Genomic DNA, 229,008 nt, shown 5'->3' with positions numbered 1-229,008 from the left:
CGGGGCAGCAGGCCGATCTGCGCTCGGGACTCGACCTGGAAGACGCCGATCGAGTCGGCGCGGCACAGCATGTCGTACACCCCGGCCTCCTCCTTCGGCAGGGTCTCCAGCGTCCATTCCTCGCCGGTGGCCTCGCGCACGAGGTCGAAGCAGTGCTGCAGGGCCGCGAGCATGCCGAGGCCGAGCAGGTCGAACTTCACCAGCCCCATGAAGGCGGCGTCGTCCTTGTCCCACTGGATGACCGTCCTGTCCTCCATGCGGGCGTGCTCCACCGGGACCACCTCGCCGACCGGGCGCGCGGTGAGCACCATGCCGCCGGAATGGATCCCCAGGTGACGGGGGGCCTTGAGCAGCTCGGCGGCGTAGTCGAGCACGGTGTCCGGGATGTCGTGGCCCTCGACGGGTTCGAGCCCCGACCCCCACCCGTCGACCTGCCGTGACCACGAGTCCTGCTGGCCCGGCGAGTACCCCAGGGCCCTGGCCATGTCGCGGACCGCGTTCTTCGGCCGGTACTGGATGACGTTCGCCACCTGGGCCGCCCGCTCTCTTCCGTACTCGCGGTACACCCACTGGATGATCTCCTCCCGGCGCCGCGAGTCGAAGTCCACGTCGATGTCGGGCTCCTCCGTGCGCGTGGTGGCGAGGAACCGCTCGAACGGCAGCCGGTAGAGGATCGGGTCGACCGCGGTGATGCCCAGCAGGTAGCACACCGCGCTCGCCGCAGCGGAGCCTCGCCCCTGACAGAGGATCCCGCGGCGACGGGCCTCGGCGACGATGCCGTGCACGATCAGGAAGTAGCCAGGGAAGTCCTTCTCCTCGATCACGTCGAGCTCGCGCTCGATGCGGCGGTGGCCGTCGGCGTCCAGCCGGGGGTACTTCGTCGGCACCGCCGCCCACACCAGGTGTCGCAGCCAGCTCATGGGCGTGTGGCCCGGCGGCACGTCCTGCCGAGGGAGGGCCGGGCGTGCCATGCGCAGCGGGAAGGCGGAGGCGGCGGCGATCTCCAGCCCGTGCGAGATCGCTCCGGGGTAGCGCGCGAAACGTGCCGTCATCTCGGCCCCGCTGCGCAGGTGGGCTCCGCCGTGCGCGGGCAGCCAGCCGTCGAGCTCGTCCATGCTGCGCACCGCCCTGACCGCGGCCACGGCCTCCGCGAGGGGAGCCTGCATCGGCCTGGCGTAGTGCACGTTGTTGGTCGCCACGACCGGCAGGCGCATCCGCCGCGCGAGGTCGGCGAGAGCGTCGTTGCGCCGTGTGTCCAGGGGCTCTCCGTGGTCGAAGAGCTCGACGGCCACGCTGTCGCTGCCGAACAGGTCGACGAGTCGTCGGAGCGGGGTGGCGGCGTCGCCGGCGTCGAGCCCTCGCCGGACCGCGCCCTTGCGGCAGCCGGTCATGATCGTCCAGTGTCCGTCCGCGCGGGCGGCCAGGTCGTCGAGGTCGTACACGGGGCGTCCCTTCTCCCCGCCCCGCAGCTGGGCGGCGGTGATCGCCCCGGACAGCCGGTGGTAGCCCTCCATGCCGCGGGCGAGCACGAGCAGATGCTCGCCGGGCGGGTCGGCGGCGCCCTGCGGGGCGAGCGGCAGGTCGAGCGACAGTTCGGCTCCGAACACGGTCTGCAGCTGCACCTCCATGTGCTCCGCGAGCTCGGCGAAGCGCGCGGCGCCGTAGAACCCGTCGTGGTCCGTGAGGGCGAGGGCGTTCAGGCCCAGGCGTTCGGCTTCGGCCAGAAGGTCTTCGGGGGAGGAGGCGCCGTCGAGGAAGGAGTAGGAGGAGTGCGCGTGCAGCTCGGCGTAGGGCACGGCGTCGTCCGGCCGCTTCGGCAGGGCGGGAGGGAGGCGCTTGCGGCGTCGGCTCACGGGTCCGGGGTCCGCTCGTCGCCCGGGGGTCGCGGACGGCGGGGCCGGATCGCCGCTGAGGGTGCGCTCGAGCTGATCCCAGCTCAGCGGCGGGTTGTGCCATCCCATCAGCGATACCTCCCTTCGGCCCACCAGCGCTCGCCGGCGTGGAAGACGAGCCAGGCGCGGTCGCGGTCGTCGACGATCTGGAGCCGATGCCCCCGCTTGCCGCCCCCCGGAGCCCACCGGCGTTCCTGCACCGGCCACGGCCCCGCCCAGGCCTGCACTCCGGCACCGTCGATGCGGGCGGGGTCGTTCGACAGCGCCCCGCGGTCGTCCACCGTGAGGACGCTCCCATCGACCCCGACGACGCCGACCGGGCGGGGAGGGCGGAAGACCTCGGACGGCAGCGGATCGGGGAGGCTGCCCGGCCAGGGCGACCCGGGGTCCCGCGGGGGCACCACTCGTTCGCCCCACGGGGTGAGCACCTGACGGTCGGCCAGCCAGCGCCCACCCGACACGGCCGCCGTGACCACGCCCTGATGTCCGAGCATGGTCTGCACCCGGGAGACCGCGTGGTGCAGGCGCTCGTCGGTGCCCGATCCGAAGAGGCCGGGCTGATGGTGTGCCGTGTCGTCCACGGCGACGGGGAGGATGCGGACCGCCGCGATGCCGCCGAACGCCCTCGCCTCGTCCACGGGTTCCTTCGCGGTCAGCGCCGCCAGGGACTCCAGCTGCCAGCGCACCCGGTCGACGAGGTCGGAGGCGTCGAAGCACGTCGGGTGCAGCCAGGTGCGGGAGAAGACCTCGCCGCCATCGTCCGTCAGATCGATCCGCACCTCGGTGCAGACGACGGAGGCATCGGCGAGGGCGAGCAGTACGGCGTCGGCCGTCTGCCGCACGGCGAAGGCCACCTGGTCGGCGCCGCCCAGGGGGGTGTCGAACTCGATGCTCCGCGCCAGCTCGGGGTCGGGCGGGCGCGGGGTCAGCGGGCGGGAGTCGGCGCCGGAGGCGAGTGCGTGCATCCGGGCTCCCTGTTCGCCGAAACGGTCGCGCACGTCGAGCGGGTCGAGGGCGGTGAACGCGCCGAGGGTGCGCACCCCGAGTCGCAGGAGGAGCCCGCTGAGCTGCTCGTCGCGGAGCACCTGGACGGGGTACGGTGCCAGGAAATCCCGGGAGGCGCCGGGCGGGACGACCGTGCAGGGGGCCGTTCCCCGTGCGGCGATCTCGGCCGTGAAGGGACCGTCGGCGACCCCGACGCGCACCTCGGGGTAGCCGGCGTCGGCCAGGATCGCGGAGAGCGCCGCCGCCGCCTCCGCCTCGCCCCCGTGGTAGCGCGAGATGCCCCTGGCTCGCAGGATCGCGAGGCCCGGGCGCAGGAGCGTGACCCCGGGGGCGTGTCTCTCGATGAGCTGCAGCACCGGGGCGAAGGCCCGTTCGTCCTTCCCCGGGTCGTGCGGGAGGACCCGGAGCGAGGAGAGGAGTCCCTGGGCGACGCGGCGACGTTGGCCGATGCGGACGCCGTGCGCTCGGGCCGAGGCGGTGCACGCGACGACCGTGTTCGCCTGCACCAGGGCCGTGGGCGGATGCGGCTGCCCGCCACCCAGGGCCGCCCGCAGGGGCCAGTCCGGGAACCACAGCACGAGGACGCGGAGGGGAGCGTTCATCCTGCCTCCGCCCAGAAGAGGAGCTCCGACGGGGCGGAGGTGCCCGACGCCTCCGGTTCGACGGAGAGCGGGGGCAGTGCGGTCAGCTCGGCCACCGCCGTCTCGACGGCACCGTGTCCGCCGGGGAGCCGCACCCGCACACTCGAGGCGCGCGGGCTGTGCCTGGTCCGGGCGGTGACCGTCACCGTGCAATCGGAGAGCAGGCCCCACCCCTCTCCGAGCCCGTGCCAGTCGGGGTCGTGCAGGCGGATGGTGCCCTCGCTCTGCGCCCACCGCCCCGCGCCCGGTTCCTCGGCGACCAGCAGGGTGGAGCCGCGGTCGCGCAGTCGAGCACTCAGCCGTGCGACATCCGCATCCCGGACCCTCGACTCCGGCTGGACGACGATCAGCGGCACCACTTCGGCGAGGGCGGAGGTCACTGCGAGCCAGCGGTCTCCGGGAGACGGGACGAGGATGAGCCTGGTCAGGTCGATGCCGTAGGCGGCGGCGGCCTCCACCCCGAGGGTCGGCATGCCGATCACCGCGCACCAGTGCCCTTTGCCCGAGGCGGCACTGAGCAGCGCCAGCACGAGGGCCGGGGAGGGGGAGACCGTGTAGGAGGTGCCGGTCTGGAGTCCCTCCTCGGGTAGCAGCGCAGCGAAGGCGGGGTCGAGGGGGAGCAGGGTGTGCTCGCTGCGCCGCCGCTGCATCCGGCTGATCTCGCGGCGCAGCCGCAGCACCTCTCCGGCGCGGTTGTCGCTGGTCGGAGAGAGCGCGGTCATCGCATCGAGCCCGATCCCCATGCATCCATCCTCGAAGATATGTACGAATAAAGCAAGTGACGTGAACGACGCTAATTCGTACATCGGACATCCGCGAAACCCTGTCCACAGGGGGTCATCGGCGCGCATGCTGCTCGCCTAGCCTGCCCGGATGGATCTCCGACTCGCCCTCATCGGCCTGGTGCACGGCGCCCTCCTCGGCGTCGGCGGATGGCTGGTCGTGATCGACGCCCGCACGCACCGTCTCCCCAACCGCATCGTGCTGCCCACGCTCGCCGCCCTGCTCCTGCTCGTCACCGTGGATGCCGTCGCGACGGGTCGGCCCGAGCCGATGATCCGTGCCCTGCTCGGCGGCGTCCTGCTCGGTGGCTTCTACCTGGTGCTGCGCGCGATCAGTCGCGCCGGCATGGGCGGGGGAGACGTCAAGCTCGCGGCGGTCATCGGGCTGCTGCTCGCGTGGCACGGCTGGACGGCGCTCGCGCTCGGCGCGGCGTCCGCGTTCGTCCTCGGAGCCCTGTACGCGCTCGTGCTGATGGCGCTGCGGCGCGCCGACCGGGCGACCAGGATCGCGTTCGGACCGTGGATGATCGCGGGAGCCGTCCTCGGCGTCCTGCTCGGCTGAGCGGCCGGGCGCCGCGCGGATGGGGGAGGTCGGGTCTACTCTGGGCACATGGCACTCGCACGACTCCACGGCGGCCCGCTGGACGGGCAGATCATCCCCCTCGGCGATGCGGACGACAAGCTGATCGTCCCCTACAGCGAGACGCAGGTGGTGTACAACCGCCGCGGCGAGCCGCAGAACACGGGCGAGGGCGACGGCCCGACCGAGGTCGACTACTGGTTCGAGGAGTCGCTCGAAGACCTCACGCTCGAGGATGACTGAGCCCTCCCGCACGGTCGAGGTCGAGCGCACGTACGACGTCGACGACGACACCCCGCTCCCGCGGTGGGAGGCGATCCCGGGGGTCGACGCCGTGTCGTCCGGTGAGCACCGTGCCCTGGACGCGCACTATCTCGACACCGACGACGGCGCCCTCGCGCGCTCGGGCGTCGCGCTGCGTCGGCGCACGGGCGGCCCGGACGAGGGCTGGCACGTGAAGGGGCCGCGGCAGGGCGACGGACGCGTGGAGCTGGGGTGGCCGCTCGGCGACACCGGTGAGACGGTTCCCGCCGTGGTCGTCGAGGCGATCTCCGGGTGGACGACGGCGCCGCTGACGCCCCTCGCGCGCATCGAGAACGACCGCATGGCCTATCTGCTCACGGGGCCGCGTGGCGTCGTGGCGGAGTTCGTGGACGATCGCGTCCGTGCGACCGACGTCCGCCGCGGCACGCGCCGCGCGTGGCGTGAGTGGGAGGTGGAGCTCGGTCCCGCCGCTCCCGCCGATGAGGCGGGACGCGCAGCCCTGTTCGCCGCGGTCGAGGGCGTGGTGCGTGCGGCCGGCGCCCGTGAGGCGTCCTCCGAGTCCAAGCTCGCCAGAGCGCTCGGGTTCTAGGCGCGCGACGGTCCCGACGCAACCCCTTTTCCCCGGAGCTCGCCGGATGGTTGAGTGGGCCCATGAGCCGACCGCCTGTGCTTCGATCGCTGCAGACGATCGTCCCCGAGACCGTTCTCGTGCAGGAGCAGGTGCGTGAGGTCTTCGCCGCGCAGCCCGGTCTCGGCCGGCTGGCTCAGCGCATCGTGTCGACGTCCTTCCGCGTGTCGGGCATCGACACGCGGCACACCGTGATCGACGAACTCGCCGAGGGGACGGAGCCGGACGAGCCGCTGTTCTACGACCGACGCTCCGGCCGACTGCTCGCCCCGGGGACGAAAGCGCGCAACGACTACTACACACGCGAGGCCTCGCGCCTCTTCGTCGCTGCCGCCCGTCGGGCGCTCGACGCGGATCCCGACGTGACCGCCGCCGATGTCACGCACGTGATCACGGTGTCGTGCACGGGATTCCACGCACCGGGGCCGGAGTACGAGATCGTGCGGGGGCTCGGCCTGTCTGATGCGGTCCAGCGCTATCACCTGGGCTTCATGGGTTGTTACGCCTCCATGCCGGCGCTGCGGGCCGCTGCTCAGTTCTGCGCGGCCGATGAGAACGCGGTCGTGCTGGTCGTGAGCGTGGAGCTCTGCACTCTGCACCTGCGCTCCTCGGAGGATCCGGACACGATCGTGGCCTCCTCGCTCTTCGCCGACGGCGCTGCAGCGGGCGTCGTCACCGCGCGTGACCTCCCCTCGTCCGTTCCCGCGCTCCGCCTCGACGGCTTCCACACCGCGATCGTCCCGGAGGGCGTGGACGACATGGCCTGGACGATCGGCGACTCGGGGTTCGAGATGATCCTGTCGACCGCGGTGCCGCAGATCATCGGTGCGTCCATCATCGGCGCGCTGGGCCCGCTCTACTCCCGGGAGGACGGCCTCGCGGAGGCGTTCGCCGCCGGACGGGTGGGTGAACAGGTGCGGCACTGGGCGATCCATCCCGGCGGGCGGAGCATCCTCGACAGGGTGCAGGAGCGGATGGCGCTGAGCGACGCACAGCTGCGACCGGCGCGCGAGACGCTGCGCGAGTACGGCAACATGTCGAGTGCGACCGTGCTGTTCGTGCTGAAGCGGATCCTGGAGCGCGAGGGGGCCGAGCCGGGCGACCGCGTGGCGGCGATGGCGTTCGGCCCCGGTCTCACGGCGGAGAGCGCGCTGCTGACCGTGGTCGCCCCGGCGGCTTCATGAGTGTGGATCTCCGGGGCCGCGCGACCCACGTGCGGGAGCTGATGGACGACCCGCAGGCCGATGAGGAGATGCTCGGTCGCACGTACCAGCGGTTCGGTGCCGTGAACGCGGTGGTCTCCCGGCCCGGACGCCTCTACCGTCAGGACATCCGCCCGCGCGCGGCCGCCCGCCGGATCCGCATCCTGGACATCGGTGCGGGCGGCGGAGATCTGTGCCGCCTTCTCGTGCGGCGGCTGCGGCGGGACGGGCTCGAGGCCGACGTCACGGCGCTGGATGCGGATGAGCGCGCGATCCGGTGGGCGTCAGCGCACGACGTGGGGCTGGGCATCCGCTACCGGTGTGCGCTGTCGTCCCAGCTGGTCGAGGAGGGCGATCGGTACGACGTGGTGCTGTCGAATCACGTGCTGCATCACCTGGATGCCGGGGAGTTCGACGCGGTGCTGCGCGACTCGCAGGCCCTCACCGCTCCGGGCGGGCTGGTCTCGCATCACGACATCGCGCGCGGCCGCCTGGCCTACACGGCTTTCGCGGGTGCCACGTGGCCGCTCTCCCGCACACTGCTCGCCGGTTCCTTCATCCGCGTGGACGGTCTGCGCAGTATCCGGCGCTCGTACACCGCGCGGGAGCTCGCCGCACTGGCGCCGTCGGGATGGAGCGTGCGCAGTCGTCTTCCCGCGCGACTGGAGCTGCGGTGGGAGGCGCCGCGTGCCGGAACATGACGTGCTCGTGGTCGGCGGCGGCCCCGTCGGGCTGCTCGTGGCGTGCCTGCTGGCACAGGACGGTCGGCGGGTGCGCGTGCACGAGCAGCGCGCGGAGCCCGGACGGCGGACGCGCGCGATCGGCATCCACCGTCCGGGGCTCGATGCCCTCGACGCGGCAGGGGTGGGCACAGCAGTGCGAGCGGAGGCGCTGCGACTGACGGGCGGCGAGGTGCGCAGCAGGGGGCGGCGCCTCGCGTCACTGGACTTCACCGCGGACCGACCCGTCTACACACTGCCGCAGCCGCGGACGGAGGGGCTGCTGCGGGAGAGGTTGCAGCGTCTGCAGGGGGATGCGCTGGGCCTGGGCTCGACCGTCCGCTCGGTGCGCGATGACGGCACGGTCGTGCGGGTGGGCGTCGACGGCACCGACGGGCGGCGCGAGGAGACGGCGTCGATGGTCGTGGTCGCCGACGGTGTGCGCAGTCGTCTGCGTCGCGCGTTCGGGGTGGGCTGGGCGCGCCGACCGGGGCGGGCGCGCTACGCGATGCTCGACGTGGAGGCGCCGACGACCGACGACCGCGCTGTGCTGTTCTTCGAGCCGGACGGCCTCGTGGAGTCGTTCCCCCTCCCCGGCGGCCGTCGGCGGTGGGTGGTGCGCGAGGGTCAGGGTGGTCCGGCGGCGTCCGCGGCCGAGCTCGCGGCGGTCGTCGCGGCGCGCACCGGGCAGCGGCTGGTCGTGGACGACCGCGCCACGGTGTCGTCCTTCGTCGCCGCGCAGCATGTGGCGGAGCGGGTGCACCGGGGGCGCGTGGTGCTCCTGGGCGATGCGGCGCACGAGGTGAGCCCGATCGGGGGTCAGGGCATGAACCTCGGCTGGACGGCTGCGCTCCGGCTCGCCGCCGTCCTGCGCGACACCGAGCCGGGCGACAGGCCCGACCTCGACGCCTTCGCCCGTCGCACGCGGACGGCCGCCGCGCGGGCCCAGCGGCGCTCGGCGTTCTTCATGGCGATGGGCGCCCCCGCGCCGGTGCCGGTCGTCGCAGGCCGGGAGTCCCTGGTCCGCACGCTCGGCTCACCGGCGCTGCGCGCATGGACGACCGGCCTCCTCACGATGCACGGTCTCTGACGCACGAAGGCCCGGTCCGTGAGAGCGGACCGGGCCTTCGTGTGCGTGCGATCAGAAGTTGATCATGTGGCCGGCGAGGCCGTGGAAGCCCTCCTGCAGGGCCTCCGACAGCGTCGGGTGCGTGTGCACGTTGCGTGCCAGCTCGAGCGCCGTGAGGTCCCACTTCTGGGCGAGCGTGAGCTCGGGCAGCAGCTCCGACACGTCGGGGCCGATCATGTGCGCACCGATGAGCTCGAGGTGCTCGGCGTCGGCGACGAGCTTGACGAAGCCGACCGGCTCGCCGAGGCCGTGCGCCTTGCCGTTGGCCATGAACGGGAACGTCGCGACCTTGATCTCGCGCCCCTCGTCCTTCGCCTGCTGCTCGGTGAGCCCGAACGACGCGACCTGCGGCGAGCAGAACGTCGCGCGCGGCATCATCCGGTAGTCGCCCAGGGTCATCGTCTCCGCGCCGCCGATGGTCTCGGCCGCGACCACGCCCTGCGCCTCGGCCACGTGGGCGAGCTGCAGCTTGGCCGTCACGTCGCCGATGGCGTAGATGCCCTCGACGTTGGTGCGCATGTGGTCGTCGATGTCGATCGCGCCGCGCTCGGTGAGCTTCACGCCCGTGTTCTCGAGCCCGAAGCCCTCGACGTTCGGGGCGAACCCGACCGACATGAGCACCTTGTCGGCCTCGATCGAGCTCTGCTGGCCATCCTTGCCCGTGTACGACACGGTGACGGACGAGCCGTTGTCGACGACCGACTCGACCTTGGTGGAGGTGAGGATGTCGACGCCGTAGTTCTTGTACTGCTTCGTGATCTCCTTCGACACATCGGCGTCCTCGTTGGGGAGCGCACGGTCGAGGAACTCGATGATCGTGACCTTCACGCCGTAGTTCGTCATCACGTAGGCGAACTCCATGCCGATCGCGCCGGCGCCGACGATCACGATGGACTTCGGCAGCTCACGGGAGAGGATCTGCTCCTCGTACGTCACCACGTTGTCGCTCAGCTGCACGCCCGGAAGCAGACGCACCTTGGAGCCCGTCGCGATGATCGCGTTGTCGAACGTGACCTCTTCGGTCGTGCCGTCGGCCTTGGCCACCGAGATGGCCTTCGGGCCGGTGAACGTGCCGCGCCCGTCGTACTCGGTCACCTTGTTCTTCTTCATGAGGAAGTGGATGCCCTTGACGCGCCCGTCGGCCACGACGCGGCTGCGGTCGAACGCCTTGCCGTAGTCGATGGTGAAGTCGCCGGAGATGCCGAAGAAGTCGGCCTTGTGCTTCAGAGTGTGCGCGAGCTCCGCGTTCTTCAGGAGCGCCTTGGAGGGGATGCAGCCGACGTTGAGGCACACACCACCCCAGTACTTCTCCTCGATGATCGCGGTGGACAGGCCGAGCTGTGCGCTGCGAACCGCAGCGACGTATCCGCCAGGACCTGCACCAAGGATGACGACGTCGTAGTGTGGCATGCCTTAAGCCTATCGCTCGGTGGGGGCGTCGGAATCGGACGGAGCGGTGCCGCCGCGACGGCGCATCGTCAGCCACACGGCGACGCCGATCACGATCAGGACGGCGAGGACCACGAGCACCCAGATCCACGCCGATGCGCCCGCGTCGTCGGGTGCCGTCGGGGCGGGGGATGCGGGCGTCGGGGTCTGGTCGGTCGGGGCCGCGGTGGCGGGAGCGGTGGTCGCGGGGGCGGTGGTCGGCGCGTCGGTCGCTGCCTCGTCGCCGGCGGTGACCGTGAAGGAGAACTCGCCGGAGGTGGGATGACCGTCGCTGGACACGACCTTCCACACCACGTGATAGGCGCCGGCGGGGCCGCTGCCGCTGAGCGGCTGCGTGACGATCGCGCCGTCCACGGTCGCCGGCCCTTCGGTGACCGTCGCGCCGGAGGGGTCGGTCACGACCACCTCGGTCGCGCCCTCGCCGTCGATCAGCTTCGCGCTGAAGGTGAGGGTGAGCTCGGAGGGAACCGTCTCGACCGAGGAGTCCGCTGCGGGCGACGACGACACCAGGGCGTCGTGTGCCGAGGCGGAGAGGGGGGAGAAGAGCACGAGGAAGGCGGCGAGGAGGGCCGCGGCGAGGGCGATCGGGGTGGCCGGGTGGCGCAGGGCTTTGGTCTTCACCCCTCCACCCTATGAATCACCGGTATGCGACGGCTGAGTGCGAAAGCGACCTCCCCGGGGGCCTGCGGCATCCGTTAGTCTGGACAGTCAGGAGGGCACAGTGACAGACAGCGACAGCCGACCGGCCGGTGAAGCCGCCATCCATCGCTCCGGCGACCAGAAGCACGATGTGACGCAGACGTTCGGACACGACTCCGACCTGTCGTTCGTGCCGTTCGGCGTGGAGTTGACAGATGTCGAGCAGTCGGCCATCTCGGCGCTGCCCTCCGGCTCGGCTTTGCTGCTGGTCCGTTCGGGCGCCCTGGCCGGGGCACGCTACCTGCTCGACACCGACGTGACCACCGTCGGCCGCCACCCCGAGGCCGACATCTTCTTCGATGACGTGACCGTGTCTCGTCGGCACGCGGAGATCACGCGCAACGGCGCCGCGTTCGAGATCATCGACCAGCGGTCGCTCAACGGCACCTACGTGAACGGGGAGCGCGTCGACCGCAGCACGCTCACCGACGGTGCCGAGCTCCGTGTCGGCAAGTTCCGGCTGAACTTCTTCGCCTCGCCCCTCGATCGTCCGGCGGCGAACGCCTGATGGCGGCGACTTCCGCCCGCGAACGCTCGTCGTCCGCGGGCCTGCTGAGTATCGGTCAGGTGCTCGCTCGCCTCACGCCGGAGTTCCCCGACCTGACCTCCAGCAAGCTGCGGTTCCTCGAGGTGCAGGGCATCGTGCGCCCGTCGCGCACCGAGTCGGGGTACCGCAAGTTCTCCACCGCCGACATCGAGCGGCTGCGCCTCGGGCTCACGCTCCAGCGCGACCACTACCTTCCACTGAGCGTGATCCGCGAGCAGCTCGATCAGGCCGAGGCGACCGGCGATGCCGCTGCCCTCGTGCCGCCGCCGTCGATCTCACCCGCGCCGCGTCGCTACCGCCGCGATGAGCTCCTCGCTGCCGCCGGCGCCGGCCCGCAGCTGCTCAACGACGCCATCAGCACCGGCGTCATCACCGCGCAGGAGACCTATCCGGAGAACACGGTGGCGCTCCTGCGGGGACTCGTGGCGCTCGACCGGCACGGCATCGAGCCGCGTCACCTGCGTTCGCTGCGCCAAGGGGCGGAGCGGGAGGTGTCGCTGATCGAGTCGGCACTGTCGACACTGCTCCGACGCACCGACGCGCCGTCGCGCGCGCGAGCGAGCGAACTGGCTCCGGAGCTCGCGTCACGGATCGACGACGTGCGGGCACTGTTCGTGAAGGACGCGCTGTCGCGCATCCTTTCGTAACGAACTGATTGCGACACACCTTCGGCCCCGCGCGGATGTCGTTGCCGGTGCCGGGGCACTGCTCTACCGTGGAGATAACCGTTCCAGGGAGGATTTCAGATGAATGCGGATGAGCTCGCAGGCGACCCGCGGTTCGTGACCGAACTCCTCTTCACCGACGGTCTCCCGGCCATGGACGACGAGGTCGGCTACCGCGGCGCCGTGGCCGCTCGCGCCGCCGGCATCACGTATCGCCAGCTCGACTACTGGGCCCGCACCGAGCTCGTCGTGCCCACCGTCCGTGGCGCCAGTGGCTCCGGATCGCAGCGTCTGTACGGCTTCCGTGACATCCTCGTCCTCAAGCTCGTCAAGAGCCTGCTCGACACCGGCATCTCCCTGCAGCAGATCCGCACCGCGGTGGAGGAGCTGCGCCGGGCCGGTATCCGCGACCTCGCGGGAACCACCCTCATGAGCGACGGCGCCTCGGTCTACCTCTGCACGTCCAACGACGAGGTCATCGACCTGGTCAGTCGCGGGCAGGGCGTGTTCGGCATCGCCGTCGGCAAGGTGCTCCGCGAGGTGGAGTCGACACTCGTCGCATTCGACCCGACCGCACCGGACCCCGTCGACGAACTGTCGGCCCGCCGGGCGAAGCGCACCGCCTGAGCGGCGCCCCGCACGCCAACGAAGAACGGCCACCCTCGAAGAGGATGGCCGTTTCGTCGTTCGTGCGTGTGTCAGCTCTGCGGACCGCTCTCCGGGACGGGGATCCGTCCGGTGCGGATGATGCGGTCGAGCAGCTGATCGAAGTCGGCCGCAAGCTCCTGTGCGGAGTCGCCCGGCCAGATGTGCAGCGGCTTCGCCGCGCCCTGCGCCTGCTGCAGCGACGTGCGCTCGGGCAGCTGGGGGGAGAGCACGAGGGGACCGAACATGTCGCGCAGCTCCTTGATGCGGAACTGGTGCTCGATGGACTGCGGGCGCACGCGGTTCACCACGATGCCGAGCGGCTGGAGGCGAGGCGACAGGCCGCGACGGATCTCTTCGATGGCGCGCAGCGCGCGGTCGGCCGCCGCCACGGAGAAGAGCCCGGGCTCGGTCACCACCATCACGCGGTCGCTCGCCGCCCATGCGGTGCGGGTCAGCGCGTTCAGCGACGGGGCGCAGTCGATGAGCACGAGGTCGTAGTCGGCCTCCACGGCCGCCAGCGCCTCCTCGAGCTTCCAGACGTCGCGGACGCTCGGGTGCGGTCCGTCGAAGTTGATGGCGGACGGGCTGCCGATCAGCACGTCGATGGTCCCGGGGTGGACCTTGGCCCAGCCGCTGGAGGTGATCGCCTGACGGACGGTCTTCTCCTTAGGGTTGGCCAGGACGTCGGCGACGTTGAGTCGCCCGGCGACCTGGATGTCCATCCCGGTGGAGACGTCGGACTGCGGATCGAGGTCGACGACGAGCGTCCGGACGCCCCGAGCGAAAGCCGCGGAGGCCAGCCCGAGTGTCACGGTCGTCTTGCCGACGCCCCCCTTGAGAGAGCTGACGCTGAGTACGTGCACGGACACCACGTTACCTTCCCCTAGGCTGGGGGAACACTCAGCCCCGCCCATGCGTGTGCGTCGACGCCGCGCATCGAGCTCTCAGAGGTGTGCATGTTCCAGAAGATCCTTGTGGCGAATCGCGGCGAGATCGCGATCCGGGCATTCCGAGCGGCAGTGGAGGTCGGGGCCCGCACCGTCGCGGTCTTCCCCCATGAAGATCGCGGTTCGGTGCACCGGCTGAAGGCCGACGAGGCGTACGAGATCGGTGAACGCGGCCACCCCGTCCGCGCCTACCTGGACGTCGACGAGATCATCCGCGTCGCCCGCGAGTCGGGCGCCGACGCGATCTACCCCGGCTACGGCTTCCTGTCCGAGAACCCGGAGCTGGCGGAGAAGGCTGCCGCGAACGGCATCGTCTTCATCGGGCCGCCCGCGAAGGTCCTGGAGATGGCGGGCAACAAGGTCGAGGCCAAGCGCCACGCGATCGAGGCCGGGGTGCCGGTGCTCCGATCGACCGAGGCCTCCGACGATGTCGACGCCCTGGTGGCGCAAGCGGAGGACATCGGGTTCCCGCTGTTCGCCAAGGCGGTCGCGGGTGGCGGCGGTCGTGGCATGCGGCGCGTCGAGACCCTGGGCGACCTCGCTCCGGCGCTGGCCGAGGCGATGCGTGAGGCCGGCAGCGCCTTCGGCGACCCCCGCATGTTCCTGGAGCAGGCCGTCGTGCGGCCACGCCACATCGAGGTGCAGATCCTGGCGGACAAGACGGGCGAGACCGTGCATCTGTTCGAGCGCGACTGCTCGGTGCAGCGACGCCATCAGAAGGTCGTCGAGATCGCCCCCGCGCCGAACCTCGACGACGACGTCCGGCACGCTCTGCACGGGTACGCCGTGGCCTTCGCACGCTCGATCGGCTATGAGAACGCCGGCACGGTGGAGTTCCTTCTGGAGACCGCGGGGGAGCGGGCCGGGGAGGTCGTGTTCATCGAGATGAACCCGCGCATCCAGGTCGAGCACACCGTGACGGAGGAGGTCACCGACGTCGACCTCGTGCAGAGCCAGCTGCGCATCGCCGCCGGCCAGACCCTGGCCGAGCTCGGTCTGCAACAGGAGAACCTGCACCTGCGCGGTGCGGCGCTCCAGTGCCGCATCACGACGGAGGACCCGACGCAGGGCTTCCGTCCCGACACCGGGAAGATCACCACCTACCGTTCGCCCGGTGGTGCGGGGATCCGGCTCGACGGGGGAACCGTGCACCAGGGCGCGCAGATCAGCCCGCACTTCGACTCGATGCTGGCGAAGCTCACCTGCCGCGGCCGCGACTTCCCCGCGGCGGTGGCCCGTGCCCGTCGCGCGCTCGCGGAGTTCCGCATCCGCGGGGTGTCGACCAACATCCCGTTCCTGCAGGCGCTGCTCGACGACGCCGCGTTCGTTCGTGGCGACGTCAGTACCTCCTTCATCGACGAGCGCCCCGAGCTCCTGCGCGGACGCGTGTCGAAGGACCGTGGCACCAAGATCCTCAACTGGCTCGTCGACGTCACGGTCAACAAGCCGCACGGCGCGCATCCCGGGGTCGTCGACCCGGTGACGAAGCTCCCCGTGATCGACCTCGCCGCGACGCCGCCGTCCGGGTCGAGACAGCGTCTGCTCGACCTCGGCCCCGAGGGGTTCGCCCGCAGCCTCCGTGCACAGACGGCGCTCGCGATCACCGACACCACCTTCCGTGACGCGCACCAGTCGCTGCTGGCCACCCGGGTGCGCACGAAGGACCTCGTCGCCGCGGCGCCCTACCTCGCCCGGCTCACGCCCGAGCTGCTGTCGGTCGAGGCCTGGGGCGGTGCGACCTACGACGTCGCGCTGCGGTTCCTCGGCGAAGACCCGTGGGAGCGCCTCGACAAGCTGCGTGCCGCCCTGCCCAACGTGGCGATCCAGATGCTGTTGCGAGGACGCAACACGGTCGGCTACACCCCGTACCCGACCGCGGTGACACAGGCGTTCGTGGCGGAGGCGGCGGCGAGCGGCGTCGACATCTTCCGCATCTTCGACGCCCTGAACGACGTCGAGCAGATGCGTCCGGCGATCGAGGCGGTGCGCAGCACGGGCACGGCCGTCGCGGAGGTCGCGCTGTGCTACACCGGCGACCTGCTCGACCCGGCGGAGGAGCTCTACACCCTCGACTACTACCTCGGCCTGGCGGATCAGATCGTCGCCGCGGGTGCCCACATCCTCGCGATCAAGGACATGGCGGGCCTGCTGCGACCGGCGGCCGCGGCGAAGCTCGTGACGGCGCTGCGCGATCGTTTCGACCTCCCCGTGCACCTGCACACCCACGACACCCCGGGCGGGCAGCTGGCGACGCTCCTCGCGGCCAGCGCGGCGGGCGTCGATGCGGTCGATGCGGCTTCCGCACCGCTGTCGGGAACCACGAGCCAGCCGTCGCTGTCGTCGCTGGTGGCCGCGCTCGCGCACACCGAGCGCGACAGCGGGCTGTCGCTCGCGGCGGTCTCCGATCTCGAGCCGTACTGGGAGGCCGTGCGGCGGCAGTATGCGCCGTTCGAGTCCGGGCTGCCGGGACCCACGGGGCGGGTCTACCACCACGAGATCCCGGGCGGTCAGCTGTCGAACCTGCGACAGCAGGCGAAGGCTCTGGGACTGGCGGACGACTTCGAGCTCATCGAGGACATGTACGCCGCCGCCGACCGGATCCTCGGACGCGTGCCGAAGGTGACCCCCTCCTCGAAGGTCGTCGGAGATCTCGCTCTGCATCTCGCCGCGGTGAAGGCCGATCCCGCCGACTTCGAAGCGAACCCGGAGAAGTACGACGTGCCGGACTCCGTCGTCGGCTTCATGGCAGGCGAGCTCGGTGACCTGCCGGGCGGGTGGCCCGAGCCGTTCCGTTCCAAGGTGCTCGCCGGGCGATCGGTGCGTGCGGGGCTGACGGCCCTCACCGCCGAGGACGAGGCGGATCTCGCCGGATCGAGCGAGCAGCGCCGTTCACGACTGAACACGCTGCTGTTCCCGGCGCCGACCGCCGAATTCCGTGAGCGCCGCGAGCTGTTCGGCGATCTGTCCGTGCTCGACACGAGCGACTACCTGTACGGGCTCGTTCCCGGGCAGGAGCACCTGATCGAGATCGACCGCGGTGTGCAGCTGTACGTCGGGCTCGAGGCGATCGGCGATGCCGACGACAGAGGCATGCGCACCGTGATGACGACGCTGAACGGTCAGCTCCGTCCGGTGTTCGTCCGCGACCGCTCCGTGGCGGTCGACGCGCACGAGGTGGAGAAGGCCGACACGTCCGTCCCCGGTCAGGTCGCGGCGCCGTTCTCCGGAGTGGTCACGCTCAAGGTCGAGGTCGGTGCGGCCGTCAGGGCCGGGGAACCGGTGGCATCGATCGAGGCGATGAAGATGGAGGCGGCCATCACCGCCCCCGTCGACGGCGTGATCGAGCGGCTTGCCATCGCCGAGACCCAGCAGGTCGACGCGGGTGATCTTTTGGTCGTCATCCGTCCGTCGCACTAATCTTGTGCGGGCGAGGCCGCGCACTGCGTTGCGCACCCGAGGCCCCGCACAGGCTTGGAGTGACACGTGACCACGAAGAAGACAGGCGACCCTGACGAGAATCCGCTGGGGGTGCTGGACGACACCGGGTCGATCGACACGGCGGGCATCGGCATCCTCGGCGGGACCGCCCAGGTGCGGGTGACGCTGCCGATCGAGGAGGACGACGACCTCGTCGATGACGGTGTCGTGGACGGCGAGGTGGTGGGCGACCTCATCATCGACGACGTCGCGGTCGAGGGCGCCCCTGTTCCGATCGCCGCTGCGGCGATCACGATCAGCTCGACGCCCGTGACTCCGCCGGTGGAAGAGGCGACGGCGGCGTCGCCGGTGTCGTCCGATACGCCGCCGCCCGCCCCGGCGCCGGAGAAGCCGATCGTGAAAGCCGCGATCGACGAGGGGGCTCAGCGACCCGCCGGGTCCGAGACCGATGCGGTGCGGGAGGTGATCGTGCTCGACGACTCGTCCGCGGGTGACGAGCCCGGCTCGGACGACGTCTCGTCCCCGCACGCCGAGGAGGAGGCGGCCGCCGCCCGCTTCCTCGCGAAGGCTGGTGCGGATGCGGGGGCTGCTGCCTCCCCGTCCTCCGTCTCGCCAGGTCCATCGCCCCGGAAGGAGCCACGGATGTCCACGTCCGACAGCCGATCCGTCACCCCGTCGCCGGTGCAGCCCGCACCCGCCGCCGAGGTCACCCTCGCCTCGAAGCGCCTCGGGGAGCTCAGCGAGTCCGCGCGTGAGTCCGCCGATCTGCTGACGGCCGACCGTCTGCTCGACCCGCACCACGTCACCAAGCCCGAGCCGGAGGGCGGCTGGAGCCACTTCCTCTATACGGTGTCCGGTCGGCGGATCAACATCGGTGACAGCCGACGGGCCCGCGAACGCAAGGCGCTCACGGCGCGCATCGGCGCGCCGCTGACGGGCGGTGCGCGCTTCATCCCCGTGCTGTCCCGCAAGGGCGGCGTGGGCAAGACCACCATCACCGCGCTTCTCGGCATGGCTCTCGCCGATGCCCGCGAGGACCGCGTGATCGCGGTGGACGCGAACCCGGATCGCGGCACCCTCGCCGACCGGGTCGTCCGTCCGCAGCACGGCAAGTCCGTGCGCGATCTCGTGCGTATCCGTGACGAGGTGCGCGGCTACCACGACATCTCCGCGATCGTGGCTCGTGACGCGACCAGGCTCGACGTGCTCGCGTCCGACGCCGACCCGCACGTGGCCGAGGCCTTCAGCGACACCGACTACCGCGATGTCGCCGCGGTCGCCGCGCACTACTACTCGCTCGTCCTCACCGACACCGGTACCGGCATCGTGCACTCGGTGATGTCGGCCACGCTCGATCTCGCCGATCAGCTCGTGATCGTGTCGGGTCTCAGCGTCGACGAGGCACGCCTCGCGTCCGAGACGCTCACGTGGCTGGAGACCAACGGCTACACCGAGCAGGCGCGCAACGCGATCGTGGTGCTCAACCAGTCCACGCCGGGCAGCCCGCTCGTGCGCCTCAACGAGCTGCAGGCCCACTTCGCCACCCGGGTGCGCAGCGTGGTGCGGGTCCCGTACGACCCGCAGATCGCGGGCGGAGGGAGCATCGTGTTCGCGAACCTGCAGCCGGAGACCCGCACGGCCGCGCGGGAGCTCGCCGCCCTGCTCGTCGAGGGCCTGCGGGCGAAGGCCGCCTGATGGCCGTCCGCGAGATCCGCATCTTCGGCGACCCGGTCCTGCGAACGGTGTGCGCTCCGATCGATGAGATCGACGACGGCGTCCGCGCCCTGGTGGCCGACCTCGTCGACACGGTCGCGCTCCCCGGACGGGCCGGTGTGGCCGCGAACCAGATCGGCGTCGCCGTCCGGGCGTTCAGCTACAACATCGACGGCGACATCGGCTACGTCCTCAATCCTGTGCTGACCGAGGTTCGCGGGGAACCCCAGCCCACGGGGGAGGGGTGCCTGTCCGTGCCGGGCTTGTGGCACGACGCGCAGCGCCATCCGTGGGCCAGGGTCGAGGGCATCGATCTCGACGGGCAGCCTGTGGTGCTCGAGGGCGAAGGGCTGTTGGCCCAGGCGCTCCAGCACGAGACGGACCACCTCGACGGCAAGCTCTTCCTCACCCGGCTCGACCCGGAGACGCGCAAGGTCGCGATGCGGCAGGTGCGCGAGAGCTCCTGGTTCTAGCCGCATGAAGAAGGGCCCCGCCGCGGCGGGGCCCTTCTGCGACTGAGGTGCCGCTCAGCCGCCGATGGCGACGTTGGTGGTGGCGACCGGCTCGTCGTAGATCGCGGAGATCTCGTCGGCGAAGTCGTTCATGATGACGTTGCGCTTGATGGAGAGCTTCGGGGTGAGGTGGCCGGAGGCCTCCGTCCACTCCGAGTCGAGGATCGTGAACTTGCGGATCGACTCGGCCCGCGAGACCCGCTGGTTGGCCGCGTCCACCGCGCGCTGCACCTCGGCGCGCACCGCCGGGTTGGTGGAGGCATCCGCGAGCGACATCTTCTCGTCCAGTCCGTTGTTGGCGAGCCAGGTGGGCAGCATCTCGGGGTCGAGCGTCACGAGCGCCGAGATGAACGGGCGCTGATCGCCCACGACGACCACCTGGCCGACGATCGGGTTCGCGCGGATGGGATCCTCGAGTGCGGCGGGTGCGACGTTCTTGCCGCCGGCGGTGACGATGATCTCCTTCTTCCGGCCGGTGATGGTGAGGAAGCCCTCGGAGTCGAAGCTGCCGATGTCGCCGGTGTGGAACCAGCCGCCCTCGCTGAAGGCTTCGGCGGTGGCCTCCGGGTTGTTCCAGTACTCCTTGAAGACGTTGATGCCGCGGACCTCGATCTCGCCGTCGTCCGCAAGCCGGATGCCGACCCCGGGAAGAGCGGGGCCGACGGTGCCGATCTTGGACTTGTCCGCGAGGTTCACGGTGGCCGGTGCCGTGGTCTCGGTGAGGCCGTAGCCCTCGAGGATGACGACGCCGAGGCTGTGGAAGAAGTGGCCGAGGCGGGCGCCGAGGGGAGCCGAGCCCGACACCGCGTAGACCACGTTGCCGCCCATGGCCTCGCGCAGCTTGCTGTAGACCAGCTTGTTGAAGAGCGCGAACTTGAGCTTCATGCCGAACGGGATCTTCTTGCCCTCTTCGAGGAGGCGCGAGTGCTCGATCGCGACGTCGGCGGCTGCGCGGAAGATCTTGCCCTTGCCGCCCGCTTCGGCCTTCTGCTCCGCCGAGTTGTAGACCTTCTCGAACACGCGCGGGACGGCGAGGAGGAACGTGGGCTTGAACGAGCCGAGTGCCGGCAGCAGCTGGCGCGTGTCCGGCTGATGACCCGTGCGCACGCCGGCGTGGATGTTGAGGATCGAGATGAAGCGTGCGAACACGTGCGCGGTGGTGATGAACAGCAGCGTGGAGGAGCCGGGCGTCTGCACGACCTCGTCGAGCGCCTTCGCGGCGTTGCGGGACAGCTCGACGAAGTTGCTGTGGGTGAGCACACACCCCTTGGGGCGCCCGGTCGAGCCGGAGGTGTAGATGAGGGTGGCGATGTCCGAGGCGACGGCGAGGGTGCGGCGGCGGTCGATCTCCTCGTCGGAGACGGACGCTCCCTGCGCGGTGAGGGTGTCGATCGCGCCGAGGTGCAGCTGCCAGACCTCGCGCAGCAGGGGGAGGTCGCTGCGCACCTCGTCGACGCGTGCGAAGTGCTCGGGAGACTCGACGATGAGCGCGATCGCACCGGAGTCCTCCAGGATCCACTGGATCTGGGAGGGGGAGCTGGTCTCGTAGATGGGGACCATCACCGCGCCCGCGTAGAACAGGGCGAAGTCGACCAGCGTCCACTCGTAGGTCGTCCGGGCGAGGAAGCCGACCTTCTCGCCGGGTTGGATGCCGGCGGCCGCGAAGCCCTTCGCCAGGGCGATGACCGCGGTCTGGAAGTCGGCGGCGGAGATGTCGCGCCACCCGTCGCCCTGGGGGACGGAGAAGAGGGGGCGGTCGGGCGTGGCGCGCACGCGCTCCGCGAGAAGGTCGGCGACGTTCGCGTCGGGATCGGCGGGGACGATCGCGGGGACTTCAAACTGGACCACGGCAGCTCCTTCGGTACCGGTCGGGCACGGGCGTTGGTTCGAGTCTAGGGCATGGCACCCGGTCGCGCTCAGGGTGAAACTGAGTCGCGCACGGCCTGTGCGAGCGGGGCTGGGGCGGACACCGGAGCGGCGCTAGACTTCACCTCGATGTTCTACTGGCTGATGAAGTACGTCGTGATCGGCCCCGTGGTCAAGGCGGTGTTCCGCCCCTGGATCGTGGGCCGGAAGAACGTGCCCGCGAGCGGTGCGGCGATCCTCGCCAGCAATCACCTCTCGTTCGCCGACTCCATCTTCCTTCCCCTCGTGATCGATCGGCCGATGTCGTTCCTCGCCAAGAGCGACTACTTCACCGGTCGCGGCCTCAAGGGCTGGTCGACGAAGTTCTTCATGAAGGCGACAGGACAGCTGCCCATCGACCGCTCGGGCGGCAAGGCCTCGGAGGCTTCGCTCAACACGGGACTGCAGGTGCTCGGCGGCGGCGAGCTGCTCGGCATCTATCCGGAGGGGACGCGCAGCCCCGACGGCAAGCTCTACCGCGGACGCACCGGCATCGCGCGGATGGCGCTCGAGGCGAAGGTCCCCGTGGTCCCCGTGATCATGGTCGACACCGACACCGCGATGCCGATCGGTCGACGCATTCCCCGCATCATGCGGGTCGGGATCGTGATCGGCGAGCCCCTCGACTTCTCTCGCTACGCGGGCATGGAGAACGACCGCTACATCCTGCGCTCCGTCACCGACGAGATCATGGTGGCGCTGCAGCGACTGGGTCAGCAGGAGTACGAAGACGTCTACGCCTCGACCGTGAAGGACCGCCTGCCCACCCGCGTCACATAGCCTCCGCAGCGCATCTCGGCACCGTCGCCGACCAGTAGGCTTGACGCATGCTCCCGCACCACATCGATGCCCTTGATGCCTGGCGCTCGCTTCCCATCAAGCAGCAGCCGCAGTGGCCGGACGCCGACCGCGTCGCCGACGTCTCCCGGCAGATCGCCGCTCTCCCGCCGCTGGTCTTCGCGGGGGAGGTCGACAATCTTCGCGACCGCCTCGCGCGTGCCGCCTCCGGCCAGGCTTTCCTGCTCCAGGGCGGCGACTGCGCCGAGACCTTCGCGGGCGCGACCGCGGAGCAGATCCGCAACCGCATCAAGACGGTGCTGCAGATGGCGGTGGTGCTCACCTACGGGGCGTCGATGCCGATCGTGAAGATGGGGCGCATGGCCGGGCAGTTCGCCAAGCCGCGCTCGAGCGACACCGAGACCCGTGGCGAGGTCACCCTGCCGGCGTACCGTGGCGACATCGTCAACGGCTACGACTTCACGGAGGGCTCGCGCCAGGCCGACCCCGGTCGTCTGCTGCAGGGCTACCACACGGCCGCGTCGACGCTGAACCTGATCCGCGCGTTCACGCAGGGTGGTTTCGCCGATCTGCGCGAGGTGCACTCGTGGAACAAGGGGTTCGCGCAGAACCCGGCCAACCAGCGCTACGAGCGCATGGCCGCCGAGATCGACCGGGCCATCAAGTTCATGGAGGCTGCGGGCGCCGACTTCGACGAGCTGAAGCGCGTCGAGTTCTTCACCGGCCACGAGGGCCTCCTGATGGATTACGAGCGGCCGATGACGCGCATCGACTCGCGCACGGACACCCCGTACAACACGTCCGCCCACTTCCTGTGGATCGGTGAGCGCACGCGCGAGCTCGACGGCGCGCACGTCGACTACTTCTCGAAGATCCGCAACCCGATCGGCGTCAAGCTCGGCCCGACGACGACGCCGGAGACGGCTCTCGCGCTGATCGACAAGCTCGACCCCGAGCGCGAGCCCGGACGACTGACCTTCATCACGCGCATGGGTGCCGGCAAGATCCGCGATGCGCTGCCTCCGCTGCTCGAGGCGGTCCGCGAGTCGGGCGCGCAGCCGCTGTGGGTCACCGACCCCATGCACGGCAACGGCATCACGACGCCCACGGGATACAAGACGCGGCGCTTCGATGACGTGGTCGACGAGGTGCGCGGCTTCTTCGAGGCGCACCGCTCCGTGGGCACGTTCCCGGGCGGCATCCACGTCGAGCTCACGGGCGACGACGTGACCGAGTGCCTCGGCGGCTCGGAGCAGATCGACGAGGCCGCCCTCGCGACGCGCTACGAGAGCCTGTGCGACCCGCGCCTGAACCACATGCAGTCCCTGGAGCTGGCGTTCCTCGTGGCCGAGGAGCTCGAGAAGCGCTGACGCCGCGGACACTGCATGACGAAGGGGCCGGAACATCGTTCCGGCCCCTTCGTCATGCGCCGACTCAGCCGGCGAAGCCCATCGTGAGCGTGATCGTCGCGCCCTTCCGCTGCGGGTCCGTCGGACTGTACGACTCGACGCGCGTGTTCTGATTGGCCAGCAGATCCCACACCGAGTCCGGGAGACCGGTGCCGCTCGTGTACGCCCACTTGAAGCCGGCGTCACGCAGTGCCTTGGTCGCCTCGTCGCGGGACAGCCCTGACACGTCGGGGACGTCGAACAGCGGCGGACCCTGGGAGACGATGAGCTGCACGGTCTCGCCCGGACGCCAGGACCCCTCCTCGCCACGCTCGGCGATACCGATGACGCGGTCCTTCCCGATCGTGTCGCTGGGCTGGTACTGGCTCTCGGCGTTGACCTTGAGGCCCTTGCTGGTGAGGGCGTCGGTCGCCTGGCTCACGGTCATATCGCTCACATCCGGCACGGGGCCGCGCGAGATCTGGATGGTGGCGGTGTCCTTCTCGAAGACCGTGCAGCCCTCGTCGCAGCCGTAGGCGTCGCCACCCGCGCGGGGGGTGATGCGCACGTTGATGACCGAGCCGTCGGCGACGTCGGTGAAGTACTCCTCGTCGTCGGTGATCTCCAGGTTCGCCCCCTCCAGGGCCGTGCGCACCTCGTCGGCAGGCACCCCGGCCACGGCGGCGATGTCGTGCGACGCGGGTCCGGCGGAGACGACGACCGCGACCGTCGCCCCCTTGTCGAGGCGTGAGCCCTCGCCCGGATCGGTCTCGATCACGGTGCCCTTGTCGACATCGACCGAGAACTCGTCGCGCTGCGTCGGCACGAATCCGGCATCGGTGAGCTCGGCGGCGGCCTGGTCGTACGTCTGACCCGCGACGGCGGGTACGGCGATGAGCGAGCCGGGGCCGGAGCCGAACCACCAGCCGACGCCGCCGGCGAGCACGGCCAGCAGCAGCACGAGGGACAGGAGGAAGGCTCCGCGGGCGCGGCGCTTGGATGCACGGCGCCGCAGGATCGTGGCGTTGTCGACCGTGCCGGCGGTGGGCGCGACAGCGTCGGGGATCACCATCGTGCCCGGCATCACCTTGGTCAGGTCGCCCGAGTCGGCGGCGCTCTGGGGGGGAACGGTCGCCCTGGTCACCGCGGGGGAGATGCCGAGCTCGCGCTCGATGTCGCGAAGGCGCTCGAGCATCTGCTGTGCATCGTCCGGCCGCTCGTCCGGCGACTTCTCGGTCGCCCACAGCACGAGCTCGTCCAGCTGCTCGGGAACGGCGGGATTGCGCACGCTGGGGCGCGGCACCGACTCCGTGGCGTGCTGGAACGCGATCTGCATCGGCTGCTCGCCCTTGTAGGGCTGCTCGCCCACGAGCATCTCGTACAGCATGATGCCGAGCGCATAGATGTCGCTGCGTGCGTCGGCCGTTCCGCGGGTGACGAGCTCCGGCGCGAGGTAGGCGATGGTGCCGAGGAGCTGCTGTCCGGTCGCGGTGTTCGCGGTCGTCGCGCGGGCCAGTCCGAAGTCGCCGATCTTGATGCGGCCGTCCTCGGCGAGCAGCACGTTCTCGGGCTTCACGTCGCGGTGCACGATCCCGGCACGGTGCGCCGCGGAGAGCCCGGCGAGCACGGCGTCCATGATCGTGATGGTCTGCGCGACCGTGAGGCGTTTCTGCTCCCGGAGGAGTTCGCGCAGGGTGATGCCGGGCAGGTACTCCATCACCAGGTAGGCGAGCTCGCCGTCCTGGCCCTGGTCGAAGACGTTCACGACGTGCGGATCGGCCAGTCGTGCCGCGGCGCGCGCCTCCTGGATGAAGCGGCTCTGGAACGCGGAGTCGTCGCTGAGGTGCGCGTGCATGACCTTGAGGGCGATGCGGCGTTCGAGGCGGAGGTCCGTGGCGACGTATACCGTGGCCATCCCGCCGCGCGCGATTCGAGCTCGGACTCGGTACCGACCGTCGACGAGCCGCCCGATGAGGGGGTCGGCCTGCTGATTGGTCGTCACGTCAGAATTCTAGGGAGGATTGCCTGAAAGCCCCGGGAGCGCCTCACCCCTGGACCCCGTATTCCCCGGACATCTCAGCCGTACAGCGCGAGCCAGGCGTAGGCCTGAGCCTCCCACTGCCCGTACTTGTCGGGGTAGGCGGAGATCTGCACGGCCTGCGCTGCGGCGGTGAACGACAGGCTCTCCCACCCGGGGATGTCGAGCAGGCCTCGGGTGACCGTGCCGTTCGGATCGCTCGGGCCGCCATAGAACACGCGGGTGCTGCGGTCGGCGTCCATGATCTGCTCCGGCGTGCCCCACCCGGTGCTCGGGCGCTGCTGGAAGATGCCGAGCGAATCCCGATCGCCCCAGTCCAGGTTGCGCAGCCCGGACTCGACCATGCCGGTCGCGAGCGCCGTCGCGATGGCGCGATCGGACACGCCGAGCTCGCGACCGATACGGATGATGAGGGCGGCGGTGCCGGCCTGCTCCGCGGTGAGAGCGGCGCTGAGTTGACCTCCCGGTGCGGGAGCGGCCGCCGGGGCTGTGGCCGGCGCAGGAGCCGCGGCCGCCTGCACGGCGATCTTCTGCCCGGGGTAGATGATCGACGACGGCCCGAGACCGTTCAGTGCGAAGAGAGCCTGCGTCGTGGTGCCGTAGGACTGGGCGATCCCGTACAGCGTGTCACCGGCAGCGACCGTGTGCGTCGTCGCCGCGGGAGCGGGCGCCGGAGCCGGAGCCGGAGCGGGAGCGGGTGCCGCGGCGGGCGCAGCCGCGGGCGCGCCGATGGCGAGGCTCTGCCCCGGGTAGATGATCGAGGCGCGGGTGAGCCTGTTCGCGGACAGGACCGCATCGACGCTCGTGCCGTAGCGCTGCGCGATGGCGTAGACCGTGTCTCCCGCGACGACGGCGTGCACGGTGGTGGCGGCCGGTGCGGGCGCCGGTGCCGGAGCAGGCGCCGGAGCGGCGGCAGGATGGAGCACGAGCGTCTGCCCCGGGTAGATCACGGAGCGCCAGGACAGGCCGTTCCAGGTCAGGACATCGGCCGTGCGCAGCCCGAAGCGAGCGGCGATCGCCGCCACGGTGTCGCCCGGCTGGACGATATAGGTTGCCGGCGCCACCTGGGCGGGCACGCCGCGCGGGGGAGCGGTGCGCTGCCGTTCGAGCGGCGCGACCGAGGCGTCGGTCACGGCGACGGCCGGCGCGGCTGTCAGCGTTGCGGCGAGAGCGCCGGCGATCGCGGCGGGCAGCCCCAGCTGCAGGGTTCGAGCGCGGCGAGCAGCGGTCTGAAGGTTCACGACGGGCCCCCTTTTCGAGCACTTCACGCTGACACGGATGTATAGAGATGTCAACAGAAGTGACACATGTGAACAGTGTGACGCGAGTGCTGAAATGCGTCAGGGACGCCGAGGTGAGATAGTGGGCATCGTGTCTGAGAACGTTGCCGCCTCACCCGAAGCCGCCCCCGTCGAGTGGTTGACGCTGCCCGACCTCGTCGAGGTCCTCGGTGAGCCGCTGGGACGCGTGCGTCGACTGATCGACGACCATCACCTGGTCGGATCGCGTCGTACCGGTGTCTTCGCCGTGCCGTCCGTGTTCATCGTCGACGGGCACCCGCTGAGTTCGCTGCGCGGCACGGTCATCGTGCTGCAGGATGCGGGCTTCAGCGATGACGAGCTCATCGACTGGCTTCTGGCGGAGGAGGAGAGCCTCGGCCGTTCGCCCATCGCGTCGCTGCTCGCCGGCCACAAGAGCGAGGTCCGCCGACTCGCGCGCACCCTGGCCTGAGCGGGCTTCAGGCAGAGCGCACTGTCGCGGCTCGCCCGAGGTCGCGGAGCTCGCCCACGGCGGCGTTGTCGAGCGGAGCTCCGGTCAGCGCCCTGTCCGCCTCGCGGGCGTAGGCGGAGATCATGTCTTCCACCCGTGCGAGCGCGCCGGAGTCCGCGATGGTCGACTGCAGAGCGGCCACCTGCTGCGCACTCAGGGCCGGGTCGCCGAGCAGCTCATCGAGGATGGTGCGTGCGGGCGCGTCGAGCGCCTCGCGGGTCAGCGCGACCAGAACCGTCCGCTTGCCCTCTCGCAGATCGTCGCCGGCCGGCTTGCCCGTCACGCTGCTGTCGCCGAAGACGCCCAGCACGTCGTCTCGGAGTTGGAACGCCATCCCGACCGGGTGACCGAAGCGCCGCAGCGCTGCGAGCTGCTCGTGGTCTGCGCCGGCGAAGGCGGCACCGAGGACGAGCGGCTGCTCGATGCTGTACCTGGCCGACTTGAGCGAGGCGATGCGCAACGCGCGTTCCGCGTGCTCCTCCGCCGGATTGACGCTCCAGGCGGACTCCTCTGCGATGTCCAGGAACTGGCCCGTGGTCACATCGCGTCGCATGCGGGCGTACTCCCCGCGCACGGCGCTCGCGTGCGGATGGCCGTCGAGGGCGGCTTCGAGCAGGTCGTCGCTCCACGCCACCAGGAGGTCGCCGAGCAGAACGGCCCCCGCGCGACCGAAAGCCTCCGCGTCTCCGCTCCAGCGGGCGCCGCGGTGCGACGCCTCGAGGGCGCGATGGGCCGCGGGGCGACCGCGCCTGGTGTCGGAATTGTCGATCAGGTCGTCGTGCACGAGGGCGGCGGATTGGAAGATCTCGAGGGCCGCGCACAGATCCCACAGGCGGTCGTCCTCGGTGGCCGTGCGCTCGTGGAAACGGGCGACGGCACGCCACCCGGCATGACAGAAGCGCGCGCGCAGTCGCTTGCCACCCGCTAGCGTGCTCGCCGCCATGTCGAGGAACGCGCCCGCATCCGGCCCGTAGGCCGATGACTCCTCCCGCATGCGTGCGAGGAAGCCGTCCAGTCGGGCGGCGACGGCGTCGGGGACGGGAGAGGCTGACGGCACGACTCCCAGCATACGTAAAGGAAGGGAGGGGCCTGACGCTGGCCCCGGACGCCCGTCGAGCGTAGACTGGAGTGCACCATACCCGAGGGGGACGAGATGCCACTCTCCGAACAGGAGCAACGTCTGCTCGACGAGATGGAACGCCATCTCCTTCACAATGACGCCGATGTGGTGAGCGCGCCGTCCGGTGACCGCGCACTCAGCTATCGCAACCTCGTCTACGGGGCGCTCCTGCTGCTCGCGGGCGTCGGCGGTCTCGTCGTCGGTGTCATCCTCGGCGATGTCTGGGGTGTGGTGGTCGGGGTCATCGGATTCGCGGCCATGCTTGCCGGCGTCATGCTCGCGGTCACCCCCGTGCGTCGCTCGGCGCCGGCCGAGCCGCGTCAGCGTTCGACCGCGAAGCGACAGGACTCCTCCTCCTTCATGGATCGCATGAACGATCGCTGGGATCGCCGCCAAGACGGACGGTGACCCGCCCCACCTTCTCTGAGAAGCCCGGATGCTCTGCATCCGGGCTTTTTCCGTGTGTGGACTCTTTCCTCCACTGGGCCTCCACGACCCTCCACTGACGCTCCACCCCGCTCCACCGCATAATCACGCGGTTCTCTGGCGCGCCCGGAGCCCTTAGAGCAGAATCTACGGGCATTCGTCATAGGAAAGTGGAGTAAAGTGGAGTAAAGTGGGGCGCACCTCGAGTTGGCCGGACGGAGAGGGGGTGAAGGCCGATGCTGCTGGGCACGCACTCACCGAAGCTGGACGACAAGGGACGGGTCATCCTTCCCGCGAAGTTCCGCGAGGACCTGGGCGGCGGCATCGTCGTCACCCGCGGTCAGGAGCGCTGCCTCTACGTCTTCAGCACGGCCGAGTTCGAGGCGATGCACGAGCGGATCCGTCAGGCGCCGCTCGCGAACAAGCAGGCACGTGACTTCATGCGCCTGTTCCTCTCCGGAGCAAGCGCGGAGATGCCCGACAGCCAGAACCGCATCACCATCCCCGCCCACCTGCGTCAGTACGCCGGTCTTCAGAAGGCGCTCATCGTGACCGGAGTCGGTGCTCACGCCGAGATCTGGGACGCCGAGAGCTGGAACGCCTACCTCGCCGCTGGTGAGGAGTCCTACGCCGAACTGGAGCAGGAGGTGATTCCGGGACTGTTCTGACCACGGCTGTGATGCCCCGCCGCTCCCGCCCCGACACACTTCCCCGGTGCCGGGTCGCGAAGCGGAGGGGGATCAGAGCCGAAGGTCGGACCCGAGAGAGATCATGAGCCTCCGCGACATCCACACCCCCGTCCTGCTCGACCGCTGCGTCGAGCTGCTCGCGCCCGCCCTGCAGGAGGACGGCGCCGTCCTGGTCGACGCGACCCTCGGAATGGGCGGCCACTCCGAGGCGCTGCTGGAGCGGTTCCCCGGCATCCGCCTGATCGGGCTCGACCGCGACACCGACGCGCTGCGGATCGCGGGTGAGCGGCTCGCCCGGTTCCGCGATCGCCTCACCCTGGTGCACGCCGTCTACGACGAGATCGGCCTGCACGCTCAGGGCGCCGCGGGCATCCTGTTCGACCTCGGGGTCTCCTCGCTGCAACTCGACGAGGCCGAGCGCGGTTTCGCGTACGCCAAGGACGCTCCGCTGGACATGCGGATGGACCAGACGAAGGGCGTCACCGCCGCCGACGTCATCGCGACCTACAGCGAGGGCAACCTGCGGCGCATCTTCGAGCGCTACGGCGAGGAGAAGCTCGCGGGCCGCTACGCCCGATTCATCATCGAGGCACGGCAGAGGCAGCCGATCCTGCGGTCGGGCGAACTCGTCGACATCCTCGTCGCTGCCACGCCCGCGGCCGCCCAGCGCGCTGGACACCCCGCCAAGCGGGTGTTCCAGGCGCTGCGCATCGAGGTCAATGCGGAGCTGAACGTGCTCGCCGACGCGATCCCGGCCGCGATGGACGCCCTCGCCGTCGGCGGGCGCATCGTCGTGATGTCGTACCAGTCGCTGGAAGACCGCCTGGTCAAGCAGGCGTTCGCGGCCGCGTCCGCGTCCACGGCCCCGGCGGGGCTGCCGGTCGAGCTCCCGGAGCACGCCCCCCGCTTCCGCATCCTGACCAAGGGCGCGGAGCTCGCCGACGACGAAGAGCGCGCCCGCAACCCGCGGGCGATCCCGGTGCGCCTGCGCGCCGCTGAGAAGGTGCGGGAGAGCGCATGAGCATGAACGCAGTACGCACGGCGGCCCGTCCGCTGCCCTCCGAGGCGCCGCAGCGCGCACCGAAGCGGCGACTGCAGCCGGTCACCACCCCCGCGGTCCGCCGCAAGCCGAAGCTGGCCTATGCGCTCGTGGCCCTGGCCGGCGCCCTCGCCATCGGCGCGGCGCAGGTCGGATTGTCCCTCGCGATCACGCAGGACTCGTTCACCCTCGCGGGCCTGTCGTCCCAGCAGCGGGAGCTGGATCTGCACACGCACGCCCTGCAGGAGGAGCTCACCGGCCTGAGCTCGCCGCAGGTGCTCGCCAGCAGCGCGGCCGCGCTCGGGATGGTCGTCGCCGGTTCCCCCTCGTACCTCCGGCTCAGCGACGGCGCGGTCTTCGGCACGGGGTCGGGAGCCGACTGGACCTCGACCGTCGACCCGAACGGCGCGGCGGCCGTCGGGAACGTGCTGATCACCGAGAACGCACCGCCCGCGGAGCAGACCGCGCAGGGCGAGGACGGCGTCGCGCCGCCCGCGCAGGATCTTCCGCCGGCCATCACCGACGGCCTCCCCAGCCCCACCACCCACTGATCGCAACGACCACGGAGAGATCCCATGACGACACGAGCCACGCGCGGACCGCGGCGACGCACTGTCGTCGCTCTGGCGGTCATCCTCTCGGTCCTGGTGGCGTTCGTCGTCCGCCTCGTCGACATCCAGGTCGTGAGCGCCGATGAGCACGTCTCGCAGTCGCTCGAGCACATCGGGGCGGGTTCCGCCATCCCCGGCCAGCGCGGCTCGATCGTCGACTCCGGGGGCACCGTGCTCGCATCGAGCGTCATGGTCTACGACGCCCAGCTGAGCCCGCAGGTGATCATGCTCGTCGAGGAGAAGAACCCGAAGCTGCCGTGGGCCGAGGCCTCGGACAAGATCGCCGCGATCACCGGTCAGACCGGCGAGGAGGTGCGGGCGCTGGTCTCCAACGCCCTCGCCGAGAACCCGAACAGCCAGTACGCGCCGCTCAAGAAGGGCCTGAACACCGAGCAGTACATCGCTCTGCGCGACCTCGGCATCGGCTCCTACCTGTCGCTCAAGCCGCGGGAGACGCGGGTCTACCCGAACGGTGCGGTCGCCGGGAACATCCTCGGCTTCCTCGACAACACGGGGGAGGCGAAGGCCGGCGTCGAGCAGCTCGAGGAGACGTGCCTCGCGCCGGTCGACGGTGAGGAGACGTACCGCAAGGGCAAGGACGGCGTCGTCATCCCGGGCAGCGAGAAGGTCGTCGACGCCGTGGACGGCGGCACCGTGCAGCTCACGATCAACAGCGACCTGCAGTGGTACCTCCAGCAGATGATCGGCGAGGAGGCGCAGAAGCAGGGCGCCAAGGGCGGCACCGTGACGGTCGTCGAGGTGGCGACGGGCAAGATCCGCGCTGCGGCCGAGTGGCCGGCGATGGACCCCAACGACCTCGACTCCTCCACGCCCGAGACGCGCTACAGCCAGATCTTCCACCGAGACTTCGAGCCGGGATCCACGTTCAAGGCGATCACCGCCGCGGCCGCGATCGAGGGCGCGGGTCTCACGCCCCTGAGCACGGTGACCGCCTCGTCGCGCGAGACGTTCCCGAACGGTGCCGTCATCAACGACGCCTTCTCGCACCCGGCCTACAACTACACGCTCGCGGGCGGCCTGATCGACTCGTCGAACGTCGCACTGTCCAAGTTCGGCACCATGGTGTCGCCCGAAGTGCGCTACGACTACCTGCAGCGGTTCGGCGTCGGCCAGAAGACGCTCGACTTCCCGTCCGAGGTGTCCGGCCTGCTGCACCCCGTCTCCGACTGGGACAGCCAGTCGCTGTACACGACCACGTTCGGCCAGTACTTCACGGTCACCGCGCCGCAGCTCGCCGGCGCATACCAGGCGATCGCGAACGGCGGCGAGAAGATCGACCTGTCGCTGGTCGAGTCCTGCACCGGCGCGGACGGCACGGTCTCCGAGGTGAAGAAGCCCGAGCACGAGCAGATCGTCGCACCGCAGACCGCGGCCGACCTCACCCGCATGCTCGAGAACGTCGCGGTCCAGGGCGGCAACGCCGATCGCATCCAGGTTCCCGGCTACCGCGTGACGAGCAAGACGGGTACCGCACAGGTCTCCGACGGCAACGGCGGATACAAGGCCGGCGTGTACTACACGAGCATGGTGGGCTTCGCTCCGGTCGACGATCCGCAGTACGTCGTCGTGGTCACTCTCGACGAGCCGACTAAGGTTGTATCGTCCGCGGCCACCGCATCCGCCTTCCAGAAGGCGATGACGCAGGTGATGAAGACCTATCGCGTGATGCCGTCCTCTGTCCCGATGGACGCGCTCCTCCCCAAGTTCGGATAGTCGGCGAGAGCCGCGCATGGAGATGACATGATCGCCCTGACGCTCGCTGAGATCACCGCCGCTGTCGGCGGTGATCTGCGTGTGGCCGGAGAGCACACCCCCGAGACCGTCGTCGACGGCCTGGTCGACACCGACTCGCGCACCATGCGGCCGGGATCGATCTTCGTGGCGAAGCCCGGCGCGGAGACCGATGGACACCGTTTCGTCGGTGCGGCGGTCGAGGCCGGTGCCGTGCTCGCGATCGTGGAGCATCCGGTCGACGTGCCCGTCAGCCAGATCGTCGTCTCCGACGCCGTGGTCGCCCTCGGCGAGCTGGCGCGCGCGGTCGTGGGCCGCGTGCGCGCGGGCGGTGGGCTGCGTATCGTCGGCATCACCGGGTCCAACGGCAAGACCACGACCAAGAACTTCCTCGCACGCATCCTCGCCGACGAGGGGGAGACCGTCGCCCCGATCAACTCCTTCAACAACGAGGTCGGTGCCCCCGTCACGATGCTCCGCGTGACCCACGACACCCGGTACCTCGTGAGCGAGTTCGGGGCGGCCGGCCCGGGGAGCATCGCCCGCCTCGCCGGACTCGTCGAACCTGACCTCGTCGTCGTGCTCATGGTCGGGCTCGCGCACGCGGGCGGCTTCGGCGGCATCGAGGCCACGGCCAAGGCGAAGTCCGAGCTCGTGTCGGCGGCGCGGGTTCCGGGCACCGCCGTGCTCAACGCGGACGACCCCCGGGTGTGGGCGATGCGCGAGCTCGCCGAGCACCGCGGCCTTCGCGTCGTCGGCTTCGGTCAGTCCGACGCGGCCGAGGTTCGCGCCCACGACATCGTCGTGTCCGCCTCCGGGACGACCTGCACGATCGAGGTCGCGGGGGAGCGCCGCCCGCTGCGGCTCCGCGTGCTCGGCGCTCATCACGTGACCAACGCGCTGGCCGCCCTCACCGCGGCCGTGCAGCTCGGCGTAGCTCCGGCCGACGCGATCGCCCGCCTGGAGACCGTCGAGATCGCCGAGCGCTGGCGCATGCAGCCGATGGGCAACGATCGCGTGCGCATCATCAACGACGCCTACAACGCGAGCCCCGACTCGATGGCCGCCGCTCTGCGCACGCTCGCGCAGATCACCGGCCCGGACGAGCGCACGGTCGCCGTCCTGGGGGCCATGAGTGAGCTGGGCGACAGCGCGGGCGAGGAGCACGACCGCATCGGCCTGCTCGCGGTGCGTCTCAACATCCGACGCATCGTGGTGGTGGGCCCTGAGGCGCGCCGCCTCTACCTGGCCGCGGTCGGCGAAGGCTCCTGGGACAGCGAGGCCGTGCATCTGCCCGACCAGGATGCGGCGTTCGAGTACCTGCGCACGGAGCTGCGCGACGGCGACCGCGTGCTGGTGAAGTCATCCAACTCCGTGGGCCTGCGGCATCTCGGCGATCGTCTGGGAGAATTGTTCTCGTGAGGTCACTCATCATGGCGGCGGCGATCTCGCTCGCCTTCACCCTGTTCCTGACCCCCGTCTTCCTCCGGCTCTTCCGGAAGTGGGGCTGGGGGCAGGTCATCCGCACCCCCGAGTCCGTGCACAACCCCAGCCACGAGGCCAAGCGCGGAACACCGACCATGGGCGGCGTGATCTTCATCCTCGGCTCCATCGTCGGCTACTTCACGGGCGTCCTGGTGAGCGGGGAGACACCAGCGCTGTCCGCGATCCTGGTGATCTGGCTCATGGTGGGCTTCGGCGCGGTGGGCTTCATCGACGACTACATGAAGGTGCGCAGCCAGCGCAGCCTCGGCCTCTCCGGGTGGCGGAAGGTGATCGGCCAGCTCCTGGTCGTCATCCCGTTCGGCATCGTGGCGTTGAACTTCCCGAACCGCTGGGGTCAGACACCCGCGAGCGCCTCGATCTCGCTGTTCCGCGACATCACGTGGCTCAACCTCTTCGCCTTCGGTGTGGTCCTCGGCTGGATCCTGTACCTGGCGTGGATCGCGATCATCGGCGTGGCCACGTCCAACAGCGTCAACCTCACCGACGGCCTCGACGGGCTCGCGGCCGGTGCCGGCGTGCTCGTCGTCGGCGCCTACAGCGTGATCGCGTTCTGGCAGTTCAAGCAGCCCTGCATCGGCGGCGACCCCGGCGCGCTCGGCGGATGCTACGAGGTGCGCGACCCCTTCAACCTGGCGATCATCTCGGCCTCGTTCGCCGCGAGCCTCATCGGCTTCCTGTGGTGGAACGCCCCGAAGGCGAAGGTGTTCATGGGCGACGTGGGCTCGATGGCGATCGGCGGCGTCGTGACCGCGATGGCGATCCTGACGCGCACCGAGCTGCTGCTCCTCGTGATCGCGGGCGTCTTCGTCCTCTCGTCCGGCTCGGTCATCCTGCAGCGGGCGTACTTCAAGGTCACGCGCGGCAAGCGACTGTTCCTCATGAGCCCGTTCCACCACCACCTCGAGATGCGCGGCTGGTCGGAGGTCACGATCGTCGTGCGCATGTGGATCATCGCCGGCCTGCTCGCGGTCTCGGCGATCGGACTGTTCTACGTGGAGTGGCTGACCCGTGTCGGCTGAGCGTCTGGCCGGACTGACCAGCTGGAACGCGGACTGGTCGGGGCTGCGCGTCGCCGTGCTCGGACTGTCGATGACCGGCTTCTCGGTCGCGGACACCCTGGCGGAACTGGGCGCCGAAGTGCTCGTGCTCAGCGAGTCGGCGGACGAGGAGTACGCGCGCCTACTGCCCGTGATCGGCGCGGCCCTCGAGCTGGGGTCGCTCGCCGAGGTGCCGGAGGCCCTGCGCGCGTTCGAGCCGGAGGTGGTGATCGCGTCGCCGGGCTTCTCGCCGTCGCACCCCGTGATCCGCTGGGCGCAGGACGCCGGCATCGCGCTCTGGGGGGACGTCGAGCTCGCGTGGCGGGTGCGGGACAAGGTGCTCCGCGCCGACGGGACCCCGGCCGACTGGGTGCTCATCACCGGCACCAACGGCAAGACCACGACCACGCAGCTCACCGCGACCCTGCTGGTCGAGGGCGGCCTGCGTGCGGCCCCGTGCGGCAACATCGGGGTGCCCGTGCTCGACGCGGTGCGCGACCCGGCCGGCTTCGACGTGCTCGTGGTGGAGCTGTCGAGTCATCAGCTCTGGTACCTCGGGTTGTCGCAGCCGGAGGGGGAGCTGTTCCCGTACTCCGCCGTGTGTCTGAACCTCGCCGACGATCACCTCGTGTGGCACGGCAGCGCGGAGGCCTACCGCGACGCGAAGGCCCTGGTGTATCGCAACACGCGCGTGGCCTGCGTCTACAACAAGGCCGACGTGGCCACGCGCCGCATGGTCGAGGAGGCCGAGGTCGTCGATGGCGCCCGCGCGATCGGCTTCGACCTGGGCATCCCCGGCCCGAGCGACCTCGGCGTGGTGGAGGGGCTGCTCGTCGACCGGGCATTCCTCGACGACCGCGCCCGCAGCGCCCTCGAGCTCACCACCGTCGCCGAGCTCGAGTCCGCTGGACTCTCGGCGCCGCACATCGTGCAGAACATCCTCGCCGCCAGCGCACTCGCCCGGTCGCTCGGCGTCGAGCCGGAGGCGATCCACTCGGCCCTGCAGGGCTTCCACCTCGACGCTCACCGCATCCAGGTGGTCGCGCGCCACGCCGGCATCACCTGGGTCGACGACTCCAAGGCGACGAACCCGCACGCGGCAGCCTCCTCGCTGCGGGCGTACCCCGGAGCGGTGTGGGTCGTTGGCGGTGATCTGAAGGGTGTGGACATCTCCGAGCTCGTGGCCGATGCCGGGGCGTCCGCCCGCGCGGCGGTCGTGATCGGTGTGGAGCGCGGCGATGTCGTGGCGGCATTCGGGCGACACGCGCCGGCGGTGCCGGTGTTCGAGGTCGACGCTGGCGACACTGGACAGGTCATGAACCGCGTGGTGGAGATCGCCGCGGGGATCGTCGAAGACGGGGGCACCGTGCTGTTGGCCCCGGCCGCGGCGTCCTTCGACCAGTTCTCCGGCTATGCGGAACGTGGCCGCCGCTTCGCCGAGGCGGTACGTGAGTGGATCGAGCGGGGGAGCGCCGATGACGCAGGTGGCTCGCCCTCCGCGCTCTGAGTCGGGCGGCCTCGCGGCCCGGGTGTCTCTGGGGCGCCGGTTCACGCCGGTGTCGACCGAGTTCCTCCTGATCGCGTCGACCGCGCTGCTCCTCACGATCTTCGGCCTGGTGATGGTGCTGTCGGCCACCAGCGCGACCGCCGTCGCGAACGACCAGAACCCGATGGACGGCGTGCTGCGCCAGGGCGTCTTCGCCCTGCTGGGCATCCCGCTGATGTTCCTCATCAGCCGTCTGCCGATCGCCTTCCTGAAGCGCATGGCCTGGCCCGCGCTGTTCGGCGCGGTCGCCCTGCAGCTGCTGGTGTTCACGCCTCTGGGCATCGCGGACGGCGGCAACCGGAACTGGATCCAGATCGCCGGGTTCCAGATGCAGCCGTCCGAGTTCCTCAAGCTCGCGCTGGCCCTGTGGATCGCCGCGGTGCTGCTGCGCAAGCAGACCATGCTGGGCACCTGGCACCACGTGTTCATCCCGGTCGTGCCGGTGGGCGCTCTCGCGATCGGGACCGTGCTGGCGGGCAAAGACCTGGGCACCGCGATGGTGATGGTCCTGATCCTGCTCGGCTGTCTGTTCTTCTCGGGCGTCAAACTCCGGCTCTTCATCATCCCGATGATCCTCGGCGTGGTCGCGGTGCTCGCGTACGCACTGTCCAGCGAGGATCGGATGCGGCGCATCACCGCGACGTGCGACGACATGGCGCTCTACTACACCGACTGCTACCAGTCGATCCATGGCATCTGGGGCATGGCCTCTGGCGGCATCTTCGGGCTCGGCCTGGGCAACTCGCAGGAGAAGTACGGCTGGCTGCCCGCCGCGGGCAACGACTTCATCTTCGCGATCGTCGGCGAGGAGCTCGGCCTGATCGGCTGCATCGTGGTGCTGGCGCTGTTCACGTTCTTCACGGTCGGCGCGTTCCACATCATCCGCAAGACGCCGGACCCCTTCATCCGGGTCGCCGCGGGCGGCATCACGGTGTGGATCGTGGGCCAGGCGGTGCTGAACATCGGTGTGGTGATCGGTGTCTTCCCCGTGATGGGCGTGCCGCTGCCGTTCATGTCGCAGGGCGGGACGGCGCTGTTCGCCGTGCTCGTGGCCTGCGGTGTGCTGCTCGCCTTCGCCCGGACGATCCCCGTCTCGGAGAAGCAGTCAGGTGCGCGGGGTAGGGTCGCTCGGTGACCTCGTATCTTCTCGCCGGCGGTGGCACCGCCGGCCATGTCAACCCGCTGCTCGCGGTCGCCGATGCGTTGCGCGAGCGTGACCCCGAGGCCACGGTCCTGGTGCTCGGGACGGCCGAAGGCCTGGAGTCGCGGCTGGTGCCGGAGCGCGGGTACCAGCTGCTGATCGTCGACAAGGTGCCGTTCCCGCGGCGTCCGAACGCGCAGGCAGCGGCGTTTCCCGGTCGCTTCCGTCGTGCGATCGCTCAGGTGCGTCAGCACATCCGCCGTCACCGCATCGACGTGGTGGTCGGCTTCGGCGGGTACGCCTCGGCTCCCGCGTACGTGGCGGCGCGCCGCGAACGGGTGCCGTTCGTGGTGCACGAGGCGAACGCCAAGCCGGGTCTGGCGAATGTGCTCGGCGCCCGGGCTGCCGCAGGGGTGGGCGTCGCGTTCGAGGGCACACCGCTTCGCCGTGGCGAGGTCGTCGGCATGCCGCTGCGACGTGAGGTGATCGCGCTCGACCGTGCCGCGACGCGTGCCGAGGCGGCGGAGCACTTCGGCCTCGACCCCGCACGACCCGTCCTGCTCGTGTTCGGCGGTTCCCTCGGAGCCCAGCGGCTGAACGACGCGATCGCCGATTCCTGGCGCGACATCCTCGACGCCGGGTGGCAGCTGCTGCACGTGACGGGGGAGCGCAGCGACCTCGAGGATCCCCGCGTGCCTGGCTATACGCTGCGCCGCTACGTGGACCGCATGGACCTCGCGTTCGCCCTGGCCGATCTGATCGTGTCGCGGTCGGGTTCGGCCACCGTGAGCGAGGTCAGTGCTCTGGGCATTCCCGCGCTCTACGTCCCGTACTCGGTGGGCAACGGCGAGCAGCGGCTCAACGCCGGCTCGGCGGTGGCAGCGGGAGCAGCCGAGCTGCTCGACGACGCCACCTTCGACGGCGACGCGGTGCGGCGGCTCGTCGTGCCCCTGCTCGGCGATCCCGAGCGTATCGCGCGCATGGCGGCGGCCGCGGAGAACGTCGGTACCAGGAACGGTACGGAGAACGTGATCCAGCTGATCGACCGTGCCCTCGGTGCGGCGTGACTCCGGCGTCCCGACCGGAACGAAAAGTAGACTGAAGCGGACATGATCAGACCCGACCTCTCCCTCCCCCTTCCCGAGACGATCACCTCCGCGCACTTCATCGGCATCGGCGGCTCCGGCATGAGCGGGCTCGCCAAGATGTTCCTCGACGCCGGCATCCGGGTGTCCGGAAGCGACCGCGCCGACAGTGACAACCTGCGTGCCCTGGCCGCCGCGGGCGCGACCGTGCACGTCGGTCACGACGCCGCGCACCTGGGCGACGCCGACACCGTGGTGCACACCGGTGCCATCTGGCCGGAGAACCCGGAGTTCGTGACGGCGAAGGAGCGCGGTCTCCACGTCATCCACCGCTCGCAGGCGCTGCACTGGCTGATCGGATCGCGACGTCTGGTGTCGGTCGCGGGGGCCCACGGCAAGACCACCTCGACCGGGATGATCGTGACCGCGCTGCGCGAGCTCGGGGCGGAACCGCACTTCGTCAACGGCGGCGTGATCGAGCAGCTCGGAGTGTCCAGCGCCACGGGAAGCGGTGACCTGTTCGTGATCGAGGCCGACGAGTCGGACGGCACGTTCCTGCTGTACGACACCGCGGTGGCGCTCATCACGAACGTCGACCCCGATCACCTGGACCACTACGGGTCGGACGAGGCGTTCCACGACGCGTTCGTGCGGTTCGCCGACGCGGCCTCGGAAGCCGTCGTGATCTCCAGCGACGACCCCGGTGCGCTGCGGGTCGGGGCGGGGCTGTCCCACGCCCACGTGCTCACGTTCGGTGAGGCGGAGGACGCGGATGTGCGCCTGACCGACATCGTCACGGACGGACCGGTCGCGGCGACTCTGGTGTACGCGGGGGAGCAGGTGCGCATGCAGCTCGCCGTCCCCGGGGCCCACAACGCGATCAATGCGACCGGTGCCGTCGCGGTGCTCGTCGCGCTCGGCTTTCCGTTCGCCGACGCGGTGCACGCGATGGAGGGCTTCGCGGGGACCGTGCGTCGGCTCGAACGCCACGGGGAAGAGCGCGGCGTCACGGTGTACGACGACTACTCGCATCACCCGACCGAGGTCAGGGCGGCGCTGGAGGCGATGCGCACTCTCGCCGGCGACGGCCGACTGATCGCGATCCAGCAGCCGCACACGTACTCCCGCACGCAGCACATGTATCAGGAGTTCGCCGATGTGCTCGAGCAGCTGGCCGACCACACCGTGATGCTCGACGTCTACGGCGCCAGGGAGGATCCGGTTCCCGGTGTCACCGGTGAACTCGTGAGCGGTGCGTTCCACGACCCCTCGCGCGTGCACTTCGTGGCGGACTGGCAGCAGGCCGCCGACTACACGGCCTCGGTCGCGCGCGCGGGCGACGTGGTCGTCACGCTCGGCTGCGGCAACGTGTACCAGATCATCCCGCAGGTGCTGGAGTCGCTGCGTCGGACCGACGGGGCGTAGCGCATGCGCCGGCCCGCACCGCTTCCGAGCGCTCCGGATGCCCCGGAGCAGGCGCCCGCCGCGCCGGAACGGACTGCGCGTGCGCGTCGCCGTGATCCGGAGCCGCCGATCCCGCTCGTCGACGAGCCTGCGGGCGAGGCCGTGCAGGATGACGGCGCGGAGCGTCCCACGTCGACGAGGGAGGTGTGGCGGGCGGCTCGCGCTCGTCGCAAGGCGCTGCGCGCGGAGATCCGCCGCTTCACGCAGCGGTCACGTCGGCGCCGGATCGTCTGGCTCAGCAGCCTGGGTGCCCTCGTGCTGCTGGTGGGCGGGAGCGTCGCGGCGGCGTACAGCCCGCTGTTCGCGGTCGAGCGGATCACGGTCGCGGGGGCGACGACGATCGATCCTGCCGTGATCGAGGCGGCGCTGAGCGACCAGGTGGGCACCCCCCTCGCGCTCGTGGACACGAGTGAGGTGAAGGCCGCTCTCCTGGCGTTCCCGCTGATCGAGACGTACTCCCTGGAGGCGCGCCCTCCGCACGACCTGACCGTGCGCATCGTCGAGCGGACGCCCATCGGGGTGATCTCGTCGTCGGCGGGCTACACGCTGGTGGATGCGGCGGGTGTGGCGCTGTCGACGACGGCGGAGCAGCCCGCGGGTCAGCCGCTCGTGGAGACCGAGGGCGGGGTGGATTCGGCCGCGTTCCGCAGCGCCGGCCTGGTGGTGCGTGCACTGCCGGAGGGGATCCGCACGGCGCTGACGGAGGTGAGGGCGTCGACCGCGGACGATGTGACGCTCACCCTCAGCACCGGGCTCACGGTCGTGTGGGGGAGTTCGGAGGAGTCGGGTCTGAAGGCGCTCGCGCTGTCGGCGGCGCTCACCGCGAACCCCGAGGCGTCGTCGATCGACGTGACCTCGCCGGACGTCGCGGTCGTCGGCTGACGGCTTTCGGCGGGAATGGGGCGACACGCCCGTGTCGCTGCGCGCGCGCGGCCGGGCGGCGCTTACCTTCGATCTGAGAGAACGCAATACCGGGAAATACTTTACACCTCTAGTTGAGGTTTAAGGTTCCCATCCAAGGCTCGACTAATCGGAGGCCGGCCATGAGCCAGAACCAGAACTACCTCGCCGTGATCAAGGTCGTCGGCGTCGGCGGTGGCGGCGTCAACGCCGTCAACCGCATGATCGAGCTCGGGCTCCGCGGAGTCGAGTTCATCGCCGTGAACACCGATGCGCAGGCGCTGCTCATGAGCGACGCCGACGTCAAGCTCGACGTCGGCCGCGAGCTCACGCGCGGTCTCGGGGCGGGTGCCGACCCGGAGGTCGGTCGCCGTGCTGCGGAAGACCACGCGGAGGAGATCGAGCAGGCGCTGACCGGTGCCGACATGGTGTTCGTCACCGCCGGTGAGGGCGGTGGCACCGGAACCGGTGGCGCGCCCGTCGTCGCCCGCATCGCCAAGTCGATCGGCGCCCTGACGATCGGTGTCGTCACCAAGCCGTTCTCGTTCGAGGGTCGCCGCCGCCAGAGCCAGGCGGAGGCGGGCGTCGCCAAGCTCAAGGAAGAGGTCGACACCCTCATCGTGGTGCCCAACGACCGCCTCCTGGAGATCAGCGACCGCGGCATCTCGATGATCGAGGCCTTCGCGACCGCCGACCAGGTGCTCCTCGCCGGTGTCCAGGGCATCACGGACCTCATCACCACCCCCGGTCTGATCAACCTCGACTTCGCCGACGTCAAGTCGGTCATGCAGGGTGCGGGATCCGCGCTCATGGGCATCGGGTCGGCGCGCGGCGCCGACCGGGCCATCAAGGCCGCCGAGCTCGCGGTCGAGTCTCCGCTGCTGGAAGCCTCGATCGAGGGTGCGCACGGCGTGCTCCTCTCGATCCAGGGTGGCTCGAACCTGGGCATCTTCGAGATCCATGACGCCGCGGACCTGGTGAAGGAGGCCGCGCACCCGGAGGCGAACATCATCTTCGGTACCGTCATCGACGACACGCTCGGCGACGAGGTGCGCGTCACGGTCATCGCCGCGGGCTTCGACGGCGGGGAGCCGTCGCTGCGCCTGGACCCGATGGTCGTCTCCCGGCCGTCCACCGCATCGCTGCCGGAGGTCGCCCTCTCGGACGAGGCCGAGAAGCCCGCGGAGACGCCCGCCACCGAGTCGGCCCCAGCACCGCAGCGCACGCCGGCCACCAGCATCGAGCCGGCATTCGCCGACGACGACATCGACATCCCCGAATTCCTGAAGTGACGGCTCCGATGGGTGCTCCGGCGCCATCGGAGCTCGCGGCGCGGCTGTCGGCGATCGACGAACGGATCGCCGACGCCGCGCGCGCGGCCGGTCGCGCACCGGAGGAGATCACCCGGATCGTCGTGACGAAGTTCCACCCGGCGGCTCTCGTGCGCGAGCTGCACGCCCTCGGCGTCTCGGCGGTGGGGGAGAACCGCCAGCAGGAGCTGACCGCGAAGGCCACGGAGCTCGCCGACCTCGACCTGCAGTGGCACTTCATCGGCCAGGGGCAGACCAACAAGGCGGGGGCCATCCGGCGCAGCGCCGAGGTGGTGCACTCCGTCGACCGCGACCGCTTCGCCGACGCGTTGCATCGAGCGGCCGACGGCGACGATGTGCTCGACGTGCTCGTGCAGATCAATCTGACCGACGACCCGGGTCGCGGCGGTGTCGCACCCGACGCGGCGACCGCTCTGGCCGAGCACGTGCTGTCGCTGCCGTCGCTGCGGCTGCGCGGCGTCATGGCCGTCGCGCCGCTGGACGAGGAGCCCGCCTCCGCGTTCGCGCGGCTCCGGGGCATCGCCGACGGCATCCGCACGATCGAGCCGACGGCCACGTGGATCTCGGCCGGTATGACCGGCGACTTCGTCGAAGCCATCGCCGCCGGCGCGACACACCTGCGCATCGGTTCCGCAATCACGGGACCGCGCCCCGACCGGGGTTAACCTGTGACAAGACCAGCCCGAGACGTTCGAACCGGAGGACACGATGGGTAACCCGCTGAAGAAGACCATGGTGTATCTCGGCCTCGCCGACGAGGAAGAGGTCTACGAGGAGGAGACGCAGGCACCCGCCCGCGCCCACCGTGAGCGCGAGCGCGAGCGTGAGGAGCCGACCCCGGCCCCCGTCACGCCCCTCCGTCGTCCCGTCGCCGTCCGTCAGCCCGCAGCAGGAGCCGTGAACGAGATCCTCACCGTCCACCCGAAGCAGTACCGCGACGCGCAGCTCATCGCGGAGAACTTCCGCGAGGGCGTCCCGGTCATCATCAACCTCTCCCAGATGAGCGACGCCGACGCGCGGCGCCTCATCGACTTCGCGAGCGGTCTCTCCCTCGGCCTGTACGGCCGCATCGAGCGCGTCACCTCCAAGGTGTTCCTGCTCTCGCCGGAGAACATCGCGGTGTCCGGGCACGGGGGAATCGCGCACGCGGACGCCGAGTCCGCGGGCTTCGACCACTCCTAACCCGTGCAGCTGGTCTCGGTCCTCGCCAGCATCGTCCACCTGGTGCTGCTGCTGTACATCTTCGTGCTCTTCGCGCGGCTCATCCTCGACTACATCCCCCTGTTCAACCGGGAGTGGCGTCCGAAGGGATTCGGCCTCGTCGCCGCGGAGGCCGTCTACACGGTCACCGATCCGCCGATCCGGTTCTTCCGGCGGATCATCCCGCCGCTGCGCATCGGGCAGCTGTCGCTCGATTTCGGGTTCGCGCTCACCCTGCTGGTGGTGCTGATCCTGATGAACATCGTCCGGCTCTTCATCCGCTGACGCCGTGGCGTGTCGCGCCTCAGGGCGCCGCTGAGTTCGCCGAGCCTGGGTGTCGCGGCGTCGCGAGGCCAAGGCTCGGGGGCTATGCTGGCACCCAGGTGCGCGCCCCGGGTTCGCGCCACATCACGAACACGCCATACATCGGTACTGGCAATCGAACTCATCGAAAGAGGAGCCACCCATGGCACTTACCCCGGATGACGTCGTCACCAAGCAGTTCCAGCACGTCCGCTTCAAGGACGGCTTCGACCCGGACGAGGTCGACGACTTCCTCGACGAGATCGTCATCGAGTGGCGCAAGGCCCTCGAGGAGAATGCCGAGCTGAAGGCCAAGCTGGCCGCGTACGAGTCCGGTGCCGCGCCCGCCGCCGCCGAGACCCCCGCCCCGAAGCCGGTGGCCGCGCCCGCCGCCGAGGCCACGCCCGCCGAGCCCGCTCCGACCGGTTCTGCCACGGCGACCGCCGGGATCATCGAGCTCGCCCAGCGTCTGCACGACGAGCACGTCGCCGAGGGTGAGGCCAAGCGCAACGCGCTCATCGCGGAGGCGGAGACCGAGGTCGCTCGCATCCGCACCGAGGCCGAGGCCAAGCAGCGCGAGGAGTCGGCGCGTCTGGAGCGCGAGCGCAACACGCTCGAGGCCCGCATCACCGAGCTCCGCAACTTCGAGCGCGACTACCGTGCTCAGCTGCGCGGCTACATCGAGGGTCAGCTCCGCGACCTCGACGAGAAGTCGGCTTCCACGGACTCCACGCCCGTCTCCGCGATCGGCCTGTAAGGCGTCGCGTTGACAGGACGTCGTCCCCTTCGTCGGTCGGCGGCCGGCGCGCTCGTTGCGATTCTCGCAGCGGTCGTGCTGGCCGCCGATCAGTTTGTGAAGTACCTCACCATCGAGCACCTTCCGCTGCACGAGGTCGTCCCCGTGCTCGGGGAGTTCCTGCAGCTGTATTACATCCGCAACCCCGGAGCGGCGTTCTCGCTCGGGTCCGAGGTCACGTGGATCTTCACGATCGCCCTCGCGGTCGTCGCGGGAGTGATCGTCTGGAAGGCCTTCGGCCTGAGGTCCCGGTTGTGGGCCGTCGTCCTCGGCTGCCTCCTCGGCGGTGTGCTCGGCAACCTCAGCGACCGGCTGTTCCGCGAGCCCGGGTTCCCGGTCGGCCACGTGGTCGACATGATCTCCATGCCGTGGATGATGCCCGCGATCTTCAACGTCGCCGACATCTTCATCGTCACCGGCATGATCTCGGTGGCACTGCTGGTGGTGTTCGGCCTGCGCTTCGACGGCACCCGCGAGCGCGACCACGCGCCGGTGGAGACCGATGAGGACGCGGAGGCCGTCGCGGCCGAGCACGAGGCTGCGGTGAGTGAGAGCGACCGCGTCGTCGACGGACGCGCCTCGGCCGAGGCGGGGCCGTCGTCTCCCGAGGAGCGCTGAGCGTGGAGTCGCGCTCTCTCCCCGTCCCGGACGGGCTCGACGGCACGCGCGTCGACGCGGCCCTCGCGAAGCTGCTCGGCTTCTCGCGGACGTTCGCGGCGGAGGTCGCGGCGAGCGGCGGTGTGCGGCAGGACGGCGCGACGCTCGACAAGTCTGACCGTCTGCACGGCGGGGCCTGGCTCGAGGTGGAGTGGCAGCCCAGGGAGGCGCCGAGGATCGAGCCGATCGCGGTGCCCGAGCTGGGCATCGTGTATGACGACGACGACATCGTGGTGGTCGACAAGCCCACCGGGGTCGCCGCCCATCCCTCGCTGGGCTGGGAAGGGCCCACGGTCGTCGGGGCTCTGGCCGCCGCGGGTTTCCGGATCGCCACGAGCGGGGCTCCGGAACGGCAGGGCGTGGTGCATCGGCTCGATGTGGGCACGAGCGGGCTCATGGTCGTCGCCAAGAGCGAGAGCGCGTACACCGCGCTCAAGCGCGCGTTCAAGGAGCGGACGGTCGAGAAGATCTATCACGCAGTCGTCCAGGGACACCCCGACCCGCTCGTCGGCACGATCGACGCGCCCATCGGGCGCCATCCGAATCACTCGTGGAAGTTCGCGGTCGTGCCGGACGGCAAGCCATCGGTCACGCACTACGAGACGCTCGAGGCGTTTCCCGGAGCCTCGCTGCTGGAGATCCACCTGGAGACCGGGCGCACGCATCAGATCCGCGTGCACATGGCCGCGCATCGTCACCCCTGCGTCGGGGACCCGCTGTACGGCGCCGACCCCACGCTGTCCGCACGGCTCGGGTTGACGCGACAGTGGCTGCACGCCCACCAGCTCGCGTTCGCGCACCCGACCACCGGCGAGTGGGTGCAGTTCGCGTCGCCGTATCCGGCGGACTTCCGGCACGCGCTGGACGTGCTGCGCGGGGAGTAGCGGCTGTCCCGGGGTGCCGCGCACGCGGTGTCGGTGGTGTGCGCCACACTGACCGCATGAGCATCGTGGTGCGCCCCGCGACCGTCTTCGACGACGTCGCGACACTGGTGGGTCCGAAGAAACCGACGTCGAACGTCTGCTTCTGCCTCAGCTATCGGATCGGCAACAAGGAGAACGTGTCCCTGCGCGGGCAGGCTCGTGCGGATCGCGTGCGCGAGCTGTGCCACCAGGACCCGCCGCCGGGCGTCATCGCGTATCTCGAGGATGAGCCCGTGGGGTGGGCGGCTCTGCATCCCCGGCGTGACACCAGCTTCGCGCGCAATCGCCTCATCCCGCACGTCGACGATCTGGACGTCTGGTCGCTGTGGTGTTTCCGCGTGCGCCCGGGATTCCGCAAGCAGGGTGTCTCGCACGCGCTGATCGACGGCGCGGTCGCGTACGCCAGGGAACGCGGGGCTCCAGCGATCGAGGGATATCCGGTCGACAACGCGGGGGAGAAGGTGAACCTCACGATGGCGTACGTGGGGACCCGGTCCCTGTTCGAGGGTGCCGGCTTCACGAAGGCCGCCGACACCGGGTCCGTGCTCGACGGGTTCCCCCGGGTGCTCATGCGCCTCGACCTGCGGTGACGGGCCGTCGTGGAGTGACCGACCGGGTGAGTGAGGACCGGGGAACGCGCGGCGGATCGGTGGTCGACGGGGCGCCGCGACGAGTTTCGAACCGGATCGTGCTTCTGAGGCAATACATAGTGTGAGCACAGACAGCGAGATCATTCAGCGGTCGCTCGGGCAACCCCGGGCGTTCGCCGAACTGTTCGACAGACACGCCGGCGCGGTGGGTGGCTATGCCGCCCGCCGCCTCGGGATGGATGCCGGAGAGGACGTCCTCAGCGAGACGTTCCTCGTCGCCTTCGCGCGGCGGTCGTCGTTCGACACGTCCTGGGACTCTGCACTCCCGTGGTTGTACGGCATCGCGTCGCGGCTGATCAAGAAGCACAGGGCGCGCGAGGCGAAGCACCTGCGCTCGGCGGCGCAGTCGGCGGCGCGTGAGGAGCACATCGCTCACGGCGACCTCGACGGGACGATCGCCCGGCTCGACGCCGAGCTCTCGACCCGTCAGCTCGCGCCGCTGATCGCCGCGCTGTCGGCCAAAGACCGAGAGACTCTTCTGCTCTACGCCTGGGGCGACCTGAGCTACGAGGAGATCGCGCTCGCCCTCGGCGTTCCCGTGGGAACGGTGAGGTCCCGCATGAACCGGGTGCGGACACGGTTGGATCCGGCGCGCGCCCGCGGTCGGAACACGATGGTCACGGAGAAGAAGGGAGAAGTCGATGGACGTTTTCGAGCGCGTGCGTGAGGTCAACCGGGGGGCCGGCCTCAGCGAGGAGCACCTGACGTCGGCCAGGGCGCGGCTTCTCACGGGGATCGACGCGGGGGTGCCGGCCGAGCGGGCACGGAGGGTGCGCCGGCCGCTGTTCCTCGTCGCCGGGGCGGTCGCGGGGGTCGCGGCCGCCACGGCCGGGGTCGTGATGCTGAGCCAGCTGACGGCACCGGAGCCGCGCGTGGAAGCCGTGCCGGTGCAGACGCTCGATCCGCGCCCGCACGGCGACCCGCTGCCGCGTCCGTCGGCGACGTCGGGGACGGGTGCGACCGAGCCGTTCCCCGGTACGACCCCGCAGGCGGGGCAGTATCTGCACGTCACCACGACGGTGGACTCTCTCCTGTATCGGGACGCGCGGGTGACGGTGTTCACCTGGCCCTGGCATCAGGACGGCCTCGCGCCGATCGGCGCGCTCCTGGTTCGGGACCACAGCGAGACGTTCGTCCCCGCTGATCGCTCGGGCGAGTGGAGGGGGAGCAACGGCCCGAACTCCCAGCGGCTGCAGTTCTTCCCCGAGGACCAGTGGCCTGCGGGGGAGCTGGCCTGGGACAACCTGTTCCCGGCGAACGACAGCGTGGGCCGATGGACGTTCACCGGGGGATTCGATACCGAGGTGGGGCCGCCCACCGGCTCGACAGAGTACTTCGCGCAGTTCCCCCGCGATCCGCAGGCGTTGCTGGAGTTCGCGAAGAGCTTCGAGCGCGGGTACGAGATGGTGCCGGAGCAGGCGGACGAGGCAGCGGTCATCACGATCATGGACGCGCTCCGGTCTAATGTGGCCCCGGCCGATCTCCGCGAGGCACTGATCTCGGCCCTCGCCCTCTCCCCGCTCGTCGAGGCCACCCCGTCCGGTGGGACCGTGATCTACCGCGCACGGTTCCAGCACATCGATGCGCGGACCGACACCCTGACGGTCGATACGACGACCGGCTGGATGAGCGAGTACACGCTGCGCTACGACCGCACGGACGGTGCGGACGGCGACATGGTTCCGACCGACGTCCCCGACATCCGATACACCGCGACGGTGTCGATCGTCGACGCGATCCCCTGACAGCCACGGCGACCCGGACACGGGCCCCGGCACCGATCTCGGTGTCGGGGCCCCGCCGTAGACTCGGAGCATGGCATCCGATTCCTTCGTCCACCTGCATGTGCACAGCGAATACTCGATGCTGGACGGCGCGGCGAAGATCAATGCCATGACGCAGGCGGCGGCCGACTACGGCATGCCGGCGATCGCCGTGACCGACCACGGCAACACGTTCGCGGCGTTCGAGTTCTACCGGGCGGCTCAGGCCGCGGGCATCAAGCCGATCGTCGGGCTGGAGGCGTACGTCACCCCCGGCACGCACCGCAGCGACAAGACCCGCGTGCAGTGGGGCTCGCCCGATCAGAAGAGCGACGACGTCTCGGGGTCCGGCGCGTACACCCACATGACGATGTGGAGTCAGAGCACCGAGGGGATGCACAACCTCTTCCGCCTCAGCTCGCTGTCGAGCATGGAGGGCTACTACTTCAAGCCCCGCATGGACCGTGAGCTGCTGCAGACCTACGGCAAGGGCCTCATCGCGACGACCGGGTGCCCCTCGGGCGAGGTGCAGACGCGTCTTCGTCTCGGGCAGTACGACGCGGCGCGGGCGGCGGCGGCGGAGTTCCAGGACATCTTCGGCAAGGAGAACTACTTCGCCGAGATCATGGATCACGGCCTGTCGATCGAGCGCCGGGTGATGACCGACCTGCTGCGGCTGGCCAAAGACCTGGGCATCCCGCTGGTGGCCACGAACGACTCCCACTACACGCACCAGCACGAGGCCGACGCGCACGAGGCGCTGTTGTGCGTGCAGTCGGGGTCAACGCTCGACGACCCGAACCGCTTCAAGTTCGACGGCGACGGGTACTACATCAAGACCGCGGCCGAGATGCGGCAGCTGTTCCGCGATCACCCGGAGGCGTGCGACAACACGCTGCTGATCGCCGAGCGCTGCGAGGTGGAGTTCAACACCTCCGCCAACTACATGCCCCGCTTCCCCGTGCCAGACGGCGAGACCGAAGACAGCTGGCTCATCAAGGAGGTCGAGAAGGGCCTCCACTACCGCTACCCGAGCGGTATCCCCGACCGGGTGCGCAAGCAGGCGGAGTACGAGACCGGCATCATCCTGCAGATGGGGTTCCCTGGCTACTTCCTCGTCGTCGCCGACTTCATCAACTGGGCCAAGGACAACGGCATCCGCGTCGGTCCCGGCCGAGGCTCCGGTGCCGGATCGATGGTGGCGTACGCGATGCGGATCACCGACCTCGACCCCCTGGAGCACGGTCTCATCTTCGAGCGCTTCCTCAACCCGGACCGCGTCTCGATGCCCGACTTCGACGTCGACTTCGACGACCGCCGCCGTGGCGAGGTCATCGAGTACGTGACGGAGAAGTACGGCTCCGAGCGCGTGGCGCAGATCGTGACCTACGGCACGATCAAGTCCAAGCAGGCGCTCAAGGATGCCGGCCGCGTGCTCGGGTTCCCGTTCAGCATGGGGGAGCGTCTGACCAAGGCCATGCCCCCCGCCGTCATGGGCAAGGACATGCCCCTCGACGGCATGTTCGACTCCGCGCACCCGCGCTACAAGGAGGCGAGCGAGTTCCGGGCGCTGATCGAGACCGACCCCGAGGCGAAGACGGTGTTCGATCGCGCGCTCGGGCTCGAGGGCCTCAAGCGCCAGTGGGGCGTGCACGCTGCCGGTGTGATCATGTCGTCGGAGCCGCTGCTCGACATCATCCCCATCATGCGCCGCGAGCAGGACGGGCAGATCGTCACGCAGTTCGACTACCCGTCGTGCGAGACGCTCGGCCTGATCAAGATGGACTTCCTGGGGTTGCGCAACCTCACGATCATCTCGGACGCGCTCGACAACATCCGCATGAACCGAGGCGAGGAGCTCGACCTCGAGCACCTCGGACTCGACGACCCTGCGGTGTACGAGCTCCTCGCGCGCGGCGACACGCTGGGCGTGTTCCAGCTCGACAGCCCTCCGCTGCGGTCGCTCATGCGCCTGATGAAGCCGGACAACTTCGGTGACATCTCGGCCCTCATCGCGCTGTACCGCCCGGGCCCGATGGGCGCGAACTCGCACACGAACTACGCGCTGCGCAAGAACGGCCAGCAGCAGATCACGCCGATCCACCCGGAGCTCGAGGAACCCCTGGCCGAGATCCTGGAGGAGTCCTACGGCCTCATCATCTACCAGGAGCAGGTGATGGCCATCGCGCAGAAGGTCGCCGGGTTCAGCCTCGGTCAGGCCGACATCCTCCGTCGCGCGATGGGCAAGAAGAAGAAGTCCGAGCTGGACAAGCAGTACGAGGGCTTCGCCGGCGGTATGAAGGAGCGCGGCTTCGGCGAGGGCGCGATCAAGGCGCTGTGGGACATCCTCCTGCCCTTCTCCGACTACGCGTTCAACAAAGCGCACTCCGCCGCGTACGGTCTCGTGTCCTACTGGACCGCGTACCTGAAGGCGCACTACCCGGCCGAGTACATGGCGGCGCTGCTGACGAGCGTCGGCGACTCGAAGGACAAGATGGCGCTGTACCTGAACGAGTGCCGCCGCATGGGTATCCGGGTGCTGCCGCCCGACGTCTCGGAGTCGATCAACTTCTTCGCCGCCGTCGGCGACGACATCCGCTTCGGTCTGGGAGCGGTGCGCAACGTGGGCACCAACGTCGTCGACGGGATCGTGCAGGCCAGGAAGGACGAGCGCTTCACGTCGTTCCACCACTTCCTCGACAAGGTCCCGCTGCATGTCGCCAACAAGCGCACCGTGGAGTCGCTCATCAAGGCGGGCGCGTTCGACTCGATGGGCGACACGAGGCGTGCGCTGCTGGAGGTGCACGAGGACGCCGTGGAGGCCGCGGTCGACCGGAAGCGCAACGAGGCTCAGGGCGCGATCGGGTTCGACTTCGACAGCCTGTACGACGGGCTGGAGGAGGTCGCGCCGGCCAAGGTCCCCGCCCGACCCGAGTGGATCAAGAAGGACAAGCTGGCGTTCGAGCGGGAGATGCTCGGGCTGTACGTGTCCGACCATCCGCTCGCGGGCCTCGAGGTGCCTTTGGCGAAGCACGCGTCGATCTCGATCCATGACCTCAACAACTCGGAGGACCTGCAGGACGGCGACCAGGTGACGGTCGCGGGCCTGGTCACGAGCGTGCAGCACCGGGTGGCGAAGGCCAGCGGAAACCCGTACGGCATGATCACGGTCGAGGACTTCAACGGCGAGGTCACCGTGATGTTCATGGGCAAGACGTACACGGAGTTCCAGCACACCCTCCAGCAGGACGCGATCCTGGCCGTGCGGGGGAGGGTGTCGCGCCGCGACGACGGCCTCAACCTGCATGCCCAGTCGGCCTTCGCACCCGATGTGGGCTCGTTCGACGCCGCAGGCCCGCTGTCGCTCGTGCTCGCGGAGCAGCGCGCCACCGAGCGCGTGATGCACGAGCTCGCCGAGGTGCTGCGACGGCACAACGGCGAGACCGAGGTGCTGCTTCGGGTGCACCGCGGCGGGACGGCGAAGGTGTTCGAGGTCCCGATGCCGGTGAAGGTGTCGGCCGACCTCTTCGGCGACCTCAAGTCACTGCTCGGCCCGACCTGTCTGGGGTGAACGGGTAGGATCGGGAGCCGTCGACAGCACCGCCACGGCCAGAGTGCGCCGGTGATGAAAGGACCACTATGAGCACGGAACTTCCCGAGCCGGATGCCGCCGACGCGGTGTTCAGCGACGAGGACGGCGTCCTCTACGACGACGAAGTGACCCCGGAGTACGGCATCCTCGGCTTCACACTGCGTGAGCTGTTGATCGTCGGCGTCTGGCTGGTGTCGTTCCTCGTCTCCTTCTTCCCCCTCAGCGGCGGCGTCTCGCTGTGGGGCATCGGCATCCAGTGGATCCTGCCGATCGGCGTCCCGACGGTGGCCGTGTTCCTGCTGGTGCTGCGCCGGTTCTCTCCCGACGGCATCCGCCGCGTGGGCTCGTTGGGCATCGATCAGTTCGCCTCCGTCGCCTTCGCCGTATCCGCGTGCGTGTGGGCGGGCAACCTCTGGCTGGCGGTGTCCGCCGCGATCGCCACGGGTCAGTGGGGTCTGCCGTGGAACGCGCTCGTGCAGGTCATCACGTCGGTGGCGCTGGTCGTCCTGACCGTTTTCGCACCGCTGATCCCGGGGCTGCGTGAAGACTTCCAGGGTCGGCTGGTGACTCTCGCGCACCGGAACGCGAATCCCGTCCGGCCGGTGATCGCCCGTCCGCGCCCGGAGTCGACGTCCGGGGAGACTCAGGACGAGGCGGCGGTGGGGTCGCCGGAGGAGTCCGACACGGACGCGGTCATCGACACCGGACCCCCCACCAGCCCGGACACCGCAACCGACGCCGTCACCGACGTGGTACCCGATGCGGGCGATGGCGATCGGCGTCACGACGACACCGACGCGTACCCGGCCGACTACTCGGACCGGATCCCGCTCACTGCGCACGCGTCGGGCGGAGGCACGGGGACGATACCCGTGGCCGAGGAGGAGGAGTACACGCCGAGCTACTCCCGGCGTTCCCGGGCCGAGCAGCCCGAGATCGTCTCCGACACCGGGAGCATCGAGTCGCTCCTCGGCACGACCGCTCGAGAGGAGACAGGAGCGGTCGATGTCCCCGACGATGCCACGGCCGTCAATCCGATCGTCGCGGACGAGCAGGACGACGACGTCGAGGCCACGATCCCCCGCCAGTACACGGAGGCGGCGCAACCGTTCTGGATCCTGGCGCCCACCGAGCGCGATGTGCACGACGAGCGCGGCGAGCCGATCTTCCGGGTGGGGCCGACCGCGTGGGCGCTGGTGATCGAGGATCGCGGAGGGGCCTACGTCGTTCGCCATGACGACGGCCGCATCGGATACCTCCACGACATCACCGACATCACGAAGGGCTGACATGCGCACGATCGATCTGCGGGGGCGCGAGCTCTCGCCCGCGGACATGCTCGCGGCCGTCCCCCGCGCCACGCAGGCGCGCGCGGAGGCGCTCGACACCGCGGCACGCCTCGTCGAGGAGGTGCGGGAGCGCGGTGAGGGTGCGCTGCGAGAGCAGGCGGAGCGGTTCGACCGGGTCGTCGGGCACGAGGTTCGCGTGCCTGAGGCGCACATGACGCAGGCCCTCGACTCGCTCGATCCGGCAGTGCGGGCGGCGCTCGACGAGGCGATCCAGCGCGTGCGCCTGGCCTCAGCCGCTCAGGTCCCGGCCTCGCAGGTCACGACCATCGGCGCGGGTGCCACGATCACTCAGCGGTGGCAGCCCGTGCACAGGGTCGGTGTCTACATCCCCGGCGGAAAGGCCGTCTACCCGTCGAGCGTCGTCATGAATGTCGTCCCCGCGCAGGTCGCCGGGGTGCAGCAGATCGCCCTGGCCTCGCCGCCGCAGGCGGATCAGGACGGTCGTGTCCACCCGACGATCCTGGCGGCCGCGGCTCTGCTCGGAGTGACCGAGGTGTACGCCATGGGAGGTGCGGGAGCGATCGGTGCCTTCGCGCACGGTGTCCCCGGTCTCGGCCTCGATCCCGTCGATGTGGTGTCGGGCCCCGGCAACAACTACGTCGCCTCGGCCAAGCGGGCCGTGGCGGGTGTCGTCGGAACGGACTCCGAGGCTGGAGCGACCGAGATCCTCGTGGTCGCGGATTCCACCGCCGATCCGCGTCTCGTCGCCGCCGACCTGGTCAGCCAGGCCGAGCACGACGAGCAGGCGTCGGCCGTGCTCGTCACCGATGCGGAGGGACTCGCGGACCGGGTCGTCGCCGAGGTCGAGCGGCTCACCGCGGCGACGCGCCACAGCGCACGTGTCGCTGCCGCGTTGGCTGGTCCGCAGTCCGCGGTCGTCCTGGTCGACGACCGCGCGATGGCGGTGGCGTTCAGCAACGCGTACGCGCCGGAGCACCTGGAACTGCACCTGTCCGACGCCGAGCAGGCAGCGGCGGCGTTCACCAGCGCCGGCGCGGTGTTCGTGGGCGACCACACCCCGGTGAGCCTCGGCGACTACATGGCGGGGAGCAACCACGTGCTGCCGACCGGCGGCCAGGCGCGCTATGCACCGGGCCTCGGCGCCTATACCTTCCTCCGTCCGCAGCAGGTCGTCTCCTACGATCGCGCCGCCCTGGCCGCGGTTCGCGAGGGGGTCGTCGCCCTGGCGAACAGCGAAGCGCTGCCCGCGCACGGTGAGGCGATCGAGGCGCGGTTCACCGCGTAGGATCGGTCAGATGCACTGCCCCTTCTGCCGTCACCCCGACTCCAGGGTCATCGATTCCCGCACCAGCGACGACGGACTCTCGATCCGCCGTCGCCGACAGTGTCCGGAGTGCGGAGGACGGTTCTCGACGACGGAGACGGCCAGCCTGAACGTGATCAAGCGCTCGGGCGTGATGGAGCCGTTCAGCCGGGAGAAAGTGATCTCCGGCGTGCGAAAGGCCTGTCAGGGGCGTCCGGTGACGGAGGCCGACCTGGCGATCCTCGCGCAGCGCGTTGAAGAGGCGGTGCGTCAGACCGGGGTGTCCCAGCTCGATACCAACGAGATCGGCCTGGCAATCCTGGGTCCGCTGCGTGAGCTCGATGAGGTCGCGTTCCTTCGATTCGCGAGCGTCTATCAGGCGTTCGACTCTCTGGAGGACTTCGAGGCGGCCATCGGCGATCTCCGCGCCGACCACGCGAAGGCGGAGGCGGGCGACCGGTAATCTGGCAGGGATGTATCCCCTCCTCTTCCGCGCCGTCCTGTCGCGCTTCGATCCCGAGTTCGCCCACCACGCCGGCATGGCCGTCATCCGTGCCGTCGGTGTCCCGCCGCTGTCCTGGGCGACCCGCGCGATGACCAGGCCGGATCCGTCACTGCGTGTGGAGGCGCTGGGTCTCACGTTCCCGTCGCCGTTCGGTATCGCCGCGGGCTTCGACAAGAACGCGGTCGGCGTACGAGGTCTCGCCGCGCTCGGCTTCGGACACGTCGAGGTGGGCACGATCACGGCGATCCCGCAGGACGGGAATCCGAAGCCGCGGCTCTTCCGCCTGATCGCCGACCGTGCCGTGATCAACCGGATGGGCTTCAACAACAGGGGAGCGGACGCCGCGGCCCGTCGTCTGGCCCGGCTCCGGCGGGGCGCGCCGGACACGGTCATCGGGGTCAACATCGGCAAGAGCCGCGTGGTCGATGTCGAGGACGCGACCGCCGACTACGTCGCGTCAGCCACCCGGCTCGCGCCTCTCGCCGACTACCTCGCGGTGAACGTCTCCTCTCCGAACACTCCCGGCCTTCGCGGGCTTCAGGCGGTGGAGACGCTGGCGCCACTGCTGCGCGCCGTCCGCGACGCTTCGGGCTCGACCCCGCTGCTGGTCAAGATCGCGCCCGACCTCGCCGACGATGAGATCACCGCGATCGCGCAGCTCGCCGTTTCGGAGGGACTCGCGGGGATCATTGCCCACAACACCACGATCAGCAGGGACGGGCTCGTCACCGATGCCGCGACGGTCGAGGCTGCGGGTGCCGGCGGGCTCTCCGGTGCTCCCCTCAAGCGGCGCTCTCTCGAGGTGTTGAGGGTCGTCCGTTCCGCGGTGCCCGAGGACTTCTGCGTGATCGCGGTCGGCGGAGTGGAGACAGCCGCCGACGTGCAGGAGCGTCTGGACGCTGGAGCGACCCTGGTGCAGGGGTATACGGCGTTCCTCTACCGCGGCCCGTTCTGGGGTCGCGAGATCAACCGCGGGCTGGTCAGTCGGGGTACTGCCCGCGCTTGACCTGCGGCTTCGGCAGGCGCATGAACCGCATCTGCAGTGCGCGCATGCCGGCGTACCATCCGAGGCCCTTCTCGACGCGGTCGGCGCCGAACTTCGCGGCCGCCTTGCGCTTGACCCGAAGGCCGAGCAGGATCATGCCGCCGATCGCGATGACGAGGTACGCCATCATGAACAGGTACGCGTAGAACGAGATCATGAGGTTCGTCGGCAGGAGTGACGCCAGGATCACCAGCACCATGACGCCCATGACGAACTCCGCCGGGTGCCAGCCCGCGTCGACGTAGTCGCGCACCCAGCGCCGCTGCGGGCCCTTGTCGCGCACCGGGAGGTACTTCTCCTCACCGGCGGCCATCCCCGCCTGGGCGCGTGCGCGCCGCTCGTTCAGCTCGGCCCGGGCGGCCGCCTTCGCCTCCTTGGTGTTGGCCACCAGCGGCCGACGTCGCGCGGCCTCCTGCTCGGCGCGGGTCGGCGTGGCGCGCCCCTTGCCGACGGCGGGCGTCTGCGGGGCGTCGTCGTTCGTCGAAGGGGAGACGGGGGTAGTGGCCACGGGTTTCCTCGGTTCGCTGAAGATGGTCACCTTAAGATTACTCGCATGACCTCACCTGCACTTCCCAGCGAGTCCGACGCCGCCGTCCTCGAGGCCGTGGCCACCGGCATCCCGTCCGCGCTGTCCGATCTGGGGCACCTGGTCCGCATCCCCGGCATGGCCTGGCCCGCGTTCGATCAGACGCAGCTGGAGCGCAGTGCGGACGCCGTCGCGACGCTGGCCAGGGACACGGGGGTGTTCGACGAGGTGCGTGTGCTGCGTGCCGCGATCCCGGGCACCGATGAGCACGGGCAGCCCGCGGTGCTCGCGACCCGCGCTGCTCGCAACGGCAAGCCGACGATCCTCCTCTACGCCCACCACGATGTGCAGCCCCCCGGCGACGACGCCCTCTGGGAGACCCCGCCGTTCGAGCCGACGGTGCGCGACGGCCGCCTCTACGGACGCGGGGCCGCCGACGACAAGGCGGGGATCATGGCCCACATCGGTGCGATCCGCGCGGTGTCGTCGGTTCTCGGTGACGACCTCGACCTCGGGATCGCGATGTTCATCGAGGGGGAGGAGGAGTACGGCTCCCGCTCGTTCGCCCAGTTCCTCGCCGACAACAAAGACGCCCTCCGCGCCGACGCCATCGTCGTGGCCGACTCCGGCAACTGGGATTCGGTGACGCCCGGGCTCACCGTGTCGCTCCGGGGGAACGCCCGGTTCACGATGAAGGTCCGCACGCTCGACCACGCGTCCCACTCGGGGATGTTCGGTGGCGCGGTGCCCGACGCGATGATGGCCACCGTCCGGCTGCTCTCGACGCTCTGGAACGCCGACGGATCGGTCGCCGTCGAGGGTATGACGAGCCGCGAGGCGGAGACGCCGGAGTACGCGGAGGCGACCCTGCGCGACGAAGCGGGTCTCCTTCCCGGCACGATGCCGATCGGCGACGGGACGATTCTGAGCCGCATCTGGAACAAGCCGTCGGTGACCGTCATCGGCATCGACGCGACGAGCGTTTCGGCCGCGTCGAACACGCTGCTGCCGGAGGTCACCGTCGTGATCAGCGCGCGGGTGGCACCCGGGCAGACGGGGCAGGAGGCATATGACGCTCTGGAGCGGCATCTGCGTGCCCACGCCCCGTTCGGTGCCGAACTGTCGTTCTCCGACGTCGACCTGGGCAACCCGTTCCTCGTCGACACCAGCGGCTGGGCGGTCTCGCTCACCCGCGACGCGATGCGCGACGGCTACGGCGTGGCGCCGGTCGACCTGGGAGTCGGCGGGTCCATCCCGTTCATCGCCGACCTCGTCCGCGAGTTCCCCGACGCGCAGATCCTCGTGACGGGAGTGGAAGACCCGCATTCCCGCGCGCACAGCCCGAACGAGTCGCTGCACCTGGACACCTTCCGTCATGCGGTCGCGACCGAGGCCCTGCTGCTGGCACGGATGAACGCCGTCGAGCTCTGAGCCCGTCGCGGGAAGCGGCGGTAGAATCGTCACAGAAGCCGTGTATCGCGGCCCGTCCCAAGGAGTGACATGACCGACACCACCCTGTCCGCAGAGACCACCCGCGCACACGGCGTCAGCCTGACGGACGCCGCGGCCACCAAGGTCAAGAACCTTCTGGAGCAGGAGGGCCGTGACGACCTGCGTCTGCGCGTGGCCGTTCAGCCCGGCGGGTGCTCCGGCCTGATCTACCAGCTCTACTTCGACGAGCGCTTCCTCGAGGGCGACGAGACGGTCGACTTCGACGGCGTCGAGGTCATCGTCGACAACATGAGCGTCCCGTACCTCGACGGCGCGTCGATCGACTTCAAGGACACGATCTCCGAGCAGGGCTTCACGATCGACAACCCGAACGCCGCGGGAAGCTGCGCCTGTGGAGACAGCTTCCACTGATCTGCGGATTTCCGGACCACGGCCGTCGTCACCTCGCGTGACGGCGGCCGTTTCGCGTGCGGAACCTGCGTGGATGGCATGAATCGGGTGTGAGGTTGCTCTAGACTTGAACGTGCCCTGTCCGCAATCTGAAAGGTGCATCGTGCCCTCGAAACGCCGCCTTCGTTGGGCCGCACTCCCTGTGGGAGTCGTGGCAGCTGTGGCTCTGGCGGGATGTACTCCCACCGAGCTGAACGGCTTTCTTCCGGGCTTCGTGGAGGGTGGCCCGGCAGCGACCAACCAGACGGAGCGCGTGTCGTCGCTCTGGGTGAACTCCTGGATCGTTCTTCTCGCCGTCGGCGTCATCACCTGGAGCCTCATGGCGTGGGCCGCGATCGCGTACCGCCGGCGCAAGGGGCAGACCGGTCTCCCGGTGCAGATGCGCTACAACATGCCGATCGAGATCTTCTACACGATCGTGCCGCTCATCCTCGTGCTGGGCATGTTCTTCTTCACGGCGCGCGACCAGACCGAGATCGAGACCAAGTGGGACAACCCCGACGTCGAGATCACCGCGATCGCCAAGCAGTGGGCGTGGGACTTCCAGTACAACGGCGACACCGAAGACGACACGGTCTGGACGATGGGCATCCAGGCCCAGCCCGATGCCGAGGGCAACATCGACAAGGCCGAGCTCCCGACGCTGGTGCTCCCCGTCGACAAGAAGGTCACGATCAACCTTCAGTCTCGCGATGTGATCCACTCCTTCTGGATCATCGACTTCCTGTACAAGAAGGACATGTTCATCGGCAAGGACAACTCCTGGTCCTTCATCCCGACGCGCGAGGGCGAGTACGCCGGCAAGTGCGCCGAGCTCTGCGGTGAGTACCACTCGATGATGCTGTTCAACGTGAAGGTCGTCTCCCAGGAGGAGTACGACGCCTACCTCGAGTCGCTCGAGGAGAAGGGCAACACGGGCGACATCACCGACGCGTACGACCGTCTCTCGAACCTCCCCGGCACCTCCGGGAAGACCGACACCGAGGAAGGAGAGGAGTAAGTCATGTCGACCACTGAAGCTCCTCGCACCGACGAGGCACCCCGCTCCCGTCCCACCACTCTGCCCGCACGTCAGGCGGCTCTCATGAGCTCCTCGCGTGTGGAGCAGAAGGGCAACATCGTCGTCAAGTGGATCACCTCCACCGACCACAAGACCATCGGGTACATGTACCTGATCGCGTCTGTGCTGTTCTTCCTCCTCGGCGGCGTGATGGCCCTGGTCATCCGCGCCGAGCTCTTCGCGCCGGGCATGCAGATCATCCCGACGAAGGAGCAGTACAACCAGCTGTTCACGATGCACGGCACGATCATGCTGCTGATGTTCGCGACGCCGCTGTTCGCCGGTTTCGCCAACGCGATCCTGCCGCTGCAGATCGGTGCGCCCGACGTCGCCTTCCCGCGTCTCAACGCCTTCGCGTTCTGGCTGTTCCTCTTCGGGTCGACGATCGCCGTCGCCGGCTTCCTCACCCCGCAGGGTGCCGCCTCCTTCGGCTGGTTCGCCTATCAGCCGCTGGCCAACGCCTCGTTCTCGCCGGGTGCCGGTGGAAACCTCTGGATGCTCGGTCTGGGCATCTCCGGCTTCGGAACGATTCTCGGTGCGGTGAACTTCATCACCACGATCATCACGATGCGTGCCCCGGGTATGACCATGTGGCGCATGCCGATCTTCTCGTGGAACACGCTGATCACCAGCCTGCTCATCCTGATGGCGTTCCCGGTGCTCGCGGCCGCGATCTTCGCCGCCGCCGCCGACCGCGTCCTCGGCGCTCACGTCTACGACCCGGCCAACGGCGGCGTGCTCCTGTGGCAGCACCTGTTCTGGTTCTTCGGCCACCCCGAGGTCTACATCATCGCGCTGCCGTTCTTCGGTATCGTCTCGGAGATCTTCCCGGTCTTCAGCCGGAAGCCGATCTTCGGCTACAAGACGCTGGTGTACGCGACGATCGCGATCGCCGCGCTATCGGTCGCGGTGTGGGCGCACCACATGTACGTCACCGGTTCTGTGCTGCTGCCGTTCTTCGCGCTGATGACGATGCTCATCGCCGTCCCGACCGGCGTGAAGATCTTCAACTGGATCGGCACGCTCTGGCGAGGGTCGGTCACGTTCGAGACGCCGATGGTCTTCGCGCTCGGCTTCCTGGTGTCGTTCGTCTTCGGTGGTCTGACCGGTGTCATCCTCGCGGCCCCGCCGCTGGACTTCCACCTCAGCGACTCGTACTTCGTGGTGGCGCACTTCCACTACGTGGTGTTCGGCACGGTCGTGTTCGCGATGTTCGCGGGCTTCTACTTCTGGTGGCCTAAGTGGACGGGACGCATGCTCAACGAGCGTCTGGGCTACGTGCACTTCTGGATGCTGTTCGTCGGCTTCCACATGACCTTCCTGATCCAGCACTGGCTGGGTGTGGACGGCATGGTGCGTCGCTACGCGGACTACTCGGCGGCCGATGGCTGGACCTGGCAGAACCAGGTCTCCACGATCGGCGCGATCATCCTCGGCGCCTCGATGCTGCCGTTCTTCCTGAACGTCTGGATCACCGCGCGCAAGGCGCCCAAGGTGACGGTGAACGACCCGTGGGGTTACGGCGCCTCGCTCGAGTGGGCGACCTCGTGCCCGCCGCCGCGGCACAACTTCACGTCGATCCCGCGTATCCGCAGCGAGCGTCCCGCGTTCGACCTGAACCACCCGGAGGCGGCCGAGTTCGCGACCACCGCACCCGGCGAGCGAGAGGGCCACTGAGTCATGCGCGATAACGTCATCATCTGGTGGGTCCTGACCGCGTTCTTCGCCCTTGTGGGCGTCGTCTACACGGGCTGGAACATCCTCGCCCACCCCGGCCTGCCGCTCGTGAATCAGATCGAGTGGGTCGGCACCGTGGCGCTGTTCTTCTCCGCCTTCATGGGAGCGATGGTCGCGTTCTACCTCGACCGCACCCACAAGGCGCAGAACGGTGAGCTGCCGGAAGACATCCTGACCTCCGACATCGACGACGGTGACCCCGAGCTCGGAGAGTTCAGCCCGTGGTCGTGGTGGCCGCTCGTGCTCGCCGCTTCGGCCGGTGTGTTCGTTGTCGGGCTCGCGGTGGGGCACTTCCTCCTGCCGATCGGTCTCGCGATCTTCGTGGTCGCGATCGTCGGCTGGGTCTACGAGTACTACCGCGGGAACTTCGCCCGCTGAGCGCTGTACCTGCGAAAGGCCCCCCGGATCGTTCCGGGGGGCCTTTCCCGTGTGTGTGAGTGCGGCGTTCAGGCGCGCGTGCGGATCCGTGGAATCCCGGTGAGGGGATCGACGGGGCGGTGGTGCACGCCATCGGCATCTTCGACCGGGTATCCCTCTCGCACCCAGTACTCGAATCCGCCGATCATCTCGCGGACCCGATACCCGAGGCTGGCGAACTCGGCCGCGCCCCGCGTACCGCCGTTGCAGCCGGGGCTCCAGCAGTACACGACGACCTCGGCGTCGGGGGAGATCTCCTGCGGCGCCCGGGCGGCGATCTCACTGTGGTGCATGTGAACCGCGCCCGTCACGCGCCCCTGGGTCCACGCCTCCGAGGACCGGACATCGATCACGACGAGCTGTTCGCCCGCGGTGCGCGCGGCGTGCACGTCGGCGGGATCCGTTTCATAGGCGAGCTTGGCGGCGAAGTAGTCGGAGCGCGAGATCATGTCTCCACGCTAGTTCCCGCTCTGGCCGCGTGGCGCAGTGAGACGGACGTCGGTCGTGCGGATTCTGCCGTTGGCCCCCGCTGTCAGTGGCCCCCGCCGTCAGTGGCGCCGCGTCATCTGCACGCGTGTCCCGTATGCGTCCAGCCCGAGGGCGTGCTCGATGCTCACGAGGGACTCGAGGAACGGCGTATCGGGAGTGCTCACGGCGAACCCGCACGTGGCGTAGAACGGGGCGTTCCAGGGAACCTCGGCGTAGGTGCGCAGGGTGATGCGCTGATTCCTCCGTCGAACGCTCTCGTCCAGCGCGGCATGCACCAGCTGCCGACCGATACCCCGGCGACCATGATCAGGGTGGACCGACAGTTGCTCAAGGTGCCCGTCTCCGTCGATCTGCAGGACGTGGGCGAAGCCGACGACGGTGAGCGCAGAGCGGGCAGTCTGCGCGGCACGGCGCGAATCGACCGCCTCGGCGACCAGGACGTAGCCGTCATGCGCGGCGCGCTCGGCCGCCGTTGCCGGGGGCGGCCAGTCCTGCGCGCGGAAGCGTTCGACCAGGAGACGATCGGCCGCGAGCTCGATCTCCTCCAGAGCAGCGATGTCCTGCGGCTCCGCCGGCCGGATACGCACGCGTGTCATAGCGACGCCGCCGAGCCGATGACCGCGGGGGTGCTCCGTGTCGTTTCGTCCTGGGCCGCGTGCCCCATGTCCAGCGTGATCGGGAACATGTCGGTCGTGGCCGATGCAGGGGTCGATGGGTTCGGCATGGACCGCGTGCGAGACGCGAACCAGGGGTGCACGTCACGGGTTCCATGTCCAACGATGTGGATGTCGGTACGGGCTTCGGCGATGGGCTCAGCAGCGCCGGCGTGAGTGCCGTCAGGGGGAGCGGCGGGGGCAAGGGGCCCGGCGGCGGCGGGGGGACCGGCGAGGGGTCCAGGAGCGACGACGTGAGTGCCGTCAGGGGGAGCGGCGGGGGCAAGGGGCCCGGCGGCGGCGGGGGGACCGGCGAGGGGTCCAGGAGCGACGACGTGAGTGCTGCCGGTGGGAGCTGCGGCTGTAGAGGCGGCGGTGACGGGTCCTCCGGCGTCGTTGAGATCGTCGAGGAATTGGGATCCAGCAGCGCCGTGGGGACCGGCGAGGGGGCCAGCAGCGGCGTGGGGACCGGCGGCAGAATCAGCGGCGAGATGGAGCGCGCGTCGGGGCGAAAGCGCGCGCGAGCGAGCTGACCGAGCACTGGATGACATGAAGTGATCCTCTCATCGGTGAGACGACGAAGGCCCCGTCCGACGGGACGGGGCCTTCAGCGGGGGAGTGGCGACTACTCGTCGTCCTCCGACTTCTTCTTGCGCGGACGCTTCACGGGCTCGGTCGAGATCACCGTGCTGGGCGTGTTGGGCGTCTCGTCGACGTGCGTCTCATCGACGGTCAGCGGAGCGTCGGGGAAGCCGGCGCGCTCGTGAGCGCCCTGGATCTCCGCGGCCTCGGCCGCCTCGTTGTCCGCCGTGACGTGGTGCTGGTGTGCATCGGCGGCGTCAACCTCGGCCTGCGTGAGCGGAGCCAGACGGTCCTCGAAGAACCAGCGCGACATCGCCGAACGGAGGTTCTCCGTCCACGGGATGCGGCCCTTGGCGTTCGGGCGCACCACGAGGGGCTCGTAGCCGTCGATGTCGATGAGCTTCCAGCGGTCGTACTTGTCGACCGGCTGGTGCACCTCGATGTACTCGCCACCGGGGAGGCGGACGATGCGGCCCGACTCGAAGCCGTGCAGCACGATCTCGCGGTCCTTCTTCTGCAGCGCGATGCAGATGCGCTTGGTGACGAAGTAGCCGATGATCGGGCCGAGGAACAGCAGCACCTGGAGCGTGTGGATCACGCCCTCCATCGTGAGCATGAAGTGCGTCGCGATGAGGTCGGACGATGCCGCCGCCCACAGCACGGCGTAGAAGATGACGCCCGCGACACCGATCGCCGTGCGCGTGGCTGCGTTGCGGGGACGCTGGGCGATGTGGTGCTCGCGCTTGTCGCCCGTGACCCACGCCTCGATGAACGGGTAGATCGCCACGATCACGATGAACAGCCCGAGCACTGCGACCGGAGCCAGGATGCCGAACGACCACGTGTGGTTCAGGAACACGATGTCCCAGTTCGACGGGGCGAGGCGCAGCGCGCCGTCCGCGAACCCGATGTACCAGTCGGGCTGCGTACCCGCCGAGACGGGGGACGGGTCGTACGGGCCGTAGTTCCAGATCGGGTTGATCTGGAAGAACGTCGCGATCAGCACGATGGTGCCGAAGACGATGAACAGGTAGCCGCCCATCTTGGACATGTACACCGGCATCATCGGGTAGCCCACGACGTTGTCGTTCGAGCGGCCGGGGCCGGCGAACTGCGTGTGCTTGTTGATGACCATGAGCATCAGGTGCAGGACGATGAAGGCGATCACCAGCATCGGGAGCAGCAGGATGTGCAGGGTGTAGAGACGGCCGACGATGTCGGTGCCGGGGAACTCGCCGCCGAAGAGGAGGAACGAGGTCCAGGTGCCGATCAGGGGCAGGCCCTTGATCATGCCGTCGATGATGCGCAGGCCGTTGCCCGAGAGCAGGTCGTCGGGGAGCGAGTAGCCGGTGAAGCCCTCGGCCATCGCCAGGATGAACAGCAGGAAGCCGATCACCCAGTTCAGCTCGCGCGGCTTGCGGAACGCGCCGGTGAAGAACACCCGCAGCATGTGCACGCCGATACCCGCGATGAAGACCAGCGCGGCCCAGTGGTGGATCTGGCGGACCAGGAGCCCACCGCGCAGGTCGAACGAGATGTGCAGCGTCGACTCGAGAGCCGAGGACATCGCGATTCCGCGCATGGGAGCGTATGCGCCCGTGTAGTGCGTCTCGACCATCGAGGCCTGGAAGAAGAACGTCAGGAAGGTTCCGGAGAGGAACACGACGACGAAGCTCCACAGGGCGATCTCACCGAGCATGAACGACCAGTGGTCGGGGAAGATCTTGCGACCGAGCTCCTTGACGAAGCCGGAGAGGCTGGTGCGCTCATCGATGTAGTTCGATGCGGCGCCGACGAAGCGGCCGCCGAGAGGCGCCTTGGTGTCCTTCTCGTCCTTGGACAGCGTTGCAGTGCTCAATGGCGCTCCCAGAAGCTCGGGCCGACGGGTTCGGTGAAGTCGCTGCGTGCGATGAGGTAGCCCTCGTCATCCACGGTGATGGGCAGCTGCGGAAGCGGACGGGCGGCCGGTCCGAAGATGACCTTCGCGTGGTCGGTGACGTCGAACTGCGACTGGTGGCACGGGCACAGCAGGTGGTGCGTCTGCTGCTCGTACAGAGCCACCGGGCAGCCGACGTGGGTGCAGACCTTGGAGTAGGCCACGATGCCGTCGTACGACCAGTCCTTGCGGTCTTCGGCCTCGATCAGCTGCTCGGGCCGCAGGCGCATCATCAGCACGATGGCCTTGGCCTTCTCCTCGAGGTAGCCCTCGTCGTGGCCGAGTTCGGCGAGGTCCTCGGGGATGACGTGGAAGGCAGAGCCGAGCGTGACGTCGGCGGCGCGGATCGGCGTACCGTCGGGGTCGCGCACCAGGCGCATCCCCTTGTCCCACATCGTGTGCTTCAGCAGCGCCACCGGGTCGCCCTTGGTCGGGTCGTCCGGCGTGGAATGCGGTGCGAGACCGCGGAACAGCGTGACTCCGGGGATGATCGACGCCACGATCGCCGCGAACAGCGAGTTGCGGATCATGGTGCGGCGGCCGAATCCGGACTCCTCGTTGGCGTCGGCGAACGCCTTGATGGCGGCCTCGCGCGTCGAGTCCTTGCCCCGCGTGGGGTGGCGCAGCTCGACGTGCTCCTTGTCGGACATGAGCGCCTTCGACCAGTGGATCGCGCCGATGCCGAGGGCGAGCAGCGCGAGAGCGATGCCCAGACCGATGAAGAGGTTGTTCTGCCGGATGTCGATGAGCGCGCCGCTCTCGATCGGGAACAGCATGTAGGCGGCGACCGCCCAGATGCTGCCGGCGAGCGACAGGTAGAACAGCGTGTAGACGGTACGGACCGCAGCCTTCTCAGCGCGCGGGTCCTTATCGGTCATCCGCTCGCGGTGCGGCGGCAGCCCGGGGTTCTGCACGGGATCGCTGACTGCGACACCCAGCCCCGGAGAGGGCTGGTAGGCCCTGTCAAGAGCCTGCGAGTCGTCGTCGTGTGCCATGGTGCTCCTCGTACGTTCCTCTTCGATGAATATGCGTCAGTTGGACTTCGCCGTGATCCACACGGTGATGGCGACCAGAGCGCCGATACCGAAGATCCACACGAACAGGCCCTCGGAAACCGGGCCGAGCGACCCCAGCGAGAAGCCACCGATCTGCACCGACTGCTGCTGGAAGAGCAGGGCCGAGATGATGTCGCGCTTGTCCTCGTCGGACAGGTTCATGTCGCCGAAGACCGGCATGTTCTGCGGGCCGGTGACCATGGCGGCATAGATGTGCAGCGCGCTGGTCTCGGTGATCGCGGGGGCGTACTTGCCCTCGGTCAGAGCACCACCGGCGGCCGCGACGTTGTGGCACATCGCGCAGTTGACGCGGAAGAGCTCGGCACCGTGCGCGACGTCTCCCTCGCCGTCCAGGATGCGGTCGGACGGGAACGTCGGACCGGGGGCCTCGGACTGCACGTAGGCCGACATCGCGAGGATCTGCTCCTCGGTGAACTGCGGCTCCTTCTGCGGTGCCTGCGGGCCCTGCATCTGCAGCGGCATGCGGCCGGTCGACACCTGGAACTCCACAGCCAGCTCGCCGACGCCGTAGAGGCTCGGTCCGTTGGGGGTGCCCTGCAGGTCGAGGCCGTGACAGGTGGCGCAGTTCGCCTGGAACAGCTTCTCGCCGTCTTCCACCGTCAACTGCGTCGCCGCGCTAGGGGCGTCGTTGGCCGCGAAGGCGGCGGACGCTCCTGCGTACACGGCGCCCGTGATCATCAGTCCAGCTCCGATGAGCGCGGCCGCCGCCAGTGGGCTGCGACGACCGCTCGAACGGCGCTTCTTCTCTCGTGCCATCTCGGGGATCAGCTCCGCTCTTATTTCAGGAAGTAGATAACGAAGAACAGCACGATCCAGACGACGTCGACGAAGTGCCAGTAGTAAGACACCACGATCGAGGACGTCGCCTCCTTGTGCCGGAAGTTCTTGACGGCGTACGCGCGGCCGATGACGAGGAGGAACGCGACGAGACCGCCGGTGACGTGCAGGGCGTGGAAGCCGGTCGTCAGGTAGAAGGCCGAGGCGTACGAGTCGGCCTGGATGGGCATGCCCTCCGCGACCAGCTGCGCGTACTCCCAGACCTGGCCGGAGACGAAGATCGCGCCGAGGGCGAAGGTGAGGAAGAACCACTCGACCATGCCCCAACCGAACAGACGACGGCGACCGGCGCCGTTCTTCTGGCCCTTCGCGATGCGGTAGGGCTGGAGGTCCTCGGCTGCGAACACGCCCATCTGGCACGTGAACGACGAGAGCACGAGGATCGCCGTGTTGACGGCCGCGAACGGCACGTTCAGAAGCTCGGTACGGTCGGCCCAGAGCTCGGGTGAAGTGCTGCGGAGCGTGAAGTAGATCGCGAAGAGTCCCGCGAAGAACATCACCTCGCTGCCGAGCCACACAATGGTGCCGACAGCTACCGGGTTGGGCCGCTTGATCGTTCTCGCCGCCGGGGCATACGTCGCTGAGGTCGTCACCCCTCCATTATGGCCGATCCGCGGACGTGATTCTTGCACCCACGGCCGTCGAATCCCTCGACGGCGACTTAGGGGACCCTAAGAGATCACTGCGAATCATCGGTGAATCCGCGGGAAACGGCGGTCGCGGTCCCTCTGCGCGGAAGCGCGGATCGATCTGCACGTTTTCTCCGCGCCGATAGGATCGCACACATGGCTGAATCCCTGACCTGGTCCGATGTGCTCACCACCCTTCTGGAGCGTCGGGACCTCAGCGTCTGGGAATCGACGTGGGCGATGCGCCAGATCATGTCGGGCTCGGTCACCGAGGCGCAGCTCGCCGGGTTCCTCGTTGCGCTCAGGGCCAAGGGCGAGACCATCGACGAGATCGTCGGATTCCGTGATGCGATCCTCGAGGCTGCCGTCCCGCTACCGGTGTCGCCGGACGTGCTCGACATCGTCGGGACGGGAGGCGACCGGGTCGGAACGGTCAACGTGTCGACGACCGCGGCCATCATCATCGGCGCCACGGGCGTCCCTGTCGTCAAGCACGGCAATCGCGCTGCCAGCTCGGCATCCGGCTCCTCCGACGTGCTCGGCGCGCTCGGCCTGGAGCTCTCGCTGGACCCCGCTGCCGTGGCCTCGATCCTCGACCGGACCGGGATCACCTTCGCGTGGGCCGGGGCGTTCCATCCCGGTTTCAAGCACGCGGGAGCCGTGCGCGCGCAGCTCGGCGTTCCGACCGTGTTCAACATGCTCGGCCCGCTCTGCAACCCCGCACGAGCCGAAGCGAACGCGGTGGGGGTGGCGCAGATGGAGCGGGTGCCGCTCATCACCGGCGTCTTCCGCACCCGCGGCGCCACCGCCCTCGTATTCCGCGGAGACGACGGGCTGGACGAGCTCACCACGACCGGTCACAGTCGCATCTGGGAGGTGACCAGAGGCGACATCCACGAGCACGACCTGGATCCGCGCGACCTCGGCATCCCGCTCGCCGACCTCGCCGACCTGATCGGCGGCTCGCCCGAGCACAACGCGGACGTGCTGCGACGCACGCTCGCGGGTGAGACCGGGCCCGTGCGTGACATCGTGCTGCTCAACGCCGCGGCCGGGATCGTCGCGTTCGAGCTCTCGCAGGACGCCACGCAGGTGCAGCGGCCGATCCTGGAGCGTCTGCGTGAGGGATACGCTCGCGCGTCCGCGGCGGTCGACGACGGGCGGGCCCTCGCGAAGCTCGACGCGTGGATCGGTGCGAGCCGCGAACTGGCCGCCGTCGAGGAGTGACCATGGAGCCCGTCGACGCCCTCCTCGAGATCGCCTCGCTGCTCGAGCGCGAGCGGGCATCGCGGTATCGGGCGAAGGCGTTCCGGCAGGCAGCCGCCACGTTCGAGGATCTCCCCGAGGACGTGCGGAACGACCCCACCCGGCTTCGCGCCGCACGGGGGATCGGGGAGTCGACGTTCGCGGTGATCCGCCAGGCCCAGGAGGGCCGCATCCCCGAGTACCTCGTAGAGCTGCGCGGCGAGGTCGAACCCGAGCGGGTCTCGGAGCTGCGGGGCCGACTGCGAGGCGACCTGCATGCCCACACCGACTGGTCGGACGGCACCACATCCATCGAGGTGATGGCCGCCGCCGCTCGAGCCCAGGGGCACGAGTATCAGGCGATCACCGATCACTCGCCGCGTCTGCGGGTGGCGCGTGGCCTCTCCGCCGAACGGCTGCGGGAGCAGATGCCGCTCGTGCGGGCGCAGTCCGGCGACGGTTTCACGCTGCTCGCGGGCATCGAGGTGGACATCCTCGAAGACGGGTCTCTCGACCAGGACGACGATCTCCTCCGGGAACTCGACATCGTGGTCGCCTCCGTGCACTCGAAGCTGCGCATGGACGCCAGGCCCATGACCGCGCGCATGATCGCCGCCGTCTCGCATCCACGCGTCAATGTGCTCGGCCACTGCACCGGCCGGCTCGTGCAGGGCGACCGGGGGACGCGCCCGCCGTCGGCCTTTGACGCTGCGGCGGTTTTCGCCGCCTGTGCCGAGAACGGCGTGGCCGTGGAGATCAACTCGCGACCGGAGCGACAGGATCCACCCGACGAGTTGATCGCGATCGCTTTGGAAGCCGGGTGTCTCTTCTCGATCGACTCCGACGCCCACGCGCCGGGACAGCTCTCGCTGCTGGACTACGGTGCCGAACGCGCCGAGCGTGCGGGAGTGCCCGCGTCGCGCATCGTCACCACCTGGGGTCTGTCCCGCCTGCTCGCCTGGGCGGAGTGACGCTCACTCCTCGGTCGCTGCGCGTGCGGCCTCCGTCACCGCGGTGACCGCCCGCGTCATCGAGCCGCCGAGGTTCCACCTCTCCGCCAGTGCCGTCGCCGTCGTGACCTCGCTCTCCGACAGGGCACGGAGGGGGACGTCCGGTGTGGCGATCGGGAGATCCGTCGCCACGGCCACGACGGTCGGTGCGACATCGAGGTAGGCCGTCGCTGCGAGGATCTTGGCGCGCACCCCTGCGCTCATGCCCTCACCCGCCTCCGCCGCCTCCCGGATCCCCACCAGGTCGCCGTGCACCCCCAGCAGCGTGGCCGCCGTCTTCTCGCCCACCCCGGCGACGCCGGGGAGGCCGTCGGACGCATCTCCTCGCATCGTGGCGAAGTCGGCATACTGCGACGGGAGCACCCCGTACTTGGCGACGACGGTGGCGTCGGTGACCACCTCGAGGTTGCTCATGCCGCGCGCCGTATAGATGACCCGGACGTCGGCGGCGTCGTCGACGAGCTGGAAGAGGTCGCGATCGCCCGTCACGATGTCGACCGGCATGGATGCGTGCGTCGCCAGGGTGCCGATCACGTCGTCGGCCTCGTGCTCGGCCACACCGACGATCGGGATCCCGATGGCGGCGAGGGTCTCGCGGATGAGTGGGATCTGCGCCTCCAGGGGATCGGGCACCTCCTCGACGTCCGGCGCACCGGCCACGACCTCCACCACGCGGTGCGTCTTGTAGCTCGGGATCAGGTCGACGCGCCACTGCGGCCGCCAGTCGTCGTCCCAGCAGGCGACCACGTGCGTCGGCTGATACAGGGTGATGAGCTTCGCGACGATGTCGAGCAGTCCGCGCGCGGCGTTGATGGGGGAGCCGTCGGGGGCGGTCACCTTGTCGGGCACGCCGTAGAAGGCGCGGAAGTACAGACTGGCGGTGTCGAGCAGCATGAGGCGTTCGGCGCGGGGCATGGCTTCAGGGTAGAGCGTGCGTGCGCACGGGTCAGCAGCCGGGGGCGGTGGGTTGCTCGGTGCACGTGTGACGGACGAGCGCTGTGGTGGCCTCATAGATGCGGATGGCCTGGCTGGGCCCGGGGATGGTGAGCTCGCCGGGGAGGGGCACCCAGCCGCTGCCGGTGTCCAGCTCGGCGGTGTAGTGGACGGCGGTGGTGGCGGTGTAGGTGCCGCGGGCGCGGTACACGTGGCTGGTGGGGGTGGGAGTGAGCTGGGATTGACGGAGCGCAGCCCACGGGAGTCCCGGCGTCGTGGTGGATGCGGTCGTGCCGTCGCCGTAAACGAAGTCGTAGCGGACCGGGGTGAAACGCACGGTGATGGGCGTGCCCAGGAGAGTGCCGGTGCGGGCCGGAGGGGCGGTGGGGGTGAGGAAGTTCGTGGGGAGTCCGGCGACGCCGATGTTGGACGGCTCGGCGCTGGTGGCGGCCGGGTCCGGCGCGAACTGGGCGACATCGGTGATCGTGAGCGCGGGACCCGGGGCAGCAGGCCGGGGTGCGGGAGGAGTCTGAGGCGCCGTGGCGCGGCATCGTTCGTCGGCTATTCCCGCGCACACGTCGGTCTGACGGTTCTGGTCCGGGCGGGGGTAGCGGCGGGGCGTGCCCGAGTGGCGTGCGTCGGGGGTGGCGTCGACGGGGGATGAGCCGGGACGAGTCTGTGACGCCGACACGGTGACCTCTGACTCGTCAGTTCCTGCAAGAAAGTCAGAAAACCCTGGTGCGGCCGCGTCGCCGGAAGCGAGGAGGAACAGTGCTCCGACAGTCAGCGCCTTCCAGCCGGTCAACACGACACGTCCTCCGTAGGGGTTGCGCGATCAACCGTGTAGCGGCCCTCGCCGGCGGCTACGAACTCGACCGTAAGCGCATAAACACTGGGTCGATCGGGGGAGACTCCAGATGACCCATCCGCATTGGTGATCCGCACCGCCGAGACATCGAGGCATATCGCCGCCTCCACTGTGGTGAACGGCAGACGAGATTCCAGGCCCTGAAACGTCAGCACCTTCGTGCTTCCGCTCAGCACCTGTCGATCGGCGTGCATCGTCGAGAAGTTCTTGCGGTCCGACTTCTCGACCGTGCCACTCGAGAGCTTGAAAAGCGGTTCAAACGTATCCGGGTTGGTCGTATCGACCGCGTTGAGGGCTTCGACATACTCGCTGAGCGTTGCTTCGGCGGCGGCGAAGGCGTCTTCCTTGTTTGCGAACAGCGGGGTGGCGGTGGGGCTCGGGGTCGTGTGCGGGCTCGGTGCGCAGGCGGCGACGCTGAGGAGCGTCGCGACGAGTGCGGCGGTCAGCGTCGCACGGAGCCGGATGGCGGATGACGGGATCACCCGGTCACGGTACGGGGAATGCGGGATCAGGCGTCGCGGTTGTCCACAGGGGAGCGGCGGATTCCCCGCTCGCGGGCGGATCGCTTCTTCTGATAGCCTGAATCGTCACTCGTGGCGTGCATGCGCATGCCCAGGTGCCGAACAATCACAATCCAACCGCTGTGAAGCATGCTGTCGGCCGTGCGCGGCCGCGCTTCCAGCCCGAGTATCCATTCAACAAGGACAACCCACTACATGACTACCGCAACGACCGCCCCGGCCACCAAGCAGGTCGCCATCAACGACATCGGATCTGCTGAGGACTTCCTGGCCGCGGTCGAGAAGACCCTGAAGTTCTTCAACGACGGCGACATCATCGAGGGCACGATCGTCAAGATCGACCGCGATGAGGTCCTCCTCGATGTCGGCTACAAGACCGAGGGCGTCATCCCCTCGCGCGAGCTCTCGATCAAGCACGACGTCGACCCCAACGAGGTCGTCGCCGTCGGCGACCAGGTCGAGGCCCTCGTTCTCCAGAAGGAGGACAAGGAAGGCCGCCTGATCCTCTCCAAGAAGCGCGCCCAGTACGAGCGTGCCTGGGGAGACGTCGAGAAGATCAAGGAGAACGACGGCGTCGTCACCGGTACGGTCATCGAGGTCGTCAAGGGTGGACTCATCGTCGACATCGGCCTCCGTGGCTTCCTCCCGGCGTCGCTCATCGAGCTGCGCCGCGTGCGCGACCTCACGCCGTACCTCGGCCAGGAGATCGAGGCGAAGATCCTCGAGCTCGACAAGAACCGCAACAACGTCGTCCTCAGCCGCCGCGCGCTGCTCGAGCAGACGCAGTCGGAGTCGCGCACCACGTTCCTGAACAACCTGCACAAGGGTCAGGTCCGCAAGGGTGTCGTCTCGTCGATCGTCAACTTCGGTGCGTTCGTCGACCTGGGCGGCGTGGACGGTCTCGTGCACGTCTCCGAGCTGTCCTGGAAGCACATCGAGCACGCCTCCGAGGTCGTCGAGGTGGGCCAGGAGGTCACCGTCGAGATCCTCGAGGTCGACCTCGACCGCGAGCGCGTCTCCCTGTCGCTGAAGGCGACGCAGGAGGACCCGTGGCAGGTCTTCGCCCGCACCCACGCGATCGGTCAGGTCACGCCGGGTAAGGTCACCAAGCTCGTCCCGTTCGGTGCGTTCGTGCGCGTCGCAGACGGCATCGAGGGCCTCGTCCACATCTCCGAGCTCTCCAGCAAGCACGTCGAGCTGGCCGAGCAGGTCGTGTCGGTCGGCGAAGAGGTCTTCGTCAAGGTCATCGACATCGACCTCGAGCGTCGCCGCATCTCGCTGTCGCTGAAGCAGGCCAACGAGTCGGTCGACCCCAACGGCACCGAGTTCGACCCGGCCCTGTACGGCATGCTCGCCGAGTACGACGAGAACGGCGAGTACAAGTACCCGGAGGGCTTCGACGCCGAGACCGGTGCGTGGAAGGAAGGCTTCGACGCCCAGCGCGAGGCATGGGAGCAGGAGTACGCTGCGGCCCAGGCTCGCTGGGAGGCGCACAAGGCTCAGGTCGCCAAGGCGGCCGAGGCCGAGGCTGCGGCCGGCGACGACTTCGGTGGCCAGTCCTTCTCGAGCGAGTCGGCCGGTGCCGGCACGCTCGCCGATGACGAGGCTCTCGCCGCTCTGCGCGAGAAGCTCTCGGGCGGCAACTCCTAAGTAACATTCCGAGAAGGGCCGTCACCCCGCCTCACGGCGGGCGTGGCGGCCCTTTTCGCGTACCGGATTCGGTGGCGATCCGCTGCGTGACGGAACATTACGACCGCATTCGTAACACAGGAGCCGCTCCGCCAGCATGGGCCTATGACCGCCCTGCTGCCCGCGTCGCGCACCGCCGACGTCACGACGACCGCAGCGACGGCGCAGGACGTGCGACTCGACGCCGTCGAACGGTCCTTCCCGATCGCACGAGGCACCCGACGGGTGCTGCGCGGCATCGACCTGGACATCCGCGCGGGGGAGATCGTCGCTGTCGTCGGCCCCTCCGGGTGCGGCAAGTCGACTCTCCTGCGTCTCGTGGGCGGACTCGATGCCCCGAGCCGCGGCAGCATCCGCATCGGGGGCACCGCGGTCGCCGACGTGGACGAGCGCACCGCGGTCGCCTTCCAGGAGCCGCGGCTGCTGCCCTGGCGGACGATCGCACAGAACGTCGAGCTCGGCCTGCCACGAGGCACCGGGCGTCGAGCGGGACGCGCGCGCGTGCAGGAGCTGCTGCACCTGGTGGGACTCGACCATGCCGCCGATCAGCGCCCGCGTGAGGTTTCCGGGGGCATGGCGCAGCGGGCATCCCTCGCGCGAGCCCTCGCCCGCAACCCCTCCGTGCTGCTGCTCGACGAGCCCTTCGGCGCGCTCGACGCCCTCACGCGCCTGCGCATGCACGACCTGCTGCTGAAGATCCACGCAGCCGAGCCCACCACCGTGCTCCTCGTGACGCACGACGTGGAAGAGGCCCTCTACCTCGCCGACCGCGTGCTGCTGCTGCGCACCCTCGGCGACCACGACCACGCCTCCGTCGCCCGCACGATCGAGGTGCCGGGAGCCCGACCCCGCGACCGCGCCGACCGCGGCCTCGCCGACCTGCGCGCCGACCTCCTCGAGGGACTCGGCGTCGACACCCACCACCGCAGCACCGAGGAGACCCGATGAGCACAATCACCCGCCGAATCATCCCCGCGATCGCGATCGCCGGGACGATGATGCTCGTCGCGACCGGCTGCGTCGCGGGAGAGAACGCGACCGCCGACACCGACACCGCACCGGCGGCCGACGCCGAGTGGTCGTCCGACACCCTCACCATCGACTTCGCCACCTACAACCCGCTCAGCCTCGTCGTGCGCGACCAGGGGATCCTGGAGGACATCCTGGGCGACGACGTGACGGTCGAGTGGGTGCAGTCCGCCGGCTCCAACAAGGCGAACGAGCTGCTCCGCTCCGGTTCTGTCGATGTCGGCTCGACCGCGGGATCCGCGGCGCTGCTCGCCCGCGCCAACGGCTCGCCCATCCAGGTGATCGACATCTTCTCGCAGCCGGAGTGGTCGGCGATCGTCGTCGGACCCGACAGCGACATCACCTCGGTCGAAGACCTGAAGGGCGCCTCGGTCGCGGCCACCAAGGGCACCGATCCCTACTTCTTCCTGCTGCAGGCGCTGGACGAGGCGGGCCTCTCCCTGTCCGACGTCGAGGTGCAGAACCTGCAGCACGCCGACGGTCGCGCCGCGCTCGACGGCGGCTCGGTGGACGCGTGGGCCGGGCTCGACCCCATCATGGCGGCCGCCGAGGTCGAGTCGGGCGACACGCTCGTCTACCGCAACGTCGACTTCAACACCTACGGCTTCCTCAACGCCACGGAGGACTTCCTCACCGAGCACCCCGACCTCGCCCAGGCGGTCGTCGACGCCTACGAGCAGGCGCGCGAGTGGGCTCTGCAGAACCCCGAGGAGACGGCGGCGCTGCTCGCGGAGGTCGCGGGCATCGACGTCGAGGTCGCTACCACCGTGATCCAGGAGCGCTCGAACCTCGACGTGAGCGGCATCCCCGGAGACGACCAGCTCGCGGTGCTCGAGAAGATCGCGCCCGTGCTCGCCGAGTCCGGCGACGTGCAGGGAGGCCAGGCGTCGGTCGACAAGGCGCTCTCGTCGATCGTGAACGACACGTTCGCGAAGAAGGCGGTCGGGGACGAGTGACCGATCTCGACCAGCGGGCCATCGTCCCGGCGGACTCGCGGGACGCGCTCGACGTCGCGAAGGGCGAGCACCGGCGTCCGGCCGGCGCGGGGCACGGGTGGAGCCGCCCGGCCGTGCGGGTCGTCGCCGGGCTCGTGCTCCCGCTGCTGATCCTCGGCGCCTGGCAGTACGTGACCGCGACCGGGATCGTGCCCCCCTACCGGCTGCCCGCACCCGCCTCGGTCGTGACGGCCGGTGTCGAACTCGCCCAGCGCGGAGAACTGTGGACGCACATCGCGATCTCCGTGCAGCGCGTGCTGCTCGGCTTCGCGATCGGCTCGGTGATCGGTCTCGCGGTCGCCGGGATCGTCGGTCTCTCGCGCCTCGGCGACGTGCTGCTGAGTCCCACGCTCGCCGCACTGCGGGCCGTGCCCTCTCTCGCCTGGGTGCCGCTGCTCATCCTGTGGATGCAGATCGGCGAGGAGTCGAAGGTCACCCTGATCGCGATCGGTGCCTTCTTCCCCGTGTACACCACCGTCGCCTCGGCCCTGCGACACGTCGACCCCCAGCTGGTCGAGGCCGGCCGCTCCTTCAGCCTTCGCGGATGGTCGCTGTTCCGGGTGGTGCAGCTGCCCGCCGTGATCCCCTCCGTCGTGTCCGGACTGCGGCTCGCCCTGGCTCAGGCGTGGCTGTTCCTCGTCGCCGCGGAGCTCATCGCGTCCTCGATGGGGCTCGGCTTTCTGCTGACCGACTCGCAGAACAGCGGACGCGTGGATCGGATCCTGCTGTCGATCGTGCTGCTGGCCCTGCTCGGCACCCTCACCAACGGGGTGCTCGCGCTGGTCGAGAAGTACCTGCTGCGGCGATGGACGTGACCGCGACCGAGGCCCGGCTGCACGAGACGCGCGTCTACCCGCCGTCACTACTGTTCCCGGACGCCAACGTGACCGCCGAGGCCTACGCCAGGGCGGCCGCCGACCCCACCGCGTTCTGGGAGGAAGCCGCACGGCGGCTGGAGTGGTCTGCACCGTGGCACACCGCGCACGAGTGGGAGCCCCCGATCGACGGGCGCGTTCCCGCCGCGCGGTGGTTCGTCGGCGGACGGCTCAACGTGGCCGTGAACTGCCTCGACCGCCATGTCGCCGCGGGCCGCGGAGACCGGGTCGCGCTGCACTTCGAGGGCGAGCCCGGCGACCGGGAGTCGGTGACGTACGCCGAGCTGCTGCGCCGGGTGTCCCGCGCCGCGAACGCCCTCACGGCGCTCGGCATCGGCGCGGGCGACCGGGTCGTGATCTACCTGCCGGTGCTCGTGGAGACGGTGGTGGTCACCCTGGCGTGTGCGCGCATCGGCGCCGTCCACTCGCTCGTGTTCGGCGGGTTCTCGGCGGAGGCCGTGCGCTTCCGGCTCGAGGACACCGGCGCGAAGCTCCTCGTCACCAGCGACGGGCAGTTCCGGCGCGGCGCCGCGACCGAGGTCAAATCCACCGCGGACCGCGCGGCAGCGGGCCTGGACACCCTGGAGCACGTCCTCGTGCTGCGCCGCACGGGCCAGGACGTGCCGTGGACCGAGGGCAGAGACGTGTGGTGGCACGAGGTGGTCGACACGGCCTCGCCTGTCCACGACGCGGAGGCGTTCGACGCGGAGCATCCGCTCTTCGTGATCTACACCTCCGGCACGACCGGGGAGCCCAAGGGGCTGGTGCACACGTCCGGCGGCTACCTGACGCACGCGAGCTGGGCGCACTGGGCGCATTTCGACGCGAAGTCGGACGACGTGCACTGGTGCACGGCCGACCTGGCCTGGGTCACCGCGCACACGTACGAGATCTACGGGCCGCTGTCGAACGGTCTGACGCAGGTGATCTACGAGGGCACGCCGGACGCCCCGCATCGCGAGCGGCACCTCGAGATCATCGAACGGTACGGCGTCACGGTGTACTACACGGCCCCGACGCTCATCCGCACGTTCATGACCTGGTTCGGCGCGGACCTCCCCGCGGGTCACGACCTGTCCTCGCTGCGTCTGCTGGGCACGGTCGGCGAGGCCATCAACCCGGAGGCCTGGGTGTGGTTCCGCCGCGCCTTCGGCCGCGATGAGCTGCCCGTGATCGACACGTGGTGGCAGTCGGAGACGGGGGCCGCGATGATCGCGCCGCTGCCGGGGGTGACGGCTCTCAAGCCGGGTTCCGCCTCGGTCCCGCTGCCCGGCATCGACGTGGCCGTGGTGGACGAGCACGGCGACGAGGTCGCCGCCGGTCAGTCGGGCACGCTCGTGGTCCGGCGGCCGTGGCCCGGCATGGCGCGGACGGTGTGGGGCAACCCGCAGCGCTATCGCGACGCGTACTGGTCGGCGTACGCCGGCCGGGGCGAGCACGGCGGCTACTACGTCGCGGGTGACGGAGCGACGAGGGATGCGGACGGGTACATCTGGATCCTCGGCCGGCTCGACGACGTCGTGAACGTGTCGGGTCACCGGCTCTCCACGATCGAGATCGAATCAGCCCTCGTGGCCCACGACACCGTCGGCGAGGCGGGCTCGGCCGGAGTGCCGGACGCCGTCACCGGACAGGCCGTCGTGGCGTACGTGACCCCGTCCGGCCGGGCAGAGGTCGAACCGGCCGCGCTGCGCGAGCAGGTCGCACGGGCGATCGGCCCGGTCGCGAAGCCCCGACACATCGTCGTCGTGCCTGATCTGCCGAAGACCCGCTCCGGCAAGATCATGCGCCGACTGCTGGCAGAGTTGTGGGAGGCCGAGCACGACCGTCGAGCCGGTCGAGTGCCCCGCCCCCTCGGGGACACCACCTCGCTGCAGAACCCGTGGGCCGTCGACGACATCGCCGACGTGCTCTCCGCCGCCGAACTGAGGACATCATGACGGAAGAACATCGCTTCGGGTTCCGCACCAGGGCCCTGCACGCCGGCGGCACGCCGGACGCATCGACGGGCGCACGGGCGGTTCCGATCTACCAGACCACGTCGTTCGTGTTCGACGACGCGGCGGACGCCGGAAACCTGTTCGCTCTGCAGAAGTACGGCAACATCTACTCGCGCATAGGCAACCCCACGGTCGCCGCGCTCGAGGAGCGCCTGGCCTCGCTGGAGGGCGGCATCGGGGCCGTCGCGACCGCCTCGGGCATGAGCGCGGAGTTCCTCACCTTCGCGGCCCTCGTCGGGGCCGGGGACCACGTCGTCGCCGCGGCACAGCTCTACGGCGGCACGGTGACGCAGCTCGACGTGACCCTGCGCCGCTTCGGCGTCGAGACCACGTTCGTCGCCTCGACCGACCCTGTCGACTTCGCCGCGGCGATCCGTCCGGAGACGAAGGTCGTGTACGTCGAGATGATCGGCAACCCCTCCGGCGAGATCGCGGATATCGAGGGTCTCGCCGCGGTCGCCCATGCGGCGGGCGTCCCGCTCGTCGTGGACGCGACGCTCGCCACGCCCTACCTGGCGCGTCCGCTCGAGCACGGTGCGGACATCGTGATCCACTCGGTCACCAAGTTCCTCGGCGGCCACGGGACCACCCTCGGCGGTGTCGTGATCGAGAAGGGCACCTTCGACTGGGGCAACGGGAAGTTCCCGCAGATGACGGAGCCCGTCGCGTCGTACGGCGGCATCCGGTGGTGGGACAACTTCGGCGAGTACGGCTTCCTCACCAAGCTCCGCTCCGAGCAGCTGCGCGACATCGGGCCGGCGCTGAGCCCGCAGTCGGCGTTCACCCTGCTGCAGGGCATCGAGACGCTGCCGCAGCGCATCGATGCGCATCTGGCCAACGCCCGAGTCGTCGCGGACTGGCTGGCATCCGACCCGCGGGTCGCCTACGTCACGTGGGCGGGTCTGGAGGATCATCCGCATCACGAGCGTGCGGCGAAGTACCTCCCGCTCGGTCCCGGCTCCGTGTTCGCGTTCGGGGTGGCCGCGGACGACGGGCGTGCCGCGGGGGAGAAGCTGATCGAGAACCTGCAGCTCGCGTCGCACCTGGCGAACATCGGCGACGCCAGGACCCTGGTGATCCACCCGGCCTCGACCACGCACCGCCAGCTCACCGAGGAGCAGCTCGTGGACGCCGGGGTGCGTCCCGATCTGATCCGCATCTCGGTCGGGCTGGAAGACGCGGACGACATCCTCTGGGACCTGGATCAGGCCCTCACCATCGCGACGGGAGTCACCCGATGAGCGCCACGACCTCGACCGGCGACGCCTGCGCTCTTCCGGCGGCGCCCGCGGACGGGCAGAGCTGCGCCCTTCCCGCGGCCGCGCCCGCCCCTGGTCGCACGTGGACGGGGCCCACGCAGCAGGAGCGATTCGCGCTGCTCCGCAGGGCGAGGACCATCGCGATCGTCGGAGCGTCGAACAACCCGGCACGGGCGTCGTTCTTCGTCGCGACCTACCTGCTGTCCAGCACGGCCTACGACGTGTACCTGGTGAACCCGCGGGAGACCGAGATCCTCGGACAGCCCGTCTACGCCTCCCTCGCGGACCTTCCCGTGCGGCCGGACATCGTGGACGTGTTCCGTCGCCACGACGACCTGCCGGGCGTGGCGCAGGAGGCGATCGACGCCGGGGCCTCGACCCTGTGGCTCCAGCTCGGGTCGTGGAACGAGGAGGCCGCCACGATCGCCGAGGCCGCGGGGCTCGCGGTGGTGATGGACCGGTGCATCAAGATCGAGCACGCACGCTTCCACGGCGGACTGCATCTCGCGGGATTCGACACCGGCGTGATCAGCTCGCGACGGCAGTTGCTCGCGCGCTGAGGCCCGTGGTGGGGAACCTAGACTGACGTCATGCCCCTCATCGCCCTCACCGGTGGCATCGCCTCCGGGAAGTCGACCATCGCCCGTCGTCTCGCGGAGCACGGATCGATCATCGTGGATGCGGACGCGATCGTGCGCGACGTGCAGGCGCCCGGGTCGCCGGTGCTGGAGCGGATCGCCGAGGTGTTCGGCCCGGAGGTCATCGCGGAGGACGGCTCCCTGGATCGGCCGGCGCTGGGCGCGCGGGTGTTCGGCGACCCGGAGCAGCTGGCGCAGCTGAACGCGATCGTGCACCCCGCCGTGCGCGACGAGTCGCAGCGCCGCTTCACGGACGCGCTCGCCGCCGATCCGCACGCGGTGGTGGTGTACGACGTGCCGTTGCTGGTGGAGGCGAGGGTCGACGACCCGTGGGACCTGATCGTGGTCGCGCATGCCCCGGCGGAGGAGCGTCTGCGTCGGCTGGTCGAGCTGCGGGGCATGGACGAGGCTGCCGCCCGCGAGCGCGTCGGCGCGCAGGTGTCCGACGAGAAGCGTCTGGCGATCGCCGACGTGGTGATCGAGACCGGCGGCGCTCTCGCCGAGACGGTCGCGCAGGCCGACGCGCTGTGGGAGCGCCTCCGCACCGGCTGACCGACCGGACGTTCAGCATTTCTCCAGGTGCGCAGAACGTCGCCGATATTCTGGAAGGGCGTGGGGACGCACCAGGGGATGGTCTGCTGGGGGAGAGCTTTTTCCGCGCGCTGGGGAGTGGAAGAAGTGACTCAGTCGAGCCATGGCATCTCGCGTCGGACTCTGATCAAGGGAGCGGCCTGGTCGGCCCCCGTCATCGCGGTGGCCGTCGCTGCGCCGCTGGCGGCAGCCAGCGCGACCGTCGTCCCGAACAGCACGGCGAACTACTACTGGGACGCGGAGGCGCAGGGCGCGTTCACCAGCCTGGTCGCGGCGAGCGGTGGCCTGCGCGCCACCTTCAGCACCCAGATCAGCTATCGGGCGAACCCCTGGATGAGTCCGCCCGCCGGTGGCTCGCTTGTCGTGGTCGTCACGTTCTCCTCTCCCGTCACGCTCGATCCCGCGTCGTCGTTCGGGGCCTGGGCGCCGCAGCCCGTCGGCGGCTCCACCGCCACGAGCTTCACCTTCATCAGGACGCCGTCGAGCTTCGGCGACGCGCTGAGCTTCAACGTGATCGGCTCGGCGCCCGGCGAACTGCGCTCGACCGCGACCATGACGCTCCTCAACGGCGGGAGTGCGACCGCGACCACCGAGCCCTCGGCGGAGACGGCGGTCCTGGTCGCCTGACCCGGCCCCGATGTCGGAGGGGCGGCCTACGCTGGAAGCATGCAGCCCACGCGCAGTGTCCGTCCCTTCGAGGTCATCAGCGAGTACGCCCCGGCCGGTGATCAGCCGCAGGCCATCGCCGACCTCGCCTCGCGCATCAACGCGGGCGAGACCGACATCGTCCTCCTCGGCGCCACGGGTACCGGCAAGTCCGCGACGACGGCGTGGCTGATCGAGCAGGTGCAGCGTCCCACGCTGGTGCTCGCGCACAACAAGACACTCGCCGCCCAGCTCGCCAACGAGTTCCGCGAGCTCATGCCGAACAACGCGGTGGAGTACTTCGTCTCGTACTACGACTACTACCAGCCAGAGGCGTATGTGCCGCAGACGGACACCTTCATCGAGAAGGACTCGTCGATCAACGCCGAGGTCGAGCGGCTCCGACACTCCACCACCAACTCGCTGCTGAGCCGGCGCGACGTGGTCGTGGTGTCGACGGTGTCGTGCATCTACGGCCTCGGCGCGCCGGAGGAGTACCTGCGAGCCATGGTGGCGCTGCAGGTGGGGGAGCGGTACGACCGCGACGCGCTCATCCGGCAGTTCATCGCGATGCAGTACAACCGCAACGACGTCGACTTCTCGCGGGGCAACTTCCGGGTGCGCGGCGACACGATCGAGATCATCCCCGTCTACGAGGAGCACGCGATCCGCATCGAGCTGTTCGGCGACGAGATCGAGGCGCTGTACTCGCTGCACCCGCTCACCGGCGAGGTGATCGAGAAGCTCGACGCCGTGCCGATCTTCCCCGCGTCGCACTACGTCGCGGGAACCGACGTGATCCAGCGCTCCATCCGCACGATCGAGCACGAGCTGGAGGAGCGGCTGAAGGAGTTCGAGCGCCAGGGCAAGCTGCTCGAGGCGCAGCGTCTCCGCATGCGCACCACGTTCGACCTGGAGATGCTGCAGCAGCTCGGCTTCTGCTCGGGGATCGAGAACTACTCGCGGCACATGGACGGCCGCATGCCGGGCGAGCCCCCGCACACGCTGCTCGACTTCTTCCCCGACGATTTCCTGCTGGTGATCGACGAGTCGCACGTCACGGTGCCGCAGATCGGCGCGATGTACGAGGGCGATGCCTCCCGCAAGCGCACGCTGGTCGACCACGGCTTCCGGCTGCCCAGCGCGATGGACAACCGCCCGCTGCGGTGGGACGAGTTCAAGAACCGCATCGGGCAGACCGTGTACCTGTCGGCGACGCCGGGCAAGTACGAGATGGGCATCGCCGACGGCGTGGTGGAGCAGATCATCCGCCCGACGGGTCTGGTCGACCCGGAGATCATCGTGAAGCCCTCGAAGGGGCAGATCGACGACCTGCTCGAAGAGATCCGGCTGCGGGTCGAGCGCGATGAGCGCGTACTCGTCACGACGCTGACGAAGAAGATGGCCGAGGAGCTCACCGACTTCCTCGGCGAACACGGCGTGCGGGTCCGCTACCTGCACTCCGACGTCGACACGCTCCGCCGAGTGGAACTGCTCAGTGAGCTGCGCGCCGGCGTGTACGACGTGCTCGTGGGCATCAACCTGCTGCGTGAGGGCCTCGACCTGCCCGAGGTGTCGCTGGTGGCGATCCTCGATGCCGACAAGGAGGGCTTCCTCCGCTCCGGCACCTCGCTCATCCAGACGATCGGCCGCGCGGCGCGAAACGTCTCGGGTGAGGTGCACATGTACGCCGACAACATGACCGACTCCATGGCGAAGGCCATCGAGGAGACCGACCGCCGGCGCGAGAAGCAGATCGCGTACAACAAGGAGAACGGCATCGACCCGCAGCCCCTGCGCAAGCGGATCGCCGACATCACCGAGGTGCTCGCCCGTGAGGGCGCCGACACCGCCGACCTGATGTCGGGCCGTGGCCGGGCCTCGGGCAAGGGCAAGTCGCCGACGCCGAACCTCCGGCGCACGGGCATCGCGGCCGAGGGGGCGCAGCAGCTCGAGGCGACGATCCAGGATCTGACCGATCAGATGCTCGCGGCGGCCGCCGAGCTGAAGTTCGAGCTCGCCGGGCGCCTGCGCGATGAGGTGCAAGACCTCAAGAAGGAGCTCCGCTCGATGGAGCGGGCCGGGCACGCCTGAGTGGAGTGGCGATGGATGACGCAGGGAACGACCTCGCCGATCGGATCCGGGCGCTGTTGAGCGCGGACGACGCGATCGAGGAGCGCCGGATGTTCGGAACCAAGGCGTTCCTGGACGGCGGGCGCATCCTGGTCGGCGCGCGCACGGGCGGTGTGCTCCTCGTCCGCGTGGACGACGAGAACGGGGCGGCGATGCTCACGGAAGCGGGGGTCTCTCGCGCGGTGATGGGCTCGCGCACCATGAGTTCCGGGTGGCTCGACGTCGCGCCGTCGGCGATCGAGGACGATGCCGCGCTGATGCTGTGGCTCGATGTCGCGCGCGAGTCGACGGGCGCCGCGGTCGAGGCGGCTTCCGACGAGGGCTAGGGGCAGTGCACGAGGGTCTTCGGACCCGATCGGTCGATCACGTGCTGTGTCATCGGCGCCCCGCACAGCGGGCAGGCCCGCTCGGCGCGCTCGGCAGCGCTGGGAGGCGGCGTCTTCTCGTACGGTCCGACGGACGCGGGACCGGCGAGACGGACCAGGTTGGTGTTGACCCAGGTGTAGAGGCCCCCGGCCTCGCGGATGCGGGTGCGAAGCGGGGGCCGAGTGGAGTCGTTCGACATGTTCATTAGTGTACTAATGATTCGTGCAGATGTATAGTCGATCCGTGACCGCCTCCGACGACCTGCTCCGCCTCGAGAACCAGTTGTGCTTCGCGATCGTCACGGCCGCTCGCAACATCGTGGCGATCTACCGCCCGATCCTGGAGCCGCTGGGACTGACGCATCCGCAGTACCTGGTCATGCTCGCGCTGTGGGAAAGGGCGCCGCGCACCCTCAACGACCTTGCCGCAGACCTCGCGCTGGAGCCGGCGACGGCCTCGCCCCTCGTCAAGCGCCTGGAGACGGACGGCCTCGTGGCACGACAGCGCAGCGCCGAGGACGAGCGTCGGCTCGAGATCACGCTCACGGAGGCGGGCCTGGCGCTGCGTGCTCGCGCTGTCGACGTGCCCGTGCAGGTCATGCGCGCCGTCGGCATGAGCATCCAGGAGGTCGGTGCGCTCCGCGACGGACTCGGCGCTTTCGCCGGGCGCCGGCTCGACAGCGGCTCCACGGCAGCGCCGTCCGCCTGACCACGCCCGCGCCGCGCCCGACCCTAGGGTGGACTCATGTCGCGCACCGAGGCCCCCACTCGCGGAGTCCTGCGCGCGAGCGGTCGCGGAACACTCCGCCGGATCCTGCTCCTCGGCGGGGTGGTCGGTCTCTTCGCTCTGCTGATGCTCGCCGCGGCGCTTCAGGGGCAGCCGCAGTTCGCGCCGTCGTCGCCGCCCCCGCCGGAACAGCAGCCCGACGCGGTCGTCGTCCCCGAGACGACGAGCTCGCCCCTCCCGGAGCTGGAGCCGCCGGAGGACTCGGTGCTGCAGAACATCCTCGGCGTCGTGTTCGGAGCGCTGCTCGCCGCCGTCGCGGTGCTGGTGCTCGTGGTCGTGGCACGGTGGGCCGTCCGCCGCTTCCGTGATCTGTGGCGCGATCGTCCCCTGCGGCGCACGGACGCGGTCGTCCCGGACGCCGCGTCCGGCGGGCCTGTGGTCGAGGCGGCGCCCGACGATGCGGTCATCCGCCGGGGAGTCGACGCAGCGCTCCGAACGATCGCGGAACGTCCGCGGGCCGCCGACGCCATCGTCTCCGCCTGGGTCGGACTGGAGGAGTCGGCGGCGGATGCCGGGGCCGGCCGCTCGGCGACGGAGACGCCGTCGGAGTTCACGGTGCGTATCGTCGGGCGCCGGGCGGGCATCCGCGACGACGTGATCACGCTGCTCCGTCTCTACGAGCAGGTGCGCTTCGGCGGCCGCGTCGCCGACGAGGCGGATCGCGCTGCCGCGGCCGCGAGCCTGCGCGGCATCAGGGAGGGGTGGCGATGAGGGCGCGGACCGTCGCGATCGCCGCGGGCTGTGTGCTGCTCGCGGTCGCCCTCGTGCTGGGGCTGCGCGCCGCGGGTGTCCCGCTGGCGTTCGCGGTGTCGTGGACGACGGTCGCCGCGGCGGTGTCCCTCGCGCTGCGCGGGGTCCTGGTCGACGATCCCGTCCTCTGGCCGCCCGAGCGTCCGCCGCGCGAGGCCAGGGGCTCCGAGGTCTCCCGGCTGGCATGGGCGATCAACACGCGTTCGGGCGTTGCGGGGACCATCCTCGTGCGCCGCGTGCAGAACGTGCTCCGCCGGCGGCTCGCGCACCGCGGCCTCGACCTCGACGATCCCGCCGACCACGCGGCCATCGACGCGCTGCTCGGCCAGGGCATCCGCGCGGGACTGTCCCGCCGCGAGGTGCGGCGCGACGACATCGAGAGAGCGTTGGACGCGCTCGAACGCATACCCACCGACACGGAGGAGACAGCATGACCACGGATGAGACCACCGAGATCGCGACCACGGGTCGCCGTGTGCTGGAGGGGGTGCGCAGCGTCGTCGTCGGTATGGACGAGACGCTCACACTCGCCCTCGCGGCGATCCTGGCCGGGGGTCACGTGCTGTTCGAGGACGTGCCGGGGCTCGGCAAGACGCTGGCCGCGCGGAGCCTGGCCCAGGCGCTGGGACTCGAGTTCCGACGGCTGCAGTGCACGCCGGATATGCTGCCCGGCGACGTGACGGGCTCGTACGTGTACGCCCCGACCGAGGGGGACTTCGTCTTCCGGCCCGGGCCGATCTTCACGGGTCTGCTCCTCGCCGACGAGGTGAACCGCACCACGCCCAAGACGCAGTCCGCGATGCTCGAGGCGATGGCCGAGCGGCAAGTCACGGTGGAGGGGAACCGTTTCCCACTGCCGCAGCCCTTCCACGTGATCGCGACCTCCAACCCCATCGAGTACGAAGGGACCTACGCCCTGCCGGAGGCGCAGCTCGACCGGTTCATGGTGCGCCTCACCGTGGGCTACCCCGCCCCGGACGACGAGACGCGCATCATCGTCGACAGGGTGCGGCGGCAGACGCCCGACGTCCGCGTGCCCGCCGTGGTCGACACGGAGGGGCTTCTCGCGCTCCAGGCGGCGGTCGAGCGCATCAACGTCGATCAGGACGTGGTGCGCTACGCCGTGGACCTGACGAGGGCGACCCGCGAGGCGGTGAACGTGTCGGTGGGTGCCTCGCCTCGCGGATCCCAGGCGCTCGTGCTGCTCGCCAGGGGCGTCGCGGCACTCGAGGGGCGGTCGTACGTGCGGCCCGACGACGTCAAACGCGTCGCCGTCCCTGTGCTGGCGCATCGGCTGACACTCACTCCGCAGGCCTGGGCGCAGGGGGTGGATCCGGGTGGAGTCGTGGCGGCGGCGGTCGAACGCACCCCGGTGCCGCCGACCGTCGCGGCCGTGCGATGACTGACGAGACCGCGACGACGGCATCCGCGGGGGTGACGTGGCATCGGACGCCCGTGATCGCGCTCGGCCTCGCCGGAGCAGCCGTGCTCGCGGGCCTCGGACTGGTGCTATCGCGCCCCGACGTGATCGCGGTGGGTCTGCCGCTCGCCCTCGCGGCGGTGTGGGCGCTGCTGCGCCGTCCGCGCGACGGGGAGCTGCGGGTCGCCCTGCACGCTGCGCCCGACGCGGGGGAGGACGCCGTGGTGCGCGTCACCGCGGACGTCGACCTCGACGCCGAGCACGTGCAGCTCGCGGTCGAGGGGCGGGGGCGTCGCACCGCGCTCGCGGAGGTGCGGCCGGGCACGGCGGTGCTGTCCGCTCGGATGCGGCTGTCGCACTCGGGGCCGGTCGAGCTGATGGGGCTGATCGCCCGGGGCACCGCGATCGACGGCGCCTGGGTCTCCGACCGCGGACCGCGCACGGCGATCGGGTGGAACGCCGCACCGAAGACGAGGAGGATCGATCGGCTGCCGGTGGCTCCGCGCCTCGCGGGGCTGAACGGCTCGCACGAGGGGCGTCGCGCGGGTCATGGCGGCGACTTCCACGACATCCACCCGTTCGTCCCCGGGGATGAGGTGCGGAGGGTGGATTGGCGCGCGACGGCTCGTGCCGCCCGACGCCCCGGCGACCTGCTGGTGCGGCGGGTGAACGCGCTGAGCGACTCTTCGGTGGTGATCGCGATGGACACGGCGGAGGACCTCGGATCGGTGGTGGCCGCGTGGGGGACCGACGACCCGGACCGCACGGGTGTCACCTCGCTCGACCTCGCGCGCGAGGCGGCTCTGTCCGTGGCGACCGCCGCGGTCGGAGCCGGGGATCGGGTCGCGTTCCACGCGCTCTCGCCGGGCGGACGCAGCGTGCCGATCGGCGGGGGAGCCCGGCACCTCGCGCGGCTGCGCGCCGCCGTCGCCGCCACGGGTCCGAGTGCCGACTCGTCCTACCGGCGCTCGCCTGTCGTACCGACGGGCTCGATCGTGTTCGTGCTCTCGACCTTCGCCGACGGGGTGGCTGCGCGACTCGCGACGCAGTGGCGGGCCGCCGGTCACGCCGTCGTCGCGATCGATGTGCTGCCGCAGCTCGACGGCGCACGGCTCACCAGGGAGCAGCGCATCGCCCTGCGCACGCTGCTGGCCGAGCGCGCCGACATCCTCGCCGAGCTCCGGCGCGCGGGGGTCGAGGTGGTGGCCTGGGCAGACGACGGCGTCGATGTGGCGTTGCGGGTGGCGGTGGTGCGCCAGCAGCGGAGCCGGAGGGTGGCGCGGTGACCGCTCGCACGCGAGGGTTCGACGTGGGCGCCTGGGTGCCCGGGGTGACGCTGCGCGTCCTGACCGTGGCTCTGGTGCTGCTCGGCGTGCTGGTGCTGCACCCCACGCCGTTCTGGCGGGGTGTGGCGGTGGTCGCGGCTCTCGTGGGGGCCGTGCTGCCCCGGTCGCTCGCAACATGGGTGGGGTCGGCCTGCCTGCCGTTCGGGCTGCTGCTGTCCGAGCCGGCGCCGGAACGGACGGCGGTCGCCCTCGTGCTCGTCCATGCGATCCACATTCTCGCCGCGCTCAGCCTCACGGTGCCCGCGGCCGCTCGCCTCACGCTGAGGTCGCTCCGGCCGACGGCGGTGCGGTTCGTCGTGATCCAGCTGGTGGCCCAGTCGATCGCGCTCGGCGTCTGGGCGGTGTCGCCGGGGCAGGTCGAGCGCGGGGCGGCATGGCTCGCGCCCGCGGCGGCGTCACTCCTCCTGGTCGTCGTGGTCGTCGCATGGCTGGTCCTGCGCCGGGGGAACGGCGCCGTCCCGCGGGCCGTTGCGGCCCCGTCGACGGGAGGGGATCGCCTCTAGCGGAGCCGATGTCCGTGGCCCCTCGTAGACTTGTTCGGTGCCCATCGTCCCCGTTGCCTCCCCCGGAAAACTCAGTGTCCGCGGTGCCCGCGTCCACAACCTCCAGAACGTCGACATCGACATCCCGCGCGACTCCCTCGTCGTGTTCACCGGCCTGTCCGGGTCGGGGAAGTCGAGTCTGGCGTTCGACACGATCTTCGCCGAGGGGCAGCGTCGCTACGTCGAATCGCTGAGCGCCTATGCGCGGCAGTTCCTCGGCCAGGTGGATCGGCCGGACGTCGATTTCATCGAGGGCCTGAGCCCCGCGGTGTCGATCGACCAGAAGTCGACCAACCGCAACCCGCGGTCGACCGTGGGCACCATCACCGAGATCTACGACTACATGCGCTTGCTGTGGGCGCGTATCGGCGTGCCGCACTGTCCCGAGTGCGGCGAGAAGATCCAGCGTCAGACGGTGCAGCAGATCGCCGACCAGCTCATGGAGCTGCCCGAGCGCACCCGGTACCAGGTCGTCGCCCCCATCGTGTCGCAGAAGAAGGGCGAGTTCGTCGACCTCTTCCGCGAGCTCGGCGCCAAGGGCTACTCCCGCGCGATCGTCGACGGCGACCTCATCCAGCTGGCCGAGCCGCCCACGCTGAAGAAGAGCTACAAGCACGACATCGCGGTGGTCGTCGACCGCCTGGTGGCGTCGCCCGACATCCTGGGCCGGGTCACCGACTCGGTGGAGACGGCGCTGGGACTCGCGGGTGGCGTCGTGCAGATCAACTACGTCGACGGCGAGGGCGACGACGCCTGGCAGACCTTCTCCGAGAAGCTCGCCTGCCCGAACGGCCACGCCCTCACCCTCACCGAGATCGAGCCGCGCACGTTCTCCTTCAACGCACCGTTCGGCGCCTGCCCCGCGTGCTCCGGGCTGGGCACGCGCATGTCGGTGGACGTCGAGCTGATGCTCGGCGACGAAGACCTCTCGATCCGCGAGGGCGTCATCATCCCCTGGACCACGCAGGGCAAGGGTCTGTTCCAGTACTACGAGCGCCTGCTCGAGGGGCTGGCGCGCGACCTCGACTTCTCGCTCGACACCCCGTGGCGCGAGCTGCACTCCGACGTCAAGGAGGCCGTGCTCCGCGGCGAGAACTACAAGGTCACGGTCAAGTGGAAGAACCGCTACGGCCGGGAGATGCGGTACGCGTCCGGGTTCGAGGGCGTCGTGCCCTACATCGAGCGGCAGTACCTCCAGGCCGAGTCCGACACGCAGCGCAACCGCTGGGGCGAGTACCTCCGTGAGGTGCCGTGCCCCGTGTGCAACGGCGACCGCCTCAAGCCCGAGGTGCTCGCGGTGCAGGTGCACGGCCACTCGATCGCCGAGGTGTCGCACCTGAGCCTCGCCGACGCGCGGGGCTTCATGGAGAAGCTGCACCTCACGGAGCGGGAGGCGAAGATCGCCGCCCAGGTGCTGCGCGAGATCCGCCTGCGCCTCGACTTCCTCCTCCAGGTGGGGCTGTCGTACCTCAACCTCAGCCGTTCGGCGGGGTCGCTGTCCGGCGGCGAGGCGCAGCGCATCCGGCTCGCCACGCAGATCGGCTCCGGCCTGACGGGCGTGCTCTACGTGCTCGACGAGCCGTCGATCGGCCTGCACCAGCGCGACAACCGCCGGCTGATCGAGACCCTGCTCACGCTGCGCGACCTGGGCAACACGCTCATCGTGGTGGAGCACGACGAAGAGACCATCGAGGCGGCGGACTGGGTGGTCGACATCGGTCCCGGCGCCGGAGTGAACGGCGGCACCGTCGTGCACTCGGGGCCGTACAGCGCGCTCCTCGGCGACAGCGATTCGATGACCGGCGACTACCTGTCCGGGCGCCGGGCGATCCCGATGCCGTCGAAGCGTCGCAAGATCGACAAGAAGCGCATGCTGAGCGTGGTCGGCGCGCGGGCGAACAACCTGCGCAACGTCACGGCAGACTTCCCGCTGGGCGTGCTCACGGCCGTCACCGGCGTCAGCGGCTCGGGCAAGTCGTCCCTCGTGAACGACATCCTGTACCAGGTGCTCGCTTCGCGACTGAACGGTGCACGGACCGTTCCGGGCAAGCACACCAGGGTGACCGGCCTCGACAACCTCGACAAGGTCGTGCACGTCGACCAGGCGCCGATCGGCCGCACCCCGCGCTCGAACCCGGCCACGTACACCGGCGTGTTCGACCGCATCCGCACCCTGTTCAGCGAGACGCCGGAGGCGAAGGTGCGGGGCTATCAGCCCGGTCGCTTCAGCTTCAACGTCAAGGGCGGCCGCTGCGAGGCGTGCTCGGGCGACGGCACCATCAAGATCGAGATGAACTTCCTGCCCGACGTCTACGTCGACTGCGAGGTCTGCCACGGCAAGCGGTACAACCGCGACACGCTCGCGGTGCACTACAAGGGCAAGAACATCGCCGAGGTGCTGGAGATGCCGATCGAGGAGGCCGCGGAGTTCTTCGAGCCGATCCAGGCGATCCACCGCTACATGAAGACGCTCGTCGACGTCGGGCTCGGCTACGTGCGGCTGGGGCAGTCGGCCACGACGCTCTCGGGCGGCGAGGCGCAGCGCGTCAAGCTCGCCACGGAGCTCCAGCGTCGCAGCAACGGCCGCAGCATCTACGTGCTCGACGAGCCGACCACGGGTCTGCACTTCGAAGACGTCCGAAAGCTCCTCGAGGTGCTCAACGGCCTCGTCGACAAGGGCAACACCGTGATCGTGATCGAGCACAACCTCGACGTGATCAAGTCGGCGGACTGGGTGATCGACCTCGGACCGGAGGGCGGTTCGGGTGGCGGGCAGATCATCGCGACCGGTACGCCGGAGCAGATCGCCCGCGTCGAGGAGAGCCACACCGGGCAGTTCCTCGCCGAGATCCTGGGTGAGGGGCGCGCCGCGCGGAAGGCCAGCTGATGGCCGACGTGCTCCCGTACAAGCCACGGACGGGGGAGATCCCGACCGACCCCGGCGTGTACCGGTTCCGCGACGCCAACGGACGGGTGCTCTACGTCGGCAAGGCGAAGAACCTGCGCCAGCGGCTGTCGAACTACTTCGCCCCGCTGCGCACGCTGCACGAGCGCACCCGGCGCATGGTCACGACCGCTGCGTCGGTGGAGTGGACGGTCGTTCCCACCGACGTCGACTCGCTGCAGCTCGAGTACATGTGGATCAAGGAGTACGATCCGCCGTTCAACGTGCGCTACCGCGACGACAAGTCGTACCCCTTCATGGCGGTCACCCTCGCCGATGAGGCGCCCCGCGTGATCGTCACCCGGAACAGGAAGATCCCCGGGGCGCGGTACTTCGGTCCGTATCCCAAGGTGTGGGCGGTGCACGAGACCATCGACCTGATGATCAGGGCCTTCCCGATCCGCACCTGCAGCGATGCGAGCTACAAGAGGGCGATGCAGACCGGGCGCCCGTGCTTCCCCGGGCAGATCGGCAAGTGCGGCGGGCCGTGCTCGATGACGGTGTCCATCGAGGAGCACCGGGCGATGGTCGACGACTTCATCGCGTTCATGGCGGGCGGAGACGAGCGCTTCACCCGCGAGCTCACGAAGCGCATGCTCGCCGCGTCCGCCGCGATGGACTACGAAGCCGCCGCGAAGTACCGGGACAAGCTGGCCGCGATCGAGGCCGTGCTCGGCAAGAGCGCCCTGGTGCTGCCGGCCGATGAGGACGCCGACCTGTTCGGCATCGCGGAAGACGAGCTCGCCGCCGCCGTGCAGCACTTCGTGATCCGCGGCGGCCGCGTGCGCGGTGTCCGTGCCCTCACGATCGAGAAGGAGATCGACATCACGGGCGCCGAGCTCGTCGACCAGGTGCTCCAGCAGGCGTACGGCGACGCGCAGGACGTTCCGCGACGGATCCTCGTCCCGACGCTCCCCGACGACGCGACCGAGCTGGAGCAGTGGCTGCGCGAACGCCGTGGCAAGAAGGTCGAGATCGCGGTCGCACATCGGGGTCAGCGTGCCGACCTGATGCGCACCGCGACGCTGAACGCGCAGCAGGCGCTGATCCGGCACAAGACCCGCCGGACGAGCGACTACGTGGCGCGCACCCAGGCGCTGACCGATCTTCAGGAGGCGCTGGGCATGGAGGAGGCGCCGCTGCGCATCGAGTGCTTCGACATCTCGCACCTCGGCGGCACCAACGTGGTCGCCTCGATGGTCGTGTTCGAGGACGGCCTTCCGCGCAAGGACCAGTACCGGTCGTTCAACATCGCCGAGACGACCGACGACACCGACTCGATGTACCAGGTTCTGCGCCGCAGGCTCGCACACCTGGATCGGCCGGAGGAGGAGCAGGAGGTCCTCGACCCGACCACAGACGAGGTCGTGGGGGAGGACCTGGGCGAGGCGACCGCACGGCGCAAGCCGCGGTTCGCGTATCCGCCGCAGCTGCTCCTCGTCGACGGAGGGAAGCCGCAGGTGGAGGCCGCCGCGCGCGCGCTCCACGACGCGGGGCACACGGAGATCGCCGTGTGCGGCATCGCCAAGCGTCTCGAAGAGGTGTGGCTGCCGGGAGACGACTTCCCCGTGATCCTGCCCCGCACCAGCGAGGCCCTCTACCTTCTCCAGCGACTGCGAGACGAAGCCCACCGCTTCGCGATCACGCACCAGCGCAAGAGGCGCAAGAAAGACATCGGCAGCGTGCTCGCCGAGGTTCCGGGGCTCGGCGCCTCTCGCATCAAGGTGCTGCTCAAGCACTTCGGCTCGGTCACGGCCCTCCGCGCCGCCGACCCGTCGCAGATCCAGGAGGTACAGGGGATCGGTCCGGTGCTCGCTCAGACCATCCATTCGCACCTGTCCACTCGCTAGGCTGGGAGACCGAGGGGGAGAAGGAGCAGGGAGCGATGACTGACGGGGAGAAGGGCGAGTTCCTCATCGTCACTGGGATGTCCGGCGCAGGCCGGACGACGGCGGCGAACGCACTGGAGGATCTCGGCTGGTATGTCGTCGACAACCTGCCTCCGCAGATCCTCCGGCCGCTGCTCGACCTGACCGGCATGGGTGGCGATTCGCTGCCCAAGGTCGCCGCCGTGGTCGACGTGCGCGGCCGCAACCTCTTCGACGATTTCCCGGGTGTCGCGCGACTGCTGCGCACGCGCGGCGAGATCCGGGTGCTGTTCCTCGACGCCTCCGACGACGTCCTGGTGCGTCGCTTCGAGTCGGTGCGCCGCCCGCACCCCCTGCAGGGCGATGGCACTCTGCTCGACGGCATCCGCACGGAGCGGACGCGTCTGGCCCCCATCCGCGAGGCCGCCGACCTGGTGATCGACACCTCGGCGCTGAACATCCACCAGCTCGCGACGCAGGTCTCCGACATCTTCTCGGAGGAGGGGGAGGCGCGGCATCGGGTGACGCTGCTCAGCTTCGGCTTCAAGTACGGGCTGCCCACCGACGTCGACCTGGTCGCCGACATGCGTTTCCTCCCGAATCCGTACTGGAACGAGGAGCTGCGCGGCCTCACCGGGCAGGATGAGACGGTTCGTGAGTACGTGCTGTCCCGCGAGGGTGCGACCGACTTCCTCGATTCGTATGCGAAGGCGCTCGTGCCGGTGCTCGAGGGGTATCAGCGGGAGAACAAGAGCCACTCGACGATCGCGATCGGATGCACGGGCGGCAAGCACCGCTCGGTCGCGATGTCCGAGGAGCTGGCCCGCAGGATCGCCGCGATTCCGGGGGTCGCCGTGAACGTGCGGCACCGCGACCTCGGCAGGGAATAGCCCCCCGGGCGAGTAAGCTGGAGGTTTGCGTCGCGATCCGGCGCGTGAACGTGAAGGAGTGTCGTGGCACTAACCACCGACGTCAAGGCTGAGCTCGTCAGCATCCGCAATGCACCCCCGACGGTGCGCGTGGCGGAGGTGACAGCCATCCTCCGATTCGCCGGTGGACTGCACTCCATCGCGGGCCGTGTGGCCGTGGAGGCCGAGGTCGACGCAGAGACCCTCGCCCGCCGCGTCGCCAGGGATCTCGCCGAGATCTACGGCGTGCGCCCGGAGATCGCGCAGGTGCAGTCGAGCACCGCGAACGACGGCGCCCGCTGGGCCGTGCGCGTGATCGCGCAGGGGGAGACCCTCGCCCGCCAGACCGGCCTGCTCGACCCGCGTCGCCGTCCGGTCCGCGGCCTGCCGAACCGTCTCACCACGGGTTCGCGCGCCGAGATCGCCGGTCTGTGGCGTGGGGCCTTCCTGGCCGCCGGATCGCTCAGTGAGCCCGGCCGTTCGGCGATGCTCGAGGTCGCCTGCCCGTCGTCCGAGGCGGCGATGGCGCTCGTGGGCGCCGCACACCGTCTGGGCGTCGCCGCGAAGGCGCGCGAGGTCCGCGGCATGCCCCGCGTCGTGGTGCGCGAGGGCGAGGCGATCCGTACGATCCTCAGCGAGATGGGCGCTCACCGTACCGCGCTGGCGTGGGAGGAGCTGCGTCAGCGTCGCGAGGTGCGCGCGGGCGTGAACCGCCTGGTCAACTTCGACGACGCGAACCTGCGGCGTTCCGCGCAGGCGGCGGTGGCCGCGTGCGCCCGTGTGGAGCGCGCGCTGGAGATCCTCGCCGACGAGGTTCCCGATCACCTGCGGGTCGCCGGCGAGCTGCGCCTCGCGCACCGGGACGCCAGCCTCGACGAGCTCGGCCACCACGCCGACCCGCCCCTCACCAAGGACGCGGTCGCCGGTCGCATCCGTCGTCTTCTCGCCATGGCAGACAAGCGCGCCCAGCAGGAGGGCATCCCCGGCACGGAGGCCGCTGTCCCCGCCGGGCTCGACGTCTGATCCACCCGCCTCTGCTCCGACGGCCCGTCGCCCCTACCCGGGGTGGCGGGCCGTCGTCAACGGGAGGAAGGATCCGGTCCGACCCGGTGTTGTCCTCACTAGGATGAGAGACGTCCGCTCCACGCCGCACATCGGTGGCGCGGAGGATCGGCAAGCGCCGCGGGCGCGGCGCGGATTGGATGAAAGCGATATGGCGACCTACACCCTCCCCGACCTCCCGTACGACTTCGCAGCCCTCGAGCCGCACATCAGCGGCAAGATCATGGAGCTGCATCACGACAAGCACCACGCGACCTACGTCGCCGGCGCGAACACCGCGCTCGAGCAGCTGGCCGAGGCCCGCGAGAGCGGCAACCTGGCGAACGTGAACAAGCTCGAGAAGGACCTCGCGTTCAACCTCGGCGGTCACGTCAACCACTCGATCTTCTGGACCAACCTGTCGCCCAACGGCGGCGGTCAGCCGGAGGGCGAGCTGAAGGCCGCCATCGACGAGTACTTCGGCTCGTTCGAGAAGTTCCAGGCGCACTTCACGGCTGCCGCGACCGGCATCCAGGGGTCCGGCTGGGCCGTCCTCAGCTGGGACTCGATCGGTTCGCGCCTGATCATCCAGCAGCTGTTCGACCAGCAGTCGAACACGGCGCAGGGCACGATCCCGCTGTTCCAGCTCGACATGTGGGAGCACGCGTTCTACCTCGACTACCTGAACGTGAAGGCCGACTACGTCAAGGCCGCATGGAACATCGCGAACTGGGAGAACGTCGCCCAGCGCCTCGAGGTCGCCCGCAAGCAGACGAACGGCCTGCTGGTACTGTCGTAACCGGGTCGCGTCCCGGCGGGCCCACGGCTCGTCGGGGCGCCATCTCAGCCAAAAAACCCGCGCATGGCGCCCGCTTCGACAGCGGTCTCCGGCGCATGAGAAACAGGGAGACCTGAGTGTCTGTCAAGATCGGTATCAACGGCTTCGGCCGCATCGGACGCAACTACTTCCGCGCGGCGCTCGCGCAGGGAGCAGACCTTGAGATCGTCGCGGTCAACGACCTCACCGACAACAAGACCCTGGCGCACCTCCTGAAGTACGACTCGGTCGGCGGCGTCCTCGACGCGCAGATCAGCTACGACGAGGACAGCATCACCGTCGACGGCAAGGAGATCAAGGCGTTCGCTGAGCGCGACCCCGCCAACCTTCCGTGGGGCGAGCTGGGCGTCGACATCGTCATCGAGTCGACCGGTTTCTTCACCAACGCCGACGCGGCACGCAAGCACATCGAGGCCGGCGCGAAGAAGGTCCTCATCTCGGCTCCCGCCACGGGCGACGACCGCACCATCGTGATGGGCGTCAACGAGGAGACGTACAACCCGGAGACGGACCACATCATCTCCAACGCCTCGTGCACCACGAACTGCCTCGCGCCGCTGGCGAAGGTCTTCAACGACGCCTTCGGCATCGACCGCGGCTTCATGATGACCGCGCACGCCTACACGGCCGACCAGAACCTGCAGGACGGCCCGCACAAGGACCTGCGTCGTGCACGCGCCGCCGCGATCAACATCACCCCGGCGTCGACCGGTGCGGCCAAGGCGATCGGTCTCGTGCTCCCCGAGCTGAACGGCAAGCTCAGCGGCTCGTCGTACCGCGTTCCGGTCCCCACGGGCTCGATCGTCGACCTCACGCTGATCACCGACCGCGAGAACCTCACGGTCGAGGAGGTCAACGAGGCCTACAAGAAGGCTGCCGCCGACGGTCGTCTCGCGGGCTACCTGCAGTACAACGAGGACCAGATCGTGTCGAGCGACATCGTGCACAACCCGCACTCGTCGATCTTCGACGCCACGCTCACCAACGTCAGCGGCAACCTGATCAAGGTCTCGAGCTGGTACGACAACGAGTGGGGCTACTCCAACCGTCTGGTCGACCTGACCGAGTACGTGGCCGAGCGCCTCTAAGCTCAGACACATGACTCTGCGCACCCTGGACTCCCTGGGGTCGCTCGAGGGCAAGCGCGTCATCGTCCGTTGTGATCTCAATGTCCCCCTGCGGGACGGGGTCATCACGGACGATGGCCGCGTTCGGGCCTCGTTGCCGACCCTGAACACGCTGATCAACGCGGGTGCCCGCGTGATCGTCTGCTCGCACCTCGGCCGCCCCGACGGTGCCCCCGACCCGCAGTACAGCCTGGAGCCCGTGGCTCAGCGTCTGTCCGAGCTCCTCGGCGCTCCCGTCGCGTTCGCGCGCGACACTGTCGGGGAATCCGCGAAGGACGCGGTCGCCTCCCTGGAGGACGGCGGGGTCGTGGTGATCGAGAACCTCCGGTTCAACCCGGGGGAGACGTCGAAGGACGAGGCGGAGCGCGAGGCGTTCGCCGGTCAGCTCGCCGAGCTGGGAGACGTGCTGGTCTCGGACGGCTTCGGCGTGGTGCACCGCAAGCAGGCGAGCGTGTACGAGCTCGCGAAGCGTCTGCCCTCGGCGGCGGGCCTGCTGATCGCGGCTGAGCTCGACGTGCTCGACCGCCTCACCGAGAACCCGGAGCGGCCGTACGCGGTCGTGCTCGGCGGCTCCAAGGTGAGCGACAAGCTCGGCGTGATCTCGCACCTGCTGCCGCGTGTCGACCGCATCCTGGTCGGCGGCGGCATGCTGTTCACCTTCCTCAAGGCGCAGGGCCACCCGGTGGCGTCGAGCCTTCTCGAGGAGGATCAGCTCGACACGGTGCGCGGCTACATCGCGGAGGCGCAGGAGCGCGGCGTCGAACTGGTGCTCCCGACCGATGTGGTCGTGGCGGCGTCCTTCTCGGCAGACGCGGCGCACGAGGTGGCGGCCGCGGACGCGATCGAGGAGACCGCGTTCGGAGCGTCGGGCATCGGCCTGGACATCGGTCCGGAGACGGCGGCCCGTTTCGCCGAGGTGATCCGCGGATCCAAGACCGTGTTCTGGAACGGGCCGATGGGCGTGTTCGAGTTCCCGGCTTTCGCGGCGGGCACCAAGGCCGTGGCGCAGGCGTTGACCGAGGTCGACGGCCTCAGCGTGGTCGGCGGCGGCGACTCGGCGGCTGCCGTGCGCCAGCTCGGCTTCGCCGACGACCGCTTCGGTCACATCTCGACCGGAGGCGGAGCGAGCCTCGAGTTCCTCGAGGGCAAGAAACTACCTGGGCTGGAGGTCCTCGGATGGGCGTGAGCTCCCGTACCCCGCTGATCGCGGGCAACTGGAAGATGAACCTCGACCACCTGCAGGCGGTCGCGTTCGTGCAGAAGCTGCACTGGACGTTGAAGGATGCGAAGCACGAGGACGGCTCGGTGGAGGTCGCGGTGTTCCCGCCCTTCACCGACATCCGTAGCGTGCAGACGCTGATCGACGCCGACAAGATCCCGTTCGCCTTCGGTGCGCAGGATGTGTCGGCGCACGACTCGGGCGCGTACACCGGCGAGATCTCCGGCGCGTTCCTGTCGAAGCTCGACGCGACCTACGTCATCATCGGTCACTCCGAGCGTCGCGAGTACCACGACGAGACCGACGAGGTCGTCGCCGCCAAGGTGAAGGCCTCGCTGAAGCACGGCCTGGTGCCGGTGATCTGCGTGGGCGAGACCGCGGAGGACCTGGAGAAGTTCGGGGCGAGCGCGGTTCCGGCCGGTCAGCTGGAGGCGGCGCTGCAGGGCGTCTCGCCGTCGGCGGACATCGTCGTCGCGTACGAGCCCGTGTGGGCGATCGGTTCCGGTCAGGCCGCGACCCCGCAGCAGGCGCAGGACGTGTGCGCCGCGCTGCGCGGGGTGATCGCGAAGGTCCTGGGCGACGAGGCGGCGGCGCGTACGCGCATCCTTTACGGCGGATCGGTGAAGGCGGCGAACATCGCCAGCTTCATGCGGGAGCCCGATGTGGACGGCGCCCTGGTCGGCGGGGCGAGCCTCGTCGTCGACGAGTTCGCCGCGATCATCCGTTTCGAGAAGCACGTCGGCGTGTGAGTGCGGCGGGGCTGCGGCCCCGCTGCACCGTATACTTGACCGTTACGGGGGCGCTCCGGCCCCAGCGAAAGGCTCTTTCTCGTGGCAATTCTCGAGTTCGTCCTGCAGGTCGTGCTGGGTATCACCAGCGTGCTGCTGACTCTCCTCATCCTCCTGCACAAGGGTCGCGGTGGCGGCCTGTCCGACATGTTCGGCGGAGGCATGACCACCGCGGTGGGTTCCTCCGGTCTCGCGGAGCGGAACCTCAACCGCTTCACCGTCGTCCTGGCGCTCACGTGGTTCGTCGCCATCGTCGCGCTGGGCCTCATCACGAAGTTCGAGGTGATCTGATGGCTACCGGTGGAAACGCGATCCGCGGTACCCGGGTGGGCTCCGGCCCGATGGGCGAGCAGGACCACGGCTACCACGCCGACCGCATCGCTGTCACGTACTGGGACGGCCTCGGCAATGAGACGGTCCGCTACTTCGCGGCCGGTCTGCCCGAGGAGGAGATCCCCGAGATCATCGACCACCCGCAGTCGGGCCTTCCCGCGGGGCGCGACAAGGAGAACCCTCCCGCCGTCGCCAAGACGGAGCCCTACAAGACGCACCTCGCGTATGTGAAGGAGCGTCGCACCGACGAGGAGGCCGTACAGCTCCTCGAAGACGCGCTGACGCAGCTGCGCGAGCGCCGGGGGCAGTGACCTCCCGCTGAGTCGGACAGACGCCGAGTCGAACTGAGAACCGCCACGGATCATCCGCGGCGGTTCTCTGTTTCCGTCAGCGGCAGCCGGCGGCCGCGTCGATGTAGTTCTGCGGTGGGTAGCCGTAGGCCCAGACGCCGTTCGCGTCGTCGGTGAAGCCCATGCTGATCGCCCAGGCCGTCGCCCACTTCTCGATGCTGTCCTGCGTGGAGGAGTCGTACATGCCCTGGCACTTGACGCTGATGGCATGTCCCACCTCGTGCGCGACGAGCGCCTTGCTCCGATCGGCGGGCCACTGCTGGGCGACCGAGTCCGACAGTTGGATGACGGCGCGACCCGGCTCGTCCCACCACCACGTGGTGTAGCCGCCCATGCTGCCGTTGGCGCCCGCGCCGTTGGCGCCCGCGCCGTTGACGGTCGCGGCCCAGTCGAACTCCAGGAGCACTCCGGGGGCCAGCGACCGGGCGAACGCCTCGATCTCGAGGCGTGCGCCGCGGAGGGGGCCGTCCTTCTCGCTCAACTCCGCCGCCTCGGTGGCGACGACCTGGGCCGCCGCATCCTGCAGCGCGACGTAGGCCGCGACCGCGGTGTCGTCGATGGTCGTCACGGCGGCGACGTCGGCCGCGGCGTCGCGCAGGGCGATCACGGCATCGTTGCGAGCCGACACGTGCGCCGCCTCGAACGCGGTCGCCGCCTGCCCTGCCGTCGCGAGCACGGCCAGTCCGCTCTCGGCCACGGCGTCCCGTCCGCGCGAGGCGTCCGCCGACGCTCGCTCGAGGTTCGCGTCGAGCTCAACGAGCGCCCGCTCGTCGTCCTCCAACTGGGCGGTGGTGCCGAAGAGCTCCCAGAACCAGGCCGGTTTGTCGCGTGCGGGCGGTCGATCGGCCGCCACGGCGTCCTCCACGGCCGCTCCGATCCCCTCGCCGTCCGCGACCGCGGCGGTGAGGGCCGACCAGGATTCCTCCGGCACCGGCAGAGTCGGACTGCCGGTGTCGAGGATCACGTGACCGGCGTCCGTGGACTCCAGCAGAGCGGCGTACCGGTGATCGACCTCCGAACGCTGAGCGTCCACGGCGCGCGCGGCTGTCTCGACGCGCGCCGACGCGTCATCGAAGCCGAGCGCTGCCGACACCTGGGTGATCGCGAGGGCCGCGACCACGGCGACCGCGCCGATCACGCCGGCGACGACGGGGCCCCGTGGCCGGCGTCGGCGGCGGCGGGTGAGCGGGGTGAGCAGGGGAGCGGAGGGCGCGCTCGCGAACCGCGGCGGAAGCCGATGGCCCGCGCCTCCCGGGGGGCCGGCGGGTGCGGCGCTCGGGGCGCCGGGGTCCGTCACGACGTGCCCATTCGCTGATGCCTTCCGGTCGGGCTGCGGAGATCTGCTGTCAGCGTATTGGACCGGCGCTGCGTCCCGCGACCGGCCGGTGACAGGATGAGTCGATGGCACAGGTGAGCGTCCGACGGATGACGACCGACGAGTTCGAGGAACGGATGGGGGCGATCGCCCGCGAGTATGCGGCGGAGCAGGTCGCTGCCGGCCGGTGGGAGCGGGACGGCGCCGTCGATCGCGCGCGGGCGGAGAATGCGCGGATGCTTCCGAAGGGACCAGCGACGTCGCGCATGCTCGTGCTGCGAGGGGTCGACGAGGACGGACGTCCGATCGGTCGCGCCTGGGTGGGGCTCGACCACCCGCGAGGGGCGCCCGGCGTCGCGTTCCTCTATGACATCGAGGTCGTGCGGGATCGCCGCGGAGAGGGCCTGGGCAGGGCGTTGCTCGCCGCGGTGGAGAGCGCGGCGCGCGATGCCGGTGCCGAGGCGCTGGAGCTCAACGTGTTCGGCGGCAACGCGGCGGCGATCCGCATGTACGACGCGGCGGGTTACGCGGTCGTGACGCAGCAGATGCGGAAACGGCTCTGAGCGCTGACGCTCTGCCGTGGGAGAGGGGGTGACGGGAATCGAACCCGCGCAATCAGTTTGGAAGACTGAGACTCTACCATTGAGCTACACCCCCGGAACCGGAGTCCGGACTCCCACGATCATAGCGGACGGTCGGGCATGCTCCGGTCCGTTAGACTCGGTGGGGCTGAATCTGCGTGCGGATTCCCCGGGGCGTAGCTCAGCTTGGTAGAGCGCCCGCTTTGGGAGCGGGAGGTCGCAGGTTCAACTCCTGTCGCCCCGACTCAGATCCTCGACTTTTCAGCCGCGTCCGCGCGGAAACCACAAGGAGAACACACCAGCATGGCGAACAGCACCGTCGAGAAGCTGACCCCGACCCGGGTCAAGCTCAGCATCACGGTCACCCCGGAAGACCTCAAGCCCAGCATCGCTCACGCCTACGAGCACATCGCCCAGGACGTGCAGATCCCCGGCTTCCGCAAGGGCAAGGTCCCCGCGCCGATCATCGACCAGCGCATCGGCCGCGGCGCGGTCATCGAGCACGCCGTCAACGAGGGCCTCGACAAGTTCTTCCGCGAGGCGACGACCGAGCACAAGCTGCGCATCGTCGGCCGCCCGGCCGCCGAGATCACGCAGTGGCCGAACGAGAAGGACTTCTCGGGCGACCTGCTCGTCGACATCGAGGTCGATGTCCGTCCCGAGATCGAGCTCCCCGACTACGCGGGTGTCACGCTGACCGTCGACGCCGTCGAGGCCGACGAGGCCGCGCTCGACGCCGAGCTCGACAACATGCGCGCCCGCTTCGGCACGCTGATCCCCGTGGACCGTCCGGCCGCGAAGGGCGACTTCGTCGAGCTCGACCTGGTCGCGACGATCGACGGCGCCGAGATCGACCGCGCCGAGGGCGTCTCGTACGAGATCGGCTCCGGTGAGCTGCTGGAGGGCATCGACGACGCGGTGGAGTCGCTCACCGCCGGCGAGGACACCACGTTCCGCTCCGCCCTGGTCGGCGGAGACCACGCCGGCAAGGAGGCGGAGGTCTCCGTCACCGTCAAGGCCGTCAAGGAGCGCGAGCTGCCTGAGGCCGACGACGAGTTCGCGCAGATCGCCAGCGAGTTCGACACGATCGCCGAGCTTCGCGCGAGCCTGGCCGAGCGCGTCGCGCAGCAGGGCGTGTTCACGCAGGGTTCCGCCGCCCGCGACAAGCTCGTCGAGACGCTGCTCGAGCAGATCGACATCCCGGTTCCGCCGCAGCTCATCGAGGACGAGGTGCACAACCACCTCGAGGGCGAGGGTCGCCTGGAAGACGACGTGCACCGCGCCGAGGTCACCGAGGCGAGCGAGAAGCAGTTCCGCACGCAGGTGCTGCTCGACACGATCGCCGAGCAGGCCGACGTGCAGGTCTCGCAGGAGGAGCTCTCGCAGTACCTCATCCAGTCCGCCGCGCAGTACGGCATGGCTCCGCAGGAGTTCGTCGAGGCGCTGCAGTCGTCCAACCAGCTGCCCGCCCTCGTCGGTGAGGTCGCCCGCAACAAGGCGCTCGCGATCGCGCTGGGCAAGGTCAAGGTCGTCGACACCAACGGCAAGCCCGTCGATCTGTCCGACTTCGTGGTGACCGACGACGAGGCCGCTCAGGACGAGGCCGCCGAGGAGACGCCCGCGGAGGAGAAGCCCGCCGCCAAGAAGGCTCCCGCCAAGAAGGCTCCGGCCAAGAAGGCTCCGGCCCAGAAGGACGCCGACGCGGAGGAGAAGCCCGCCGCCAAGAAGCCGGCCGCCAAGAAGGCTCCGGCCAAGAAGGCTGCCGACAAGGGCGAGTGATCGCTTGAACGGTGAAGAGGGCGGATGCTGCGGCATCCGCCCTCTTTCTTTCGCATCGACGAGGAGGATGCATGAGCGCGTGGGACGACCGGGTCGAGCAGGTGTGGGCCGAGGCGACCGGTGACGAGGTCGGCGACGAGACGATCGCACGGATCGACGCCCTGGCCGCCGAGCGCGGCCCGGACGACGCGCGGGCGGAGTTCGAGCGGGCGGGCGCCAGGGACTCCGCAGGACGCCCGGCCGAGGCGGTCGAGCTGTATCGCCGGGCGCTGGCTCTCGGGCTCGATGAGGAGCATCGCCCGCAGTGCGTGATCCAGCTGGCGAGCTCGCTGCGCAACCTGGGGGAGTACGACGGGGCGCTGGCGGTGATCCGCGCCGAGGAGGAGGCCTCCGCCGACGGCCCGTACCGCGACGCGGTCGCCGTGGTGCATGCGCTGATCCTCGCGAGTGCCGGACGCCCGCATCAGGGGCTCTCGGTGGCGCTGCTGGCGCTGGTTCCGCACCTGCCGCGCTATCACCGTTCGATGACCGCGTACGCGCAGGAGATGGCCGAGCGCGACACCTGATATGCCGACGGCGAACACGACCTGAGTGCTGCGTTGACGCCGGTAGATTCGAATCACTGAAACACGGAAGCAGGAGCTGACATGGCTGAACCCCTCGTCGCGACAAGCGTCTTCGACAGGTTGCTGAAGGACCGCATCATCTGGCTCGGCTCGGAGGTGCGAGACGAGAACGCCAACGAGATCTGCGCGAAGATCCTCCTTCTCGCCGCCGAAGACTCCGAGAAGGACATCTACCTCTACATCAACTCGCCCGGCGGCTCGATCACCGCAGGCATGGCGATCTACGACACGATGCAGTTCGTGCCGAACGACATCGTCACGGTCGGCATCGGCATGGCCGCCTCGATGGGTCAGCTGCTGCTGACCAGCGGCACCAAGGGCAAGCGCTACATCACGCCCAACGCGCGTGTGCTGCTGCACCAGCCGCACGGCGGCTTCGGCGGCACGGCGAGCGACATCCAGACCCAGGCGCAGCTCATCCTGTCGATGAAGAAGCGTCTCGCGGAGATCACGGCGGGTCAGACCGGCAAGCCGGTCGAGCAGATCAACGCCGACGGAGACCGCGACCGCTGGTTCACGGCGGAGGAGGCCCTCGAGTACGGCTTCGTCGACCACATCCGCGAGCACGCCAGTGATGTCACCGGCGGCGGCGGCACGGGCGCCGAGTGAGGATGCGAGAGGACACCATGTACACACCCACGTTCCAGTCCGCCGGAAACCTGCCGTCCAGCCGCTACGTGCTCCCGCAGTTCGAGGAGCGCACGGCCTACGGCTTCAAGCGCCAGGACCCGTACAACAAGCTGTTCGAGGATCGCGTGATCTTCCTCGGCGTGCAGGTCGACGACGCGTCCGCCGACGACGTGATGGCGCAGCTGCTCGTTCTGGAGAGCCAGGACTCCGAGCGCGACATCACGATGTACATCAACTCGCCCGGTGGCTCGTTCACGGCCATGACCGCGATCTACGACACGATGCAGTACGTCGCGCCGCAGATCCAGACCGTGGTGCTGGGCCAGGCGGCGTCGGCCGCGTCGGTGCTGCTCGCCGCGGGTGCGCCGGGCAAGCGTCTGGCCCTGCCGAACGCCCGCGTGCTCATGCACCAGCCGGCGATGGGCGAGGCCGGTCACGGTCAGGCGTCGGACATCGAGATCCAGGCCGCCGAGATCCTCCGGATGCGCACCTGGCTCGAGGAGACCATGGCGCGTCACACCGGCAAGCCCGTGGAGCAGGTGAACCGCGACATCGATCGCGACAAGATCCTCTCCGCCAACGAGGCGCTGGAGTACGGCATCGTCGACCAGGTGCTCACGTCGCGCAAGCGCGCGTAGGCCCCGCTGTTCGAGAGGGCGTCCGTCGAGAGACGGGCGCCCTTTCGCATGCCCGGCGGATGTGCGTCGGGACGGGGGTCGGGTGCGCATATGAGCAGAAGCGTGCGCGAACGCTGAATCGGGCCTACCCTGGACAGGGAAGGAGGATGCCGTGGAAGAAGACCTGCTCATGGTGCGCGTGGCCGAGCTGTACTACGACGAGGACAAGACGCAGGACGAGATCGGCGGCCTCCTCAAGATCTCCCGCTGGAAGGTCGGACGGCTGCTCACCCAGGCCCGGGAGAGAGGGATCGTGCGCATCGAGATCGTGCACCCCCGTGCACGTCGCCTCGGGCTCGAGAGAGAGCTGGTCGAGCGCTTCGGGCTCAAGGACGCGGTGGTCGTGCCCGCTCCGGAGGGCGACGACGGCACGCTCGAGCGGGTGGCCCAGGCGGCCGCCGACTTCCTGACCGCGATGCGTCCGGTGCCCCGCACGCTCGGCGTGAGCTGGGGCAAGACCCTCCGCGCCGTCGCCGAGGCGCTCCCCGACGGCTGGGCCAACGGCGTCACCGTCGTGCAGCTCAACGGCGGGGTCAGCCTCAACCGCCGCTCCGGAGGCGCGGCAGGACTGGCCGTCACGATCGCGCAGCGCGCGTCCGGCCAGGTCTCGCTGCTGCCGAGTCCCGCGATTTTGGAGCACGTCGAGACCAAGCGGGCCATCGAGGGCGACCGCACCGTCGCGGCCGTGCTCGAGGAGGCCGCGGAGGCGCAGGCGTTCCTGTTCACCGCCGGTCCCTGCGACGCGTCGTCGGCGCACGTCGAGAACGGCTACCTCCGCGCGGACGACGTGGAGGAGCTCGCACGCCGCGGAGCCGTCGGCGACGTGCTCGGCCGCTACGTCGACGCGGAGGGGAACATCGTCGACCCGCAGCTCGACGCCCGCACCGTGGGCGTCTCGCTCGACCGGCTGCGCGGCGCCGACCGCGCGGTCTTCGTGACCGCGGGACCCGCGAAGCACGACATCGCACGAACGGTGGTGACCAGCGGCCTGTGCAGCGTGCTGGTCACCGACGAGACCACAGCACGAGCATTGTTGGAGGAACAGTGACCACCACAGAACTCAGCCGCAGGGCGGCGGTGGACGTCCTCGGCGGAGAGCCGGACGACGCCACGCTGCGCCGCTTCCTGCACGGACTTCCGGGCGTCGACGCGGTCGGGCTGGAGCAGCGGGCGGCCGGTCTCGGCACCCGCTCGATCAAGACGACCTCGAAGGCCTGGGCGCTCGACACCATCATCCGTCTGATCGACCTCACGACGCTCGAAGGCGCCGACACCCCCGGCAAGGTGCGCTCGCTCGTCGCCAAGGCGAAGACCCCCGACGCCGCCGACCCCTCCACGCCGCGCGTGGCCGCGGTGTGCGTCTACGGCGACATGGTCGGCGGCGCGGTCGAGGCGCTGGGCTCCCTGCACGGCGACCCGGACGACGGCCTCATCTCGGTCGCCGCGGTCGCCACGGCGTTCCCCAGCGGCCGGTCGTCGCTCGCGATCAAGCTGGCCGACACCGCCGAGGCGGTCGCGGCGGGCGCCGACGAGATCGACATGGTGATCGACCGCGGTGCCTTCCTCTCCGGCCGGTACGGCCTGGTGCTCGACCAGATCGCCCAGGTCAAGGAGGCCTGCCGCCGCGAGGACGGCTCCTACGCCTCGCTCAAGGTGATCCTCGAGACCGGTGAGCTGAACACCTACGACAACATCAAGCGCGCGTCGTGGCTCGGGATCCTGGCGGGCGGCGACTTCATCAAGACGTCGACCGGCAAGGTGCAGCCCGCGGCCACGCTGCCCACCACGCTGCTCATGCTGGAGACCGTGCGCGACTGGTACCGCGGCACGGGCGAGCGGATCGGCGTGAAGCCGGCCGGTGGCATCCGCTCTTCGAAGGACGCGGTCAAGTACCTCGTCACCGTGGCGGAGACCGTGGGGGAGGAGTGGCTGCAGCCGCACCTGTTCCGCTTCGGCGCCTCCAGCCTCCTCAACGACGTGCTCCTGCAGCGACAGAAGCTCCGCTCCGGCCACTACTCGGGCCCCGACTACGTCACCATCGACTGACGGGAAGACGACCATGTCATTTCTGGAATACGCTCCGGCACCGGAGTCCACCGCGATCCTGAACCTCCGGGACAGCTACGGCCTGTTCATCGACGGCGAGTTCGTCGACGGCTCGGGCACCCCCTTCACGACCATCTCCCCGTCGAGCGAGAAGCGCATCGCCGAGATCGCGTCCGCGAGCGACGAGGACATCGACCGTGCGGTCGCCGCCGCCCGCCGCGCCTACGACAAGACGTGGTCAAGGATGAGCGGCCGCGACCGCGGCAAGTACCTGTTCCGCATCGCGCGCCTGGTGCAGGAGCGCGCGCGCGAGCTCGCGGTCGCCGAGAGCCTCGACAACGGCAAGCCCATCAAGGAGAGCCGCGACGTGGACGTTCCCCTCGTCGCCTCCTGGTTCTTCTACTACGCGGGCTGGGCGGACAAGCTCGACTACGCCGGGCTCGGCGCGAACCCGCGGTCGCTCGGCGTCGCCGGACAGGTCATCCCCTGGAACTTCCCGCTGCTCATGCTCGCGTGGAAACTCGCGCCCGCTCTCGCCGCCGGCAACACGGTCGTGCTGAAGCCGGCCGAGACCACGCCGCTCACGGCCCTGCTGTTCGCGGAGATCCTGCAGCAGGCCGACCTTCCCGCGGGCGTCGTGAACATCGTCACGGGTGCCGGGCAGACCGGGGCCGCGCTCGTGCGCCACCCCGACGTGGACAAGGTCGCCTTCACGGGTTCCACCGGCGTGGGTCGCGACATCGCTCGCGCGGTCGCCGGGACGAACAAGAAGCTGACGCTGGAGCTGGGCGGCAAGGCGGCGAACATCGTGTTCGACGACGCCCCGATCGACCAGGCCGTCGAGGGCATCGTCAACGGCATCTTCTTCAACCAGGGCCACGTGTGCTGCGCCGGCAGCCGCCTGCTGGTGCAGGAGTCCATCCACGACGAGGTCGTCGACCGGCTCAAGGCCCGGCTGTCGACGCTGCGCCTCGGCGACCCGCTCGACAAGAACACCGACATCGGCGCGATCAACTCCGCCGCCCAGCTGGCGCGGATCCGCGAGCTGAGCGACATCGGCGAGGCGGAGGGTGCCGAGCGCTGGACCGCCGACTGCGCCATCCCCGACCAGGGCTTCTGGTTCGCGCCGACGATCTTCACCGGTGTCGAGGCCGCGCACCGCATCGCGCGCGACGAGGTGTTCGGGCCCGTGCTGTCCGTGCTGACCTTCCGGACGCCCGCCGAGGCGATCGCGAAGGCGAACAACACGCCGTACGGGCTCTCCGCGGGGATCTGGTCCGACAAGGGCTCGCGCATCCTCGCCGTCGCCGACCGGCTGCGCGCCGGTGTGGTGTGGGCCAACACGTTCAACCGTTTCGACCCGTCGAGCCCGTTCGGCGGCTACAAGGAGTCCGGATACGGCCGCGAGGGCGGCCGTCAGGGGCTCACCGCGTACCTCAAGGGAGCCGCAGCATGAGCAAGCGACTGAGCGTTCCGAAGACCTACAAGCTCGCGATCGGCGGGGCCTTCCCCCGCAGCGAGTCGGGTCGCACGTACGAGGTGGTGTCGCGCAAGGGCGGCTTCCTCGCGAACGCTGCCAAGGCCTCGCGCAAGGACGCCCGCGACGCGGTCACCGCGGCGCGCGCGGCCGTGAAGGGATGGTCGGGGGCGACCGCGTACAACCGCGGCCAGGTGCTGTACCGCGTCGCGGAGGTGCTGGAGGGGCGCCGCGCGCAGTTCATCGACGAGATCGTGGCGCAGGAGGGCGTGTCGTCCTCGGCGGCCACCGCGCAGGTGGACGAGGCGATCGACCTGTGGGTCTGGTACGCGGGCTGGTGCGACAAGTACGCCCAGGTGGCGGGCAACGCGAACCCCGTATCCGGACCGTACTTCAACATCTCCGTGCCGGAGCCGACCGGCGTGGTCGCGATCGTCGCGCCGCAGGACTCGGCGCTGCTCGGGCTGGTCTCGGTCGTGGCACCGGCGCTCGTCGCGGGCAACACGGTCGTCGTGATCGCGAGCGAGCAGCACCCGCTGTCGGCGATCAGCCTCGCGGAGGTGCTGGCCACGAGCGACCTCCCCGGCGGCGTCGTGAACGTGCTGACGGGGTCGCCCGCGGAGATGGCGCCGTGGCTCGCCGCGCACCAGGACGTCAACGCGCTCGACCTGTCCGGCGCGGGAGCGCTCGACTGGGTCGACCTGCAGATCGCCGCCGCGGAGACCCTGAAGCGCGTGGTCGCTCCGGGCGAGGTCGTCGCCTCGCCCGAGCGGATCGCCGCGTTCACCGAGGTGAAGACCGTCTGGCACACCAAGAGCATGGTCTGAGCTCGGACCGCACGAGGGGCCCCGTCGCGCATCCCGCGGGCGGGGCCCTTCTCGATGCCGGGGCCGCGCGGAAGCGAGTCCGCGCCAATGCGGCCCGGTGTCGCATGCAGCGGTTAGGCTCGAAGGACGATCTCTGATCCCCCATAGGAGGACGCGCATGGCCCGCATCGGTGAAAGCGCTGACCTGTTCAAGTGTTCTTTCTGCGGAAAGAGCCAGAAGCAGGTGCAGCAGCTCATCGCGGGTCCCGGCGTGTACATCTGCGACGAGTGCGTCGAGCTGTGCAACGAGATCATCGAGGAGCGCATGGCGGAGTCGTCCGCCGAGGGCGTCGCCGAGTTCGAACTGCCCAAGCCGCGGGAGATCTTCTCGTTCCTCGAGGAGTACGTGGTCGGCCAGGAGCCCGCGAAGCGCGCCCTCGCCGTCGCCGTCTACAACCACTACAAGAGGGTCCGTGCGCACGGCACCCTGCAGCCGGCGGAGCAGAAGGCCGAAGAGGTCGAGATCGCCAAGAGCAACATCCTGCTCATCGGGCCGACCGGCTGCGGCAAGACCTACCTGGCACAGACGCTCGCCAAGCGCCTCAACGTGCCGTTCGCCGTCGCCGACGCCACCGCGCTCACCGAGGCAGGCTATGTGGGTGAAGACGTGGAGAACATCCTCCTCAAGCTCATCCAGGCCGCCGACTACGACGTGAAGCGCGCCGAGCAGGGCATCATCTACATCGACGAGGTCGACAAGATCGCCCGCAAGGCCGAGAACCCCTCGATCACGCGCGACGTGTCGGGCGAGGGCGTGCAGCAGGCGCTCTTGAAGATCATCGAGGGAACGGTCGCGTCGGTTCCGCCGCAGGGCGGCCGCAAGCACCCGCACCAGGAGTTCCTGCAGATCGACACGTCGAACGTGCTGTTCATCGTGGCCGGCGCCTTCGCCGGGCTGGAGGACATCGTGTCGGCGCGCGTCGGCAAGCACGGCGTCGGCTTCGGCGCCCCGCTCCACGACAAGGGCAAGGACCTCGACCTGTTCAGCGAGGTGCTGCCGGAAGACCTCCACAAGTTCGGGCTCATCCCCGAGTTCATCGGGCGTCTGCCGGTCGTGACCAACGTGTCGCCGCTCGACCAGGCCGCGCTGATCGACATCCTCACCGGCCCGCGCAACGCGCTCGTGAAGCAGTATCAGCGCATGTTCGAGCTCGACGGCGTGCAGCTGGAGTTCGAGGAGGAGGCGCTGCGCTCGATCGCCGACCTCGCGGTGGAGCGCAAGACCGGTGCCCGCGGGCTCCGCGCGATCCTCGAGGACGTGCTCGGCCCCGTCATGTTCGAGATCCCGTCCGCCGACGATGTCGCGAAGGTCATCATCACGCGCGCCGCGGTCGACGAGGGCGCCCCGCCCACCGTGGTGATGGAGCGCAAGCGCAAGAGCGCCTGACCCCGACCGACGCCGGCGGGGCGGTCAACCGACCGGCATGATGAGGTCGGTGCGCAGGTCCTCCGGCGCCGTGTCCGGGTCGGAGACGTACACCTCGATCCAGACGCCGCGCGGATGGAGGTCCGCCTCCGCCGCCCGTGCGACCAGAGCCGCCCATCCGGCCCCGAGACCGTCGTAGGAGCCGAGGACGGTGGTCGCCACCGCGGATCCGGACGGAAGCGTGGATGCGACGATGGCGGTGCCGTCACCGGTGGCGAGGGGGTCGGACGGCGGGGTCTGCACGGGGAACCCGAGCTCGAGATCGAACACGCCCATCGGGTCGCCCTGGTAGATCGCCAGTGCCGGACCGGCGGGAAGCAGCGTGCCGGCGGCGAACGCGTCGCCGATGGCGCGGTACCCGGAGTCGAAGGCGTCACGGAGGTCGGCGAGGCGGATGGCCTCGTGGCGGATGACCGCGAGCGGGACGGGGTCGAGGTCGAGCCGGTCGGCAGGGCCGAACGGGGCGTCGGAGAAGGCGTTCATGTGCTCAGGGTGCCACGGGTCAGCCGTCGAGTCCACGGCGCTTCAGGAGCGGCGCGATCTCGGCGTTGCGGCCGCGGAAGTCGCGATACGCCTCCAGGGGGTCCTTCGACCCGCCGACCCCGAGCAGACGCTCCCGGAAGCGGTCGCCGTTCTCGCGGGTGAGGCCCCCGTTCTCCCGGAACCACTCGACCGTGTCGGCGTCGAGCACCTCGCTCCAGATGTATGAGTAGTACCCCGCGCTGTAACCGCCGGAGAACACGTGCGCGAAGTACGTCGACGAATACCGCGTCGGCACGGCGGGGTCATCGAGCCCGATGTCTGCCAACGCTGCGGCCTCGAACGCCGCGACATCGTCCACGTGGTCGTCGACGGAGAGCCGATGCCAGGCCTGGTCGAGCCAGGCGGCGGCCAGATACTCGCTCGTCGCGTGTCCCTGATCGAAGGTCTCGGTCGCCCGGAGGCGGTCGACGATCGCGGGGTCGAGCGGTTCTCCCGTCTCGTGGTGGCGGGCGTAGTTGTCCAGGACCTCGGGCCACAGGATCCACATCTCGTTGACCTGACTCGGGAACTCGACGACGTCGCGGAACACGTTGGTGCCGGCGAAGTGGGGGTACGTCACCGTCGCGAACAGACCGTGCAGGGCGTGCCCGAACTCGTGGAACAGCGTCGTCACCTCATCGAGCGTCAGCAGCGTGGGCTCTCCCTCTCCGGGCTGGGGGACGTTGAGGTTGTTGACCACGACGGGCGCGCTGCCGCGGAGTCGTGACTGGCTGACGATCGCGTTCATCCAGGCGCCGCCGCGCTTGGAGTCGCGGGTGTAGAGGTCGAGCACGTAGAGGCCGAGCGGGGAACCGTCGGCGTTGCGCACCTCGAACACCCGGGCCCCGGGGTGGTAGGCGACCAGGTCGTCGCGCTCGCGGAAGGTGACTCCGTACAGCCGGGTCGCCGCGAAGAACACGCCGTCCTGCAGCACGCGCTCCGCCTCGAACCAGGGGCGCAGCGCAGCCGTGTCGATGTCGTAGCGGGCCGTACGCACCTTCTCGGTGTAGAACGCCCAGTCGTGCGCCTCGACCGGGAAGGGAGCGGGCTCCGACTCGTCGACCAGCGCCTGGAGCGCCGCGCGCTCGGCGCGCGCGTTGCGGGCCGACGGAGCAGCCAGCCGGCGCAGCATCCGCTCGACCGCCTCGGGAGAGCCCGCCGTCTCGTCGGCTGTGACGTATGCCGCGTGCGAGGGGTGCCCGAGAAGTGCGGCGCGCTCGGCCCGCAGGCGCACGATCTCGCGCAGGACCGGACGGTTGTCGTTCGCGTTGTCGCGCGAGCCCCGGGCGCGCGACGCGGCCAGGACGCGCCGCCGGGACTCCCGGACGCGGAGGCGGGCCAGGGCGGGATGGCCGGTGAACAGCGGCAGGGTGAGGAGGTACCGGCCGTCGAGCCCGCGGTCGGCGGCGGCGCGGGCGGCCGCGGAGAGCTCGCCCTGGCTGAGGCCGTCGAGTTCGGCCGCGGAGTCGAACACCACGGCGAGGTCGTTCGTGTCGCTCAGCAGGTTGCGCTCGAAGGTGTTGGTGAGGACGGACAGGCGCTGGTTGAGGGTCGTGAGCTCCGCCTTGGCCGCGTCGTCGAGGCCCGCGCCCGCGTGCGTCATCTCGCGGTGGTACCGCTCCACGAGGTAGCGCTGCTCGGGGTCGAGGGACAGAGCGTCGCGCTGCTCGTGCACGCGTTCGACGCGCCAGAAGAGCGCCGCGTCGAGGGTGATCGCGTCCTGGTGGGCGGCCATGAGCGGCGCGAGCTGCTCGTCGATCTCCTGGATCTCCGGTGTCGCGTCGGCCGAGCTGACCGTGTAGAACGTGTGCGCCACGCGGTCGAGCAGCTCCCCGGACCGCTCGAGCGCCTCGATCGTGTTCTCGAACGTGGGCATCGATCGCACCCGCGTGATGTTCGCGACCTCGGCGAGCTGCGCCGCGAACCCGGCCTGGAACGCCGGGAGGTAGTGCTCGGCGCGGATCGCCCGGTAGTCCGGCAGTCCGAAGGGAAGGGACGACGGCTGGAGGAGCGGGTTCGTGGCGTCGGTCATTCCCCGAGCCTAACGACCCGTGCCGAGCGCATCGTCGGCCTCGGTGCGCAGCCCGACCATCACGGCGCGCAGCGCGTCGACGACCACGCGGACGGACCGCCGGCGCAGGTTCTCCGGCCGCGCCAGGACGTCGATCATGCGGTGCGTGCTCACGCCACGCAGCGGGATGCGCACGATGTCACGGTCGTCGACGCTGCGCGACGTGAAGCGCGGCAGCATGCCGAGCACCCCGCCCGCGGCGACGACGGCGGACACGGCGCCGTAGTCGTTGATGCGGTGGAGGACGTCGACCGGGCGCCCCGCGACGGCCGACACGGCGCGCAGCACGTCGTCGGGGGAGTAGCCGGTGCGGCTGGTCACCCAGCGCTCTGCCGCCACGTCGGCGGGCTTCAGGCTCGACCGCGTGGCGAGGGGATGATCGGCGGCGACCGCCACGTCGAGCGGCTCGCGCACGAGCGTGACACTGCGCACACCCGCCGTGGGCCACGGATCGGAGTGCTCCATGCGATGCGCGAGCACCAGGTCGTACCGGGAGGTGAGGGCGGGGAACTCGCTCTGGGCGACATCTTCGTCGGTGAGCTGCACGGTGGGTGCGGAGTCCAGCGCGGCCAGCTCGCGCAGCAGCGGCCCGAACAGCGCCTGCCCCACGCTGTGGAAGCCGCTGAGGCTCACCACGCCCGTCGCCGCCTTCTCGAAGTCGTCGAGGGCGTGTCGTGCCGCGGCCATCGCGTCGATCGCCTCGGTGCCCGCCGCGGCCAGCACCTCTCCGGCCGCGGTGAGCACGAGCGAGCGTCCCTCACGGCGGGTGAGGGGCGTGGGGAACGCCCGCTGGAGGGCGGCGAGCTGCTGCGACACCGCGGACGGCGTGACGCGCAGGGCCTCGGCGACCGCGGTCACACTCCCGAGGGCGCCGAGCTCGCGGAGGATCTGCAACTGGTGGAGCTCCATCGCGATAGTTTAGCCAGCACTACAGGGACGATGCAGGATCTGCCGATTGTTCTACAGCGATGGATGCGCTGAGATCGAAGACATGAAGGCTTTGTTCAAGGAGGAGCCGGGCGCCGGACTCACCCTCGTCGACCGCCCCGAACCGACGGCCGGACCGGGAGACGTGGTCATCCGCGTGCTGCGGACGGGCATCTGCGGCACCGACCTGCACATCCACCGCTGGGACGACTGGGCGGCCTCCGCCATCTCGACCCCGCTCATCCCCGGGCACGAGTTCTACGGGGAGGTCGTGGAGGTCGGGCCCCTGGTGCACGACATCGTTGTCGGGGACCGCGTCTCCGGCGAGGGGCACATCGTGTGCGGCACCTGCCGGAACTGTCGCGCGGGGCGCCGGCAGATGTGCATCCGCACGATCGGTCTCGGGCTGCAGCGCGACGGGGCGTTCGCGGAGTACCTGTCGCTGCCTGCCGCGAACGTCTGGGTGCACCACGCCGACGTGACCCCGGAACTCGGGGCCGTCTTCGACCCCCTCGGCAACGCCGTGCACACGGCCCTGACGTATCCGCTGGTCGGTGAGGACGTGCTGGTGACCGGGTGCGGCCCGATCGGCCTCATGGCGATCGCGGTGGCGCGGCACGCCGGTGCGCGTTTCATCGCCGCGACCGATGTGAGCGCACCGCGGTTGGAGATGGCGCGGCGCATGGGCGCGGACGAGGTGGTCGACGTGTCGCAGCGCGACGTGCGCGACGCCCAGCGCGTGCTCGGCATGCGCGAGGGCTTCGACATCGGCTTCGAGATGAGCGGCGCGGCGTCGGCCCTCCCGGCCATGATCGACAACATGAACCACGGCGGACGGATCGCGATGCTCGGGCTGCCGAGCGCCGGCTTCGAGATCGACTGGGGCAAGCTCGTCACGCACATGCACACGATCAAGGGCATCTACGGCCGCGAGATGTTCGAGACGTGGAACGCCATGGGCGCGATGCTGCAGACCAGCGCCGCGCTGCGCGAGGCGATCGGCCGCGTGATCGCCGACGTCGTGCCGGCGCGCGAGTGGGAGCGCGGCTTCGCGGCCGCGGAATCGGCGGGAACGGGCAAGATCATCCTCGACTGGACGGAGCTGTGATGTACGGAGACTTCAAGACCCATGTGGCGGCGGAGCTCGCCGGGATCGAGGAGGCCGGGCTCACCAAGCGCGAGCGCGGCATCCGCGGACCGCAGAGCGCGGAGATCACGGCCGACGGGACGCCCGTGCTGAACTTCTGCGCCAACAACTACCTCGGCCTCGCGGACGACCCCCGGATCCTCGCGTCGGCCACCGCCGCGCTGCAGGAGTGGGGATACGGGCTCGCGAGCGTCCGCTTCATCTGCGGCACCCAGGAGCAGCATCTGGAGCTGGAGCGGCGCCTGGCGGACTTCCTCGGGACGGACGACGCGATCCTCTACTCGTCGTGCTTCGACGCGAACGGCGGGGTGTTCGAGACGCTCTTCTCGGCGGACGACGCGATCATCTCGGACGAGCTCAACCACGCGTCGATCATCGACGGGATCCGGCTCTCCAAGGCGCGTCGCCTGCGCTACCGCAACCGCGACATGGCCGACCTGGAGGAGCAGCTGCGGGCGGCGGCCGATGCCCGGTTCCGGGTGGTCGTGACCGACGGCGTGTTCTCGATGGACGGCTACATCGCGCCGCTGGCCGAGATCTGCGACCTCGCCGAGCGGTATGACGCGCTGGTGTTCGTGGACGATTCCCACGCCGTCGGGTTCGTAGGCGAGCACGGCCGCGGCACTCCGGAGCTGTGCGGGGTGTCGGACCGCGTCGACATCTACACCGGCACGTTCGGCAAGGCGCTCGGCGGCGCCTCGGGCGGGTACGTGGCCTCCCACGCCGACATCGTGGCACTGCTGCGACAGCGGTCGCGCCCCTACCTGTTCTCGAACACGCTGGCCCCCGCGATCGTGGCGGGAACCCTGACGGCGCTCGACCTCGTCGAGGGATCCGCCGAGCTGCGGGCGCGACTGCGCGAGAACGCGGCGCTGTTCCGGCGCCGGATGACCGAGGAGGGGTTCGAGCTGCTGCCGGGGGAGCACCCGATCGTCCCGGTGATGTTCGGCGATGCGGCGAAGACGGCGCGGATCGCCCAGGCCATGCAGGAGCGGGGCATCTACGTGACCGCGTTCAGCTTCCCCGTCGTCCCGCGCGGGCTCGCGCGCATCCGCGTGCAGCTGTCCGCCGCGCACACGCCGGAGCAGGTGGAGGAGTGCGTCGCCGCGTTCGTGGCGGCGCGTGACGCGGTGGGCTGACGGGAGCGGATCCGAATGCAAAGAAAAACTTGCAAAGAAGTGTTTGCAAGGGTACCTTTGCACTCATGACCGAACAGACCCAGGTGCGAACGCTCGACGCCGGAGCGCTGAAGGCCCTCGCCCACCCGCTTCGCGTGAAGATCTTCGACCTGCTCGCCTCGCGCGGCCCCCAGACCGCGAGCTCCCTCGCCGCGCTCGTGGGGGAGACCTCGGGTTCCACGAGCTATCACCTGCGCGCCCTCGCCGCGCACGACCTCATCCGCGAGGTCGAGGGCCGCGGCACCGCCAGGGAGCGCTGGTGGGAGCGGCCGAAGGGGCGCATCGACGTGCCGGGCCCGGACGACATGACCTCGCCCGCGAACCGCGCCGCCGCGCAGATCGTGACCTCCGAGTTCTTCCGGCTGCGGCACGAGACGCTGATGTCGTACCTGAACCGACCAGCGTCCGAGGTTCCCGACGGGTGGGGTGACGTGGGCATCACGCTCACCACGCACCTCGACGTGACCCCCGCCCAGGCACTCGCCCTGCGCGCGGAGCTGGAGGCCGTCATCGAGTCGGCGATCGAGCGGTACCGCGGCCAGACCGGGCCGGACGTGCGGCGGGTGTCGGTGCGCGCCGAGCTGTTCGACCTGCCGACGCCGCCGTCCGCGGCGGGTGCGGCCGAGCCGGAGTCCGCATCATGACCGCCGCCACGCTGCACCTCTCCGCCCCCACGCGCACGGAGCGGGGGCTGCTGCGCCTCGCCGACCGCCTCACCGGCCTCGTCGAGCATCGCGTGGCCGAGCGCGCGCGGCGCCGCCAGCTCGCCCTCGACCTGCTGGCGGAGCAGCAGGCTCGCCGCCACGACCCGCGCGCCGTCGACCACCTGCTCGCCCAGCTCGGGGCGCCGCGCCGCTGACGGCCCCTGCCACGGACGCGAGAGCCCCGGATCCGCAGAGGATCCGGGGCTCTCGTCGCACGGGGGGTGCTCAGTCCTCGAACGGACGCGCCACCACCTCGCCGGACGCCGTCTGCACGACCTCCCAGCCCGCGTCGAGCTCGGCGAGCGCCCGGCCCTCCAGCCAGGTGAGCGTCCAGTGTCCGGTGAGCCCGCGGGCCTCGACCTCGGCGATCGCGGAGCGCAGCGCCTCCGGGACCGACGCGGGCGGCTGCGTGCCGGTGGCCCAGCGGGTGCCCAGCTGCATCACGACGCCTCGACCGGGGCGAGCTCGATCGCGGTCACCGCGAACTCCTCGGCCTCGGTGAACTCGAGCTCGGCGATGCGGCCGACCGCGCGGAGGTCGTCGGCGGCGGCGCGCAGCGCGTCGAGCTTCGCGGCAGGGGCGGCGATCGCCGCGCGCGACACCGGGGTCTTCTGCGACGCCTTCGCCTCCGTCTTCGCACGACGGATGCCGATCAGGGCCTCGCTCGCGGCGGCCAGCACCGCGGCGTCGCCCTCGATGCCCAGCGGCTCCGGCCACGCGGCGGTGTGCACGGAACCCTGCTCGAACCACGACCACGCCTCCTCGGTCGCGAACGACAGCACGGGCGCGAGCAGACGCAGGAGCGTGGACAGCGCCAGGCGCAGCGCCAGTGCCGCCGACGCCTGTCCCACGTCGTTCTGGTTGTACGCCCGCTCCTTCACCAGCTCCAGGTAGTCGTCGCAGAACGTCCAGAAGAACGCCTCGGTGAGCTCGAGCGCGCGCGCGGCGTCGTAGCGGTCGAACGCCGCGGTCGCCTCCGCCACCACGGCGTCGAGGGCCGTGAGCATCGAGGCGTCCAGCGCGTGGGTGACCTGCGCGCCCTCCGGCACCGGGAACGACAGCACGAACTTCGCGGCGTTGAGCACCTTGATGGCCAGGCGCCGCCCGATCTTCACCTGGGTCGGATTCTGCGGGTCGAACGCGGCGTCCATGCCCAGTCGGCTGGAGGCCGCCCAGTACCGCACCGCGTCGGAGCCGTGCGCGTCGAGCACGTCGGCCGGGGTGACCACGTTGCCCTTCGACTTCGACATCTTCTTGCGGTCCGGGTCGACGATGAAGCCGGAGATCGCGGCGTTCTTCCACGGGGCCCTGCCGTCTTCCAGCGTCGAGCGCAGCATGGTGGAGAACAGCCAGGTGCGGATGATGTCCTGCCCCTGGGGACGCAGGTCGAACGGGGCCGTGAGCTGCCACAGCTCCTCGTCGCGCTGCCAGCCGCCGGCGAGCTGCGGCGTGAGCGACGACGTGGCCCACGTGTCGAGGATGTCGGCCTCGGCGTCGAACCCGCCCGGCACGCCGCGCTGGTCTTCCGTGTACCCGGCCGGCACGTCGGTGGTCGGGTCGATCGGCAGGCTCGCGGCGTCGGGGACGAGCACGCGGTCGTAGTCGCGGTCGCCGTTCTCATCAAGCGCGTACCAGAGGGGGATCGGCACGCCGAAGAAGCGCTGCCGGGACACGAGCCAGTCGCCGGTGAGACCGCCGACCCAGTTCTCGTACCGCACGCGCATGAAGTCGGGGTGCCACGCGAGCTCCTGCCCGTGCGCGAGCAGCTGGTTGCGCAGCTCTCCGTCGCGGGCGCCGTTGCGGATGTACCACTGGCGCGTGGACACGATCTCGAGCGGACGGTCGCCCTTCTCGAAGAACTTCACGGCGTGCTGGAAGGGCTTGCCGACCGCGGTCAGGTCGCCCGTCTCCTGCAGCTTCTCGACGATCGCCTTGCGGGCGCTGAACACGGTCTTGCCGGCGACCTCGGCCGCGTACCAGGCGCGGGCGTCGGCGTCGGCCACGAGGGACGGAGCCTCCGGGAGGAACCGGCCGTCGAGGCCGATCGTGGTCATGTTCGGCAGGTCGCGACCATCGGTCGTGCGCAGCTCACGCCACCAGACGATGTCGGTCACGTCGCCGAAGGTGCACACCATGGCGGCACCGGTGCCCTTGTCGGGCTGGGCGAGGTGGTGACCGTGGATCTCGATCTCGGCACCGAAGAACGGGGTGCGCACCTTCGTGCCGATCAGGTGCTTGTGCGGGCCCTCGGGGTGGGTCACGATCGCGATGCACGCGGGGAGGAGCTCCGGACGCGTGGTGTCGATCGCGATCGAGCCGGAGCCGTCCGCGAAGGGGAACTCGATCGTGTGATACGCGGCCTGCTGGTCGCGGTCCTCCAGCTCGGCCTGCGCGATGGCGGAGCGGAAGTCGATGTCCCACAGCGTCGGCGCGAGGGCCTGGTAGGCCTCGCCCCGGTCGATGTTGCGCAGGAACGCGAGCTGGCTCTGGCGGATCGTGTCGTCGGAGATCGTGCGGTAGGTCTGCGTCCAGTCCACGCTCAGGCCGAGCTGCCGGAACAGTGCCTCGAACTGCTTCTCATCCTCGATCGTGAGGCGCTCGCACAGCTCGATGAAGTTGCGCCGGCTGATGGGCTGCTGGTCGGCCGCACGGCTGGACTTGTTGTCTCCGCCCTCGAACGGCGGGGCGAAGTCGGGGTCATAGGGGAGCGAGGGGTCGCAGCGCACGCCGTAGTAGTTCTGCACGCGGCGCTCGGTGGGCAGGCCGTTGTCGTCCCAGCCCATCGGGTAGAACACGGTCTTGCCGCGCATCCGCTCGTACCGCGCCTTGACGTCGGTGTGGGTGTACGAGAACACGTGCCCGATGTGCAGGCTGCCCGAGGCGGTGGGCGGCGGGGTGTCGATCGAGTACACGCCCTCACGGCCGAGTTCCGCGGCGCGCAGACGGTCGAACAGGTAGGTGCCCTGCTCCGCCCAGGCGGCGTCCCACTTCGCTTCGAGACCTTCGAGTGCGGGCTTGTCAGGGATGGCGGACATGGAGGTCTCCTCGAGCGATGTATGCGGCACTGTGTGAGCGTGCCTGAGTGTGGGTGGTGCCGCCCAGTCTACCGAGCGTGCGGGCGGGTCGCTCGACCGCGGCGGACACTCGGCGCGGCGCGGACCCGCACCCGCCGCGACTGGGAGGATCGGAGCATGACATCGCCGTCGTCCTCGTCCACCCGTCCCCGGCTCGCCGACCTCGGCGTCGCGCCCGGAGCCTTCGCGCGCGGTTCGGAGAACGCGATCACCGACGTGCCCGGGGTGCGGGTCGGCCACGCCACGCTGCACGGCGACGGTCTGCACACGGGGGTCACGGCGATCGTGCCGGACGCGCTCACCGCGCGGCGCCGCAGCCTTCCCGCGAACCTCTCCGTGGGCAACGGCTACGGCAAGCTCGTCGGTGCCACGCAGCTGCGCGAGCTCGGCGCGCTGGAGACGCCGATCCTCCTCACGTCGACCCTGTCGGTGTTCCGCGTGGCCGACGCGCTGCTCGGGCACGTGCTGGCGACACCCGCGCACGCGCACACGACGACGCTGAACCCGGTGGTGGGGGAGACGAACGACGGGTTCCTCTCGGACATCCGTCGGCGGGCCGTGGGCGAGGAGCAGGTGGTCGCGGCACTGGAGGCGGCGGCGTCCGGTCCCGTCGCGGAGGGCTGTGTCGGTGCGGGTGCCGGGACGGTCGCCCTCGGCTACAAGGGCGGCATCGGCACGGCGTCGCGGGTGGTCGACGTGGCCGGAACCCCGTGCACGGTCGGCGCGCTCGTGCAGACGAACTTCAGTGGCACGCTGCGCATCGCCGGGGTGCCCCTGCCCGCGGAGGAGCTGCTCACGGACGACCCTGCGGAGCCGGTCGGGAACTCCTGCATGATCGTCGTCGCCACCGATGCGCCGGTCGACGGCCGCCAGCTCGGGCGCGTGGCCAACCGCGCCGTGTTCGCGATGCGGGGCGTCGGTGCCGACTACGCGCAGGGCAGCGGCGACTACGCCATCGCGTTCTCCGTGCACGACCCGGCGACGGGCGGGCTCGCGGCGGACGACGAGCTCTCGCCGCTGTTCGCCGCGACGATGGACGCGGTCGAGGAGGCGCTGATCAACTCCGTGCTGACCGCCGAGACCACCGTGGGCCGCGAGGGGCAGACGGCGCACGCGGTGCCGATCGATCGGGTGCGCGAGCGCCTGGCGCGCGCCGGGGTCGTCTGACCGGCGTTCACGACCCGGGGGGAAACGTCGCCGTGGAGGACGGACGCGCGACGTGTCGCGGCAACCGCGCCCGGATGTCCTGCGGTGCGAGCGGTGCTCAGTCGGCGAGCGCGGCGTGGATGCCCTCGCCGATCCGGCGCATGGCCGCCAGCACCGGGCCGCGGCCGTCCGCACCGCTGTTCCAGGTGGCCAGCACGGCGTAGGCGATGCGCCGGGTGGGCGACATGACGAGGCCCGTGTCGGCGCGGACCCGCGAGATCGTGCCGGTCTTGTTCAGCAGCCACACGCCGCGGTCGAAACCCCAGTGCGCGAGCGGGTCGAGCTCGAACGCCGAGGCGACCATCGACAGGTCCATGCCGGCACCGAGCCACCGCCGCAGCGTGTCGGCCGACGCGGGCGAGAGATCGGCGCCGTCGGCGAGCCGCGACATGAAGCGCACGAGCTCCGCGGCGTTCGCGTGCGACAGCGTCCGGGGAGCGCCGGGCGGGATCGGCCACCGCACGATGTCGTCGAGCGCGGAGGCGGTGTAGCCGAGCGCCCGGGTGTGCTCCTGCACCACGGGGATGCCGATCACGCGGCCCAGGGTGTTGGTGGCGGCGTTGTCGCTCACCGCGCCGATCAGCGCCGCCACGTCGTACAGCGACAGCTCGTCGGCCTGCAGCAGGTACCACAGCCCCGAGTCCTCGATGGCCTCCACGGGGCGCCGGGTCACGCGCTCTTCCAGCGTGCGGGTGCCCGCGTCGACCTCGGCGAGCAGCCGGTGCAGCAGGAAGATCTTGCCCACGCTCGCGGTGTCCTGCACGGCCTCGGGGTCGTGGCGCAGCAGCACCTCGCCGGTGTCGACGTCCTGCACGAGCACCGACCACACGGTGCCGTTCCCGCTCGGCAGCTCCACGTCGATCGCGCTCATGCGTCCCCTCCGTCGTCGCGCGGGCGTCCGGTCACGTGCGCCCGGATGAGCTCGCCGACCGCGCGCATGCCGTCGAGCACGGGCGCTCGCAGGTCGGTGCCCGCGGTCTTCCAGTTCGCCGCGACGGCGTAGGCGACCGCGCCCTCCGGGCCGCGCAGCAGTCCGACGTCCACCCGCGCGAAGCCCACGCTGCCGGTCTTGTGACGCAGCACCAGGCCCTGGTACTCCGCCTCGACGTGCGCGAGGGGGTCGAGCAGGAACGCGTCGGCGGTCATCGACGTGTCGGTGTCGGCGGCCAGCCAGTCCAGCACGCGCGCACTCACGGCGGGGGAGAAGACCTCGCCGGCGCCGAGCCGCCGCATCACGTCGGACAGCTCGGCCGCGGTGCCGAACGACGGCGTCCACGGCAGGTCGGGCGTGCGCTCGTTGCGGATGTAGTCGTGCAGCGCGGTGTCGCGGTAGCCGAGCTCCGGGGCGACCGCGCGGACGGCGTCGAGTCCGCAGAGGCGGAGGAGCGCGTTCGTGGCGAGGTTGTCGCTCACGGCGCCGACGAGGAGTGCCGCGTCGTGCACGGTGACGCGCTGGTCGTGCATCCGGTACAGCAGCCCCGAGTCCTCGACACGGTGCTCGTCGGGGATGTCGATGCGCGCGTCCGCCGCGAGCGTCCCGTCCTCCAGCCGCCGGGCGACCTCGATGAGCAGGAAGATCTTGCCGATGCTCGCGGTCTCGCACCGCACGTCCGGGTCGTGCTCGGCCAGGGTCGCCCCGGTGTCCGCGTCGAGCAGCCGGACGGACCAGGTCGCCCGGGGGTCGAGCGGGGGGAGGGCGATCATGCCGGCAGCCCGACCGTGAGGCGCGGCTCGTCCCCGGTCGCGTCGAGCACCCCGTCCACGCCGAGCGGGATCGTGAGCGCGTGCGGGTCGTGGCCGAAGCCCTGCTCCCACAGCACCGGCACCCCGCGGTCTTGGAACTCGTCGCGCATCAGGGCGTGCACGAGCTCGAGGTCGCCGCACTCGTGCCAGGAGCCCAGCACGATGCCCGAGGCCTGGGCGAGCCGCCCGGCCCGGCGCAGCTGCGTCACGAAGCCGTCCAGCCGGTACGGCTCCTCCGTGATGTCCTCCAGGAACAGGATGCCCGGGGCGGCGACGGAGGCCTCCGGCGCCCCCAGTCCCGCCGCCAGGAGGCTGAGGTTGCCGCCGGTGAAGCGTCCCTCCGCCCGGCCCCGCGTCATGATCTCGGTCTTCGGGCCGATGAGCTCCCGTCCGCGCCAGGGCTCGAACAGCCAGCGCTGCACGTCGTCGCGCACGGTCGGCGAGTCGCGGAACACGTTGTTGCCCGCCATCGGACAGAACAGCGTGGCGACGCCGAGGTGCGCGCGCCAGGTCTCGTGCAGCGCGGTCACGTCCGACGAGCCGGTGAGCAGCTTCGGCCGTCCGTCGCGCCGGAGGGCTCCGCGCCGCATGGCCGCCCAGTCGATGCCGTCGAGCAGCCGCAGGGCGCCGTAGCCGCCGCGGGCCGTGACGACCGCGTCGACCTCGGGGTCCAGCCAGGCGGCCACGAGGTCGGCGCGGCGCAGGTCGTCGGGGCCGGCGAGGTAGGAGGCGCGCGGGTGCGGCGTGAGCACGTGCTCTCCCACCCTCACGTTCAGGCCCCACGACTCGTAGTAGTCGACGGCGCGCTGCGTGTTCTCCTCGTTGCCGGGGCCCGAGGGCGACACGATCGCCACGGTGTCGCCCGGTCGCAGCGGCGCGGAGTCCAGGTAGGGCGAGTCCGTGCCGATCGCGGTGCCCTCCATCGTGTCGGTCATGCGGTCCTCTCCTCGATGCGCGGTGCCGCAGAGAGCAGGTGCCGCGTGTACTCGTGCTGCGGGTTCAGCAGCACCTCCTCCGTGGGGCCGTGCTCCACGATCTGCCCGTGGTACATGACGGCGACCGTGTGGGCGATGTTCCACGCGAGCCCGAGGTCGTGCGTGATGACGAGCGCTGAGAGCCCGAGGCGGCGGCGCAGGTCGAGCAGCAGTCCCAGGATCTCGCCGCGCACCGAGGCGTCGAGCGAGGCGACGGGTTCGTCGGCGATCAGCATCTGCGGCTGCACGGCCAGGGCCCCGGCGATCACGACGCGCTGCCGCTGACCGCCGCTGAGCTCCTGCGGGATCGCGCCGAAGTACTGCTCGGGCGGCGTCAGCTCGGCGTCGGCGAGGCTCTGCGCCACGCGCTCGCGCTCGTCTCCGGGGTAGCGCTGCACGCGCAGGCCTTCGGCGACCGACTCGTACACGCTGTGCTTGGGGTTGAGCGCCGCCCACGGGTCCTGCAGCACCAGCTGCACCTGCGAGCGGAACTGCGCGAGCGCCCGGCCCTTCGCCGCGATCGGAGAGCCCTCGAACAGGATCTGCGACCCCGGGTCGGCGGGCTGCAGTCCCATGAGGGCGCGGGCGAGGGTCGACTTGCCCGAGCCGGACTGGCCGACCAGCGCCACGATCTCGCCGCGCCGCACCGCGAGGTCGACGTCGCGCACCGCGTGCACGGGCCGGCCTCCCGAGCGGTAGGTGACGTTGAGGCCCTTCGCCTCCAGCAGCACCTCGTCGCCGTGGACGATCTCCGGCACGTCGTCGGCGTCGCGTCCGTGCCGGGTCACCGGCGCCATGCGGGAGGCGGGGTCGCCGATGGTGGGGAACGCGTCGGCGAGCTGGCGCGTGTACGCCTGCTCGGGCGTCGTGCACACCGCGTAGCTCTCGCCGACCTCGACCAGCTCGCCGTTGCGCATGATCGCGATGCGGTCGCACGCGGTCGCGAGCACCGACAGGTCGTGGCTGATCATCAGCATCGAGATGCCGCGCTCGGCGACCAGCCGGGAGATCATGTCGAGGATCTGCTTCTGCACGATCACGTCGAGCGCGGTGGTGGGCTCGTCCGCGATGATCACCTCGGGGTCGCACGCGAGAGCCATCGCGATCATGACGCGCTGCCGCTGCCCGCCGGAGAGCTCGTGCGGATACGCCTCGCCCTTCTGCGGCGGAAGGTCGACGACGTCGAGCAGCTCGCGCACCCGTTCCTTCCGCGCCTTCTCGGTCTTCCAGCGATCGGAGGCGTGCAGCTCCAGCGCCTCGTTCAGCTGCCATGCGACCGTGCGCACCGGGTTCAGCGAGTGCATCGCGCCCTGGAACACGATGGAGGTCTGCGCCCACCGCACGGCGCGCAGCTGTCCGAACGACAGCGTCGCCACGTCCTGGTCGCCCAGCAGCACGCGTCCGCTGAGTCGGGCGTTGCGGGGGAGCAGGCGCAGCACGCTCATCGCGAGGGTGCTCTTGCCCGACCCCGACTCGCCGGCGATGCCGAGGGTCTGCCCGGCGGGGAGGGTGAGGGAGACGTTGCGCACCGCGGCGACCTCGTCGCGGCCGGAGCGGCCGGAGGTGCGGTAGGTGATGGAGACGTCGTCGAAGATCAGGTCGGGCATCTCAGCGGCTCCTCAGCGTCGGGTTGGTGATGTTCTCGACCGCGCGGCCCATCACGGTGAAGGCCAGCACCACGAGCACGATCGCGATACCGGGCACGAGCACGTACCACCAGTAGCCGCTGGTCGCGGCGGAGACGTCCATCGCGTTCTTCAGGATCGAGCCCCAGGACTGCAGGGTCGTGTCGCCGAGGCCGAGGAACGCCAGCGTCGACTCGGAGATGATCGCGGAGCCGACCGTGAGGGTCGTGTTCGCGAGCACGAGCGGCAGCACCCCGGGCAGCAGGTGCTTGAGGATGATGTGCCAGTGGCCGGCGCCGAGCGCCCGGGAGCGCTCGATGTAGTCGCGCGACTCGACCGACAGCGTCTGCGCGCGCACCACGCGGGCCGTGCCCGCCCAGGAGGTGAGGCCGATGGCGATGATGATCGTCCACACCCCGCGGCTCAGCACCGACGACAGCACGATCGCGAGGATCAGCGACGGCAGCACCAGGAAGAAGTCGATGATGCGCATCATGAGGCCGCCGAAGAACCCGGTGAAGTGCCCGGCGGCGATGCCGACGAGCGTGCCGATGATCATCGACATCGCGGTGGCGGCGAGCCCGACGAGCAGCGACACCCTGGCGCCCCACACCATGCGCACCCAGATCTCGCGACCCTGGTGGTCGGTGCCCAGCGGGTGCTCCCACGAGGGCGGGGCGAACCGCTGCACGTCGACGAGCTTCGTCACGTCGAGCATGCTCGCGGGGGCGATGACGGGCGCGAAGATCGCGACGAGCGCCACGATGATGAGGAAGACGAGCCCCACCATGCCGGCGCGGTGGTGCGCGAACTCCCGGCAGAAGCCGGTGAAGGCGACGCCGCGGCGGTGCCAGGCCAGGGCGCGGGGCGAACGGATGGTCGGGGATGCCGTGGTCATGCGCGCCTCACCCTCGGGTCGAGCTGACGGTAGATGAGGTCCGCGATGAGGTTCATCACGATGATGATCGTGGAGAACACCACGAAGGTGCCCTGCAGGAGCGGGAGGTCGGGGCCGGAGATCGCCTCGAACGTGAGCTTGCCGAGGCCGGGCCAGGAGAACACCGTCTCCACGGTCACGGCTCCCGCGATCAGGCCGCCGATGTGCATGAACACGAGGGTGACGGTGGGAAGCAGCGCGTTCGGCACAGCGTGGCGGCGGCGCACGAGGTCTTCGCGGAGGCCCTTGGCGCGTGCGGTGGTGAGGTAGTCGGCGCCCATCTCCTCCAGGAGCGAGCTGCGCATCACCATGAGGTACTGCGCGTACACCACGGCGACCATCGTGATCACCGGCAGCACCATGTGCGAGATCACGTCGAGCACGATGCCCACCGGGTCGGTCGGCGGGTTGGGAGACACCATGCCGCCGGTGGGGAACCAGTGCAGCGTGCCGCCGAAGATCATCAGCAGCAGCAGGGCCAGCCAGAACGTCGGCACCGACCAGAACACGAGCGAGGTGCCGGAGACGATGCGGTCGAAGGTGGAGCCGTGCTTCCACGCCGCCTTCTGGCCGAGCCACAGGCCGAGCGCGATCGCGATCACCGCCGCGGTCCCGGTGAGCAGGATCGTGTTCCAGAAGTACTGGCCGATCAGCTCGGACACCGACGTGCGGTACACGTAGCTCGTGCCGAAGTTGAGGGTGAAGACGTTGCCGAGGTAGTCGAAGAACTGCTGCCACAGCGGCTTGTTCAGGCCGAGCTGCTCACGCAGCTGGTCGGCCTGCTCGGCGCTCATGCCGCGTTCGCGGGCGATCGAGGCGACCGGGTCGCCGGGCAGGATCTTGAAGGCGAAGAATCCGAGGAGGATCACCATCGCGAGGCTGATGGCCGCGCCGCCGAGCTTGCCGAGGATGTACCGGAGGGCGCCGACGCCGGTCGGCTGCTCTTCGGCGGCCGCGCTCGTGGCGATGGCCGAGGTGGAGGGGGGTACCGCGTTGGACATGGGGGTCTCCTTGATGCGGAGCCGGAGACGTCGCGGGGGCGGGCTACCGCCGCCCGCGACGTCTCGCGGGGCTCATTCGACGTCGGCGATGTTGCGGCGTCGGATCAGGAAGAAGACCAGGGCGCCCACGACGATCACTCCCACGACGACTCCGCCGATGATGAGGCCCGTGTTGGTGCCCGTGCCGCCGGCCGTCGCGCCCTCGACCGGCTCCACGGTCAGGTAGCCCCAGTAGCCGGCCTGGTTGGCGATGATGCCGCCGTCCTTGGGCTGCAGGGTGAACCCGGTGAAGCGGTCGGAGCGGTACGCCTCGAGCGAGTTGGCGTACCAGGTGGCCACCTGCGCGGTGTCGGTGTAGTTCAGCGCGAGCATGTCGTGCACGATCTCCTGCCGCTTCTCCTCGTCGATCTCGGAGCGCTGCTGGGCGTACATCTCGTCGAACTCGGGGTTGCAGTAGCCGTCCTGCGTGGTGCCGCCGGTGCCGTCGGTCGCGGTCGGCAGGTTCATGCAGGTGTTGATGCCGAGCTGGTAGTCGGGGTCGGGGTTGACCGACCAGCCGCTGAAGTACAGGTCGTAGTCGCCGGACGTGGCCTTCGCGCTGATGGTGTCGGAGTCGGTGGACTCGACCGTGATCTCGATGCCGATGTCCTTCATCCACGGCACGAAGAAGTCGGAGATGGACTGCTCGTTCGCGTCGTCGGCGTCGATCAGCAGGCGCAGCGCGAGACGCTGCCCGTCCTTCTCGCGGATGCCGTCGGCCCCGGGCGTCCAGCCGGCCTCGTCGAGCTTCGCCTGCGCGGCCTCGGGGTCGAAGCCGACGATCACGTCGTCGTCCTCCGACAGGTGCCACTTCGGGAAGGACGCGGGGATGAAGCTCGTCGCCAGCGTGCCCTCGCCGTCGAGCACCTTGTCGAGCAGGGTCGCGGTGTCGGTGCCGAGGCGGATGGCCTGGCGCACCTCGAGCTCCTTGAGCGCGGCGTTGCCGGTGCCGTAGGGGACGTTGTCGCGGGTCTGCTGGCCCACGTTGATGCTGATCGAGTGGTAGCGGCGGCCCTCACCGGAGTGGGTGGTGACGCCGTCGACGCCGTCGAGCGCCTCGAACTGGGTGGGGGTGAGACCGGTGACGAGGTCGACGTCGCCCGCCTTGAGGGCCTGCACCTGCGCGTCGGAGTTCGTGTAGTACACGTACTGGATCGCGTCGATCTTGGGGGCGCCGCGCCAGAAGTTCTCGTTCGCCTTCAGGGTGATGGACTGGTTGGCGGAGTAGCTGTCCAGCACGAACGGGCCGGAGCCGACGACCTCGGAGTCGTTGGCGAACGTGGTCGGGTCGTCGACCTTCTCCCAGATGTGCTTCGGCACGATCGGGATCTCGGAGCCGGGGTTCGGGGCCTGCGGGGTCTTCAGGGTGATGACGACGGTCTTGTCGTCGGGCGTCTCGACCGTGTCGAAGTTCGACACCAGGTTGCCGTTGGCGGTGCCCAGCGCGGGCACCGTGAGCATCTGGTCGTACGTGTACTTCACGTCGGCGGAGGTGATCGGCTCGCCGTCGGACCACACCAGGTCGTCCTGCAGCGTGAAGGTCCAGGTCTGGCCCCCGTCGGTGGCCTCCCACGAGTCCGCCAGACCCTTGGTCGGGGAGCCGTCCTCAGCGTCGTTCTGCACGAGCGACTCGTACACGTACCGAATGATGTTGGTCGGCGTGAGGTAGATCGAGATGAACGGGTTGAACGTGTCGACGAACCCGGACGTCGCGATGCGCAGCGTGGTGTCCGATGCGGGGGATTCGGTGGCGGCGCTCGCGGTCTGCGCCTGGGCGGCACCGACCGGCGCGGCGACGAGAAGCGCGGTCGCGATCGCGGCGGCGGTCAGACTTCGCACTGATTTCGAGCGGGGGGCAAGACGCATGGAAGAAGTCCCTTCGGGCGCCGCCCGGATCCACGATGAAGCCGGGTCGGTGGAGACCATGCAAGCGGAAGTCGGGCCCGGGGTCAAGAGATTCGATGCGTATCGCGGAAGAAAAGCTGCGGTCGTGGAGAAGACCCCCCGGCGCCGTTCGGGTGTAACACGGCGGAAACACGGGGCTGCCAGGATGCGCACGTGCGGGAACCGTCGAGACGGCGTCGCATCGTCACCGTGGAGATCCGGAACGTATCCTCGCCAGGGGTCCCGGGGCACGCGAACGGGAATCGTATCGTCAGTCCGCGGCGATCGTGAGCACGGCACGCAGGAGCGCGACCCGGTCGTGCAGGGAGGAGCGCAGGAAATGCTCGTCCACCGCGTGCGCGCCCCCGCCCCGTGGCCCGAAGCCGTCGACGGTCGGCAGCCCGAGCCCGCCCAGCAGGTTGGTGTCCCCGGCGCCTGCGGCCGGACGACCCTCGATGCGCTGACCGACACCGGCCGCCGCTTCGGAGATCTGCTCCAGCAGGACGGCGTCCTGCGCGGAGGCCCGCCAGGCCGGCCGCGCGCTGAGCACCTCCGCCGTCACGGTCGCGCCCTCGCGCACCGGGTGCAGCGCGGCCAGGGCGTCGAGCACCCGGCGTTCGGTGTCGGGATCCGTGAAGCGCAGGCCGATCTCCGCCGCCGCCTCCGCCGGCACCACGTTCGTGCGGGCTCCTCCGGCGATCGTGCCGACGTTGCACAGCACCGGACCGGGCAGGGCAGGATCCGCGACGATGCGTCGCACCGCGAGCAGCTGGTCGACGAGTTCGTCCACGGCCGAGATCCCGTGCTCCGGATCGAGGGCGGCGTGGGCGGCGCGCCCGGTGACCGAGAGGCGCACCCGCGCGCTGCCGCGACGGCCGACCTTGAGGGCGCCGTCGGGGTGCGGCGACTCGAAGCCGATCGCCGCCGCGGCCCCGCGCGCGCGTGCCGCCAGCAGCGGCCCGGACACGGGGGAGCCGATCTCCTCGTCGCACACGAGCACCACCCGCACGGCCCGGCGCCGCTCGACCGCGAGCGGCTGGAGGGTGCGCAGAGCCTCGAGCATCACCGCGATCCCGGCCTTCATGTCGTAGGCGCCCGGTCCGCGGACGACGTCGCCGTCCTCCACCCAGGGCACTTCGCCGTCGAGGGCGCCGACGGGCCACACGGTGTCGGTGTGCCCGATGAACAGGAGCGGATCGCCCGTGCCCGGCACGTCGATCACCAGGTCGGTCCCGGCGCTCGTGGGCTCGCGGCGGACGGTGCCGCCGATGGCCTCGAAGCGGGCGCTCAGGACGTCGGCGATGCGGGCGCTGGCGGCGGTGTCGCGGCTCGGCGACTCGATCGACACGAGCTCGCGCACGAGTGCGATGATGTCGTCAGAAGAGTGGTCCGCGTGCTGCGCCGCCGGAGAAGTGGTCACAGTTACGAACCGTATCTGCCTCTTGATCCCCGTGCAAGCCGCCGATAACATCGCTCAGAGCAGCAGGACTCTTCAATCTTAGGAAACGTATCGTGCCTCATTTCTCCGTGGCCGCTGACGCGGGCATCGGCTACGGCTGTCGGGAGCTGACCCAGTACACCGAGTTCCGAGAGGCCGCGGCGCTGTACGCCAGGGTGTTCGCCTACACCGAGAGCGAGTACGCGCTGAACGCCAACCTGCTCACCGCGCTCGCCCGCAACGGCGGTTCGGCGATCGGGGCCTTCGCCGACGACGGCGCGCTCATCGGATTCGCCTACGGCTTCGCCGGGTGCGACACCGACGGCACGCTGTTCCACTACTCGCAGGCGGCCGCCGTCGAGGCCGCCCAGCAGGGCCGCGGCGTCGGTCAGGCCCTCAAGCTCGCGCAGCGCGCGGTCGCCCTCCGGTGGGGGCAGCGCACCATGCGCTGGACCTTCGACCCGCTGCTGTCGCGCAACGCGCACTTCAACCTCAGCTCGCTCGGCGCCGTCGGCATCGCGTTCGAGCGCGACTACTACGCGCGCCCCGACACCGACCGGCTCGTGGTCTCGTGGGACCTCACCGCCGCCACGCCGTCTCCGCGTGCCACGCCGCCGTCCGCCCCGGCGCTCGGGCCGGACGACTGGGGTCGCGCGGTCGCCGCACCGGACGGCACCTGGATCGCGATCCCCGTGCACCCCGGCCGCCTGAGCCCGGCCGAGCGCGCTGCGCTGCGCCGCGACCTCGAGCGCAGCATGACCGGGGTGTTCCACCGCGGGGAGGTCCTGGTGGCGGCGACGCGCCTCGACGATCAGACGGCGGTCTACCGCGCGACACCAGGGGAGGGCCCGGCATGAGCGACCACCACCACGAGGACCGCGACCTCGTCTCACCGCGCGACCGCTTCGGCGAGCGCATCCGCACCAACCAGTCGGCCGAGAGCATCCAGGCGCGCATCATCGAGACCGAGCAGCGCACCCTCGCGCAGACGTTCGAGGAGCTCAGCCGCTCGGCGCAGGTGCCGCAGGCGGCCGCGCTCCTGCTCGGCGCCCGCCGTCGCTACGTCGCGGGCGAGGGCAAGGCCGCCGCGTACGCGCAGCTGCTCACCGCCGATCTCTCCGCCACGCTGTCCAACGTGTTCCTCGTGGACGGGCACGCACTGCAGCCGCTCACCGTGCTGACCGATGTGCGCGCCTCCGACGTGCTGATCGCGTTCTCCCTGCGGCGCTACCGCGAGGAGACCGTGCGGCTCGGACGGCTGTTCCACGAGGCGGGCGGACAGCTCGTCGTGATCACCGACAGCGAGGACGCGCCGCTGGCACCGATCGCCACGTCGCTCATCCGCGTGCGCACCGGGTCGGCGTCGTACGCCGACTCGCCGACCCCGGTCGCGGCGGTCTGCCACCTGCTCAGCGCCCTGACCACGGCGAGCGCGAAGGGTGCGCGTCGCCGCCTGGCCGAGCGCGACCGGCTCGTGGCCCGCCTCGGCCTCTACGGCCCGGAGCAGCCGCGGCCGCGCAGCGAGGAGGGCGGCGCGTGAAGATCGACCGCATCCGCCTGTTCACGCTGCGCCAGCCGCTGCGGCACAGCTTCGAGACCAGCTCGCACCGCAAGTCCGGCATCGAGCACATCCTCGTCGAGGTCACCGACACGGACGGGCGCACCGGCTGGGGGGAGATCGCGTCCCCGAGCGACCCCTACTTCGGCGCGGAGACCACGGTGACCGCGTGGGAGATCGCCACGCGGTACCTGGTCCCCGCACTGCTCGGAGCGACCGGCGACGACCCGGCCGACCTGGAGTCGACGTGGTCGCGCGTGCGCGGACACGAGTTCGCGAAGGCGGGATTCTCCGGCGCGGTGTGGGACCTGTACGCCCGCACGCACGGCATCGCGCTCGCCGCGGCGCTCGGCGGCACCAGGGACGAAGTGGTCGCGGGGGTCTCGCTCGGCATCGAACCGTCGATCGACGAGCTCCTCGCGCAGGTCGAGCTGCAGCGCGCGGCCGGCTACCCGCGGGTCAAGCTCAAGATCGCGCCGGGGTGGGACGTGGAGCCCGTGCGAGCCGTGCGCGCCGCCCACCCCGACCTCGACCTCCACGTCGACGCCAACGGCGCCTACCCGGACGACGACGAGGCGGCCGCGGTGTTCGCGCGCCTCGACCGCGAGGGGCTCACCATGATCGAGCAGCCGTTCGGCCCCCACGAACTGGTGGCCCACGCGGAGCTGCAGGCGCGCCTCGACACGGACGTGTGCCTGGACGAGTCGGTCGTGGCGCTCGGCGACCTGCGCGCCATGATCCGTCTGGGCGCCGGGCGCATCCTCAACATCAAGGTCTCGCGGATGGGCGGGCTCGGGGTGGCACGCGCCGCGCACGACATCGCGCTCGACGCCGGCATCCCCGTGTGGTGCGGTGGCATGCACGAGTTCGGCGTCGGCAGGGCCGCGAACGTCGCCGTGTCGTCGTTGCCCGGCTTCCTGCTGCCCTCCGACGTGTCCGGATCGGACAAGTACTACGAGAGCGACATCATCGAGCCGCCCGTCACCGCTCAGGCGGGGCGTGTGCGGGTGCCGACCGGGCCCGGCCTCGGCCATGAGGTGCAGGTGGCGCGCATCGAGCGCGACGCCGCGCGGGTGTACGACTCCGCGGCGTCCGACGTGCGCGACACAGCCCTCACGCTCGGCTGACGGCCCCGGACCGCTGCGAGGAGTGGACCCATGCGCGCACTGCTGCTGTACCGGCTGGAGCTGTCCCCGGACACCGACCCCCCGGACACCGACCCCGCGGACGCCGTCGTCGAGGTGGACCCCGCGACCCCGATCATCCGCGCCACCGACCTGGGGGTGACCCGCGGGGACGGCGTGTTCGAGACCGCGGTCGTGCGCCACGGCGTGCCCCAGGCGCTGGAGGCGCACCTGCACCGGCTGGAACGGTCGGCTGCGCTGCTCGAGCTGCCGGCGCCGTCGCTCGACCGCTGGCGCACGGCCGTGCGCAGGGCGGCCGCCGCGGTGTCGCGACCCGGGGTGCTGCGCGACGGCGAGATCGCCTCGATCAAGTTCGCCATGACCCGCGGCGACGAGCTCGACCACGCGGGACCCACCGGCTGGGTGCTCAGCTTCGCGGGCGCCGACCCCTCGGCCGTGCGCGCCGCGGGGGTCACCGCGGTGGTGCTCGACCGCGGGTACCGGCACGACGTGATGCACACGGCGCCCTGGCTGCTGCAGGGCGCGAAGTCGCTCGCCTACGCGGTCAACCAGGCGGCGCTGCGGGAGGCGGCACGCCGCGGTGCGGACGACGTGGTGTTCGTCAGCGCAGACGGGTTCGTGCTGGAGGGGCCGCGGTCGACGCTGATCGCCCGCATCGACGACACCCTTGTCACCCCGCCGCCGGAGTTCGGCGTGCTGCCGGGCACCACCCAGGGGGATGTGTTCGCGGGGCTCGCCGACCGCCGCACCGCGATCGTGCCCGTGACGCGGGAGGATCTGCGGCGGGCGGATGCCCTGTGGCTGTGCTCCAGCACGCGCGGTGCGGTGCCGGTGCGCGCGCTTGACGGCGCGGCCCTGGCGATCGACCATGAGCTCACCGCGCGGATGAACGCGGTGCTGGATGCACGGGAGGACTGACATGACCGGCGACGGACGCACCCTGGACGGGGTGTTCGACGGGCACAACGACCTGGCCTGGGCGAGCAGGACGCTGCTCGGGTACCGGGTGGACGAGCTGGCCGGGCCGGTGGCGGCCACTCAGACCGACCTTCCGCGGCTGGATGCCGGGGGCGTGGCGGCCCAGTTCTGGTCGGTGTGGGTCGACCCGGTGCTGGAGGGTGCGGAGCAGGTGGTGGCGACGCTGGAGCAGATCGACTTCGTGCACCGGCTGGTGGACGCCCACCCCGATCGGCTCGCCTTCGCCCGGACCGCGGCGGACGTCAGGGCGGCGATGGCCGAGGGGCGCATCGCCTCGCTGATCGGCATCGAGGGCGGCGACCAGCTCGGCGGCTCGCTCGCGGTGCTGCGCCAGTTCGCGCGGCTCGGTGCGCGCTACCTGACTCTGACGTGGTCGCGCACGATCGCCTGGGCGGATTCCGCGACCGACGATGCGCGTCACGGCGGACTGACGGAGTTCGGGCGGGAGGTCGTGCGCGAGCTGAACCGCATCGGCGTGCTGGTCGACCTGTCCCACGTGGCGCCGAGCACGATGCGCGACGCGCTCGCGATCACCACGCGGCCCGTGATCGTGAGCCACTCCGGAGCGCGCGCGCTGTGCGACCATCCGCGCAACGTGCCGGACGACGTGCTCGCGGCCATCGGTGCGCAGGGCGGCGTGGTGATGGTGCCGTTCGTGCCGACGTTCCTGTCGCAGGCCAGACGCGACTGGTGGGAGGCGGGCGGTGCGGGCGAGGCCCCGGCGGTCGGGGTGAGCGACGCGGCCGATCACCTCGACCACGTCCGGCGCGTCGCGGGTGCGCACGCGGTCGGTATCGGCGCCGACTACGACGGTTCCGACGCGATGCCCGACGGTCTCGGCGACGTCTCGTGCTACCCGGCTCTGTTCGCCGAGCTCCGGCGACGCGGCTGGTCGGAGGAGGACCTGGCCGCGGCCGCCCACGAGAACGTGCTGCGCGTGCTCGCCGCCTCCGACCCCGACCACGAGGCGTTCCTCGCCGGCCGCGCGGGGTCTCCGGCCCCCGCGGCGCTGGTGCCCGCGGTCGACACCACCGCGCGAGAGGGGGCGGAATGAACGCCCGTGTGCTCGTGGTCGTGAACTCCGCCAGCTCGGGCCCGCGACGTCTGGGTGCGTGGCTCACGGAGCGCGGCCTCGACGTCCACCCGGTCGTGGGAGCGCAGGAGCCGCTGCCGACCTCGCTCGACGGCTACGCGGGGCTCGTGCTCCTCGGCGGGGGACTCATGCCCGACGACGACGACCGCGCGCCGTGGCTGGCGGCCGAGCGCGCGCTCGCCGCCGAGGCGATCGCCCGCGACTTTCCGACACTCGGCATCTGCCTCGGCGGTCAGCTGCTCGCGCATGTGGCGGGGGGCGAGGTGCGGGCCAAGACCGGGCCGGTCGAACGCGGGGCCACGCCCATCCAGCCCACGGACGCGGGGCGCGAGGACGCGGTGTTCGCCGCCCTCGGTGACGAGGCCCCCATGATCGAGAACCATCAGGACATGATCACGGCTCTCCCGCCCGCGGCCGTGCTGATGGCCTCCAGCGCGGCGGTGGAGAACCAGGCCTTCCGGCTGGGAGCGCACGTGCGCGGCGTGCAGTTCCACCCCGAGGCGTCCGCCGCCGACCTGGAGCGCTGGGACGACGCGGCGCTGCGTGGCGAGGGACGGTCGCTGCCGGCCCTGATCGCGGAGGCCGAACGCGTGCACGACCACAACACCGCCGCGAGCCGCGCGCTCATCGAGGCCTTCGCCGACGAGGTGCTCGCCGGGGTCTCGGCATGACGTCCCCCGGGCCCCGCGGGCCGTCGGAGGCGACGGACGAGGGCGTCCTCCGGCTCGGGCTGGACGACGACGCGCGGCGCGGGGCCCCCGCGGCCGTCGCGGCGGTGTGCGACCGGGGCACGGTGCGGGCGGTCGCGGTGCACGGACACCCGCACGGCGACGGGCGCCCGACCACACGCGACACCGTGTTCCGCATCGCCTCGATGTCGAAGAGCTTCCTCGCCGCGACGGTCCTGGTGCTGCGCGACCGCGGACTGCTCGACCTGCACGCGCCGATCACCACGTCGGTACCGGGCGTGCGACTGCTCCACGACGGCCGGGAGTGCACGGTGACGGGGGAGCAGCTGCTGTCGAACCGCTCGGGGCTGGGAGAGGACAACGCCTGGGTCGACCGTCACCTCGGCGCCGGCCGGGAGGAGCTCGCGGCGCTGTTCGCGTCGGGGCTGCCGCTCGCCGCGGTCCCCGGCACCGTGTATCAGTACTCCAACCTCGGGCAGTCGCTGCTCGGGCGGGCGGTCGAGGCCGTGACCGGGAGAGCGGTGGAGGACGTGGTGCGCGAGGTGCTCCTGGAGCCGCTCGGGTTGCACCGCACCGCGCACACCCCCGACGCGTTCCCCGACGACGAGCGGGCGCACGGTTTCCGCACGTTCGACGGCGGGGAGACCTTCCACCCCGAGCCGTTCGTGGGGGCGGGGGCGCTCGGGTGCATCGGCAGCATGGTCAGCACGGTGGACGACATCGCGACGTGGATGTGGTTCCTCGGCTCGGCGTTCACGGATGAGCCCGTGGCGCCGGAGGTGCTCTCACCCGCGTCACGCAGGGAGCTGCAGCAGCCGCGCACGCCCATCCCCGGGCCGCCAGGGGCGTTCCCCGGACACGAGCTCGCCGCCGCCGGCTACGGCTACGGGCTGGTCGTCGAGGAGGATCGACGGTTCGGGCGGATCGTGCAGCACTCGGGCGGGCTGCCCGGGTTCTCGTCGCACATGCGGTGGCACGCCGCGACCGGGCTCGGCGTGGTCGCCTTCGGCAACTCGGATAACTTCGCGGCGCGGCGCGTGGCCGGCGTCGCACTGGACGAGCTCCTCGCGGGCACGGGGGCGCCGTCGGCCGTGGTGCGACCGTGGCGGGAGACCGTGGCGGCGGCGCAGGCCATCGATGCGGCGATCCGTGAGGGCCGGTCCGCCTCCGCGTATCCCGTCCTCGCGGATCACGTGCTGGCCGACGTGCCCGCGGATGTGCGGGATGCGCGGCTGGGCGCCCAGCTCGAGGAGGTCGGCGGACTCGTGCCGGAGCAGGCGCCGTTCGCGGAGCGTGTGGTCGCCGCCGGGAGCGAGGCCGAGCTGCGCTTGCGGATCGCGGGAGTGCGGGCCGATCTGCGCGTCGAGGTGCGGATGATCGGGCTGCCCGAGCCGCGGATACAGTCACTGTCGGTCGTGGTCGTGCCGACGGGGGAGTCGCGGTCGGAGGGGGAGCAGCCGGGCCCGGCCGACCGCCACCGCCTCGTGCTCCCCGCACTCTGACCTCCGGCGCACGAGGGCCGCGGTTACAGATCGACCCCGTCCAAAAATCGGTTCTAGGATGGATCCATCCCACCCGATCGTTCTGAGGACCGTCATGCCCGCCACCCCCGTGCGTCGTCTCCTGCCCGCCGCCGCGCTCGCCGCCGTCACCGCCCTGGTGCTCGCCGCGTGCGCCGGTCCCTCCACCGATGCCGACGGCGAGGTGGGCGATGAGCTCGTCTGGTCGATCGAGGGCGCGAACCTCTCCGCGGGGCACATGGATCCGCAGGTCAGCCAGCTCGACGTCTCCGGCATGGTGCAGCGCGCCGTGCTCGACTCGCTCGTGTTCCAGGAGGAGGACGGCAGCTTCAGCCCGTGGCTGGCGACGGAGTGGGAGGTGTCGGACGACAGCACCGAGTACACCTTCACGCTTCGCGACGACGTGACCTTCACCGACGGCGAGCCGTTCGACGCCGAGGCCGTGAAGGCGAACTTCGACCGCATCGTCGACCCGAAGACCAAGTCCGCGCAGGCGGCCAGCATGATGGGCGCCGACTTCTACGAGGGCACGGAGGTCGTCGACGAGCACACCGTGAAGGTCACGTTCACGCAGCCGTACGCCCCGTTCCTGCAGGCCGCCAGCACGCCGCAGCTGGGCTTCTACTCGCCCGCGGTGCTGAAGGAGTCCGCGGCGAAGCTGAAGGCCGGGGGCCCGGGCGTCACCGTGGGCACCGGTCCCTTCGAGCTCACCGAGTACACGCCCGATCAGGAGCTCGTGTACACGCGCAACGACGACTACGCCTGGGGGCCGCACGGGGAGAAGGCGCCGTCGTTCCAGACGCTGCGCGTGGAGATCCAGCCCGAGGCCGCCGTGCGCAGCGGCGTCGTGCGCAGCAGCGAGGCCGACCTCGCCAGCGACATCCCGCCGAACCTGGTCGAGGAGCTCGGCGACGGCGTCACGGTCGACTCGGTCGAGTACCCCGGCCTGCCCTACTCGCTGTACCTGAACGAGAAGTACGGCGTGTTCGCCGACGAGAAGGTGCGCCAGGCGTTCGCGCGGGGCATCGACATCGACGCCGCCGTGGAGGAGATCTACTTCGGCCAGTTCCCGCGGGCGTGGAGCATCCTCGGCTCGACGACGCCCGGGTACGACGCGGCGCTGGAGGGCACCTGGCCGTACGACCAGGACGCCGCGAACGCGCTCCTCGACGAGGCCGGGTGGACCGAGCGCGACGCCGACGGCATCCGCATGAAGGACGGCGCGCGCCTCTCGGTGCGCTGGATCGCGTGGACCCCGGTGCCCGACGACCAGGCCGCGCTCGCGAACGCCATCCAGTCCGACCTCAAGGCGATCGGCTTCGAGGTGCAGCGCGAGGTGCTGGAGCCGGGCGCCTACAACGCGCAGTACGAGCCGAAGACGTTCGACCTCACGGACTGGGGCTTCTCGGGTGTGGACGCCGACTTCCTGCGCAACCACCTGCACAGCGAGGGCTTCCAGAACGCCTCGCAGGTCACCGACCCCCAGATCGACGCGCTGCTGGAGCAGGCGGTCTCCTCGAGCGACCAGGACACCCGCAACGCCCTGTACGCGCAGCTGCAGGAGTGGAACGCCACGTACACCGCGATCGTGCCGCTCTACAGCCCGTCCGCGATCACGGCGGTCGGCGAGCGCGTGAACGGCCTGCAGTACGACCTGTACGGCCGGCCGCTGTTCTACGATGTGACCCTCGGCTGAGTCCGCTCAGCCGCCGGGACGAGGGAAGCAGGACGCAACGGTGAAGGCTGCCCTGCCGCGGATCGCCGGCCTCCTCGCGACCGTGGTGGTGGTGCTGTGGGGCGCCGCCACCCTCGCGTTCCTCGCCTTCCGGCTCATCCCCGGCGACCCGGTATCGGTGATGCTCGGCCCGCAGGCGCAGGTGAGTGATGAGGTGAAGGACGGTATCCGCGCCGAGCTCGGGCTCGACCGGCCCGTCCTGGAGCAGTACGCGTCGTTCATCGGGCAGCTCGCCCGGGGCGACCTGGGCGAGTCGTATCAGCTGCGGCTGCCGGTGACCGAGGTGATCGGCCGTCAGCTCGGGGCGACCCTGCAGCTGTCCGCGCTGGCCCTGGCGATCGCCGTGGTGCTCGCGCTCGCCGTGACCGTGCTGGTGCGCGGACGGACGGCGCGCGCGGTGGCCGCGGCGGTCGAGCTGGTCGTGCTGTCCTCGCCGGTGTTCTGGATCGGGCTCGTGCTGCTGAGCGTCTTCGCGTTCGGTCTGGGGTGGTTCCCGGTGTCGGGCGCCCGCAACCCTGCGACCCTCGTGCTCCCCGCGGTCACGCTCGCGCTGCCGGTGGCGGCCCTGTTGAGCCAGGTGCTGCGCGACGCGCTCGTGCAGGCCGAGCGGATGCCGTTCGCCGAGACGGTCCGCGCGCGGGGGGCGAGCCCGTCGTGGTTCACGCTGCGGCACGGACTCCGTCACGGCGCGGCCTCGGGCGTCACGCTGGCCGCCTACCTCACGGGCTCGGTGCTGGGCGGCGCGGTGCTGGTGGAGACGGTGTTCGCGCGGCCGGGGCTGGGGCGCGTGACCCTCGCGGCGATCAGCGACCGCGACCTCCCCGTCATCACCGGCATCATCCTGCTGAGCGCCGTCGTGTTCGTGGCGGTGAACCTCGTGGTCGAGCTCGTGCATCCGCTGATCGACCCCCGGGTGCGGGCCGCAGCGGCCGGAGGCGCCCGATGAGCCGCGGTCAGCGGGCGGCCCTGTGGTCGGCGGTCGCGGTGCTCGCGGTGATCGCGGTCGCGGCGGTGTGGCCCGACCTCCTCGCTCCGCAGGACCCGCTGCAGACCGACGTGCGTTCGGCCCTGCTGCCGCCCAGCCCCGAGCACCTGTTCGGCACCGACCAGAGCGGACGCGACGTGTACGCGCGCGTGGTGCACGGGGCCGGGCGGTCGCTGGGCATCGGGCTCCTCGCGACCGGGATCGCGGTCGTCGTCGGGCTGCTGGTCGGCGCGGTGGCGGGGATGGCGCCGCGGGGCGTGGACCTCACCGTGATGCGGGTCAACGACGTGCTGATGGCGTTCCCCGAGTTCCTGGTGGCGCTCGTGGTGGTCGCGGTGCTGGGCCCGGGACCGGTGAACATCGCGATCGCGGTGACCCTGGCCGCGGTGCCGGTGTACGTGCGCCTGGCCCGGGTGCAGACCAGGACGCTGCGCGTGGCCGAGCACGTGGAGGCCGCGCGCATCCTCGGGGTGCCGCCGCTGCGGGCCTTCACCCGTCACGTCGCCCCCGGGGTGCTGGGCTCGCTCAGCGTGCTCGCGACGATCGGCATCGGATCCAGCATCCTCGCCGCCGCCGGGCTCAGCTTCCTCGGCCTCGGGCCGTCCGAGCCGACCGCGGAGTGGGGGCTGATGCTCGCCGGAGGCCGGAACGTGCTCGGACAGGCGTGGTGGATCTCGGTCTTCCCCGGCATCGCGATCACGCTCTCGGTCGTGTGCGCGACGGTCGTCGGACGGATCCTGCGGGCCAGGGCGGACGGGAGGACGGCATGAGGGCGCTCGAGCTGCGGGGTCTGCGGATCGCGTTCGACGGCACGGCGGTCGTGGACGGCGTCTCCCTGTCGGTCGAGCGCGGCGAGTGCGTCGCGATCGTGGGGGAGTCCGGTGCGGGCAAGACCCTCACCGCCCGCGCTCTGCTCGGGCTCACGCCGCGTGCGGCGACCGTGACCGCGGAGGGGCTCGTGATCGACGGGACGGATGCCGCCGCCCTCGGCGAGCGCGCCTGGCGGCGCCTCCGCGGCGCGCGGATCGGCCTGGTGTCGCAGGACGCGCTGGTCTCGCTCGACCCCCTGCGCCGCATCGGGGCGGAGGTCGCCGAGCCCCTGCGCCTGCACCGCCTCGCGCGCGGCCGGGGCGCCGTGTCGCAGCGGGTGCAGGAGCTGCTGCGGCGCGTGTGGCTGCCCGAGCCGGAGCGCCGCGCCCGCCAGTACCCGCACGAGCTCTCCGGGGGACTCCGCCAGCGCGCCCTGATCGCCTCGGCGCTCGCGGCGTCCCCGGCGGTGCTGGTCGCGGACGAGCCGACGACGGCGCTGGACGCGACGGTGCAGGCGCGCATCCTCGACCTGCTGCGGGAGATCGCCGACAGCGGGACAGCGGTGCTGTTCATCAGCCACGACGTCGCGGCCGTGCGCCGGCTGGCCGACCGGGTGCTGGTGATGAAGGACGGCGTCGTGGTGGAGTCGGGTCCGGTCGCGGAGGTGCTGGAGCGTCCGCAGCACGAGTACACCCGGGAGCTCATCGCCGCGACCCTGCACGAGCCGCGCGACGCACCCGCCGGCGAGGCGGCCCCGATCCTCGTGGCCGAGGGCGTGGCGAAGTCGTTCGGCGCCACGGCCGCCGTGGTCGGCGCGTCGTTCACGGTGCCGGAGGGGCGCACGCTCGGGATCGTGGGAGAGTCCGGGTCGGGCAAGACCACGCTCGCGCGGCTCCTGGTCGGCGTCGAGAAGGCGGACACCGGGTCGCTCGCCTGGCAGGGATCGCCGCGGGTGCAGCTCGTGCACCAGAACCCGCTCGGCGCGTTCGACCCGCGGTGGACGATCGGGCGGTCGCTGCGCGAGGCCCTGGAGGCCGGCGGGGTGCCCCGGTCCGAGCGCCGTGCACGGGTCGCGGGGCTGCTCGCCGAGGTGGGCCTCGGCCCGGAGCTGGCTGCCCGGCGCCCGCTCGCCCTCTCCGGCGGACAGCGGCAGCGCGCGGCCATCGCCCGGGCGCTCGCCGCCGACCCCGAGGTGCTGGTGCTCGACGAGCCGGTGTCCGCGCTCGACCCCTCGGTGCGCGAGCGCGTGCTGCGGCTGCTGGCGCGGCTGCAGCGGGAGCGACGGCTGACGATGGTCCTGGTCTCTCACGACCTCGACGTGGTGGGCGCGGTCGCCGACGAGGTGCTGGTCATGCAGGACGGGCGCATCGTCGAGCAGGGTGCGACGGCCGAGGTGTTCGCCGCGCCGCGACACCCGTTCACGCGCGAGCTCCTGGCCGCGGCCGGTACCGCGCGCCCCTGACCCGATGCCGTGGTCCCGGGGTGCCGCATCCGCGTACACTGGGAGCACGAGCATCGATCCGGCCATCACCGGGGAGCTCTCGGAAGAACGGTCCCGGCCCCGCGTCGTGGCTCAGTAGAACCGAGCGGGGCAGGCCCGTCACAGCCGCAGTGAGAGTGGTCGCGTCGCACGGCGCGGCACGCGAGGTGGTACCGCGGTCCGCGAGGGTCGTCCTCGCAGCAGCATCCGCCACGACGACCACTGCGAGACACGATGACCTACCCGCGCTCCTCCTTCGGACCCGCCGCCGACCAGGCCGCCACTGTGGCGCCGAGCCCCCGCTTCCCGCAGATCGAGGAGGAGGTGCTCGACTTCTGGAAGACCGACGACACCTTCCGCACCTCCATCGCGCAGCGCGAGGGCGCCCCCGAGTGGGTGTTCTACGACGGCCCTCCCTTCGCCAACGGGCTGCCCCACTACGGCCACCTCCTGACCGGCTATGCGAAGGACGTGTTCCCGCGCTTCCAGACCATGATCGGCAAGAAGGTCGACCGCGTCTTCGGATGGGACACGCACGGTCTTCCCGCCGAGCTCGAGGCGATGAAGCAGCTCGGCATCACGGAGAAGCGCGAGATCGAGGAGATGGGCATCGACGTCTTCAACGAGAAGGCGCGCTCGTCCGTCCTGAAGTACACGCACGAGTGGCAGGACTACGTCACCCGCCAGGCGCGCTGGGTCGACTTCGAGCGCGGCTACAAGACGCTCGACCTCGGCTACATGGAGAGCGTGCTGTGGGCCTTCAAGACCCTGTACGACAAGGGACTCGCCTACGAGGGCTATCGCGTGCTGCCGTACTGCTGGCGCGACGAGACCCCGCTCTCCGCGCACGAGCTGCGCATGGACGACGACGTGTACCAGATGCGCCAGGACCCGTCGGTGACCGTGACCTTCCCGCTCACCGGCGCCAAGGCCGAGGCGCTCGGGCTCACCGGCGTGCGCGCGCTCGCCTGGACGACCACCCCGTGGACGCTGCCGACCAACCTCGCGCTCGCCGTGGGGCCCGACATCGAGTACGTCGTGCTCCCCGCGGGGCCTGCGGGCGCGGCGGACGTGCATCAGGGGCGTGGCGCGCCCTCGGCCGACCTGGTCGCCGTCGAGTCGTCGGCGCACCGCTACCTGCTCGCGAAGGACCTGCTGGGCGGCTATGCCAAGGACCTCGGGTACGAGAGTGCGGAGGAGGCGGCGGCCGCGGTCGAGGCGACGCTGCGCGGCGCGGAGCTGGCCGACATCACGTACGACCGGCTGTTCGACTACTACGCCGACGAGGAGACCTACGGCACCCAGCACGCCTGGCGCATCCTCGTCGACGACTACGTCACCACGACCGACGGCACCGGCATCGTCCACCAGGCGCCCGCCTACGGTGAGGACGACCAGCGCGTGGCGGGGGCCGCGGGCATCCCGACGATCCTGTCGCTCGACGACGGCGGCCGCTTCCTGCCGAACGTGACCGATGTCGCGGGCGAGCTGTGGATGGACGCCAACAGCCCTCTCGTGCGGATCATCCGCGACAACGGGCGTCTGGTGCGCCTGCAGAGCTACGAGCACTCGTACCCGCACTGCTGGCGGTGCCGGAACCCCCTGATCTACAAAGCCGTGTCGAGCTGGTTCGTCCGCGTCACCGACATCAAGGACGACATGCTCGCGAACAACGAGCAGATCACCTGGGTGCCGGAGAACGTCAAGCACGGACAGTTCGGCAAGTGGCTCGAGGGCGCGCGCGACTGGTCCATCAGCCGCAACCGCTACTGGGGCTCGCCGATCCCGATCTGGAAGAGCGACGACCCCGAGTACCCGCGCGTCGACGCGTACGGGTCGCTGGAGGAGCTGGAGCGCGACTTCGGCACGCTGCCGCGCAACCCGGAGGGCGAGGTCGACCTGCACCGGCCGTACATCGACCACCTGACGCGCCCGAACCCCGACGACCCGACGGGCCAGAGCACGATGCGCCGCATCGAGGACGTGTTCGACGTGTGGTTCGACTCCGGCTCGATGCCGTACGCGCAGGTGCACTACCCGTTCGAGAACCAGGAGTGGTTCGACTCGCACTCCCCGGCGGACTTCATCGTGGAGTACATCGGCCAGACCCGTGGCTGGTTCTACGTCATGCACGTGCTGTCAACCGCGCTGTTCGACCGCCCGGCGTTCACGGGCGTCAGCTGCCACGGCATCGTGCTCGGCAGCGACGGCTACAAGATGTCGAAGTCGCTGCGCAACTACCCCGACGTGTCCGAGGTGCTCGACCGCGACGGCTCCGACGCCATGCGCTGGTTCCTCATGTCGAGCGCCGTGCTGCGCGGCGGCAACCTGATCGTCACCGAGGAGGGCATCCGCTCCGGCGTGCGGGAGTTCCTGCTGCCGCTGTGGAACTCGTGGTACTTCTTCGCCACCTACGCCAACGCCTCGGGCGACGGCGGGTACGAGGCGTCGTGGTCCACCTCCTCCACCGACGTGCTCGACCGCTACATCCTGGCGCGCCTGGGCGATCTGGTGCGCGAGGTGCGGGCCGACCTGGAGGGCCTCGACTCGACCACCGCGTCGGCCCGCCTGCGCGACTTCGCCGAGGTCCTGACCAACTGGTACATCCGCCGGTCGCGCGACCGGTTCTGGGTGGGCGTCACCGACGACCCGCAGAGCCGCGAGGCGTTCGACACGCTCTACACCGTGCTGGAGACGCTGTGCCGCGTGGCCGCCCCGCTCGTGCCGCTGGTCAGCGAGCGCGTGTGGCAGGGCCTCACCGGCGGCCGCAGCGTGCACCTGCAGGACTGGCCGGACGCCGGGCAGTTCCCGGCGGCCGACGAGATCCGCGACGCGATGGACGCCGTGCGCGAGCTGTCGAGCGTGGGCAACGCGCTGCGCAAGAAGGAGAAGCTGCGCGTGCGGCTGCCGCTCGCGCGCCTCACCGTCGTGTCGCCGCTGGCGGGCGACCTCGGGCAGTTCGAGGACATCCTCCGCGAGGAGCTGAACGTGAAGTCCGTCGAGCTCGTGTCCCTCACGGAGGACGCCGCGGCGGAGTACGGCATCAGCCACCGGCTGAGCGTGAACGCGCGGGCGGCCGGTCCGCGACTGGGCAAGCACGTGCAGAAGGCGATCCAGGCCGCGCGCTCGGGCGACTGGTCGGAGAGCGACGGCGTCGTCACCGCCGGCGGCATCGCGCTGGAGCCGGCGGAGTACGAGCTCGTGCTGGAGACGACGGGCCGGCCCGAGGGCGAGGCCCTGGCGATCGTGCCGTCGGGCGGCTTCGTGCTGCTCGACACCCGCACCACACCGGAGCTGGAGGCCGAGGGGCTCGCGCGCGACGCGATCCGCGTGGTGCAGGAGGCGCGCAAGAACGCGGGGCTCGACGTGAGCGACCGCATCGTGCTGGCGCTGAATGCGGCGCCCGCGGAGGCTCCGGCGCTGGAGGCGCACGCCGAGCTGATCGCCGCGGAGACCCTCGCCGTCGCGTTCGCGGTGCAGTCCACGGACGAGCTCGACCGTCTCGTCGACGAGGTCACGAGCCCCGGCGACGGCGTGCACCGCAGTGGGGCGAAGGCCCTCGGGGCGGGCAAGGCGCCCCTGATCGTCACGATCGACACGAACCTGGAGAGGGTGGGCGCATGAGCGCGAGGGACAGGGCGGACGCCGTCTACGAGACGCTGCTGAGCCGTGCGGGGGAGCGGTGGGTGCAGCCGCGCAAGGAGCGCACGGCCCGCGTGCTCGCCTACCTGGATGACCCGCAGCGCACGTACCGCGTGATCCACATCACCGGGACGAACGGAAAGACCTCGACCGCACGGATGATCGAGAGCCTGCTGCGCGCGCACGACCTGCGCACGGGCCTGTTCACGAGCCCGCACCTGGAGCGCTTCACGGAGCGCATCATGATCGACGGCGAGCCGATCGCCGATGAGGCCGTGGCCGACGCCTGGGACGAGATCGAGCCGTTCGTCGCGATCGTCGACGCCGAGCTGCAGGCCGAGGGCGAGGAACCCCTCACGTTCTTCGAGCTGCTGACGGTGCTGGCCTTCGTCGCGGTCGCCGACGCCCCGGTCGACGTGCTGGTGCTCGAGGTGGGCATGGGCGGCGAATGGGATTCCACGAACACGGCGGACGGCGACGTGGCGGTGTTCGCGCCGATCGACATCGACCACGCCGACCGCCTGGGCGACACGATCGCGAAGATCGCGGAGGTCAAGGCCGGCATCATCAAGGAGGGCGCAGCGGTCGTCTCGGCGCAGCAGCCCGCGGAGGCCGCCGAGGTGCTGCGTCGCGTGGCCGCCGAACGGCACGCGACCATCGCCTTCGAGGGCGAGGACTTCGGTCTCGCAGAGCAGAAGCTCGCGGTCGGCGGGCAGCTGCTCACGATCCGCGGCCTGGCCGGGCAGTACGCCGAGGAGTACCTGCCGCTGTACGGTGCGCACCAGGGGCACAACGCCGCCCTCGCTGTCGCGGCGGTGGAGTCGTTGATCGGCGGTGCCTCGCAGGCCATCGCGGGCGGCATCATCTCGGACGGCCTGCAGGGGAGCACCTCGCCGGGGCGGCTGCAGCTGCTCGGCATCGCGCCGACGGTGATCGTCGACGGCGCGCACAACCCGCACGGCGCCGCCGCGCTCGCCCAGGCCCTCGACGACAGCTTCGACTTCGACGAGTGGGGTCTGGTGCTGGGCATCCTGGCCGACAAGGACGCGGCGGGCATCGTGGCGACCCTCGCGCCGGCCGCGGCGCACGTGTTCGCGACCGCGCCGGAGTCGGATCGCGCGAGCGATGCCGACATGATCGCCGACCTCGTCGAGCAGACGGGCCGCCGGGCGACCGTCCACCCGTCTCTGGCCGACGCCGCCGATGCGGCGCGCGAGTGGGCGGCCGCCTCCGACCGCCGCGCCGTGATCATCGCCGGATCGGTCGTGCTCGCGGGGGAGGCCATCGCGCTCTCGGAGGACGAGGACTGGAAGGCGGGGTGGCGCGCGTGAGTGCCGACGCCGCCTCGCCGCGCCCCGCGCGCCGGCCGCGTCCGCCGCGCACGCTGGTGCAGAAGCTCGCCCCGATCGTGCTCGGCTTCGAGGCGATCGTGGTGTTCCTGGTGGGTCTGACGCTGTTCGGCCTCAAGGCGCTGCCGGCGGGCATCGAGCAGTGGTGGGGCATCGTCGGCGGTGCCGTGGTGGCCCTCGCGTGCATCGTGATCGCGGGGCTCATCACGAAGCCGGGGGCGATCGCCGCCGGCTGGATCGTGCAGGTCATCGTGGCCCTGGCGGCGATCGCCGTGCCGGCGGTGCTGCTCGTCGTGCTGATTTTCGGCGGCATGTGGGCGTATGCGACCATCATGGGGGCTCGGCTCGACGCACGACGTCCCGCTCAGCCCTCGACCGAGACTCAGACAGAGAGTGAATGACATGGCCACCGAAGAAACCCTCGTCCTCGTCAAGCCCGACGGCGTCGCCCGCGGCCTCACCGGCGCGATCCTCGCCCGCATCGAGGCGAAGGGATACGCGCTCGTCGACATCCGCCTGGTCGAGCCCGACCGCGACCTGCTCGCGCAGCACTACGCCGAGCACGAGGGCAAGCCGTTCTACGAGCCGCTGCTGGAGTTCATGATGTCGGGGCCCTCCGTCGCGATCCGGCTCGCGGGCAACAGGGTCATCGAGGGATTCCGCTCGCTCGCCGGCACCACCGACCCGACGACCGCCGCGCCCGGCACGATCCGCGGCGACTTCGGGCGCGACTGGGGCCTGAAGGTGCAGCAGAATCTGGTGCACGGTTCGGACAGCCCGGAGTCGGCCGCCCGGGAGCTGGGCATCTGGTTCGACTGACGACCACACGACGAAGCCCGTCCGCCGAGAAGGCGGACGGGCTTCGTCGTGCGTGCGGCCGGCTCAGAAGACCATGCCGATGACCTCGCCCAGCAGGTCGAGCCCGCGCAGCTGCGCGAGCAGGATCACCACGGCGTAGGCCAGGACGGTCGCGAGCGGCACCCACGCCATGAGGCGGTTCGCGCGGGCCTGGGTCTTCTCGTTGCTCGTGAAGCTCCCGTTGCGGGTGAGGTGGAGCATGGTCGCGAAGAACGTGGGGATCGTGACAGACCAGGTGAGCATGCACCAGGGGCAGAGCACGCCGAGGTTGGGGGCGTACAGGCTCTGCCAGATCAGCCAGCAGACGAGCCCGAAGGCGAAGGTGATCCCGGCGCCGAACGTGAGCCAGAACCAGCGGGGGAAGCGGGCGCCGGCGAGCAGAGCGACGCCCATGAACAGCGGCGCCATCCAGCCGGCGATGCCGATGATCGGGTTCGGGAAGCCGAACACCTCGCCCTGCCACGAGCCGAGGTTCTTCCCGCACTGGATCATGACGCTCACGTTGCAGCTGAGGTCGGCGTCGGGGTTGGCGAGCTGGATGAACTTGTCCATCGTGAGCTGGAAGGCGGCGAACCACCCGATGACGGCCGCGACGATCAACCAGACGGCGTAGACGACGGGGCGGGTGCGCTGCTCGCTCATGTTCAGGATTATCTCAGCGAGTGCTATGGATGGGGCGAGAACGGCCCCGGGGAAAACGCGCCATCATCACCGATGCCGCGAACGGGGCCATGTGGTGCGATAATGACCTGTGATGCGATGAACGGCGCCGCCGCGACACGCATCGACGCAGACTTCGGGGCCCACGCCCCACGCGACCAGAGCCCAGAGCCGGTCGCACGCCGATTGAGTTCGCGGAACCCGCGGGTACCGCATGAGATTTCACGGAGCACCCGGTGCCCGTGCAGGGAGTACGCCAGAGATGGCCGATGAGAACAATGACCACAACCCCTCCGCTCTCGATCTCCCGGCTGGTGCCGCGGATCCGGTGACGGAGCCCACGGCTCCCGCGACCGACGACACGCTCGTCGCGCCGCTCGCCGAGGACGACACGGCGGACATCGCCGCCGACGTCGCCGCAGACGAGCTCGCCGCCGACAACGCCGCCGCGGAAGACGCGGCCGCCGCCGCCGACGATGCCGCCGCTGCCGCGGTGGAAGACGCCGCCGTCGCTCAGGACGCCGCCGACGCGGTCTCCGACCGGGCCGACGCCGCCTCGGCGTCCGGCGTTCCGGCCGACGAGGAGAGCGCGGCCGAGGCTCCTGCCGACGCGGGCGCCGACGTCGCTGACGCGCCGGCGAGCCCGGAGGCTGCCGGAGACGCTCCCGCCGAGGCCGCCCCCGCCGCCGATGTGCCCGCCGAGGACGCTCCCGTCACGGACGCGCCGTCCGCGCATGCTCCCGTCGCTGAGGCGCCGTCCGAGGAGGCTCCCGCCGAGGGCGAGCCCGCCGCCGAGGCGTCGTCCGACGATGCTCCCGCCGCCGAGGCGCCGTCCGAGGCCGCTCCCGCCGAGGCCGCTCCCGCCGCCGAGAAGACGGAGCCCGAGGCCCCGGCGCCCCTGACCGCCGTCTCCCTGGGCCTGCTGCCCGAGGTGTTCGTGTCGCAGGTGTCGACCCAGCTGCACTTCTACGCGCCCGAGGTCGTCCCGCTGCCGGCACGCCCCGGTCGCGACGAGCGTCCTGCCGAGCGCGACCAGGAGGAGTCGTCCTCCGGCCGCCGTGGCCGCCGCCGCCGCGGAGGTTCCGACGGCGACGAGCAGCGCGACGAGCCGCGTCAGCGCCAGCGCGTCGTGGAGTACATCACCGAGCCGAAGGCCATCAAGGGCTCGACGCGCCTGGAGGCCAAGAAGCAGCGCCGCCGTGACGGGCGCGACGCGGGTCGCCGTCGTCCGGTCGTCACCGAGGCGGAGTTCCTCGCGCGCCGCGAGTCGGTCGACCGCAAGATGGTCGTGCGCTCCAAGAACGGTCGCACGCAGATCGGCGTGCTGGAGGACGGCGTGCTCGTGGAGCACTACGTCGCCCGCAACCAGGACGCGTCGCTCATCGGCAACGTCTACCTCGGCCGTGTGCAGAACGTGCTCCCCAGCATGGAGGCCGCGTTCGTCGACATCGGCCGTGGTCGCAACGCCGTGCTGTACTCCGGCGAGGTGGACTGGGACGGCGTCGAGACCGGCAACCAGCCGCGCCGTATCGAGCTGGCCCTCAAGCCCGGCGACCGCGTGCTCGTCCAGGTCACGAAGGACCCGGTCGGCCACAAGGGCGCCCGCCTCACGAGCCAGATCTCGCTGCCCGGCCGCTACCTGGTGTACGTGCCCGGCGGGTCGATGAACGGCATCAGCCGCAAGCTGCCCGACAACGAGCGGGCCCGACTCAAGCGCATCCTCAAGGAGGTGCTGCCCGAGTCCTCCGGCGTGATCGTCCGCACGGCCGCGGAGGGTGCGACCGAGGAGCAGCTGACGCGCGACGTCCAGCGGCTCACGTCGCAATGGGAGCACATCCAGAAGCAGGTGGAGAGCCAGCAGGCACCCGCGCTGCTGCACGCCGAGCCGGATCTGCTGGTCAAGATCGTCCGCGACGTCTTCAACGAGGACTTCACGAAGATGCTCATCCAGGGCGAGGACGCGCAGCGCACGATCCGCGCCTACCTGGAGAGCGTCGCGCCCGACCTGCTCGAGCGCGTCGAGTCCTACGAGGACGAGGTCGACCCCTTCGACGCGTTCCGGATCACCGAGCAGATCGAGAAGGCGCTCGACCGCAAGGTGTGGCTGCCGTCCGGTGGCTCGCTCGTGATCGACCGCACCGAGGCGATGACGGTCGTCGACGTCAACACCGGCAAGTTCGTCGGCTCGGGCGGCAACCTCGAGGAGACCGTCACCAAGAACAACCTCGAGGCGGCGGAGGAGATCGTCCGTCAGCTGCGGCTGCGCGACATCGGCGGCATCATCGTGGTCGACTTCATCGACATGGTGCTGGAGTCCAACCGCGACCTCGTGCTGCGGCGTCTGATCGAGTGCCTGAGCCGCGACCGCACGAAGCACCAGGTGGCCGAGGTCACGTCGCTGGGCCTCGTGCAGATGACCCGCAAGAAGCTGGGCCTCGGGCTGCTGGAGACCTTCAGCGAGGCGTGCGAGGTCTGCGCGGGTCGCGGCGTCATCGTGCACCACGACCCGGTGGTCAAGCACCGCGCCAACGGCGGCAACGGCGGAGGCGGAGGAAACGGCGGTCGCCGCCAGCGCGGCAACGGGAACGGCAACGGCAACGGGAACGGCAACACCGCTCCGGTCGTGGCCGCGGTGACGCACAGCATCACGGAGGGCGCGAAGTCGGCGCTCGCCCAGATCGCCGCGTCGACCATCGCCCCCTCGGGCGACGCCCCCGCCGAGAGCGCACCGGCCGAGCAGGCCGCCGCGCCCGCCGCCGAGCGTCCGAAGAAGGCCCGCAAGAAGCGCGGGGCCGACCGCAAGGGCCCGAAGTCACCGGCCGAGGAGCTCCTCGACTCGGTGCTGGACGCGCTTCCCGAGCCGAAGGCACCGGGGCAGGGGCGTGGTCGCCGCCGGGTGACCACGGCCGCGCTCTCCGGCACGCCGGTGTCGGTGGCGGCGGAGAGCTCAGCGCAGCCGGTCGCGGCCGCGGACCCGGAGGCCTGACGCGATCAGGCGGCGCACCAGTTCCTTCCCCGGAACGTGCTGGGCGCCGCCGGCGATCAGCCGCGCCACCGCGTCCTCCGGGACGTCGTAGTGGTCGAGGTCGAACGCGCGCGCTGGGATGCCGTGCGCGCGGGCGAAGTCGTGCAGCTCGTCGAGGTCGGTGTCGCTGACCAGGTGCGCCCACAGGCGTCCGTGGGCCGGCCAGAGGGGGTCGTCGACGAGTACGGTCACCTCGCCAGCCTACGACCGGAGGCGCGACCGGTCTCACTTTGCGAGGGGCTCCGGCATCCGGTAAAGTAGTCCCTTGGTGCGCATGCCGCGTCGTCCTCGACGGCCGATGCGGAGAGTCTTGCATTCGCGCCCGTCGTACCAGCGACGCATGCAAGCAACAGTCTTCCCGTGAGATTCTCGGAGCCGCGTGCTCCCCAACGAAACAGGTATGAAGTGGTTTACGCAGTAGTGCGCGCCGGTGGCCGGCAGGAGAAGGTCGAGGTCGGCACCATCGTTCAGCTCGACCGTGTTCAGGCGGCCCAGGGCGAGAAGATCGAGCTGCCCGCTGTGCTGCTCGTCGACGGCGCCACGGTGACCACCGACGCCGACGCGCTGGCGAAGGTCAAGGTCACGGCCGAGGTCGTGGGCAACCTCCGCGGCCCGAAGATCGTCATCCAGAAGTACAAGAACAAGACCGGCTACAAGAAGCGTCAGGGCCACCGCCAGGAGCTCACGCGCGTCAAGATCACCGGCATCAAGTAAGACCGAGGAGACACAGGACATGGCACACAAAAAGGGCGCAAGCTCCACCCGCAACGGTCGTGACTCCAACGCTCAGCGACTCGGTGTGAAGCGCTTCGGCGGTCAGCAGGTCCTCGCCGGCGAGATCATCGTCCGCCAGCGCGGCACGCACTTCCACCCCGGCGTGAACGTCGGCCGTGGTGGCGACGACACGCTGTTCGCTCTGGCCGCCGGTGCGGTCGAGTTCGGCGCGAAGGGCGGCCGCAAGGTCGTCAACATCGTCGCTGCTGCTGAGTGATCACAGCACCACGCTAGACATCCGGTTCGGGGCGGGCTTCGGCTCGCCCCGTCCGCGTATCTGCCGTCCGTCTTCCCCCGCTACCCGAAGGACACGCACACATGGTCACGTTCGTCGACACCGTCACGCTGCACCTCCGTGCGGGTAAGGGCGGCAACGGCTGCGTCTCGGTGCACCGGGAGAAGTTCAAGCCCCTCGGCGGCCCCGACGGCGGCAACGGCGGCGACGGTGGCGACATCGTCCTGGTCGCCGATCCGCAGACGGGCACGCTGCTGTCGTACCACCACTCGCCGCACCGCTCCTCGGGCAACGGCGGGCCGGGCATGGGCGACCACCGGTCGGGCTTCGACGGCGAGTCCCTGGAGCTGCCGGTCCCGGTCGGCACGGTGGTCAAGTCGCCGTCCGGCGAGGTGCTCATCGACCTGATCGAGCCGGGGGAGCGCTTCGTCGTGGCCGCCGGCGGCCAGGGCGGCCTGGGCAACGCCGCCCTCGCGACACCCAAGCGCAAGGCCCCCGGTTTCGCCCTGCTCGGCACGCCCGGCTATGAGGGCGACGTCGTGCTCGAGCTGAAGACCGTCGCCGACGTCGCGCTGGTGGGCTACCCGTCCGCCGGCAAGTCGAGCCTGATCGGCGCCATCTCGGCCGCACGCCCGAAGATCGCGGACTACCCCTTCACCACGCTCCACCCGAACCTGGGCGTCGTGCAGGTGGAGGACTTCCGGTTCACGGTCGCCGACGTGCCGGGACTGATCGAGGGCGCGAGCGAGGGCAAGGGCCTCGGCCTGGAGTTCCTGCGTCACGTCGAGCGCTGCTCGGCCCTGCTGCACGTGCTCGACTGCGCCACGCTCGAGCCGGGCCGCGACCCGATCTCCGACCTCGACGTCATCCTCGCCGAGCTGGCCGCCTACGAGGTGCCGGAAGGCCAGACGCCGCTGCTGGAGCGCCCGCAGCTCGTCGCGCTCAACAAGGTGGACGTGCCGGAGGCGCGCGACCTCGCCGAGCTCGTTCGCCCCGATCTGGAGGCGCGCGGCTTCCGCGTGTTCGAGATCTCGACGGTGTCGCACGAGGGTCTTCGCCCGCTCACGTTCGCGCTGGGCGAGCTGGTGGAGAAGCACCGCGCCGAGAACATCGCGGCGGAGAAGCCGCGTGAGCGCGTGGTCATCCGGCCGCGGGGCTCGAAGAAGGACTTCTCGATCCGCGTCGAGGGCGGCACCTACGGCAACGTGTACCGCATCCTCGGCGAGAAGCCGGTGCGCTGGGTGCAGCAGACCGACTTCCAGAACGAGGAGGCCGTGGGCTACCTGGCCGACCGCCTCGAGAAGCTGGGTGTCGAAGACGAGCTGTTCCGCCTCGGTGCCGTGCAGGGCTCGACGGTCGTGATCGGCGAGGGCGACAGCATCGTGTTCGACTGGGAGCCCACCATGAGCTCGGCCGCGGAGCTCATGACCGCGCCGCGTGGCACCGACCCGCGCCTGGCGCCGAACTCCCGCCGCACCACGTCCGAGCGCCGCGAGCAGTACTACGAGCGGATGGACGCCAAGGCGCAGGCGCGCGCGGAGCTGGAGGCCGAGCGCCTCGCCACCGCCCGCGAGGGCGACGAGTGACCGCACGCACGCGCGCCGACCTCGCGTCGGCGTCGCGCATCGTCGTGAAGGTCGGTTCGTCGTCCATCAGCGGCGAGTCGTCCTGGCGCATCCCGGTGATCGTGGAGGCCCTGGCCGCCGCGCACGCCAGGGGAGCCGAGGTGGTCCTGGTGTCGTCCGGCGCGATCGCCTCCGGCATCCCGTTCCTCCGGCTCGACGCCCGCCCGACCGATCTGGCGACGCAGCAGGCCGCCGCGGCGGTGGGCCAGAACATCCTCGTGTACCGCTACCAGGAGGCCCTGCGCCCGTTCGACATCGTCGCCGGGCAGGTGCTGCTCACCACGGGTGACCTGGAGAACCCGACGTCGCGGTCGAATGCCCGTCGGGCCATGGAGCGCCTGCTGGGTCTGCGCACCCTGCCGATCGTGAACGAGAACGACACCGTGGCGACGCAGGAGATCCGCTTCGGCGACAACGACCGCCTCGGCGCGCTCGTGGCGCAGCTGATCGAGGCCGACGCGCTGATCCTGCTGAGCGACATCGAGTCGCTCTACACCAAGCCGCCGACCGACCCGGGTGCCGAGCCGATCGACGTCGTGGCCCCCGACGCCGACCTGTCCGGACTGGAGTTCGGATCGACGGTCGTGAACAGCGTCGGTACCGGGGGAGCCGCCACCAAGGTCTCGGCGGCACGTCTCGCGGCAGCCTCGGGGATCGGCGTGCTGGTGACCAGCGCCGACCTGGTCGACCGGGCCCTCACGGGCGACGACATCGGGACCTGGTTCGAACCGACGACCTCCTAGACTGGGCGGATGACCGACCCGACCCCCCAGGCGCGCCTGGAGCGCGCGAAGGAGGCCTCCCGCGCCACGGCCGGCCTCACCAGCGACGACAAGGCGCGCGCTCTCGAGGCGATCGCCCTGGCTCTGGAGGAGAACGCGCCGCGGATCATCGAGGCGAATGGGCGCGACATCGCCCGCGGCCGCGAGGACGGCATCGGCGACTCGCTGATCGATCGCCTGCGGCTCGACGAGCGCCGGGTCTCCGCGCTGGCCGCGGCGGTGCGCGAGGTGGCGGCGCTGCCCGACCCGGTCGGTCGCGTGGTCGGCGGTCACCGCATGCCCAACGGTGTCGCGCTGGAGCAGGTGCGGGTGCCGTTCGGCGTGGTCGGTGCGATCTACGAGGCCCGGCCGAACGTGACGGTCGACATCGCCGCCCTCGCCCTGCGGTCCGGCAACGCCGTGGTGCTGCGCGGGGGCAGTGCCGCGCGCGACTCGAACACCGTGCTGGTGGAGGTCATGCGTGGCGCTCTGGAGGGGGCCGGGGTCACCCCGGAGGCGATCCAGACGGTCGACGACTTCGGTCGCGAGGGCGCGAAGGCCCTCATGCACGGTCGCGGTCTGATCGACGTGCTCGTTCCCCGCGGCAGTGCCGGCCTGATCGAGACGGTCGTGACGGAGTCGACCGTGCCGGTGATCGAGACCGGCGCCGGCAACGTGCACATCGTGCTCGACGAGAGCGCGCCAGACGACTGGGCGCGCGACATCGTGGTGAACGCCAAGGTGCAGCGTCCGAGCGTGTGCAACGCGGTGGAGACCGTGCTCGTGCACCGGCAGGCCGCGCCGCGGCTGATCCCCCTCGTCGCGAGCGCGCTCATGAGCGAGGGCGTGGCGATCCACGGCGACGACATCGTCGCGGGGCTGGTCGCCACCGTGATCCCGGCGACCGAGGAGGACTGGGCGACCGAGTACCTCAGCCTGGACATCGCGATGAAGGTGGTCGACTCGCTCGACGACGCGCTCGACCACATCCGCCGCTACAGCACGGGTCACACCGAGTCGATCATCACGACCGACACCCGCAACGCCGAGCGGTTCCTGGCCGAGGTGGACTCCGCGGTGGTCATGGTGAACGCGTCGACGCGCTTCACCGACGGCGGGGAGTTCGGATTCGGCGCCGAGGTCGGCATCTCGACGCAGAAGCTGCACGCCCGCGGGCCGATGGGACTGTCCGAGCTGACCAGCACGAAGTGGCTCGCGCGTGGGGCGGGTCAGACGCGCGGCTGAGGGCTAGACTGGGGGACGCTGCATCCCCGACACCCGAGACAGCACGCCACGAAACGGAGCAAGGATGAACCTCGTCGCACAGATCGCGATGGCCGCCGCAGAGACCGAGCACCACGGCAACGTCGCGCTCGACACCCTGATCTTCGGAGTCATCGCCGCGATCGTGTTCGCCGCTCTCGGGTTCGTCACGCTGTCGTACAAGAATGTGGCGAACCGTCACTCGGCGAAGGCGGAGGCCTGGGCGGCGAAGCACGGCAAGGACGGCCACGAGGCGGGACACGGCCACTAGGCCTTTCATGAGCACTGCGACCACGCGCGCACCGCGCATCGGCGTGATGGGCGGCACCTTCGACCCGATCCATCACGGCCACCTGGTCGCCGCCAGCGAGGTCGCGCACTCCTTCGATCTCGACGAGGTGGTCTTCGTTCCCACCGGACGGCCGTGGCAGAAGGCGGAGGTCACGCCCAGTGAGCACCGCTATCTCATGACCGTCATCGCGACCGCGTCGAACCCCCGGTTCACGGTGAGCCGGGTCGACATCGATCGCGCCGGCCCCACCTACACGATCGACACGCTCCGCGATCTCAAGGCTCAGCGGCCCGACGCGGAGCTGTTCTTCATCAGCGGCGCCGACGCCGTGGCGCAAATTCTCAGTTGGAGAGACCATGATGAACTGTGGGAACTGGCCCACTTCGTCGCGGTCTCCCGCCCAGGACACGTTCTGAGCATCGACGGCCTCCCGAGCGACGACGTCAGCCAGCTGGAGGTGCCGGCGCTGTCGATCTCGTCGACGGACTGCCGAGAGCGAGTCCGCGACGATCAACCGGTCTGGTACCTCGTCCCCGACGGCGTCGTCCAGTACATCGCGAAGCACCATCTGTATCGGAGCAAGGAATGAGCACATCGGATCAGCGAGGTCCGCTCACGCGGAAGCAGCTGCGGGAGATCCGGTTGACTGGATCCACCCCGGTCATCACGGAGGAGCAGGCCGAGGCCGCTGCGGAGGCGGCGAACGCGACTCCGCCGGCGGCCCCGCTTCCCCGCGCGGCCGAGCCCGCCCCCGTGGCGCCGGCCCCGGTGGCCGACTCCGCGGTCGACCTCGGTGCCGCACCGCTCACCCGTCGCCAGGCGCGTGAGCAGGAGAAGATCAAGACCGCATCCGTGCCGGTGGTGGGAGCCGAGGCGACCGAGGACGACCGCGACACCGCCCCCCGCGCAGAGGAGTCGGACGACGACTCGTCGATCGTCTCGGGCATCCCCGACTTCTCCTCGCCATCGGCCCCGGCGGATGACGAGGTCGACGACGACGACGCCGACGACGAGGTGTCGATCGAGCCGGTGAGCGCCGCCGACGCCGTCGAGTCCGCCGGGAGCGTGCCGCTCGCCGAGCCGGCGGAACCGGAACCGGTCGACGTGGCCGAGTTGCTCGGCGTCCCCGGCACCGCGGAGGCCGACGAGGTCGAGACCGGGTCGACGGACGAGCGCGACGACCTGCTCGCCGATCAGGACGACGACCGCGGCGAGGTCGCCGACGGCGAGCGTCCCACCGTGAGCCCTGCGTTCGGCGAGGGCGTGCTGGCCGCCGAGGAGCCGGCGAAGCCCGCGTCGTTCCGGCCGTCCTTCGACGAGCTGCTCACGTCCAACGACTCGGGCGGCTCGCACCGCTCGCCCAACGCGCTGATCTTCACGCCGTCGCCCGGGGAGGGGTCGCTGTCCGGGCCCGTCGCGTCGACGGGGGAGATCCTCATCACGGGTTCCTATGAGCTGCCGAAGGGCATCGGCTCGCAGGGCCACGCACACGGCACCGCCGACGGCAAGGATGTCGACGCCGTCCTCATCGACGGGGAGCTGCCTCCGGCGTCCTCGCCCACCCCCATCGCTGCCAGCTCGGCTGTCAGCACCATCAAGCCCGCCGGCGAGGTCATCCGTCCGCCCGCGCCCGAGAAGGGCAATCGGCTGATGCTGATCCTGGCGATCGTCGCCGGTGGCCTCGCTCTCGCGCTGGGTGTGGCGCTGGTCGTCGCCTTCACCACGAATGTGTTCTGATGCAATCACCTGAAACCGCCGAAGAGATGCTGCGCATCGCCGCCGAAGCCGCCGTCGCGAAGGGCGGGGAAGACCTGGTGGCGCTCAACGTCTCCGAGCCTCTTCCGCTCGTCGACATCTTCCTGCTCGTCACGGGCAACAGCGAGCGCAACGTCGCCGCGATCGCCGACGAGATCGAGGACCGCCTGGTCGAGTCCGGCCACAAGCGCGTGCGCCGCGAGGGCCGCGCGGAGGCGCGGTGGGTGCTGCTCGACTTCGGCGACCTGATCGTGCACGTCTTCCATCAGGAGGAGCGCGTCTACTACGGGCTCGAGCGCCTGTGGAAGGACTGCCCCGTGATCCCGCTCGACGTCGTCGAGACCGCTGCAGACGCGGGCTGAGGTGGCCGCCCATCTGGTGACCGGCGCCGGTTCCGGTATCGGCGCCGTTCTCGCCCGTCGTCTCCTCGAGCGCGGCGACCACGTGGTCGTGCTGGCGCGCGACGCGGGGAGGGCGCGGCAGATCTCCGACGAGCTCCCCGGTGCCACGGCGATCGTGGGCGACCTCGCGCAGCCGGGGCGGCTCTCGTGGGCGCTGTCGAAGCAGAGCCTGCCCGACCGTCTCGACGGTCTCGTGCACGCCGCCGGTGTCGTGGACCTCGGTGCCGTGGGCGAGCTCACACCCGCCCTGTGGGAGCAGCAGCTCGCCGTCAACCTGGTCGCGCCCGCGGAGCTGACGCGCCTGCTGCTGCCGGTGCTGCGGGTGTCGCGCGGGCACGTGGTGTTCGTCAACTCCGGGGCCGGGCTCCGGGCGAACCCGGAGTGGTCCGCCTATGCGGCATCGAAGCACGGCCTGCGGGCCCTCGCCGACGCGCTGCGTGCGGAGGAGGCGGAGCACGGCGTGCGCGTGACCTCGATCTACCCCGGCCGCACGGCCACGCCGATGCAGGAGCGGGTGCACCGACAGGAAGGGGCGGAGTACGACGCGTCGCGCTTCATCACCCCGGACGCGGTGGCGACCACGATCCTCACGGCGCTCGACCTTCCGCGTGACGCCCACCTCACCGACCTGACCGTCCGTCCCGCCGGCTGAGCTGCGGCGCTCAGGCCGACAGCCGCGTGCGTCGCTGGAGCATGCCCCGCTCGGCGCGCGTCTGCGGCGGGATGGCCGACAGCAGCGCCTGCGTGTACGGGTGCGCGGGGTGCCGGTAGACCTCCTCCGTGTCGCCGACTTCGACCATGTCGCCGAGGTACATCACGGCGACGCGGTCGGCGATGTGCCGCACGAGGGACAGGTCGTGCGCGATGAACACGATCGACATGCCCAGACGCTCGCGCAGCTCGCACAGCAGGTCGATGATCTGCGCGCGGATGGAGACGTCGAGCGCCGACACCGGCTCGTCGCACACCAGGACATCGGGGTCGAGCGCGAGGGCACGGGCGATGCCGATCCGCTGTCGTTGTCCGCCGGAGAACTGGTGCGGGAAGCGCGAGGCCATGTCGGGGTCGAGGCCGACGAGCTCGAGCAGCTCGGCCACCCGCTCGCGGCGCGACGCCGGGGTGCCGGTGCGGGTGGCGGCGAGCGGCTCGGCGATGATCTGCTGCACGGTCATGCGCGGGTTCAGCGACATGTACGGGTCTTGGAACACCATCTGCACGCCGCGGCGCAGCACCTTGCGGTCGCGCAGCCGACCCCGCGTCACGTCCTGGTCCCGGTAGCGCAGTGTGCCGGCGTCGGGGGAGTCGAGGCCGACGAGCATGCGCGCCAGGGTGGACTTGCCGCTGCCGGACTCGCCGACGATCGCGAGGATCTCGCCGCTGCGCAGGGAGAGGTCGACGCCGCCGACGGCCGTGACGCGGTGTGCGCGTCGTCCGCTCCCGGAGCGGAACGTGCGCTCGAGTCCTCGTCCCTCCAGGATCGGCGCGGAGCCGTCATCGTCCGCCGCGGCGCTCACGTCCTGCGGCATCGAGTCGAGCAGCTGCAGCGTGTACGGATGCTGGGGTGCGGTGAGCACGTCGTCCGCCGGACCGGACTCCACGATGCGCCCGGTGCGCATCACGGCGACCCGGTCGGCGACCTCCATCACGACGCCGAGGTCGTGGGTGATCAGGAGGACGCCCATGCCGAGGCGGTCGCGCAGCGACAGCAGCAGGTCGAGGACCTGCGCCTGCACCGTGACGTCGAGGGCGGTGGTCGGCTCGTCGGCGATGATCAGGTCGGGGTCGAGCGCGATGGCCATCGCGATCAGGATGCGCTGCCGCTGTCCGCCGGAGAACTGGTGCGGGTAGTCGCGGACGCGCTTCTCCGGGCTGGGGATGCCGACCAGGGTGAGCAGTTCGACGGCGCGCGCCTCGGCTTCGCGACGACCGACGGGCGTGTGCGCGCGGATCAGGTCGATGATCTGGTCGCCGATGCTGAGCACGGGGTTGAGTGCGGAGAGAGCGTCCTGCATCACGAGGCTCACCCGGACGCCGCGCAGGCGCCGATGCTGCTCCGGCGTGACGGTGAGCAGGTCGGTGTCGCCGAGGGAGAGGGTCGCGGCCTCCACGGTGCCGTTGTCGATGAGGCCCATGATCGCGCGCGCCGTCATCGACTTGCCGGAGCCGGACTCGCCGAGCAGGGCGAACACCTCGCCGCGGTGCACGGTGAGGTCGATGCCGTCGACCACGCGCTGGGGTCCGCGCGAGCCGTCGAGGGTCACGGTGAGGCCGCGGACGTCGAGGACGACGGTGTTCTCGGGGACGGATGTGTTCTCCATGGATGACATCATGCCAGCATCCTGGCGCTGAATTGTTTCGAACAGGAAACACCTCGGCCGAAAATCATCACAACAGTTGACTTTCGCGCCGGAATCGTCGAGATTCGAGGAAATCTCCCGCTCGACGAACGGGAGGCCACCCTCGTATCGACCCGAAGGAGCGCATCCGTGCTCGAACAAGCAGACCGCTACACCGGCTACACCGCGTACGACTACCTGGAAGCCGGCAAGGACTACCGCGAGTTCCGCTACGCCAAGCAGATCGGCCGCGTGCCGGCGTACGACCTCGGCCTCAGCGACGCGCAGAAGGAGCGCACCGAGCGCCTCCTCCGCGAAGAGACCGTGATCTCGCTGCACGAGCACGTGCAGGTCTTCCCCGAAGACATGGGCGAGCTGCGCGACCACATCCGCCAGGGCCGCGAACCCACCGGCTACCAGGGCCTCGCCCGCTCCGGTCTGACCGCGGTGTTCGACAACGGCATGGACGGCACCTGCTGCATCTCCAGCGACGCCGGGTGGAAGTACCAGGACGTGCTGTTCGACCTCGGCGTGCGCATGGCCGACCTCGCGCACCAGGACTTCGTGATCAAGGCCGAGTCGATCAAGGACATCCGGTACGCCGCGGAGACCGGCCGCGTCGCGCACATCTTCGCGCTCGAGGCCGCGACCATGATCGAGAACGAGGTCGACCGGCTCGATGTGCTGTACGGCTTCGGCGTCCGCCAGATGGGCATCGCCTACTCCGAGGCGAACTTGCTCGGCGGCGGCCTCAAGGAGCGCGGCGACGGCGGACTCACCTACTTCGGCGAGCGCGCCGTGGAGCGGATGAACAAGCTCGGCATCGCGATCGACATCTCGCACTCGGGCGACCAGACGTGCCTCGACGTGATCGCCCACTCCACCAAGCCGGTCTTCATCACCCACGCGGGCGCCCGCGGACTGTGGCCGACGAACCGCATGAAGACGGACGAGACGATCATCGAGTGCGCCAAGCGCGGCGGGGTCATCGGCATCGAGGCCGCACCGCACACCACCATCTCGCCCCAGCACCCGAAGCACTCGCTGGAGTCGGTCATGGACCACTTCCAGTACTGCGTCGACCTGGTCGGCCTGGAGCACGTGAGCTTCGGACCCGACACGCTGTTCGGCGACCACGTGGGCCTGCACGACGCGTTCTCCTCGAACCTGTCGCTGGGTCAGGCGCACGCCAACGTCGACTACGAGAAGCAGCCGTACGTCGACGGCATCGAGAACCCCGCCGAGGCCTTCTACAACATCATCGGCTGGCTCGTGAAGCACGACTACTCCGACGACGAGATCCGCGCGGTCGTCGGCGGCAACACCATGCGCGTCCTCGAGGAGGTCTGGGTCTGATGAAGCACAACACGTTCCTCGCACTCGGTGCGGCCGCGGTCCTCGCCGTCGGCCTCGCCGCGTGCGCCCCCACGGCACCCGAGCCGGGGGAGTCTTCCGCCGCGACCGGGCCGAGCGATGAGACGCTCAGCATCGGTACGACGACCGACGTCGTGAACTTCAACCCCGTGCTCGGCAACAGCCGCACGGACTCGTGGGTCACCAACCTGATGTACCCGCACCTGCTGAGCATCAGCGACGACGGGACCAAGGAGGCGCACGTCGCCACCGAGTGGGGCTACGTCGACGACACCACCGGGTTCTACGAGATCCGCGACGACCTGACCTGGAGCGACGGCGAGCCGCTCACGGCGGAGGACGTCGCGTGGACGCTGAACGCGGTCAAGCGCGACCAGGCGCCCGGCACGTTCTACGGGCAGCTGGGCAACCTCGACACCGCGACCGCGGTGAGCGACACCCGGGTCGAGCTGACGCTCACGCAGCCCGACTCGTCGATCATCGACGAGATCGGCTTCTGGGGTGTCGTCGTGCCGCAGCACGTGTTCGAGCCGAAGGGATCGATCGCGGAGTTCGCGAACGACGGCAGCGACGGCGGCTGGGTGGGCATGGGCCCGTTCATCATGACCGACTTCCAGGTCGGCCAGCACTACACGCTCGAGCGCGTGGAGGACTACCCGCTGGTCGACGGCGGCGTCCCGGGACCCGCCGAGGTCGTGTACCGCGTGTACCCCGACGTGAACACCGAGATCCTGGCGCTGCAGAGCGGCGAGATCGACGTGATCGCCAATGCCCTCCCGCCCGCGCAGGTCGAGCAGCTGAAGGGCACCGACGGACTGCAGGTGATCGAGGCCGCCGGTCTCGGCTACGCGCACCTCGTCTACAACATGGAGAAGCCCGACCTCGCGAAGACCGAGGTTCGTCAGGCGCTCGCCCACGCGGTGGACTACGAGGCCATCCGCACGGTCGTCCTGCAGGGGCAGGCCGTCTCCACGGGTTCCAGCGCCCTGATGCCGGTGCTCGCGAAGTACTACGACGACTCCGTCACCGAGTACGAGTTCGACCCGGAGAAGTCGCGCGAGCTCATGGAAGACGCCGGCTACACGGCGGACGCCGACGGCATGTTCCCCGTCTCGTTCCGCCTGATCTACTCGCTGCAGGACAGCGTGACCAGCCAGTGGGCGCAGATGGTGAAGGACAGCGCGGCCGAGGCCGGCATCACGATCGAGCTGCAGGGCACGGAGCGCAACACCTATCTCTCCATGACCAACGAGGGCGACTACGACATCTACGCCGGCAACTTCGCCATCATGGACGACCCGGTGACGAACTTCGCCCTGTCGTACCTGCCCGGCGGCGCGATCAACTACACCCACGTCGACGACCCCGAGCTGAACGCGCTGATCGAGGAGGGCATGGTCACGTTCGACGAGGACGACAAGATCGAGATCATGCGCAAGGCGAACAAGATCGTGCACGAGCAGGTCTACGACAACATCATGTACACGCAGAACCTGTTCTTCGCCGCGAGCGACGAATGGTCCGGCTTCATCTCCAAGCCGAGCGAACTGCTGTCGATCGTGAACCCGCTCTCGCTCGCGAGCGCGCACCCGGTCGAGTAAGAAAACCCCCACTCTCGAGGAAGGTCGCCCGGGTGTCCCGAGCATCGTTCATTCTCCGTCGCGCAGGTCGAGGTCTGCTCACGATCTGGTTCGCCGTGACCGTGACGTTCCTGCTCCTGCGTCTGCTGCCCGGCGATCCGGCCCTTGCGCTGGCGAGTCCGAACATGACGGAGGACATCCGGGCGACCATCCTCGAGCAGTACGGCCTCGATCAGCCGCTGATCGTGCAGTACGGCCTGTACATGTGGCAGCTGCTGCAGGGCAACCTCGGCATCTCCTTCACGCAGTCCATCCCGGTGACCGACGTGCTGCTGCAGCGGCTGCCGTGGACGCTGCTGCTGACCATCACCGCGCTCGTCCTCACGATCCTGATCGGGGTGCCGCTCGGCGTCGCGGCCGCCTCGCACCGGGGTCGCTTCATCGACAGGGCCGTGCAGGTGCTCGGCGTGACCGGGCAGTCGCTGTTCGTGCCGAGCGTCGCGATCCTGCTGCTGTTCGTGTTCGGGCTCAACCTCGGCTGGTTCCCCATCGGCGGCGCCTACACCAACAACACCTACGGCTTCGAGTGGTACCTCAGCGTCGCGCAGCACCTCGTGCTCCCGGCGGTGTCGCTCATGCTCATCCAGGTCGGCTCCTACGTGCTGACCATGCGCTCCACCCTCATCGAGACGCTCGGCGAGGACTACATCCTGCTCGCGAAGGCGAACGGCCTCCGCCGCCGCCGCATCCTGTGGAAGCACGCGCTGCGCAACGCGCTGCTGCCGACCACGACGCTGATCGGGCTCCAGCTCGGGTTCCTCGTCGGCGGGGCGGTGCTCACCGAGACCGTCTTCGCCTACCCGGGCATCGGCCGCGGCATCTACGAGGCCGTCACGCAGCTCGACTTCCCGGTGCTGCAGGGCGCATTCCTCATGCTCGCCATCACCGTGGTCGTGGCCAACACGGTCACCGACATCATCTACGGCTACCTGGACCCGAGAGTGAAGACCGCATGACCGCTCCGCTGCCCTCCACCGAGAACCTCGTCCCCAGCGAACCGACCGCGGCCGGCAGCGAGCGGGCCAGCGCGCACACCTGGCGCGCCTTCCGCCGCGACCCGCTCGGCATGATCTCGCTCGGCCTGCTGATCCTGCTCGTGATCGTCGCCCTCGCGGCGCCCCTGATCGCCCCGTACCCGGCGAGCTACGGGCCCGACGTGCTGCGCCCGCCGAGCGGGGACCACTGGTTCGGCACCGACGCGCTCGGCCGCGACGTGTTCTCCGAGGTCATCTGGGGCACGCAGCAGAGCGTGCTGGTCGCCGTGGCCGCCTCGGTGATCGCGATCGTCTTCGGCACGATCATCGCGGTGATCGGGGCCTACTTCCGCAAGCTCGACAGCATCATCAGCGTGATCGTCGACATGACCCTGTCGCTGCCCGTGCTGCCGCTGATGATCCTGATCGCGGCGCTCGTGGGGCCGAGCACCTCGACGATCATCTTCGTGGTCGCGGCGTTCTCGTGGCCCGAGGTCACCCGACTCGTCCGCTCCCAGGCGCTCACGGTCGTCGGGCTGCCGTACGTCGACGCGTCCCGGTTGATGACGACCTCTCCGCTGTGGATCATCACGCGGCACGTGCTGCCCGCGGTGACCCCGGTGGTCGTGGTCTCGGTCGTGGTGACCGCGTCGCGGGCGGTGCTGTCGGCCGCGGGGCTGGCGTTCCTCGGACTGGGCGACCCGACCACATGGTCGTGGGGCCGCATCCTGTACGAGGCACAGCAGGCGGGCGCCATGGTGAGCGCGTGGTGGCTGACGCTGTTCCCCTCCATCGCGATCCTGATCCTGGTGCTGTCGGCCACCCTCCTGTCCATCGCCTACAACGACGCGCGCAACCCGCGCCACCTGTCCCGCTAGGAGCACCGCATGACCGTCTTCGATCAGCGCCTCGCGCCGGAGTTCTTCGACACCGTGCAGCAGCGTGTCCGCGAGCGGATGGGGGAGGAGGGCTTCGACGCCTTCCTGACCGACCACCCCGAGGACATCGCGTACCTCACCGGCTTCTTCCACCACCCGTCCGAGCGGCCGGTCGCGATCTGGGTCGAGGCGGGAGGGCGTGTCGTGATGCTGCTGCCCGAGCTGGAACGCGAGTACGCGCAGTCGCAGTCCGCGCGCGCCGAGCTGGTCGCGTTCTTCGAGTTCCCGGGGGTCGTCCCGCCGTTCCAGGTGCTCGCCGACGCGGTGTCGCCGCGCGGCAGGGTCGGTTTCGCGACCACGATGCCGTATCAGCGCCTGGCCGCCGCCCGCGCCGCGATGCCGCACGCCGAGCTCGTGCCGTCCGACCTGCTCACCCGCACCCGATACCTGAAGTTCCCGGAGGAGGTGGTGCTGCACCGCGAAGCCGCCCGCATCACCGACCTGATGCTGGAGGCCGGGGTCGCACTGGTGCGCGAGGCCGTCGCGGCGGGCGGAGAGCTGCCCACCGAGGCCGAGCTGGAGCGGCACGTGACCTCCGCCGGCACCCGTGTCATGTATGCCGAGCACCGCAACGTGGTCGTGGCCTCGCTGCTCGCGGGCGGTCTGGTGTACTCCGGCGCGAACTCCGCGTTCCCGCACGGGCTGCCGTCGGTCAACCGGCTCCGGGCGGGGGACACCTTCATGCTCTCGCTCGGCTGCGCCGTGGGCGGCCGCTTCGTCGAGGGCGAGCGCACGTTCGTGCTCGGGGAGCCCACGGCCGAGCAGCGCCGCTACCACGACACGATCCGCGACGCCCAGCGCGTGGGCCGCGAGACCATCCGCGCGGGCCTGGAGTGCCGCGAGGCGAACCGGCTGTGCCTCGACGTGATCCGCGACGCCGGGCTGGGCGAGTTCATCCGGCACCGCCAGGGGCACGGCATCGGTCTGGGGATGCACGAGGCGCCGTGGCTGGAGGACGGCGACGCCACGCTCCTGGAGGCGGGCATGGTCGTCTCCAACGAGCCGGGCATCTACGTGCCGGGTCACGCCGGGTACCGCATCAGCGACAGCATGCTCGTGACCGCCGACGGCGCCGAACCCCTGACCACCTATCCGCGCAGCCTCGACGAGTGCACCATCGCGCTCTGAACGCCTGTTGAAGAAAGAGGACGACATGACATCCACCCCCGACGTCTCCCCGGAGTTCGCCGCCGCCACGAGCGACCACCAGTGGGTCGAGATCAACGGCAACCACCTGGCCGTCGAGGTGCTCGGTCCCGAGGACGCGCCCGTCATCATCACCCATCACGGCGCCCCGGGGCTGGGGTCGCGTGCCGAGCCGCGCGCGAGCTTCGGCCGGCTCGCCGACGAGTACCGGGTGGTCGTGTTCGACGCCAGGGGCAGCGGCCAGAGCGAGGGGAACGGCACCTACAGCCACGAGCAGTGGGCGGCCGACATCGACGGTCTGCGCGAGTGGATCGGCGCGGAGAAGATCGTCATGGCCGGCGGCTCCTACGGCGGCTTCATGACCATGGAGTACGCGCTGCGCTACCCCGACCGCGTGGCCGCGCTCGTGCTGCGCGACACCTCCCCGGACAACTCCAACGCGCACCTCGCGCGCGAGAATGCCCTCGCCTCCGACCGGGTCGACATCGACATGGAGAAGTTCGACCGCATCGACCTCGGGCAGGTGCGCGACGACGAGGACCTCAAGGACTGCTGGCGGGAGATCCTGCCCCTGTACGACTTCGTCTACGACCGCGAGGCGGTCGAGCGGAAGGTGCAGGCGACGCCCTACCGCTACCGGGCGCACAACTACGCCTTCTCCGTGAACCTGCCGGACTACGACCTGAAGCCGCGGCTGCCCGAGATCGCGGTCCCGACACTCATCACCGTGGGCCGGACCGACTGGATCACGCCAGTATCGTGTAGCCAGACGATCGCCGATCTCATCCCGGACTCCGAGATGGTGGTGTTCGAGAAGTCGGGGCACTCCCCGCAGATCGAGGAGGCAGAGGCGTGGACGGAAGCGGTGCGCACGTTCCTGCACCGGGTGTACCCGCCGACCCGATGACGAGCGTTCCACTGACGAGAGAAGTGAGCGATCTCGACCGGAGGATCGTCGTCGCACTTCAGCAGGACGGACGCGCGAGCTGGACGTCGATCGCCGAGTTCGCCGGCGCGTCCGTCTCGACGGTCACCCGGCGCGGGCAGCAGCTGCTCGCCGAGGGTGTGGTGAGCGTGGGCATCGTGCCGACCCTGGGCAGCGAGGGGCACGTGGAGACGTTCTTCGTGCGCATCAACTGCACCCCCGGGTCGCAGCTGAGCGTCGCGCAGGCGCTGATCGGCTCCCCGTACGTGCGGTTCGTGACCCTGGTGACCGGCAAGTTCGACGTGTTCGCGGAGGTCGTCATCCCGGGGGACTCGGCGACCTACGCGCACGTGCTCACGGATCTGCAGGCCATCCCCGGCGTGGAGCGCTGGCGCAGCGACCTCGTCGTGCACACGTACAAGGTGAGCTTCGACTGGGGACGTCAGCTGTACGACTCGCACGCCGAGGCCGCCAGCGACCCGAAGTCGTACATGCCGGCACCGAACACGTGCGACCCGACGCACTTCGACGACGCCGACCGGGCGATCGTCGCGGAACTGCGTTACAACGGACGGGCGTCGTTCCAGTCGATCGCCGATGCGCTCGACATGAACGAGAGCAGCGTGCGGCGCCGGTACGAGCGGATGCGCAGCGCCGGCTGCCTCACGACCGTGACGATGGTGCCCGCGTCGGCGCTGGGCATGAGCGCGGAGACGCTGCTGATGCTGCGGGTCGAGCCGTCGCGCATCGCCTCGGTGGCACAGACGCTCGCGCAGCACGTGTCCGTGCGGTTCCTGGCCGCGGCGCTGGAAGAGAACTCGCTGTACTGCGAGATCATCCTGCCGAGCACCGAGACCCTGCACGACTTCCTCACCGGGACGATCGCGCACCTCAAGGGCGTGCGCGGATGGAGCGCCGCGATGGAGCTCGTGTTCATGAAGCGCGGGTTCATCGAGACTCCGTGGTGGCGGGCGCAGGTGGCCTCCGCGGGCGGGCTCGACACCTAGTCCTGCACTTCGCCGGTCAGGTGTCAAGGGCCTACCCTTCCGTGCCCGCAGGGCGCACCCTCCTTATAAGAGAGTCCTGGAGGGCCCCCAGATGTCCGACATCCCCGATCCCCGTTTCGTGCTCCACCGCATCACACCGTCCGAGTGGGTGATCAACGACCTGCGCTATCCCCAGAACGACCCGCGCCACGTCGTCGCCTGCGTCTACGAGCTCGCCGACACCGAGGTCGAGGTGACGTGGCTGCGCGACCTTCCGCTCGCGATCCGCTACGGCACCGCGTTCGAGGTCCTCGAAGAGGTCGAGCGGATGCAGGGGGCGAGCCGGGCCACGCGCCCGATCGCGATCCCGCACCGCCCCCCGCTGCTGGCGACGTGAGCGCCGCAGCGCGGAGAGAAGGGCACCACCTCGGTCGAGGCGGTGCCCTTCTCTCGTCCGGCGGTCAGGCGTCGTCGCCGTCGACGTCCGCCGTCGTGGCGGCGCGGTCGGCCTCGGCGCTGTCGATCTGTGCGTCGTCGGCATCCTCGTCGAGCACGCGTTCGCCGTCGACCTCGCGCGTGGGCACGTCTTCCGCGTCACCCTCGGCGAACGGCGGGACGGGCGGGATCGGGGGAGTCGGGTTGGACATGGGGCATCCTTTCGTCGGCGGATGCGTCCTGTCTACGACGGCGCGACGGGCATCGGGAGACGGTTGACGCTCGCGCTCGGCGGCGCTAGCCCGATGCACAACCTCACCGGAAACGAAGAAATCCCGCGATCTCTCGCGGGATTCTCTGGTGGACCTGAGGGGACTCGAACCCCTGACCCCCTGCATGCCATGCAGGTGCGCTACCAGCTGCGCCACAGGCCCAGAAGCCGCTCCTCATCTGCCGGAGCAACTCGAACAGCGTACTACACGAAGCGACACCGGCACCAATCGGGGCGGGCAGCCCGGGCGCGTCGCCGGGGTGGAACAAGCGCGGCTCTCCGGGCGTTCCTGACAGCGTGAGCATTCTCGACAGTCTGGTGATCGGTGCAGGGCAGGCCGGCCTCTCGGCGTCGTACCACCTGACCCGGCTCGGGATCCCGCACGTGGTGCTCGACGCCGACGAGCGACCGGGCGGCGCCTGGCAGCACCGCTGGGACGCGCTGACCATGAGCGACGTGCACGGCGTCGCCGAACTGCCGGGCGACACCCCGCCCGCGCGCGACCGACGTCGAGCCAACGAAGCGGTGCCGGAGTACTTCGCGGCCTACGAGCGCGCACACGACCTCCCCGTTCGGCGCCCTGTACACGTGCGCCGCGTGGACGACCACGACGGGCTGCTCGTGGTGCAGGCACCGGAGGGGGAGTGGACGAGCCGCACGCTCGTGAACGCGACCGGCACCTGGACCCACCCGTTCGTGCCGCACGTGCCCGGCATGGAGACCTTCCTCGGTGAACAGCTGCACACGGTCGACTACCCGGGGTCGGAGCACTTCCGAGGCCGCCGGGTGCTCGTCGTGGGCGCGGGCGCGTCCGCGGTGCAGTTCCTCGGCGCCCTCGCCCCGATCACCGAGACGCTGTGGGTCACGCGGCGACCGCCCGTCTGGCGCAGCGACGACTTCACCCCTGAGGCGGGGGCCGCGGCGGTCGCGCTCGTCGAGCAGCGCGTCGCGGCCGGGCTCCCACCGCGGAGCGTCGTCAGTGTGACCGGGCTGATGCTGCGTCCGCAGGAGCGCGAGGCCGAGCGCCTCGGCGCCTATGCGGACCCTCGGCCGCTGTTCGCACGCATCGAGCCCGACGGGGTGCGCTGGGCCGACGGGTCGTTCGAACGGGTCGACGTGATCCTCTGGGCCACCGGGTTCCGGCCGGCGATCGGGCACCTGGCGCCGCTGCACCTCCGCAGCGCCGCGGGCGGCATCCAGCTCGACCGCCACGGCCGCGGTACGACCGCGGTCGCCGATCCGCGCGTACAGCTCGTGGGGTACGGGCCCTCGGCCAGCACGATCGGCGCGAACCGTGCGGGGCGCTCGGCCGCGAAGGGCGTGCAGCGGGCGCTGGCCGCCGCCGCCGTTCCCGTCTCGACCGGCTGAGGGCGCGTCAGCCGGAGTGCGGCCGGGCTTCTCGATACGCTGAAGACCATGCTGCGCATCATCCTCACGGTCGTCTGGCTCCTGCTCACGGCCTGGCTGGCGATCTGGGTGGGCGAGGGACTGTTCGGCGTCGATCAGCGCCACTCGATCCTCCCGTTCGCGGGCGAGGACACCCTGGGCGGCCCGATCCTGATCGGCGTCGCCTGGGGGCTGCTCCTCACGTTCGGCGGCACGATGACGGGGTTCGGCCGCCGCACGAAGCTCCGCGGCGAGACCCGGATCGGCGTCGGCACGATCGTCGAGCTCTCCCGCACGGGCGTCACGATCAACGACGTGCCGCAGTACGACCTCTTCCTGCGCGTGAGCCCCGCTGAGGGCGACGACTTCATCGGACAGCTGCGGATGCTCATCGACCCCTCCGACTCCGCGGGACTCCAGGTCGGGCAGCCCGTGCCGGTGCGGTACAGCACGACCGACCACGACACGGTGCAGCTCGCCGACCTCAGCGACCCGACCGTGCGAGAGGCGATGCTGCAGTGGCGCATCGACCGCGGGCTCATCGACCCCGCCCAGGTGCGAGCCAGGACCACGGGCACCGCGGTGCCCGCGTCGGTGCTCGAGGTGCGCCCGACCGGACGCCGCAGGGAGGGGCAGAGCGAGCTCGCGCTGAAGGTGCTGGTGGCACCGGAGGGGGCGGCGACCTGGGAGGCCGACACCACGGTGTTCGTGTATCCCCAGGCGGTGTCGCGGCTGCAGGTGGGCGCGCCGATCTGGGCGTACTACCGGCGGGAGGATCCGCACACGGTGGCGGTCACGATCGAGAAGGAGGCGACGCGATGAACCCGCTCGACACCCTCATGTGGCTCGTCAACTTCCCCGCGTCGCACGGCTACGCCATGGTGTTCATCGCCGGCTTCTCGATCCTCGGGCTCTTCGCCGTGTCGGCCAGAGGAGCCACACCGGGTGGGTCGCTGCGGGCCATCCGCGAGCGGGAGGGGCTGCTGCCGCTCGACACCCGCCCGCGGGCCGGGATCGGCGGGACGATCGTGCGGATCGTGTTCCGGGTGCTCGCCTTCGTGATGCTCGGGTCGCTCGTGATCGGCATCCTGAGCCTGACCGGCGTGCCTGTCACGCGCGCGTACATCTACGACAACGGGCGACCAACGACGGCCACGATCGACGGGGACTGGGTTACGTTCACCACCGCGGAGGGCGTGGAGTACACGCTGGAGAGCAACTTCTTCACCCCGGCGGTCTACCCCGACCGCGACGCGTACCTGCCGAGCGGCGCCCCGGTCGTGGTGCGCTACCTGCCCGACCACCCGCAGGCGTTCGTGATCGACAGCGCGCAGACCCCGCGCTGACGTCGGACCCGGCGCGTAGGGTGGAAGCATGTCGCGCGTCCTCGTCTTCGGCGGCCATGGCCGCATCGCCCTCCTGCTCGCCCCGCTGCTCGTCGCCCGCGGCGACGAGGTCACCAGCGTGATCCGCAATCCCGACCACGTCGCCGACGTGGAGGCCACGGGGGCCACCGCCCTGGTGGCCGATATCGAACAGCTCGACGTCGACGCCCTCGCCGAGATCATCCGCGGGCACGACGCCGTGGTGTGGTCGGCCGGCGCGGGCGGCGGTGACCCGAAGCGCACCTACGCTGTCGATCGCGACGCGGCGGAGCGGTCGATGGACGCCGCCGAGCGTGCCGGCGTCGAGCGCTACGTCCTGGTGTCCTGGATCGGCTCCACCGCGGAGCACGGGATCCCGCAGGACGACCCGTTCTTCGCGTACGCCGACGCGAAGTGGGCCGCCGACGAGCACCTCCGCGGCTCGAACCTCGCCGGGACGATCCTCGGACCGGGCGGTCTCACGTTCGACGAGCCGACCGGACGCATCCAGATCGACCCCGAAGACCGGGGAGAGGTCTCGCGCGCCGACGTCGCGGCCGTCATCGTCGAGGCACTGCAGAATCCGGCGACCGTCGGCCGCACGATCCGCTTCGGCAACGGCGACGCGGACTCCTCGCTCCCGATCGCCGAGGCCCTCGCGGGCTGACCGTGGCGGAGGCCCCGACGTGCCCCTGAGGCCCGCGCGACGGCGCACGGTCGGTGTGCTCGCCGCGCTGGCGCTCGCCCTCTGTGCGCCGCCCGCCGCCGCGCCGCCGCTGCCCGCTGCGACATCGACCGCAGCGACGTCGACCGCCCCTCCCGCGCCTGCCGCTGCCGCGACCACCGCGGGGGAGACTCCCGCGCCCACCGACGATGCCGGGAGCGCCGACGCCACGGTGGACGCCGCCGACACCGCGTATCTCCGCGAACGCGCCGCCGCCGCGGTCGCCGACCTGCCCGTGGCGCAGCAGGCGGCCTCCATCGTGATGGGACACATCGGCGGCACCGACCCGGCAGCGCTGGCCGCCTACATGCAGGCCGGGTTCGGCGGGTTCATCCTGATGGGGGCGAACATCCCTGGCACCGACGCCGAGCTGCACGCGCTCACGGATGCTCTCGCGGTGGACCCGACGCTGCCTCCGCTGATCGCGGTGGACCAGGAGGGCGGCCTGGTCTCCCGGCTCGACGGGGACGTGTTCCCCGCCTCGACGACCCTCAAGGACCGTCCGGTCGCCGACACGTCGGCCGCGTTCGCCGCCCGCGGTGCACTGGTGGCCCGTGCGGGCATCACGGTGAACTTCGGCACGGTCGCAGACGTCACCGCCGACAGCGGCTCGTTCATCTTCGGGCGGGCCCTCGGCGCCGACCCGTCCGGGGCGGCCGAGCGCGTCGCGGCGGCCACCTCGGCGCAGCAGCCGTTCGTCGCCTCCGCACTCAAGCACTTCCCCGGCCACGGTGCGGCTCCGGGCGACTCGCACCACGCGATCCCGACCACCGGACGGAGCCTGGAGGAGTGGAAGACGACGGACGCGGTGCCCTTCGCCGCGGGCATCGACGCGGGAGCCTCCCTCCTCATGTACGGGCATCTCGCCTACACCGCCGTCGACCCGCTGCCCGCCTCCCTGTCCGCGACGTGGCACACGCTCGCCCGTGACGAGCTCGGCTTCGACGGTGTCTCGGTGACGGACGACCTCGGGATGCTGCTGTCGTCGGGCGACCCCGCCTACGCCGATCCGGTGGCGAACGGGGTGGCGGCGGTCGCGGCGGGCAACGACCTGGTGCTCATGGTCGCCGGCTCCGACGCGCAGACCGCCGGACGCATGGCCGCGGGCATCGCGGCGGCGGTCGACGCGGGCACCCTGCCCGCGGAGCGGCTGGCGGACGCCGCGACGCGAGTACTGGCCCTGCGGATGCAGCTCGCGGGATCCACCGCGACCTGGGGAGTCTGCGACACCTGCACCCCGGCGGGCTGAGGCGGAAGCGACGGCTCAGGCGACGGCGCGTGCGTCCGAGCCGAGCCAGGCGCGGAGCAGAGCCGCGCGCAGCACCGCCCCCCGCTCCGCGAAGCCGCGCTGTCGTCGCACGTACTCGGCCTTGCCCTCCGGCGTCTCGATGCGCACGGGCTCCACGTCCCAGGCGGCCAGGTCGTAGGGCGCGGCCTGCATGTCCAGCAGGCGGATGTCCCTCGCCAGCTCATAGGTGTCGAGCAGCAGCTCACCGGGCACGAGCGGCCCGAGCTTCATGGCCCAGCGGTACAGGTCCATGCCGGCGTGCAGGCACCCCGGCTGCTCGACCTGGGGCTGCCCGTCCCTGCTGAGCGTCGTCCGGTTGCGTGGCACGGCCTGCGGGGTGAAGAACCGGAACGCGTCGAAGTGGGTGCACCGCAGGTCGTGCGACTCCACGACCGCGTCGGTGCCGTCCTTCCCGAGGCGCAGCGGCACGGGGTGACGGTGCTCGTCCGCGCGATACACCATCGCCCACTCGTGGAGTCCGAAGCAGCCGAACTGACCGGGCCGCGAGGCCGTGCGACGCAGCATGCGCTTGACCAGCGCGGCCAGCTCGGGCTTCTCGGCCGCGTACCGGTCGGCATCGGGAACCACCGCGTCGGGGGTCGCGCCGGGGGAGTACCAGCGCCACCCGGCACGCTCGGCGGCGTCACGTAGCTCGACCCCCGCACCGGGGTGCCAGCGCCGCAGCTGCGCGGGCTTGTAGGCGTAATAGGTGTGGAGGAAGTCCCACACCGGGTGCTTCTCGCCGCGGGACAAGCGGGCACGGTGGTCGGCGGTCAGCGCGTCGGCACGCTCCCGATGCGCCTGCTCCCGCGGGAGCCACTCCTCGCGCGACAGGGCCATGTCAGTGCAGGATGCCCACGGCGCCGAGCTGATCGCGCAACCCGGCGCCGTCTTCGGCGCTGACCCACGGGGCGGCGTCCGCCTCGTGCGACTCCATCTCGGCGCGCCCACCGGCGAGTACGGCCTCGGCGGGAAGGAGGCGCCGGATGGCCACACCGGCCACGGAGTCGGGGTGCTCTTCCTGGAACTGCGTGTAGATGGCCTCGTCGTGCTGGCCGTCGTCGCCGATCAGCAGCCACTTCACCTCGGGGAATTCGGTGGCCAGGCGGCGCAGGTTCGTGAGCTTGTGCTCGCGGCCGCTGCGGAACCAGCGGTCGTGCGTCGGGCCCCAGTCGGTCAGCAGCAGCGACCCTGCGGGGAACAGGTGCCGACCGAGGAACCGGGAGAGCGTCGGCGCGACGTTCCAGGCGCCCGTGGACAGGTACACCATGGGGGCGCCGGGGTGCTGACGCAGGAGCTGGTCGAGGAGCACGGCCATGCCGGGGACCGGGATGCGCGCGTGCTCGTCCACGACGAACGAGTTCCAGAAGGCGATGAACGGACGGGGGAGCGCCGTGACCATGACCGTGTCGTCCACGTCGGACACGACCCCGAACCGGGTGTCCTCCGCGACGATGAACGCCCGCGCCTCGATCGGCTCCTGCCCCTCGACCGTGATCGTGAACGTCTGCCAGCCGGGTTCGAGGTCGGCGCGGATCACGGCATCGATCACACCACCGCGGTCAGCGACGACCTGGTGTGTGCTGTCGGCCACGTGCACGCTGACCGACGCGAAGCCGACCGGGATGCCGACGAAGCTGCGCCAGCCGCGGATGCTCGCCGGCTCACCGTCCCGGTTGCTGCGCTGCGGCGGCACGATGAGCACCCGCCCCAGCACGCGCACCCACCCGGGACCGCCGTAGCCGGGGAAGGGGAGGATGGTGGCGTTGCGGCCGCGTCGGCGCGCTCGTCCCTCGCGCCACACGTGGAGGCGGTGCTCGAGCCGTGCGAACCAGTGGATCCTGGGCGCCGGGGGTGGGGAAGCCATTGCCTCAGTCTTTCACGTCGGCGTCCGCCCCCGCCTCCGGGGCCTCCAGATGCCGTGCCTCCAGGCGGTGCAGGAGCCGCTTGCCCAGGTACGCCAGGATCAGGAAGAGCGCGATCACGCCGACGAAGATGTAGCCAGCGAAGTGCACGCGGTCCACGAGCTCACGGAAGCTCCCCGCCGCGAGAGAGGTGACGCTGACGTAGGCGGACGCCCAGATGATGCACGCGGGCGTCGTCCATGCCAGGAAGCGGCGATACGGGTACTCGCTCATCCCGACGGTCAGCGGCACCAGGGAGTGCAGCACGGGAAGGAAGCGGGAGAGGAAGATCGCGATTCCGCCGCGGCGGGCGAGGTAGTTCTCCGCGCGCACCCAGTTCTGCTCGCCGATGCGACGCCCCAGCCACGATGAGCGGATGTGGGGGCCGAGCCACCGGCCGAGCCAGAAGCCGATGCTCTCGCCGATCAGGGCGCCGATCACGACGGCCGCGCCCATGGCGACGCCCTCCCACGGCGTCGCGACGCCCATGGAGGCGATGATCACGATCGTGTCGCCCGGCACGATCAGACCGATCAGGATGCTCGTCTCCAGCATGACCGCGAGCCCGGCGACCAGCGTGCGCGTGACCGGATCGATCGACTGCACGGTGTCGAGGAGCCAGAGCAGGAGGTCGTCCACCCCCTGAGAATATCGGCAGGCCCCCGGACCTAGGCTGGGAAGGTGCGCGCGCACCTGAGCCCCCGACCCCTGCCGACCTGGGCCGACCCCGAGCGGCTGTTCCGCGCGCTCGCCGCCAGAGCGGGCGACGTGTTCTGGCTGGACGCGGGGGACGGAGCCGCGGAGGGGTGGAGCCTGATGGGGGTCGGCGTGCCGTCGCCGCGACCCGACGATGTACGGCTGGACGGCCCCGCACCCGAGCCCGGGCTTCCTCCGTTCCTCGGCGGATGGGTCGGCTGGTGCGCGTACGAGGGCGGTGCCGCGGCCGCCGGTGCCCCCGTGTCCTCGGACGACCCGGTGCCCGACGGCTGGATGCGGGTGACCCACGCGATCGCCTGGGACCACGCGCGCCACCGCCTGTGGGCGCTCGACCCCGTGGGGACCGGCGCAGACCCCTGGGCGGATGAGCTCCTCGCCGCGGCGGTCGACCCCGCTGCCGCGCCACCGGATCCGGCACCGGAGACCACCGTGGCCCGGCACACCCCCGCGGAGTACGCCGAGCTCATCGAGCGGTGCCGCGCCCTGATCCGCGCGGGCGTCGCGTATCAGCTCTGCCTCACCACGCGCTTCACCGTGCCGGGGACGCACGACCCGGTCGAGGTGTACCGGAGGCTGCGGTCGGCGACCCCCGCGCACCACGGGGGGTTCGTGCGCATCGGCGGGCGCGCGCTGCTGAGCGCCAGTCCGGAGCAGTTCCTCCACGCGGCGGGCGGAGTCGTGCGCACCCGGCCGATCAAGGGCACCCGGCCGCGCAGCACCGACCCCGACACGGATGCCGCGCTCGCCGCCGAGCTCGCCGGCGACCCGAAGGAGCGCGCGGAGAACGTGATGATCGTCGATCTCATGCGCAACGACCTGTCGCGCGTGTGCGTGCCCGGCACGATCCGCGTCGACGGGCTGTGGGTCGTGGAGAGCTACCCGGCCGTGCACCAGCTCGTGAGCACGGTGAGCGGCACCCTGGCGGACGGCGTCACGCTCGGCGCGCTGCTCGCGGCTGCGTTCCCCGCCGGCAGCATGACCGGAGCGCCGAAGCTGTCGGCGATGACGCGGCTGCACGAGCTGGAGAGCGGCCCCCGGGGGGTGTACGCCGGCTGCTTCGGCTACGTGGGCGTGGACGGCGCGGTCGACCTCGCGATGGTGATCCGCAGCATCGTGATCGCGGGGGACGAGGCCGTGGTCGGAGCGGGCGGCGGGATCACGTGGGGCTCGGTGCCGGCGGCCGAGGTCGCCGAGGTCGCGACCAAGGCGAGGGCTCCGCTCGCGGCGCTGGGCGCGGAGCCGCCCTGGCCGTGGGGTTCCGATATCCTGAACTGATCCCGCAATTCCCCTCAGATTGGTCGTGCGTTCGTTGTCCGAGAACCTGTCCACCGCTCCCGTCGACGAGGAGATGCCCTCGGCGCACGCCATCCAGGCCAAGTGGCAGAAGTACTGGGCGGAGCACGAGACGTTCCTCACCGGCGGCGACGGCGACACCCGCCCGCGGCGCTACGTCCTGGCGATGTTCCCGTACCCCTCGGGCGACCTGCACATGGGGCACGCGGAGAACTACCTCTACTCCGACATCGTGGCGCGGTTCTGGCGTCACCGCGGGCACAACGTGCTCAACCCGATCGGCTGGGACTCGTTCGGCCTGCCCGCCGAGAACGCGGCGATCCGCCAGGGCGCGGACCCGCGCGAGTGGACCTATCAGAACATCGCGCAGCAGAAGGTCGGCTTCGAGCAGTACGGCGTCTCGTTCGACTGGAGCCGCGTCCTGCACACGTCCGACCCGGAGTACTACCGCTGGAACCAGTGGCTGTTCCTGAAGATGTACGAGCGCGGCCTGGCGTACCGCAAGAAGAGCCCGGTCAACTGGTGCCCGAACGACCAGACGGTGCTGGCGAACGAGCAGGTCGTCGACGGTCGCTGCGAGCGCTGCGGCTACGAGGTCGTGAAGAAGAAGCTCACCCAGTGGTATTTCCGCATCACCGACTACGCGGATCGGCTGCTCGACGACCTGAATCAGCTCGAGGGTTTCTGGCCGCACAAGGTGCTGCAGATGCAGCGCAACTGGATCGGCCGCTCGGTCGGCGCCGACGTGGACTTCCGCATCGAGGGCCGTGACGAGCCGGTGACGGTGTTCTCCACGCGCCCCGACACCCTGCACGGTGCGACGTTCTTCGTGGTGGCGCCCGACTCCGATCTCGCCGCTGAGCTGGCCGCCGAGGCTCCCGTCGAGGTGCGCCAGCGGTTCCAGGACTATCTGGAGCAGGTGCAGAAGGAGTCCGACATCGATCGGCAGTCCACGGATCGCCCCAAGACGGGCGTGTTCCTGGAGCGCTACGCGATCAACCCCGTGAACGGCGAGAAGCTGCCGGTGTGGGCCGCCGACTACGTGCTGGCCGACTACGGCCACGGCGCCGTGATGGCGGTTCCCGCGCACGACCAGCGCGACCTCGACTTCGCCCGCGCCTTCGACCTGCCGGTCAAGGTCGTGGTCGACACGACCGCGCCGATCACGGGGGCCATGCCGGTGATCGAGGTCGATGAGGAGGGCGTCCCGATCGACACGGGCGCCGCCCTCGACGAGCAGCACCCCGCATCGACGGGTGTCGCGCTCACGGGCGACGGCCGCATGATCAACTCGGGTCCGCTGAACGGGCTGTCCAAGCGCAACGCGATCGCCCGCGCGATCGAGCAGCTGGAGGCATCGGGCACGGGCCGTGCGGCGAAGAACTACCGTCTGCGCGACTGGCTGATCTCGCGACAGCGCTTCTGGGGAACGCCGATCCCGATGCTGCACGGCGACGACGGCCGCATCGTGCCTGTGCCCGAGGACCGGCTGCCCGTGAAGCTGCCGAGCGTCGAGGGACTCGACCTCAAGCCCAAGGGCACCTCGCCGCTGGGCGGGGCGGAGAGCTGGGTGCGCACGACCGACCCGGAGACCGGCGACCCCATGCTGCGCGACCCCGACACGATGGACACGTTCGTCGACAGCTCGTGGTACTTCCTGCGCTTCCTCTCGCCGAACAGCGACACCGTGGCGTTCGACCCCGCCCAGGCGTCGCGCTGGGCGCCGGTGGACTCCTACATCGGCGGCGTCGAGCACGCGATCCTGCACCTGCTCTACGCGCGCTTCATCACGAAGGTCCTGTTCGACATGGGCCTGATCGACTTCACCGAGCCGTTCTCGAACCTGATCAATCAGGGGATGGTGCTGCTCGACGGGCAGAAGATGTCGAAGAGCAAGGGCAACCTGGTGCTGTTTCAGGAGGAGCTCGACGCGCACGGCGCCGATGCGCTGCGCGTGGGTCTCGCCTTCGCCGGTCCGGTGGAGGACGACAAGGACTGGGCGGACGTGTCGACCACGGGCGCGCAGAAGTTCCTCTCGCGTGCGCTGCGCATCGGGCACGAGGTGTCCAGCCCGGTCGACGTGGTGTTCGACGGGGGAGACGCGGCCCTGCGTCGCGCCACGCACAAGCTGCTCGCGGAGGCTCCGGCCCTGGTCGAGCAGACCAAGTTCAACGTGCTGGTCGCCCGGTTGATGGAGCTGGTGAACGTCACCCGCAAGACCATCGACGGTGCGGGCGGTGCGGGCGACCCCGCGGTGCGCGAGGCCGCCGAGACCATCGCCGTGATGCTCGACCTGATCGCGCCGCACACCGCGGAGGAGATGTGGGAGCTGCTCGGGCACGAACCGTCCGTCGGACTGGTCACGTGGCGCTCGGCCGACCCCGCGCTGCTCGTGGAGGACACCGTGACGGCCGTCGTGCAGGTGGGCGGCAAGGTGCGGGCTCAGCTCGAGGTCCCCGCGCGCATCGGCGAGGCCGAGCTGGAAGCGCTCGCTCGCGCGGATGAGCGCGTGATCCGGTCGATCGGCGACCGCGAGATCGTGAAGGTCGTCGTGCGCGCTCCCAAGATCGTCAGCATCGTCGTCGCGGGCTGATCCGTCGCGACCTCCGGAGCCGCGGTCACGCGTCCCGGTCGGCGCGCGCGGCGTCCGCGACGGCGATGCCCCGGCGCATCGCCGCGCGAGACGCCTCGTCCCACGGGCCGGACTCCGCGAGCGGGATCTCGGTCAGGTAGCGGCGCTCGGACTCCGGCAGGAGCGTCACGAACCGGGTCGGATCGGAGCCGGCCATCGCATACAGAGCCGGACCGTCCGCGTAGTACAGATCGCACGCGACGAGACGCCCGTCGCTGCCGCGCATGATGTTGGACGGGTTCTGATCGAGGGGGCCGCACCAGGGCAGCGCCCGCGCTGCCCTGGCATGGATGCGGCGCACGACGTCGACGAGCTCGGCGACGTGCGGTGCGCGTTCGGCGATGGCGGTGTGGAAGGCGACCGCGTCCTTCTCGTCGACCGCGTGGAGCCACTCCATCACCTGCAGATCGCCGCCGCCCGCGAGTCGGCGGTGCGCGAACAGTCGCGGTACTTGACCGGTGTGCGCGGCTTCGCGATATAGCGCGGCCGTGTACGGTCCGACCGGATCGAACGGGCTGATGCGCACCGCGGCGACGCCGTCGGGTGAGCGCAGGGCGAGGGCCCAGTCGCCCGCGCCGCTCGGCGTCCAGCCCGCCTCGCGGAAAGCGCGCTCAGCGTCGCGATGAGAGGCCTCCGGGGGCAGGTCGTCGACGATGTCGGTCACCGGTCCAGTCTGCGTCACGCGGCGGGCACGCATCGGAAGAGAGAGCGGCGTGCCCGGGCGCCGGCTCCCGCGTGCTGCCGGCCTGGCGGCGTCGGAGCGAGCTCGGCTCCGATCGCCCCGCCTCCGGCTCTGCACGGCGGACCGGGCGCCGCTGTTGTCCACGACCGGCGGTTCTCCGTGGTCGCGGGGGGTCTGCGGAGACCTACCGTGACGGGGTGACTCCTCCCGCACCGACACCCGTACCCCGGCAGCGACGACTGCGGCTCGGTGTCGGCGCCGCGGTGGCGCTGGCGCTTGTCGTGCTGTCGGCCGCGGTGGGTCTGGGCATCCTGCGCGGCCAGGGCGCTCCGGCGGAGTCCTTCCCGGTGGGCGACCGCGCGACGGCCGCGCCGTCGTCCGACGTGCTGTACGTGCACGTGCTCGGCGCGGTCGAGCGGCCGGGACTGTACGTCGTCAGCGGTGATGCGCGGCTGGTCGATGCGGTGGCGGCTGCGGGTGGTACGACGGTCGACGCCGACCTCGCCGCGATCAACCTCGCCCGCCGGGTCGAGGACGGCGAGCAGATCCTGGTGCCCGTGGTCGGCGGGTCGGGCGCCGGTTCTCCTGCCGCGGCACCCACGGACGCGCGGATTGACCTCAACGCGGCCGACCAGGCCGCGCTGGAGACGCTGCCGCGGATCGGTCCCGCCCTGGCTGCACGCATCATCGCGTGGCGGGAGGAGAACGGACGCTTCCAGTCGGTGGACGACCTCCTCGGCGTGCCGGGCATCGGGGAGAAGCTGCTCGCGGGATTGCGCGACGGGGTACGGGTGTGAAGTCCCGCGATCTCCGGCTCGTGCCGGTTGCCCTCGCGGTGTGGGCGGCGGCGCTCGTCTGCGTGTTCCAGCCCGGTCTCGCGGCGGCCTGTGCGCTCGTGTGCGGCGTCGCGGCGGGCGTCGTCCTGCTGGTGCTGCTCGCGCGGGGGAGGCACGGCGCGGGGCTGGTCCTCCTGATGCTCGCGGCGGCCGCGGCCACGGCGCTGTCCGTGGGGTACGCCCTTCCGTCGCGCGAAGCCGCCGCGGGACAGGGCGGCCGCGTGGTCGAAGCGGTGGTCGAGGTCACGTCGTCCGCGTCCACCGGTCAGGACGGGCGGCTCTGGGTCGAGGCGACCACGCAGAGCCTCGGTCCGCCGGGTCGGGCGCGCCCGGTCGCGGTGCCGGTGCGGATCGGGACCGCGACAGCCGACGGCATCGACCTCGGCGCTCGGCTCCGCGTCGTGGGGGAGACCTCGGCGACAGAGGCGGGGGAGCGCGCGGTGCTGGTGCTCTACGCCACGACCACGGAGGTCGTGCAGCCCACGTCCGGGGTGTTCGGCGTGGCCGCCACGGCGCGCCGCGCCTTCGTCGACCGCGCGCTGCGGCTGCCCGAGCCGGGCGGCGCGCTCCTGCCGGGACTCGCCGTGGGGGACACCAGGGCGGTGGGCTCCGACCTGGACGAAGACATGCGTTCGAGCGGTCTCAGTCACCTCACGGCCGTCAGCGGGGCGAACTGCGCGATCGTGGTGGCGGCGGTCTTCGGGCTCACGGCGCTGTGCGGTGGCGGCCGGGCGCTGCGGGTGGTGCTCGCGGCCACGGCGCTCTCCGGCTTCGTGGTGCTGGTCACGCCGGAGCCGAGCGTGGTGCGCGCCGCGGTGATGGCGGGCGCGGGGATGCTGTCCGTGCTCCTGGGACGACCGAGCGCCGGTGCAGGCGTGCTCGCCCTGTCGACGATCATGATCCTGGTGTCCGATCCGTGGCTCGCCGCGACGCCCGGCTTCGCGCTGTCGGCCGTCGCGACGGGCGCACTCATCCTGCTCGCACCGCCGTTGTCACGCGGATTGCGACGGTGGATGCCGGGCCCGGTCGCGCTGGCGATCGCGGTCCCGCTCTCGGCGCAGCTCGCGTGCGGCCCCATCATCGCGCTGTTCGCGGAACAGCAGTCGCTCATCGGCGTGGCGGCGAACCTGATCGCGGAACCCGCGGCACCGGTCGCGACCGTGGTCGGGCTGCTCGCCTGCCTCGCGGGGCCCGTGCCCGCGGTCGCCGACCTCCTGGCCGCCACCGCGTGGCTGCCCGCGACCTGGATCGCGACGACCGCCCAGGTGACCGCGGACCTGCCCGGTGCGACCATCCTGCTGCCCGCAGGGATCGGCAGCGCGGCACTGGTCGCCGGGCTCGGCGCCGCGGTCGCGGTCGTGTGCCTGGAGGGCGGGAGCCGTGGTCCGCGGTGGCGCGTGCGCGGCGGCGCCGTGCTGCGCGGTGGCGCCGTGACGGTGCTCGTGGTCGCCGGCTCCCTCGCCGGGGCGCAGGCCCTTCTCGGCGGGCCCCTCGCGACGGCCGCGACCCCGGACGCCTGGTCGATCGCCGCGTGCGACGTGGGTCAGGGCGACGCGCTGCTCGTCCGATCCGAGGGCGCCGTGGCTCTGATCGACACCGGTCCGGCGCCGGAACCTCTTCGCGACTGCCTGCGCTCGCTCGGCATCGACCGACTCGACCTGCTCGTGCTCACCCACTTCGACCTGGACCATGCCGGCGGCGTCGAGGCCGTGCGGGGCCGGGTGTCCGCGGTGCTGCACGGGCCGACCGCCGACGCGGACGACGAGCGGACCCTCGCCTCGCTCGCGGCCGGGGGAGCACAGGTCGAGCAGGCGTCCGCGGGGCTCAGGGGAACCCTGGGCGGGGCGACCTGGCGCGTGCGGTGGCCCGTTCGCGATACGACGGCGTTCCCCGCGGGCAACGACCTCGGCGTCGTGATGGAGTTCAGCGGGGGAGAGGTGCCTCGCTCGCTCTTCCTCGCCGATCTGTCGGCCCCTGCGCAGCGGCTGCTCCAGCGTTCGGAGCGCCTCGGCCCGTACGCGGTGGTGAAGGTCGCCCACCACGGCAGCGCCGATCAGGACCCCGGGCTCTACCAGGCGCTCTCACCCGTGGTCGCGCTCATCAGCGTGGGTGCCGACAACGACTACGGGCACCCGCGCCGTGAGACGCTCGACCTGCTGGGCGCGCTGGGGGCCCAGGTGTATCGGACCGACGAGCGCGGACGCATCCTGCTCGGGCTGCGTCACGGCGCTCTGGCGATGTGGAGCGAGACGACCCCCGAGCGTCGAGGTCGTCGCCGCGGCAGCGGGACATCGTGCAGGTCTGCGCCGAACCAGCGGCAGCGCTCGTCCGATCGCGGTGTCGGACGCCGCCGGTAGGCTGGGGTTATGGCAGCGTCCCGTCCTCCCGCCCGCGGTGGCGCGAAGCCCGCGAAGATCCCGCAGGTGTCGTGGCGCGAGCCCCGTCCCGCCCCGATCGTGCTCGTCTCCGGTCCGGAAGAGGTCTGCGCCGAGCGTGCGATCGCCGGTGTCCGCGACTATCTGCGCGCCGAGGATCCGGCCCTCGAGGTCAGCGACGTCCGCGCCGACGACTACGCCCCGGGCACGCTCCTGGCCCTCACGTCGCCCTCCCTGTTCGGTGAGCCGCGCCTGGTGCGGGTCTCAGGCGTCGAGAAGTGCTCCGACGCGTTCCTGCAGGAGGCCGTGTCCTATCTCGAGCAACCGCAGGAGGGCGCCACGGTCGTGCTCCGTCACACGGGCGCGAGCGTTCGTGGCAAGAAGCTGCTCGACGCCCTGCGTGCCGGTACGGGCGGGGGCATCGAGATCCCCTGCCCGGCGATCAAGCGAGACGGCGACAGGGTCGACTTCGCGGCGGGGGAGTTCGCGGCCGCCAAGAAGCGCATCGCGCCCCCGGCCCTGCGAGCCCTGGTCTCCGCGTTCGCCGATGACCTCACCGAGCTCGCCGCCGCCTGCCAGCAGCTGATCGGCGACGTCGAGGGCGACGTCACGGAAGAGGTCGTCACCAAGTACTACGGCGGCCGCGTCGAGGTGTCGGCGTTCGTCGTCGCCGACACGGCGATCGCCGGGCGCTACGGCGAGGCCCTGGTGTCGCTGCGGCACGCCCTGGCCTCCGGAGCGGATCCGGTGCCCATGGTCGCGGCGTTCGCCATGAAGCTGCGCACGATGGCGCGGGTCGCCGGGAATCGGGAGCCGAGCCGTCAGCTCGCGCAGCGCCTCGGGATGAAGGACTGGCAGGTCGACCGCGCCCGCCGCGACCTCGCGGGCTGGAACGAGCGGTCGCTCGGGATGGCGATCCAGGCCACCGCCCGCGCCGACGCCGAGGTGAAGGGGGCCGCCCGCGACCCGATCTTCGCGCTCGAGCGCATGGTCACGGTCATCGCCACGCGGGAGCCCTTCGGCGGCTGAGCGCGCGGAGCCCGCAGCCTGGCAGCGGCCCGCCACCCGTGAAGAGCGCGTCGCCGGCGCGCAGTCCCGGCGCGAGCGTGTGCCGCTGCGCGCCGCCTCCGCGATGGAGGCATGTTCCCGGCCCCTCGCTTGTCCCGTGTCGACCTCACGCGTTCCGGGAACGACAGAAGGCCCGCCTCGCGAGGAGACGGGCCTTCCGGATGATCAGATGCTCAGAGAGCGGCGACCTTCTTGGCGATGGCCGACTTGCGGTTGGCCGCCTGGTTCTTGTGGAGCACGCCCTTGCTGACGGCCTTGTCGAGCTTGACCGTGGCCTTCTTCAGGACCTTCTCGGCGGCGGCCTTGTCGCCGGCGGCGACGGCCTCGCGGGTCTGGCGGACGAGAGTCTTCAGCTCGCTCTTCACGGCCTTGTTGCGCTCGTGAGCCTTCTCGTTGGTCTTGTTGCGCTTGATCTGCGACTTGATGTTTGCCACGTGTGGACGCTTTCTGTACAGGAGTTGTTCGGAGTGCCGGCAGCAGAAGAGGGCTGCTGCACGGCGGTCGTGAGGGAAGAACCCACACGCAAGCCAAGAGTCAACTCTACCAGTCCCGGATGCATCGCGCGAAACGAGGCCGCGTCCGCGAAACTGCGTCGCGCTCGGAGTGGTACCGGGTGCAGAATCATCCTGACCCGACAACGACGTCAAGGAGCCCCATGACCCCCGCCTCCGTTCCTTCCCCCGCGCTCGGCCGGCTCCGCTGGTCTGCGGCGACCTCGGCGCTCCAGATCGAGGGCTCGCGCTCCGCCGACGGGGGAGGGCGCTCGATCTGGGACGACTACCTCGAAGCTCCCGGCGCGATCGTCGACGGCTCCACCGCCGACCCCGCCTGCGACAGCTACCGCCATCCCGAGCGTGACGCCGACCTCGCCTCCGCCCTCGGCCTCAACCGCTACCGCTTCTCGATCCCGTGGGCGCGGGTGCAGCCCGACGGACGTGGGCGCGGGAACACCGCAGCCCTCGACCACTACTCCCGGTTCGTCGATCTGCTGCTGGAGCGCGGCGTCACGCCGTTCCCCACGCTGTTCCACTGGGAGATGCCGAGCACCGTGGAGGAGACGGGCGGGTGGCTCGCGCGCGACACCGCCGAGCGATTCGGCGAGTATGCGGCGATCGTGGCCGACCGCCTGGGCGACCGCGTCGCGCACTGGTACACCCTCAACGAGCCGGCGATGACGACGCTCCAGGGCTATGCCGTGGGTGCCCTCGCGCCGGGTAAGCAGCTGCTGTTCGACGCGCTGCCCACCGCGCACCACCAGCTGCTGGCACACGCGCGGGCCGCGGCGGCGCTGCGCACGCGGGGGGCTACGGCGGTGGGACTGGTCAACAACCACACCTGGGTCCTCCCGCTGCACGATGCGCCTGAGGACCACGAGGCGGCGTTCGTCTACGACCTTCTGCACAACCGGATCTTCAGCACCCCGCTGCTCGACGGCGCGTACCCCGACCTCGAGGCGCTCGGGCTGCCGCCGCTGCCCGTCGAGGAGGGCGACCTGACCGCGATCGGCGGCTCGATCGACTTCTACGGCGTCAACTTCTACAACCCCACGACCGTGACGGCATCCACCGCCGGAGGACCCATCCCGTTCGACATCGTGCCGACCCCCGGTGTGCCGGTGACGGGTTTCGGACAGGAGTGGCCGATCATGCCGTCCGCCCTGCGCGACCTGCTGGTCGACCTGCACGCCCGGCACCCGCAGCTGCCGCCCGTGATCATCGGTGAGAACGGTGCCTCCTTCCCCGAGCCCGACACGGCGGCCCGCGTGGACGACGCCGACCGGATCTCCTACCTGTCGGGGCACATCGCCGCGGTCGCCGAGGCCATCGACGCCGGAGTACCGGTCGAGGAGTACACGGTGTGGTCGCTGCTGGACAACTGGGAGTGGGCCGACGGCTACACCCAGCGCTTCGGACTGGTGCACGTCGATTTCGCCACGGGGGAGTGCACCCCGAAGGCCTCGTACGACTGGTACCGCGACCTGATCGCCTCCGTCCGCACCGGTGCCACGACGTCGGCGGCGCGGCGATGACCGCGGCTCCGGCGACGCACCGCGTCCGGGCCGGCGCGCGGTGGATGTCGCTGTTCACGCTGGCGTGGCTGGCGATCTGGACCGTGCAGCTCACCCCGGTGCAGCTGCTCCTCCCGCTGCAGCTCGATACCCCGGAGGACGACTGGATCCGCGGGGTCGTGTCCTCCGGCCTCGTGCTCGGGGTGGGCGGACTGGCGGGCATCGTCGCCGGTCCGGCCGCCGGTGCCCTGTCGGATCGCGCGCGCGCCGGACGGCACCGCCGACGCCCGTGGGCGCTGGGTGGTGTCTGGCTGACGGCCCTGTGCCTGGTGCTGACCGGTTTCGCGACCGGACCCTGGGCGGTCGGTGCCGGGTGGGTGGGTGTCTCGATCGGCGTCGCGGTGTCGTCGGCCGCCTTCACCGCCCTGATCGCGGATCAGCTTCCGACCACGCAGCGGGGGGCCGCCTCCGCCGCCGTCGGCTCCGCCCAGGCGGTCGGGATCGTGCTCGGCGTCGGGCTGGTCGTGCTCCTCGGACTCGACATCGTGTCGGGCTACCTGCTCCTGGCCGCGGTGATCGCGATTGCGGGGTCGGTGGCCGCGCTCCTGCTGCCCGACCCGCCGACGACCGAGGCGCTGCGTCCCCGGGAGGCCGGACGCCCCCGGCTGGCCTCGCTGCGCGACCGAGACTTCGCCTGGATGCTGTCCGGTCGGCTGGTGACCAACGTCGGCAACGCGCTCGGGACCGCGCTGTTCCTGTTCTTCCTGCTGCACGGGCTGCGGCAGGAGAACGCGACCGCCCAGGACAACCTGCTGCTGCTGATCGTCGTCTACACGGTGTTCGTGGTGCTCGCATCTGTGGTCACCGGCCTCGTGTCCGACCGGACGGGGCGGCGCCGCACGCTCACCGTCGCCGCGACCGTGGTGCAGGCGGCGTCCGGCGTGGCGATCGTGCTGGTGCCCACGTTCGAGATGACGATGGTCGCCGCGGCGCTCATGGGGCTCGGCTACGGCGCCTTCTCCACGGTGGGACTCGCCTTCGCGGCCGACCTGCTGCCGGACGAGCAGGACCACGCGCGCGACCTCGGCATCGTGAACGTCACCGCGGCGCTCGGTCAGCTGATCGGCCCGGTGCTCGGGGCGGGGCTGGTGGCGCTGGTCGGCGGCTTCTGGCTCGTCTTCCTCGCCGCCGCGGTGCTGTCGCTCGTGGGGGGCCTGCTCACGGCGTTCGCGCGGCAGCCCGCCCGCTCATGAGTCCTCGGCCTGCGCCTCGACGGTGGCGATTGCGAGGGCCAGCACCGCGTTGAACACCCGGGGTCGCATGGCCGTGACCAGGTGCGTGGTGCGGGGGACCACGATGAGCTCCGCGTGCGGTGCGAGCCGGCGGAACAGCGGTTCGTTCAGGCGCAGCTGGTCATACTGCCCGTTCACGAACCACAGTGGCACGTCGATGCGCGGGACGGCGGCGGCCACGTCCAGCGCGGCCAGGCTGCGCAGCGCGGTGTCCTGCATGTCGAGCGCGTAGCCACCGGCCTGGAAGTCGGCGCGGTTCTCGGCGGGGATCGTGGCGGCGAGCATCTGCCGCGTGAGCCACAGGCCGCGGTCGGGGAGCGAGTCGACGGCCCGCGCGAACAGTCGGTACGCGCGGAGCCCTGCGCCCTGGGGAAGCGAGGTGCAGGCGGCCGCGACGAGCCCGGCGACCGGAGGACGCTCGGCGCCGCCGGTGTAGGCGAGGGAGAGCAGTCCGCCCATCGAGTGCCCGACCAGGAGCACGGGTCCGCGCTCGGCGGCGGCGCGCACGGCGGCGTCGATCGTGTGGAGTGCCTCGTGCAGCGTGAAGTCCTCCGCCATGCGGGAGCCGTGGCCCGGAAGATCGAGCGCGGTCACGGGGTGCCCGTGCTCCTCCAGGTACGCCACCTGGGAGCGCCACATGGTCGCCGAGGTGCGGATGCCGTGCACGAGGACGGTCTGGACGCTCACTTCTTCAGCATAAAGAAGCGGGGCCGGTGGCGAACCACCGACCCCGCGTCGACACGAGACGTGTCAGAGGGTGTTACTTCTCCCAGCCGACGTTCTCGACCGGCGTGACGCCGAACAGGTCGAGGCCCACGTAGGGCTCCGGCGTGAGGTTCGCCAGGCCGTTCTTGACCACGTAGATCGACGGGCCGTTGTAGAGCGGGATGACGCCCCACGTCTGCTCGATGATCTTCGGCTCGAGCTCCATGGAGGCGGCGGTCCAGGACTCCGCGTCCTTCTGCGACTCGACCTCGTCGGCGATCTGCTTGTCGATCTCGGCCGTGCCGGTGCCCGACAGGTTCAGCTGGCTGTCCGAGCAGTAGAGCTGGCAGAACCAAGCCGGACCGAACGGGTCGGAGTCGGTGAAGCGGAGCGACACCGCGTCCCAGTTCTTCGACGTCAGGTCGTTCGAGAAGTCGGCCGAGGGGCGGACGTCGATCTGCACGTCGATGCCGATCTCCTTCTGCTGCGCCTGGAGCGACTTCGCGAGGGCCTCGAGCGTGGGGTCCTCACCGAACACCGGGTAGGTGATGGACAGCTTCTCGCCGTCCTTCTCGCGGATGCCGTCGTCGCCCTCGGTCCAGCCGGCGTCGTCGAGCAGCTTCTTGGCGGCGTCGACATCGTTCTTCAGACCGGCGGTCGCGAACGAGTCGGAGTAGCCGTCCTGGAACGCATACATGTTCAGCGAACCGGCGGCCGGCTCCTCGTAACCGAGGCCGTTCCACGCGATCTGCTTCTGCTGGTCGATGTTGATGCCCATGAAGAAGGCCTTGCGCACGTCGATGTCCTCGAACTGCGGCTTGTCGGCGTCGACCATGATGATCGTCTTCGCGGTCTGCTGCGCGCGACGCACCGTGGTGTCGTCGACGTCCTGCAGCTGCTTCAGACGGTCGTTGGTGTTGGCGCCCACCATGTCGATCTCGCCGTTCTTGAAGGCGTTGATCGCGGCGTCCGGCTCCATCGCCGTGAAGGTCACCGAGTCGAGCAGCGGTGCGTTGCCCCACCACTCGGGGTTCGGCTTGAACGAGACGAAGCCGCCGTTCGGGTCGAACGTGTCGACCGTGTACGGTCCGGCGCCCCACTCGGGGTGCATGTTGCCGATGAAGCCCTCGTTGAAGACGGTCGGGTCGGCGACGGCCGGGTGCAGCACGCCACCGGTCAGGAACGCCATGGACGGCCAGGCATAGATGCCGTCGAAGGTGACGACCGCGGTCTTGGCGGAGTCGCCCTGCTCGACGCTCTTGATCTGCTTGTAGCCGTCGGTCGCGTTGGGGGTGAAGCCCTCGTCGTAGGAGCGGTTGGCCTTCCACGTCGCGTCGATGGCCGTCCAGTCCATGTCCGTGCCGTCGTTGAAGTGGGCCTCGTCCGTGAACGTGAACGTGATGGTGGTGTTGCCGTCCTTCTCGCCGATGTCGTAGGCGTCGAGGTACGCGTCGTTCTTCGTGACCTCGCCCTCCGGCGAGACGAGCAGGATCTGCGGCATGTACCACGACCACAGACGCACGGTGTCCGCGCTGCCGTCACCGTTGAAGGCGTTCAGCTGCTCGGGGATCTCGTTGATCGGGAAGTTGACCTCGCCACCCTCCTGCAGGTTGCTGCGGTCCTGGGGGTTGTAGTCGGCGGACTTGGTCTCGACCTTGTCGCCGCCGTTGTCCCCGCCACCGGTGTTTCCGGACCCGCTCGCGCAACCCGCGAGGGCGAGTGCCAGGGCGCCGCTGATCGCGATCGCCCCCAGCAACTTCTTGTTCTTCATGGTGCTCCTTTCGCCTTTCGGCGTTTCATAAAGGGAAGAATAGTTCGCGGTCGCGACCGGCATACCGCCCCGGAGTGAATCGCGCCTAACCGTTATCGGACGGTGACCAGCAACCCCGCGACCGCGGCGATCAGACCGTCGCCGGCTTGGTCGACATGGTCGCCGCGTCGAACACGACGCGCTGGCGGGTGCGCTCCACATCCGGGTCGGGGACGGGGATGGCCGACAGCAGCGCCTGCGTGTACGGGTGCTGCGGGTTGTCGAACACGTCGTCCACGTCGCCGTGCTCCACGAACTCGCCGAGGTACATCACGGCCACGCGGTCGGCGATGTGGCGCACCACGGACAGGTCGTGCGCGACGAACAGGTACGACAGGCCCAGCTTCACCTTCAGCTCGTCGAGCAGGTTGATCACACCGGCCTGGATCGACACGTCGAGCGCCGAGACCGGCTCATCGAGCACCACGATCTTCGGGTTCGTCGACAGGGCGCGGGCGATGCCGATGCGCTGCCGCTGACCGCCGGAGAACGCCTGGGGGAAGCGGTCGCTGTGCGCCGGGTTCAGGCCGACGAGGTCCATCAGCTCGTCCACGCGACGGTGCGCCTCCTCCTTGGGCGTGCCGATCGCGAACAGCGGCTCGGAGATGATGTCGGCGACCGTCATGCGCGGGTCGAGGGCGCCCATCGGGTCCTGGAACACGATCTGGATGTCGCGGCGCAGCGCCCGCTCCACCTTGCGGCTGTGGATGTCGTTGACGCTGGTGCCGGCGATCACGATGTCGCCCTCGCTCTGCTTGACCATGTCCATGATCTGCAGCAGGGTCGTGGTCTTGCCGGAGCCGGACTCGCCGACGATGGCCATCGTCTCGCCCTCACGGACGTCGAAGCTGATGCCCTTGATCGCCTGCACCTCGCCGACCTTGCGCTTGAGGAACGCGCCCTTGAGCAGCGGGAAGGTCTTCGTGAGGTTCTTGACCTCGAGCGTGACCGGGCGCTCCTCGCGCGGGAGTCGCGTGAGGTCGCTCTCCGGCACCGCGCGCACGGGGTAGACCGGGAGGCCGCCCAGCAGGCCGCCGTCCTCGATCTCGTGCGAGCGGATGCAGGCGGCGCGGTGCAGGTCGCCCGAGCCGGTGGCCACGGGGAGCAGCTCCGGCTCCTTCGCGCGGCACGCGTCCATCACGATGGGGCAGCGGTCGGCGAAGGGGCACGCGTCGGGCAGGTCGATCAGCAGCGGCGGGTTGCCCTTGATCGGGGTGAGCGGCTGCTTGTCGCCCTTGTCCACGCGCGGGATCGCGCCCAGCAGGCCGATCGAGTACGGCATGCGCGTCTTGTGGAACAGCTCGTGCACGGGCGCCTGCTCCACGGGCTTGCCCGCGTACATCACCAGCACGTCGTCGGCCGTGCGGGCCACCACGCCCATGTCGTGCGTGATCATGATCACCGCGGCGCCGGTCTCGTCCTGCGCCTTCTCGATCAGATCGAGGATCTGCGCCTGGATCGTGACGTCGAGGGCCGTGGTCGGCTCGTCGCAGATGATGAGCTTGGGGTTGTTCGCCATCGCGATGGCGATCACCACGCGCTGGCGCATGCCGCCGGAGAACTCGTGCGGGAACGACTTCATGCGCCGCTCCGGCTCGGTGATGCCGACGAGCTTCAACAGCTCGACCGAGCGGTCCCACGCATCCTTCTTCGACAGGCTGCGGTGCACCGTGAGGGCCTCGATGAGCTGGTCGCCCACGGTGTAGACGGGGGTGAGCGAGGTCAGCGGGTCCTGGAAGACCATCGACATGCCGTTGCCGCGGATCACCGACAGCTGCTTGTCGCTCATGCCGATCAGCTCTTTGCCGTCGTACATGATCGAGCCGGTGACCTTGGCGTTCTCGTCGAGGAGCCCCATGATCGCGAGCGAGGTGACGGACTTGCCGGAGCCGGACTCGCCGACGATGCCGAGGGTCTTGCCGGCTTCGAGGTCGAACGAGACGCCGCGCACGGCGTCGACGCGGCCGGCCTCGGAGGCGAAGCTGACCTTGAGGTCGCGGACGGAGAGGACGTTGGTCATGCGCGGCCTCCTGCAGCCGAGGTCGGGTCGAGGGCGTCGCGCAGGCCGTCGGCGATCAACGCCATCGACACCGTGAGCAGGGTCAGCGCCGCCGCCGGGAAGTAGAACAGCCACGGGGCCGTGGTGAGCGAGCTCGAGCCGGCACCGATCAGCGCGCCGAGCGACACGTCGGGGATCTTGACGCCGAAGCCCAGGAACGACAGACCGGTCTCGGTCACGACGGCCGAGACGACGCCGAGGGTGAAGTTGATCACGAGGAGCGAGCCGATGTTCGGCAGCAGGTGGCGCAGCACGATCTTCATGCCGCCCACGCCCATGTAGCGGGCCGCGCTGACGTACTCGCGCTCGCGCAGCGACAGGGCCATGGTCCAGATGACGCGGGCGGGGAAGTACCACCCGATCACGAAGATCATGATGAGCGCGATCACGCGCCAGTCTCCGCCGGCCTTGTTCGAGATCATCGCGAGGATCAGGAAGCTCGGGATCACCATCATGAAGTGGATCACCAGGAGCGAGATGCGCTCGGTCCAGCCGCCGAAGTAGGCCGCGGCCGTGCCGACCAGGGCCGACACGATCGTGACGCCGATCGAGACGGTGAGCGCGATCATGAGGGAGCGCTGCAGGCCGACCGCGACCTGCGCGAACAGGTCGTTGCCGGCGTTGTTGGTGCCGAACCAGTGCTCCGTGGACGGCGGGGTGCTCAGGTTCAGGAAGTCGAGCTCCACGTGGTCGTAGCGCGCGATCAGCGGGCCGAAGATCGCGAACAGCACGAGCAGCGCGAAGATCACCAGGCCGATGAGCGCACCGCGGTTGCGGGAGAAGCGCCGCCAGTACAGGCTCCACTTCGACAGGCGCTTCGTCGCGACGCGGGTGGTCTCGGGGCCGGCGGCCGCGGGGTCCGGGTGGATGGTCGGGTCGAGCATGTCGGTGCTCATGTCAGCTCACTCTCACACGCGGGTCGAGGACCACGACGGCGATGTCGGCGAGGATCGCGCCGATCGCCGTGAGGACCGCGCCGAAGGCCGCGATCGCGACGGTTCCGTGGATGTCGTTCTTCGAGATGGTCTCGATGAAGTACTTGCCCATGCCGTTCCACGCGAAGATCGTCTCGGTCAGGACCGCACCGGTGAAGATGGCGGGGATCGTGAAGGCGACCTGCGTGGCGACGGGGATCAGCGAGGTGCGCAGCGCGTGCTTGCGGATGGCCTGCTGCTTGGTGAGGCCCTTGGCGCGAGCGGTGCGCACGTAGTCGGCGTTGATGTTGTCCAGCAGCAGCGAGCGCTGCAGGAAGTGGATGCTCGCGTAGCCCGTGAGCACCAGGGCTATGGTCGGCAGCGTCAGATGCTGCAGCACATCTATCAGGGTGGGGAAGAAGCCCTCGACCCCCTGACTGGCGTTCCCTGTCACATAGAAGATGCGCGTGCCGGTGGCGTTGTTGAGGCCGATCGCGAGCAGCACGATCGCGAAGGCCGCGACCACGATCGGGATGTTCAGCGTGATGATGCTGGTGGCCTGGCCGATGCGGTCGGCGAGCTTGTACTGGCGGGAGGCCGTGTACACGCCGAGCGCGATGCCGAGGATCGTGGTGATGATCGTCGCGCCGAGCACGAGCTCCGCGCTGACCCACATGCGGTACGCGACCTGCTCGTTGACGGAGCCGCCGGTCGGGCTCACCCCCCAGTCCCACCGGAGGAGGATGCTGGTGAACCAGTTCCACCAGCGCTCGATGAGCGGCACGGTGTCGCTGAGGTTGCGGGGCACGAGGAGGTTGTTGATCTGCTCTTCACTGAGCGGAGGACGACGGCCCACGTAGTTGCTGCGCGGATCGAGGAACCCCCACGCGAGGAAGTAGGTGAGGTTCGTCGCGACCACGATCATGAGCAGCCAGCCGAGGGCGCGGCGTGCGAGGTACTTGATCAAGGGGGATTGTCTTTCTCTTCTCCAGACGCGCTCGGGATCCGCCGACGCAACGCTGAGCCGGGCGGATGAATCGGGCGCCATCCGCCGTTCTGCGCGACGCGACAGCCCTCACGGAGTCTGTGACGGAGTCGTATCGCTTACGGGATCCGGTGTCACGGATTGATCCCGGGCAACTTCGGGAGACTATCACCGATGTCCCCGAATGGGGATTCCCCTGCGCCTCACCATAGAATCGACGGGACATGTCCCCACGCGCTCTCACCCCGCTTCAGCCTGCCGCGACGCCGGCTGCGCAGATCCGCAATTTCTGCATCATCGCCCACATCGATCACGGCAAGTCGACGCTCGCCGACCGCATGCTCCAGATCACCGGAGTGGTGTCGGACCGGGACATGCGGGCGCAGTACCTCGACCGCATGGACATCGAGCGCGAGCGCGGCATCACCATCAAGAGCCAGGCCGTGCGCATGCCCTGGGAGATCGACGGCGAGACGTTCGCGCTGAACATGATCGACACCCCCGGCCACGTGGACTTCACCTACGAGGTGTCGCGCTCCCTCGCCGCGTGCGAGGGGGCGATCCTCCTGGTCGACGCCGCACAGGGGATCGAGGCGCAGACGCTCGCCAACCTCTACCTGGCGCTCGAGAACGACCTGCACATCATCCCGGTCCTCAACAAGATCGACCTCCCGGCGGCCGACCCGGAGAAGTACGCGAAGGAGCTCGCCTCCCTCATCGGGGGCAAGCCGGAAGACGTGCTGCGCGTCTCGGGCAAGACCGGCGTCGGCGTCGAGGATCTGCTCGACCGCCTCGTGCGGGAGATCCCCGCGCCGGTCGGAGACGCCGAGGCTCCCGCCCGCGCCATGATCTTCGACTCCGTGTACGACGCGTACCGCGGCGTCGTCACCTACGTGCGCATGGTCGACGGCAGCCTCTCCCCGCGCGAGCGCATCCAGATGATGTCGACCGGCGCCAACCACGAGGCTCTCGAGGTCGGGGTGTCCAGCCCCGAGCCGACGCCCACGAAGGGCCTCGGCGTCGGCGAGGTGGGCTACCTCATCACCGGCGTGAAGGACGTGCGCCAGTCGAAGGTCGGCGACACCATCACGAACGCGCGCAAGCCCGCCGCTGAGGCGCTCCCCGGTTACACCGACCCGAAGCCGATGGTGTTCTCGGGCATCTACCCGATCGACGGCAGCGACTACGCGGAACTGCGCGAGGCCCTCGACAAGCTCAAGCTCTCCGACGCGTCGCTGCAGTACGAGCCGGAGACCTCGGTCGCGCTCGGCTTCGGCTTCCGCTGCGGCTTCCTCGGCCTGCTGCACCTGGAGATCGTGACGGAGCGGCTCGCGCGCGAGTTCGGCCTCGACCTCATCACCACGGCGCCGAGCGTGATCTACGAGGTCGTCACCAGCGACACCGGCGAGACGGTCACGGTCACGAACCCGAGCGAGTACCCCGATGGGCGCATCGGCTCGGTGTCGGAGCCGATGGTGAAGGCGGCGATCCTGCTGCCCAAGGACTACGTCGGCACCGTGATGGAGCTGTGCCAGTCGCGGCGCGGCACGCTGCTGGGCATGGAGTACTTCTCGGAGGAGCGCGTCGAGCTGCGCTACAACATGCCGCTCGGCGAGATCGTGTTCGACTTCTTCGACCAGCTCAAGTCCAAGACGCAGGGGTACGCCTCGCTCGACTACGAGCCCTCCGGTCAGCAGGAAGCCGACCTGGTGAAGGTCGACATCCTCCTCCAGGGCGAGAAGGTCGACGCCTTCAGCTCGATCGTCCACCGCGACAAGGCCTACGCGTACGGCACGATGATGGCCGAGCGCCTGCGCAAGCTCATCCCTCGTCAGCAGTTCGAGGTGCCGATCCAGGCGGCGATCGGTGCGCGCATCATCGCCCGCGAGACCATCCGCGCGATCCGCAAGGACGTGCTCGCCAAGTGCTACGGCGGTGACATCACCCGCAAGCGCAAGCTCCTCGAGAAGCAGAAGGAGGGCAAGAAGCGCATGAAGATGGTCGGCCGCGTCGAGGTCCCCCAGGAGGCGTTCATCGCGGCGCTCTCCGGCGACGTCGAGGGCAAGGACAAGAAGTAACCCGGGCGATCCTGGGCGCTCCCGTGGTGCGGGGGGTGTTCGCCCAGGGAACCCGAAGTAGGCTGGATCTCATGCGGCGCGGGACTTTCCGAGACGACACGGTGGACTATGCGGCCGTGGGTGCGACCCACGCCCCCGACCTGATGCAGTACCCGCCGGAGCGCAGCATCCCGGCGGAGGAGTCCTGGCGGATCGGCAGCGGCGAGGAGCGGTTCCAGACGGCGGGCGAGGCCCTGCTGTCGTGGACGGCGCAGCGCGCAGCGGGACTCTCGGTGGAAGACGTGCGTCCTGCCCCGGGCCCCGCGTACGCCGGGGTCAGCTTCGACGCCGAGGGCAACCCGATCGCGCCGAGCAAGCGCGATGTCGAGCCGCGCTACGACGCGGAGGGCATGCCGTTCGTCGGCGCCGGGATGACGCTGCACCTGCGCGGTCGGGTGGGCGGCATGCGCGCCGACTCCGAGCTGCGCGTGATCTCGGTCACCGAGGAGACACGGCGCATCGGCTTCGTGCTCGGGACGATCGGGGGCTCGGTCGTCAGCGGCGAGGAGTCGTTCGACGTCGACTGGCGCGAGGACAACGACGAGGTGTGGTTCACGGTGCGCGCGTTCGACGCGCCCAACGCGCTCGTCTACCGCCTGATCCCGGCACTCATGAAGCGGCGCCGCCGCGAGCTGTTCGCGCGGTACCTGCGCGCGATCTCCCCGCTGTACGCGACCCCCGTCTGATGGCGGGACCGCTTCCCCTCGGCGATCCGGCTCCCGCCGACGGCCGCCTGCCCGACGACCTGCCGATCTCTGCTGACACCCCGTTCTCGGCGTACCTGCACGTGCCGTTCTGCCGCGTGCGCTGCGGCTACTGCGACTTCAACACCTACACGTCGAGCGAGCTGCGCGGCGCGAAGCAGGAGGACTATGCGTCGACCCTGATCGCCGAGATCGCCCTCGCTCGCGGCGTGCTGGAGGCCGCGGGGGCGCTGCGACCGATGGACACGGTGTTCTTCGGGGGCGGCACGCCGACGCTGCTGCCCCCGGGCGACCTCGCGCGCATGCTCGGCGCGGCGACCGCGGCGTTCGGGCTGGCGCCGGGTGCCGAGGTGACGGTGGAGGCGAACCCCGACACGGTGACGCCCGAGGTGGCGCGCACCCTCGCGGAGGCCGGCGTCACGCGGTTGTCGATCGGCATGCAGTCGGCGGTGCCGCACGTGCTCGCCGCTCTCGATCGCACGCATCAGCCGGAGAACGTGCGGACGGCGGTGGCCGCGGCCAAGGGTGCGGGACTGGACGTCAGCGTCGATCTCATCTACGGCGCGCCGGGGGAGTCGCTCGCCGACTGGGAGGCGTCGCTCGATGCGGCCCTCCAGCTCGAGTCGGACCACATCTCCGCGTACGCGTTGATCATCGAGGACGGCACGAAGCTCGCGCGGCAGATCCGTCGCGGCGAGGTGCCTACCCCCGACGACGACCTGCAGGCGGACATGTACGAGCTGGCCGACGAGCGGCTGGCCGCGGCGGGCTTCGAGTGGTACGAGGTCAGCAACTGGGCGCGCACGCCGGAGCAGCGGTCGCGGCACAACCTGGCGTACTGGCGGGGGAGCGACTGGTGGGGCTTCGGTCCCGGCGCGCACAGCCACGTGGCGGGACTGCGCTGGTGGAACGTGAAGCATCCGGCCGCCTACGCGCAGCGGCTCGCGGCGTCCGCGTCTCCGGCGGCGGGACGGGAGCGCCCCGACGTGGAGGCCCAGACGCTCGAGCGCATCCTGCTGCTCAGCCGCATCCGCGAGGGCATCGCGGTGGACGACCTCCCCGCGGCGAACCGCCCCCGCGTGGCCGGGCTCATCGCGGACGGCCTGATCGACGCGGCGGCGGCGATCCGCGGGCGCGTGCAGCTCACCCTGCGCGGACGCCTCCTCGCCGACGCGGTGGTGCGCGAGCTCACCGACTGAGTGATCGGCGCGCGGGTTCGGAGAACTCCCGGTCGTACGCGGTAGGATTGGCACTCAGGGTGTCAGAGTGCCAGCGTCCGGTCGTCAGCGGGAAGGGGTGGGCCATGGTCACAGAGCGAGGACTCCAGGTTCTCCGCGCGATCGTGCAGGACTACGTCGAGACGCACGAGCCGGTGGGCAGCCGATCGATCGTCGACCGTCACTCGTTCGGCGTGTCCGCGGCGACGATCCGCAACGACATGGCGCAGCTCGAAGACGAGGAGCTCATCACCGCCCCCCACACGTCGTCCGGTCGCGTGCCCACCGACAAGGGCTACCGCGTCTTCGTCAACCACCTCGCCCAGCTCCGTCCCCTCTCCTCGGCGCAGCGCTCGGCGATCGAGTCGTTCCTCGCCGACCCCGCCGACCTCGACGACCTCATGGCGCGCACGGTGCGGGTACTGACGCAGCTCACGGGTCAGGTCGCGCTGGCGCAGTATCCGTCGTTCGCCCGCGCGCGGGTCACGCACGTGGAGCTCGTCGCGCTGGCCCCCAACCGTCTGCTGACCGTGCTGGTGACCGATGCCGGCGGCGTCTCGCAGCGGATGACCGTGCTGCCGGATGCCATCGACGAGGCCGATCTCGGTGTGCTCCGCGCCCGGCTCTCCGCGCTCATCACGGGACAGGCGATTGCGGAGGCGTCCGAGCGGCTGCAGACCCTGCTGGCCGCGGAGGAGACGCCGCGCGACCGCGTGCTGCGCACTCTCGCCGGCGTCCTCGTCGACGAGCTGGGCGGGTTCCGTCAGGAGCGACTGGTGATGGCGGGCGCGGCGACCCTCGCCCGCCGCGAGCACGACTTCCGCGGCAGCATCCACCCCCTCCTCGAGGCGATCGAGGAGCAGGTGACGCTGCTGCGGCTGATGAGCGAGATGGTGGCCGACGAGCACGGCCTGGCGGCCAGCATCGGCACCGAGAACGCGCCGTTCGGTCTCGGCGAGGCGTCGATCGTCGCGAGCGACTACGCGGCACCGACCGGAACGGCGCGCGTCGGCGTGATGGGGCCGACGCGCATGGACTATCCGAGCAACCTGGCGGCGGCGCGGGCGGTGGCCCGCTACCTGTCGCGGATGCTCGACGACGACGAGGCCGGCCGCTGACGCGGCCCCACGGAACACGCAGAAGGGCGATTGTGGCGGACCACTATGAGGTTCTCGGGGTGTCCCGGGACGCTTCCACGGATGAGATCAAGAAGGCGTACCGCCGACTGGCGCGGCAGCTCCACCCGGACGTGAATCCGGGCGAGGACGCGGCCGAGCGGTTCAAGCTCGTCACCCACGCGTACGACGTGCTCAGCGACGAGGAGTCGCGACGCCGTTACGACATGGGCGGCGGTGACGGCGCCGCGGGCAACTTCGGCGGCTTCGGCGGGTTCGGCGACATCTTCGAGACGTTCTTCGGCGCGGCGCAGGGCGGTGGCCGCGGAGCCCGACCCCGGTCGCGGCGCGAGCGCGGTCAGGACGCCCTGGTGCGCGTGACGCTCGAGCTGGGCGACGTCGTGTTCGGCGCGCACCGCGACATCGAGGTCGACACCGCGGTGCTGTGCGAGACGTGTCAGGGCTCGTGCTGCCAGGAGGGCACGTCGCCCGTCACGTGCGACATCTGCGGCGGCACCGGCCACGTGCAGCGTCAGGTGCGCAGCCTGCTCGGCAACGTCGTCACCTCGCAGCCGTGCGGCACGTGCGAGGGCTACGGCACCACCATCCCGTATCCGTGCGGCACGTGCGGCGGACAGGGGCGCGTGCGCTCGCGGCGCACCGTGTCGCTCGACATCCCCGCCGGCGTGGAGACCGGACTGCGGCTGCAGCTGCCCGGCTCCGGTGAGGTCGGTCGCGCCGGTGGCCCCAACGGCGACCTGTACGTGGAGGTCACGGTCACCCCGCACCCCGCGTTCAGCAGGGAGGGCGACGACCTCCTCGCGACGCTCGAGGTGTCGATGACCGATGCGATCCTCGGCACCGACACGTCGATCGAGGGCCTGGACGGCGAGGTCGACCTGGAGATCCGCCCCGGTGTGCAGTCCGGCGACGTGCTGACGATCAAGGGCCGCGGCATCACGCCGCTGCGCGGCACCCAGCGCGGCGACCTGCGGGTGGGCGTGCAGGTCGTGACACCCACGAAGCTCGACGCGTCGCAGCGCAAGCTCATCGAGGACTTCGCGAAGAAGGCGAAGGCTCCGGCCCCGCAGCTCGCCCAGTTCCAGCAGGGGCTGTTCTCGAAGCTGCGCGACCGGTTCCGCGGACACTGATCGTGGCGCTCCACTTCCTTGTCGAGACGGCGGGAGGCGCGGCCGTCGGCGACGTGGTCACGCTGACCGGCGCCGAGGCGAAGCACGCGGCCGTGGTGCGTCGGCTGCGCGTCGGCGAGGCCGTGACGGTGGGGGACGGCCGCGGCGTGTGGCTGACCGGTGTCGCGGAGGAGGTCTCGCCGTCGCGCGTCGAGGTGCGGGTGCAGGAGCGCGCGGAGTCGCCGGCGCCGTCGCCGAGGGTCGTGCTGGTGCAGGCGCTCGCGAAGGGCGACCGTGACGAGCTCGCGGTGCAGGCGGCGTGCGAGCTCGGCGTGGACGAGATCGTGCCGTGGCAGGCGGGTCGCAGCATCTCGCGCTGGGAGGGGCCCAAGGCGGCGAAGGGTCGCGAGCGCTGGGCGACGATCGTGCGCGAGGCGGCCAAGCAGGCCCATCGCGCATGGGTGCCGGAGGTCGCGCCGGTCGAGTCGACCGCGCAGCTGGCGGCGCGCGCGGCGCAGCAGCGGGTGCTGCTGCTCGACCCGACCGCGCCAGGGCGGCTGTCCGACCTGGAGCCCGACGGCCGCGACCTCGTGCTGGTGGTGGGGCCCGAGGGCGGCATCTCCGCCGAGGAGCTGGAGCGGCTCACGGCGGCGGGCGCGGAGCGCGTGCTCCTCGGCGACACGGTGCTGCGCACGTCCACGGCCGGACCGGCGGCGATCGCGGTGCTGTCGGTCGCTCTCGGCCGCTGGTGACCGCCGCCGCGTGCAGGGGCCCCGGTAAGCTGAACGCATGAGCGAACACTCGATCTTCACGCGCATCCTGAACGGGGACATCCCCGGCGAGATCCTGCTCGATGCGGGTCGGGTGTTCGTGATCCGCGACATCAACCCGCAGGCTCCGCTGCACGCGCTCGTGATCCCGAAGACCGAGGAGTACCGCGACGTGACGGAGCTCGCGGCGGGTGACCCGGGTCTGCTGGCCGAGATGGTCGCGGCAGCGAAGCGCATCGCCGACGAGCACGCCAACGGCGAGTACCGCCTCATCTTCAACAACGGCGCGAGCGCCGCCCAGTCCGTCTTCCACGTGCACGCCCATGTGCTCGGCAATCTCGAGGAGAACAAGCTCGTTGGCTTCTGACGATCAGGAAACCGTCACCGAACGCATCTACGTGGACGGTGTCGCGATGGTGCAGCTGCTCGGTCCGCAGGACCGCCTGCTGCGGATGCTGGAACGCGAGCACCGCGATGTGCAGGTGCTCGTCCGCGGCAACGAGATCACCCTGACGGGCGAGCGCGACGCCGTCGCGAAGGCGAAGAACCTCGTCGACGAGCTGCTGGCGATGACGAAGGCCGGTCACGACCTGGCGCCCAGCGACGTGTCCAGCTCGGCACGCATGCTCCGCACCGAGGGCGGTCCGCGCCCGAGCGAGGTGCTCGGCGAGGCGATCCTGTCGACCCGTGGCAAGGTGATCCGCCCGAAGACGCTCGGACAGAAGGAGTACGTCGACGCGATCGAGGAGAACACGATCGTGTTCGGTATCGGCCCGGCCGGTACCGGAAAGACCTACCTGGCGATGGCGAAGGCCGTGCAGGCGCTGCAGCGCAAGGAGGTCACGCGCATCATCCTCACCCGTCCGGCGGTGGAGGCGGGGGAGCGGCTGGGGTTCCTGCCCGGCACGCTCACCGACAAGATCGACCCGTACCTGCGCCCGCTGTACGACGCGCTGAACGAGATGATGGACCCGGAGATCGTGCCGCGCCTGATGGCCACGGGGACGATCGAGGTGGCGCCGCTCGCGTACATGCGCGGTCGCACGCTCAACGACTCGTTCGTGGTGCTCGACGAGGCGCAGAACACCACCCCGGAGCAGATGAAGATGTTCCTGACGCGGCTGGGCTTCGGCACCAAGATGGTCGTCACGGGCGACATCACCCAGGTCGACCTGCCGCAGGGGTCTTCGGGACTGCGGCTCGTGACGCGGGTGCTCGACGGGATCGACGACATCCACTTCACCCGGCTGACCAGCGACGACGTGGTGCGGCACTCGCTCGTGGGGCGCATCGTCGACGCGTACAGCGAGTACGACGAGAAGCGCACGGCGCAGCGGTTCGAGCGCGAGCAGGCCGCGGAGTTCGCCAACAGGGCCGAGCGCCGCGGGGCGCAGCGACCAGGACCACGCGACCGGATGCCGAAACGGGGGCTCTCATGATCGAGATCAACAACGAGTCGGCGATCGACGTCGACGAGACGGTGCTGCAGCGGCTCACCGACTTCAACCTGGAGCAGCTGCACGTCAGCCCGGACGCCGAGGTGGCGATCGTGCTGGTCGACGAGGGCGCCATGGAGGCGCTGCACGTGCAGTGGATGGACGAGCCGGGCCCGACCGACGTGCTCAGCTTCCCGATGGACGAGCTGCGCCCCGGCACCGAGGACCGCCCGACGCCTCCCGGCCTGCTGGGCGATATCGTGCTGTGCCCGCAGGTGGCGGAGACCCAGGCGCAGGCGGCCGGCCACACCCTGATGGACGAGCTGATCCTGCTCACCACGCACGGTCTGCTGCACCTGCTCGGCTTCGATCACGCGGAGCCGGAGGAGGAGCGGGAGATGTTCGGACTCCAGAAGCAGCTGATCCAGGGCTTCGCCGTGTCCGAGCGCCGCCGCCGATGACGGAGATCCTGCTGCTGATCGCCGCCGTGCTGCTGGTGGCCTTCGGCGGCCTCATGGCTGCGATCGACGCCGCCTACGGCGTCACGTCCCGGGCCGGCCTCGCGGATCTGGCGACCGAGGGGCGACGGGCGAAGGCGCTCGAGCGGATCGCCGCCGACCTCGACGCGCACGTCAACGCGGTCGCGTTCATCCGGGTGCTCGCGGAGGTCACCGCGGCCGTGCTCGTCACGGTGGCGTTCACGATCATGTTCGAGAGCATCTGGTGGGCGATGCTCGCCGCGGCCATCCTGATGACGGGCATCACGTTCGTGCTCGTCGGCGCCAGTCCGCGCACGTTCGGCCACCAGCACGCCGAGGCCATGATCCGCGGGAGCGCGGGCATCGTGCGCGGTCTGCGCATCATCCTCGGCCCGCTCGCCCAGGGGCTGGTCGTGCTCGGCAACCGGGTCACGCCCGGCACGGGTCGCAGCTCGTTCTCGAGCGAGGATCAGCTGCTGAGCATGGTCGACGAGGCCGCGTCGAACGACCTCATCGAGGAGGACGACCGCGATCTCATCCACTCGGTGTTCGACTTCACCGACCAGTTCGTGCGGGCGGTGATGGTGCCGCGCACCGAGATGGTCACCGTGGACGCGGAGGCCACCACCGACGAGGCCATGTCGCTGTTCCTGCAGCGCGGGGTGTCGCGCATGCCGGTCGTGGACGACGAGGCCGACGACGTGGTCGGGGTGCTGTATCTGAAGGATCTGGTGCAGTTCGCCTACCGCGACGACCTGGCCTGGCGCGCGGCGTCGATCCGCCCGATCGCCCGCCCCGCGACGTTCGTGCCGGAGTCGATGCGCGCCGAGACCCTGCTGCAGCAGATGAAGCGCGACGCGGTGCACGTCTGCCTGGTGATCGACGAGCACGGCGGGATCTCCGGCCTCGTGACGCTGGAGGACCTGATCGAGGAGCTCGTCGGCGAGATCTCCGACGAGTACGATCAGGTATCCGCGGAGTTCGTGGATCTCGGTGCCGGACGCTACCGCGTCAGCTCCCGGCTGTCGCTGGAAGACGTCGGCGACCTGTTCGGCCTCGAGCTCGAGGATGAGGACGTCGACTCGATCGGCGGTCTGCTCGGCAAGGCGCTCGGACAGGTGCCGCAGCCCGGGGCGACGGCGGTCGTGGACGGTCTGGTCCTCACCGGCGGGGCCTCTCGGGGGCGCGGCCGCGGGATCGCGACGGTCTTCGTCGAGAGGGCCGCGGTGGCGGACGAGGTGCAGGAAGAAGGAGAGCGACGCGATGACTGAGGACACCCGGAGCGGATTCGTGACCTTCGTCGGTCGGCCGAACGTCGGCAAGTCCACCCTGACGAACGCGCTGGTGGGCGACAAGATCGCGATCACGAGCGAGAAGCCGCAGACGACGCGGCGCGCGATCCGCGGCATCCTGAACCGCCCGGACGGGCAGCTCGTGATCGTGGACACCCCCGGCATCCACAAGCCGCGCACCCTCCTGGGCGAGCGTTTGAACGACCTGGTCGAGCAGGTCCTGGGCGACGTCGACGTGATCGGGTTCTGCGTGCCGGCGACCGAGAAGGTCGGGCCGGGCGATCGTCGCATCGCCGCCTCGCTCGACGGCTACCCGCGTGCGCAGAAGATCGCGATCGTCACGAAGACCGATGCGGCGGGGCGCGACGAGATCACGGAGCGCCTCATGGAGGTCGACTCGCTGCGTGAGGACTGGGCGGCCGTCATCCCGCTCTCGGCACTGACGCGCGATCAGCTCGATGTGCTCGCCGACGAGATCCTGCAGCTCATGCCGGAGGGACCCGCGCTGTATCCGGCCGGGATCACGACGGACGAGTCGAACGAGGACCGCATCGCCGAGATCATCCGCGAGGCGGCGCTCGACGGCGTGCGCGATGAGCTCCCGCACTCGATCGCCGTGGTCGTGGACGACATCGCCCCCCGCGAGGACAGCGACCTGACGGACGTGCACGCGTCGATCGTGGTGGAGCGCGACAGCCAGAAGGCGATCATCATCGGCCACAAGGGCTCGCGGTTGCGCGACGTGGGCGCTCGCGCAAGGACGGGCATTGAGGACCTGCTGGGCACGCGGGTGTTCCTCGGACTGCACGTCAAGGTCGCGAAGGAGTGGCAGCGCGACCCCAAGCAGCTCGGCCGACTCGGGTTCTGAGATGAGACGGGGCACGACGTCGAAGGCGGCGGGCAGACCGCCGACCCCGCGGTCATGAGCGGCCGCAGCGAGGACCCGAACACGCTGCGGCACGAGGTCTTCACACGAGTGTTCGACGAGCACTGGGCGGCGGTGCGCCACCACATCGAGGGCGTGGTCGGTGACGACGACGAGGTCACCGAGATCGTGTCGGAGGTGTTCCTGGCCGCGTGGTCGCGTCTGCGACCGAGTCGTCCGCCCGGTCGGGTGTGGCTGCTGCGCGAGGCCGACCGTCGTCTGCGCACCCGTGGTCGACGGGGGGCGACCCGGCTCAGGGCACTCGATGCGCTGCACAACGGGCTGTCCGGCGACCCGGCGCCGCTGGGGCTCGTCGGCCGCAGTGAGGTGCTGCACGCGGTGGGTACCCTCAGCCCGGCCCAACGGCGTATCATCATGCTCACGTATTGGGATGGACTCACGGTGGGGGAGATCGCGGAGCTGGTGCGCGCATCGGAGTCACGGGTACGGAAGACGTTGCGTCTGGCGGAGGATCGGCTTCGCGCGGCGCTGGGCCTGGAGGGGACGGATACGCGTGATGCCTGACAACGCCCTGCTCGAGCGAGCGCTCACCGCTGCGGATCCGGCGCGGACTCCGCGCGACGCGGAACCGGACGCGCGGGCGATCGCGACGCGCGACCGCATCCTGCGCAGTTCGCGGGAGCCGCAGCGTCGCCGGGCGCGCCGAGTCGGGTGGGCGGCAGGACTCACCGCCGTCGCGGCGTCGGCTGCTCTCGCGTTCGGGGTGCTGCTGCCGCAGGGCGCGGCCGTTGCGGGCACACCCACCCCGCTCGCGTTCGACGGATCCGCCTCACTCGCCGAGACCGTGGCGACGGCCGACACCGACCTCGGCGTGTTCCACGAGCCGGAGACGCCTGAGCGCTCCGTGCGCGCCGCATCGTGGTCGTTCTCCGTCGACGTCGACGCCGGGCGGGCCGAGATCGTGCCGCAGCTGTCGACGTTCCAGTGGAGCGACGACCTGTCGGGAGAGGCGATCGCGATCAACGGTGTCGCCTACGACCCGGGCGACGCTGTCGCCAACCAGGAGGCCGAGGTCGTGAGCACGGGTGAGGTGGCGTCGCGCGTCACGTACGCACCCGGCGAGTTCGTGACGCCCGTCGTCGCGGTGCCGGGAGAGACGCCCGCCGACGTGCGGGCGCTGCTGGAGGCGTTCGGGCTTCCGAGGGAGCCGAGTGCGTTCGACGTGGTGACGGCGGTCACCTCCGTCTTCGGGCAGTGGACGCTGACGAACGCGCAGCACGCCGAGCTGCTCGCGCTCATCGAGGACTCGGGCGGTGCGCAGGCGCTGGGCGCGACGACGGACCGGCTCGGTCGTCCGGTCGCCGGCATCCGGGTGATCGCCGCGGACGGTGCCGTCAGCGACGACGTGCTGGTGTCGCTCGACAGCGGGCGCATCGTGGGCGTGGAGCGCACGGTGCTCGTGGACGACGGGATCGTGGCCCCTGGCTCGATCACGGACTACCGCATGTGGGATCTCGACGAGGAGATGATCGAATGAGGCGTACGCGCGCGACGATGGCAACCCTGGTGGGCCTGGTGCTGGTGCTGACCGGGGTGCCTACCGCGGCATCAGCGGCGGCGAACCCGGATGCGGTCGATCCGCAGGCGGCGCAGCTGCTCGAGGAGGTTCCGGGCGGCGAGCTGGTTGCGCCGGGTCACATCGTCTGGCCCGAGCTCGACATGGAGTTCGTGGCGGCTTCCGGCTCGTCCGGGCTGAGCGCCCGGTCCGTGGGCAGCTGCTCCACAGGTCGCATCTGCGCGTACACCGCGTACAACCTCTCCGGCAGCATCCTCAGCTGGGGGAGTTGCGGCAGCATCGCGATCCCCTCGACCTTCGTGACCCGGTCGATCGCCAACGCGCGCACCTCCGGCTACGCCCAGGCCCGCAACGGCAGCACCGTCCTCGCGACGGCGTACGCGAACGGCTCCGCCAACGTCTACGGCTCGGCGAACAACATCCGCTGCTACCTCTGAGCGCGCGTGGTGAACTTCCTCGTCATCCGGAGGTTCCGCGACGTGGCGAACGGTCCACCGGACACTTCGGACGCGGCTTCACCGGCCGACTGACGCGCCGCACGGTCCCGCGCGGGAGCATGATGGAGGCATCGACGAAGGGCGGGGTCATGGCGAAGCACTGGGTGGCGACGGCGGCGGGGTCTCCGCAGTCGTGGGAGTTCGAGGAGTACGACCCCGCGGCGCCGCGCGAGGGCGAGGTCACGATCCGCGTCCGCGCGGCCGGGGTGAATCCGGCCGATGCGAAGCATGTCGCGGCAGCTCGTCCGGGGGTCGAGTTCCCGGTGCCGATCGGGTACGAGGTGTCGGGCGAACTCACGGCCATCGGCCCCGCGACCCGCATCGGTTCCGGTGCGGCCGAGGTCGGCGATGAGGTCGTGGCCTTCCGCGTGCAGGGCGGTTATGCGACCGAGGTGACCGTGCCCGCCGCGAAGGTGTTCGCGAAGCCGACGACGCTCACGCATCCCGAGGCCGCGAACCTCCTGCTCGTCGGCACGACGGCGGCCGAGATGCTCGCGGTCACCGGTGCGGCGCCGGGCGAGACGGTCCTGCTGCACGGGGCGTCGGGAGCGGTGGGGGTCAGCGTGCTGCAGCAGGCGCGGCTGCGCGAGGTACGAGTGATCGGCACCGCCGCGCCGGACCGCTTCGATGAGGTACGACGCTTCGGGGGGATTCCGGTCGCGTACGGCCCGGGTCTCGCCGACCGGGTGACCGCACTGACGGACGGCCCGATCGCTGCGGCGCTCGACGCCGTGGGCACCGACGAGGCGATCGACGTGTCCCTCGCCCTGGTGGCCGATCGCCGCCGCATCGTCACGATCGCGAACTTCGCGCGGGCCTCCGCCGACGGGCTTCTGGCGATCGCGGGGTCGATGCCCGACAGCGCCCGCTTCCGCGATGAGGTGCGCAGCGAACTCCTCGCGCTCGCGCAGAACCGCGACCTCGTGGTCCCGGTCGCCCGCACGTTCCCGCTCGCCGAGGCACCGGCCGCGCACCGGCTGCTCTCCACCGGTCACCCCGGCGGCAAGCTCGCGCTGATCCCCGAGGACTAATCGGCCTCGCGCAGCAGCGACTCGACGATCACCACGCCGTCTCCGTACTCGTCGTCGGCCGCGCGCTGCAGCGTCCCGTCGTCCCACGAAACCTGCAGCCACACGTACCCACGGTCGGTGCCGACGAAGACCGCCCCGGGTCCGAGCCGCGCCGCGATGTCCTCCTGCACCCTGGTCAGCTCGCCCTCCGGGGTGATGCCCGTCTTCCCGCCCGTCGGATCCTCCGGCGCCACCGGGTCGAACAGGGCGAGGAGGATCGGCGGATCCGTGACGGTCAGACGCTCGCCGTCGAAGGTGCCGTACACCGCGTACGACCCCCACCGCGTGTCACGCGCGCTCACACTGCCGTCGACGCCGTCCCACGTCCAGTCGTCGAGCGGCACGCCGGCGCACTGCGGAGGGGACGAATCCATGACCGCGCCGAGGCAGAGCGTGGGGCCGTCCGTTCCGTCGATCACGGTGCCCGTTCCGAGCACGCGGCCTTCCGGGGGCGTGGGGTGCGCGTCTTCCAGCCGCTGGTCGGAGGGCACGGTGGTGCTGGTCGGCGGGAGGGTCGCACGGGGTCCGACCGCGCACCCGCTCAGGGTGACCGCTGCGGTCACGGTGGCGGCGACGAGGAGCAGGCGACGCGAGGAAGGGCTCATGTCCATCAGTGTCCCGCGTCGGCTCATCGTCTCAGCGCGGTCGAAACGGCCGCACCGACCCTGCTAGGATGGCGCCATGCCTTTCGGCGGTCTGCTTCTTCTTAGCTGCCGCGACGAGTCCTGACACTAGGGCCTTCCTCGTCGCGGCGCTTGTGTTGGCCCGTCCATTCCGACGAAGAGAAGTAGCCCATCATGCAGAACACTCAGCGCCCGTCCGCGATGCCGATCCACAAGTACCGGCCCTTCCACGAGCAGATCACCGTCCACCTGCCCGACCGCACGTGGCCCGACGCCCGCATCACCGAAGCCCCGCGCTGGTGCGCGGTCGACCTCCGCGACGGCAACCAGGCCCTCATCGATCCGATGTCCCCCGAGCGCAAGCGCGTCATGTTCGAGCTGCTCGTGAGCATGGGGTACAAGGAGATCGAGGTCGGCTTCCCCTCGGCCAGCCAGACCGACTTCGACTTCGTGCGCCAGCTCATCGAAGAGAACCTGATCCCCGACGACGTCACGATCCAGGTGCTGACTCAGGCGCGCGAGCACCTGATCGCCCGCACCTACGAGGCCATCGCCGGCGCAAAGCAGGCCATCGTCCACCTCTACAACTCCACGAGCGTGCTGCAGCGCGAGGTGGTCTTCCGCACCGACAAGCAGGGCATCATCGACATCGCCCTCGAGGGCGCCCGCCTGTGCCGGAAGTTCGAGAAGACGATCCCCGACACGCAGGTCTACTACGAGTACTCGCCGGAGAGCTACACGGGCACGGAGCTCGAGTTCGCGGTCGACGTGTGCAACCAGGTCATCGAGATCTTCGAGCCGACGCCCGACCGCAAGGTGATCATCAACCTGCCCGCCACGGTCGAGATGGCCACGCCGAACATCTACGCCGACTCGATCGAGTGGATGAGCCGCCACCTGGCCCACCGCGAGAACGTGATCCTGTCGCTGCACCCGCACAACGACCGGGGCACCGCGATCGCCGCCGCCGAGCTGGGCTACATGGCCGGCGCCGACCGCATCGAGGGCTGCCTGTTCGGCAACGGCGAGCGCACGGGCAACGTCGACCTGGTGGCACTTGGCATCAACATGTTCACGCAGGGCATCGACCCGCAGATCGACTTCAGCGACATCGACCAGGTCAAGCGCACGGTCGAGTACTGCAACCAGCTGCCCGTGCCGGAGCGCAGCCCGTGGGCCGGCGACCTCGTGTTCACGGCGTTCAGCGGCTCGCACCAGGACGCGATCAAGAAGGGCTTCGAGGCGATGGCGGCGAAGGCCGAGGCGCAGGGCGTCACGGTCGACGAGATCGAGTGGGCCGTGCCCTACCTGCCGGTCGACCCGAAGGACCTGGGCCGCTCGTACGAGGCCGTCATCCGCGTGAACTCCCAGTCGGGCAAGGGCGGTGTCGCCTACCTGCTGAAGTCCGACCACGCGATCGATCTGCCCCGCAAGCTCCAGATCGAGTTCTCCGGCGTCGTGCAGGCCAAGACCGATGCCGAGGGCGGCGAGGTGACGAGCGAGCAGATCTGGTCGATCTTCACCGACGAGTACCTGCCGGCGACCGACACCGAGGCGAAGTGGGGCCGCTTCGAGCTGCTGGCCACGCAGACCCGCAGCGACATGTCGGGTGACGTGGTGCTCGACGTGGTGCTGCGCGACGACGACCAGGAGGTCGCGGTCTCCGGCAACGGCAACGGTCCGGTGGCCGCCTTCGTCGAGGTGCTGCGCGGACAGGGCTTCGACATCACGGTGTACGACTACGTCGAGCACGCTCTCAGTGCGGGCGGCGACGCGCAGGCTGCGGCCTACGTCGAGCTGCAGGTGGGGGACCAGCGTCTGTGGGGTGTCGGCATCGACGGCGACATCTCGACCGCGTCGCTCAAGGCGATCGTGTCGGGTGTGAACCGGTCGATCCGCACGCGCCAGCAGGAGCTCGCGGCGGTCTGAGGTCGCACCACGGAAGCGGCCGGGTCCCGAGGGCCCGGCCGCTTCCGCGTGCTCCGGCGGGTGGTCAGACCCACTGCACCAGCTGCCAGATGAGGCCGTTGGGGTCGGCGAACTGGCAGTAGCGCTCGCCCCACGGCTCGGTCTCCGGCGGTGTGACGACGCGGGCGCCGGCGGCGGCGATGCGGGCGAAGGCGGCGTCGAGGTCGTCCACGACGAACACCAGCAGCGTGCCCTGGCCTGCCGATCCGGCGATCTCCTCCGGGCGGAACGTGGGGAGCCCGGTCTGCAGGAAGATCAGGTTCGGCGGGGAACCCGGGTGCTCGAGCGACACGAAGCCCTCAGCGGACATGGCCTCCGTGAATCCGAAGTGGGTGGTGGCGAAGGCTGCGGAGGCGGCGATGTCTGGCACGTTGAGCGAGAGGGCGGTCTGGGTGATGTTCATGGGTCTCCTGTTCTAAACAACGTACAACGTACAGGATTAAGTGCGCCGACGGCTAGGCTATTCCCAATGGCGAAGAATCTGGTCGATCTGCTGTGGCGTGACAGTGCCGCTGAGACCTCGTCGCGCCGTGGACCGCGAGCCCGCCACTCCACCGACGACGTCGTGACGCGCGCGATCGACCTGGCCGATGCCGACGGCCTCGCCGCGGTCACCATCCGCGCTCTGGCCCAGGCATTGGGCCTCACCCCGATGTCGATCTACACGCACGTCAACAGCCGGGCGGATCTGCTCGTGCTGATGGCCGACGCGGTCCACGGACAGCGCGCACCGTCGGGCGATGCTGACGGGTGGCGAGCCCGCGTCCGCCTCGTCGCCGCGCACAACCTCGCCCTCTACCGCGCGCACCCCTGGCTGCTCGACGTGCACGACCCCCGCACCGCTCTCGGCCCCGGCACCATCGCGACGTACGACCGCGAGCTCCGCGCCTTCGACGGGCTCGGCCTCGACGACGTGGAGCGCGACGCGGCCCTCACGTTCGTGCGGGAGTTCACGCGGTCCGCGGCCGCACGCCTGCGTGACGCCGCGGAAGCGGAGGACTTCGCGCCGATCTGGGCGGACGCCGCTCCGCGGCTCGCGGGCTATCTCGGCGACGACTACCCCCTGGCGCAGGCCGTGGGCCGGGCCGCTGGCGAGGCCATGGGCGGCCCGTCCGATGCGGACGCGGCCTGGGAGTTCGGGCTCGCGCGCGTCATCGACGGGCTCGCCGGTCTGATCGAGACCCGAGACGCGGCGCCCTGATCAGTCCTTCGGCTTGACGATCGCGATGGCCCCGGTCTCCGCGGCGACCTTGCGGCGGTAGAGGCGACGCTGCTCCGGCAGGGACACGTCGAACGTGACCGCCAGGATCCGGATGACCGCCGTCACGACGATGCCGACGATCGCGGCCAGCGTGATCGGCATGCCGACCGCGTTCGCGATCACGATGAACGTGCATCCTGCCGCAGCCGCGACCGCGTACAGCGAGCCGACGTGCATGATCGCCGTCGGCAGGCCCATCAGCATGTCGCGCAGCACGCTCCCGCCGACCGCGGCGCAGACGCCGATGAACACGGCGGGCACCTCGGGGATGCCGAACGCGAGGGCCTTGCTCGTGCCGAAGGCCCCGAACATGCCGATCACCACGGCGTCGAGCACCACGATCGCGGTGTTGAGGCGGGTGAACAGTCCCGCGAGCAGCATGCCGAGGAGCGCGGCACCGGCAGCGGTCACCAGGTACCACTGGTTCTGCAGGGTCGCGGGCGTCTGCCCGAGCAAGATGTCGCGGATGAGACCGCCGCCCATGCCGATCATGATCCCGATGATCGCGACGCCGAGCCAGTCGAGCCGCCGCTGCCCCTGGAATCCGGCGGCGAACATGGCACCCTGCACCCCGCCGAGCCCGACGCCGAGGAGGTCCGCCCACAGCGGAATGGTGAAGAGCGGTTCGGTCACCCGTCCATTGTCCCGCACGGAGGATAATCGGAAGGTGCCCACCTACCGAGACGAAGCGGTGATCCTGCGCACCCACAAGCTGGGCGAGGCGGATCGCATCGTCACGATGCTGTCGCGCCGGCACGGCAAGGTGCGGGCGGTCGCGAAGGGCGTGCGGCGCACGTCGTCGAAGTTCGGCTCGCGGCTCGAACCGTTCATGGTCGCCGATGTCCAGCTGTACGAGGGGCGCTCGCTCGACATCGTGCAGCAGGCGGAGTCGCTCGGCGCGTACGGCACCGACATCGCGGCGCACTACGACCGCTTCACCGCGGCCAACGCGATGGTCGAGACCGCCGACCGGCTGAGCGACGCGGAGGCCACCCCGGAGCAGTACCTGCTGCTGGTCGGCGGACTGCGTGCGCTCTCGCGCGGAGAGCACGTGCCACGCAGCATCCTCGACTCCTACCTCCTGCGCGTGATGTCGCTGTCGGGGTGGGCGCCGTCGCTCGACGACTGCGCCCGCTGCGGTGCCCCGGGTCCGCACACCGTGTTCGTCGCACAGCTGGGCGGGCTCGTGTGCCACGCCGACGCCCCCGCGGGCAGTCCGCGCATCGCCGAGAAGACCCTGGCACTGCTGCGCGCGCTCATCCGCGGCGACTGGGAGCTCATCGACGCCGCCCCGCACGCCGACACCGCTGCCGCCTCCGGCCTGGTGGCGGCCTATGCCCAGTGGCACCTGGAGCGCGGCATCCGCTCTCTCGCGCACGTCACCACCACCCCGGGAGAAGGAGCACGGTGAGCCCGAAGCCCTACACGCACAAGGACGCCGTCGCCTACCGGCCGCTCGACTGGACCGGGGTGTATCCGCCGCCGTTCCCCGCGGTGCCCGAGCACGTCGCGATCGTGATGGACGGCAACGGCCGCTGGGCGAACCGCCGTGGCCTCAGCCGCATCGAGGGGCACAAGGCGGGGGAGGAGGTGCTGCTCGACGTGGTCGCCGGCGCGATCCAGGCCGGGGTGAAACACCTCTCGGTCTACGCCTTCTCCACCGAGAACTGGGCCCGGTCGCCCGAGGAGGTGCGCTTCCTGATGGGCTACAACCGCGACGTGCTGCACCGCCGCCGCGACCAGCTCAACGAGTGGGGCGTGCGGGTGCGGTGGGCCGGGCGCAAGCCGCGCCTGTGGGGCAGCGTCATCAAGGAGCTGCAGTACGCCGAGCAGCTCACCCGCGGCAACGACGTGCTCACGCTCACGATGTGCGTGAACTACGGCGGCCGCGTGGAGCTGGTCGACGCGATGCGGGCGATCGCCGCCGATGTCGCGGCGGGGCGCCTCAAGCCGAACGCGATCACCGAGAAGACCGTCCGGCGTCACCTCTACGTGCCCGACATGCCCGATGTCGACCTGTTCCTGCGCAGCTCGGGCGAGCAGCGCACGTCGAACTTCCTGCTGTGGGAGTCGGCCTACGCCGAGATGGTGTTCCTCGACACGCTGTGGCCCGACTTCTCGCGCGAGGAGCTGTGGCGCGCGATCGGCGTCTACCTGTCGCGCGACCGGCGCTTCGGCGGAGCGATCGACACCCCCGACGCCTCGGCCTGAGCACGCAGCCAGCGCTCCGTCTCGCGCGGGTGCGTCAGCCGCACGACGGTGAGGTGCGGGAAGCGCTCGACGTAGCCCGGCATCCGCTCGCTCCAGGTGTGCAGCGTCTTCGTCTGCCACGCGAGGATGTTCTGCTCGGGGTCGCGGTTGAGCAGGTTCCACGGCCCCTTCTCGCGGTTTCCGTTCCAGAGTTCCTTCCGCAGAATGCCGCGGGCCAGCGTCCGCCGCAGCAGCCGGCCCCGCACCACCGGGTACGGGTAGTCGAGCCAGACCGCGAGCTGGGCGCGCGGCGTCAGGAACGCGTCGGTGCCCTTGCTCGTGTACTGCCACTCGGTCACCCAGCGGTCCTCCGCCGCGAAGGCGCGCACGTCGTCGAGGAACTCCGGGCGCGGAGTCCAGCCCGGCCCGTGGAACAGCGCGTCGATCTCGACGTGGCGGAGCCCCCACAGCTCGCCGAGGCGACGCGCGAGGGTGGTCTTGCCCGAGCCCGTGACGCCCGCGACGAGCACGCGCTCCGGCCGATGAGGGAGCGGGTCGTCGGCGGAGAGCATCCGAGCATCCTACCGAGCACGGAATACCCCGGGAGTGCATGCGGTTGGATGAAGGTGTGACTGAACCCATCTCCATCGACATCTGGTCCGACATCGCCTGCCCGTGGTGCTACATCGGCAAGCGCAATCTCGAGAAGGGTCTGGAGGCGGTCTCCGCCGACGAGGACGCCCCCCGGGTCACCGTCACGTTCCACTCGTTCGAGCTCTCGCCCGACACACCGGTCGACTTCCACGGCGACGAGGTCGACTTCCTCGCCGGGCACAAGGGCATGCCGCGTGAGCAGGTCGAGCAGATGCTGTCGCACGTCACCGGCGTGGCCGCGGACGCGGGGCTCGAGTACCGCTTCGACCTGCTGCAGCACACCAACACCGTGAAGGCGCACGAGCTGCTGCACTTCGCGAAGGCTGAGGGGCTTCAGCACGAGATGGAGGAGCGGCTGATGTCCGCGTACTTCACCGAGGGCAAGCACGTGGGTCGCATCGACGATCTGGTGGCGCTGGCGGCCGAGGTCGGCCTCGACGCCGACAAGGCCCGCGCCGCGCTCGAGAGCGAGCAGTATCTGCCCGACGTGCGTCAGGATCAGGCGCAGGCCCGGGCGTACGGCATCCAGGGCGTGCCGTTCTTCGTGGTCGACGGCCAGTACGGCATCAGCGGTGCGCAGCCGCCGGCAGCGTTCGAGAACGTGCTCCGCGACCTGTGGGCGCAGCGCGGCGAGGCCGTCGAGGCCTGACCGCCGCCGGCCGAGAGCATCAGAACGGCGGGACCCGATCGCGGGCCCCCGCCGTTCTCTCGTTCGCGTCAGACGCGCTGCTGGCGAGGTGCCAGCGGCAGGGGTTCCATAGGCTGGTCGTCGGCGGTGAGATCGATGCCGAGGTCCTTCGCATAGACGACCCGCGAGGCGATGCGCACCTGATCGCCGCTCTCGGTCAGCTCGAACACACGCCCGCCGCGGAGGCGGTTGCGCTCCGCTCCGTCGAGGCCGTACGCGCCGAAGCCGGTTCCCGGCGCGTAGCCGAGCAGCACGCCGTAGTAGTCGCCCATGTAGTCGTTGACGTGGTCGTGGCCGACGAACACGCCCTTCACGTCGCCGCGCTCGACGATCGCGTTGAACATGCCCGAGTTGAAGGGCCCGGGGCACTCGTCCTCGTTGCGCTCTCCGACGATGCCGTGGCGCGCGCGGCCGCGGGCGGCGTCGGCCTCCGTGCGGGTGTCCACGCCGCCCCACCACATGAACCGGTGCTCCCAGAGCGCGATGTGGAGGAACATGAGGGCGGGGACCTTGCGGCCGGCGCGCTGCTCGAGCCGCTGCGACTGCTCGCGATACCAGGCGACCTGGTCCATGCGCACCCAGTCCCAGGTCGGGTAGCCGGCGAAGTCCTGTCCGGCGAGGGCGTCCGGGGCGTAGCGGCCGGAGTCCAGCAGCCAGAGCGCGAACGCCTCCCGGTTCTTCTTCGCCGACGAGCCGATGGTCAGCAGCGTGTTGCTGGTGCCGGTCACGCCGCGCGTGCTCTCCGCGTTCACGTTGTACTCGTACGAGCGGTAGATCTTCAGCATCCCCGCCTCGTCTACGCCCGACTGCGGGAGCGAGTCCTCGTCGTGGTTGCCGTAGGTCACCGCCCACGGGATGCCGCGGGACTCCATCGGCCACACGACGTTGTTGATCGCCTGCTTCACGGCGAGACGGGTCTCGCATCCGCCCGTGATCACGTCGCCGTTGATCACCACGAGGTCGGGCTGCTCCTGGTCGAGCACCTTCTCGATCAGCTCGACGGTGCGGCGGTCGGTCTGCTCGTCGTCCTGCGTGTCGTTGAACTGCACGACCGTGAAGGTCCCGTCGGCGCGGAACCGCAGTCCACGCGCGGCTTTCGCTGTCGAGGCGGCCACGGTCGTGTCGGCGGCTGCGGCGGCGGTGCCGAGGGGCAGGGCGGAGCCGAGGGCGCCGAGCGCTCCGGCGGTGAGGACGGTTCGCCGGCTGATCGGCAGTCGGTCGGGCATGCGGTGTCTCCTTCATCTGCGGCGGGTGTGGCCGCAGGGGAGACTAGGGGCGCCGGATGGCGAGGGTCTGACGAGCGCGTGAACACCGCGGCCGTTCGAGGGCCGCGAGCCGCCCGTTCCGGGTGACGCGGGGGTGAACGAGCGCGGCCCCGGGTCAGCGGGGGAGTGCGGCCTCGATCGCCTCGACGATCTCGGGGGAGTCCGGCTTCTGCTTCGGGCGGAAGCGCAGCACCTCTCCGTCGGGCAGCACCAGGAACTTCTCGAAGTTCCACTCCACCCGTCCGGCCTTGCCGCCCGCGTCAGGGGTCTCCTTGAGCGCCTTGTACAGCTCGGACGCGTTCCTGCCGTTGACCTTGACCTTGTCGTTGACCGGGAAGGTCACGCCGTACGTGGTGGAGCAGAACTCGAGGATCTCGTCGACCGAGCCCGGCTCCTGACCGAAGAACTGGTTGCACGGGAAGCCGACGACCGTGAAGCCGCGGTCGCCGAAACGGCGCTGCAGCTCCTCCAGCTGCTCGTACTGCGGGGTGAGCCCGCACTTGGACGCCACGTTCACCACCATCACCACGTCGGCACCGAGATCGTCGAGGGTCTTCTCCTGACCCTGAGCGTCGGTGAACGGGATCGAACGGAGCGCGGAATCGGTCATATGCACAGCTTAGGTCGCCGCATCCGCAGGGGCTCCGGGTCTGGGAGAATGGACGTGCCATGACTGTCGCCACCGCCCCCGCCCGCCCCCTCCGCATCGGCCCGATCGACCTCGACGTGCCGGTCGTGCTCGCACCCATGGCGGGCATCACCAACACGGCCTTCCGGCGACTGTGCCGGGAGTACGGCGCGGGGCTGTACGTGAGCGAGATGATCACGTCGCGCGCGCTGGTCGAGCGCAACGAGACCACGATGCGGCTGATCCGTCATCACGAGTCCGAGACGCCGCGGTCCATCCAGCTCTACGGCGTCGATCCGAAGACGATCGCGGAAGCCGTGCGCATCATCGTGGCGGAGGACCACGCCGACCACATCGACCTGAACTTCGGCTGCCCGGTGCCCAAGGTCACGCGCAAGGGCGGCGGGGCGGCTCTGCCCTGGAAGTCGAAGCTGTTCGCCGACATCGTGGATCAGGCCGTGAAGGCCGCCGGCGACATCCCGCTCACGGTCAAGATGCGCAAGGGCATCGACCGCGATCACCTCACGTTCCTCGACGCCGGGCGCGCGGCGGAGGACGCCGGGGCGGCCGCGGTGGCGCTGCACGCCCGCACCGCGAGCGAGTTCTACTCCGGCCACGCGGACTGGAACGCGATCGGCGAGCTCAAGCTGGCCGTCACGAGCATCCCGGTGCTCGGCAACGGTGACATCTGGTCGGCCGACGATGCCGTGCGCATGATGGCCGAGACCGACTGCGACGGTGTGGTGGTCGGTCGCGGCTGCCTCGGGCGGCCGTGGCTGTTCGGCGAGCTGGCCAACGCGTTCGGCGGCGCGGGCAAGACGGTCGACGCCACTCTCGGCTTCGTCTCGGATGCGTTCCGCCGTCACGCCGAACTGCTGGTGGAGTTCTTCGAGGACGAGGACCGCGGGTGCCGCGACGTGCGCAAGCACGTGTCGTGGTACTTCAAGGGCTACCCCGTCGGCGGCGACATCCGCACGGGCCTGGCGACGGCGTCGAGCCTCGCCGAGATCGACGAGCTGCTGGGTCGCCTCGACCGGTCGGCACCGTACCCTGGAGCCGACGCCGAGGGGCAGCGCGGGCGCGCCGGCCACCCGAAGAAGACGGCGCTGCCGGAGAAGTGGCTGGAGTCGCGCGAGCTGGCCTCCAGCGCCTCGGAGATGATGCGTGGAGCGGAGATCGAGAACAGTGGCGGATGACCCCTCGGTCGGCGGTCGCGCCGACGGCTACCACCCGCGCGACGCCGAGCGCTTCTTCGCCGAGACGCACCGCTCCGAGCGCGACGACTTCGCGCGTGACAGGGCCCGCGTGCTCCACTCGGCCGCGCTGCGCCGTCTGGCCGCCAAGACGCAGGTGCTCAGCCCGGCGAGCACGGCCGACTTCGCTCGCAACCGCCTGACGCATTCGCTCGAGGTGGCGCAGGTGGGCCGCGAGCTCGCCGCGGCGCTCGGCGTCTCCGCCGACGTGGTCGACACCGCCTGCCTGAGCCACGACCTCGGCCATCCGCCGTTCGGTCACAACGGCGAGCGGGCGCTGAACGAGTGGGCGGAGCCGATCGGCGGCTTCGAGGGCAATGCGCAGTCGCTGCGCATCCTCACGCGCCTCGAGGCCAAGGTGCTCGACGCGGACGAGCACTCGGTCGGCTTGAACCTGACCAGGGCCAGCCTCGACGCGACCTGTAAGTACCCCTGGACGGTGGACAGCCCCGTGCCCGACCCGGGCGGCCGGCTCAAGTTCGGTGTGTACCCGGAGGACGAGGCGGTGTTCCGCTGGATGCGCGAGGGGGCGCCCGGCCGCCTGCGGTGCATCGAAGCCGAGATCATGGATCTCTCCGACGACATCGCCTACTCGGTGCACGACTTCGAGGATGCGATCGTCAACGGCTACGTCGACGTGGCGCAGCTCGCCGACCCCGCGGCCCATGAGGCACTGCTCAGCCGCATCCAGCAGTGGGTGGGCTATGACTTCACGCGCGACGAGCTCGCCGACGCCCTCTACCGTCTGGCATCGCAGCCGATGTGGCTCGCGTCGTTCGACCGCTCGCGACAGTCGCTCGCACGGCTGAAGAACCTCACCAGCGACCTGATCGGGCGCTTCGCCCGTGCGGCCGTGTCCGCGACGCGCGAGGCCTACGGCACGGCACCGCTGGTCCGCTACAACGCGCACGTCATCGTGCCGCGCGTGATCGAGGTCGAGATCGCCGTGCTCAAGGGCATCATGGGTCAGGCCATCGTCACGATCGACGCACGAAAGGGCGTGTACAAGGAGCAGCGGCGGGTGCTCAAGCGCCTCGCCGACGCCCTGTGGTCGACCGATGCGCTGTGGTCGGCCGGTGCCGACGTGCTGGAGCCCGCGTTCGCCGCCGACTTCGTCGCCGCCGAGAGCGACGCGGAGCGGGCGAGGGCCGTGGTAGATCAGATCGCGAGCCTCACCGACCAGAGCGCGGTGGACTGGCACAACCGGCTCGTCGGGGAGATCGACCCGGCGGAGGTCGGCATCTGGACCCCGCGTCACGCGCGACCCGGCACGCGCACCCCCGTCACGCGGCGTCCCGTCGCCGAAGGGGCGCACTGATGCCGCGGATCCGGCAGGCCGACGTCGACGAGGTGAAGGCCCGCACGAACATCGCCGACATCGTGGGCGAGCGCGTGGCGCTGAAGTCGGCGGGGGTCGGATCCCTCAAGGGGCTGTGCCCGTTCCACGACGAGAAGAGCCCGAGCTTCCACGTCCGCCAGCAGGTCGGCTACTACCACTGCTTCGGCTGCGGGGAGTCGGGCGACGTGTACTCGTTCCTCCGGGCGATGGACCACGTGAGCTTCACGGAGGCGGTCGAGCGCTTGGCGGGCCGCATCGGCTACACCCTGCACTACGAAGACGGGGGAGCGGCCCCGGAGACCAGTGGCCGCAGCCGCCTGTACGCGGCGAACACGGCGGCGGCGGAGTTCTTCCGCGCCCAACTGCTGACCCCCGACGCCGAAGCCGCGCGTCGGTTCCTCGGCGAGCGGGGCTTCGACGCCGGAGCAGCCGCGCACTTCGGGGTGGGCTTCGCGCCGCGCGGGTGGGACGGGATGCTCAAAGCGCTGTCGGCGCAGGGCTTCACGCGCGACGAGCTCAGCGCCGCGGGACTCGTGTCGACCGGGCAGCGCGGTGTGTACGACCGGTTCCGCGGGCGACTGGTGTGGCCGATCCGCGACGTGTCGGGACAGACGATCGGGTTCGGCGCGCGCAAGCTCTTCGACGACGACCAGGGCCCCAAGTACTTGAACACCCCCGAGACCCCGATCTACAAGAAGGCGCAGGTGCTGTACGGGCTCGACCTCGCCAAGCGCGACATCGCCCGCGGCGACCCCCGGCGCGTCGTTGTCGTCGAGGGCTACACCGACGTGATGGCGTGTCACCTCGCCGGTCTCACGACCGCGATCGCGACGTGTGGAACGGCGTTCGGCACCGAGCACATCAAGGTGCTGCGCCGTGTCATGGGCGACGACAACGCCTCCGGCGAGGTCGTGTTCACGTTCGACGGCGACGAGGCGGGGCAGAAGGCCGCGCTGCGGGCGTTCACGGAGGACGACCGCTTCAACGCGCAGACCTTCGTGGCCGTGGCTCCGGACGGGCTCGACCCGTGCGACCTCCGCCTGCAGCGCGGCGATGCGGCCGTGCGCGGGCTCATGGACGCCAAGCAGCCGATGTTCGAGTTCGCGATCGACCGCAAGCTCGCCGGCTTCGACCTCTCGACCGTGGAGGGCCGCGTGGGCGCGCTCCGGGCCGCGGCGCCGATCGTGGCGGAGATCCGGGACCGTCTGCTGCGCCCGGGATACGAGCGTGTACTGGCACGCCGTCTGGGCATGGACCCGACCGAGGTGCACGGCGAGGTCGAGCGGGCGGCTCGGGGCGCGGCGACCGGTGCGCCGAGGCGCGAGACCTCGACCCCCGACGCCACCTCGGGTGCCCCTGCGGTGGCCGCGGTCACGCTGGCGAGCCTGCCCCGCACCGCCGATGTGGCCGTGGAGCGCGACGCCCTCATGGGTGCGCTGCAGTACGGGCACCAGATCGACGCGGTGCTGCTCGACCGTGCGCTGTCACAGCCGTTCCGCACGCCGGGGCTCGACGCGGTGCGCGAGGCGATCGCGGCAGCTCCGGACCGCAGCAGGCCGGGGTGGGTGACCGATGCGGTCAATGCGGTGCGGGAGCCGTACCGGTCGCTCGGCGGCGAGCTGCTGATGACGCCGTTCCCGGCGCGCGACGAGGCGGGGGCGGTCGCCTCCGCGACGGATCTCGCGCGGCGGCTGGTGGTGCGGCAGCTCGAGCGGGAGAAGCAGGAGCTCCTGGGTGCGGTGCAGCGCGTCCCGGCGGACTCCGACGGCGGGCGGGCTCTGCGGGTCCGTCTCCGTGACATCGATGTGGAGCGTCAGCGCTTCTCGGCCGAGTCGTAACGGGGCGGGGCGCGGTGCAGCGGGCAGGATGGAAGACATGTCCCGCAGGCCCGTCTCCACGTCCGCGATCGAGTGCTCCGATCTGGTGATCGACCGGATCGGTCACGGCACACCGAACCGCGCGGTGGACGGGGTCACGTTCACCCTGGCGCCCGGCGGGCTCATCTGCGTCGCCGGACCCACGGGGTCGGGGAAATCGACGCTCGTCGCCGCTCTCGCCGGGTCCACCGACCCCTCCGTGCGCGTGGTGGGCGGCAGCGCCCAGGTCTGCGGCATCGACATCCGCCGTCCCGGTCGCAAGCACCGCATCCTCACGTACCGCACGGGATTCGTGCCGCAGGGTGCGGGCGCGGATCTGCCGCCGCGGCTCACGGTGAATGAGGTCATCGCCGAGCCGATCCTGATCCGCGAGCGCCGCGTCAACACCAAGGCGCTGTCGATCCGTGTCGCGACGCTATTGGACGAGCTGCACCTGCCCCTGGGGACGGCGTCGAAGTTCCCGTACGAGTTGAGCGCGGGCATGCGGCAGCGCGTCGCGATCGCCCGGTCGTTCGTGCTCGAGCCCCGGGTCCTGATCGCGGACGAGGTGCTGGCCAACCTCGACCTCGAGGTGCGCCCGGTGGTGTTCGACGCGATCACGCGGCGACGCACCGAGGAGGGCATGGCGGCGCTGCTGGTGACGAACGACGCCGATTTCATCCGCGAGCTCAATGCCGAGACGCTCATGCTGCGCGGCGGCCACGTGGTGGCGAGAGGGGTGGGGAAGGACCTGCTCTGGGTGCCCAACGCGGAGACCGATTCCCGCGGCTGATGGCGACACGCCCGGCGTCCGGCGAAGGGCCGTCGGTGTCACGAACGGCCTTCGGAGTTTGCTAAGCTTGTCGAGTTGCCCGCACAGCGGAGCACATTCCTCGGTAGCTCAATTGGCAGAGCAGCCGGCTGTTAACCGGCAGGTTCTTGGTTCGAGTCCAAGCCGGGGAGCCAACGAGAAGAGCCCCCTCTGCGGAGGGGGCTCTTCTCGTCTCCCGAGACGCGCGTCCTTACGGACGAGACCACTCAGCAGAGTATCGGTCTGTTCACAGTAAAATGTTACTCTCGTCGCACCGCTGACCTCGTTCGCGGTCGAAGGAGAGATCGATGACGACATCCGACCCCCGCGAACTGCGCTCAGGGCTCAAGCCGCGCCACATGTCCATGATCGCGATCGCGGGCGTCATCGGCGCCGGGCTGTTCGTGGGTTCGGGGGCGGTGATCCACGCCGCAGGACCCGCCGCGATCATCGCCTATGCGACCGCCGGGGTGATCGTCGTGCTGGTGATGCGCATGCTGGGGGAGATGTCGGTGATGAACCCCGACAGCGGCTCCTTCTCCACGTACGCGGACCGCGCGATCGGTCGATGGGCGGGCTTCAGCATCGGCTGGCTCTACGCGTGGTTCTGGATCGTGGTCCTCGGCGTCGAGGCGA

General features: G+C 70.4%; 217 protein-coding genes and 4 tRNA genes (2 of these 221 only partly in view). 164 read left to right on the top strand and 57 right to left on the bottom strand.

Annotated elements, in window-relative coordinates; all coding sequences use genetic code 11:
• The 3 genes in view from KV394_RS15935 to KV394_RS15925 are tightly spaced (each overlapping or abutting the next) and all read right to left on the bottom strand, a layout consistent with a single transcriptional unit that may run on beyond the window.
• Positions 1-1,961, bottom strand: the 5' portion of a protein-coding gene (locus KV394_RS15935; RefSeq protein WP_247981872.1) for an error-prone DNA polymerase. Its footprint begins 1,492 nt before the window's first position; 1,961 of the gene's 3,453 nt are visible here — the first part of the coding sequence; its start codon is at positions 1,959-1,961; its stop codon lies off the left edge, out of view.
• Complete coding sequence (locus KV394_RS15930; RefSeq protein WP_247981871.1) at positions 1,961-3,499, bottom strand: DNA polymerase Y family protein; 1,539 nt, start codon at positions 3,497-3,499, stop codon at positions 1,961-1,963. Before KV394_RS15930 ends, KV394_RS15935 begins: the two co-directional genes overlap by 1 nt.
• The gene (locus KV394_RS15925) at positions 3,496-4,281 is read right to left on the bottom strand and encodes a hypothetical protein (RefSeq protein ID WP_247981870.1); all 786 of its coding nucleotides are present in this window, start codon (positions 4,279-4,281) and stop codon (positions 3,496-3,498) included. Before KV394_RS15925 ends, KV394_RS15930 begins: the two co-directional genes overlap by 4 nt.
• Positions 4,282-4,411: 130 nt before the next feature.
• Between KV394_RS15925 and KV394_RS15920 the strand changes: the two genes are divergently transcribed.
• The 6 genes from KV394_RS15920 (at position 4,412) to KV394_RS15895 (ending at position 8,803) form a co-directional block, all read left to right on the top strand.
• Complete coding sequence (locus tag KV394_RS15920; RefSeq protein WP_136031262.1) at positions 4,412-4,882, top strand: prepilin peptidase; 471 nt, start codon at positions 4,412-4,414, stop codon at positions 4,880-4,882.
• A gap of 48 nt (positions 4,883-4,930) precedes the next feature.
• The gene (locus tag KV394_RS15915) at positions 4,931-5,143 is read left to right on the top strand and encodes a hypothetical protein (RefSeq protein WP_046749348.1); all 213 of its coding nucleotides are present in this window, start codon (positions 4,931-4,933) and stop codon (positions 5,141-5,143) included.
• Complete coding sequence (locus tag KV394_RS15910; RefSeq protein ID WP_247981869.1) at positions 5,136-5,753, top strand: CYTH domain-containing protein; 618 nt, start codon at positions 5,136-5,138, stop codon at positions 5,751-5,753. The genes KV394_RS15915 and KV394_RS15910 overlap by 8 nt, the downstream gene beginning before the upstream one ends.
• A gap of 62 nt (positions 5,754-5,815) precedes the next feature.
• Positions 5,816-6,976 (top strand): type III polyketide synthase, encoded by a 1,161-nt coding sequence (locus tag KV394_RS15905; RefSeq protein WP_247981868.1) that lies wholly within the window; start codon positions 5,816-5,818, stop codon positions 6,974-6,976.
• Complete coding sequence (locus KV394_RS15900) at positions 6,973-7,695, top strand: methyltransferase domain-containing protein (protein WP_247981867.1); 723 nt, start codon at positions 6,973-6,975, stop codon at positions 7,693-7,695. Before KV394_RS15905 ends, KV394_RS15900 begins: the two co-directional genes overlap by 4 nt.
• Positions 7,682-8,803 (top strand): FAD-dependent oxidoreductase, encoded by a 1,122-nt coding sequence (locus KV394_RS15895; protein ID WP_247981866.1) that lies wholly within the window; start codon positions 7,682-7,684, stop codon positions 8,801-8,803. The genes KV394_RS15900 and KV394_RS15895 overlap by 14 nt, the downstream gene beginning before the upstream one ends.
• Positions 8,804-8,854: 51 nt before the next feature.
• Here the strand turns inward: KV394_RS15895 and lpdA are convergent, their stop codons facing one another.
• Both lpdA and KV394_RS15885 read right to left on the bottom strand, forming a co-directional pair.
• Positions 8,855-10,252: a dihydrolipoyl dehydrogenase gene (gene lpdA / locus KV394_RS15890; protein ID WP_136045641.1), complete on the bottom strand. Its 1,398-nt coding sequence runs from the start codon at positions 10,250-10,252 to the stop codon at positions 8,855-8,857.
• A gap of 9 nt (positions 10,253-10,261) precedes the next feature.
• Positions 10,262-10,912: a copper resistance CopC family protein gene (locus tag KV394_RS15885; protein ID WP_247981865.1), complete on the bottom strand. Its 651-nt coding sequence runs from the start codon at positions 10,910-10,912 to the stop codon at positions 10,262-10,264.
• 100 nt (positions 10,913-11,012) lie between these two features.
• On the opposite strand from KV394_RS15885, the gene KV394_RS15880 reads away from it, so the two are divergent.
• The 3 genes from KV394_RS15880 to KV394_RS15870 all read left to right on the top strand — a co-directional run bounded on the left by KV394_RS15880 (position 11,013) and on the right by KV394_RS15870 (position 12,829).
• Positions 11,013-11,498 (top strand): FHA domain-containing protein, encoded by a 486-nt coding sequence (locus tag KV394_RS15880; RefSeq protein WP_136031276.1) that lies wholly within the window; start codon positions 11,013-11,015, stop codon positions 11,496-11,498.
• Positions 11,498-12,184, top strand: coding sequence for a transcriptional regulator FtsR (gene ftsR, locus KV394_RS15875; protein WP_136031278.1), 687 nt, complete (start codon positions 11,498-11,500; stop codon positions 12,182-12,184). The genes KV394_RS15880 and ftsR overlap by 1 nt, the downstream gene beginning before the upstream one ends.
• Positions 12,185-12,283: 99 nt before the next feature.
• On the top strand, positions 12,284-12,829 hold the full coding sequence (locus KV394_RS15870) for a MerR family transcriptional regulator (RefSeq protein WP_136031281.1): 546 nt from the start codon (positions 12,284-12,286) through the stop codon (positions 12,827-12,829).
• A 71-nt stretch (positions 12,830-12,900) separates the two neighbouring features.
• Here KV394_RS15870 and KV394_RS15865 read toward each other — a convergent pair whose 3' ends face one another.
• Positions 12,901-13,713 carry a ParA family protein gene (locus KV394_RS15865; RefSeq protein ID WP_136031283.1) on the bottom strand — a complete coding sequence of 271 codons (813 nt, stop codon included), beginning with the start codon at positions 13,711-13,713 and terminating at the stop codon, positions 12,901-12,903.
• A 93-nt stretch (positions 13,714-13,806) separates the two neighbouring features.
• Between KV394_RS15865 and KV394_RS15860 the strand changes: the two genes are divergently transcribed.
• The 3 genes from KV394_RS15860 (at position 13,807) to def (ending at position 19,421) form a co-directional block, all read left to right on the top strand.
• Positions 13,807-17,214 (top strand): pyruvate carboxylase, encoded by a 3,408-nt coding sequence (locus KV394_RS15860; RefSeq protein ID WP_136031285.1) that lies wholly within the window; start codon positions 13,807-13,809, stop codon positions 17,212-17,214.
• A 66-nt stretch (positions 17,215-17,280) separates the two neighbouring features.
• Positions 17,281-18,930 carry a MinD/ParA family ATP-binding protein gene (locus KV394_RS15855; protein WP_247981864.1) on the top strand — a complete coding sequence of 550 codons (1,650 nt, stop codon included), beginning with the start codon at positions 17,281-17,283 and terminating at the stop codon, positions 18,928-18,930.
• Complete coding sequence (gene def, locus KV394_RS15850) at positions 18,930-19,421, top strand: peptide deformylase (protein ID WP_136045638.1); 492 nt, start codon at positions 18,930-18,932, stop codon at positions 19,419-19,421. The genes KV394_RS15855 and def overlap by 1 nt, the downstream gene beginning before the upstream one ends.
• A 54-nt stretch (positions 19,422-19,475) precedes the next feature.
• Here def and KV394_RS15845 read toward each other — a convergent pair whose 3' ends face one another.
• Entirely contained in the window at positions 19,476-21,308 is a 1,833-nt protein-coding gene (locus KV394_RS15845; protein ID WP_136045637.1) for an AMP-dependent synthetase/ligase, read from the bottom strand.
• 147 nt (positions 21,309-21,455) lie between these two features.
• Between KV394_RS15845 and KV394_RS15840 the strand changes: the two genes are divergently transcribed.
• Positions 21,456-22,145 carry a lysophospholipid acyltransferase family protein gene (locus KV394_RS15840; RefSeq protein ID WP_136037280.1) on the top strand — a complete coding sequence of 230 codons (690 nt, stop codon included), beginning with the start codon at positions 21,456-21,458 and terminating at the stop codon, positions 22,143-22,145.
• A 47-nt stretch (positions 22,146-22,192) separates the two neighbouring features.
• Positions 22,193-23,533 carry a class II 3-deoxy-7-phosphoheptulonate synthase gene (locus tag KV394_RS15835; RefSeq protein ID WP_136031294.1) on the top strand — a complete coding sequence of 447 codons (1,341 nt, stop codon included), beginning with the start codon at positions 22,193-22,195 and terminating at the stop codon, positions 23,531-23,533.
• Positions 23,534-23,597: 64 nt separating this feature from the next.
• On the opposite strand, the gene pknB is transcribed toward KV394_RS15835, so the two are convergent.
• On the bottom strand, positions 23,598-25,553 hold the full coding sequence (gene pknB / locus KV394_RS15830) for a Stk1 family PASTA domain-containing Ser/Thr kinase (protein WP_136045636.1): 1,956 nt from the start codon (positions 25,551-25,553) through the stop codon (positions 23,598-23,600).
• Between the two features lie 74 nt (positions 25,554-25,627).
• Positions 25,628-26,830: a LysM peptidoglycan-binding domain-containing protein gene (locus KV394_RS15825; protein ID WP_247981863.1), complete on the bottom strand. Its 1,203-nt coding sequence runs from the start codon at positions 26,828-26,830 to the stop codon at positions 25,628-25,630.
• A 121-nt stretch (positions 26,831-26,951) separates the two neighbouring features.
• Between KV394_RS15825 and KV394_RS15820 the strand changes: the two genes are divergently transcribed.
• A complete protein-coding gene (locus tag KV394_RS15820) occupies positions 26,952-27,320 on the top strand; it encodes an Rv2175c family DNA-binding protein (RefSeq protein ID WP_205812765.1) in 369 nt (122 codons plus the stop codon).
• A 7-nt stretch (positions 27,321-27,327) separates the two neighbouring features.
• Here KV394_RS15820 and KV394_RS15815 read toward each other — a convergent pair whose 3' ends face one another.
• Entirely contained in the window at positions 27,328-28,416 is a 1,089-nt protein-coding gene (locus tag KV394_RS15815; RefSeq protein WP_240753216.1) for a polyprenyl synthetase family protein, read from the bottom strand.
• 96 nt (positions 28,417-28,512) lie between these two features.
• Here KV394_RS15815 and KV394_RS15810 point away from each other — a divergent pair, with 96 nt between their 5' ends.
• The 27 genes from KV394_RS15810 (at position 28,513) to KV394_RS15680 (ending at position 57,014) form a co-directional block, all read left to right on the top strand.
• Positions 28,513-28,887, top strand: coding sequence for a DUF3040 domain-containing protein (locus KV394_RS15810; RefSeq protein WP_136031304.1), 375 nt, complete (start codon positions 28,513-28,515; stop codon positions 28,885-28,887).
• A 254-nt stretch (positions 28,888-29,141) separates the two neighbouring features.
• Positions 29,142-29,573 carry a division/cell wall cluster transcriptional repressor MraZ gene (gene mraZ, locus KV394_RS15805; RefSeq protein WP_247981862.1) on the top strand — a complete coding sequence of 144 codons (432 nt, stop codon included), beginning with the start codon at positions 29,142-29,144 and terminating at the stop codon, positions 29,571-29,573.
• 103 nt (positions 29,574-29,676) lie between these two features.
• Positions 29,677-30,615 (top strand): 16S rRNA (cytosine(1402)-N(4))-methyltransferase RsmH, encoded by a 939-nt coding sequence (rsmH, locus tag KV394_RS15800; RefSeq protein WP_247981861.1) that lies wholly within the window; start codon positions 29,677-29,679, stop codon positions 30,613-30,615.
• Positions 30,612-31,184, top strand: a complete 573-nt coding sequence (locus KV394_RS15795) for a hypothetical protein (protein ID WP_136031310.1) — start codon at positions 30,612-30,614, stop codon at positions 31,182-31,184. Before rsmH ends, KV394_RS15795 begins: the two co-directional genes overlap by 4 nt.
• A gap of 24 nt (positions 31,185-31,208) precedes the next feature.
• The gene (locus KV394_RS15790) at positions 31,209-32,978 is read left to right on the top strand and encodes a peptidoglycan D,D-transpeptidase FtsI family protein (RefSeq protein ID WP_136031312.1); all 1,770 of its coding nucleotides are present in this window, start codon (positions 31,209-31,211) and stop codon (positions 32,976-32,978) included.
• A gap of 27 nt (positions 32,979-33,005) precedes the next feature.
• Positions 33,006-34,418 carry a UDP-N-acetylmuramoyl-tripeptide--D-alanyl-D-alanine ligase gene (locus KV394_RS15785; RefSeq protein WP_136045632.1) on the top strand — a complete coding sequence of 471 codons (1,413 nt, stop codon included), beginning with the start codon at positions 33,006-33,008 and terminating at the stop codon, positions 34,416-34,418.
• Positions 34,415-35,521: a phospho-N-acetylmuramoyl-pentapeptide-transferase gene (mraY, locus tag KV394_RS15780; RefSeq protein ID WP_136031316.1), complete on the top strand. Its 1,107-nt coding sequence runs from the start codon at positions 34,415-34,417 to the stop codon at positions 35,519-35,521. The genes KV394_RS15785 and mraY overlap by 4 nt, the downstream gene beginning before the upstream one ends.
• Positions 35,511-37,046, top strand: coding sequence for a UDP-N-acetylmuramoyl-L-alanine--D-glutamate ligase (gene murD / locus KV394_RS15775; RefSeq protein ID WP_247638912.1), 1,536 nt, complete (start codon positions 35,511-35,513; stop codon positions 37,044-37,046). The genes mraY and murD overlap by 11 nt, the downstream gene beginning before the upstream one ends.
• Complete coding sequence (gene ftsW / locus KV394_RS15770; RefSeq protein WP_136031320.1) at positions 37,015-38,220, top strand: putative lipid II flippase FtsW; 1,206 nt, start codon at positions 37,015-37,017, stop codon at positions 38,218-38,220. Before murD ends, ftsW begins: the two co-directional genes overlap by 32 nt.
• A complete protein-coding gene (locus tag KV394_RS15765; RefSeq protein WP_136045631.1) occupies positions 38,217-39,293 on the top strand; it encodes a UDP-N-acetylglucosamine--N-acetylmuramyl-(pentapeptide) pyrophosphoryl-undecaprenol N-acetylglucosamine transferase in 1,077 nt (358 codons plus the stop codon). The genes ftsW and KV394_RS15765 overlap by 4 nt, the downstream gene beginning before the upstream one ends.
• A gap of 42 nt (positions 39,294-39,335) precedes the next feature.
• The gene (gene murC / locus KV394_RS15760; RefSeq protein ID WP_247981860.1) at positions 39,336-40,736 is read left to right on the top strand and encodes a UDP-N-acetylmuramate--L-alanine ligase; all 1,401 of its coding nucleotides are present in this window, start codon (positions 39,336-39,338) and stop codon (positions 40,734-40,736) included.
• 3 nt (positions 40,737-40,739) lie between these two features.
• Positions 40,740-41,657 (top strand): FtsQ-type POTRA domain-containing protein, encoded by a 918-nt coding sequence (locus KV394_RS15755; protein ID WP_136045629.1) that lies wholly within the window; start codon positions 40,740-40,742, stop codon positions 41,655-41,657.
• Between the two features lie 161 nt (positions 41,658-41,818).
• Entirely contained in the window at positions 41,819-42,967 is a 1,149-nt protein-coding gene (gene ftsZ, locus KV394_RS15750; RefSeq protein WP_136031329.1) for a cell division protein FtsZ, read from the top strand.
• A gap of 8 nt (positions 42,968-42,975) precedes the next feature.
• Positions 42,976-43,671: a YggS family pyridoxal phosphate-dependent enzyme gene (locus KV394_RS15745; RefSeq protein WP_247982875.1), complete on the top strand. Its 696-nt coding sequence runs from the start codon at positions 42,976-42,978 to the stop codon at positions 43,669-43,671.
• Between the two features lie 43 nt (positions 43,672-43,714).
• Positions 43,715-44,188, top strand: a complete 474-nt coding sequence (locus KV394_RS15740) for a cell division protein SepF (RefSeq protein WP_136031331.1) — start codon at positions 43,715-43,717, stop codon at positions 44,186-44,188.
• Positions 44,189-44,191: 3 nt separating this feature from the next.
• On the top strand, positions 44,192-44,491 hold the full coding sequence (locus tag KV394_RS15735; RefSeq protein ID WP_136031333.1) for a YggT family protein: 300 nt from the start codon (positions 44,192-44,194) through the stop codon (positions 44,489-44,491).
• Between the two features lie 181 nt (positions 44,492-44,672).
• Positions 44,673-45,266, top strand: a complete 594-nt coding sequence (locus KV394_RS15730; RefSeq protein WP_136031335.1) for a DivIVA domain-containing protein — start codon at positions 44,673-44,675, stop codon at positions 45,264-45,266.
• 60 nt (positions 45,267-45,326) lie between these two features.
• Positions 45,327-45,923, top strand: coding sequence for a signal peptidase II (lspA, locus tag KV394_RS15725; RefSeq protein WP_282187161.1), 597 nt, complete (start codon positions 45,327-45,329; stop codon positions 45,921-45,923).
• A 2-nt stretch (positions 45,924-45,925) separates the two neighbouring features.
• Positions 45,926-46,846 (top strand): RluA family pseudouridine synthase, encoded by a 921-nt coding sequence (locus KV394_RS15720; RefSeq protein ID WP_247981858.1) that lies wholly within the window; start codon positions 45,926-45,928, stop codon positions 46,844-46,846.
• A 56-nt stretch (positions 46,847-46,902) separates the two neighbouring features.
• Positions 46,903-47,475 (top strand): GNAT family N-acetyltransferase, encoded by a 573-nt coding sequence (locus tag KV394_RS15715; protein WP_247981857.1) that lies wholly within the window; start codon positions 46,903-46,905, stop codon positions 47,473-47,475.
• Positions 47,476-47,596: 121 nt separating this feature from the next.
• Positions 47,597-48,202 carry an RNA polymerase sigma factor gene (locus tag KV394_RS15710; protein ID WP_136037292.1) on the top strand — a complete coding sequence of 202 codons (606 nt, stop codon included), beginning with the start codon at positions 47,597-47,599 and terminating at the stop codon, positions 48,200-48,202.
• Positions 48,177-49,280, top strand: coding sequence for a hypothetical protein (locus KV394_RS15705; protein WP_247981856.1), 1,104 nt, complete (start codon positions 48,177-48,179; stop codon positions 49,278-49,280). Before KV394_RS15710 ends, KV394_RS15705 begins: the two co-directional genes overlap by 26 nt.
• Before the next feature lie 70 nt (positions 49,281-49,350).
• Positions 49,351-52,869: a DNA polymerase III subunit alpha gene (gene dnaE / locus KV394_RS15700; protein ID WP_136031345.1), complete on the top strand. Its 3,519-nt coding sequence runs from the start codon at positions 49,351-49,353 to the stop codon at positions 52,867-52,869.
• A 68-nt stretch (positions 52,870-52,937) separates the two neighbouring features.
• Positions 52,938-54,179, top strand: coding sequence for a DUF2637 domain-containing protein (locus tag KV394_RS15695; RefSeq protein ID WP_247981855.1), 1,242 nt, complete (start codon positions 52,938-52,940; stop codon positions 54,177-54,179).
• Between the two features lies 1 nt (position 54,180).
• Positions 54,181-55,485 (top strand): histidinol dehydrogenase, encoded by a 1,305-nt coding sequence (hisD, locus tag KV394_RS15690; protein WP_136031349.1) that lies wholly within the window; start codon positions 54,181-54,183, stop codon positions 55,483-55,485.
• Positions 55,486-55,495: 10 nt separating this feature from the next.
• A complete protein-coding gene (gene nrdR / locus KV394_RS15685; protein ID WP_136037296.1) occupies positions 55,496-55,966 on the top strand; it encodes a transcriptional regulator NrdR in 471 nt (156 codons plus the stop codon).
• 10 nt (positions 55,967-55,976) lie between these two features.
• Entirely contained in the window at positions 55,977-57,014 is a 1,038-nt protein-coding gene (locus tag KV394_RS15680; protein WP_247981854.1) for a quinone-dependent dihydroorotate dehydrogenase, read from the top strand.
• Here KV394_RS15680 and KV394_RS15675 read toward each other — a convergent pair.
• Complete coding sequence (locus KV394_RS15675; protein ID WP_136031354.1) at positions 56,989-57,561, bottom strand: DUF3043 domain-containing protein; 573 nt, start codon at positions 57,559-57,561, stop codon at positions 56,989-56,991. The genes KV394_RS15680 and KV394_RS15675 overlap by 26 nt on opposite strands.
• Before the next feature lie 45 nt (positions 57,562-57,606).
• On the opposite strand from KV394_RS15675, the gene KV394_RS15670 reads away from it, so the two are divergent.
• The 5 genes from KV394_RS15670 to KV394_RS15650 all read left to right on the top strand — a co-directional run bounded on the left by KV394_RS15670 (position 57,607) and on the right by KV394_RS15650 (position 62,656).
• On the top strand, positions 57,607-59,010 hold the full coding sequence (locus KV394_RS15670) for a dipeptidase (RefSeq protein WP_247981853.1): 1,404 nt from the start codon (positions 57,607-57,609) through the stop codon (positions 59,008-59,010).
• A 69-nt stretch (positions 59,011-59,079) separates the two neighbouring features.
• Positions 59,080-59,442, top strand: a complete 363-nt coding sequence (gene erpA / locus KV394_RS15665) for an iron-sulfur cluster insertion protein ErpA (protein ID WP_136031358.1) — start codon at positions 59,080-59,082, stop codon at positions 59,440-59,442.
• A gap of 142 nt (positions 59,443-59,584) precedes the next feature.
• Positions 59,585-60,481: an aa3-type cytochrome oxidase subunit II gene (gene ctaC / locus KV394_RS15660; protein WP_136031360.1), complete on the top strand. Its 897-nt coding sequence runs from the start codon at positions 59,585-59,587 to the stop codon at positions 60,479-60,481.
• 3 nt (positions 60,482-60,484) lie between these two features.
• The gene (gene ctaD / locus KV394_RS15655) at positions 60,485-62,218 is read left to right on the top strand and encodes an aa3-type cytochrome oxidase subunit I (protein ID WP_205812734.1); all 1,734 of its coding nucleotides are present in this window, start codon (positions 60,485-60,487) and stop codon (positions 62,216-62,218) included.
• A gap of 3 nt (positions 62,219-62,221) precedes the next feature.
• Positions 62,222-62,656, top strand: a complete 435-nt coding sequence (locus KV394_RS15650; RefSeq protein ID WP_025105064.1) for a cytochrome c oxidase subunit 4 — start codon at positions 62,222-62,224, stop codon at positions 62,654-62,656.
• Between the two features lie 68 nt (positions 62,657-62,724).
• Here the strand turns inward: KV394_RS15650 and KV394_RS15645 are convergent, their stop codons facing one another.
• The 6 genes from KV394_RS15645 to ctaE form a co-directional block, all read right to left on the bottom strand.
• The gene (locus KV394_RS15645) at positions 62,725-63,144 is read right to left on the bottom strand and encodes a rhodanese-like domain-containing protein (protein ID WP_136045373.1); all 420 of its coding nucleotides are present in this window, start codon (positions 63,142-63,144) and stop codon (positions 62,725-62,727) included.
• A gap of 99 nt (positions 63,145-63,243) precedes the next feature.
• Positions 63,244-63,780 (bottom strand): GNAT family N-acetyltransferase, encoded by a 537-nt coding sequence (locus KV394_RS15640; protein ID WP_247981852.1) that lies wholly within the window; start codon positions 63,778-63,780, stop codon positions 63,244-63,246.
• A gap of 682 nt (positions 63,781-64,462) precedes the next feature.
• Positions 64,463-66,277, bottom strand: a complete 1,815-nt coding sequence (qcrB, locus tag KV394_RS15635; RefSeq protein ID WP_136045370.1) for a cytochrome bc1 complex cytochrome b subunit — start codon at positions 66,275-66,277, stop codon at positions 64,463-64,465.
• Complete coding sequence (qcrA, locus tag KV394_RS15630) at positions 66,274-67,350, bottom strand: cytochrome bc1 complex Rieske iron-sulfur subunit (RefSeq protein WP_136028787.1); 1,077 nt, start codon at positions 67,348-67,350, stop codon at positions 66,274-66,276. The genes qcrB and qcrA overlap by 4 nt, the downstream gene beginning before the upstream one ends.
• 36 nt (positions 67,351-67,386) lie before the next feature.
• On the bottom strand, positions 67,387-68,187 hold the full coding sequence (qcrC, locus tag KV394_RS15625; RefSeq protein WP_136028788.1) for a cytochrome bc1 complex diheme cytochrome c subunit: 801 nt from the start codon (positions 68,185-68,187) through the stop codon (positions 67,387-67,389).
• A 20-nt stretch (positions 68,188-68,207) separates the two neighbouring features.
• The gene (gene ctaE, locus KV394_RS15620; protein ID WP_136028789.1) at positions 68,208-68,861 is read right to left on the bottom strand and encodes an aa3-type cytochrome oxidase subunit III; all 654 of its coding nucleotides are present in this window, start codon (positions 68,859-68,861) and stop codon (positions 68,208-68,210) included.
• A 192-nt stretch (positions 68,862-69,053) separates the two neighbouring features.
• Here ctaE and trpD point away from each other — a divergent pair, with 192 nt between their 5' ends.
• Together trpD and KV394_RS15610 are read left to right on the top strand one after the other, a co-directional pair.
• Complete coding sequence (gene trpD, locus KV394_RS15615) at positions 69,054-70,124, top strand: anthranilate phosphoribosyltransferase (RefSeq protein ID WP_136028790.1); 1,071 nt, start codon at positions 69,054-69,056, stop codon at positions 70,122-70,124.
• A gap of 2 nt (positions 70,125-70,126) precedes the next feature.
• Positions 70,127-71,113, top strand: coding sequence for a PHP domain-containing protein (locus tag KV394_RS15610; protein WP_205814370.1), 987 nt, complete (start codon positions 70,127-70,129; stop codon positions 71,111-71,113).
• Positions 71,114-71,116: 3 nt separating this feature from the next.
• Here the strand turns inward: KV394_RS15610 and KV394_RS15605 are convergent, their stop codons facing one another.
• The 3 genes from KV394_RS15605 to KV394_RS15595 all read right to left on the bottom strand — a co-directional run bounded on the left by KV394_RS15605 (position 71,117) and on the right by KV394_RS15595 (position 73,435).
• On the bottom strand, positions 71,117-72,067 hold the full coding sequence (locus tag KV394_RS15605; protein WP_136036541.1) for a 5'-3' exonuclease: 951 nt from the start codon (positions 72,065-72,067) through the stop codon (positions 71,117-71,119).
• A 31-nt stretch (positions 72,068-72,098) separates the two neighbouring features.
• Positions 72,099-72,776 (bottom strand): hypothetical protein, encoded by a 678-nt coding sequence (locus KV394_RS15600; protein ID WP_247981851.1) that lies wholly within the window; start codon positions 72,774-72,776, stop codon positions 72,099-72,101.
• A gap of 110 nt (positions 72,777-72,886) precedes the next feature.
• A complete protein-coding gene (locus tag KV394_RS15595) occupies positions 72,887-73,435 on the bottom strand; it encodes a hypothetical protein (RefSeq protein ID WP_247981850.1) in 549 nt (182 codons plus the stop codon).
• Positions 73,436-73,669: 234 nt separating this feature from the next.
• Between KV394_RS15595 and rpsA the strand changes: the two genes are divergently transcribed.
• From rpsA to KV394_RS15540, 11 genes are all read left to right on the top strand, one after another.
• Positions 73,670-75,124 carry a 30S ribosomal protein S1 gene (gene rpsA, locus KV394_RS15590; protein WP_136028795.1) on the top strand — a complete coding sequence of 485 codons (1,455 nt, stop codon included), beginning with the start codon at positions 73,670-73,672 and terminating at the stop codon, positions 75,122-75,124.
• Between the two features lie 144 nt (positions 75,125-75,268).
• The gene (locus tag KV394_RS15585; protein ID WP_206253325.1) at positions 75,269-76,111 is read left to right on the top strand and encodes an ABC transporter ATP-binding protein; all 843 of its coding nucleotides are present in this window, start codon (positions 75,269-75,271) and stop codon (positions 76,109-76,111) included.
• Entirely contained in the window at positions 76,108-77,148 is a 1,041-nt protein-coding gene (locus KV394_RS15580; RefSeq protein WP_247981849.1) for an aliphatic sulfonate ABC transporter substrate-binding protein, read from the top strand. Before KV394_RS15585 ends, KV394_RS15580 begins: the two co-directional genes overlap by 4 nt.
• Positions 77,145-78,002 carry an ABC transporter permease gene (locus KV394_RS15575; protein ID WP_247981848.1) on the top strand — a complete coding sequence of 286 codons (858 nt, stop codon included), beginning with the start codon at positions 77,145-77,147 and terminating at the stop codon, positions 78,000-78,002. Before KV394_RS15580 ends, KV394_RS15575 begins: the two co-directional genes overlap by 4 nt.
• Positions 77,993-80,002: an acetate--CoA ligase gene (gene acs / locus KV394_RS15570; protein WP_247981847.1), complete on the top strand. Its 2,010-nt coding sequence runs from the start codon at positions 77,993-77,995 to the stop codon at positions 80,000-80,002. Before KV394_RS15575 ends, acs begins: the two co-directional genes overlap by 10 nt.
• On the top strand, positions 79,999-81,303 hold the full coding sequence (locus tag KV394_RS15565; RefSeq protein ID WP_136028801.1) for an O-acetylhomoserine aminocarboxypropyltransferase/cysteine synthase family protein: 1,305 nt from the start codon (positions 79,999-80,001) through the stop codon (positions 81,301-81,303). The genes acs and KV394_RS15565 overlap by 4 nt, the downstream gene beginning before the upstream one ends.
• Positions 81,300-81,881: a CoA-binding protein gene (locus KV394_RS15560; protein ID WP_136028803.1), complete on the top strand. Its 582-nt coding sequence runs from the start codon at positions 81,300-81,302 to the stop codon at positions 81,879-81,881. Before KV394_RS15565 ends, KV394_RS15560 begins: the two co-directional genes overlap by 4 nt.
• Before the next feature lie 30 nt (positions 81,882-81,911).
• Entirely contained in the window at positions 81,912-82,511 is a 600-nt protein-coding gene (coaE, locus tag KV394_RS15555) for a dephospho-CoA kinase (RefSeq protein ID WP_247981846.1), read from the top strand.
• A gap of 126 nt (positions 82,512-82,637) precedes the next feature.
• Positions 82,638-83,177, top strand: coding sequence for a hypothetical protein (locus KV394_RS15550; protein WP_136045359.1), 540 nt, complete (start codon positions 82,638-82,640; stop codon positions 83,175-83,177).
• A 39-nt stretch (positions 83,178-83,216) separates the two neighbouring features.
• A complete protein-coding gene (uvrB, locus tag KV394_RS15545) occupies positions 83,217-85,289 on the top strand; it encodes an excinuclease ABC subunit UvrB (RefSeq protein ID WP_247981845.1) in 2,073 nt (690 codons plus the stop codon).
• An 11-nt stretch (positions 85,290-85,300) separates the two neighbouring features.
• Positions 85,301-85,654, top strand: coding sequence for a TfoX/Sxy family protein (locus KV394_RS15540; protein ID WP_206253332.1), 354 nt, complete (start codon positions 85,301-85,303; stop codon positions 85,652-85,654).
• Here KV394_RS15540 and KV394_RS15535 read toward each other — a convergent pair.
• The gene (locus KV394_RS15535) at positions 85,651-85,893 is read right to left on the bottom strand and encodes a hypothetical protein (protein WP_247981844.1); all 243 of its coding nucleotides are present in this window, start codon (positions 85,891-85,893) and stop codon (positions 85,651-85,653) included. The two genes, KV394_RS15540 and KV394_RS15535, sit on opposite strands and share 4 nt — an antisense overlap.
• Positions 85,894-85,937: 44 nt before the next feature.
• Here KV394_RS15535 and KV394_RS15530 point away from each other — a divergent pair, with 44 nt between their 5' ends.
• The 16 genes from KV394_RS15530 (at position 85,938) to KV394_RS15455 (ending at position 101,915) form a co-directional block, all read left to right on the top strand.
• Positions 85,938-86,402 (top strand): MarR family winged helix-turn-helix transcriptional regulator, encoded by a 465-nt coding sequence (locus KV394_RS15530; protein WP_136036534.1) that lies wholly within the window; start codon positions 85,938-85,940, stop codon positions 86,400-86,402.
• A gap of 36 nt (positions 86,403-86,438) precedes the next feature.
• Positions 86,439-87,191, top strand: coding sequence for a DUF4129 domain-containing protein (locus KV394_RS15525; RefSeq protein WP_247981843.1), 753 nt, complete (start codon positions 86,439-86,441; stop codon positions 87,189-87,191).
• Positions 87,188-87,664: a hypothetical protein gene (locus KV394_RS15520; protein WP_240745375.1), complete on the top strand. Its 477-nt coding sequence runs from the start codon at positions 87,188-87,190 to the stop codon at positions 87,662-87,664. The genes KV394_RS15525 and KV394_RS15520 overlap by 4 nt, the downstream gene beginning before the upstream one ends.
• Complete coding sequence (locus KV394_RS15515; protein WP_247981842.1) at positions 87,661-88,632, top strand: AAA family ATPase; 972 nt, start codon at positions 87,661-87,663, stop codon at positions 88,630-88,632. Before KV394_RS15520 ends, KV394_RS15515 begins: the two co-directional genes overlap by 4 nt.
• On the top strand, positions 88,629-89,936 hold the full coding sequence (locus tag KV394_RS15510; protein WP_247981841.1) for a DUF58 domain-containing protein: 1,308 nt from the start codon (positions 88,629-88,631) through the stop codon (positions 89,934-89,936). The genes KV394_RS15515 and KV394_RS15510 overlap by 4 nt, the downstream gene beginning before the upstream one ends.
• Positions 89,933-90,499 carry a hypothetical protein gene (locus KV394_RS15505; RefSeq protein ID WP_247981840.1) on the top strand — a complete coding sequence of 189 codons (567 nt, stop codon included), beginning with the start codon at positions 89,933-89,935 and terminating at the stop codon, positions 90,497-90,499. The genes KV394_RS15510 and KV394_RS15505 overlap by 4 nt, the downstream gene beginning before the upstream one ends.
• A gap of 37 nt (positions 90,500-90,536) precedes the next feature.
• Complete coding sequence (uvrA, locus tag KV394_RS15500) at positions 90,537-93,425, top strand: excinuclease ABC subunit UvrA (protein WP_136028825.1); 2,889 nt, start codon at positions 90,537-90,539, stop codon at positions 93,423-93,425.
• Entirely contained in the window at positions 93,425-95,332 is a 1,908-nt protein-coding gene (gene uvrC / locus KV394_RS15495; RefSeq protein WP_247981839.1) for an excinuclease ABC subunit UvrC, read from the top strand. Before uvrA ends, uvrC begins: the two co-directional genes overlap by 1 nt.
• 35 nt (positions 95,333-95,367) lie before the next feature.
• Complete coding sequence (rapZ, locus tag KV394_RS15490; RefSeq protein WP_136028829.1) at positions 95,368-96,240, top strand: RNase adapter RapZ; 873 nt, start codon at positions 95,368-95,370, stop codon at positions 96,238-96,240.
• A gap of 63 nt (positions 96,241-96,303) precedes the next feature.
• Complete coding sequence (gene whiA / locus KV394_RS15485; RefSeq protein WP_136028831.1) at positions 96,304-97,281, top strand: DNA-binding protein WhiA; 978 nt, start codon at positions 96,304-96,306, stop codon at positions 97,279-97,281.
• A gap of 190 nt (positions 97,282-97,471) precedes the next feature.
• Entirely contained in the window at positions 97,472-98,098 is a 627-nt protein-coding gene (locus KV394_RS15480) for a superoxide dismutase (protein WP_017202787.1), read from the top strand.
• Between the two features lie 116 nt (positions 98,099-98,214).
• Positions 98,215-99,225 carry a type I glyceraldehyde-3-phosphate dehydrogenase gene (gap, locus tag KV394_RS15475; RefSeq protein WP_136028833.1) on the top strand — a complete coding sequence of 337 codons (1,011 nt, stop codon included), beginning with the start codon at positions 98,215-98,217 and terminating at the stop codon, positions 99,223-99,225.
• A 10-nt stretch (positions 99,226-99,235) separates the two neighbouring features.
• Complete coding sequence (locus tag KV394_RS15470) at positions 99,236-100,450, top strand: phosphoglycerate kinase (RefSeq protein WP_136028835.1); 1,215 nt, start codon at positions 99,236-99,238, stop codon at positions 100,448-100,450.
• A complete protein-coding gene (tpiA, locus tag KV394_RS15465) occupies positions 100,441-101,232 on the top strand; it encodes a triose-phosphate isomerase (RefSeq protein WP_136028837.1) in 792 nt (263 codons plus the stop codon). The genes KV394_RS15470 and tpiA overlap by 10 nt, the downstream gene beginning before the upstream one ends.
• Before the next feature lie 81 nt (positions 101,233-101,313).
• Complete coding sequence (gene secG / locus KV394_RS15460; protein WP_101845144.1) at positions 101,314-101,562, top strand: preprotein translocase subunit SecG; 249 nt, start codon at positions 101,314-101,316, stop codon at positions 101,560-101,562.
• On the top strand, positions 101,562-101,915 hold the full coding sequence (locus tag KV394_RS15455; protein WP_136028839.1) for an RNA polymerase-binding protein RbpA: 354 nt from the start codon (positions 101,562-101,564) through the stop codon (positions 101,913-101,915). The genes secG and KV394_RS15455 overlap by 1 nt, the downstream gene beginning before the upstream one ends.
• 76 nt (positions 101,916-101,991) lie before the next feature.
• On the opposite strand, the gene KV394_RS15450 is transcribed toward KV394_RS15455, so the two are convergent.
• A complete protein-coding gene (locus KV394_RS15450; RefSeq protein ID WP_247981838.1) occupies positions 101,992-103,251 on the bottom strand; it encodes a hypothetical protein in 1,260 nt (419 codons plus the stop codon).
• Between the two features lie 104 nt (positions 103,252-103,355).
• Between KV394_RS15450 and KV394_RS15445 the strand changes: the two genes are divergently transcribed.
• Positions 103,356-103,832 carry a GNAT family N-acetyltransferase gene (locus KV394_RS15445; protein WP_136044680.1) on the top strand — a complete coding sequence of 159 codons (477 nt, stop codon included), beginning with the start codon at positions 103,356-103,358 and terminating at the stop codon, positions 103,830-103,832.
• 23 nt (positions 103,833-103,855) lie between these two features.
• Here KV394_RS15445 and KV394_RS15440 read toward each other — a convergent pair.
• Positions 103,856-103,926, bottom strand: a tRNA-Gly gene (locus tag KV394_RS15440).
• Between the two features lie 94 nt (positions 103,927-104,020).
• On the opposite strand from KV394_RS15440, the gene KV394_RS15435 reads away from it, so the two are divergent.
• The 10 genes from KV394_RS15435 (at position 104,021) to clpX (ending at position 113,338) form a co-directional block, all read left to right on the top strand.
• Positions 104,021-104,094, top strand: a tRNA-Pro gene (locus tag KV394_RS15435).
• Positions 104,095-104,153: 59 nt separating this feature from the next.
• Complete coding sequence (gene tig, locus KV394_RS15430) at positions 104,154-105,629, top strand: trigger factor (protein WP_247981837.1); 1,476 nt, start codon at positions 104,154-104,156, stop codon at positions 105,627-105,629.
• A gap of 71 nt (positions 105,630-105,700) precedes the next feature.
• Complete coding sequence (locus KV394_RS15425; protein WP_247981836.1) at positions 105,701-106,195, top strand: tetratricopeptide repeat protein; 495 nt, start codon at positions 105,701-105,703, stop codon at positions 106,193-106,195.
• Between the two features lie 81 nt (positions 106,196-106,276).
• Positions 106,277-106,864, top strand: a complete 588-nt coding sequence (locus tag KV394_RS15420; RefSeq protein ID WP_136030882.1) for an ATP-dependent Clp protease proteolytic subunit — start codon at positions 106,277-106,279, stop codon at positions 106,862-106,864.
• Positions 106,865-106,881: 17 nt separating this feature from the next.
• Entirely contained in the window at positions 106,882-107,523 is a 642-nt protein-coding gene (locus tag KV394_RS15415) for an ATP-dependent Clp protease proteolytic subunit (protein ID WP_025105017.1), read from the top strand.
• A gap of 151 nt (positions 107,524-107,674) precedes the next feature.
• The gene (locus tag KV394_RS15410; RefSeq protein ID WP_136030884.1) at positions 107,675-108,610 is read left to right on the top strand and encodes a sugar-binding transcriptional regulator; all 936 of its coding nucleotides are present in this window, start codon (positions 107,675-107,677) and stop codon (positions 108,608-108,610) included.
• A 29-nt stretch (positions 108,611-108,639) separates the two neighbouring features.
• Positions 108,640-109,608 carry a deoxyribose-phosphate aldolase gene (gene deoC / locus KV394_RS15405; protein WP_407665470.1) on the top strand — a complete coding sequence of 323 codons (969 nt, stop codon included), beginning with the start codon at positions 108,640-108,642 and terminating at the stop codon, positions 109,606-109,608.
• Between the two features lie 13 nt (positions 109,609-109,621).
• The gene (locus KV394_RS15400) at positions 109,622-111,064 is read left to right on the top strand and encodes an aldehyde dehydrogenase family protein (RefSeq protein WP_136035770.1); all 1,443 of its coding nucleotides are present in this window, start codon (positions 109,622-109,624) and stop codon (positions 111,062-111,064) included.
• Positions 111,061-111,912, top strand: coding sequence for an aldehyde dehydrogenase family protein (locus KV394_RS15395; RefSeq protein ID WP_136030887.1), 852 nt, complete (start codon positions 111,061-111,063; stop codon positions 111,910-111,912). The genes KV394_RS15400 and KV394_RS15395 overlap by 4 nt, the downstream gene beginning before the upstream one ends.
• Before the next feature lie 157 nt (positions 111,913-112,069).
• The gene (clpX, locus tag KV394_RS15390) at positions 112,070-113,338 is read left to right on the top strand and encodes an ATP-dependent Clp protease ATP-binding subunit ClpX (protein ID WP_136030889.1); all 1,269 of its coding nucleotides are present in this window, start codon (positions 112,070-112,072) and stop codon (positions 113,336-113,338) included.
• A 24-nt stretch (positions 113,339-113,362) separates the two neighbouring features.
• Here the strand turns inward: clpX and KV394_RS15385 are convergent, their stop codons facing one another.
• Genes KV394_RS15385 through KV394_RS15375 form a run of 3 tightly spaced genes read right to left on the bottom strand, consistent with a single transcriptional unit; the run spans position 113,363 to position 116,879 of the window.
• The gene (locus tag KV394_RS15385) at positions 113,363-113,860 is read right to left on the bottom strand and encodes a GyrI-like domain-containing protein (RefSeq protein WP_247981834.1); all 498 of its coding nucleotides are present in this window, start codon (positions 113,858-113,860) and stop codon (positions 113,363-113,365) included.
• A 19-nt stretch (positions 113,861-113,879) separates the two neighbouring features.
• A complete protein-coding gene (locus KV394_RS15380) occupies positions 113,880-115,931 on the bottom strand; it encodes a M3 family metallopeptidase (RefSeq protein WP_247981833.1) in 2,052 nt (683 codons plus the stop codon).
• 9 nt (positions 115,932-115,940) lie between these two features.
• Entirely contained in the window at positions 115,941-116,879 is a 939-nt protein-coding gene (locus KV394_RS15375; protein WP_247981832.1) for a LysR family transcriptional regulator, read from the bottom strand.
• Positions 116,880-116,961: 82 nt separating this feature from the next.
• Between KV394_RS15375 and tdh the strand changes: the two genes are divergently transcribed.
• The 4 genes from tdh (at position 116,962) to KV394_RS15355 (ending at position 120,081) form a co-directional block, all read left to right on the top strand.
• A complete protein-coding gene (tdh, locus tag KV394_RS15370; protein WP_247981831.1) occupies positions 116,962-118,005 on the top strand; it encodes an L-threonine 3-dehydrogenase in 1,044 nt (347 codons plus the stop codon).
• Entirely contained in the window at positions 118,005-119,183 is a 1,179-nt protein-coding gene (locus tag KV394_RS15365; protein WP_247981830.1) for a glycine C-acetyltransferase, read from the top strand. Before tdh ends, KV394_RS15365 begins: the two co-directional genes overlap by 1 nt.
• Before the next feature lie 65 nt (positions 119,184-119,248).
• On the top strand, positions 119,249-119,866 hold the full coding sequence (locus tag KV394_RS15360) for an ArsR/SmtB family transcription factor (RefSeq protein ID WP_247981829.1): 618 nt from the start codon (positions 119,249-119,251) through the stop codon (positions 119,864-119,866).
• On the top strand, positions 119,863-120,081 hold the full coding sequence (locus tag KV394_RS15355) for a hypothetical protein (protein WP_247638939.1): 219 nt from the start codon (positions 119,863-119,865) through the stop codon (positions 120,079-120,081). Before KV394_RS15360 ends, KV394_RS15355 begins: the two co-directional genes overlap by 4 nt.
• A gap of 70 nt (positions 120,082-120,151) precedes the next feature.
• On the opposite strand, the gene KV394_RS15350 is transcribed toward KV394_RS15355, so the two are convergent.
• Both KV394_RS15350 and valS read right to left on the bottom strand, forming a co-directional pair.
• Positions 120,152-120,367, bottom strand: coding sequence for a hypothetical protein (locus tag KV394_RS15350; RefSeq protein ID WP_247981828.1), 216 nt, complete (start codon positions 120,365-120,367; stop codon positions 120,152-120,154).
• On the bottom strand, positions 120,367-122,961 hold the full coding sequence (valS, locus tag KV394_RS15345) for a valine--tRNA ligase (protein WP_247981827.1): 2,595 nt from the start codon (positions 122,959-122,961) through the stop codon (positions 120,367-120,369). Before valS ends, KV394_RS15350 begins: the two co-directional genes overlap by 1 nt.
• Positions 122,962-123,117: 156 nt before the next feature.
• On the opposite strand from valS, the gene KV394_RS15340 reads away from it, so the two are divergent.
• Positions 123,118-124,167: a P1 family peptidase gene (locus tag KV394_RS15340; RefSeq protein ID WP_247981826.1), complete on the top strand. Its 1,050-nt coding sequence runs from the start codon at positions 123,118-123,120 to the stop codon at positions 124,165-124,167.
• A gap of 97 nt (positions 124,168-124,264) precedes the next feature.
• Here the strand turns inward: KV394_RS15340 and KV394_RS15335 are convergent, their stop codons facing one another.
• The 8 genes from KV394_RS15335 to KV394_RS15300 all read right to left on the bottom strand — a co-directional run bounded on the left by KV394_RS15335 (position 124,265) and on the right by KV394_RS15300 (position 133,829).
• On the bottom strand, positions 124,265-125,077 hold the full coding sequence (locus tag KV394_RS15335) for a serine hydrolase (protein ID WP_136035491.1): 813 nt from the start codon (positions 125,075-125,077) through the stop codon (positions 124,265-124,267).
• On the bottom strand, positions 125,074-125,910 hold the full coding sequence (locus KV394_RS15330; protein WP_247981825.1) for a serine hydrolase: 837 nt from the start codon (positions 125,908-125,910) through the stop codon (positions 125,074-125,076). Before KV394_RS15330 ends, KV394_RS15335 begins: the two co-directional genes overlap by 4 nt.
• Positions 125,907-126,884 carry a S66 peptidase family protein gene (locus tag KV394_RS15325; protein WP_247638942.1) on the bottom strand — a complete coding sequence of 326 codons (978 nt, stop codon included), beginning with the start codon at positions 126,882-126,884 and terminating at the stop codon, positions 125,907-125,909. Before KV394_RS15325 ends, KV394_RS15330 begins: the two co-directional genes overlap by 4 nt.
• Positions 126,881-128,530 (bottom strand): ATP-binding cassette domain-containing protein, encoded by a 1,650-nt coding sequence (locus KV394_RS15320; RefSeq protein ID WP_136030917.1) that lies wholly within the window; start codon positions 128,528-128,530, stop codon positions 126,881-126,883. The genes KV394_RS15325 and KV394_RS15320 overlap by 4 nt, the downstream gene beginning before the upstream one ends.
• 1 nt (position 128,531) lies before the next feature.
• On the bottom strand, positions 128,532-129,446 hold the full coding sequence (locus tag KV394_RS15315; protein WP_136030919.1) for an ABC transporter permease: 915 nt from the start codon (positions 129,444-129,446) through the stop codon (positions 128,532-128,534).
• Complete coding sequence (locus tag KV394_RS15310; RefSeq protein ID WP_136035442.1) at positions 129,443-130,486, bottom strand: ABC transporter permease; 1,044 nt, start codon at positions 130,484-130,486, stop codon at positions 129,443-129,445. The genes KV394_RS15315 and KV394_RS15310 overlap by 4 nt, the downstream gene beginning before the upstream one ends.
• Positions 130,487-130,558: 72 nt before the next feature.
• On the bottom strand, positions 130,559-132,364 hold the full coding sequence (locus tag KV394_RS15305) for an ABC transporter substrate-binding protein (protein ID WP_240745286.1): 1,806 nt from the start codon (positions 132,362-132,364) through the stop codon (positions 130,559-130,561).
• Positions 132,365-132,680: 316 nt separating this feature from the next.
• Positions 132,681-133,829 carry a M20/M25/M40 family metallo-hydrolase gene (locus KV394_RS15300; RefSeq protein WP_247981824.1) on the bottom strand — a complete coding sequence of 383 codons (1,149 nt, stop codon included), beginning with the start codon at positions 133,827-133,829 and terminating at the stop codon, positions 132,681-132,683.
• 92 nt (positions 133,830-133,921) lie between these two features.
• On the opposite strand from KV394_RS15300, the gene KV394_RS15295 reads away from it, so the two are divergent.
• From KV394_RS15295 to ndk, 15 genes are all read left to right on the top strand, one after another.
• On the top strand, positions 133,922-134,704 hold the full coding sequence (locus KV394_RS15295; RefSeq protein ID WP_247981823.1) for a hypothetical protein: 783 nt from the start codon (positions 133,922-133,924) through the stop codon (positions 134,702-134,704).
• Positions 134,701-135,387 carry a MurR/RpiR family transcriptional regulator gene (locus tag KV394_RS15290; RefSeq protein ID WP_136030929.1) on the top strand — a complete coding sequence of 229 codons (687 nt, stop codon included), beginning with the start codon at positions 134,701-134,703 and terminating at the stop codon, positions 135,385-135,387. The genes KV394_RS15295 and KV394_RS15290 overlap by 4 nt, the downstream gene beginning before the upstream one ends.
• Complete coding sequence (gene menC, locus KV394_RS15285) at positions 135,384-136,532, top strand: o-succinylbenzoate synthase (RefSeq protein WP_247981822.1); 1,149 nt, start codon at positions 135,384-135,386, stop codon at positions 136,530-136,532. The genes KV394_RS15290 and menC overlap by 4 nt, the downstream gene beginning before the upstream one ends.
• 30 nt (positions 136,533-136,562) lie before the next feature.
• Positions 136,563-137,468, top strand: coding sequence for an aminotransferase class IV (locus KV394_RS15280; RefSeq protein ID WP_247981821.1), 906 nt, complete (start codon positions 136,563-136,565; stop codon positions 137,466-137,468).
• Position 137,469: 1 nt separating this feature from the next.
• Complete coding sequence (locus KV394_RS15275; protein WP_247981820.1) at positions 137,470-138,582, top strand: dipeptidase; 1,113 nt, start codon at positions 137,470-137,472, stop codon at positions 138,580-138,582.
• Positions 138,579-139,292, top strand: coding sequence for a type 1 glutamine amidotransferase (locus KV394_RS15270; RefSeq protein WP_247981819.1), 714 nt, complete (start codon positions 138,579-138,581; stop codon positions 139,290-139,292). Before KV394_RS15275 ends, KV394_RS15270 begins: the two co-directional genes overlap by 4 nt.
• Entirely contained in the window at positions 139,289-140,812 is a 1,524-nt protein-coding gene (locus tag KV394_RS15265) for a serine hydrolase domain-containing protein (protein WP_247981818.1), read from the top strand. Before KV394_RS15270 ends, KV394_RS15265 begins: the two co-directional genes overlap by 4 nt.
• Before the next feature lie 94 nt (positions 140,813-140,906).
• Positions 140,907-142,526 (top strand): ABC transporter substrate-binding protein, encoded by a 1,620-nt coding sequence (locus KV394_RS15260; RefSeq protein WP_136036477.1) that lies wholly within the window; start codon positions 140,907-140,909, stop codon positions 142,524-142,526.
• Between the two features lie 40 nt (positions 142,527-142,566).
• Positions 142,567-143,511: an ABC transporter permease gene (locus KV394_RS15255; RefSeq protein ID WP_247981817.1), complete on the top strand. Its 945-nt coding sequence runs from the start codon at positions 142,567-142,569 to the stop codon at positions 143,509-143,511.
• Complete coding sequence (locus KV394_RS15250; RefSeq protein ID WP_247981816.1) at positions 143,508-144,320, top strand: ABC transporter permease; 813 nt, start codon at positions 143,508-143,510, stop codon at positions 144,318-144,320. The genes KV394_RS15255 and KV394_RS15250 overlap by 4 nt, the downstream gene beginning before the upstream one ends.
• Entirely contained in the window at positions 144,317-145,822 is a 1,506-nt protein-coding gene (locus tag KV394_RS15245) for a dipeptide ABC transporter ATP-binding protein (RefSeq protein ID WP_247981815.1), read from the top strand. The genes KV394_RS15250 and KV394_RS15245 overlap by 4 nt, the downstream gene beginning before the upstream one ends.
• A 252-nt stretch (positions 145,823-146,074) precedes the next feature.
• Entirely contained in the window at positions 146,075-149,464 is a 3,390-nt protein-coding gene (gene ileS / locus KV394_RS15240) for an isoleucine--tRNA ligase (RefSeq protein ID WP_247981814.1), read from the top strand.
• A complete protein-coding gene (locus tag KV394_RS15235; protein WP_247981813.1) occupies positions 149,461-150,813 on the top strand; it encodes a bifunctional folylpolyglutamate synthase/dihydrofolate synthase in 1,353 nt (450 codons plus the stop codon). Before ileS ends, KV394_RS15235 begins: the two co-directional genes overlap by 4 nt.
• The gene (locus KV394_RS15230; RefSeq protein ID WP_247981812.1) at positions 150,810-151,232 is read left to right on the top strand and encodes a DUF4233 domain-containing protein; all 423 of its coding nucleotides are present in this window, start codon (positions 150,810-150,812) and stop codon (positions 151,230-151,232) included. Before KV394_RS15235 ends, KV394_RS15230 begins: the two co-directional genes overlap by 4 nt.
• Position 151,233: 1 nt before the next feature.
• Positions 151,234-151,650: a nucleoside-diphosphate kinase gene (gene ndk / locus KV394_RS15225; RefSeq protein ID WP_136034032.1), complete on the top strand. Its 417-nt coding sequence runs from the start codon at positions 151,234-151,236 to the stop codon at positions 151,648-151,650.
• A 63-nt stretch (positions 151,651-151,713) separates the two neighbouring features.
• Here the strand turns inward: ndk and KV394_RS15220 are convergent, their stop codons facing one another.
• A complete protein-coding gene (locus KV394_RS15220) occupies positions 151,714-152,331 on the bottom strand; it encodes a vitamin K epoxide reductase family protein (protein WP_136034030.1) in 618 nt (205 codons plus the stop codon).
• A 280-nt stretch (positions 152,332-152,611) separates the two neighbouring features.
• Here KV394_RS15220 and KV394_RS15215 point away from each other — a divergent pair, with 280 nt between their 5' ends.
• Positions 152,612-155,335, top strand: coding sequence for an Rne/Rng family ribonuclease (locus KV394_RS15215; RefSeq protein WP_247981811.1), 2,724 nt, complete (start codon positions 152,612-152,614; stop codon positions 155,333-155,335).
• Here KV394_RS15215 and KV394_RS15210 read toward each other — a convergent pair.
• Complete coding sequence (locus KV394_RS15210) at positions 155,297-155,566, bottom strand: DUF4031 domain-containing protein (protein ID WP_136030663.1); 270 nt, start codon at positions 155,564-155,566, stop codon at positions 155,297-155,299. The two genes, KV394_RS15215 and KV394_RS15210, sit on opposite strands and share 39 nt — an antisense overlap.
• A 213-nt stretch (positions 155,567-155,779) precedes the next feature.
• Here KV394_RS15210 and rplU point away from each other — a divergent pair, with 213 nt between their 5' ends.
• The 10 genes from rplU (at position 155,780) to KV394_RS15160 (ending at position 163,132) form a co-directional block, all read left to right on the top strand.
• Complete coding sequence (rplU, locus tag KV394_RS15205) at positions 155,780-156,088, top strand: 50S ribosomal protein L21 (RefSeq protein ID WP_168387232.1); 309 nt, start codon at positions 155,780-155,782, stop codon at positions 156,086-156,088.
• A 19-nt stretch (positions 156,089-156,107) separates the two neighbouring features.
• Complete coding sequence (gene rpmA / locus KV394_RS15200; protein WP_017202370.1) at positions 156,108-156,365, top strand: 50S ribosomal protein L27; 258 nt, start codon at positions 156,108-156,110, stop codon at positions 156,363-156,365.
• Positions 156,366-156,466: 101 nt separating this feature from the next.
• The gene (gene obgE, locus KV394_RS15195) at positions 156,467-157,969 is read left to right on the top strand and encodes a GTPase ObgE (protein ID WP_136030664.1); all 1,503 of its coding nucleotides are present in this window, start codon (positions 156,467-156,469) and stop codon (positions 157,967-157,969) included.
• Positions 157,966-158,751 carry a glutamate 5-kinase gene (gene proB / locus KV394_RS15190; protein ID WP_247981810.1) on the top strand — a complete coding sequence of 262 codons (786 nt, stop codon included), beginning with the start codon at positions 157,966-157,968 and terminating at the stop codon, positions 158,749-158,751. Before obgE ends, proB begins: the two co-directional genes overlap by 4 nt.
• Before the next feature lie 9 nt (positions 158,752-158,760).
• Complete coding sequence (locus tag KV394_RS15185) at positions 158,761-160,014, top strand: glutamate-5-semialdehyde dehydrogenase (RefSeq protein ID WP_136035385.1); 1,254 nt, start codon at positions 158,761-158,763, stop codon at positions 160,012-160,014.
• 64 nt (positions 160,015-160,078) lie between these two features.
• Positions 160,079-160,303, top strand: coding sequence for a hypothetical protein (locus tag KV394_RS15180; RefSeq protein ID WP_136030670.1), 225 nt, complete (start codon positions 160,079-160,081; stop codon positions 160,301-160,303).
• A gap of 7 nt (positions 160,304-160,310) precedes the next feature.
• Positions 160,311-160,913 (top strand): nicotinate-nucleotide adenylyltransferase, encoded by a 603-nt coding sequence (nadD, locus tag KV394_RS15175; RefSeq protein ID WP_136035386.1) that lies wholly within the window; start codon positions 160,311-160,313, stop codon positions 160,911-160,913.
• A complete protein-coding gene (locus KV394_RS15170) occupies positions 160,910-162,061 on the top strand; it encodes a hypothetical protein (protein WP_247981809.1) in 1,152 nt (383 codons plus the stop codon). The genes nadD and KV394_RS15170 overlap by 4 nt, the downstream gene beginning before the upstream one ends.
• Positions 162,061-162,441 carry a ribosome silencing factor gene (gene rsfS / locus KV394_RS15165; protein ID WP_136030675.1) on the top strand — a complete coding sequence of 127 codons (381 nt, stop codon included), beginning with the start codon at positions 162,061-162,063 and terminating at the stop codon, positions 162,439-162,441. The genes KV394_RS15170 and rsfS overlap by 1 nt, the downstream gene beginning before the upstream one ends.
• 1 nt (position 162,442) lies before the next feature.
• Positions 162,443-163,132, top strand: a complete 690-nt coding sequence (locus KV394_RS15160; RefSeq protein ID WP_247981808.1) for an SDR family oxidoreductase — start codon at positions 162,443-162,445, stop codon at positions 163,130-163,132.
• 10 nt (positions 163,133-163,142) lie between these two features.
• On the opposite strand, the gene KV394_RS15155 is transcribed toward KV394_RS15160, so the two are convergent.
• The gene (locus KV394_RS15155) at positions 163,143-164,810 is read right to left on the bottom strand and encodes a dipeptide ABC transporter ATP-binding protein (protein ID WP_247981807.1); all 1,668 of its coding nucleotides are present in this window, start codon (positions 164,808-164,810) and stop codon (positions 163,143-163,145) included.
• A 156-nt stretch (positions 164,811-164,966) separates the two neighbouring features.
• On the opposite strand from KV394_RS15155, the gene KV394_RS15150 reads away from it, so the two are divergent.
• The 8 genes from KV394_RS15150 (at position 164,967) to KV394_RS15115 (ending at position 173,196) form a co-directional block, all read left to right on the top strand.
• A complete protein-coding gene (locus tag KV394_RS15150; RefSeq protein WP_247981806.1) occupies positions 164,967-166,172 on the top strand; it encodes a dipeptidase in 1,206 nt (401 codons plus the stop codon).
• Positions 166,172-167,791, top strand: coding sequence for an ABC transporter substrate-binding protein (locus tag KV394_RS15145; RefSeq protein ID WP_247981805.1), 1,620 nt, complete (start codon positions 166,172-166,174; stop codon positions 167,789-167,791). The genes KV394_RS15150 and KV394_RS15145 overlap by 1 nt, the downstream gene beginning before the upstream one ends.
• Before the next feature lie 32 nt (positions 167,792-167,823).
• Positions 167,824-168,786, top strand: coding sequence for an ABC transporter permease (locus KV394_RS15140; RefSeq protein ID WP_282187129.1), 963 nt, complete (start codon positions 167,824-167,826; stop codon positions 168,784-168,786).
• Positions 168,783-169,682 (top strand): ABC transporter permease, encoded by a 900-nt coding sequence (locus tag KV394_RS15135; protein ID WP_136030686.1) that lies wholly within the window; start codon positions 168,783-168,785, stop codon positions 169,680-169,682. Before KV394_RS15140 ends, KV394_RS15135 begins: the two co-directional genes overlap by 4 nt.
• Positions 169,683-169,691: 9 nt before the next feature.
• On the top strand, positions 169,692-170,870 hold the full coding sequence (locus KV394_RS15130) for a M24 family metallopeptidase (RefSeq protein ID WP_136045769.1): 1,179 nt from the start codon (positions 169,692-169,694) through the stop codon (positions 170,868-170,870).
• 25 nt (positions 170,871-170,895) lie between these two features.
• Complete coding sequence (locus KV394_RS15125; RefSeq protein ID WP_247981803.1) at positions 170,896-171,795, top strand: alpha/beta fold hydrolase; 900 nt, start codon at positions 170,896-170,898, stop codon at positions 171,793-171,795.
• A gap of 23 nt (positions 171,796-171,818) precedes the next feature.
• Positions 171,819-172,820, top strand: coding sequence for an Lrp/AsnC family transcriptional regulator (locus KV394_RS15120; protein ID WP_247981802.1), 1,002 nt, complete (start codon positions 171,819-171,821; stop codon positions 172,818-172,820).
• Between the two features lie 91 nt (positions 172,821-172,911).
• On the top strand, positions 172,912-173,196 hold the full coding sequence (locus KV394_RS15115; RefSeq protein ID WP_136030694.1) for a hypothetical protein: 285 nt from the start codon (positions 172,912-172,914) through the stop codon (positions 173,194-173,196).
• Positions 173,197-173,260: 64 nt separating this feature from the next.
• On the opposite strand, the gene KV394_RS15110 is transcribed toward KV394_RS15115, so the two are convergent.
• The gene (locus KV394_RS15110; protein WP_136030696.1) at positions 173,261-173,446 is read right to left on the bottom strand and encodes a hypothetical protein; all 186 of its coding nucleotides are present in this window, start codon (positions 173,444-173,446) and stop codon (positions 173,261-173,263) included.
• A 146-nt stretch (positions 173,447-173,592) separates the two neighbouring features.
• Positions 173,593-173,668 (bottom strand) — tRNA-Ala (locus KV394_RS15105).
• A 134-nt stretch (positions 173,669-173,802) separates the two neighbouring features.
• Between KV394_RS15105 and KV394_RS15100 the strand changes: the two genes are divergently transcribed.
• Genes KV394_RS15100 through KV394_RS15080 form a run of 5 tightly spaced genes read left to right on the top strand, consistent with a single transcriptional unit; the run spans position 173,803 to position 178,228 of the window.
• Complete coding sequence (locus tag KV394_RS15100; RefSeq protein ID WP_247981801.1) at positions 173,803-174,873, top strand: NAD(P)-binding domain-containing protein; 1,071 nt, start codon at positions 173,803-173,805, stop codon at positions 174,871-174,873.
• 48 nt (positions 174,874-174,921) lie between these two features.
• Positions 174,922-175,713 carry a hypothetical protein gene (locus tag KV394_RS15095; protein ID WP_136045772.1) on the top strand — a complete coding sequence of 264 codons (792 nt, stop codon included), beginning with the start codon at positions 174,922-174,924 and terminating at the stop codon, positions 175,711-175,713.
• Positions 175,710-176,237: a DUF3592 domain-containing protein gene (locus KV394_RS15090; RefSeq protein ID WP_136030703.1), complete on the top strand. Its 528-nt coding sequence runs from the start codon at positions 175,710-175,712 to the stop codon at positions 176,235-176,237. Before KV394_RS15095 ends, KV394_RS15090 begins: the two co-directional genes overlap by 4 nt.
• 28 nt (positions 176,238-176,265) lie before the next feature.
• The gene (locus KV394_RS15085) at positions 176,266-176,922 is read left to right on the top strand and encodes an SDR family oxidoreductase (RefSeq protein ID WP_247981800.1); all 657 of its coding nucleotides are present in this window, start codon (positions 176,266-176,268) and stop codon (positions 176,920-176,922) included.
• A gap of 19 nt (positions 176,923-176,941) precedes the next feature.
• Positions 176,942-178,228, top strand: coding sequence for a glycoside hydrolase family 3 N-terminal domain-containing protein (locus KV394_RS15080; RefSeq protein WP_247981799.1), 1,287 nt, complete (start codon positions 176,942-176,944; stop codon positions 178,226-178,228).
• 15 nt (positions 178,229-178,243) lie between these two features.
• Here the strand turns inward: KV394_RS15080 and KV394_RS15075 are convergent, their stop codons facing one another.
• Genes KV394_RS15075 through KV394_RS15065 form a run of 3 tightly spaced genes read right to left on the bottom strand, consistent with a single transcriptional unit; the run spans position 178,244 to position 180,810 of the window.
• Positions 178,244-179,107, bottom strand: coding sequence for a 3-methyladenine DNA glycosylase (locus tag KV394_RS15075; protein WP_247981798.1), 864 nt, complete (start codon positions 179,105-179,107; stop codon positions 178,244-178,246).
• Position 179,108: 1 nt separating this feature from the next.
• On the bottom strand, positions 179,109-180,134 hold the full coding sequence (locus tag KV394_RS15070; RefSeq protein WP_247981797.1) for an App1 family protein: 1,026 nt from the start codon (positions 180,132-180,134) through the stop codon (positions 179,109-179,111).
• Positions 180,135-180,138: 4 nt separating this feature from the next.
• A complete protein-coding gene (locus KV394_RS15065; protein ID WP_247981796.1) occupies positions 180,139-180,810 on the bottom strand; it encodes a DedA family protein in 672 nt (223 codons plus the stop codon).
• 42 nt (positions 180,811-180,852) lie between these two features.
• On the opposite strand from KV394_RS15065, the gene KV394_RS15060 reads away from it, so the two are divergent.
• Both KV394_RS15060 and leuS read left to right on the top strand, forming a co-directional pair.
• Complete coding sequence (locus KV394_RS15060) at positions 180,853-182,163, top strand: anthranilate synthase component I family protein (protein ID WP_247981795.1); 1,311 nt, start codon at positions 180,853-180,855, stop codon at positions 182,161-182,163.
• A gap of 73 nt (positions 182,164-182,236) precedes the next feature.
• A complete protein-coding gene (leuS, locus tag KV394_RS15055; RefSeq protein ID WP_136037320.1) occupies positions 182,237-184,774 on the top strand; it encodes a leucine--tRNA ligase in 2,538 nt (845 codons plus the stop codon).
• A gap of 25 nt (positions 184,775-184,799) precedes the next feature.
• Here the strand turns inward: leuS and KV394_RS15050 are convergent, their stop codons facing one another.
• A complete protein-coding gene (locus KV394_RS15050; protein ID WP_136045561.1) occupies positions 184,800-185,477 on the bottom strand; it encodes a hypothetical protein in 678 nt (225 codons plus the stop codon).
• Between the two features lie 215 nt (positions 185,478-185,692).
• Here KV394_RS15050 and KV394_RS15045 point away from each other — a divergent pair, with 215 nt between their 5' ends.
• From KV394_RS15045 to holA, 3 genes are read left to right on the top strand one after another with little or no spacing between them, the layout of a single operon-like run.
• On the top strand, positions 185,693-186,292 hold the full coding sequence (locus KV394_RS15045; RefSeq protein WP_136045562.1) for a ComEA family DNA-binding protein: 600 nt from the start codon (positions 185,693-185,695) through the stop codon (positions 186,290-186,292).
• Positions 186,289-188,688, top strand: coding sequence for a ComEC/Rec2 family competence protein (locus tag KV394_RS15040; RefSeq protein WP_247981794.1), 2,400 nt, complete (start codon positions 186,289-186,291; stop codon positions 188,686-188,688). Before KV394_RS15045 ends, KV394_RS15040 begins: the two co-directional genes overlap by 4 nt.
• 9 nt (positions 188,689-188,697) lie before the next feature.
• Positions 188,698-189,735 carry a DNA polymerase III subunit delta gene (gene holA / locus KV394_RS15035; protein WP_136030521.1) on the top strand — a complete coding sequence of 346 codons (1,038 nt, stop codon included), beginning with the start codon at positions 188,698-188,700 and terminating at the stop codon, positions 189,733-189,735.
• 212 nt (positions 189,736-189,947) lie between these two features.
• Here holA and rpsT read toward each other — a convergent pair whose 3' ends face one another.
• A complete protein-coding gene (gene rpsT, locus KV394_RS15030; protein WP_136030523.1) occupies positions 189,948-190,208 on the bottom strand; it encodes a 30S ribosomal protein S20 in 261 nt (86 codons plus the stop codon).
• Between the two features lie 221 nt (positions 190,209-190,429).
• Here rpsT and KV394_RS15025 point away from each other — a divergent pair, with 221 nt between their 5' ends.
• Together KV394_RS15025 and KV394_RS15020 are read left to right on the top strand one after the other, a co-directional pair.
• A complete protein-coding gene (locus KV394_RS15025; protein WP_247981793.1) occupies positions 190,430-191,803 on the top strand; it encodes a glycoside hydrolase family 1 protein in 1,374 nt (457 codons plus the stop codon).
• Entirely contained in the window at positions 191,800-193,035 is a 1,236-nt protein-coding gene (locus KV394_RS15020) for an MFS transporter (protein WP_247981792.1), read from the top strand. Before KV394_RS15025 ends, KV394_RS15020 begins: the two co-directional genes overlap by 4 nt.
• Here the strand turns inward: KV394_RS15020 and KV394_RS15015 are convergent.
• From KV394_RS15015 to KV394_RS14995, 5 genes are all read right to left on the bottom strand, one after another.
• Positions 193,030-193,761 (bottom strand): alpha/beta fold hydrolase, encoded by a 732-nt coding sequence (locus KV394_RS15015; RefSeq protein ID WP_136030529.1) that lies wholly within the window; start codon positions 193,759-193,761, stop codon positions 193,030-193,032. The two genes, KV394_RS15020 and KV394_RS15015, sit on opposite strands and share 6 nt — an antisense overlap.
• 73 nt (positions 193,762-193,834) lie before the next feature.
• Positions 193,835-195,550: an ABC transporter family substrate-binding protein gene (locus tag KV394_RS15010; protein WP_136045721.1), complete on the bottom strand. Its 1,716-nt coding sequence runs from the start codon at positions 195,548-195,550 to the stop codon at positions 193,835-193,837.
• A 130-nt stretch (positions 195,551-195,680) separates the two neighbouring features.
• On the bottom strand, positions 195,681-197,609 hold the full coding sequence (locus KV394_RS15005; protein ID WP_136030533.1) for an ABC transporter ATP-binding protein: 1,929 nt from the start codon (positions 197,607-197,609) through the stop codon (positions 195,681-195,683).
• Positions 197,606-198,544 (bottom strand): ABC transporter permease, encoded by a 939-nt coding sequence (locus KV394_RS15000; RefSeq protein WP_247981791.1) that lies wholly within the window; start codon positions 198,542-198,544, stop codon positions 197,606-197,608. The genes KV394_RS15005 and KV394_RS15000 overlap by 4 nt, the downstream gene beginning before the upstream one ends.
• A gap of 1 nt (position 198,545) precedes the next feature.
• A complete protein-coding gene (locus KV394_RS14995; RefSeq protein WP_136030537.1) occupies positions 198,546-199,529 on the bottom strand; it encodes an ABC transporter permease in 984 nt (327 codons plus the stop codon).
• 242 nt (positions 199,530-199,771) lie between these two features.
• Between KV394_RS14995 and lepA the strand changes: the two genes are divergently transcribed.
• The 15 genes from lepA to KV394_RS14920 all read left to right on the top strand — a co-directional run bounded on the left by lepA (position 199,772) and on the right by KV394_RS14920 (position 213,797).
• Entirely contained in the window at positions 199,772-201,625 is a 1,854-nt protein-coding gene (gene lepA, locus KV394_RS14990) for a translation elongation factor 4 (protein ID WP_136030540.1), read from the top strand.
• 71 nt (positions 201,626-201,696) lie between these two features.
• Entirely contained in the window at positions 201,697-202,350 is a 654-nt protein-coding gene (locus KV394_RS14985) for a DUF1990 family protein (protein ID WP_136030542.1), read from the top strand.
• A complete protein-coding gene (gene hemW / locus KV394_RS14980; protein ID WP_247981790.1) occupies positions 202,350-203,567 on the top strand; it encodes a radical SAM family heme chaperone HemW in 1,218 nt (405 codons plus the stop codon). The genes KV394_RS14985 and hemW overlap by 1 nt, the downstream gene beginning before the upstream one ends.
• A gap of 104 nt (positions 203,568-203,671) precedes the next feature.
• Complete coding sequence (gene hrcA, locus KV394_RS14975; protein WP_136036372.1) at positions 203,672-204,703, top strand: heat-inducible transcriptional repressor HrcA; 1,032 nt, start codon at positions 203,672-203,674, stop codon at positions 204,701-204,703.
• A gap of 32 nt (positions 204,704-204,735) precedes the next feature.
• Complete coding sequence (gene dnaJ, locus KV394_RS14970; protein WP_136030548.1) at positions 204,736-205,851, top strand: molecular chaperone DnaJ; 1,116 nt, start codon at positions 204,736-204,738, stop codon at positions 205,849-205,851.
• Positions 205,852-205,853: 2 nt separating this feature from the next.
• Positions 205,854-206,582 (top strand): 16S rRNA (uracil(1498)-N(3))-methyltransferase, encoded by a 729-nt coding sequence (locus KV394_RS14965; RefSeq protein WP_247981789.1) that lies wholly within the window; start codon positions 205,854-205,856, stop codon positions 206,580-206,582.
• Between the two features lie 37 nt (positions 206,583-206,619).
• A complete protein-coding gene (locus KV394_RS14960) occupies positions 206,620-206,967 on the top strand; it encodes an HIT domain-containing protein (RefSeq protein WP_247981788.1) in 348 nt (115 codons plus the stop codon).
• Between the two features lie 46 nt (positions 206,968-207,013).
• Positions 207,014-208,039 (top strand): PhoH family protein, encoded by a 1,026-nt coding sequence (locus tag KV394_RS14955; RefSeq protein WP_206253364.1) that lies wholly within the window; start codon positions 207,014-207,016, stop codon positions 208,037-208,039.
• Positions 208,036-208,497: an rRNA maturation RNase YbeY gene (ybeY, locus tag KV394_RS14950; RefSeq protein WP_136030557.1), complete on the top strand. Its 462-nt coding sequence runs from the start codon at positions 208,036-208,038 to the stop codon at positions 208,495-208,497. Before KV394_RS14955 ends, ybeY begins: the two co-directional genes overlap by 4 nt.
• On the top strand, positions 208,494-209,786 hold the full coding sequence (locus KV394_RS14945; protein WP_136030559.1) for a hemolysin family protein: 1,293 nt from the start codon (positions 208,494-208,496) through the stop codon (positions 209,784-209,786). The genes ybeY and KV394_RS14945 overlap by 4 nt, the downstream gene beginning before the upstream one ends.
• A complete protein-coding gene (gene era / locus KV394_RS14940; RefSeq protein WP_136045884.1) occupies positions 209,779-210,675 on the top strand; it encodes a GTPase Era in 897 nt (298 codons plus the stop codon). The genes KV394_RS14945 and era overlap by 8 nt, the downstream gene beginning before the upstream one ends.
• A gap of 54 nt (positions 210,676-210,729) precedes the next feature.
• Positions 210,730-211,257, top strand: a complete 528-nt coding sequence (locus KV394_RS14935; protein WP_136045883.1) for an RNA polymerase sigma factor — start codon at positions 210,730-210,732, stop codon at positions 211,255-211,257.
• Complete coding sequence (locus KV394_RS14930; RefSeq protein WP_247981787.1) at positions 211,250-212,230, top strand: hypothetical protein; 981 nt, start codon at positions 211,250-211,252, stop codon at positions 212,228-212,230. The genes KV394_RS14935 and KV394_RS14930 overlap by 8 nt, the downstream gene beginning before the upstream one ends.
• 17 nt (positions 212,231-212,247) lie before the next feature.
• On the top strand, positions 212,248-212,706 hold the full coding sequence (locus tag KV394_RS14925) for a hypothetical protein (RefSeq protein ID WP_136044295.1): 459 nt from the start codon (positions 212,248-212,250) through the stop codon (positions 212,704-212,706).
• A 149-nt stretch (positions 212,707-212,855) separates the two neighbouring features.
• On the top strand, positions 212,856-213,797 hold the full coding sequence (locus tag KV394_RS14920; protein WP_247981786.1) for a quinone oxidoreductase family protein: 942 nt from the start codon (positions 212,856-212,858) through the stop codon (positions 213,795-213,797).
• Here KV394_RS14920 and KV394_RS14915 read toward each other — a convergent pair.
• The gene (locus KV394_RS14915; protein WP_247981785.1) at positions 213,794-214,441 is read right to left on the bottom strand and encodes a hypothetical protein; all 648 of its coding nucleotides are present in this window, start codon (positions 214,439-214,441) and stop codon (positions 213,794-213,796) included. The two genes, KV394_RS14920 and KV394_RS14915, sit on opposite strands and share 4 nt — an antisense overlap.
• A gap of 192 nt (positions 214,442-214,633) precedes the next feature.
• On the opposite strand from KV394_RS14915, the gene leuA reads away from it, so the two are divergent.
• The gene (gene leuA, locus KV394_RS14910) at positions 214,634-216,388 is read left to right on the top strand and encodes a 2-isopropylmalate synthase (protein ID WP_136036915.1); all 1,755 of its coding nucleotides are present in this window, start codon (positions 214,634-214,636) and stop codon (positions 216,386-216,388) included.
• Between the two features lie 64 nt (positions 216,389-216,452).
• Here leuA and KV394_RS14905 read toward each other — a convergent pair whose 3' ends face one another.
• Positions 216,453-216,830, bottom strand: coding sequence for a VOC family protein (locus tag KV394_RS14905; RefSeq protein WP_136044867.1), 378 nt, complete (start codon positions 216,828-216,830; stop codon positions 216,453-216,455).
• 66 nt (positions 216,831-216,896) lie between these two features.
• Here KV394_RS14905 and KV394_RS14900 point away from each other — a divergent pair, with 66 nt between their 5' ends.
• On the top strand, positions 216,897-217,628 hold the full coding sequence (locus tag KV394_RS14900) for a TetR/AcrR family transcriptional regulator (protein ID WP_136044868.1): 732 nt from the start codon (positions 216,897-216,899) through the stop codon (positions 217,626-217,628).
• Here the strand turns inward: KV394_RS14900 and KV394_RS14895 are convergent, their stop codons facing one another.
• On the bottom strand, positions 217,629-218,321 hold the full coding sequence (locus KV394_RS14895) for a trimeric intracellular cation channel family protein (RefSeq protein ID WP_136030119.1): 693 nt from the start codon (positions 218,319-218,321) through the stop codon (positions 217,629-217,631).
• A gap of 34 nt (positions 218,322-218,355) precedes the next feature.
• On the opposite strand from KV394_RS14895, the gene recO reads away from it, so the two are divergent.
• Together recO and KV394_RS14885 are read left to right on the top strand one after the other, a co-directional pair.
• On the top strand, positions 218,356-219,099 hold the full coding sequence (recO, locus tag KV394_RS14890; RefSeq protein ID WP_136030121.1) for a DNA repair protein RecO: 744 nt from the start codon (positions 218,356-218,358) through the stop codon (positions 219,097-219,099).
• The gene (locus KV394_RS14885; RefSeq protein WP_136030123.1) at positions 219,096-219,899 is read left to right on the top strand and encodes an isoprenyl transferase; all 804 of its coding nucleotides are present in this window, start codon (positions 219,096-219,098) and stop codon (positions 219,897-219,899) included. The genes recO and KV394_RS14885 overlap by 4 nt, the downstream gene beginning before the upstream one ends.
• Here KV394_RS14885 and KV394_RS14880 read toward each other — a convergent pair.
• Positions 219,839-220,450, bottom strand: coding sequence for a P-loop NTPase family protein (locus KV394_RS14880; protein WP_247981784.1), 612 nt, complete (start codon positions 220,448-220,450; stop codon positions 219,839-219,841). The two genes, KV394_RS14885 and KV394_RS14880, sit on opposite strands and share 61 nt — an antisense overlap.
• Before the next feature lie 56 nt (positions 220,451-220,506).
• Here KV394_RS14880 and KV394_RS14875 point away from each other — a divergent pair, with 56 nt between their 5' ends.
• Complete coding sequence (locus KV394_RS14875; protein WP_136036919.1) at positions 220,507-221,181, top strand: DsbA family oxidoreductase; 675 nt, start codon at positions 220,507-220,509, stop codon at positions 221,179-221,181.
• A 68-nt stretch (positions 221,182-221,249) separates the two neighbouring features.
• On the opposite strand, the gene KV394_RS14870 is transcribed toward KV394_RS14875, so the two are convergent.
• Positions 221,250-222,446 (bottom strand): metallophosphoesterase family protein, encoded by a 1,197-nt coding sequence (locus KV394_RS14870; protein WP_247981783.1) that lies wholly within the window; start codon positions 222,444-222,446, stop codon positions 221,250-221,252.
• 154 nt (positions 222,447-222,600) lie between these two features.
• Positions 222,601-223,095, bottom strand: coding sequence for a glutathione peroxidase (locus KV394_RS14865; protein WP_136036920.1), 495 nt, complete (start codon positions 223,093-223,095; stop codon positions 222,601-222,603).
• A gap of 59 nt (positions 223,096-223,154) precedes the next feature.
• On the opposite strand from KV394_RS14865, the gene dusB reads away from it, so the two are divergent.
• The 6 genes from dusB to KV394_RS14835 all read left to right on the top strand — a co-directional run.
• The gene (dusB, locus tag KV394_RS14860; RefSeq protein WP_247981782.1) at positions 223,155-224,309 is read left to right on the top strand and encodes a tRNA dihydrouridine synthase DusB; all 1,155 of its coding nucleotides are present in this window, start codon (positions 223,155-223,157) and stop codon (positions 224,307-224,309) included.
• Complete coding sequence (locus KV394_RS14855; RefSeq protein WP_247981781.1) at positions 224,299-225,684, top strand: deoxyguanosinetriphosphate triphosphohydrolase; 1,386 nt, start codon at positions 224,299-224,301, stop codon at positions 225,682-225,684. The genes dusB and KV394_RS14855 overlap by 11 nt, the downstream gene beginning before the upstream one ends.
• Complete coding sequence (dnaG, locus tag KV394_RS14850) at positions 225,684-227,543, top strand: DNA primase (protein ID WP_136036922.1); 1,860 nt, start codon at positions 225,684-225,686, stop codon at positions 227,541-227,543. The genes KV394_RS14855 and dnaG overlap by 1 nt, the downstream gene beginning before the upstream one ends.
• A 37-nt stretch (positions 227,544-227,580) precedes the next feature.
• Entirely contained in the window at positions 227,581-228,354 is a 774-nt protein-coding gene (locus KV394_RS14845; RefSeq protein WP_136030137.1) for an ATP-binding cassette domain-containing protein, read from the top strand.
• A 97-nt stretch (positions 228,355-228,451) separates the two neighbouring features.
• Positions 228,452-228,527 (top strand) — tRNA-Asn (locus KV394_RS14840).
• A gap of 153 nt (positions 228,528-228,680) precedes the next feature.
• Positions 228,681-229,008: the 5' end (the start) of an amino acid permease gene (locus KV394_RS14835; protein WP_247981780.1), read on the top strand. Its footprint extends 1,088 nt past the window's final position; 328 of the gene's 1,416 nt are visible here — the first part of the coding sequence; the start codon lies at positions 228,681-228,683; its stop codon lies off the right edge, out of view.

It is taken from the genome of Microbacterium sufflavum (assembly GCF_023101165.1).
Classification (GTDB): Bacteria; Actinomycetota; Actinomycetes; order Actinomycetales; family Microbacteriaceae; genus Microbacterium; species Microbacterium sufflavum.
The sequence above is the reverse complement of the archived record's forward strand: the minus strand, read 5'-3'. Positions and strand labels throughout refer to the sequence as shown.

Excerpts from the sequence above, each read along its gene's own strand:
- KV394_RS15930 (WP_247981871.1), bottom strand. The coding sequence starts at position 3,499 with ATGAACGCTCCCCTCCGCGTCCTCGTGCTGTGGTTCCCGGACTGGCCC.
- KV394_RS15925 (WP_247981870.1), bottom strand. The coding sequence starts at position 4,281 with ATGGGGATCGGGCTCGATGCGATGACCGCGCTCTCTCCGACCAGCGAC.
- KV394_RS15920 (WP_136031262.1), top strand. The coding sequence starts at position 4,412 with ATGGATCTCCGACTCGCCCTCATCGGCCTGGTGCACGGCGCCCTCCTC.
- KV394_RS15915 (WP_046749348.1), top strand. The coding sequence starts at position 4,931 with ATGGCACTCGCACGACTCCACGGCGGCCCGCTGGACGGGCAGATCATC.
- KV394_RS15910 (WP_247981869.1), top strand. The coding sequence starts at position 5,136 with ATGACTGAGCCCTCCCGCACGGTCGAGGTCGAGCGCACGTACGACGTC.
- KV394_RS15905 (WP_247981868.1), top strand. The coding sequence starts at position 5,816 with ATGAGCCGACCGCCTGTGCTTCGATCGCTGCAGACGATCGTCCCCGAG.
- KV394_RS15900 (WP_247981867.1), top strand. The coding sequence starts at position 6,973 with ATGAGTGTGGATCTCCGGGGCCGCGCGACCCACGTGCGGGAGCTGATG.
- lpdA (WP_136045641.1), bottom strand. The coding sequence starts at position 10,252 with ATGCCACACTACGACGTCGTCATCCTTGGTGCAGGTCCTGGCGGATAC.
- ftsR (WP_136031278.1), top strand. The coding sequence starts at position 11,498 with ATGGCGGCGACTTCCGCCCGCGAACGCTCGTCGTCCGCGGGCCTGCTG.
- KV394_RS15870 (WP_136031281.1), top strand. The coding sequence starts at position 12,284 with ATGAATGCGGATGAGCTCGCAGGCGACCCGCGGTTCGTGACCGAACTC.
- KV394_RS15860 (WP_136031285.1), top strand. The coding sequence starts at position 13,807 with ATGTTCCAGAAGATCCTTGTGGCGAATCGCGGCGAGATCGCGATCCGG.
- def (WP_136045638.1), top strand. The coding sequence starts at position 18,930 with ATGGCCGTCCGCGAGATCCGCATCTTCGGCGACCCGGTCCTGCGAACG.
- KV394_RS15840 (WP_136037280.1), top strand. The coding sequence starts at position 21,456 with ATGTTCTACTGGCTGATGAAGTACGTCGTGATCGGCCCCGTGGTCAAG.
- KV394_RS15835 (WP_136031294.1), top strand. The coding sequence starts at position 22,193 with ATGCTCCCGCACCACATCGATGCCCTTGATGCCTGGCGCTCGCTTCCC.
- KV394_RS15810 (WP_136031304.1), top strand. The coding sequence starts at position 28,513 with ATGCCACTCTCCGAACAGGAGCAACGTCTGCTCGACGAGATGGAACGC.
- mraZ (WP_247981862.1), top strand. The coding sequence starts at position 29,142 with ATGCTGCTGGGCACGCACTCACCGAAGCTGGACGACAAGGGACGGGTC.
- rsmH (WP_247981861.1), top strand. The coding sequence starts at position 29,677 with ATGAGCCTCCGCGACATCCACACCCCCGTCCTGCTCGACCGCTGCGTC.
- KV394_RS15795 (WP_136031310.1), top strand. The coding sequence starts at position 30,612 with ATGAGCATGAACGCAGTACGCACGGCGGCCCGTCCGCTGCCCTCCGAG.
- KV394_RS15790 (WP_136031312.1), top strand. The coding sequence starts at position 31,209 with ATGACGACACGAGCCACGCGCGGACCGCGGCGACGCACTGTCGTCGCT.
- KV394_RS15785 (WP_136045632.1), top strand. The coding sequence starts at position 33,006 with ATGATCGCCCTGACGCTCGCTGAGATCACCGCCGCTGTCGGCGGTGAT.
- ftsW (WP_136031320.1), top strand. The coding sequence starts at position 37,015 with ATGACGCAGGTGGCTCGCCCTCCGCGCTCTGAGTCGGGCGGCCTCGCG.
- murC (WP_247981860.1), top strand. The coding sequence starts at position 39,336 with ATGATCAGACCCGACCTCTCCCTCCCCCTTCCCGAGACGATCACCTCC.
- KV394_RS15755 (WP_136045629.1), top strand. The coding sequence starts at position 40,740 with ATGCGCCGGCCCGCACCGCTTCCGAGCGCTCCGGATGCCCCGGAGCAG.
- ftsZ (WP_136031329.1), top strand. The coding sequence starts at position 41,819 with ATGAGCCAGAACCAGAACTACCTCGCCGTGATCAAGGTCGTCGGCGTC.
- KV394_RS15745 (WP_247982875.1), top strand. The coding sequence starts at position 42,976 with ATGGGTGCTCCGGCGCCATCGGAGCTCGCGGCGCGGCTGTCGGCGATC.
- KV394_RS15740 (WP_136031331.1), top strand. The coding sequence starts at position 43,715 with ATGGGTAACCCGCTGAAGAAGACCATGGTGTATCTCGGCCTCGCCGAC.
- KV394_RS15730 (WP_136031335.1), top strand. The coding sequence starts at position 44,673 with ATGGCACTTACCCCGGATGACGTCGTCACCAAGCAGTTCCAGCACGTC.
- KV394_RS15715 (WP_247981857.1), top strand. The coding sequence starts at position 46,903 with ATGAGCATCGTGGTGCGCCCCGCGACCGTCTTCGACGACGTCGCGACA.
- KV394_RS15705 (WP_247981856.1), top strand. The coding sequence starts at position 48,177 with ATGGACGTTTTCGAGCGCGTGCGTGAGGTCAACCGGGGGGCCGGCCTC.
- dnaE (WP_136031345.1), top strand. The coding sequence starts at position 49,351 with ATGGCATCCGATTCCTTCGTCCACCTGCATGTGCACAGCGAATACTCG.
- KV394_RS15695 (WP_247981855.1), top strand. The coding sequence starts at position 52,938 with ATGAGCACGGAACTTCCCGAGCCGGATGCCGCCGACGCGGTGTTCAGC.
- hisD (WP_136031349.1), top strand. The coding sequence starts at position 54,181 with ATGCGCACGATCGATCTGCGGGGGCGCGAGCTCTCGCCCGCGGACATG.
- nrdR (WP_136037296.1), top strand. The coding sequence starts at position 55,496 with ATGCACTGCCCCTTCTGCCGTCACCCCGACTCCAGGGTCATCGATTCC.
- KV394_RS15680 (WP_247981854.1), top strand. The coding sequence starts at position 55,977 with ATGTATCCCCTCCTCTTCCGCGCCGTCCTGTCGCGCTTCGATCCCGAG.
- KV394_RS15670 (WP_247981853.1), top strand. The coding sequence starts at position 57,607 with ATGACCTCACCTGCACTTCCCAGCGAGTCCGACGCCGCCGTCCTCGAG.
- erpA (WP_136031358.1), top strand. The coding sequence starts at position 59,080 with ATGACCGACACCACCCTGTCCGCAGAGACCACCCGCGCACACGGCGTC.
- ctaD (WP_205812734.1), top strand. The coding sequence starts at position 60,485 with ATGTCGACCACTGAAGCTCCTCGCACCGACGAGGCACCCCGCTCCCGT.
- KV394_RS15650 (WP_025105064.1), top strand. The coding sequence starts at position 62,222 with ATGCGCGATAACGTCATCATCTGGTGGGTCCTGACCGCGTTCTTCGCC.
- KV394_RS15645 (WP_136045373.1), bottom strand. The coding sequence starts at position 63,144 with ATGATCTCGCGCTCCGACTACTTCGCCGCCAAGCTCGCCTATGAAACG.
- KV394_RS15640 (WP_247981852.1), bottom strand. The coding sequence starts at position 63,780 with ATGACACGCGTGCGTATCCGGCCGGCGGAGCCGCAGGACATCGCTGCT.
- qcrA (WP_136028787.1), bottom strand. The coding sequence starts at position 67,350 with ATGGCACACGACGACGACTCGCAGGCTCTTGACAGGGCCTACCAGCCC.
- qcrC (WP_136028788.1), bottom strand. The coding sequence starts at position 68,187 with ATGGCACGAGAGAAGAAGCGCCGTTCGAGCGGTCGTCGCAGCCCACTG.
- trpD (WP_136028790.1), top strand. The coding sequence starts at position 69,054 with ATGGCTGAATCCCTGACCTGGTCCGATGTGCTCACCACCCTTCTGGAG.
- KV394_RS15610 (WP_205814370.1), top strand. The coding sequence starts at position 70,127 with ATGGAGCCCGTCGACGCCCTCCTCGAGATCGCCTCGCTGCTCGAGCGC.
- KV394_RS15605 (WP_136036541.1), bottom strand. The coding sequence starts at position 72,067 with ATGCCCCGCGCCGAACGCCTCATGCTGCTCGACACCGCCAGTCTGTAC.
- rpsA (WP_136028795.1), top strand. The coding sequence starts at position 73,670 with ATGACTACCGCAACGACCGCCCCGGCCACCAAGCAGGTCGCCATCAAC.
- KV394_RS15585 (WP_206253325.1), top strand. The coding sequence starts at position 75,269 with ATGACCGCCCTGCTGCCCGCGTCGCGCACCGCCGACGTCACGACGACC.
- KV394_RS15580 (WP_247981849.1), top strand. The coding sequence starts at position 76,108 with ATGAGCACAATCACCCGCCGAATCATCCCCGCGATCGCGATCGCCGGG.
- acs (WP_247981847.1), top strand. The coding sequence starts at position 77,993 with ATGGACGTGACCGCGACCGAGGCCCGGCTGCACGAGACGCGCGTCTAC.
- KV394_RS15565 (WP_136028801.1), top strand. The coding sequence starts at position 79,999 with ATGACGGAAGAACATCGCTTCGGGTTCCGCACCAGGGCCCTGCACGCC.
- KV394_RS15560 (WP_136028803.1), top strand. The coding sequence starts at position 81,300 with ATGAGCGCCACGACCTCGACCGGCGACGCCTGCGCTCTTCCGGCGGCG.
- coaE (WP_247981846.1), top strand. The coding sequence starts at position 81,912 with ATGCCCCTCATCGCCCTCACCGGTGGCATCGCCTCCGGGAAGTCGACC.
- uvrB (WP_247981845.1), top strand. The coding sequence starts at position 83,217 with ATGCAGCCCACGCGCAGTGTCCGTCCCTTCGAGGTCATCAGCGAGTAC.
- KV394_RS15540 (WP_206253332.1), top strand. The coding sequence starts at position 85,301 with ATGGATGACGCAGGGAACGACCTCGCCGATCGGATCCGGGCGCTGTTG.
- KV394_RS15535 (WP_247981844.1), bottom strand. The coding sequence starts at position 85,893 with ATGTCGAACGACTCCACTCGGCCCCCGCTTCGCACCCGCATCCGCGAG.
- KV394_RS15525 (WP_247981843.1), top strand. The coding sequence starts at position 86,439 with ATGTCGCGCACCGAGGCCCCCACTCGCGGAGTCCTGCGCGCGAGCGGT.
- KV394_RS15520 (WP_240745375.1), top strand. The coding sequence starts at position 87,188 with ATGAGGGCGCGGACCGTCGCGATCGCCGCGGGCTGTGTGCTGCTCGCG.
- KV394_RS15515 (WP_247981842.1), top strand. The coding sequence starts at position 87,661 with ATGACCACGGATGAGACCACCGAGATCGCGACCACGGGTCGCCGTGTG.
- KV394_RS15510 (WP_247981841.1), top strand. The coding sequence starts at position 88,629 with ATGACTGACGAGACCGCGACGACGGCATCCGCGGGGGTGACGTGGCAT.
- uvrC (WP_247981839.1), top strand. The coding sequence starts at position 93,425 with ATGGCCGACGTGCTCCCGTACAAGCCACGGACGGGGGAGATCCCGACC.
- rapZ (WP_136028829.1), top strand. The coding sequence starts at position 95,368 with ATGACTGACGGGGAGAAGGGCGAGTTCCTCATCGTCACTGGGATGTCC.
- KV394_RS15480 (WP_017202787.1), top strand. The coding sequence starts at position 97,472 with ATGGCGACCTACACCCTCCCCGACCTCCCGTACGACTTCGCAGCCCTC.
- KV394_RS15470 (WP_136028835.1), top strand. The coding sequence starts at position 99,236 with ATGACTCTGCGCACCCTGGACTCCCTGGGGTCGCTCGAGGGCAAGCGC.
- tpiA (WP_136028837.1), top strand. The coding sequence starts at position 100,441 with ATGGGCGTGAGCTCCCGTACCCCGCTGATCGCGGGCAACTGGAAGATG.
- KV394_RS15455 (WP_136028839.1), top strand. The coding sequence starts at position 101,562 with ATGGCTACCGGTGGAAACGCGATCCGCGGTACCCGGGTGGGCTCCGGC.
- KV394_RS15445 (WP_136044680.1), top strand. The coding sequence starts at position 103,356 with ATGGCACAGGTGAGCGTCCGACGGATGACGACCGACGAGTTCGAGGAA.
- tig (WP_247981837.1), top strand. The coding sequence starts at position 104,154 with ATGGCGAACAGCACCGTCGAGAAGCTGACCCCGACCCGGGTCAAGCTC.
- KV394_RS15425 (WP_247981836.1), top strand. The coding sequence starts at position 105,701 with ATGAGCGCGTGGGACGACCGGGTCGAGCAGGTGTGGGCCGAGGCGACC.
- KV394_RS15420 (WP_136030882.1), top strand. The coding sequence starts at position 106,277 with ATGGCTGAACCCCTCGTCGCGACAAGCGTCTTCGACAGGTTGCTGAAG.
- KV394_RS15415 (WP_025105017.1), top strand. The coding sequence starts at position 106,882 with ATGTACACACCCACGTTCCAGTCCGCCGGAAACCTGCCGTCCAGCCGC.
- KV394_RS15400 (WP_136035770.1), top strand. The coding sequence starts at position 109,622 with ATGTCATTTCTGGAATACGCTCCGGCACCGGAGTCCACCGCGATCCTG.
- KV394_RS15395 (WP_136030887.1), top strand. The coding sequence starts at position 111,061 with ATGAGCAAGCGACTGAGCGTTCCGAAGACCTACAAGCTCGCGATCGGC.
- clpX (WP_136030889.1), top strand. The coding sequence starts at position 112,070 with ATGGCCCGCATCGGTGAAAGCGCTGACCTGTTCAAGTGTTCTTTCTGC.
- KV394_RS15385 (WP_247981834.1), bottom strand. The coding sequence starts at position 113,860 with ATGAACGCCTTCTCCGACGCCCCGTTCGGCCCTGCCGACCGGCTCGAC.
- KV394_RS15380 (WP_247981833.1), bottom strand. The coding sequence starts at position 115,931 with ATGACCGACGCCACGAACCCGCTCCTCCAGCCGTCGTCCCTTCCCTTC.
- KV394_RS15375 (WP_247981832.1), bottom strand. The coding sequence starts at position 116,879 with ATGGAGCTCCACCAGTTGCAGATCCTCCGCGAGCTCGGCGCCCTCGGG.
- tdh (WP_247981831.1), top strand. The coding sequence starts at position 116,962 with ATGAAGGCTTTGTTCAAGGAGGAGCCGGGCGCCGGACTCACCCTCGTC.
- KV394_RS15365 (WP_247981830.1), top strand. The coding sequence starts at position 118,005 with ATGTACGGAGACTTCAAGACCCATGTGGCGGCGGAGCTCGCCGGGATC.
- KV394_RS15360 (WP_247981829.1), top strand. The coding sequence starts at position 119,249 with ATGACCGAACAGACCCAGGTGCGAACGCTCGACGCCGGAGCGCTGAAG.
- KV394_RS15355 (WP_247638939.1), top strand. The coding sequence starts at position 119,863 with ATGACCGCCGCCACGCTGCACCTCTCCGCCCCCACGCGCACGGAGCGG.
- KV394_RS15350 (WP_247981828.1), bottom strand. The coding sequence starts at position 120,367 with ATGCAGCTGGGCACCCGCTGGGCCACCGGCACGCAGCCGCCCGCGTCG.
- valS (WP_247981827.1), bottom strand. The coding sequence starts at position 122,961 with ATGTCCGCCATCCCTGACAAGCCCGCACTCGAAGGTCTCGAAGCGAAG.
- KV394_RS15340 (WP_247981826.1), top strand. The coding sequence starts at position 123,118 with ATGACATCGCCGTCGTCCTCGTCCACCCGTCCCCGGCTCGCCGACCTC.
- KV394_RS15335 (WP_136035491.1), bottom strand. The coding sequence starts at position 125,077 with ATGAGCGCGATCGACGTGGAGCTGCCGAGCGGGAACGGCACCGTGTGG.
- KV394_RS15330 (WP_247981825.1), bottom strand. The coding sequence starts at position 125,910 with ATGATCGCCCTCCCCCCGCTCGACCCCCGGGCGACCTGGTCCGTCCGG.
- KV394_RS15325 (WP_247638942.1), bottom strand. The coding sequence starts at position 126,884 with ATGACCGACACGATGGAGGGCACCGCGATCGGCACGGACTCGCCCTAC.
- KV394_RS15320 (WP_136030917.1), bottom strand. The coding sequence starts at position 128,530 with ATGCCCGACCTGATCTTCGACGACGTCTCCATCACCTACCGCACCTCC.
- KV394_RS15315 (WP_136030919.1), bottom strand. The coding sequence starts at position 129,446 with ATGACCACGGCATCCCCGACCATCCGTTCGCCCCGCGCCCTGGCCTGG.
- KV394_RS15310 (WP_136035442.1), bottom strand. The coding sequence starts at position 130,486 with ATGTCCAACGCGGTACCCCCCTCCACCTCGGCCATCGCCACGAGCGCG.
- KV394_RS15290 (WP_136030929.1), top strand. The coding sequence starts at position 134,701 with ATGAGCGACCACCACCACGAGGACCGCGACCTCGTCTCACCGCGCGAC.
- KV394_RS15280 (WP_247981821.1), top strand. The coding sequence starts at position 136,563 with ATGCGCGCACTGCTGCTGTACCGGCTGGAGCTGTCCCCGGACACCGAC.
- KV394_RS15275 (WP_247981820.1), top strand. The coding sequence starts at position 137,470 with ATGACCGGCGACGGACGCACCCTGGACGGGGTGTTCGACGGGCACAAC.
- KV394_RS15270 (WP_247981819.1), top strand. The coding sequence starts at position 138,579 with ATGAACGCCCGTGTGCTCGTGGTCGTGAACTCCGCCAGCTCGGGCCCG.
- KV394_RS15265 (WP_247981818.1), top strand. The coding sequence starts at position 139,289 with ATGACGTCCCCCGGGCCCCGCGGGCCGTCGGAGGCGACGGACGAGGGC.
- KV394_RS15260 (WP_136036477.1), top strand. The coding sequence starts at position 140,907 with ATGCCCGCCACCCCCGTGCGTCGTCTCCTGCCCGCCGCCGCGCTCGCC.
- KV394_RS15250 (WP_247981816.1), top strand. The coding sequence starts at position 143,508 with ATGAGCCGCGGTCAGCGGGCGGCCCTGTGGTCGGCGGTCGCGGTGCTC.
- KV394_RS15245 (WP_247981815.1), top strand. The coding sequence starts at position 144,317 with ATGAGGGCGCTCGAGCTGCGGGGTCTGCGGATCGCGTTCGACGGCACG.
- ileS (WP_247981814.1), top strand. The coding sequence starts at position 146,075 with ATGACCTACCCGCGCTCCTCCTTCGGACCCGCCGCCGACCAGGCCGCC.
- KV394_RS15235 (WP_247981813.1), top strand. The coding sequence starts at position 149,461 with ATGAGCGCGAGGGACAGGGCGGACGCCGTCTACGAGACGCTGCTGAGC.
- ndk (WP_136034032.1), top strand. The coding sequence starts at position 151,234 with ATGGCCACCGAAGAAACCCTCGTCCTCGTCAAGCCCGACGGCGTCGCC.
- KV394_RS15220 (WP_136034030.1), bottom strand. The coding sequence starts at position 152,331 with ATGAGCGAGCAGCGCACCCGCCCCGTCGTCTACGCCGTCTGGTTGATC.
- KV394_RS15215 (WP_247981811.1), top strand. The coding sequence starts at position 152,612 with ATGGCCGATGAGAACAATGACCACAACCCCTCCGCTCTCGATCTCCCG.
- rpmA (WP_017202370.1), top strand. The coding sequence starts at position 156,108 with ATGGCACACAAAAAGGGCGCAAGCTCCACCCGCAACGGTCGTGACTCC.
- obgE (WP_136030664.1), top strand. The coding sequence starts at position 156,467 with ATGGTCACGTTCGTCGACACCGTCACGCTGCACCTCCGTGCGGGTAAG.
- KV394_RS15185 (WP_136035385.1), top strand. The coding sequence starts at position 158,761 with ATGACCGACCCGACCCCCCAGGCGCGCCTGGAGCGCGCGAAGGAGGCC.
- KV394_RS15180 (WP_136030670.1), top strand. The coding sequence starts at position 160,079 with ATGAACCTCGTCGCACAGATCGCGATGGCCGCCGCAGAGACCGAGCAC.
- nadD (WP_136035386.1), top strand. The coding sequence starts at position 160,311 with ATGAGCACTGCGACCACGCGCGCACCGCGCATCGGCGTGATGGGCGGC.
- KV394_RS15170 (WP_247981809.1), top strand. The coding sequence starts at position 160,910 with ATGAGCACATCGGATCAGCGAGGTCCGCTCACGCGGAAGCAGCTGCGG.
- rsfS (WP_136030675.1), top strand. The coding sequence starts at position 162,061 with ATGCAATCACCTGAAACCGCCGAAGAGATGCTGCGCATCGCCGCCGAA.
- KV394_RS15155 (WP_247981807.1), bottom strand. The coding sequence starts at position 164,810 with ATGATGTCATCCATGGAGAACACATCCGTCCCCGAGAACACCGTCGTC.
- KV394_RS15145 (WP_247981805.1), top strand. The coding sequence starts at position 166,172 with ATGAAGCACAACACGTTCCTCGCACTCGGTGCGGCCGCGGTCCTCGCC.
- KV394_RS15135 (WP_136030686.1), top strand. The coding sequence starts at position 168,783 with ATGACCGCTCCGCTGCCCTCCACCGAGAACCTCGTCCCCAGCGAACCG.
- KV394_RS15130 (WP_136045769.1), top strand. The coding sequence starts at position 169,692 with ATGACCGTCTTCGATCAGCGCCTCGCGCCGGAGTTCTTCGACACCGTG.
- KV394_RS15125 (WP_247981803.1), top strand. The coding sequence starts at position 170,896 with ATGACATCCACCCCCGACGTCTCCCCGGAGTTCGCCGCCGCCACGAGC.
- KV394_RS15115 (WP_136030694.1), top strand. The coding sequence starts at position 172,912 with ATGTCCGACATCCCCGATCCCCGTTTCGTGCTCCACCGCATCACACCG.
- KV394_RS15110 (WP_136030696.1), bottom strand. The coding sequence starts at position 173,446 with ATGTCCAACCCGACTCCCCCGATCCCGCCCGTCCCGCCGTTCGCCGAG.
- KV394_RS15095 (WP_136045772.1), top strand. The coding sequence starts at position 174,922 with ATGCTGCGCATCATCCTCACGGTCGTCTGGCTCCTGCTCACGGCCTGG.
- KV394_RS15090 (WP_136030703.1), top strand. The coding sequence starts at position 175,710 with ATGAACCCGCTCGACACCCTCATGTGGCTCGTCAACTTCCCCGCGTCG.
- KV394_RS15085 (WP_247981800.1), top strand. The coding sequence starts at position 176,266 with ATGTCGCGCGTCCTCGTCTTCGGCGGCCATGGCCGCATCGCCCTCCTG.
- KV394_RS15075 (WP_247981798.1), bottom strand. The coding sequence starts at position 179,107 with ATGGCCCTGTCGCGCGAGGAGTGGCTCCCGCGGGAGCAGGCGCATCGG.
- KV394_RS15070 (WP_247981797.1), bottom strand. The coding sequence starts at position 180,134 with ATGGCTTCCCCACCCCCGGCGCCCAGGATCCACTGGTTCGCACGGCTC.
- leuS (WP_136037320.1), top strand. The coding sequence starts at position 182,237 with ATGCCCTCGGCGCACGCCATCCAGGCCAAGTGGCAGAAGTACTGGGCG.
- holA (WP_136030521.1), top strand. The coding sequence starts at position 188,698 with ATGGCAGCGTCCCGTCCTCCCGCCCGCGGTGGCGCGAAGCCCGCGAAG.
- KV394_RS15025 (WP_247981793.1), top strand. The coding sequence starts at position 190,430 with ATGACCCCCGCCTCCGTTCCTTCCCCCGCGCTCGGCCGGCTCCGCTGG.
- KV394_RS15020 (WP_247981792.1), top strand. The coding sequence starts at position 191,800 with ATGACCGCGGCTCCGGCGACGCACCGCGTCCGGGCCGGCGCGCGGTGG.
- KV394_RS15010 (WP_136045721.1), bottom strand. The coding sequence starts at position 195,550 with ATGAAGAACAAGAAGTTGCTGGGGGCGATCGCGATCAGCGGCGCCCTG.
- KV394_RS15005 (WP_136030533.1), bottom strand. The coding sequence starts at position 197,609 with ATGACCAACGTCCTCTCCGTCCGCGACCTCAAGGTCAGCTTCGCCTCC.
- KV394_RS15000 (WP_247981791.1), bottom strand. The coding sequence starts at position 198,544 with ATGAGCACCGACATGCTCGACCCGACCATCCACCCGGACCCCGCGGCC.
- lepA (WP_136030540.1), top strand. The coding sequence starts at position 199,772 with ATGTCCCCACGCGCTCTCACCCCGCTTCAGCCTGCCGCGACGCCGGCT.
- KV394_RS14985 (WP_136030542.1), top strand. The coding sequence starts at position 201,697 with ATGCGGCGCGGGACTTTCCGAGACGACACGGTGGACTATGCGGCCGTG.
- hemW (WP_247981790.1), top strand. The coding sequence starts at position 202,350 with ATGGCGGGACCGCTTCCCCTCGGCGATCCGGCTCCCGCCGACGGCCGC.
- hrcA (WP_136036372.1), top strand. The coding sequence starts at position 203,672 with ATGGTCACAGAGCGAGGACTCCAGGTTCTCCGCGCGATCGTGCAGGAC.
- KV394_RS14960 (WP_247981788.1), top strand. The coding sequence starts at position 206,620 with ATGAGCGAACACTCGATCTTCACGCGCATCCTGAACGGGGACATCCCC.
- KV394_RS14955 (WP_206253364.1), top strand. The coding sequence starts at position 207,014 with ATGGTGCAGCTGCTCGGTCCGCAGGACCGCCTGCTGCGGATGCTGGAA.
- ybeY (WP_136030557.1), top strand. The coding sequence starts at position 208,036 with ATGATCGAGATCAACAACGAGTCGGCGATCGACGTCGACGAGACGGTG.
- KV394_RS14945 (WP_136030559.1), top strand. The coding sequence starts at position 208,494 with ATGACGGAGATCCTGCTGCTGATCGCCGCCGTGCTGCTGGTGGCCTTC.
- era (WP_136045884.1), top strand. The coding sequence starts at position 209,779 with ATGACTGAGGACACCCGGAGCGGATTCGTGACCTTCGTCGGTCGGCCG.
- KV394_RS14935 (WP_136045883.1), top strand. The coding sequence starts at position 210,730 with ATGAGCGGCCGCAGCGAGGACCCGAACACGCTGCGGCACGAGGTCTTC.
- KV394_RS14930 (WP_247981787.1), top strand. The coding sequence starts at position 211,250 with ATGCCTGACAACGCCCTGCTCGAGCGAGCGCTCACCGCTGCGGATCCG.
- KV394_RS14925 (WP_136044295.1), top strand. The coding sequence starts at position 212,248 with ATGGCAACCCTGGTGGGCCTGGTGCTGGTGCTGACCGGGGTGCCTACC.
- KV394_RS14920 (WP_247981786.1), top strand. The coding sequence starts at position 212,856 with ATGGCGAAGCACTGGGTGGCGACGGCGGCGGGGTCTCCGCAGTCGTGG.
- KV394_RS14915 (WP_247981785.1), bottom strand. The coding sequence starts at position 214,441 with ATGAGCCCTTCCTCGCGTCGCCTGCTCCTCGTCGCCGCCACCGTGACC.
- leuA (WP_136036915.1), top strand. The coding sequence starts at position 214,634 with ATGCAGAACACTCAGCGCCCGTCCGCGATGCCGATCCACAAGTACCGG.
- KV394_RS14905 (WP_136044867.1), bottom strand. The coding sequence starts at position 216,830 with ATGAACATCACCCAGACCGCCCTCTCGCTCAACGTGCCAGACATCGCC.
- KV394_RS14900 (WP_136044868.1), top strand. The coding sequence starts at position 216,897 with ATGGCGAAGAATCTGGTCGATCTGCTGTGGCGTGACAGTGCCGCTGAG.
- KV394_RS14880 (WP_247981784.1), bottom strand. The coding sequence starts at position 220,450 with ATGCTCTCCGCCGACGACCCGCTCCCTCATCGGCCGGAGCGCGTGCTC.
- KV394_RS14870 (WP_247981783.1), bottom strand. The coding sequence starts at position 222,446 with ATGCCCGACCGACTGCCGATCAGCCGGCGAACCGTCCTCACCGCCGGA.
- KV394_RS14865 (WP_136036920.1), bottom strand. The coding sequence starts at position 223,095 with ATGACCGATTCCGCGCTCCGTTCGATCCCGTTCACCGACGCTCAGGGT.
- dusB (WP_247981782.1), top strand. The coding sequence starts at position 223,155 with ATGACTGTCGCCACCGCCCCCGCCCGCCCCCTCCGCATCGGCCCGATC.
- dnaG (WP_136036922.1), top strand. The coding sequence starts at position 225,684 with ATGCCGCGGATCCGGCAGGCCGACGTCGACGAGGTGAAGGCCCGCACG.
- KV394_RS14845 (WP_136030137.1), top strand. The coding sequence starts at position 227,581 with ATGTCCCGCAGGCCCGTCTCCACGTCCGCGATCGAGTGCTCCGATCTG.